Source organism: Paenibacillus sp. PL2-23, from assembly GCF_040834005.1.
GTDB lineage: Bacteria > Bacillota > Bacilli > Paenibacillales > Paenibacillaceae > Pristimantibacillus.
Genome location: NZ_CP162129.1, coordinates 2,676,878 through 2,904,332 on the forward strand (window position 1 = coordinate 2,676,878; position 227,455 = coordinate 2,904,332).

Annotated in this window: 229 protein-coding genes and 1 riboswitch (2 of these 230 cut by a window edge); of the genes, 189 read left to right on the forward strand and 40 right to left on the reverse strand. The window is 55.3% G+C overall.

The genetic code is table 11. The features are described from left to right. Positions 1-113: the 3' portion of a hypothetical protein gene (locus tag AB1S56_RS11435; protein WP_340867673.1), read on the forward strand. 124 nt of this gene lie to the left of the window's left edge; only the last 113 of its 237 coding nucleotides appear in the window; the start codon falls outside the window, past its left edge; it ends in the stop codon at positions 111-113. Here AB1S56_RS11435 and AB1S56_RS11440 read toward each other — a convergent pair. Continuing rightward, positions 103-963, reverse strand: a complete 861-nt coding sequence (locus AB1S56_RS11440; RefSeq protein ID WP_340867672.1) for a polysaccharide deacetylase family protein — start codon at positions 961-963, stop codon at positions 103-105. The genes AB1S56_RS11435 and AB1S56_RS11440 overlap by 11 nt on opposite strands. Before the next feature lie 164 nt (positions 964-1,127). Between AB1S56_RS11440 and AB1S56_RS11445 the strand changes: the two genes are divergently transcribed. The 58 genes from AB1S56_RS11445 (at position 1,128) to AB1S56_RS11730 (ending at position 47,044) form a co-directional block, all read left to right on the forward strand. Continuing rightward, entirely contained in the window at positions 1,128-1,445 is a 318-nt protein-coding gene (locus AB1S56_RS11445) for a hypothetical protein (RefSeq protein ID WP_340867671.1), read from the forward strand. A 214-nt stretch (positions 1,446-1,659) separates the two neighbouring features. Further along, positions 1,660-2,274: a genetic competence negative regulator gene (locus tag AB1S56_RS11450; protein ID WP_340867670.1), complete on the forward strand. Its 615-nt coding sequence runs from the start codon at positions 1,660-1,662 to the stop codon at positions 2,272-2,274. A gap of 138 nt (positions 2,275-2,412) precedes the next feature. Further along, entirely contained in the window at positions 2,413-3,648 is a 1,236-nt protein-coding gene (locus tag AB1S56_RS11455; RefSeq protein WP_340867669.1) for a Glu/Leu/Phe/Val dehydrogenase, read from the forward strand. A 14-nt stretch (positions 3,649-3,662) separates the two neighbouring features. After that, positions 3,663-4,358 carry a glutamic-type intramembrane protease PrsW gene (gene prsW, locus AB1S56_RS11460; protein WP_340867668.1) on the forward strand — a complete coding sequence of 232 codons (696 nt, stop codon included), beginning with the start codon at positions 3,663-3,665 and terminating at the stop codon, positions 4,356-4,358. A gap of 45 nt (positions 4,359-4,403) precedes the next feature. Beyond that, complete coding sequence (locus AB1S56_RS11465) at positions 4,404-4,562, forward strand: hypothetical protein (RefSeq protein ID WP_340867667.1); 159 nt, start codon at positions 4,404-4,406, stop codon at positions 4,560-4,562. 93 nt (positions 4,563-4,655) lie between these two features. After that, positions 4,656-6,014 carry a germination protein YpeB gene (ypeB, locus tag AB1S56_RS11470; protein WP_340867665.1) on the forward strand — a complete coding sequence of 453 codons (1,359 nt, stop codon included), beginning with the start codon at positions 4,656-4,658 and terminating at the stop codon, positions 6,012-6,014. Between the two features lie 78 nt (positions 6,015-6,092). Then, positions 6,093-6,749 (forward strand): flagellar brake domain-containing protein, encoded by a 657-nt coding sequence (locus AB1S56_RS11475; protein ID WP_340867663.1) that lies wholly within the window; start codon positions 6,093-6,095, stop codon positions 6,747-6,749. A 55-nt stretch (positions 6,750-6,804) separates the two neighbouring features. Beyond that, positions 6,805-7,008, forward strand: coding sequence for a hypothetical protein (locus AB1S56_RS11480; protein ID WP_340867661.1), 204 nt, complete (start codon positions 6,805-6,807; stop codon positions 7,006-7,008). A gap of 140 nt (positions 7,009-7,148) precedes the next feature. Then, positions 7,149-7,847: a (d)CMP kinase gene (gene cmk / locus AB1S56_RS11485; protein WP_340867660.1), complete on the forward strand. Its 699-nt coding sequence runs from the start codon at positions 7,149-7,151 to the stop codon at positions 7,845-7,847. 3 nt (positions 7,848-7,850) lie between these two features. Next, positions 7,851-8,426 carry a lysophospholipid acyltransferase family protein gene (locus tag AB1S56_RS11490; protein ID WP_340867659.1) on the forward strand — a complete coding sequence of 192 codons (576 nt, stop codon included), beginning with the start codon at positions 7,851-7,853 and terminating at the stop codon, positions 8,424-8,426. 79 nt (positions 8,427-8,505) lie between these two features. Then, the gene (rpsA, locus tag AB1S56_RS11495) at positions 8,506-9,750 is read left to right on the forward strand and encodes a 30S ribosomal protein S1 (RefSeq protein WP_340867658.1); all 1,245 of its coding nucleotides are present in this window, start codon (positions 8,506-8,508) and stop codon (positions 9,748-9,750) included. Between the two features lie 88 nt (positions 9,751-9,838). Beyond that, positions 9,839-10,498 (forward strand): hypothetical protein, encoded by a 660-nt coding sequence (locus tag AB1S56_RS11500; protein WP_340867657.1) that lies wholly within the window; start codon positions 9,839-9,841, stop codon positions 10,496-10,498. Further along, positions 10,498-11,412 carry a YIEGIA family protein gene (locus AB1S56_RS11505; protein ID WP_340868006.1) on the forward strand — a complete coding sequence of 305 codons (915 nt, stop codon included), beginning with the start codon at positions 10,498-10,500 and terminating at the stop codon, positions 11,410-11,412. Before AB1S56_RS11500 ends, AB1S56_RS11505 begins: the two co-directional genes overlap by 1 nt. After that, positions 11,405-11,596: a hypothetical protein gene (locus AB1S56_RS11510; RefSeq protein ID WP_340867656.1), complete on the forward strand. Its 192-nt coding sequence runs from the start codon at positions 11,405-11,407 to the stop codon at positions 11,594-11,596. Before AB1S56_RS11505 ends, AB1S56_RS11510 begins: the two co-directional genes overlap by 8 nt. A gap of 111 nt (positions 11,597-11,707) precedes the next feature. Next, positions 11,708-13,030: a ribosome biogenesis GTPase Der gene (gene der / locus AB1S56_RS11515; RefSeq protein ID WP_340867655.1), complete on the forward strand. Its 1,323-nt coding sequence runs from the start codon at positions 11,708-11,710 to the stop codon at positions 13,028-13,030. A 12-nt stretch (positions 13,031-13,042) separates the two neighbouring features. Beyond that, entirely contained in the window at positions 13,043-13,642 is a 600-nt protein-coding gene (gene plsY / locus AB1S56_RS11520) for a glycerol-3-phosphate 1-O-acyltransferase PlsY (protein WP_340867654.1), read from the forward strand. Between the two features lie 5 nt (positions 13,643-13,647). Further along, positions 13,648-14,679 carry an NAD(P)H-dependent glycerol-3-phosphate dehydrogenase gene (locus tag AB1S56_RS11525; protein WP_340867653.1) on the forward strand — a complete coding sequence of 344 codons (1,032 nt, stop codon included), beginning with the start codon at positions 13,648-13,650 and terminating at the stop codon, positions 14,677-14,679. A gap of 77 nt (positions 14,680-14,756) precedes the next feature. After that, positions 14,757-15,032: a stage VI sporulation protein F gene (locus AB1S56_RS11530; RefSeq protein ID WP_340867651.1), complete on the forward strand. Its 276-nt coding sequence runs from the start codon at positions 14,757-14,759 to the stop codon at positions 15,030-15,032. Between the two features lie 140 nt (positions 15,033-15,172). Further along, on the forward strand, positions 15,173-15,352 hold the full coding sequence (locus AB1S56_RS11535) for a DUF2768 family protein (RefSeq protein WP_340867650.1): 180 nt from the start codon (positions 15,173-15,175) through the stop codon (positions 15,350-15,352). Positions 15,353-15,421: 69 nt separating this feature from the next. Next, the gene (locus tag AB1S56_RS11540) at positions 15,422-15,724 is read left to right on the forward strand and encodes a 2Fe-2S iron-sulfur cluster-binding protein (RefSeq protein WP_340868005.1); all 303 of its coding nucleotides are present in this window, start codon (positions 15,422-15,424) and stop codon (positions 15,722-15,724) included. 11 nt (positions 15,725-15,735) lie between these two features. Next, entirely contained in the window at positions 15,736-16,353 is a 618-nt protein-coding gene (locus AB1S56_RS11545; protein WP_340867648.1) for a hypothetical protein, read from the forward strand. Beyond that, positions 16,338-16,682, forward strand: coding sequence for a 2Fe-2S iron-sulfur cluster-binding protein (locus AB1S56_RS11550; protein ID WP_340867646.1), 345 nt, complete (start codon positions 16,338-16,340; stop codon positions 16,680-16,682). The genes AB1S56_RS11545 and AB1S56_RS11550 overlap by 16 nt, the downstream gene beginning before the upstream one ends. Positions 16,683-16,706: 24 nt before the next feature. Further along, complete coding sequence (locus AB1S56_RS11555) at positions 16,707-17,459, forward strand: hypothetical protein (RefSeq protein WP_340867644.1); 753 nt, start codon at positions 16,707-16,709, stop codon at positions 17,457-17,459. Between the two features lie 272 nt (positions 17,460-17,731). Continuing rightward, entirely contained in the window at positions 17,732-19,210 is a 1,479-nt protein-coding gene (gene spoIVA, locus AB1S56_RS11560; protein WP_340867643.1) for a stage IV sporulation protein A, read from the forward strand. Positions 19,211-19,627: 417 nt separating this feature from the next. Continuing rightward, complete coding sequence (locus tag AB1S56_RS11565) at positions 19,628-19,903, forward strand: HU family DNA-binding protein (RefSeq protein WP_340867642.1); 276 nt, start codon at positions 19,628-19,630, stop codon at positions 19,901-19,903. Between the two features lie 152 nt (positions 19,904-20,055). Continuing rightward, a complete protein-coding gene (gene mtrB, locus AB1S56_RS11570; protein ID WP_340867641.1) occupies positions 20,056-20,277 on the forward strand; it encodes a trp RNA-binding attenuation protein MtrB in 222 nt (73 codons plus the stop codon). A gap of 194 nt (positions 20,278-20,471) precedes the next feature. Continuing rightward, positions 20,472-21,059: a hypothetical protein gene (locus tag AB1S56_RS11575; RefSeq protein ID WP_340867639.1), complete on the forward strand. Its 588-nt coding sequence runs from the start codon at positions 20,472-20,474 to the stop codon at positions 21,057-21,059. 102 nt (positions 21,060-21,161) lie between these two features. Then, the gene (locus tag AB1S56_RS11580; protein WP_340867638.1) at positions 21,162-22,034 is read left to right on the forward strand and encodes a heptaprenyl diphosphate synthase component 1; all 873 of its coding nucleotides are present in this window, start codon (positions 21,162-21,164) and stop codon (positions 22,032-22,034) included. Continuing rightward, positions 22,035-22,763, forward strand: a complete 729-nt coding sequence (locus AB1S56_RS11585; RefSeq protein ID WP_340868003.1) for a demethylmenaquinone methyltransferase — start codon at positions 22,035-22,037, stop codon at positions 22,761-22,763. Next, positions 22,760-23,638 (forward strand): UbiA-like polyprenyltransferase, encoded by an 879-nt coding sequence (locus AB1S56_RS11590; protein ID WP_340867637.1) that lies wholly within the window; start codon positions 22,760-22,762, stop codon positions 23,636-23,638. Before AB1S56_RS11585 ends, AB1S56_RS11590 begins: the two co-directional genes overlap by 4 nt. Further along, on the forward strand, positions 23,635-24,303 hold the full coding sequence (locus AB1S56_RS11595) for a UbiX family flavin prenyltransferase (protein ID WP_340868002.1): 669 nt from the start codon (positions 23,635-23,637) through the stop codon (positions 24,301-24,303). Before AB1S56_RS11590 ends, AB1S56_RS11595 begins: the two co-directional genes overlap by 4 nt. Beyond that, a complete protein-coding gene (locus tag AB1S56_RS11600; RefSeq protein WP_340867636.1) occupies positions 24,272-25,132 on the forward strand; it encodes a menaquinone biosynthesis protein in 861 nt (286 codons plus the stop codon). The genes AB1S56_RS11595 and AB1S56_RS11600 overlap by 32 nt, the downstream gene beginning before the upstream one ends. Further along, positions 25,129-26,103: a polyprenyl synthetase family protein gene (locus tag AB1S56_RS11605; protein ID WP_340867634.1), complete on the forward strand. Its 975-nt coding sequence runs from the start codon at positions 25,129-25,131 to the stop codon at positions 26,101-26,103. Before AB1S56_RS11600 ends, AB1S56_RS11605 begins: the two co-directional genes overlap by 4 nt. Before the next feature lie 30 nt (positions 26,104-26,133). Beyond that, positions 26,134-26,577 (forward strand): nucleoside-diphosphate kinase, encoded by a 444-nt coding sequence (gene ndk, locus AB1S56_RS11610; RefSeq protein WP_340868001.1) that lies wholly within the window; start codon positions 26,134-26,136, stop codon positions 26,575-26,577. A 38-nt stretch (positions 26,578-26,615) separates the two neighbouring features. Continuing rightward, positions 26,616-27,395, forward strand: coding sequence for a protein-glutamate O-methyltransferase CheR (locus AB1S56_RS11615; RefSeq protein WP_340867633.1), 780 nt, complete (start codon positions 26,616-26,618; stop codon positions 27,393-27,395). Between the two features lie 72 nt (positions 27,396-27,467). After that, on the forward strand, positions 27,468-27,641 hold the full coding sequence (locus tag AB1S56_RS11620; RefSeq protein ID WP_340867632.1) for a hypothetical protein: 174 nt from the start codon (positions 27,468-27,470) through the stop codon (positions 27,639-27,641). Between the two features lie 306 nt (positions 27,642-27,947). Further along, positions 27,948-29,051: a 3-dehydroquinate synthase gene (aroB, locus tag AB1S56_RS11625; protein ID WP_340867631.1), complete on the forward strand. Its 1,104-nt coding sequence runs from the start codon at positions 27,948-27,950 to the stop codon at positions 29,049-29,051. After that, positions 29,048-29,419, forward strand: coding sequence for a chorismate mutase (gene aroH / locus AB1S56_RS11630; protein WP_340867629.1), 372 nt, complete (start codon positions 29,048-29,050; stop codon positions 29,417-29,419). Before aroB ends, aroH begins: the two co-directional genes overlap by 4 nt. A gap of 318 nt (positions 29,420-29,737) precedes the next feature. Continuing rightward, entirely contained in the window at positions 29,738-31,318 is a 1,581-nt protein-coding gene (gene trpE / locus AB1S56_RS11635; RefSeq protein WP_340867628.1) for an anthranilate synthase component I, read from the forward strand. Beyond that, on the forward strand, positions 31,315-32,358 hold the full coding sequence (trpD, locus tag AB1S56_RS11640) for an anthranilate phosphoribosyltransferase (protein WP_340867626.1): 1,044 nt from the start codon (positions 31,315-31,317) through the stop codon (positions 32,356-32,358). The genes trpE and trpD overlap by 4 nt, the downstream gene beginning before the upstream one ends. Further along, positions 32,348-33,145 (forward strand): indole-3-glycerol phosphate synthase TrpC, encoded by a 798-nt coding sequence (trpC, locus tag AB1S56_RS11645; protein ID WP_340867625.1) that lies wholly within the window; start codon positions 32,348-32,350, stop codon positions 33,143-33,145. Before trpD ends, trpC begins: the two co-directional genes overlap by 11 nt. Beyond that, complete coding sequence (locus AB1S56_RS11650) at positions 33,142-33,825, forward strand: phosphoribosylanthranilate isomerase (protein ID WP_340867624.1); 684 nt, start codon at positions 33,142-33,144, stop codon at positions 33,823-33,825. The genes trpC and AB1S56_RS11650 overlap by 4 nt, the downstream gene beginning before the upstream one ends. Beyond that, positions 33,822-35,027 carry a tryptophan synthase subunit beta gene (gene trpB / locus AB1S56_RS11655; protein WP_340867622.1) on the forward strand — a complete coding sequence of 402 codons (1,206 nt, stop codon included), beginning with the start codon at positions 33,822-33,824 and terminating at the stop codon, positions 35,025-35,027. Before AB1S56_RS11650 ends, trpB begins: the two co-directional genes overlap by 4 nt. After that, entirely contained in the window at positions 35,014-35,820 is an 807-nt protein-coding gene (gene trpA, locus AB1S56_RS11660) for a tryptophan synthase subunit alpha (protein ID WP_340867621.1), read from the forward strand. Before trpB ends, trpA begins: the two co-directional genes overlap by 14 nt. A 161-nt stretch (positions 35,821-35,981) precedes the next feature. Then, the gene (gene hisC, locus AB1S56_RS11665; RefSeq protein ID WP_340867620.1) at positions 35,982-37,073 is read left to right on the forward strand and encodes a histidinol-phosphate transaminase; all 1,092 of its coding nucleotides are present in this window, start codon (positions 35,982-35,984) and stop codon (positions 37,071-37,073) included. A gap of 10 nt (positions 37,074-37,083) precedes the next feature. Then, positions 37,084-38,175 carry a prephenate dehydrogenase gene (locus AB1S56_RS11670; RefSeq protein WP_340867619.1) on the forward strand — a complete coding sequence of 364 codons (1,092 nt, stop codon included), beginning with the start codon at positions 37,084-37,086 and terminating at the stop codon, positions 38,173-38,175. A gap of 390 nt (positions 38,176-38,565) precedes the next feature. Next, on the forward strand, positions 38,566-39,165 hold the full coding sequence (locus AB1S56_RS11675; RefSeq protein WP_340867617.1) for a sigma-70 family RNA polymerase sigma factor: 600 nt from the start codon (positions 38,566-38,568) through the stop codon (positions 39,163-39,165). Beyond that, positions 39,162-39,770, forward strand: coding sequence for a hypothetical protein (locus AB1S56_RS11680; protein WP_340867616.1), 609 nt, complete (start codon positions 39,162-39,164; stop codon positions 39,768-39,770). The genes AB1S56_RS11675 and AB1S56_RS11680 overlap by 4 nt, the downstream gene beginning before the upstream one ends. Positions 39,771-39,809: 39 nt before the next feature. Beyond that, a complete protein-coding gene (locus tag AB1S56_RS11685) occupies positions 39,810-40,388 on the forward strand; it encodes a histidine phosphatase family protein (RefSeq protein WP_340867615.1) in 579 nt (192 codons plus the stop codon). 208 nt (positions 40,389-40,596) lie between these two features. After that, on the forward strand, positions 40,597-41,775 hold the full coding sequence (locus AB1S56_RS11690) for a hypothetical protein (RefSeq protein WP_340867613.1): 1,179 nt from the start codon (positions 40,597-40,599) through the stop codon (positions 41,773-41,775). Positions 41,776-41,834: 59 nt separating this feature from the next. Continuing rightward, entirely contained in the window at positions 41,835-42,341 is a 507-nt protein-coding gene (locus AB1S56_RS11695) for a gamma carbonic anhydrase family protein (RefSeq protein ID WP_340867611.1), read from the forward strand. Positions 42,342-42,364: 23 nt separating this feature from the next. Beyond that, entirely contained in the window at positions 42,365-42,547 is a 183-nt protein-coding gene (locus tag AB1S56_RS11700) for an IDEAL domain-containing protein (protein ID WP_340867609.1), read from the forward strand. Between the two features lie 110 nt (positions 42,548-42,657). After that, positions 42,658-43,080, forward strand: coding sequence for a DUF2487 family protein (locus AB1S56_RS11705; protein ID WP_340867608.1), 423 nt, complete (start codon positions 42,658-42,660; stop codon positions 43,078-43,080). 240 nt (positions 43,081-43,320) lie between these two features. After that, entirely contained in the window at positions 43,321-43,851 is a 531-nt protein-coding gene (locus AB1S56_RS11710; protein WP_340867606.1) for a ubiquinol-cytochrome c reductase iron-sulfur subunit, read from the forward strand. 16 nt (positions 43,852-43,867) lie between these two features. Beyond that, the gene (gene qcrB / locus AB1S56_RS11715; RefSeq protein ID WP_340867605.1) at positions 43,868-44,539 is read left to right on the forward strand and encodes a menaquinol-cytochrome c reductase cytochrome b subunit; all 672 of its coding nucleotides are present in this window, start codon (positions 43,868-43,870) and stop codon (positions 44,537-44,539) included. 18 nt (positions 44,540-44,557) lie between these two features. After that, positions 44,558-45,421 carry a c-type cytochrome gene (locus AB1S56_RS11720; protein WP_340867604.1) on the forward strand — a complete coding sequence of 288 codons (864 nt, stop codon included), beginning with the start codon at positions 44,558-44,560 and terminating at the stop codon, positions 45,419-45,421. Between the two features lie 71 nt (positions 45,422-45,492). Further along, positions 45,493-46,128 (forward strand): DUF1405 domain-containing protein, encoded by a 636-nt coding sequence (locus AB1S56_RS11725; RefSeq protein WP_340867603.1) that lies wholly within the window; start codon positions 45,493-45,495, stop codon positions 46,126-46,128. Positions 46,129-46,171: 43 nt separating this feature from the next. Continuing rightward, entirely contained in the window at positions 46,172-47,044 is an 873-nt protein-coding gene (locus AB1S56_RS11730) for a sporulation protein YpjB (protein WP_340867600.1), read from the forward strand. A gap of 11 nt (positions 47,045-47,055) precedes the next feature. On the opposite strand, the gene AB1S56_RS11735 is transcribed toward AB1S56_RS11730, so the two are convergent. Next, the gene (locus AB1S56_RS11735; RefSeq protein WP_340867999.1) at positions 47,056-47,925 is read right to left on the reverse strand and encodes a YitT family protein; all 870 of its coding nucleotides are present in this window, start codon (positions 47,923-47,925) and stop codon (positions 47,056-47,058) included. A gap of 128 nt (positions 47,926-48,053) precedes the next feature. Here AB1S56_RS11735 and AB1S56_RS11740 point away from each other — a divergent pair, with 128 nt between their 5' ends. The 21 genes from AB1S56_RS11740 to AB1S56_RS11840 all read left to right on the forward strand — a co-directional run bounded on the left by AB1S56_RS11740 (position 48,054) and on the right by AB1S56_RS11840 (position 68,367). Beyond that, on the forward strand, positions 48,054-48,389 hold the full coding sequence (locus tag AB1S56_RS11740) for a nucleotide pyrophosphohydrolase (protein ID WP_340867998.1): 336 nt from the start codon (positions 48,054-48,056) through the stop codon (positions 48,387-48,389). A 53-nt stretch (positions 48,390-48,442) separates the two neighbouring features. Continuing rightward, positions 48,443-48,976 carry a tetratricopeptide repeat protein gene (locus AB1S56_RS11745; protein ID WP_340867598.1) on the forward strand — a complete coding sequence of 178 codons (534 nt, stop codon included), beginning with the start codon at positions 48,443-48,445 and terminating at the stop codon, positions 48,974-48,976. Between the two features lie 18 nt (positions 48,977-48,994). Further along, positions 48,995-49,798 (forward strand): 4-hydroxy-tetrahydrodipicolinate reductase, encoded by an 804-nt coding sequence (dapB, locus tag AB1S56_RS11750; protein WP_340867596.1) that lies wholly within the window; start codon positions 48,995-48,997, stop codon positions 49,796-49,798. A gap of 39 nt (positions 49,799-49,837) precedes the next feature. Next, a complete protein-coding gene (gene mgsA / locus AB1S56_RS11755; protein ID WP_340867594.1) occupies positions 49,838-50,260 on the forward strand; it encodes a methylglyoxal synthase in 423 nt (140 codons plus the stop codon). Next, positions 50,260-50,955, forward strand: coding sequence for a bacillithiol biosynthesis deacetylase BshB1 (gene bshB1 / locus AB1S56_RS11760; protein ID WP_340867593.1), 696 nt, complete (start codon positions 50,260-50,262; stop codon positions 50,953-50,955). Before mgsA ends, bshB1 begins: the two co-directional genes overlap by 1 nt. Before the next feature lie 55 nt (positions 50,956-51,010). Then, on the forward strand, positions 51,011-52,183 hold the full coding sequence (gene bshA / locus AB1S56_RS11765; protein ID WP_340867592.1) for an N-acetyl-alpha-D-glucosaminyl L-malate synthase BshA: 1,173 nt from the start codon (positions 51,011-51,013) through the stop codon (positions 52,181-52,183). Positions 52,184-52,189: 6 nt separating this feature from the next. After that, complete coding sequence (locus AB1S56_RS11770) at positions 52,190-53,509, forward strand: CCA tRNA nucleotidyltransferase (protein WP_340867591.1); 1,320 nt, start codon at positions 52,190-52,192, stop codon at positions 53,507-53,509. Then, positions 53,499-54,482, forward strand: a complete 984-nt coding sequence (locus tag AB1S56_RS11775; protein WP_340867590.1) for a biotin--[acetyl-CoA-carboxylase] ligase — start codon at positions 53,499-53,501, stop codon at positions 54,480-54,482. Before AB1S56_RS11770 ends, AB1S56_RS11775 begins: the two co-directional genes overlap by 11 nt. Before the next feature lie 333 nt (positions 54,483-54,815). Continuing rightward, complete coding sequence (gene panB, locus AB1S56_RS11780; protein WP_340867589.1) at positions 54,816-55,721, forward strand: 3-methyl-2-oxobutanoate hydroxymethyltransferase; 906 nt, start codon at positions 54,816-54,818, stop codon at positions 55,719-55,721. Then, positions 55,718-56,602, forward strand: coding sequence for a pantoate--beta-alanine ligase (gene panC / locus AB1S56_RS11785; RefSeq protein ID WP_340867588.1), 885 nt, complete (start codon positions 55,718-55,720; stop codon positions 56,600-56,602). The genes panB and panC overlap by 4 nt, the downstream gene beginning before the upstream one ends. Continuing rightward, a complete protein-coding gene (panD, locus tag AB1S56_RS11790; RefSeq protein WP_340867587.1) occupies positions 56,595-56,978 on the forward strand; it encodes an aspartate 1-decarboxylase in 384 nt (127 codons plus the stop codon). Before panC ends, panD begins: the two co-directional genes overlap by 8 nt. 120 nt (positions 56,979-57,098) lie before the next feature. Beyond that, on the forward strand, positions 57,099-57,863 hold the full coding sequence (locus AB1S56_RS11795) for a tetratricopeptide repeat protein (protein WP_340867585.1): 765 nt from the start codon (positions 57,099-57,101) through the stop codon (positions 57,861-57,863). Between the two features lie 15 nt (positions 57,864-57,878). Further along, entirely contained in the window at positions 57,879-60,773 is a 2,895-nt protein-coding gene (gene dinG, locus AB1S56_RS11800) for an ATP-dependent DNA helicase DinG (protein ID WP_340867584.1), read from the forward strand. 6 nt (positions 60,774-60,779) lie between these two features. Then, positions 60,780-61,442, forward strand: a complete 663-nt coding sequence (locus AB1S56_RS11805) for a redox-sensing transcriptional repressor Rex (protein ID WP_340867583.1) — start codon at positions 60,780-60,782, stop codon at positions 61,440-61,442. Further along, a complete protein-coding gene (locus AB1S56_RS11810) occupies positions 61,423-62,730 on the forward strand; it encodes an amidohydrolase (protein ID WP_340867582.1) in 1,308 nt (435 codons plus the stop codon). The genes AB1S56_RS11805 and AB1S56_RS11810 overlap by 20 nt, the downstream gene beginning before the upstream one ends. Next, complete coding sequence (locus AB1S56_RS11815) at positions 62,730-63,281, forward strand: hypothetical protein (RefSeq protein ID WP_340867581.1); 552 nt, start codon at positions 62,730-62,732, stop codon at positions 63,279-63,281. Before AB1S56_RS11810 ends, AB1S56_RS11815 begins: the two co-directional genes overlap by 1 nt. 118 nt (positions 63,282-63,399) lie before the next feature. Next, complete coding sequence (locus AB1S56_RS11820) at positions 63,400-63,939, forward strand: hypothetical protein (protein ID WP_340867580.1); 540 nt, start codon at positions 63,400-63,402, stop codon at positions 63,937-63,939. Beyond that, the gene (locus AB1S56_RS11825; protein ID WP_340867579.1) at positions 63,932-65,425 is read left to right on the forward strand and encodes an AAA family ATPase; all 1,494 of its coding nucleotides are present in this window, start codon (positions 63,932-63,934) and stop codon (positions 65,423-65,425) included. Before AB1S56_RS11820 ends, AB1S56_RS11825 begins: the two co-directional genes overlap by 8 nt. Positions 65,426-65,533: 108 nt before the next feature. Further along, positions 65,534-66,406, forward strand: a complete 873-nt coding sequence (locus AB1S56_RS11830) for a 3-hydroxyacyl-CoA dehydrogenase NAD-binding domain-containing protein (RefSeq protein ID WP_340867578.1) — start codon at positions 65,534-65,536, stop codon at positions 66,404-66,406. Then, a complete protein-coding gene (locus AB1S56_RS11835) occupies positions 66,403-67,608 on the forward strand; it encodes an acetate kinase (protein ID WP_340867577.1) in 1,206 nt (401 codons plus the stop codon). The genes AB1S56_RS11830 and AB1S56_RS11835 overlap by 4 nt, the downstream gene beginning before the upstream one ends. Positions 67,609-67,668: 60 nt before the next feature. Next, positions 67,669-68,367, forward strand: coding sequence for a DnaD domain protein (locus AB1S56_RS11840; RefSeq protein WP_340867575.1), 699 nt, complete (start codon positions 67,669-67,671; stop codon positions 68,365-68,367). 76 nt (positions 68,368-68,443) lie between these two features. On the opposite strand, the gene mtnB is transcribed toward AB1S56_RS11840, so the two are convergent. The 8 genes from mtnB to AB1S56_RS11880 form a co-directional block, all read right to left on the reverse strand. After that, on the reverse strand, positions 68,444-69,097 hold the full coding sequence (gene mtnB, locus AB1S56_RS11845; protein ID WP_340867573.1) for a methylthioribulose 1-phosphate dehydratase: 654 nt from the start codon (positions 69,095-69,097) through the stop codon (positions 68,444-68,446). Then, complete coding sequence (locus tag AB1S56_RS11850) at positions 69,094-69,783, reverse strand: 2-hydroxy-3-keto-5-methylthiopentenyl-1-phosphate phosphatase (RefSeq protein WP_340867572.1); 690 nt, start codon at positions 69,781-69,783, stop codon at positions 69,094-69,096. The genes mtnB and AB1S56_RS11850 overlap by 4 nt, the downstream gene beginning before the upstream one ends. After that, on the reverse strand, positions 69,780-71,003 hold the full coding sequence (locus tag AB1S56_RS11855) for a 2,3-diketo-5-methylthiopentyl-1-phosphate enolase (RefSeq protein ID WP_340867570.1): 1,224 nt from the start codon (positions 71,001-71,003) through the stop codon (positions 69,780-69,782). Before AB1S56_RS11855 ends, AB1S56_RS11850 begins: the two co-directional genes overlap by 4 nt. Beyond that, positions 71,000-71,869, reverse strand: a complete 870-nt coding sequence (gene proC, locus AB1S56_RS11860) for a pyrroline-5-carboxylate reductase (RefSeq protein WP_340867568.1) — start codon at positions 71,867-71,869, stop codon at positions 71,000-71,002. Before proC ends, AB1S56_RS11855 begins: the two co-directional genes overlap by 4 nt. 27 nt (positions 71,870-71,896) lie before the next feature. Continuing rightward, entirely contained in the window at positions 71,897-73,147 is a 1,251-nt protein-coding gene (locus AB1S56_RS11865; protein WP_340867566.1) for a glutamate-5-semialdehyde dehydrogenase, read from the reverse strand. Positions 73,148-73,189: 42 nt separating this feature from the next. After that, positions 73,190-74,299, reverse strand: a complete 1,110-nt coding sequence (proB, locus tag AB1S56_RS11870) for a glutamate 5-kinase (RefSeq protein WP_340867565.1) — start codon at positions 74,297-74,299, stop codon at positions 73,190-73,192. 355 nt (positions 74,300-74,654) lie between these two features. Then, complete coding sequence (locus AB1S56_RS11875; protein ID WP_340867561.1) at positions 74,655-75,851, reverse strand: pyridoxal phosphate-dependent aminotransferase; 1,197 nt, start codon at positions 75,849-75,851, stop codon at positions 74,655-74,657. 120 nt (positions 75,852-75,971) lie between these two features. Further along, complete coding sequence (locus AB1S56_RS11880; protein ID WP_340867560.1) at positions 75,972-76,463, reverse strand: hypothetical protein; 492 nt, start codon at positions 76,461-76,463, stop codon at positions 75,972-75,974. Positions 76,464-76,597: 134 nt separating this feature from the next. Between AB1S56_RS11880 and AB1S56_RS11885 the strand changes: the two genes are divergently transcribed. Then, entirely contained in the window at positions 76,598-77,401 is an 804-nt protein-coding gene (locus AB1S56_RS11885) for a carbon-nitrogen family hydrolase (protein ID WP_340867559.1), read from the forward strand. On the opposite strand, the gene AB1S56_RS11890 is transcribed toward AB1S56_RS11885, so the two are convergent. Then, the gene (locus AB1S56_RS11890) at positions 77,398-78,312 is read right to left on the reverse strand and encodes a LysR family transcriptional regulator (RefSeq protein ID WP_340867558.1); all 915 of its coding nucleotides are present in this window, start codon (positions 78,310-78,312) and stop codon (positions 77,398-77,400) included. The two genes, AB1S56_RS11885 and AB1S56_RS11890, sit on opposite strands and share 4 nt — an antisense overlap. Before the next feature lie 183 nt (positions 78,313-78,495). On the opposite strand from AB1S56_RS11890, the gene leuC reads away from it, so the two are divergent. From leuC to gyrA, 18 genes are all read left to right on the forward strand, one after another. Further along, positions 78,496-79,911 carry a 3-isopropylmalate dehydratase large subunit gene (gene leuC / locus AB1S56_RS11895; protein WP_340867557.1) on the forward strand — a complete coding sequence of 472 codons (1,416 nt, stop codon included), beginning with the start codon at positions 78,496-78,498 and terminating at the stop codon, positions 79,909-79,911. Between the two features lie 27 nt (positions 79,912-79,938). Continuing rightward, a complete protein-coding gene (gene leuD, locus AB1S56_RS11900) occupies positions 79,939-80,538 on the forward strand; it encodes a 3-isopropylmalate dehydratase small subunit (protein ID WP_340867555.1) in 600 nt (199 codons plus the stop codon). A gap of 155 nt (positions 80,539-80,693) precedes the next feature. Further along, positions 80,694-82,127: an N-acetylmuramoyl-L-alanine amidase gene (locus tag AB1S56_RS11905; protein WP_340867554.1), complete on the forward strand. Its 1,434-nt coding sequence runs from the start codon at positions 80,694-80,696 to the stop codon at positions 82,125-82,127. 17 nt (positions 82,128-82,144) lie between these two features. Beyond that, complete coding sequence (locus AB1S56_RS11910; protein WP_340867552.1) at positions 82,145-82,735, forward strand: GerMN domain-containing protein; 591 nt, start codon at positions 82,145-82,147, stop codon at positions 82,733-82,735. A gap of 36 nt (positions 82,736-82,771) precedes the next feature. Beyond that, entirely contained in the window at positions 82,772-84,853 is a 2,082-nt protein-coding gene (locus AB1S56_RS11915; RefSeq protein ID WP_340867550.1) for an S-layer homology domain-containing protein, read from the forward strand. Between the two features lie 160 nt (positions 84,854-85,013). After that, entirely contained in the window at positions 85,014-85,709 is a 696-nt protein-coding gene (gene nth, locus AB1S56_RS11920; RefSeq protein WP_340867548.1) for an endonuclease III, read from the forward strand. Between the two features lie 7 nt (positions 85,710-85,716). After that, positions 85,717-85,995 carry an NAD/NADP transhydrogenase alpha subunit gene (locus AB1S56_RS11925; protein ID WP_340867547.1) on the forward strand — a complete coding sequence of 93 codons (279 nt, stop codon included), beginning with the start codon at positions 85,717-85,719 and terminating at the stop codon, positions 85,993-85,995. Positions 85,996-86,007: 12 nt separating this feature from the next. After that, positions 86,008-89,700 carry a dynamin family protein gene (locus AB1S56_RS11930; protein ID WP_340867545.1) on the forward strand — a complete coding sequence of 1,231 codons (3,693 nt, stop codon included), beginning with the start codon at positions 86,008-86,010 and terminating at the stop codon, positions 89,698-89,700. A gap of 308 nt (positions 89,701-90,008) precedes the next feature. Beyond that, the gene (locus AB1S56_RS11935) at positions 90,009-91,808 is read left to right on the forward strand and encodes an ABC transporter ATP-binding protein (protein WP_340867543.1); all 1,800 of its coding nucleotides are present in this window, start codon (positions 90,009-90,011) and stop codon (positions 91,806-91,808) included. After that, positions 91,805-93,625: an ABC transporter ATP-binding protein gene (locus AB1S56_RS11940; protein WP_340867541.1), complete on the forward strand. Its 1,821-nt coding sequence runs from the start codon at positions 91,805-91,807 to the stop codon at positions 93,623-93,625. The genes AB1S56_RS11935 and AB1S56_RS11940 overlap by 4 nt, the downstream gene beginning before the upstream one ends. Before the next feature lie 96 nt (positions 93,626-93,721). Next, positions 93,722-94,906 (forward strand): formate-dependent phosphoribosylglycinamide formyltransferase, encoded by a 1,185-nt coding sequence (purT, locus tag AB1S56_RS11945; RefSeq protein ID WP_340867539.1) that lies wholly within the window; start codon positions 93,722-93,724, stop codon positions 94,904-94,906. Between the two features lie 15 nt (positions 94,907-94,921). After that, on the forward strand, positions 94,922-95,206 hold the full coding sequence (locus AB1S56_RS11950; RefSeq protein WP_340867538.1) for a YqkE family protein: 285 nt from the start codon (positions 94,922-94,924) through the stop codon (positions 95,204-95,206). A gap of 162 nt (positions 95,207-95,368) precedes the next feature. Then, positions 95,369-96,559 carry a M14 family zinc carboxypeptidase gene (locus tag AB1S56_RS11955; RefSeq protein ID WP_340867537.1) on the forward strand — a complete coding sequence of 397 codons (1,191 nt, stop codon included), beginning with the start codon at positions 95,369-95,371 and terminating at the stop codon, positions 96,557-96,559. A 113-nt stretch (positions 96,560-96,672) separates the two neighbouring features. Continuing rightward, a complete protein-coding gene (locus AB1S56_RS11960) occupies positions 96,673-97,491 on the forward strand; it encodes a GDSL-type esterase/lipase family protein (protein WP_340867536.1) in 819 nt (272 codons plus the stop codon). A 27-nt stretch (positions 97,492-97,518) separates the two neighbouring features. After that, positions 97,519-98,457, forward strand: a complete 939-nt coding sequence (locus tag AB1S56_RS11965) for an ABC transporter ATP-binding protein (protein WP_340867535.1) — start codon at positions 97,519-97,521, stop codon at positions 98,455-98,457. Continuing rightward, complete coding sequence (locus AB1S56_RS11970) at positions 98,450-99,436, forward strand: ABC transporter permease (RefSeq protein WP_340867534.1); 987 nt, start codon at positions 98,450-98,452, stop codon at positions 99,434-99,436. Before AB1S56_RS11965 ends, AB1S56_RS11970 begins: the two co-directional genes overlap by 8 nt. Before the next feature lie 55 nt (positions 99,437-99,491). Further along, positions 99,492-101,462: a DNA topoisomerase IV subunit B gene (gene parE / locus AB1S56_RS11975; RefSeq protein ID WP_340867533.1), complete on the forward strand. Its 1,971-nt coding sequence runs from the start codon at positions 99,492-99,494 to the stop codon at positions 101,460-101,462. Positions 101,463-101,474: 12 nt separating this feature from the next. Then, entirely contained in the window at positions 101,475-103,937 is a 2,463-nt protein-coding gene (gene gyrA / locus AB1S56_RS11980) for a DNA gyrase subunit A (RefSeq protein ID WP_340867532.1), read from the forward strand. Here the strand turns inward: gyrA and AB1S56_RS11985 are convergent. After that, positions 103,918-104,085 (reverse strand): hypothetical protein, encoded by a 168-nt coding sequence (locus AB1S56_RS11985; RefSeq protein ID WP_340867531.1) that lies wholly within the window; start codon positions 104,083-104,085, stop codon positions 103,918-103,920. The genes gyrA and AB1S56_RS11985 overlap by 20 nt on opposite strands. A gap of 200 nt (positions 104,086-104,285) precedes the next feature. Here AB1S56_RS11985 and AB1S56_RS11990 point away from each other — a divergent pair, with 200 nt between their 5' ends. Beyond that, on the forward strand, positions 104,286-104,690 hold the full coding sequence (locus AB1S56_RS11990; protein WP_340867996.1) for a MarR family transcriptional regulator: 405 nt from the start codon (positions 104,286-104,288) through the stop codon (positions 104,688-104,690). 56 nt (positions 104,691-104,746) lie between these two features. On the opposite strand, the gene AB1S56_RS11995 is transcribed toward AB1S56_RS11990, so the two are convergent. From AB1S56_RS11995 to AB1S56_RS12005, 3 genes are all read right to left on the reverse strand, one after another. Continuing rightward, positions 104,747-105,949, reverse strand: a complete 1,203-nt coding sequence (locus AB1S56_RS11995; RefSeq protein ID WP_340867530.1) for a CapA family protein — start codon at positions 105,947-105,949, stop codon at positions 104,747-104,749. Between the two features lie 94 nt (positions 105,950-106,043). Next, positions 106,044-106,757, reverse strand: coding sequence for an RluA family pseudouridine synthase (locus AB1S56_RS12000; RefSeq protein ID WP_340867529.1), 714 nt, complete (start codon positions 106,755-106,757; stop codon positions 106,044-106,046). Then, entirely contained in the window at positions 106,757-107,623 is an 867-nt protein-coding gene (locus AB1S56_RS12005) for a class I SAM-dependent methyltransferase (protein WP_340867527.1), read from the reverse strand. The genes AB1S56_RS12000 and AB1S56_RS12005 overlap by 1 nt, the downstream gene beginning before the upstream one ends. Positions 107,624-107,802: 179 nt before the next feature. Between AB1S56_RS12005 and AB1S56_RS12010 the strand changes: the two genes are divergently transcribed. Then, positions 107,803-108,132 (forward strand): antibiotic biosynthesis monooxygenase, encoded by a 330-nt coding sequence (locus AB1S56_RS12010; RefSeq protein WP_340867526.1) that lies wholly within the window; start codon positions 107,803-107,805, stop codon positions 108,130-108,132. Positions 108,133-108,181: 49 nt separating this feature from the next. On the opposite strand, the gene AB1S56_RS12015 is transcribed toward AB1S56_RS12010, so the two are convergent. From AB1S56_RS12015 to AB1S56_RS12025, 3 genes are all read right to left on the reverse strand, one after another. After that, positions 108,182-108,577, reverse strand: a complete 396-nt coding sequence (locus tag AB1S56_RS12015) for a hypothetical protein (protein WP_340867525.1) — start codon at positions 108,575-108,577, stop codon at positions 108,182-108,184. 305 nt (positions 108,578-108,882) lie between these two features. Continuing rightward, positions 108,883-109,980, reverse strand: coding sequence for a nitric oxide synthase oxygenase (locus AB1S56_RS12020; protein WP_340867524.1), 1,098 nt, complete (start codon positions 109,978-109,980; stop codon positions 108,883-108,885). A 1-nt stretch (position 109,981) separates the two neighbouring features. After that, positions 109,982-111,256: a serine hydrolase domain-containing protein gene (locus AB1S56_RS12025; protein ID WP_340867523.1), complete on the reverse strand. Its 1,275-nt coding sequence runs from the start codon at positions 111,254-111,256 to the stop codon at positions 109,982-109,984. Between the two features lie 132 nt (positions 111,257-111,388). On the opposite strand from AB1S56_RS12025, the gene AB1S56_RS12030 reads away from it, so the two are divergent. The 5 genes from AB1S56_RS12030 to AB1S56_RS12050 all read left to right on the forward strand — a co-directional run bounded on the left by AB1S56_RS12030 (position 111,389) and on the right by AB1S56_RS12050 (position 116,596). After that, a complete protein-coding gene (locus AB1S56_RS12030; protein WP_340867522.1) occupies positions 111,389-112,447 on the forward strand; it encodes a phosphotransferase in 1,059 nt (352 codons plus the stop codon). Between the two features lie 114 nt (positions 112,448-112,561). Further along, entirely contained in the window at positions 112,562-114,112 is a 1,551-nt protein-coding gene (locus AB1S56_RS12035) for a spore germination protein (RefSeq protein ID WP_340867521.1), read from the forward strand. 31 nt (positions 114,113-114,143) lie between these two features. Beyond that, positions 114,144-115,253 carry an endospore germination permease gene (locus tag AB1S56_RS12040; RefSeq protein WP_340867520.1) on the forward strand — a complete coding sequence of 370 codons (1,110 nt, stop codon included), beginning with the start codon at positions 114,144-114,146 and terminating at the stop codon, positions 115,251-115,253. Next, entirely contained in the window at positions 115,246-116,445 is a 1,200-nt protein-coding gene (locus AB1S56_RS12045) for a Ger(x)C family spore germination protein (protein WP_340867519.1), read from the forward strand. Before AB1S56_RS12040 ends, AB1S56_RS12045 begins: the two co-directional genes overlap by 8 nt. A 7-nt stretch (positions 116,446-116,452) precedes the next feature. Beyond that, positions 116,453-116,596 carry a hypothetical protein gene (locus tag AB1S56_RS12050; protein ID WP_340867518.1) on the forward strand — a complete coding sequence of 48 codons (144 nt, stop codon included), beginning with the start codon at positions 116,453-116,455 and terminating at the stop codon, positions 116,594-116,596. A gap of 68 nt (positions 116,597-116,664) precedes the next feature. Here the strand turns inward: AB1S56_RS12050 and AB1S56_RS12055 are convergent, their stop codons facing one another. Continuing rightward, a complete protein-coding gene (locus tag AB1S56_RS12055; protein ID WP_340867516.1) occupies positions 116,665-118,593 on the reverse strand; it encodes a glycosyl hydrolase family 18 protein in 1,929 nt (642 codons plus the stop codon). Positions 118,594-118,738: 145 nt separating this feature from the next. Between AB1S56_RS12055 and AB1S56_RS12060 the strand changes: the two genes are divergently transcribed. Next, on the forward strand, positions 118,739-119,056 hold the full coding sequence (locus AB1S56_RS12060; protein ID WP_340867514.1) for a hypothetical protein: 318 nt from the start codon (positions 118,739-118,741) through the stop codon (positions 119,054-119,056). A 76-nt stretch (positions 119,057-119,132) separates the two neighbouring features. Here AB1S56_RS12060 and AB1S56_RS12065 read toward each other — a convergent pair whose 3' ends face one another. Further along, positions 119,133-119,420 (reverse strand): DUF2653 family protein, encoded by a 288-nt coding sequence (locus AB1S56_RS12065; protein ID WP_340867512.1) that lies wholly within the window; start codon positions 119,418-119,420, stop codon positions 119,133-119,135. Positions 119,421-119,425: 5 nt separating this feature from the next. Next, a complete protein-coding gene (locus AB1S56_RS12070) occupies positions 119,426-119,854 on the reverse strand; it encodes a hypothetical protein (RefSeq protein WP_340867511.1) in 429 nt (142 codons plus the stop codon). Positions 119,855-119,969: 115 nt separating this feature from the next. Between AB1S56_RS12070 and AB1S56_RS12075 the strand changes: the two genes are divergently transcribed. After that, positions 119,970-120,500, forward strand: coding sequence for a DUF309 domain-containing protein (locus AB1S56_RS12075; protein ID WP_340867509.1), 531 nt, complete (start codon positions 119,970-119,972; stop codon positions 120,498-120,500). A gap of 24 nt (positions 120,501-120,524) precedes the next feature. Here AB1S56_RS12075 and AB1S56_RS12080 read toward each other — a convergent pair whose 3' ends face one another. Then, positions 120,525-120,842, reverse strand: a complete 318-nt coding sequence (locus AB1S56_RS12080) for an iron-sulfur cluster biosynthesis family protein (RefSeq protein WP_340867507.1) — start codon at positions 120,840-120,842, stop codon at positions 120,525-120,527. Between the two features lie 128 nt (positions 120,843-120,970). Here AB1S56_RS12080 and AB1S56_RS12085 point away from each other — a divergent pair, with 128 nt between their 5' ends. The 20 genes from AB1S56_RS12085 (at position 120,971) to glnA (ending at position 144,422) form a co-directional block, all read left to right on the forward strand. Next, positions 120,971-122,491: a carboxypeptidase M32 gene (locus tag AB1S56_RS12085; RefSeq protein ID WP_340867506.1), complete on the forward strand. Its 1,521-nt coding sequence runs from the start codon at positions 120,971-120,973 to the stop codon at positions 122,489-122,491. Positions 122,492-122,642: 151 nt separating this feature from the next. Then, positions 122,643-123,653 carry an ABC transporter substrate-binding protein gene (locus AB1S56_RS12090; protein ID WP_340867505.1) on the forward strand — a complete coding sequence of 337 codons (1,011 nt, stop codon included), beginning with the start codon at positions 122,643-122,645 and terminating at the stop codon, positions 123,651-123,653. Between the two features lie 29 nt (positions 123,654-123,682). Next, entirely contained in the window at positions 123,683-124,480 is a 798-nt protein-coding gene (locus tag AB1S56_RS12095; RefSeq protein WP_340867504.1) for an ABC transporter ATP-binding protein, read from the forward strand. A gap of 73 nt (positions 124,481-124,553) precedes the next feature. Then, positions 124,554-125,351, forward strand: a complete 798-nt coding sequence (locus AB1S56_RS12100; RefSeq protein WP_340867994.1) for an ABC transporter permease — start codon at positions 124,554-124,556, stop codon at positions 125,349-125,351. A gap of 1 nt (position 125,352) precedes the next feature. Continuing rightward, positions 125,353-126,366, forward strand: a complete 1,014-nt coding sequence (locus AB1S56_RS12105; RefSeq protein ID WP_340867503.1) for an aromatic acid exporter family protein — start codon at positions 125,353-125,355, stop codon at positions 126,364-126,366. A gap of 197 nt (positions 126,367-126,563) precedes the next feature. Continuing rightward, positions 126,564-127,133 carry an outer spore coat protein CotE gene (locus AB1S56_RS12110; protein WP_340867502.1) on the forward strand — a complete coding sequence of 190 codons (570 nt, stop codon included), beginning with the start codon at positions 126,564-126,566 and terminating at the stop codon, positions 127,131-127,133. A 120-nt stretch (positions 127,134-127,253) separates the two neighbouring features. Beyond that, on the forward strand, positions 127,254-128,615 hold the full coding sequence (locus AB1S56_RS12115; protein ID WP_340867501.1) for a hypothetical protein: 1,362 nt from the start codon (positions 127,254-127,256) through the stop codon (positions 128,613-128,615). A gap of 87 nt (positions 128,616-128,702) precedes the next feature. Next, positions 128,703-131,405: a DNA mismatch repair protein MutS gene (gene mutS, locus AB1S56_RS12120; RefSeq protein ID WP_340867500.1), complete on the forward strand. Its 2,703-nt coding sequence runs from the start codon at positions 128,703-128,705 to the stop codon at positions 131,403-131,405. A 55-nt stretch (positions 131,406-131,460) separates the two neighbouring features. Next, positions 131,461-133,449, forward strand: coding sequence for a DNA mismatch repair endonuclease MutL (gene mutL, locus AB1S56_RS12125; protein ID WP_340867498.1), 1,989 nt, complete (start codon positions 131,461-131,463; stop codon positions 133,447-133,449). Then, positions 133,446-134,231 (forward strand): class I SAM-dependent methyltransferase, encoded by a 786-nt coding sequence (locus AB1S56_RS12130; protein WP_340867497.1) that lies wholly within the window; start codon positions 133,446-133,448, stop codon positions 134,229-134,231. Before mutL ends, AB1S56_RS12130 begins: the two co-directional genes overlap by 4 nt. Then, the gene (miaA, locus tag AB1S56_RS12135) at positions 134,218-135,240 is read left to right on the forward strand and encodes a tRNA (adenosine(37)-N6)-dimethylallyltransferase MiaA (RefSeq protein ID WP_340867496.1); all 1,023 of its coding nucleotides are present in this window, start codon (positions 134,218-134,220) and stop codon (positions 135,238-135,240) included. Before AB1S56_RS12130 ends, miaA begins: the two co-directional genes overlap by 14 nt. After that, positions 135,237-135,482, forward strand: coding sequence for an RNA chaperone Hfq (hfq, locus tag AB1S56_RS12140; RefSeq protein ID WP_340867495.1), 246 nt, complete (start codon positions 135,237-135,239; stop codon positions 135,480-135,482). Before miaA ends, hfq begins: the two co-directional genes overlap by 4 nt. Positions 135,483-135,630: 148 nt before the next feature. Continuing rightward, positions 135,631-138,099, forward strand: coding sequence for a PBP1A family penicillin-binding protein (locus AB1S56_RS12145; protein WP_340867493.1), 2,469 nt, complete (start codon positions 135,631-135,633; stop codon positions 138,097-138,099). Between the two features lie 30 nt (positions 138,100-138,129). Further along, positions 138,130-138,789: a peptidylprolyl isomerase gene (locus AB1S56_RS12150; RefSeq protein WP_340867492.1), complete on the forward strand. Its 660-nt coding sequence runs from the start codon at positions 138,130-138,132 to the stop codon at positions 138,787-138,789. 178 nt (positions 138,790-138,967) lie between these two features. After that, on the forward strand, positions 138,968-139,525 hold the full coding sequence (locus AB1S56_RS12155) for a DUF402 domain-containing protein (protein WP_340867993.1): 558 nt from the start codon (positions 138,968-138,970) through the stop codon (positions 139,523-139,525). Next, a complete protein-coding gene (locus AB1S56_RS12160; RefSeq protein ID WP_340867490.1) occupies positions 139,522-140,199 on the forward strand; it encodes a YdcF family protein in 678 nt (225 codons plus the stop codon). The genes AB1S56_RS12155 and AB1S56_RS12160 overlap by 4 nt, the downstream gene beginning before the upstream one ends. An 84-nt stretch (positions 140,200-140,283) precedes the next feature. Then, positions 140,284-141,258, forward strand: coding sequence for an AAA family ATPase (locus AB1S56_RS12165; protein WP_340867489.1), 975 nt, complete (start codon positions 140,284-140,286; stop codon positions 141,256-141,258). Positions 141,259-141,298: 40 nt separating this feature from the next. Beyond that, complete coding sequence (locus AB1S56_RS12170) at positions 141,299-142,594, forward strand: methionine gamma-lyase family protein (RefSeq protein WP_340867487.1); 1,296 nt, start codon at positions 141,299-141,301, stop codon at positions 142,592-142,594. 61 nt (positions 142,595-142,655) lie between these two features. Further along, positions 142,656-143,066 carry a MerR family transcriptional regulator gene (locus tag AB1S56_RS12175; RefSeq protein ID WP_340867485.1) on the forward strand — a complete coding sequence of 137 codons (411 nt, stop codon included), beginning with the start codon at positions 142,656-142,658 and terminating at the stop codon, positions 143,064-143,066. A 27-nt stretch (positions 143,067-143,093) separates the two neighbouring features. Beyond that, complete coding sequence (gene glnA / locus AB1S56_RS12180; RefSeq protein ID WP_340867484.1) at positions 143,094-144,422, forward strand: type I glutamate--ammonia ligase; 1,329 nt, start codon at positions 143,094-143,096, stop codon at positions 144,420-144,422. Between the two features lie 64 nt (positions 144,423-144,486). On the opposite strand, the gene lexA is transcribed toward glnA, so the two are convergent. Continuing rightward, the gene (gene lexA / locus AB1S56_RS12185; RefSeq protein ID WP_340867483.1) at positions 144,487-145,107 is read right to left on the reverse strand and encodes a transcriptional repressor LexA; all 621 of its coding nucleotides are present in this window, start codon (positions 145,105-145,107) and stop codon (positions 144,487-144,489) included. A gap of 373 nt (positions 145,108-145,480) precedes the next feature. On the opposite strand from lexA, the gene AB1S56_RS12190 reads away from it, so the two are divergent. The 4 genes from AB1S56_RS12190 (at position 145,481) to AB1S56_RS12205 (ending at position 147,336) form a co-directional block, all read left to right on the forward strand. Then, the gene (locus tag AB1S56_RS12190) at positions 145,481-145,639 is read left to right on the forward strand and encodes a LysM peptidoglycan-binding domain-containing protein (protein ID WP_340867482.1); all 159 of its coding nucleotides are present in this window, start codon (positions 145,481-145,483) and stop codon (positions 145,637-145,639) included. Positions 145,640-145,784: 145 nt separating this feature from the next. Further along, a complete protein-coding gene (locus AB1S56_RS12195; protein ID WP_340867480.1) occupies positions 145,785-145,979 on the forward strand; it encodes a DUF896 domain-containing protein in 195 nt (64 codons plus the stop codon). A 38-nt stretch (positions 145,980-146,017) separates the two neighbouring features. Then, positions 146,018-146,527 (forward strand): hypothetical protein, encoded by a 510-nt coding sequence (locus AB1S56_RS12200; protein ID WP_340867478.1) that lies wholly within the window; start codon positions 146,018-146,020, stop codon positions 146,525-146,527. 20 nt (positions 146,528-146,547) lie between these two features. After that, complete coding sequence (locus tag AB1S56_RS12205; protein ID WP_340867476.1) at positions 146,548-147,336, forward strand: HAD family hydrolase; 789 nt, start codon at positions 146,548-146,550, stop codon at positions 147,334-147,336. A gap of 167 nt (positions 147,337-147,503) precedes the next feature. On the opposite strand, the gene AB1S56_RS12210 is transcribed toward AB1S56_RS12205, so the two are convergent. Continuing rightward, positions 147,504-148,043 (reverse strand): acireductone dioxygenase, encoded by a 540-nt coding sequence (locus tag AB1S56_RS12210; RefSeq protein WP_340867474.1) that lies wholly within the window; start codon positions 148,041-148,043, stop codon positions 147,504-147,506. A gap of 143 nt (positions 148,044-148,186) precedes the next feature. On the opposite strand from AB1S56_RS12210, the gene metH reads away from it, so the two are divergent. From metH to AB1S56_RS12290, 16 genes are all read left to right on the forward strand, one after another. Then, positions 148,187-151,627 (forward strand): methionine synthase, encoded by a 3,441-nt coding sequence (gene metH / locus AB1S56_RS12215; protein WP_340867473.1) that lies wholly within the window; start codon positions 148,187-148,189, stop codon positions 151,625-151,627. 87 nt (positions 151,628-151,714) lie between these two features. Continuing rightward, the gene (gene rnz / locus AB1S56_RS12220; protein WP_340867472.1) at positions 151,715-152,671 is read left to right on the forward strand and encodes a ribonuclease Z; all 957 of its coding nucleotides are present in this window, start codon (positions 151,715-151,717) and stop codon (positions 152,669-152,671) included. A 105-nt stretch (positions 152,672-152,776) separates the two neighbouring features. After that, positions 152,777-155,065, forward strand: a complete 2,289-nt coding sequence (locus tag AB1S56_RS12225) for a DEAD/DEAH box helicase (RefSeq protein WP_340867471.1) — start codon at positions 152,777-152,779, stop codon at positions 155,063-155,065. Next, positions 155,062-156,396 carry a ribonuclease H-like domain-containing protein gene (locus AB1S56_RS12230; protein ID WP_340867470.1) on the forward strand — a complete coding sequence of 445 codons (1,335 nt, stop codon included), beginning with the start codon at positions 155,062-155,064 and terminating at the stop codon, positions 156,394-156,396. The genes AB1S56_RS12225 and AB1S56_RS12230 overlap by 4 nt, the downstream gene beginning before the upstream one ends. A gap of 2 nt (positions 156,397-156,398) precedes the next feature. After that, positions 156,399-157,202 (forward strand): TIGR01457 family HAD-type hydrolase, encoded by an 804-nt coding sequence (locus AB1S56_RS12235; protein ID WP_340867991.1) that lies wholly within the window; start codon positions 156,399-156,401, stop codon positions 157,200-157,202. Between the two features lie 48 nt (positions 157,203-157,250). Continuing rightward, entirely contained in the window at positions 157,251-158,105 is an 855-nt protein-coding gene (locus AB1S56_RS12240; RefSeq protein ID WP_340867469.1) for a DNA-formamidopyrimidine glycosylase family protein, read from the forward strand. A 15-nt stretch (positions 158,106-158,120) separates the two neighbouring features. Further along, positions 158,121-158,462, forward strand: coding sequence for a cyclic-phosphate processing receiver domain-containing protein (locus tag AB1S56_RS12245; protein WP_340867468.1), 342 nt, complete (start codon positions 158,121-158,123; stop codon positions 158,460-158,462). Between the two features lie 54 nt (positions 158,463-158,516). After that, positions 158,517-159,533, forward strand: a complete 1,017-nt coding sequence (locus AB1S56_RS12250; RefSeq protein WP_340867466.1) for an SAM-dependent methyltransferase — start codon at positions 158,517-158,519, stop codon at positions 159,531-159,533. A gap of 133 nt (positions 159,534-159,666) precedes the next feature. Then, positions 159,667-161,280: a protein kinase gene (locus AB1S56_RS12255; RefSeq protein WP_340867465.1), complete on the forward strand. Its 1,614-nt coding sequence runs from the start codon at positions 159,667-159,669 to the stop codon at positions 161,278-161,280. Between the two features lie 92 nt (positions 161,281-161,372). Continuing rightward, positions 161,373-162,071, forward strand: a complete 699-nt coding sequence (locus AB1S56_RS12260) for a response regulator transcription factor (RefSeq protein ID WP_340867464.1) — start codon at positions 161,373-161,375, stop codon at positions 162,069-162,071. Next, a complete protein-coding gene (locus tag AB1S56_RS12265; protein ID WP_340867463.1) occupies positions 162,068-163,426 on the forward strand; it encodes a HAMP domain-containing histidine kinase in 1,359 nt (452 codons plus the stop codon). The genes AB1S56_RS12260 and AB1S56_RS12265 overlap by 4 nt, the downstream gene beginning before the upstream one ends. Positions 163,427-163,585: 159 nt before the next feature. Further along, on the forward strand, positions 163,586-164,275 hold the full coding sequence (locus AB1S56_RS12270) for a GNAT family N-acetyltransferase (protein WP_340867462.1): 690 nt from the start codon (positions 163,586-163,588) through the stop codon (positions 164,273-164,275). Beyond that, positions 164,269-164,943, forward strand: a complete 675-nt coding sequence (locus AB1S56_RS12275) for a GNAT family N-acetyltransferase (RefSeq protein ID WP_340867461.1) — start codon at positions 164,269-164,271, stop codon at positions 164,941-164,943. The genes AB1S56_RS12270 and AB1S56_RS12275 overlap by 7 nt, the downstream gene beginning before the upstream one ends. 35 nt (positions 164,944-164,978) lie before the next feature. Beyond that, a complete protein-coding gene (locus AB1S56_RS12280; RefSeq protein ID WP_340867989.1) occupies positions 164,979-165,728 on the forward strand; it encodes an MBL fold metallo-hydrolase in 750 nt (249 codons plus the stop codon). 91 nt (positions 165,729-165,819) lie between these two features. Beyond that, a complete protein-coding gene (locus AB1S56_RS12285; protein WP_340867460.1) occupies positions 165,820-167,343 on the forward strand; it encodes a BCCT family transporter in 1,524 nt (507 codons plus the stop codon). Positions 167,344-167,748: 405 nt separating this feature from the next. After that, positions 167,749-169,749: a DNA mismatch repair protein MutS gene (locus AB1S56_RS12290; RefSeq protein WP_340867459.1), complete on the forward strand. Its 2,001-nt coding sequence runs from the start codon at positions 167,749-167,751 to the stop codon at positions 169,747-169,749. Here the strand turns inward: AB1S56_RS12290 and AB1S56_RS12295 are convergent. Continuing rightward, entirely contained in the window at positions 169,746-170,381 is a 636-nt protein-coding gene (locus AB1S56_RS12295) for a thiamine diphosphokinase (RefSeq protein ID WP_340867457.1), read from the reverse strand. The genes AB1S56_RS12290 and AB1S56_RS12295 overlap by 4 nt on opposite strands. A gap of 182 nt (positions 170,382-170,563) precedes the next feature. On the opposite strand from AB1S56_RS12295, the gene AB1S56_RS12300 reads away from it, so the two are divergent. Both AB1S56_RS12300 and AB1S56_RS12305 read left to right on the forward strand, forming a co-directional pair. Further along, positions 170,564-171,223 carry a trimeric intracellular cation channel family protein gene (locus AB1S56_RS12300; RefSeq protein WP_340867987.1) on the forward strand — a complete coding sequence of 220 codons (660 nt, stop codon included), beginning with the start codon at positions 170,564-170,566 and terminating at the stop codon, positions 171,221-171,223. 2 nt (positions 171,224-171,225) lie between these two features. Beyond that, complete coding sequence (locus AB1S56_RS12305) at positions 171,226-171,699, forward strand: low molecular weight protein-tyrosine-phosphatase (RefSeq protein ID WP_340867455.1); 474 nt, start codon at positions 171,226-171,228, stop codon at positions 171,697-171,699. 28 nt (positions 171,700-171,727) lie between these two features. Here the strand turns inward: AB1S56_RS12305 and AB1S56_RS12310 are convergent, their stop codons facing one another. Next, the gene (locus AB1S56_RS12310) at positions 171,728-172,465 is read right to left on the reverse strand and encodes an alpha/beta hydrolase-fold protein (RefSeq protein ID WP_340867453.1); all 738 of its coding nucleotides are present in this window, start codon (positions 172,463-172,465) and stop codon (positions 171,728-171,730) included. Positions 172,466-172,783: 318 nt separating this feature from the next. Here AB1S56_RS12310 and pdhA point away from each other — a divergent pair, with 318 nt between their 5' ends. From pdhA to AB1S56_RS12365, 11 genes are all read left to right on the forward strand, one after another. Continuing rightward, positions 172,784-173,851 carry a pyruvate dehydrogenase (acetyl-transferring) E1 component subunit alpha gene (gene pdhA, locus AB1S56_RS12315; RefSeq protein ID WP_340867452.1) on the forward strand — a complete coding sequence of 356 codons (1,068 nt, stop codon included), beginning with the start codon at positions 172,784-172,786 and terminating at the stop codon, positions 173,849-173,851. Between the two features lie 22 nt (positions 173,852-173,873). Beyond that, positions 173,874-174,851: an alpha-ketoacid dehydrogenase subunit beta gene (locus tag AB1S56_RS12320; RefSeq protein ID WP_340867451.1), complete on the forward strand. Its 978-nt coding sequence runs from the start codon at positions 173,874-173,876 to the stop codon at positions 174,849-174,851. Between the two features lie 47 nt (positions 174,852-174,898). Then, positions 174,899-176,209: a dihydrolipoamide acetyltransferase family protein gene (locus tag AB1S56_RS12325; RefSeq protein ID WP_340867450.1), complete on the forward strand. Its 1,311-nt coding sequence runs from the start codon at positions 174,899-174,901 to the stop codon at positions 176,207-176,209. Between the two features lie 3 nt (positions 176,210-176,212). Further along, complete coding sequence (lpdA, locus tag AB1S56_RS12330) at positions 176,213-177,628, forward strand: dihydrolipoyl dehydrogenase (protein ID WP_340867449.1); 1,416 nt, start codon at positions 176,213-176,215, stop codon at positions 177,626-177,628. 99 nt (positions 177,629-177,727) lie between these two features. Next, a complete protein-coding gene (locus AB1S56_RS12335) occupies positions 177,728-178,216 on the forward strand; it encodes an acyl-CoA thioesterase (protein ID WP_340867448.1) in 489 nt (162 codons plus the stop codon). A gap of 43 nt (positions 178,217-178,259) precedes the next feature. Further along, entirely contained in the window at positions 178,260-179,216 is a 957-nt protein-coding gene (locus AB1S56_RS12340; RefSeq protein WP_340867447.1) for a thymidylate synthase, read from the forward strand. A gap of 14 nt (positions 179,217-179,230) precedes the next feature. Next, entirely contained in the window at positions 179,231-179,719 is a 489-nt protein-coding gene (locus AB1S56_RS12345) for a dihydrofolate reductase (protein ID WP_340867446.1), read from the forward strand. Positions 179,720-179,946: 227 nt separating this feature from the next. Further along, positions 179,947-181,431 (forward strand): glutamate synthase subunit beta, encoded by a 1,485-nt coding sequence (locus tag AB1S56_RS12350; RefSeq protein WP_340867444.1) that lies wholly within the window; start codon positions 179,947-179,949, stop codon positions 181,429-181,431. Between the two features lie 163 nt (positions 181,432-181,594). Then, complete coding sequence (locus AB1S56_RS12355; protein WP_340867443.1) at positions 181,595-181,918, forward strand: hypothetical protein; 324 nt, start codon at positions 181,595-181,597, stop codon at positions 181,916-181,918. 51 nt (positions 181,919-181,969) lie between these two features. Beyond that, positions 181,970-183,004: a hypothetical protein gene (locus AB1S56_RS12360; RefSeq protein ID WP_340867441.1), complete on the forward strand. Its 1,035-nt coding sequence runs from the start codon at positions 181,970-181,972 to the stop codon at positions 183,002-183,004. A gap of 39 nt (positions 183,005-183,043) precedes the next feature. Beyond that, a complete protein-coding gene (locus tag AB1S56_RS12365; protein ID WP_340867440.1) occupies positions 183,044-185,329 on the forward strand; it encodes a DNA topoisomerase 3 in 2,286 nt (761 codons plus the stop codon). Positions 185,330-185,349: 20 nt separating this feature from the next. On the opposite strand, the gene AB1S56_RS12370 is transcribed toward AB1S56_RS12365, so the two are convergent. Next, positions 185,350-186,087, reverse strand: coding sequence for an HAD hydrolase-like protein (locus tag AB1S56_RS12370; protein WP_340867439.1), 738 nt, complete (start codon positions 186,085-186,087; stop codon positions 185,350-185,352). A gap of 171 nt (positions 186,088-186,258) precedes the next feature. On the opposite strand from AB1S56_RS12370, the gene AB1S56_RS12375 reads away from it, so the two are divergent. After that, entirely contained in the window at positions 186,259-186,396 is a 138-nt protein-coding gene (locus tag AB1S56_RS12375; protein ID WP_340867438.1) for a hypothetical protein, read from the forward strand. A gap of 54 nt (positions 186,397-186,450) precedes the next feature. Here the strand turns inward: AB1S56_RS12375 and AB1S56_RS12380 are convergent, their stop codons facing one another. Further along, a complete protein-coding gene (locus AB1S56_RS12380; RefSeq protein WP_340867437.1) occupies positions 186,451-186,675 on the reverse strand; it encodes a hypothetical protein in 225 nt (74 codons plus the stop codon). Positions 186,676-186,829: 154 nt separating this feature from the next. On the opposite strand from AB1S56_RS12380, the gene AB1S56_RS12385 reads away from it, so the two are divergent. From AB1S56_RS12385 to AB1S56_RS12420, 8 genes are all read left to right on the forward strand, one after another. Beyond that, positions 186,830-187,555 carry an ATP-binding cassette domain-containing protein gene (locus AB1S56_RS12385; protein WP_340867436.1) on the forward strand — a complete coding sequence of 242 codons (726 nt, stop codon included), beginning with the start codon at positions 186,830-186,832 and terminating at the stop codon, positions 187,553-187,555. A gap of 88 nt (positions 187,556-187,643) precedes the next feature. Next, positions 187,644-188,255 carry a DUF3298 and DUF4163 domain-containing protein gene (locus tag AB1S56_RS12390; protein WP_340867435.1) on the forward strand — a complete coding sequence of 204 codons (612 nt, stop codon included), beginning with the start codon at positions 187,644-187,646 and terminating at the stop codon, positions 188,253-188,255. 129 nt (positions 188,256-188,384) lie between these two features. Then, positions 188,385-190,028, forward strand: coding sequence for an amino acid permease (locus AB1S56_RS12395; protein WP_340867434.1), 1,644 nt, complete (start codon positions 188,385-188,387; stop codon positions 190,026-190,028). Between the two features lie 224 nt (positions 190,029-190,252). Further along, entirely contained in the window at positions 190,253-190,906 is a 654-nt protein-coding gene (locus AB1S56_RS12400) for an MOSC domain-containing protein (RefSeq protein ID WP_340867986.1), read from the forward strand. A 45-nt stretch (positions 190,907-190,951) separates the two neighbouring features. Then, a complete protein-coding gene (locus tag AB1S56_RS12405) occupies positions 190,952-191,863 on the forward strand; it encodes a polysaccharide deacetylase family protein (protein WP_340867433.1) in 912 nt (303 codons plus the stop codon). Positions 191,864-191,896: 33 nt separating this feature from the next. Then, positions 191,897-192,856: a MoxR family ATPase gene (locus tag AB1S56_RS12410; protein WP_340867431.1), complete on the forward strand. Its 960-nt coding sequence runs from the start codon at positions 191,897-191,899 to the stop codon at positions 192,854-192,856. A gap of 6 nt (positions 192,857-192,862) precedes the next feature. Then, on the forward strand, positions 192,863-193,978 hold the full coding sequence (locus AB1S56_RS12415; protein ID WP_340867430.1) for a DUF58 domain-containing protein: 1,116 nt from the start codon (positions 192,863-192,865) through the stop codon (positions 193,976-193,978). Beyond that, the gene (locus AB1S56_RS12420) at positions 193,975-195,300 is read left to right on the forward strand and encodes a DUF4129 domain-containing protein (protein WP_340867429.1); all 1,326 of its coding nucleotides are present in this window, start codon (positions 193,975-193,977) and stop codon (positions 195,298-195,300) included. Before AB1S56_RS12415 ends, AB1S56_RS12420 begins: the two co-directional genes overlap by 4 nt. Here AB1S56_RS12420 and AB1S56_RS12425 read toward each other — a convergent pair. Beyond that, entirely contained in the window at positions 195,297-196,286 is a 990-nt protein-coding gene (locus AB1S56_RS12425; protein WP_340867428.1) for a YpdA family putative bacillithiol disulfide reductase, read from the reverse strand. The genes AB1S56_RS12420 and AB1S56_RS12425 overlap by 4 nt on opposite strands. A gap of 164 nt (positions 196,287-196,450) precedes the next feature. Between AB1S56_RS12425 and AB1S56_RS12430 the strand changes: the two genes are divergently transcribed. Beyond that, positions 196,451-196,972, forward strand: coding sequence for an ADP-heptose synthase (locus AB1S56_RS12430; protein WP_340867427.1), 522 nt, complete (start codon positions 196,451-196,453; stop codon positions 196,970-196,972). A 31-nt stretch (positions 196,973-197,003) separates the two neighbouring features. Here AB1S56_RS12430 and xerS read toward each other — a convergent pair whose 3' ends face one another. After that, entirely contained in the window at positions 197,004-198,107 is a 1,104-nt protein-coding gene (gene xerS / locus AB1S56_RS12435; RefSeq protein WP_340867426.1) for a tyrosine recombinase XerS, read from the reverse strand. Positions 198,108-198,249: 142 nt separating this feature from the next. Here xerS and AB1S56_RS12440 point away from each other — a divergent pair, with 142 nt between their 5' ends. From AB1S56_RS12440 to AB1S56_RS12450, 3 genes are read left to right on the forward strand one after another with little or no spacing between them, the layout of a single operon-like run. Further along, positions 198,250-198,978 carry a DsbA family oxidoreductase gene (locus tag AB1S56_RS12440; RefSeq protein ID WP_340867425.1) on the forward strand — a complete coding sequence of 243 codons (729 nt, stop codon included), beginning with the start codon at positions 198,250-198,252 and terminating at the stop codon, positions 198,976-198,978. Between the two features lie 25 nt (positions 198,979-199,003). Continuing rightward, a complete protein-coding gene (locus tag AB1S56_RS12445; RefSeq protein ID WP_340867423.1) occupies positions 199,004-200,074 on the forward strand; it encodes a lactonase family protein in 1,071 nt (356 codons plus the stop codon). Positions 200,075-200,101: 27 nt separating this feature from the next. Continuing rightward, positions 200,102-200,320, forward strand: coding sequence for a cold-inducible protein YdjO-related protein (locus AB1S56_RS12450; protein ID WP_340867422.1), 219 nt, complete (start codon positions 200,102-200,104; stop codon positions 200,318-200,320). Between the two features lie 64 nt (positions 200,321-200,384). On the opposite strand, the gene AB1S56_RS12455 is transcribed toward AB1S56_RS12450, so the two are convergent. Both AB1S56_RS12455 and AB1S56_RS12460 read right to left on the reverse strand, forming a co-directional pair. Next, the gene (locus tag AB1S56_RS12455) at positions 200,385-200,699 is read right to left on the reverse strand and encodes a multidrug efflux SMR transporter (protein ID WP_340867421.1); all 315 of its coding nucleotides are present in this window, start codon (positions 200,697-200,699) and stop codon (positions 200,385-200,387) included. Next, positions 200,696-201,082, reverse strand: a complete 387-nt coding sequence (locus AB1S56_RS12460; RefSeq protein WP_340867419.1) for a multidrug efflux SMR transporter — start codon at positions 201,080-201,082, stop codon at positions 200,696-200,698. The genes AB1S56_RS12455 and AB1S56_RS12460 overlap by 4 nt, the downstream gene beginning before the upstream one ends. A gap of 73 nt (positions 201,083-201,155) precedes the next feature. Further along, a riboswitch (guanidine-I (ykkC/yxkD leader) is annotated at positions 201,156-201,254 on the reverse strand. Positions 201,255-201,362: 108 nt separating this feature from the next. Here AB1S56_RS12460 and AB1S56_RS12465 point away from each other — a divergent pair. Then, positions 201,363-201,830 carry a thiol-disulfide oxidoreductase DCC family protein gene (locus AB1S56_RS12465; RefSeq protein ID WP_340867418.1) on the forward strand — a complete coding sequence of 156 codons (468 nt, stop codon included), beginning with the start codon at positions 201,363-201,365 and terminating at the stop codon, positions 201,828-201,830. Between the two features lie 31 nt (positions 201,831-201,861). Next, positions 201,862-202,740, forward strand: a complete 879-nt coding sequence (locus tag AB1S56_RS12470) for a radical SAM/SPASM domain-containing protein (protein ID WP_340867416.1) — start codon at positions 201,862-201,864, stop codon at positions 202,738-202,740. On the opposite strand, the gene AB1S56_RS12475 is transcribed toward AB1S56_RS12470, so the two are convergent. The 3 genes from AB1S56_RS12475 to AB1S56_RS12485 form a co-directional block, all read right to left on the reverse strand. After that, complete coding sequence (locus AB1S56_RS12475) at positions 202,722-203,924, reverse strand: chloride channel protein (protein WP_340867415.1); 1,203 nt, start codon at positions 203,922-203,924, stop codon at positions 202,722-202,724. The genes AB1S56_RS12470 and AB1S56_RS12475 overlap by 19 nt on opposite strands. Continuing rightward, positions 203,924-204,724, reverse strand: a complete 801-nt coding sequence (locus AB1S56_RS12480; protein ID WP_340867414.1) for a (2Fe-2S)-binding protein — start codon at positions 204,722-204,724, stop codon at positions 203,924-203,926. Before AB1S56_RS12480 ends, AB1S56_RS12475 begins: the two co-directional genes overlap by 1 nt. A 106-nt stretch (positions 204,725-204,830) precedes the next feature. After that, positions 204,831-205,790, reverse strand: a complete 960-nt coding sequence (locus AB1S56_RS12485; protein ID WP_340867413.1) for a cation diffusion facilitator family transporter — start codon at positions 205,788-205,790, stop codon at positions 204,831-204,833. 156 nt (positions 205,791-205,946) lie between these two features. Between AB1S56_RS12485 and AB1S56_RS12490 the strand changes: the two genes are divergently transcribed. From AB1S56_RS12490 to AB1S56_RS12500, 3 genes are read left to right on the forward strand one after another with little or no spacing between them, the layout of a single operon-like run. Next, positions 205,947-206,372, forward strand: a complete 426-nt coding sequence (locus tag AB1S56_RS12490) for a GNAT family N-acetyltransferase (RefSeq protein WP_340867984.1) — start codon at positions 205,947-205,949, stop codon at positions 206,370-206,372. Positions 206,373-206,421: 49 nt separating this feature from the next. Continuing rightward, complete coding sequence (locus AB1S56_RS12495) at positions 206,422-207,852, forward strand: MBOAT family O-acyltransferase (RefSeq protein WP_340867411.1); 1,431 nt, start codon at positions 206,422-206,424, stop codon at positions 207,850-207,852. A gap of 9 nt (positions 207,853-207,861) precedes the next feature. Continuing rightward, positions 207,862-209,706 (forward strand): polysaccharide deacetylase family protein, encoded by a 1,845-nt coding sequence (locus AB1S56_RS12500; RefSeq protein WP_340867410.1) that lies wholly within the window; start codon positions 207,862-207,864, stop codon positions 209,704-209,706. A gap of 53 nt (positions 209,707-209,759) precedes the next feature. Here the strand turns inward: AB1S56_RS12500 and AB1S56_RS12505 are convergent, their stop codons facing one another. After that, a complete protein-coding gene (locus tag AB1S56_RS12505; RefSeq protein WP_340867407.1) occupies positions 209,760-209,906 on the reverse strand; it encodes a hypothetical protein in 147 nt (48 codons plus the stop codon). A 162-nt stretch (positions 209,907-210,068) separates the two neighbouring features. Here AB1S56_RS12505 and AB1S56_RS12510 point away from each other — a divergent pair, with 162 nt between their 5' ends. Next, on the forward strand, positions 210,069-211,055 hold the full coding sequence (locus AB1S56_RS12510; RefSeq protein WP_340867405.1) for a D-glycerate dehydrogenase: 987 nt from the start codon (positions 210,069-210,071) through the stop codon (positions 211,053-211,055). A 27-nt stretch (positions 211,056-211,082) separates the two neighbouring features. Here the strand turns inward: AB1S56_RS12510 and AB1S56_RS12515 are convergent, their stop codons facing one another. Both AB1S56_RS12515 and AB1S56_RS12520 read right to left on the reverse strand, forming a co-directional pair. Then, positions 211,083-213,134 carry a molybdopterin oxidoreductase family protein gene (locus AB1S56_RS12515; protein WP_340867404.1) on the reverse strand — a complete coding sequence of 684 codons (2,052 nt, stop codon included), beginning with the start codon at positions 213,132-213,134 and terminating at the stop codon, positions 211,083-211,085. Positions 213,135-213,199: 65 nt separating this feature from the next. Then, entirely contained in the window at positions 213,200-213,994 is a 795-nt protein-coding gene (locus AB1S56_RS12520) for an AraC family transcriptional regulator (RefSeq protein WP_340867402.1), read from the reverse strand. Between the two features lie 115 nt (positions 213,995-214,109). Between AB1S56_RS12520 and pyk the strand changes: the two genes are divergently transcribed. From pyk to AB1S56_RS12535, 3 genes are all read left to right on the forward strand, one after another. Continuing rightward, positions 214,110-215,519, forward strand: a complete 1,410-nt coding sequence (gene pyk / locus AB1S56_RS12525; RefSeq protein ID WP_340867401.1) for a pyruvate kinase — start codon at positions 214,110-214,112, stop codon at positions 215,517-215,519. 232 nt (positions 215,520-215,751) lie between these two features. After that, the gene (locus AB1S56_RS12530; RefSeq protein WP_340867400.1) at positions 215,752-216,729 is read left to right on the forward strand and encodes an EamA family transporter; all 978 of its coding nucleotides are present in this window, start codon (positions 215,752-215,754) and stop codon (positions 216,727-216,729) included. Between the two features lie 403 nt (positions 216,730-217,132). Further along, complete coding sequence (locus AB1S56_RS12535) at positions 217,133-217,399, forward strand: CD3324 family protein (RefSeq protein ID WP_340867399.1); 267 nt, start codon at positions 217,133-217,135, stop codon at positions 217,397-217,399. Between the two features lie 112 nt (positions 217,400-217,511). Here AB1S56_RS12535 and AB1S56_RS12540 read toward each other — a convergent pair whose 3' ends face one another. Next, on the reverse strand, positions 217,512-217,802 hold the full coding sequence (locus AB1S56_RS12540) for a hypothetical protein (protein WP_340867398.1): 291 nt from the start codon (positions 217,800-217,802) through the stop codon (positions 217,512-217,514). Between the two features lie 98 nt (positions 217,803-217,900). Beyond that, the gene (locus tag AB1S56_RS12545) at positions 217,901-218,812 is read right to left on the reverse strand and encodes an NAD(P)/FAD-dependent oxidoreductase (protein WP_340867397.1); all 912 of its coding nucleotides are present in this window, start codon (positions 218,810-218,812) and stop codon (positions 217,901-217,903) included. A gap of 136 nt (positions 218,813-218,948) precedes the next feature. Between AB1S56_RS12545 and AB1S56_RS12550 the strand changes: the two genes are divergently transcribed. The 6 genes from AB1S56_RS12550 to ectA form a co-directional block, all read left to right on the forward strand. Next, positions 218,949-223,490, forward strand: coding sequence for a DEAD/DEAH box helicase (locus AB1S56_RS12550; protein ID WP_340867396.1), 4,542 nt, complete (start codon positions 218,949-218,951; stop codon positions 223,488-223,490). Between the two features lie 354 nt (positions 223,491-223,844). Continuing rightward, positions 223,845-224,744, forward strand: coding sequence for an ectoine/hydroxyectoine ABC transporter substrate-binding protein EhuB (gene ehuB / locus AB1S56_RS12555; protein ID WP_340867395.1), 900 nt, complete (start codon positions 223,845-223,847; stop codon positions 224,742-224,744). Between the two features lies 1 nt (position 224,745). Then, a complete protein-coding gene (ehuC, locus tag AB1S56_RS12560) occupies positions 224,746-225,396 on the forward strand; it encodes an ectoine/hydroxyectoine ABC transporter permease subunit EhuC (RefSeq protein ID WP_340867394.1) in 651 nt (216 codons plus the stop codon). A gap of 9 nt (positions 225,397-225,405) precedes the next feature. After that, the gene (ehuD, locus tag AB1S56_RS12565) at positions 225,406-226,068 is read left to right on the forward strand and encodes an ectoine/hydroxyectoine ABC transporter permease subunit EhuD (protein ID WP_340867392.1); all 663 of its coding nucleotides are present in this window, start codon (positions 225,406-225,408) and stop codon (positions 226,066-226,068) included. Between the two features lie 46 nt (positions 226,069-226,114). Then, positions 226,115-226,912, forward strand: a complete 798-nt coding sequence (gene ehuA / locus AB1S56_RS12570; protein WP_340867982.1) for an ectoine/hydroxyectoine ABC transporter ATP-binding protein EhuA — start codon at positions 226,115-226,117, stop codon at positions 226,910-226,912. 26 nt (positions 226,913-226,938) lie between these two features. Further along, a protein-coding gene (ectA, locus tag AB1S56_RS12575) for a diaminobutyrate acetyltransferase (protein WP_340867390.1) crosses the window boundary here: on the forward strand, positions 226,939-227,455 show its 5' portion. Its footprint extends 5 nt past the window's final position; the window shows 517 of its 522 coding nt (coding positions 1-517); its start codon is at positions 226,939-226,941; the stop codon falls past the right edge of the window.

The window sequence follows — 227,455 nt, forward strand, 5'->3', positions numbered from 1 at the left end:
AGTTTCCTTCCAGTCTGCGGAATCTAAATAAATGGTATTATAATTTTTTGTTTGTACTGTTTCTGTGCCTGGTTGGCTTTCTCTTCTGGTACGGCAACACGTTCAGTCCGTAAGCTGGATCGTTGAAGGATCGATGAACGTGTAGCCCTCCGCCTTCAGACGCGTGAGCAGCTCGTCGAGGGCATCTGCGGTCCAGGGAACCTCATGCATCAGAATATTGGCTCCGGGATGAAGCTGCTCCATGACATTGCGGATCACAACCTCCGGCTTGTCGCGAGCGGAGCTGTCCCAGTCAAGCGAGCCATTGGACCACGTCATGTACAGCATGCCGTGGTTTTTGGCGATTTCCTTCACTTGGTCGTTGCCTGCGCCGTATGGCGGTCGAAAAAACAGGGGCCGCTCTCCGATGAGCGCTTCAACGTCGGACTGAACGGAGGCCAGCTGCTCCTCGATCGTGTCGGCACTTTCATTCTTCAAATTAATATGATCGTAAGAATGGTTGCCGATTGTGCCGCCTCGCTCATACATCAGCTTCAGCAGCTCCGGATTTTGTTTCACTCGATAGCCATTGACAAAAAAGATCGCTTTGGCCCCATGCTTATCCAAGGTGTCGAGAAGACTGGTTACCACGTCTTCATCCTTTGGTCCGTCGTCGAATGTAAGCAGCACCGCGTTAGCGGGTGCGCTGTCATCAATAGGGATGAACCGATAAGCCGCGTTCATTCGATACAAGGGTTCTGCCGCGGGCGTTGCCGTCGCGGCTGGCGTGGCGGTCGGAGATGGCGAGGGCGAGGCCTCCGGCGCGGGCGCCGGAACGTTGGCGGGTGCCGCCGATTCCTTCGGCTTGGCCTCCGGTTCCTCTGTTGGAGCAGATGTTGGGGCAGAGGCGGCCCCATTTCCTGCGCAGCCGGCTGCCAGGGCTGCCAGCAGACATAGAGTGATGTGCAAATATTTTGAGCGCATGTTGGAACCTCCTGGACGTCAATTCGTGTTGCCTATCATGAACATTTTAACACATGGACCGGCTCTAACGATGCGGTCTGTTTCCTTTATTTATATAGCATGCTCCAAGGGTCTGCCGGCAACACTACATCTTGAAATCTACAGCATGAAAGAGGTGTGCGAATATGAAATGGACTGGCTTAATGGTAGGGGGCATTGTCGGCGCGGCAGCTACCCTGTATTTTTCGCGCAAGCGCCCCGGAGCCGTGGCGTGGGCTGCAAGCGCAATGTCCGATATGGCCGGCAAGTCGATGGCTAAAATGCTGCATGCAAGCTCCGGCTGGAAGCAGGAGGCCGCGGAGCAGGCCCCAAAGCAATCAGACGATACCGCCGTAAGCTCCGCTGCCGCTTGGGAGCAAATTGAAGCGTTTGTGGAAAACGATCCTTCCGTGAAGCGGGAGGTTGACAAGATTAAGGCGGAATCGTCCACTCTTTCTCATTAGAATTCGGCCAAGCATGCCGCTCGTTCACGATCCGCAGCCTCCCTGCAAGACAGGGATGGCGGCGGATCGTTTCTTTTTTTTCCATCAAAGCTAGTGCATTCGGGCATCAGACATGATAAAGTAAGTACATAGCATGGTATGAGTCTATTTTATTCACATTGGCTCTACAGATTCATACGCTATTACGACAGATGCTGCAGAGGAGGATCCTGTCATGAAAATCGAGCGACTAAGTCAGGATAGAATACGGATTTTCCTGACGTTCGACGACTTGTTGGAGCGGGGGATCCAGAAGGATGATATGTGGCGCGAGCCGCCTAAGCTGCATGAGCTGTTCCTGGAGATGATGGAGCAGGCCTACACGGAGCTGGGCTTCGACGCAAGCGGTCCTTTGGCGGTGGAAGTGCTGGCTATGCCAGCGCAGGGCATGGTCATTATAGTCACTCGCGGCAAGAGCAATCACGCGGGAGACGAACGCTCAAGAGAAGAGGACGAATTGGAAGACGATATATACGATATGGAAGTGACGATGGAGCAGAGCGACATTGTCATGTACGCTTTCCGGGACTTCGAGGATGTCATTTCGGCGGCCAAGCAATTGATCTCCTCCTCGCTTACGGAAAGCGGCAGACTGTATTCCTATAGCGGCAGGTGGATTCTCACGATTGAGCCGTCCCAGGTGGACGCGTCCAAGCAGCAGGCCGTCATCGCCTTGCTTGCGGAATACGGGGAAGCGATTTCCGTTACTTACGCCATGCTGGAGGAATACGGCAAGGTCATTATGGCGGAGGACGCAGTGCGTCAGGTGTATAACCATTTCCATTACTAACGTTCTCCTGATCATGAAGAACATCGATAAGCTTCGGCTTTGCGATGTTCTTTTTTCTTAGCTTCCATTGGGAATAGCGACAGCCAGCAGGGCTCATAATGAGATGTAGACCAAGGCGGAAGGATAGGATAGGTGACGATGAGCGACGTATTGCATGCCACGCAGGTAGTCATTGAACAAGCGCTGAAGAGACTGGGATACGGCGATGACATGATCGAGCTGCTCAAGGAGCCGATCAGGCTGCTGACGGTCCGTATTCCCGTTCGGATGGACGACGGCTCAACTCGCGTATTTACAGGCTATAGAGCTCAGCATAACGACGCGGTAGGCCCCACGAAGGGCGGCGTCCGGTTTCACCCCGGTGTAACGGAGAAGGAGGTTAAAGCGTTATCCATTTGGATGAGCCTGAAATGCGGCATCGCCGATCTCCCCTACGGCGGGGGCAAAGGCGGCATTCTGTGCGATCCCCGCAAAATGTCCTTCCGCGAGCTTGAACGGCTGAGCAGAGGCTATGTGAGAGCGATCAGCCAGCTGGTGGGGCCCACCAAGGATATCCCGGCTCCCGATGTCATGACCAATTCCCAGATTATGGCTTGGATGATGGATGAATACAGCCGCATTCGGGAGTTTGATTCCCCTGGCTTCATTACCGGCAAGCCGCTGGTGCTGGGAGGCTCCAAGGGCAGAGAGACGGCAACGGCGCGAGGCGTCGTGATGATGATTCACGAGGGTCTGAGGCTGAAGGGCATTCCCGTGGAGCAAGCGCGAATCGTCATTCAAGGCTTCGGCAATGCCGGCAGCTATCTTGCCAAATTCATGCATGAAGCGGGCGCTCGCGTAATAGGTATTTCCGATGTGAACGGAGCGTTGTATAATGAAGAGGGGCTCGACATTCCACATCTGCTGGATCGTCGGGATTCCTTCGGCAATGTAACGAATCTATTCCCCTCCACGATTACGAATGAGCAGCTGCTGGAGCTGGATTGCGATGTGCTTGTGCCGGCAGCGATCGAGAATCAGATTACGGAGCTTAACGCGGGAAGCATCCGCGCCTCGATTGTCGTGGAGGCGGCTAACGGCCCAACCACGCTGGAGGGGACCCGCATATTGACGGATCGCGGCGTGCTGCTTATCCCGGACGTACTCGCAAGCGCGGGCGGCGTTATCGTCTCGTATTTCGAATGGGTGCAGAACAATCAAGGGTATTATTGGGACGAAGACGAAATTGATCGCAAGCTGCAGATGATGATGATTCGAGGCTTCGAGAACGTATATGACATACATCTCACCCGTAAGGTCGATATGCGCCTGGCCGCTTATATGGCTGGCGTAAGGAAGATGGCGGAGGCGGTTCGCTTCCGGGGGTGGGTGTAAGAAAGCGGGTAGCTATGCTTTTATTTTCTATCTTAGCAGCGGCGATTGCTCCAGGCATATCGCTGCTTACTTATTTATATTTGCGGGATCGTTATGCACCTGAGCCCATTCATATGGTCATTCGAATGTTCCTGCTCGGCGTGCTGGTTGTGGTGCCGATCATGGTTATTCAGCGGGGCTTCCAGATTTGGCTGGGCGATACGGTGTTCATATCCGCGTTCGTGCATTCTGCGTTTGTGGAAGAATTTTTGAAGTGGTTCGTTCTCTATCACGTCATCTACAATCATACGGAATTCGACGAGCCCTATGACGGGATACTGTATGCGGCCTCCATCTCGCTGGGCTTTGCCACGATGGAGAACGTCCTGTACGCCATGTATTCCACGACGTCGATCGGGTCGCTCATTATTCGCGCGCTCCTTCCGGTGTCGGGCCACGCCTTGTTCGGCGTCATGATGGGTTATTATATGGGCATCGCGAAATTTGCGAATTCCACCCGATCGAAGCTGTACTTGGCCATTTCCTTGATGCTGCCGTTCGCTCTGCACGGGCTGTACGATTGGATCATTCTGACCACCCGGCATGACTGGATATGGTTCATCGTCCCCTTCATGCTTCTGCTGTGGATATGGGGGCTGTACAAGATGAATCGCGCCAACGCGAGCTCTCCGTTCCGTTTCATGAGCCGGGAGGACGAGGTTAAACTGTAAACGATCCGTCCATACTGACCCTATACGAACATTCAGGAGGTTAGGATGGAAGCGGCACGCGTGAAGGTGACAATTCGCTGCAATGTATGCGGGGAGAAGTTTGTTCTGCGGGGCAAGCGGGAGAAGGGCATGGTCGATACGGGCTTTAAGCAATGCGTCTGCAATAATAGCAACGATCTGGATATCGAAGAGCATCCGGTATAGCCGTTCGGCCGCAAATGAATACCAAATATGCATAAAGCTCCTATCTACAATCCAAACTAACACCAGGTTTGGCATTAGAAAGGAGCTTTTTGCATGTACCGTAGACTTAGCTCGATCATGTTCCCGATATTGGTTGTCATGCTGATTGGCACCGGATATTGGGGCTATCAGGAGCATCAGGAAAAAAACTCGATTCTTATCAAGGCGGAAAATCAATATCAGCGCGCCTTCCATGATCTGACCTTCCATGTGGAAAAGCTGCATGAGCAGCTTGGCAACACGCTGGCAGTCAATTCCACCTCCAATGACTATCACCGCAAGGGACTTGTGAACGTATGGCGGCTGACGAGCCAGGCGCAGAACGAGATCAGCCAGCTGCCGCTGAGCTATTTGCCGTTCAACGAAGCGGAGGACTTCTTGTCCCGCATCTCCAACTTCGCTTACAAAACGGCGGTTCGCGATCTAACCAAGCATCCATTGTCTGACAGCGAATATCAGACGCTTCAGGCGCTGTATCAGAAGTCGGACGAAATCGCCAAGGACCTGCTCAGCATGCAGGAGGACGTTCTCCATAACAATCTGCGGTGGATGGATGTGGAAATTGCCATTGCGGCGGATCAGTCGGAGAGCGGCAATATCATTGTGGACGGCCTGCGCGGCGTCAACGAGAAGATAGGCGCCTATCCCGAGCTGGATTGGGGTCCATCCGTGAACAGCATCTATGAGAAGCGCACGATTAAGCTGCTTAGCGGCGAGCAAGTATCCTCGGAGCAAGTGAGGCAGAAGGCAGCCGAGTTTATGAAGATTGATCCGTCACAGGTGAACGTCACGGAAAACGGAAAGGGAACCGAATACTCCTCCTATTCCGCTGTCGTGTTCCCTGACGACCCCTCCCGCAAGGTGCAGATGGACTTCACACAGCGCGGCGGGGGCCAGCTGATCTGGTTCATGAAATTCCGGGATCTGGGACCGGCGAAGGTGTCGCTGGAGCAAGCGAAAGCAGCCGCAGACAAGCTGCTGGAGGAGCATGGCTTCACGAACATGCGAGCGGTAAGCTATGATATGTACGATGATTCGGGCACCTTTACTTATGTAAGCACGCAGAACGGCGTTTTGATCTACCCCGACAGGCTGACGGTTAAGGTGGCGCTCGACAATGGGGAGGCTGTCGGCCTTCAGGCCAGCGACTATGTGTACGAGCACCGCGAGCGTGAGCTGCCAAGCCCGATTCTTGGCAAGGACGAGGCCCGGCAAGCCATCAATCCCGCAATGGACATCTCTAAGGTGCAGCTGGCGTTGATTGACGGAGACTTGGGCGAAGAGGTGCTCTGCTATGAATTTACGGGTCAAATCAACGGTGCGCTGTACCGCATCTATATTAACGCGGAGTCCGGCATCGAGGAGTCCATTGAGCTGATGAACGAAGGCGACCGGAAGGCTTCCGCAGGTTAAGCGCAGCTCCGCTTAATCTCGATATAGCTCCCTACCATTCGACATGATATAATGTCACCTATATGGGAGGGGTCACTATTGCTGCCTAAGGTTAATCAGATGCTGCATTATCAGATCGCGTCGTCCGATGAAGAGGAAGCGGCGCTGGAATATCGTTCAAGGATTGCCGACGAGGAGGACGATTCCTACCTGATCGAATATCCGCTTAACGAGAAGACGGGACGACCGAAGCGCCTGTTCCTCGGCGATGAGCTGTCTGTTTATTTTGTATCGGGAGAAGGGGTCAAGCATTACTTCGACTCTCATGTGACTGGCTTCATGGAGGACGGCCTTATCCGTCTTGTCAAGATTATGAAGCCGGATCCGGAGCGCATGACCAAAGTGCAGCGCAGAAGCTTCCTTCGTATGCCCGCGACGCTGGATCTGGCCGTGAAGCTGTCGAATCTGGAGCGCTTCGTATGCCAGACGGACGATGTTGGGGGCGGGGGCATCTCATTTATCTGCGATCCCCAGTGGAACATCAAGCAAGGGTCCACGCTGGAATGCTGGCTGCTGCTGCCTTACAAGAATGGATCGCTTGAGCATGCTCCCTTCCAAGCCGAGGTGGTTCGCATTAATGAGCTTGAAACGGGACGCAAGCAGATCATGAGCAAGTTTGTGGCTATTAATGATACCGAGCGCGGGAAGATCATTCGCTACTGCTTCGAGAAGCAGCTTGAATACCGAAATCGATAACAGGAATAATGGGATGGGGATATAGGAATGCTAGCCTTAGGAAGGAGGCATTCCCATGCCTGATCAACAGCCTGCAGAAGGTTCAAAGGGCGATAAGGAGGAGGCGCTTCGGCTGGTTGGCGTGATCTGCGGATGGCTTGGCCGAGGGGCTGCTGTCCTGCTTATCCTGCTGCTGATTTGCCAGCTCGCCTTGCAAAATGAAACGTTCAGAAGCCTAGCGACAAGCGCGGATCGGTGGGAAGGAGCCCGCCTGAACTAGCGCTTCTCTTTTGCATCCCGAGGTAATGTGTGGTATAATTTTCACGTTCGCAGGCAATGCCTGCTTTTTCTTTGAAATGGGAGAGGATGTTCGTTTCATGGAGAAAGAGGCCGTCTTGATTCAAAGGGGGTTGACTCTTAGTGGCGTTGCAGGATGGTGACAGCGACCGAATCAACATCGCAATTGACGGGCCGGCTGGAGCCGGCAAGAGCACGGTCGCAAGAATGGTCGCCGGACAATTGGGGTATGTGTACATCGATACAGGCGCGATGTACAGGGCGGTGACGCTGAGCGCGCAGCGCCAAGGCATCACAGCCAAGCAAGATGAAGCTCTGGCTCAAATGCTGAATGAGCTCCGTATTGAACTGGAGCCCAGCTCGAACGGCCAATTGATCTATGTGAACGGCGAGAACGTCACGCAGGAGATCAGGTCGAGAGAGGTGACGCGCCAGGTGTCTTACTTCGCTGCAAGCGGAGTCGTGCGCCAGGTGTTAAGCGGCATGCAGAGAGAGCTAGCCGTCCGCAAAGGCGTTGTGATGGACGGACGGGATATCGGCACTCATGTGCTGCCGGACGCTGAGCTTAAGGTGTTCCTGACGGCATCTGTTCAGGAACGGGCCGCGAGACGGTTCAAGGAGCTGCCCGCCGATCAGGCCGTTCCGCTGGAGCAGCTGGAGCGGGAGATCGCTGAGAGGGACTCGTTGGACGAGCAGAGGGAAATATCGCCGCTTATTAAAGCGAAGGACGCCATAGAGCTGGACAGCAGTCATATGACGATCGATGAGGTTGTTGCCGCAATTGTGAAATTGGGCAGAACCAAATTAGCGGAGGCGAAGTAAACTATGTTATACGTCATATTCCGCTTTTTGCTCAGGGTCATGTATACCGTACTGTTCCGGCTGCAGGCTGTAGGCGTGGACAACATTCCGAAGGAAGGTCCCGTCATATTAGCGTCGAACCACATCAGCAATCTGGATCCGCCCACCATCGGCGTAAAGGTGCCTCGCAAGGTATACTTTATGGCGAAGGAGGAGCTGTTCAAGATTCCCGTGTTCGGAGCGCTGATCCGCTCTTTCGGGGCGTTCCCCGTGAAGCGCGGAGGCGTCAGCAAGGATGCTATCAAGTCTGGCATCGCTCTGCTGAAGGCAGGCAATGTAATGGGTATATTCCCTGAGGGCTCGCGCAAGACCCCGGGCTCGGCCAAGAAAGGAACGGCAATGATCGCTATGCGCAGCGGCGCTGTCATTGTGCCCGTCGCGATTGTTGGCGGCTATAAGCTGTTCCGGACAACGAAGGCCGTATATGGCAAGCCCATCTATCTTTCCGAAATTATTGATGAATCATCGCCAGATGCGCTGGATCAAGCGATGGAGGTCGTGATGGACCGCATTCGCGAGCTGTCCGCGCAGCATTCATAATTGTTTTAAATACCGCGGGCCAAGTGCCCACCAAGCGGGTTTAAATAAAGTTGGGGTATGAATTGAGGAGGTTATTTCAATGTCAGAAGAGATCAATGTGCAGGACTCCGTTGCGGAAGAAGTGAACCAGGACGCGATGGACAATTTTGTATCTTTGAAGAAAGGCGACTCCGTTAAAGGTACAATCGTCAAAATCGAAGATAACCAAGCTTATGTAAGCCTTGGATATAAATACGACGGTGTCATCCCGATTCGCGAGCTGTCCTCCGTTCAGCTGGAGAACGCAACTGACGCGGTTCAAATCGGTCAAGAGGTCGAGCTTAAAGTAGTAAGCATCGACGACAACAAGGAAAGCCTGGTCCTCTCGAAGCGTCTGGTTGACGGTGAGAAGGCTTGGGAAGAGCTGCAAGGCAAATTCGAATCCGGCGAGGTATTCGAGGTTGTTGTGGCTGACGTTGTAAAAGGCGGTCTTGTGGCCGACGTTGGCGTGCGCGGATTTATTCCGGCATCCATGGTTGAGCGCCATTTCGTTGAAGACTTCAGCGATTACAAGGGCCGTACGCTTCGCGTTAAAGTGAAGGAGCTTGATCTGGAGAACAAGAAGGTTATTCTGTCCCAGAAGGATGTGCTTGACGCTGAGTTCGAGCAGAACAAGCAGCAAGTGATGAACGACCTGCAGGCTGGCCAAGAGCTGGAAGGCACTGTTCAGCGTCTGACTCCATTCGGCGCGTTTGTCGATATCGGCGGCGTTGATGGTCTGGTTCACGTATCCGAGCTGTCCTGGCAGCATGTTGCGCATCCGAAGGATGTTGTAGCTGAAGGCCAATCCGTTCGTGTCAAAGTACTTAAAGTTGACCCTGCCGCTGGCAAAATCAGCCTGAGCATCAAAGCGGCTCAGCCTGGTCCTTGGGATACGGCTGCTGGTCAATTCAACGTCGGCGACATCGTAACGGGTACAGTTCGCCGTATCGTAACATTCGGCGCCTTCGTTGAAATCGCGCCTGGCGTTGAAGGCTTGGTGCACATCTCCCAGATCGCGCATCGCCATGTTGCGACGCCGTTCGAGGTGTTGAAGGAAGGCCAGGAAGTGAAGGCGAAGGTTCTGGACTTCAACCCTGCGGAGAAGCGCGTCTCCCTCAGCATCAAGGAGACAGAAGAAGCGCCTGAGCAGCCAGCTCAGGAAGCGAAGTCCGAGCGCGCTCCACGTGCGCCTCGCGCACCGAAGATCGAAGAGATCAACAATCCGAACGTCAGCCTGAACAGCTCCAGCATGAGCTATTCCTTGGGCGAGCGCTTCGGCGACAAGCTTAGCAAGCTGAAATAATGTGAAGGTTCACAAGGCTGTTCCTGCTCTCGGGCGGGAATAGCCTTTTTTTGTTGGCGCATAATAGGGGTACATGAGGTGATTGAACATGATATCGGGCTATGTATGCGCTATTGTTATTATCATTGTCTCCATTTTATGGGTCACGGGCTGGAGGGAGACGATCGCTCCCAATGTTTCTACTAGAGAGGTTCTCTTCTGTGCGGGCCTCCTGGCGCTTGCTGCAATGCCGCTCCCTCTATGGTTCTCGCCGCTGCCTTCAATGCCCGATGTGCAGCTCCATGCCTCGGCCAGCTTGCTGCTGCTTGGCGGGTTATTCGTCATCAGTCGAAAGGGCTTTGAAGGCTATCGCTCCTATATCGGCTCCTGCGCGATCATGGTCGGAATGGTATGGGGAAGCGTGAGGGGGCTGTATGCTCATGAGACGATGTTTTATGTGTTCCATCCCGACTGGGATGCTCCTTTGCTTGGCGGACTGTTGTGCGGAGCGTTTGCTTCCGAGCGCAAGCAGCAATTTGTTATCGTGACGTGGGGAGGCGCTCTAAGCGCTGTCGTGCAAAGGCTGCTGGAAGGAAGCGGCCTTGCTTCAATCGGAGCGTGGCCGTGGTGGGACGGAGTGGCTGCGGCCTTATCCGCTGCTGTGACGTTCACCATCGTATCTCGCGCCATCCGGCGGTGCCTGGTGAAGCTGGGGGCAGCGGGATGGCTGGGATGGCTTCGCCAACTGAAAGGAGACAAATCGTCATGATGGATTTTTATGAGCAGAATCATCATTTGATCAGTGTGTTGCTCGGCATCGCCTTCGGCATTATCGCCAGATTGTTAATGCTCAAGACGGATTACAGGCAATATCCGACGTATCCGCACGGCAGAATCATCCATATCTCCCTTGGCGTCATCGCTGCCGCTTTAGGCGCGGTAGCGGTGCCAGCCCTGTACAATAAGGATTATACGGCCATTACTTTTCTGACACTGGCGGCGTCTCAATTCCGGGATGTGCGCAAGATGGAGCGGGAGACACTGACCAAGATCGACAGCCTTGAGCTGGTCAGCCGAGGCGCTACATATATAGAAGGGATTGCCATGGTATTCGAAGGCCGTAATTATCTGGTGATCATGTCCGCGCTTTTGACCAGTCTGTTCGCCATTATGCTGAACTTCTGGTTCGGCATCGCGGCTGGGCTTGTCACGCTGCTGATTGTGCTCAAGCTGAAATCCGGCAAGTCGATCTCCCATATTGCCGCTGTTGAGCAGGGAGAGGTCAGGGTCGACGGTCCGGATCTGTTCGTGGACGATATCTATATTATGAATGTGGGTCTTAAGGCCAATCAGGATATTATCGCAAGCCGGGGCGTCGGCTACATTATTACTCCCTTCAATGCCAATGGCAAAGTAACCATTAGCAATCTCGGTCAGAGACAGGCCATTCTATATGACCTTGCCACTATATTAGGCGTATTCCGGGATGACGGGGAGCCTGCTCTTATCCCCATGGCGAAGCTGGATATGAAGGATGGAAGGCTGGCGGTATTCCTGCTCCCTCAAGAGAAGGACCCCGGCAAGGGCAAAGAAATTGTGCTGCGGGTGCCCATCCTGGAATCTGCGGTGAGAATGCCAACCGAGGCTCGGGTCAATCAGGGAGGAGGAGAGGGGCATGGCTAGAATTGTAGCGGTTGTATCCATTCATTCCGACGAGGTGCGAGGCGGGGCGCCCATATTTATTGCTCCGGATGAAGCCAAAATGGAGGATATCGCGTTTCTCTTGGAGAAAATATTGGATGCTAGCGCACACGATTTGAAGAACGGGACAATTGTTTTGGTGGATCATGCCAATGAGACCTATTAAATATGAAAAGTTAGCCAAGAGCGTTCTTTTTTGCTATGATGGGATACGTGAGAATTGCAGACATTCGATGAAATCTAAGCTTCACGAACTGTTAAGGAGTGAATAATGTTTATGGCAAGACCCGTTATTGCCATTGTCGGTCGTCCAAATGTGGGGAAATCTACGATTTTCAACCGTGTTATTGGCGACAGACTGGCTATCGTTGAGGATAAACCAGGCGTAACCCGCGACCGTCTCTACGGCACGGGGGAGTGGAACGGCAAGCCGTTCAGCATTATCGATACGGGTGGTATCGAAATTGACGGCGAAGATGAAATTATGAAATCGGTGCGGATGCAGGCGGAGCTTGCCGTGGAAGAGGCGGACGTCATCATCTTTATGGTGGACGCCAAAAGCGGCTTGACCCATGCCGACGACGAGGTTGCGCAGATGCTGTTCCGTTCACGCAAGCCTGTCGTGGTAGCGGTGAACAAGGTGGACAACGAAAATCGTATGGACGAGGTGTACGAGTTCTATGGGCTTGGCTTCGGTCAGCCGATTCCAATCTCGGGCTCTCATGGTCTTGGCATTGGCGATCTGCTGGACGCCGCCACGGATCTGCTGCCGGAGCTGGAGGATGACGGCTACGATGAGGACGTCATTCGAGTTGCACTCATTGGGCGTCCGAACGTTGGCAAGTCGTCGCTTGTGAACGCTCTGCTGGGCGAGGACCGCGTTATTGTCAGCAATGTAGCAGGCACAACGCGAGACGCAATCGACACGCCGTTCGAGCATGACGGCCAGCGCTACGTGCTGATTGACACAGCCGGCATGCGCAAGCGCGGCAAGGTGTACGAGTCAACGGAAAAGTACAGCGTCATGCGTGCGATGAAAGCGATTGAGCGGGCAGACGTCGTGCTTGTTCTCATTAACGGCGAAGAAGGCATTATCGAGCAGGACAAGCATATTGCCGGCTATGCCCATGAAGCGGGCAAGGCATCCATCTTTGTTGTGAACAAATGGGATACTGTCGAGAAGGACGATAAGACGATGGCTCATTTTACAGGGAAGATTAGGGATCACTTTCTGTTCATGACGTACGCGCCGGTTGTCTTCCTGTCCGCGCTTACGAAGCAGCGCCTACATAAGCTTCTGCCTGTCGTGAATCATGTATCCGAGCAGCACGCGATGCGCATTCAGACCCATCTGCTGAACGATGTTGTGTCGGATGCCGTAGCGATCAATCCGCCGCCTTCCGACAAGGGCAAGCGGCTTCGCATCAACTATGTGACGCAGGTGGCGACCAAGCCTCCGACGATCGTATGCTTTGTCAACGATCCGGACCTGATGCATTTCTCGTACGAACGTTATTTGGAAAATAAAATTCGCGCGGCATTCGATTTCGAAGGTACGCCACTTCGCATCTTCACGCGGCGCAAATCCGATGAAGACTAGGGGAGAAGAAGGTTGCTACTGGATATTGTCGCGGTTGCGCTCAGTTATTTGATCGGTTCGGTATCATTCAGCATCGTCATTGCGAAGTGGATCAAAGGCATTGACATCCGCCAGCATGGCAGCGGGAACGCGGGAGCTACCAATACGCTGCGCGTGCTTGGCAAAGGCCCCGGGATTCTAGTATTCGCATTGGATATTGCAAAAGGCGTGCTGGCTGTCTACCTCGGCTACACGCTGGGGGATAACGGGTGGATTCCCGTGCTGTGCGGCTTGGCAGCCATCATCGGCCACAATTGGCCGATCTGGTTCAGATTCAAGGGCGGCAAAGGCATCGCCACAACAATTGGGGTTATTGCGACCCTGGCGTTTTTCCCTGCCCTGTACGCGGGTCTAATCGCTATATTGGTTATTGTTATTACTCGTTACGTATCGCTGGGCTCGTTGATCTTCGCGGGACTGCTGCCCGTCTTTATCGTCTTGCTTCAACATTCCTGGCCGTTGTTCAGCGCGGCGCTTGCGATCGCGATTTTTGCTTTTGTTCGGCATCGGTCGAATATCGTTAAGCTGCTGCAAGGGACGGAGAACAAGTTAGGGGCTAAGAAGGAGGCATAAGCGGTATGCATGAAGGAGAGAACAGTCCGCGCAAGGCAGCCGTTCTGGTAGCTGGCAGCTGGGGAACGGCGCTTGCGCTGGTGCTTGCGAGCAACGGGTTTCACGTGACGCTGTGGACGCGCAATGCGGAGCAAGCCGATGAGATTAACAACAAACATCAGAACAGCCGTTATTTGCCGGGCAGCGAGCTGCCTCCGGGCATTACGGCATCGACGAGTATGGGAAGCGCTCTCGAAGGCGCGGAGCTGGCGTTGTTCGTTGCGCCGTCCGCCGTTATGCGGGAGGTGGCCCGCGCGGCGGCGCCGCATCTTGGAGCGAACACGCTTGTTGTCCATGCGACCAAGGGCTTCGAGGCGGATACGATGAAGCGTATGTCCGTCGTGCTTGCGGAGGAGCTGGGCCGCGACGCTTCGACGATCGTCGTGCTGACCGGGCCTAGCCACGCCGAAGAGGTGATCAAGAAGCAGCCAACAACGGTGGTTGTTGCCTCAGCTTCGCTGGAGGCGGCGGAGAAGGCGCAGGACGCGCTGATGAACGGCGACTTCCGCGTCTATACCAACGTGGATGTTGTGGGTGCCGAGGTGGCGGGCGCGATCAAAAATATTATTGCCCTCGGCGCGGGGCTTAGCGACGGTCTCGGATTTGGCGACAATGCCAAAGCGGCTCTCTTGACCCGAGGACTGGCCGAGATCGGGCGTCTAGGCGCGGCGATGGGCGCAAGCCCGATGACCTTCGCCGGTCTGGCCGGCGTAGGGGATCTGGTTGCGACTGGCACGAGCAAGCACAGCCGTAATTGGCGTGCAGGCTATATGCTGGGAGACGGAACGCCGCTCGAAGCCGTGCTTGAGCGAATCGGCATGGTGGTGGAGGGTGTCAGGACGACGCGCACCGCCTACCAGCTGTCGAAGCAATACAACGTCGAGATGCCTATTACTAATCAGCTGTACGAGGTGCTGTTCGAAGGGAAAGCGCCGAAGGCAGCCGTGGAGCATTTGATGGGACGCCTCAAAACGCATGAAACGGAGCCTTTGGGATAGGCGCCCTGCGCCTACACCAATTCCATACCCTCCTCATATGATGCTAGAAGCTCATAGACCAGAGGAGGGTGAGAAAATTGTCCAAAGGTTTACCCAAAGACGTGTTGAGCGCGATTAACAAAAAAACAGGCAAAAACATTTCCGAGAATGCCATCAAGAAATTGGCAAGCGGAGTCAATCCCAATACGCTGCAGAACGAAGCGGAGCTTCGCAAGCTGATCAAACAGGTGGCCGATATGGCGAAAATAAAGGTGCCGGACTCGACCGTAAGCGATATTGTTAAGGCTGTAAAGTCGAGCGGTATGTCTCCATCTAACCTGGAGAGCCTCGTCAAAATGATGATGAAGAAGTAACTATGCCAGACAAAAGCTTGCGAAGGCTCCCCGGGAGCGCGCCCGCGCGGCGATATTCGCGAAGCTTTTGTCCTTTTTTTTGACGGGTGCTATAATGGGGAAGAATTTATTCCGAACGAAGTTAGGAGAATGGAACGGCAATGGACGCAATGACGAAGATGTGGATTTCATTTCTCGGGATTGGGCTGATGGCGATTGCGGCATTCCTGATCACCTTTGCCCGTGTGAAAACCAAGGGCTTTATTAAATTTATATTATCCTTTATCGCGTTTATCTTATTATTATTCGGCTTTATTTATGGCTTCTTCTCTATTCTGTAGCGGGAGCGGGCAACGATGATAAACGTACATACTATTTACTATGGTGAAAATAAGAAGGAGCTGAACGGTATGCTTGAGCTTATTATGACGGGAAAAACGGTTACCAAAACAGTAGAGGCGGAAGCAGGGCTTACCCTATTGGACCATGCCATCAAATATGATATTGATTTCGGCTTCTCCTGTACGCGGGGAACCTGCGCCAGATGCCGCTGCCAAATCACGGAAGGGCTGGGCCTTCTTGAGGAGGTAACGGATGAGGAGTGGGATCGTCTGGAGCCGGAGGAATTCGAGCAAGGATTCCGATTAGGCTGCCAGGCGGTCGTGAAGGAGGGCGCTGGCCGCATTGTTGCGGTCAACAAAACGTACTTCTAAGGAGCAAGAGCATGTCGGAAACTACAAATATTCATCATGCGCTGGCTATTATTGCGGACGCTGCAGGGACAAGCGGCTGGGCGCTTGGAGGCAGCGCCGCTCTTCTGCTGAGAGGCATCCCGCTGGAGGCGCCGCCGCGTGACATCGATTTATATTGCGATCAGGCCCGGCTGGACAGCCTGCACCTCGCGCTGGCTCCTTACGCAACAGACAGCCCCGCGTACAGCGAGACGCCGATCTATCGGTCCACGCTTAGCCACTATGTCATTGGCGCCTGCAAGGTGGAGCTTGTGACTGATTTCCAGGTGGATGCGCACGGCTGCCGATATAGGGTGGATGTCGCGGGTTTTCTTGTTCCGTTCGGGGACGAGGCTGAGCTGGAACTGAGCGAGACACGTCATTCAGGCAGCCCGCGGGTACGGGTTGCGCCGCTCGCGCACGAGCTGCTGTTCAACGTGCTGCGCGGGAGAGCGGATCGCATCTCAACCATTGCCGAGGCGATGGGCCGAGAGGCGGAGCGGCAGGAGAGGCTGCTAGCCGAGCTGGAGGCGCGCAACGAAATAACAAGCGAGATCAGCGCGCAAATGCGCTGTCTCCTGGGAGGAGAGCGAGCATGGACGCAGAGGTAGTGTTCTATCCCGGCGGCAAGTCAGCCAGAGTCAGGCGCGGCACAACCGTATTGGACGCGGCCAGAAGAGCCGGCGTCACCATTGCCACAAGATGCGGCGGCAAAGCGGCCTGCTTTATGTGCAAGGTGACGGTCAGACCATCCAGCGAGCTGCTTCCGATGGGAGACGCGGAGCGGAGGAAGCTGGCGGGGCTGGAGCAGAAGCATATGAGGCTGGCGTGCCAGACGCGTGTATCCGGCAGGACAGAGGTTGAGCTTCCGCCGGATCCGCTGCGTTCGGCCGTGGCCAACGCTCTGGCGCGGCAGAAGGAAATGGATGAGCTATGGTAAGGAAACGAAACGGAGGTTCCCGCAATGAAATTTCGCACAACAAGACCGTTTGGAAGCGCATGGCGAGCTGCGGCGGCATGTCTGTTGCTTGCCGCGTTCATGACGCTTCTGACCGGCTGTCTATATCCGGAGGATAAGCTGCAGCAGAACATGCCGCCCAAGGAAGCCGTGCGCAATGTGCAGGCGGCAGTGGATCAATATTTTCAGGAGCTTGGCCTTCTGCCGATCGCGAACAGCGGTCAGGAGGTGCCGAGATATGAGAAGTTTAAGGTGGATTACAAGAAGCTGACGGGCAAGGGCTACTTGAGCTCGATCCCGACGTCCGCGTTCGAGAATGGCGGCAATTATTATTTTCTGATTATCGATGAGGAGACCGAGCCGCGCGTCAAGCTGATGGATATTGTAACCTCGCAGAAAATAAATGATATCCAGAACTGGGTCAAGGGGCACCTGGAATCCAGAGGCGAGCTTCCCAAGGCGGGAGAGATGTATCCCGGTTTCTATTCCATTGATTATGACAGCATGGGCCGCAAGGCGCCGGACATCCCAAGCGTGTTCAGCGGCACGCTGATTTCCGCAATCATGGACGACAACGGCGTTGTATACGCCGATTACGGCATCGATTTGATGCAGCTGATGAGCAGAGACAACAGCCTGCAGGCCGACGAACAAACGGATTTGCGAGAGTGGCTGGTGGACGCCTCGGACTTTGTGCCAGTCAAGTCGCCGGTGTATCGCCTTCAGGACGGAGAGCCCGTCGCCGTGCAGCCAGAATAGACCTCGTACAACAACTCCCTTCCCGATATGCGGGAAGGGATTTTTTGCGTGCGCGGGCATAGAAAGGAGACGCCTCTCATATATTTCAATCTTGGAAGGGAAGCAGGGTTCATCCGGTGAAAAAAAGATTTCGTAGAAGCAGTCGTCATATTTGGACAGTCCGGACATAAGCTATTACTAGTCCAAAAAGCATGTACGAGTTGCGTCGCTGGCCTGCCCTCTTGTCCGGTGGATGGCGGCGAACCGGAAATTCAATTGGGAGGGGATATTCAGTGGAGAAAGTAGACATTTTCAAGGACATAGCCGAACGTACCGGCGGGGATATTTACCTCGGGGTAGTAGGGGCTGTCCGGACGGGCAAATCAACGTTTATTAAGCGATTCATGGAGACGGTAGTGCTTCCCAACATTGCGAGCGAATCCGACCGTGCCAGAGCCGTGGACGAACTTCCTCAAAGCGCCGCAGGCAAAACAATTATGACAACCGAGCCCAAATTCGTGCCTAATCAAGCGGTCCAGCTCAAAGTGGCGGAAGGGCTTGAAGTAAATGTAAGGCTGGTCGACTGCGTCGGCTACGCGGTAGAAGGGGCAAAAGGCTACGAGGACGAAAATGGCCCGCGCATGATTACAACGCCATGGTTCGATGAGCCGATCCCGTTCCAGGAGGCTGCTGAGATCGGCACCAGGAAGGTTATCCAGGAGCATTCGACACTCGGGGTTGTCGTTACGACGGATGGCTCTATCGCAGAAATTCCAAGAAGCTCGTACGTCGTTGCGGAAGAGAGAGTTGTGGAGGAGCTGAAGGAGGTTGGTAAGCCGTTTGTGCTCATCATCAACTCCACTCGTCCAAAAAGCGAGGAGACACAGCAGCTTCGCAGCGAGCTGCAGGCGAAATACGACATTCCGGTTATCGCGCTCAGCGTCGCGACGATGGGCGAAGAGGAAGGCACGGCCGTGCTTCGCGAGGTGCTCTATGAGTTCCCTGTACACGAGGTGAACGTCAACCTTCCTAGCTGGGTAATGGTGCTGAACGACAATCATTGGCTGCGCAGCAACTACGAGAATTCCGTGCGAGACACGGTTAAGGATATTCGCCGATTAAGAGATGTCGAGAGAGTCGTTCAGCAGTTTATGGACTACGACTTTATCGCCAAAGCTGGACTTAGCGGCATGAATATGGGGCAAGGCGTAGCGGAGATCGATCTCTATGCGCCGGATGAGCTGTATGATCGCATCCTGATGGAGGTGGTCGGCGTTGAAATCCGGGGCAAGGACCATCTGCTCCAGCTGATGCAGGACTTCTCGCATGCCAAGCGCGAATACGACCGCTTCGCCGAAGCACTGGAGATGGTGAAGACAACGGGCTACGGCATAGCCGCGCCGTCATTGGCCGAAATGATGCTGGATGAGCCGGAGCTGATTCGTCAAGGCTCCCGATTTGGCGTAAGGCTGAAAGCAACAGCGCCTTCCATCCATATGATCAGGGTGGATGTGGAATCCGAATTCGCCCCGATCATCGGCACCGAGAAGCAAAGCGAAGAGCTGGTGCGTTACTTAATGCAGGATTTCGAAAACGATCCAATCAAAATTTGGGAATCCGATATTTTTGGCCGCTCGCTGCACTCCATCGTCAGAGAAGGCATTCAGGGCAAAATCGCGATGATGCCGGACAATGCGCGGTATAAGCTGCAGGAGACGCTGGGCCGCATCATCAACGAAGGCTCGGGCGGCTTGATCGCCATCATCCTGTAATAGCATAATAGAAGCCCGGGGCTGCCCGGCTCGGTCAACTTGACCGAGTCAGGCAGCTTCTTGCTATTGTCAAGGCGCTGACGGAAACATTAGAAAAAGTTTCTTTTCCGGCTGAAATCAAGGAAATAACTTGAAATTGCGTTTGCACTGTATTACTATAGTTTTGTTCAAGCATAAGGGATTAAGGAACGGCGCAGCCGTAAGCGCTAGCGTACAGCAATTGAAGGGTTGAGTTTTGTGCTTGCTCATACATCGGCTGATCTGGGAATGAAGCTCATCATTGCGCGTGCAGATGTATATATTTTTAGTTTTCGGTGAATAAGAGGGATAAGAGGAAAAACTGAACTAATGCTTACGAAGTAAGTTTTTCTCAAAGGCTAGCGCCTGATTGAGAAAAACTTTTAAGGAGGTGAAACCATGAACAAAACCGATCTGATCACGAAGGTAGCGGAACTGTCCGAGCTGTCCAAAAAGGATGCGACGAAAGCGGTTGACGCTGTATTCGAAGCGATCTCGGAAGCTCTTCAAAGCGGAGACAAGGTGCAGCTCGTTGGCTTTGGCAACTTTGAAGTGCGCGAACGTCAAGCACGCAAAGGCCGCAACCCGCAGACAGGCGAGGAAATCGATATCGCCGCAAGCAAGATGCCGGCATTCAAACCAGGCAAATCTCTTAAGGACCTTGTATCCAATTAACGTATAGCAAGAGTAACGCTCGAACGTCACGCGGTTTGGGCGTTTTTCTTTTTTTTCGCCTGAGGCTGACGCACTGCCATTGCGCAATAGGGATACTTCCTCTATAATTCTGATGATGGGTTGTTATGCATTGACGATGCGGGGGGATCACTATGGAGCCTACTATTGGCGAATACATTGTAATCAAGGCTAAGGATCAAGGCGTGCAGGTCATCGGATTGACGCGCGGCCATGATACGCGGTTCCATCATACGGAGAAGCTCGACAGGAACGAAGTGCTGATCTGCCAGTTTACCGACCATACCTCGGCTATTAAAATTCGGGGCAAAGCTACCGTAATGACCAAATACGGGACGGTCGAAACCGATCAATAGGTCTGAATGCAAAGCAGGCGATGCCTGCTTTTTTTGTGCCGAATGGAGATGCGCGCTGACAAGCCGAATAATCAATGTTCCGCTCTCGTACACTGTTGTATAAGGTTTGGGGGCAAGTCCGAAGCGGGGAGATGAATATCCTTGCCAGGTTGAACGCCCGCCAGCCATTCACTGCAGAAAGCGGGGGTGCGTTCATGCGCATTGGCAAAGTATACACGATCGCATTAGCGGCGACGCTATTGATTACGGCCTCGGCGGGCTGGCTGCCTGCCGCAATGAAGCAGAGCCGAGAGGCAGGCGGGCATATTGCCGTCTTCCATGGAGAGCCAATCATTCAACTGTCCAATGCCAATATCGTAGACGCGCTGGCTGCCGTGGAGCTGCAAGAAAGGCTCGGCCATGCGGAATGGAGGAACGCCGTATTGAGTCTGGAGCTGCTTGTGCCAAGCGGGAGCGGCAGGCCGGCAGCCTGGTTCAGCGACATCGAGAAGCTGATTACGTTGTCCTTCCTGCAGCTGAACAATGTCAACAGGCTGCTGGTCCGCATTATGGAATGGGATGAAGGCGGCAAGCGGCTGCTGGCGGCTGTCGATGTGCGCGCAAGCGATGGCTGGCTGCAGGATGAGAGATTCCAGCTTCCAATCTCGGATCCCGTTCATGACGAAGGCTGGCGTCAGCGTCTGAGGCTGAGCTTCACATCGGCCTGGATCGAGCGATTCGGATTGCCGGCGGGCTACTCCGCGCATGCAAAGCGCGAACAGGCTGCGGATATTGCGAAATGATGAACAACTGGGCAACCGAATGCTCTCATGTTAAAGTTGTGTTATAATAATTTAGATATTAACGTGCAAGTTCCCTGTCACAAACGTTCGGAGGCTTCTACCATGACAACTTACCGCATTTCAGATATGACGAGGCAGCAGGCGAAACACGATATGATCGACAAGCATATTGAGCTGCCGCCGCTTGCGGAACCGAGAGCGCGGATGCTGTTCGCGTTCCTGAACCAGCAGGGACCGACCGCCGCTGCTAACAGTGAGCTGTACACGCTGGTTGTAACGCTTGTCCAGCTGGGCATGGACACGCATGACCTGATCGATACCGAAACGACGCATAGATCGGAGCGGGAGATGCGTTCCAGACAGCTGAAGGTGCTGGCCGGCGATTTCTTCAGCGCACGCTTCTATCAGCTTCTAGCCAATGCGGGGCAGATTGACATGATCGCCAGCATCAGCAGCGCCGTATGCGAAGTTAACCGCTTGAAGGTTAATCTGTATACTCGTATGAGAGGCTTGCGCGTGACGGCTGAAGATTATTTCGGCTATGCGGTTCAGCTGAGAAGCGAGATGTTCCGCCAATTCGCGGGCATGCTGGAGGGAGCTTCATCCAGGCTTTGGCCAGAGCTGCTGCACGGAGTAAGCCGCTGCGAGGTCGCGCTGGACGAGCTGGAGAGATGCGGCTCCGACAGCAGATTCGATAAAAGCTGGGCGTACTGGCATATCCTGCAGGCGGGCACCGAAGAGGAACGGCAAGCGCTTCTGTCGGAGACGCCAAGCAGCTCCTTCATTCAGTCGCTTCTGCACAAATATGATATACGCTCTCAGCTTGTCGCCAAGCTCAAGCATGCCGCGGAAGGAATGAAGGCGGCGGCTGCGAAGCTGGAGTCGGACAAGCTGCAGAGAGAGTTGGCGAGCATTGCTGACGCCATGCTGGCAAGGCTTGCGGGCGGAGTGCCCGCGCTTAACGAGACGAGGTGACTGGAAGTGAACAACACAGAATCGAAAAGCCATGTGCATGCGTTATTCGAGACGATCGCTCCCCAATATGATTTCATGAATGATGTGATCAGCTTCAGAAGACATAAAGCATGGCGGAAATATACGATGAAGCGGATGGATATGAAGCCCGGGCAGAATGCGCTTGATATTTGCTGCGGAACCTGCGATTGGACGATCGATATGGCGCAGGCAAGCGGCTCGGGACAAATTGTTGGCTTGGACTTCAGCCAGAACATGCTGGACGTCGGCGCGGTGAAGGTTGAACGGCTGGGATTGAAGAACCAGATCAAGCTGGTGCAGGGCAACGCGATGAGCCTGCCGTTCGAGGACAACAGCTTCGACTTTGTAACGGTCGGCTTCGGCCTGCGGAACGTTCCCGATTACGTGCAGGTATTAAGTGAGATGCGCCGAGTCGTCAAGCCAGGCGGCCAGGTTGTCTGTCTGGAGCTGTCCAAGCCGACATGGCAGCCGTTCAAGAGCATTTATTATTTATATTTTGAGCGTATTATGCCTTGGTTCGGCAAGCTGCTTGCTGGAAAATTCAAGGAATATCAATGGCTTCCAGACTCGCTGAAGCTGTTCCCGGATTCACAAGGGCTGAAGGAGCTGTTCCGGCAAGCCGGAATGCCGGATGCCGAGGTGCGACTCTTCTTCGGCGGTATTGCTGCGCTTCATATCGGCACGAAGGGAAGAGATGGGCAGCGATGATCCGCAAATTACGTATTATACTGGAAATGATCAAGTTCGAGCATACCATATTCGCGCTTCCGTTCGCTTATATGGGGGCGGTGCTTGGGGCTGTCGTCATGGAGGGATCGCTTCCCTCCTGGAGCGAGATTGGCTGGATTACACTGGCCATGTTCGGAGCTAGAAGCGCGGCGATGAGCCTGAATCGGCTCATCGACAAGGCGATTGATCTTCGCAATCCAAGGACCAAGGACAGGGCGCTGCCTGCAGGCCTGCTGAAATCCGCAGAGGTGCTTGCCTTTATTGCGGCATCATTCGCTCTCCTGTTCTGGGCTGCCGCGAATCTGGCACCTATTGCGATGAAGCTGATGCCGATCGCTGTATTTTTTTTGTGCCTCTATTCCTATACCAAACGTTTTACCTGGCTATGCCATATCGTGCTGGGACTCACCATTGCCTTGTCTCCGCTTGGAGGCTGGGTCGCCATAACGGGTCAATTCAACGCGACGGCGTGGCTGCTGTACGGAACGGTGGCCTTGTGGATCGCCGGCTTCGATATTATTTACGCGACGCAGGATTATGAATATGACCGGAACGCCGGTCTCTATTCGATTCCATCGCGCTTCGGCATCAACGGCGCCATCTGGATTGCGAGATCGCTTCATATTGTCACGGCAGTCGGCTTCGTGGCATTGTTCTGGATGACAGAGCTCGGCTGGATGTATCTGCTGGGCGCGCTGCTGTCAGCAGGACTGCTGTTCTATCAGCATTGGATGGTGAGACCGACGGACCTGTCCAGGGTGCAGACCGCGTTCTTCGGCATGAACGGCACGCTTAGCGTTGTGTTGTTCCTCTTTACTATCGCGGATCTGGCGGTGCTTGGCCGGTGGTCATGAATGAAATCGACAAGCTGAAGAAAGCCAGCCCGCCTCGCAGACGTTGGATTGTTGGTCTGACGGGCGCCAGCGGAGCCATATATGGCATTCGCCTCATTAAGGAGCTGCTGCGCCAGCAGTACGAAGTGCATCTGATTGTCTCGGAGGCGGGCTGGCGTGTGCTGAAGGAGGAGCTGGGCTGGGAAACCGTCCGCAGGGCGGATGCCCTCGGCCAAGCCTTTCCGGGAAGCCTGGACGCTGGGGCGCTCGTCTATCACCCCAACGGGGACATCGGCGCCTCTATTGCAAGCGGCTCCTTCCGCGTGGAGGGCATGCTCATCATGCCGTGCTCCATGGGCACATTGTCCGCCATAGCTCATGGCGCTTCCAGCAATCTGATGGCGCGGGCTGCGGACGTCATGCTGAAGGAGGGGCGCAAGCTGCTCCTGGTTCCAAGGGAGACGCCGCTCCACGCCATTCATCTGGAGAACATGCTGAAGCTGGCCAGACTTGGCGTTCGTATGGTGCCGGCCATGCCGGCGTTCTACTTCAAGCCGCAATCGATGGATGAGATGATTGATTTCCTCGTAGGCAAAGTACTGGACAACGTAGATATAGAGCATGATTTGTACAGAAGATGGGGAGATGAGCACAATGGGCAACCTGCGCCCGATCACCATCGGTGAAATTGATTACGCGAACGCATGGCCTTTGTTCAAGTCGTTCTCCAGCCATGCCAAGCCGCTACCATATGAAATCGTATCAAGGGTTCCCGCTGAGCTGAATCGTCTCCTGCATGCAGGAGAGCTGGACGTGTCCGCGATTTCGTCCTTCTCGTACGGGCAATATTGCAGAGATTATGTTCTGCTGCCCGGCTTGTCGGTAGGGTCGATCGGCAGGGTGCATTCCATTCTGCTGTTCACGAAGGAGCCGCTGGAGAAGGTGAAGCCGCGGCGAATCGCCGTGACAACCGCTTCGGCGACATCGGTCAATTTGTTAAAAATTATTATGGCTATGCGCTTTGAGCTGGAGCCGGAATATGTGCCGGCGGAGCCCAAGCTGGAGGAGATGCTCCGCATTGCCGACGGCGCGCTGTTGATCGGCGATCCTGCGATTACGGCCTCCTGGAGCTGCAGCGGCTTGCATATGCTGGATTTGGGCGAGATCTGGAACAGCTGGACTGGGCTTGGCATGACTTATGCTGTAGTCGCTGCCAGAAGGGCCGCGGCGCAGCAGCAGAGCGATGCTCTCGCTGCAGTATTCCGGGCGATGCATGGGTCCAAAAACGAGCTGCTCCGCGATCCCAACAGACTTGTTACCCGGGCTTGCGGGCTCATTGGCGGAGAAGCGGCCTATTGGCGCACATACTTCCAGTCGCTGCGCTATGATTTTTGCGAGAAGCTGCAGGACGGACTCGCTTTATATTTCAAGTACGCGAAGGAGCTGAACCTGCTCCAGCACGAAGTGGACTTTTCATTTTATGAAGAACAATCCCCCCAAAAGGTGAAGGAATGAAACTATTAGACTTGTATGCAAAGATGAAAGGCGATCTGAATCAGATCGAGCAGGAGCTCGAGAGAAGCGTGACGGACGATCATGCGCTGCTAAGCGAGGCTTCCACCCATCTGCTCAAAGCAGGCGGCAAGCGGATACGCCCCGTGCTTGTGCTGCTGGCGGGCAAGTTCGGCGATTACAAGCTGGACCGCTTGAAGTCGGTAGCCGTTCCGTTGGAGCTGATCCATATGGCTTCCCTTGTTCATGACGACGTGATCGATGACGCGGAGACTAGACGGGGACAGCTGACGGTCAAATCCAAATGGGACAACCGCATCGCCATGTACACCGGCGATTACATACACGGCAAGGCGCTGACGATTGCTTCACAATTGTCGGATCCGCAAATCCATCGCATTTTGTCCAACGCGCTTGTACAAATGTGTATTGGAGAGATGGAGCAAATTCGCGATTTCTTCAACACGGAGCAGACGATTCGCAACTACTTGCTGCGCATTCGCCGTAAAACGGCGTTGCTTGTAGCGATCAGCTGCCAGCTTGGCGCGCTTGCGGCAGGCGCCGATCGAGTGACGGCTAATAAGCTGTACCGTTATGGCTACAATGTCGGCATGACGTTCCAAATTCGCGATGACTTGCTGGATTTATACGGAACGGAGAAGCAAATCGGCAAGCCGCCGGGCTCTGACATTCGCCAGGGCAACATGACGCTGCCCGTGCTTCTCGCACTCCAGGACGAGAAAGTCAGAGGGCCGCTTCTGGGGGAAATTTCCTATATTCGCGGCCATGAAGGCTTCCCGGATACGACGCGGGCCATATCGCTCATACGATCCAGCGAGGGCGGCGGCCTGGCTGAGGAGTTGGCCAATCAATACATACGCAAAGCTTTGCAAGCGCTAGAAGGATTACCGGAAATCGCGGCGAAAAAGAATTTGATTGATATTGCGCATTTTGTGGGCAAACGAACCTATTAAATACAAGTCGCGGCAGGAGAGGGGTATATGATGGAGAGAACATTTCTGATGATTAAGCCTGATGGCGTACAACGGGGCCTGATTGGCGAAATCGTATCGCGTTTTGAACGAAAAGGGCTGCAATTGACGGCAGCAAAATTTATGCACATTTCTAGGGAGCTGGCAGAAACCCATTATGGGGATCACAAAGGTAAGCCGTTCTACGAGCCGCTGCTTGCTTTTATTACCTCCGGTCCCGTATTCGCAATGGTGTGGAGCGGCGATCAGGTAGTAGCCCAGACGAGAGCTCTGATTGGCAAAACAGATTCCCTTGATGCGGCGCCGGGCACCATTCGCTCCGATTTTGCCGTTCATACGAACTTTAATCTCATCCACGGCTCGGATTCCCCGGAGAGCGCGGAACGGGAGATTGCCCTGTTTTTTGCACCAGAGGAGCTTGTTCAATACGAGCATACCATTCAGCGCTGGATATAAGGGAAAGCGATCATTCGCATCCATGACGGAGGGCTTCTATGACAGAGGATCTGGACTTCTCGCAATTTATTGCCCGTATTAAAGGGAAGACGAACATCGATTTATCCCAATACAAGGAAGCACAGATGAAGCGGCGGCTGACAACGCTCCGCATGAAAAACGGCTTCTCCACCTTCGAGCAGTATTATGCTGCGATTGAGCAGAACAAAACGCTGCTGAATGAATTTTTGGATCGCATGACGATTAACGTCTCTGAATTCTGGCGTAATCCCACTCGCTGGGAGGTGCTGAGAAGCCGATTCCTGCCTGAGATGCTAGCGGCAAATGCCAGGGTGAAGATATGGAGCGCGGCCTGCTCCACGGGCGAGGAGCCCTATACCCTTGCGATGATCCTGTCCGAGCTTAACGCCCAAGGGAAAGCGTCCCTGCTTGCAACCGATCTCGACAACGGGGTGCTGGAGAAAGCGCGGGAAGGCAGCTACCTGGAGCGTTCGCTGCGAGACGTGCCCGCGGAATGCCGGACCAAATATTTTCAGCCGTCCGAGGGGGCGTATCTGGTATCGGACACGTTGAAAAAAATGGTCCAGTTCAAGCAAGGCAATCTGCTGCATGATCCATTCGACAAGGGCTTCGACCTCATTGTATGCCGCAATGTTATGATTTATTTTACCGAGGAAGCCAAGCATGGCCTGTACCATAAGTTTGCCGGTGCGCTGAAGCCGGGAGGCATCTTGTTTGTCGGCAGCACGGAGCAGATTTTTTCGCCAAGCCAGTACGGCTTCGAGACGGCGGACACGTTCTTCTACCGCAAGGTATAGTTAGGATGTATACCGATTTCCATGTTCTCCTATACTAATCGTAGGCAACTTCTACGTGAAGGGAGATTGAAGATGGATAAACGCAAGGTTATAGCGGCATATCGCCGCGGCTTGATTACGATTCAAGAATGCGCGCAAATCATTGGCGTGGACAGCCGGCAGGCGGCTAAGCTGATCAGCGATGCCAAGCTGTCGTACGATATGCCCATAGCGCGTGAGCAGGCAACAGTCAGAAGCTTAACCTAACAAGCATGGCGAATAAGGCCGGAGCACAGGGTTCCAGAAGCGGAACCCGTCTCCGGCCTTCTCTTTGCCCGGGCTTGCTCCAGCCTGCTAAGGGGTGTTGCGGAGCGCGAGATTTCTTGTCAAAGCGGCATCCCTGTACTATAATGAGTCAAGATGTTTAAGGGGATTACATAACAGCAGGGTCGCGTTGGCGCATTCCTGCGCTGAAGGAGGAGCTGGCTTGAGGTTCACAACGTACAACCAATCGGACGCGCAATCGTTCGTCAATCGGGCCCATGGTCGGCTGCTGAAAGCAGGTGCGGCCGTATGAGAGAGCTGAAGGTAGATTTAGGCGAGCGCTCCTACCCTATTTATATAGGAGAAGGCTTGCTGGAGCAGGCGGGCACTTATTTCCGCAAGCACGGTATCGGACAGAAATCCCCCTTGCTTATCATTGCGGATTCCAATGTCGCATCACGCTATCTGGCGAAGCTGGAGCAGGTGCTGAAGGACGCCGGCTATGCCATTGCAAGCGCTGTAGTGCCGGCAGGGGAGAGCTCCAAGTCATTGTCCATGCTGGAGGAGCTCGTCGGGAAAGCGCTGGATGCGGGACTCGATCGCAAATCCGCAATCGTCGCGCTCGGCGGCGGCGTGGTGGGCGATCTGGCTGGCTTTGTAGCGGCTTCTTATATGCGGGGCATTCCGTTTATTCAGGTTCCGACCACTATCTTGGCCCATGACAGCAGCGTCGGCGGCAAGGTGGCAGTCAATCATCCCGAAGCCAAAAATATTATCGGCGCGTTCCATCAGCCGGAGTTTGTTTTATACGACTTGAATACGTTGCAGACGCTTCCGCCGCGGGATATCAGCTCCGGCTTGTCCGAGGTCGTCAAGCATGGGCTGATCTGGGATGAAACGTTTGTAGAATGGTGCGAAGCCCATGCGGAGAAGCTGCTCGCGCTTGATCCCGATGCCTTGGGCTATGCCCTGTACAAGGGCTGCAGCGTGAAAGCGGCCGTTGTCTCCGAGGATGAGAAGGAGATGGGACTTCGGGCTATTCTGAATTTGGGCCACACGATCGGCCATGCCATTGAGGCGGTGGCGGGCTATAATGAGATGCTTCACGGGGAGGCGATTTCGATCGGCATGATCGGCTCCGCCAAGCTGGGACTCCGTTATGGCGCGCCAGAGGAAGTGTATACAACGACCAAGCGGGTACTCGCCAAATGCGGCCTTCCGGTATCGCTGCCAAAGCATTATGACGTTGACGACATTATGGCGGCAATGATGCACGATAAGAAGTTCAAGGAAGGCAAGATGGTGTTTGTTGTGCCTACGGCAATCGGCAAGGTGGAGATTAAATCCGATGTGTCCGTTGAATGGGTAAGAGAAATTGTGGAACAACTGAAACTGGAGGCTGAAGGGATATGAGTGTACGGGGAATTCGAGGCGCAATAACAGTCGAGGCGAACGAAGGCAGGCTGATCGCCGACGCGACGCTGGCGATGACTGCCGATCTCATGAAGCAGAACGAGCTGGATCCCGCCGACATTTGCAGCGTGCTGATCACAGTGACGAACGACCTGGACGAGGCGTTCCCGGCACAAGCCATTCGCCAGCTGCCAGGCTGGGAGTTGGTGCCGCTTATGTGCGCGCTGGAGGTGCCCGTCAAGGGGAGTCTGGAGAAGTGTATTCGTCTGATGGTGCTTGTCAATACGGACAAAACACAGCAGGAAATTCGCCATGTCTACCTGGGCGGCGCTCGCGTGCTTCGTCCGGATTTGTCGAAAGCTAACTGAACGGTTGACGGAAGCGGACCGGGTGCATTATAGTTAAAATCAGAAGTGAGTTGAGCCAGAGTAGGTTTTTAGCTGAGATGAGATGAGATGAGTTTAGAGATGGCCCGCAGGGGACAAGGTTCTGTACGCGGTAAGCGCGCAATTTGACGAATGGCAGCAGGCTGTCCGTCGACTGTTGCTCTTTGCCGTATTAAAGTGAACATTGTCTTATGCTTGGCAGATCTATGCTATCATCAAATGAACAGCTCCTGCTGCGGCAGGAGCTTTTTTTCATGAAACTCCTGGCCGGTATGATAAAGAGATGGAGGTCGCATACGAATGTCCAACGAATTGAACCAAGTTATTCAACTGGCTGGAACGTACAACCTGATCCCGATCGTTCGGTACGTCATGGCGGATACGGAGACGCCAATCCGGCTGTTTCAGCATTTTGCATCGGAGGAGCATGCCTTCCTGCTGGAAAGCGTGGAGGGGGGCGCGAAGTGGGCCCGCTATTCGTTCATCGGCACGGATCCCTTTATGAAGCTGTATGGCAAGCATGGCGAGTTGATTCTGGAGCATAATGGTGTAAAAACCTCGCTGCGCGAGAAGCCAATTGAGCTGCTGAAGGCGAAGCTTCGCGCTTTCCGCAGTCCTTCCAGCAGCGTGCTGCCTCCATTCACGGGCGGAGCGATCGGATTTTTTGGCTATGATCTGCTGCAATATTACGAGAAGCTGCCCGCTCATCGCATAGATGACTTGAATATGAACGATATGCAATTTATGTTCTGCGACCAAGTCATCGTGTTCGACCATTTCAAGCAGCAGCTTCAGATAGTAGGCAATGTGCATATCGCCAGCGGCGCAACGGACAATGAAATTGCGGCTGCCTACGAGGAGACAGTCGCGAAGATCGAAGCGACGATCGCTCGCCTGCAGCAGCCCGTACCGAGCCTGGCGTCTCCAACTGCCGCGGTGCCTGTCGATCCTGATCTTGGGGATGTGCAATCCAACTTGACCAAGGAACAATTTATGGCGAACGTTGACAAGGCCAAACAATATATTCGCGCAGGGGATATCTTCCAGGTGGTGCTGTCCCAGCGCTTCAGCATTGAGACGGATATCGATCCGCTGCTTGTGTACCGGGTGCTGCGCACGATGAACCCGTCTCCCTATATGTATTATTTGAAGATGGGCGATGAGGTGATCGTCGGAACGTCACCCGAGGCGTTGGTCAAGGTCGCCAATGATCGTGTCGAGACGCGGCCGATCGCGGGAACAAGGCCAAGAGGCAAGACGCCGGAGGAGGATCATGCGCTGGAGCTGGATCTGCTGGCAGACGAGAAGGAGCGCGCCGAGCATCTGATGCTGGTGGATCTGGGACGCAACGATATCGGACGCGTATCGGAATTCGGTTCGGTTCGCTGCGATTCCTTCATGGAGATCGAACGATATTCCCATGTTATGCATATCGTGTCGAACGTATCGGGCAAGCTTCGCTCCGACAAGGACTTTTTCGACGCATTTATTTCCTGCTTGCCGGCAGGAACGGTATCCGGGGCGCCTAAGCTGCGCGCCATGGAAATTATTGCGGAGCTGGAGAACGAAGCCAGAGGCGCCTACGCGGGCGCTATCGGCTATCTCGGCTTCGGCGGCTCCATGGATACCTGCATTACGATACGAACCATTATATTCAAGCATGGCAAGGCTTACGTACAGAGCGGAGCGGGCATTGTCTGGGACTCCGTGCCGGAGAACGAATATATGGAGACGGTGAACAAAGCCAAGGGCATGCTGAAGGCGATTCGAGCTGCGGAAGCCAGCTTCGGCAAGCCGGCTAAGGGCGAGCTGATCGCGGCTGCTGTCAACACGGATTATGAAGTGAAGACTTCCGGCGGAGGAGGGGCTGAGCTGGAATGAGCGACATCATTACGATGCAAGCGGCGTTAAACAAGGTCATAACAGGACAGCATCTGACGCGGGCGGAAGCGGGCGGCGTCATGAGCCTGATCATGAAGGGCGAAGCAACTGGCGCGCAGATCGGCGCGATCGCTGCCGCCCTGCGCATGAAGGGCGAAACAAAGGATGAAATCACGGGCTTCGCGGAGCTGATGAGAGAGCATGCCAGCCACGTCAGAACCGAGCAGGAGGGCTTGCTTGACACATGCGGCACGGGCGGATCAGGCATACACAAATTCAATATTTCCACAGCGTCCTCCATCATTGCCTCTGCGGCCGGCATTCGAGTCGCGAAGCATGGCAATCGGGCGATGTCGGGCAAATCGGGCAGCGCGGACGTGCTTGAAGCGCTTGGTGTAACGATCACGCTTACGCCTGAGCAGGCAGCCTCCTGTCTGCAGGAGATTGGCATTTGCTTCATGTTCGCCCAGCTGTACCACCCTTCGATGAAGCACGCAGCGGGACCACGCAGAGAGCTCGGCATCCGTACGATCTTCAATATGCTGGGGCCGCTTACGAATCCCGCTGGCGCAGACCGCCAGCTGCTGGGCCTGTACGACCGCTCCCGCACGGAGACGATAGCCGAGGTATTGAAGGATCTTGGGCTGAAGCGTGCAATGGTCGTCAGCAGCCATGACGGGCTGGATGAGATCAGCATCTCCGCCGCTACCCAAATCTCGGAATTAAAGGACGGAGCCGTCGTCACCTATTCCATTCAGCCGGAGGAGCTGGGTCTGTCGCGTTATCCCATCTCCGAGGTGCAGGGCGGCGAGCCTGCGGTGAACGCGGCACTGATTGAAGAGGTCTTCCGCGGAGAGCGTCAGGGCGCATATCGCGATATCGTGCTGGCTAACGCGGGGGCATGCATATACTTGGGCGGTCTCGCGCCTACAATACAGGCTGGCGTTGCGCTTGCGGGAGACGTTGTAGACTCGGGACGCGCCAATCAGAAGCTCAAACAGCTTATTCAGAAGACAGGAGAGTTGGCTCATGTTTCTTGATAAAATCGTAGCGACGAAACGAGCGGAGGTTGAGGCGCTCGCATCCAGGTTTCATCTATCTCAATATGAGGCGATGATTGAGGAGCTGCCTGCGACCAAGGGCTTCGAGGCCGCCTTGTCAGCGGATCGCCGGCATCGCGGCATGGGCTTGATTGCCGAGGTGAAGAAGGCATCGCCGTCCAAGGGCCTCATTCGTCCTGACTTCGAGCCGGTGGAGCTTGCTTCCGCGTATGAGGCTGCAGGCGCTGACTGCATCTCCGTGCTGACGGATCGCGACTACTTTCAGGGCTCCAACGAATATTTGATGCGGGTTAGGGAGTCTGTGAAGGCGCCTCTGCTTCGTAAGGACTTTACCATCGATTACCGCCAAATCTACGAAGCTCGCATGATTGGCGCGGATGCGATTCTGCTTATTGCAGCCATTCTGACCAAAGCGCAAATGTCGGAATTCCATGATCTGGCCAAATCCATTGGGTTGGATGTGCTTGTCGAGGTGCATGACGCGGCAGAGCTGGAGACGGTGCTCTCCATGGATAAGGCGACGCTCATAGGCATTAACAATCGCGATCTTCGTTCCTTCGCAACGGATCTGAAGACGACGGAGAAGCTGATCGGCATGATGCCGAAGCAGGTAACCGTCATTAGTGAAAGCGGCATAGCCGGCCGTGAGGATATGGCATACCTGCAATCCATCGGGGCTCACGGCGTGCTGATCGGAGAGCATTTCATGCGCCAGGAGCATGTGGGACATGCCATCCAAGACTTGATGGGCCCGGTGAAGCAATGAGTACCCGAATCAAAATTTGCGGTCTCCGAGACACGGCTACAATAGCTAGCCTGGACGGACTGCCTATTCATGAGATTGGCTTCATATTGGCTCCAAGCAGAAGAAGAGTGGAGCTGTCAGTGCTGCCGGAGCTGCTTGATGCGGTTCGCCGCATTCGCGGTAGCAAAGGGGAGCCCCCGAGAACGGTTGGCGTGTTCGTGAATGAGAGCCTGGAGCAAATAGATAGCATTCTTAGCCAAGCGCCATTGGATGTGGTGCAGCTGCATGGAGAGGAGTCTCCGGACTATTGCCGGCAGCTCAAGGAGAAGCACCCTGCGGTCAAGCGGTGGCGGGTGTTCTCTATTCGCGGCGGGGATGGCTCAGCGGCGGATACGCTGCTCCAGCAAGCGCGCGAGCGTCTCGTTCCTTATGGCGATTCAGCAGACGCTTTCCTCATTGACGCGCCCGGCGGGGGCACGGGGCACACCTTTCACTGGCCGGCTATTGTCGCTTATAAGACGGCGGCGGCCGAGCTGGGCCTTCCGCTGTATGTGGCCGGCGGGTTGAACCCCGATAACGTGGGAGAGCTGCTTCAGGGCTACGCCCCGGACGGCATAGACGTCTCCAGCGGTGTGGAGACGGAGGGACGCAAGGATATCGACAAAATCAGATTATTTGTTAGAAGGGTGATGGAAGCATGATTCAAGTACCGGACGCAAGCGGTAGATTTGGCAAATTCGGCGGTCGATATGTGCCGGAGACACTGATGAACGCGCTGCTAGAGCTGGAAGAGGCTTATGTACATTATTCGAAGGATCCCGATTTCCAGGCAGAGGTGAAGGAGCTTCTGCACAAATATTCCGGCAGGCCTACCTCGTTGTATTATGCGAAACGTCTGAGCGAGCAGCTTGGCGGAGCCAAAATTTACCTCAAGCGCGAGGACCTGAACCATACTGGCGCTCACAAAATCAATAACACAATCGGACAGGGCGTCCTTGCAAAACGTATGGGCAAAACAAAAATTATCGCAGAAACGGGAGCGGGCCAGCACGGCGTCGCGTCTGCGACGATTGCGGCATTGCTTGGTCTGGAATGCAAGGTGTTTATGGGCGAGGAGGACATGAAGCGCCAGCAGCTCAATGTGTTCCGTATGAACCTGCTGGGCTCCGAGGTCGTTCCTGTTACATCCGGCACGCGTACCTTGAAGGACGCCTGCAATGAAACGCTTCGTTATTGGGTGAGCCATGTCAACGATACGTATTACATTCTGGGCTCCGTAACAGGCCCGCATCCCTATCCCATGATGGTAAGGGATTTCCAGCGTATTATCGGAGACGAAGCACGGGACCAGATTCTGAAGGAGGAAGGCCGACTTCCGGATTATGTGGTCGCGGCTGTAGGCGGCGGCAGCAATGCGATGGGCATCTTCTATCCCTTCGTGCAGGATGACGGCGTGAAGCTGCTCGGCGTCGAGGCGGCGGGCAGAGGCGTCGATACGGATGAGCATGCCGCAACGATGACCAAAGGACGTCACGGCGTATTCCAGGGCTCCCTTAGCTACGTGCTGCAGGATCAGCATGGACAGGTGCTTCCGGCGCACTCCATTTCCGCAGGACTGGATTATCCCGGCATCGGGCCTGAGCATTCCTATCTGAAGGATTCCGGCCGCGCGGATTATGTGCCGATTACAGATGCCGAGGCGCTGGAGGCGCTGCAGCTGCTGTCTCGCACAGAGGGAATCATACCGGCGCTGGAGTCTGCGCACGCCATTGCACAGACGGTCAAGCTGGCCCCAACCTTGTCAAAGGATGAGATTGTTGTGGTAAGCCTCTCCGGTCGCGGAGACAAGGATGTAGAAGCCATTATGGGCTACCTGGGAGGTCAGAGCCATGAATCTCATTGATCAAGCATTTGCCAGACTGAAGAAGGAAGGGCGGACTGCACTCATTCCATTCGTAACGGTCGGCGATCCCGACTTCGAAACGTCGCTTGCTATTATTAAAGGTCTGGAGCAAGCCGGAGCCGACATGATTGAGCTGGGTGTGCCATATTCCGATCCGCTTGCGGACGGACCCGTCATTCAGAGAGCGTCTGACCGGGCGCTGCGGAGCAGCATAACGCTGACGGACTGCATTCATATGGCAGAGCGCGCGCGTGCAGAAGGCGTGCAAATTCCGCTTATTCTTTTCACTTATTTTAATCCCGTGCTGCAGTTTGGTCTGGAGTCGTTTTTCGAGCTGGTAGCTAGCAAAGGCATCAGCGGACTGATCATTCCCGATCTGCCCATCGAAGAGGATGAGGAGGTTCGCGCGATGGCGGAGGCGGCTGACATTCATCTTATTCCGCTTGTTGCTCCAACGTCCAGGGACCGGGTTACAAGAATTTCCCAAAGGGCTCGCGGCTTTGTCTACTGCGTTTCCTCGCTTGGCGTAACCGGCGTCCGCGCGGACTTCCATTCGGATATCGACCAATTTCTGGCCACCGTTCGGGAAGCGACTGATTTGCCAATCGGGATCGGGTTCGGCATCTCCAGCCGCGAGCAGGTGGCGCGTTTCGAGGGGGTATGCGACGCGGTTATCGTAGGCAGCGCCATCGTCCGCAAGATTGAAGAGGCCGTGCCGATGCTGGAGCAGGCCGCAACGCGGGAGCAGGGTCTGGCGTCGATTAGAGAGTTCGTCTCTTCGTTAAAGGGGTAACTGCTGCCAGCGGCTCAGGACAATTGATAAGCAATGGAGACCTTTCCAATTGGAAGGGTCTTTTTTGCCTCTTGGTGAACAACCTCTTTCAAAGCGGTACCAGATATGAGACAATGGAGTGCAGTACTGTTACACTTCAATACATAGAAGAGGTGAAGGGCATGCAGCCTAAAGCAAACATCGTGCATTTACCCGTCTACCAGCCAGGCAAACCGGTGGAAGACGTGAAGCGTGAGCTCGGACTCTCGGAAGTCATCAAGATGGCATCCAATGAAAATCCTTATGGCTTCTCGGAAAGCGCCAAATCGGCGATTATCGAGGAGCTGTCCAATACGCATATTTATCCTGACGGCGCCAGCGTGCAGCTCACGGCAAAGCTGGCGGACAAGCTGGGTGTGGCAACAAATGCAATCATATTCGGCTCCGGCTCAAGCGACATTATTCTAATGGCTGCCAGAGCGTTCCTCGCGCCAGGGGACGAGACGATCATGGCGGATGAGACATTCTCGCAATACAAGCATAATGCCGAGATTGAGAACGCTCGTATTATCGAAGTGCCTCTGAAGCAAGGCAAACATGATTTGCCGGCCATGCTGGCGAAGGTCACAAGCGCCACCAAAATTGTGTGGATCTGCAATCCTAACAATCCGACAGGCACTATTGTTTCCAATGAGGAGCTGCTGGCGTTTATGGACGCTGTGCCTGACCATGTGCTGGTTATTCTCGATGAGGCATACGGCGAATATGTGAAGGACCCCGCTTACAGCGACGGTGTGCGCCTCCTTGGCTCGTACCGCAACTTGCTGGTGCTGCGCACCTTCTCCAAAATTTATGGTCTTGCTTCCTTTCGTATCGGCTACGGTGTTGGCCATCCCGACGTTGTTCGGTTCATTAATCAGGTTCGCGAGCCGTTTAATACGACGAGAGCAGCGCAAGCGGCGGCGCGCGCCTCGTTATCCGACGACGCGTTTGTGGCAAGCTGCAGCCAGGCGAACTACGAGGGCATACAATATTTGACTGCTCAATTCCAGCGGCTGGGATTAGCCTATTTCGAATCCCATGGCAATTTTGTAATGGTAGACGTGCGGCGGCCGTCCGGCGAAGTCTTCACAGGGCTATTGCGCAGAGGCGTAATTATTCGTGCCAACTGGACCCATTATCCGACCTATATCCGTGTGTCGGTGGGCACTCCTGAGCAGAATGAAGCCTTTGTAGCAGCGCTGGAGCAAGTTCTGCAGGAAGTGACGGTGTAAATACGAAACAATGACGAATGTAGCGATATTTGGGGTCGGACTCATTGGAGGCTCTATTGCGTTATGCCTGAAGGGCAAGCCAGGCATACAAGTAGTGGGCTTCTCCAATCGGGAAAGCTCCGTTCAGAAGTATATCCAGCGCGGCGTTGTCGATACTGGCACAACGTCGATTCAAGAAGCGGCGGAGAGCGCTGACTTCATCTTCCTGTGCGTTCCTGTAGGCAATCTTCAGGAATATTTGGAGAAGCTCAGCGCGTGCAAGCTGAAGAAAGGCTGTATTATTACCGACGTAGGCAGCACCAAGTCGTCTGTCGCCCATTATGCACGTTCTATTGACCTGGGGGAGGCCGTATTTATTGGCGGCCATCCTATGGCGGGCTCGGAGCGCACGGGCGTGGAGGCGGCATCCTATCATTTGCTGGAGAACGCCTTTTACGTGCTAACCCCGGATGAGTCGACTCCTCCGGAGGCCATCGACCGTTTGACGGAGCTGCTCTCTCATACAAGAGCGAATATCGTGAAGGTGGATTCGGATTCGCATGATGATATTGTTGGTGCGATCAGCCATCTCCCGCATATCATCGCCGTGGCGCTTGTGAATCAAATTCGGGGCTATAATGAGAGAGATGGGCTGTATGAATCGCTTGCAGCAGGCGGGTTCCGCGACATTACACGGATCGCCTCCGGCGACCCTCCGCTTTGGAGGGATATTCTGCTGGATAATCGCCAGGTGCTGCTGAGGCTGCTTCGTGATTGGAGAAGCGGCATGGACGCATTCGCCAATATGCTGGAGCTTCAGGATGCGGCTGGCATTGAGGAAGCGTTCCGCAGCGCAGGCGAGTTCCGCAGCCGCATGCCGGAGCGAAGGAAAGGCATGATTCATTCCGTATTCGATTGTTATGTAGACGTACCGGATCATCCCGGCATCATTGGGCGTATCGCCAGCTTATTAGGCAACAACCGAATTAATCTCAGCAATATTCAGATCATTGAGAGCAGAGAGGATCTGCCTGGCGTGCTCCGGCTGTCGTTCCGCAGCCAGGAATATTTGGATCAAGCCATTGCTCTGCTGGAGGAAAGCGGCTATTCTGTTCATCCGTAACAGAATAGCCCCGATAACGTTTTCATTTTCCCGCAAAGAAAATGAAAACGCTTATTGACAGATTGGAAGCGTATACATATAATAAAGGTACAGTATGGTTTCTCTCCACTCCTATCCAATATCTGTAGTGCTCAACATGAGCGCTGGCCACTCTTCGGAGTGGTTTTTTTTATGCTTTTTTGAACGTATCTCCTTTCTTTTTCCAAATGAGAAAAATGAAGGTTTTCAAGCTTATGTCGAATGAAGCAGGAATTTGCCCGCGGAACTCGAATTACATACTATTCGTCCGTCTGACAAATTTGGATGCGGGCGCAACTTTTGGTGCCCGGGCCGGTACAATATAATGTAGAGGTTCGGGAGGATGCCGCAGGTGGGGGAGGTTCGCCTGTCATGACTGATTCCCAGTTAATACGAGAGATTAAGGATGGCAATGTCGAGCTGTATTCCGAGCTTATGCGGCGTTATCAACGCAAGATATTGGCATTTATATTTCATATGCTGAAGAGCGCACGGCTGGAGTTGATGGCTGAGGATTTGTGCTCCGAGACGTTCTATAAGGCTTACCGGAGTCTCCATTCCTTCAGGGAGATGGATGCCTCTTTCTCTACGTGGCTGTATACGATTGCGCGCAACACGGTGCTCAGCGAGCTGAGGAAGGGCAAGGCGGCCAATGTGTCGCTTGACGATGAGGGGCTTGGCTTTGAGCCAATCGCGTCCTCGGAGGTCGGGCCGGAGCAGCAGCTGCTGCGGAACGAGCGAATGGCGATGGTGCGTGAAGCGATTAACAATTTGCCGGAGAAGCAGCGTTCGGCACTCATTCTTAGGGAATATGACCAGCTGGACTATCAGGAAATCGCTAACATTCTTGGCCAGACGGTCAGCTCCGTCAAGTCGCTTCTGTTCCGGGCAAGAGCAAGCGTCAAATCGCAGCTGGAGCCGTATTTCGGACACATGCCGGCGACGGAATCCTTCGAGAGGATGAATACATGATGAAGTGCGAGGAAGCGAGAGCGAAGTTCGACGCCTATTGGGAGATGGGGGAAGAGGACGCGGACAGAATCGAGCTTGAGGCGCATCTGCTTGATTGTGAGGTGTGCTCCGAGCAATTCGGCTTATGGCCGGAGGAGGACGGACTGCTTCGACAGTTCTCCGAGGAGTCTTCCATGATCGGGGCAACTGAGCATGTTAACCGGACGGTAATGGAGCGGATTTATATGGAGGAAGCCTGGTACATGCCGGTGCCAAGCAAAAGCTACCACTTCTCCAAAAATTTCCGGCGCAATGCCGCTATCCTGATAGCAGCTTGCATGGCTATGTTCGCCTCTGCGTTTTTTGTGTTTGTATTCGATTACAAAAATGTTGGAGTCGGGGAGGAAATACAGGAGTGGACCGGCTTGATGGAAGCCGCCAACGCATCAGGCGACAGCGGCTTGACGACAGCCGGCTTCTATGCGGAGGTGCCGACGGCAAGCATCAGCGACCCGTTTGTATTGAAGGTGGTGCCGACATTCCCGCAATATTATGTGGCATTATCGCTGCTGGGCTTGGTGACGGCGCTGTTAATCTTGAACTGGCTGTCTCGAACACGAAGCTAGGGGCACAGCGATTGGCAATAGAGGATCGGAGGAAGCAGCTTGATTATTGGCCTTGTCAGACACGGACAGACAGATTGGAACGCCCAGGGCATTATTCAAGGGCAAACGGATATTCCGCTTAATGAAGCAGGCGTCCAGCAAGCGCAGTCATTAGCTAACAGGCTTGCGGAGGAGGCTCCCATCTGGAACGCAGTCATATCCAGCGATTTGCAGCGTGCCAGGCGGACAGCGTCTATTATCGCTGAGAAGCTGGATATTCCCGTGCTTGCGCCGGACCCTCGATTCCGCGAGCGTGACTTCGGAGAAGTCGAAGGCACGACGGAGGCTGAGCGTCTGGCGCGCTGGGGCTCCAATTGGCGGGAATGCGGACCGGGGATCGAGAATACGGAGGCGTTAAGAGCAAGAGGGCGGGAGGCTGTTCTGGAGCTCCTGCACAGGGAGAAGGAGCGCAATATATTAATTGTGTCCCATGGCGGCTTTATCGCTCAGCTGCTGCAGGAGCTTTGCAGCGGCTTGGAGGATATGAAGCTGGGGAACCTGTCCTATTCCATTCTCCAGCGAGACGGTGAGGGGTGGCAATCGCTCCTCCATAATTGCACCAGACATCTGGACAGCTAACCGCTCCAAATATTTCAATATGACCAAATGAAAGCTTTCCTGTGCCGGGGAAGCTTTTTTTGCTGCTCCAAGGATTGGAAAGGAAATGTGGGCGCATAGCGGCATCACGGGTATGAAATACGAGAATTGTCCCATAATGGTAGTAAAACCTACGTGCGGACGCAGCTTGCAGGCCAGAATAGCGTTGAACGCACAGAAAGGAGAATGCATGAACCTTTCGGATATGCTGAGCTACGCGGATATCGGGCAATTGGGCAAAATCGCCGGCGTGTACCGCTGTGACTGCAACGGCAACTCCAAAAATGAGCTGATTCAATCGATCCTGGCCCAGATGAGCCGGCACGATGTCTTTGACGAGCAGATCAGCAGCATGCAAGTGGAGGATTTGCGTTTTCTGAATTCACTGCTCTTCGAATCAAGAGCCTCTTACAGCCTGGAAGATTTGATCGCGCGGGTGCAGCAGAGTCGATTCGGCGAGGAGCAGCAGGCGAAAGAGCAGACGCAGGAGCAGGCGGGAATTCGAAAAAAAAGTAGAAAAAAGGCGGCCGCGCCGCCCCCTCCGCCGAGCCCAAGAGATATCATTGCCAGCTTCAAGCACCAGGGCTGGCTGTTCAACGGCATCAGCGGACCAGGACGATACCTGTTCCAGGTGCCGCATGATTTGAAGCTGAGATTCAGAGAGGCATTGAAGCGACGCTTCTCGGACGGACTGCAGTATACGGACGAGCCTCCCCTGTACCGCGATGAGCAGGGACTGCTGCTGGACGACGTCAAGACGCTGCTGCATTTTGTCTACCATAATGAAATACAGCTTGTGTCCGACGGCTCCATGTACAAAAGATTTCTGCAGCAGCTGCTCGACCTGATGGGTGTACAGGAGGAGCCTCCCGCCAAGGGCGCTTGGCGCTTCGGCTATGGCAGGCATTTCAACCATTATCCCGATCGGTTCTCGCTCCTATACGATTTCTGCTGCAGCTCGAAGCTGATTGCCGAGTCGGAGGGCATCCTCTCTGTGACAGAGGCGGGGAAGGAGCGCCTGCACAAGGCGCCGTCCCAGGCCGAGCTGGAGCAGCTCTATCGGTATTGGCTCAAAATATATCGGGGACCCGTCGCCAATCTGCTCTCGCTTGTGCACTGGGTTCACACGCTTAGCGGCGAGTGGGTAACGGTGCAATCTGTACGCGCGGCGCTGACGCCGTTTATCAAGACGTATTATTACGACGAGCCGAATGCCATATTTGAAACACGTCTGTTGAAGATGATGACGCATCTTGGCCTGTTGCGAATTGGGGAGCATCCCCTCTATGGCACGGTTATGAGAATGACCAAGACTGGCAGCCTTCTGGTCGAAGGCGGCGCCAGCAACCTGGAGGCGCAGCGGCATTGACTTTCCATGGGGCAGTTGGTAGAATCTCACCAACTCAATACGATGGGAGAGGATGAGAGATGCTGCTGCCCTACAAGGGAATCATGCCCGCTGTGCATGAAAGCTGCTACATCGCGGAGGGCGCCAAGCTGATTGGCGATGTCTCGATCGGAGAACGAAGCACTGTATGGTTCAATTCCGTATTAAGAGGCGATCTGGCGCCAATCCGAATTGGCCATAGCTGCAATATACAGGACGGCGTCGTGGGACATGTCAACGAACGGCAGCCGCTTATTCTGGAGGATGAGGTGTCCGTCGGCCACAGCGCGATTATACATGGCTGCACGATAGGCAGAGGCACATTAATCGGAATGGGGGCCATCGTACTAAACGGCGCCGAGATTGGTGAATATGCTTTAATAGGAGCCGGTTCAATAGTTACAGAGAATAAAAAGCTACCACCCTATACGCTTTCTCTCGGAACGCCAGCCAAAGTCGTGAGAGAATTGACAGAGGACGATCTGCAGCGCATGAGGAAGACGATGGAGAGCTACGTGACGAAAGGAATGGAATATAGGATCTCGTAAGCGCCGGCGTGGAGGTGTATCCTATGGACAAAATGAAGGTTGCGTACGAAGCCATGCTTGGACTTGCCGCCGAGCTCGTGCTCGACGAAGCGGTCTTGAAATTTCAGACGGAGAAGCTGGGCAAGGCGATAGACGAAGCGCTAGCGCGTGGAGACGAGGATACGTTCTACCAGCTCGTCAAGCAGCTGAATCAGTTAAAAGCATAATGGACAGGAGGCTTCCGGGTGCCGGAGCGGGCTCAATCGCTCTGGCATTTGGAGGCTTTCTTTTGTAATATAGAAGAGTTGCACGAACACTGCGCGATAGGAGAGGGATAATGAAGTTTAGCGACATATCAAGAGAGCAATGGGACGAGCTGAAGCCGTACCTGGACACCTGTCTGCTGCCTGTAACGGGGCTGGACGGCAGCGAATCGCCGTATGAGGCAACCGAGAAGCTGGAGAGGCTGCGCGATATGCTGGATCTCATAGAGATTCCGTTCAAGGGACGGGTCGTCACCTATCCCGCCTGCCATTACGTGACGCCGGCAACGAGAGCCTGCGACGCGCTGGCTGATTATTGCGCCAATCTGCGAGCCTCTGGCTTCGCTGTTATTGTGTTTGTGTCGGCGGATGCCTCGCTTCAGCTTCAGGACGGAGGCGCCGATCTTATTATTCAGCCCGCCGAGAACGGCGAATGGCCCTCGAAGGAAGCGGTTTCGACATGGATCAGAGAGCTATGGAGCCGCACGGCCGTCTAGCTGGGCGCATGGTAGGAATAAAAGGCTCGAAATTTGGGGAAAACAAATGCCAGAGCAGGTCAATTGTGACAAAATGATAACAAATTGTTGAACGTCATTTCCATTATGACGCAAATATCGGGCCATATTCTTGACGCTCCCAAACACCTAGGCTATTATAAGTTATGTCCTAGTTCGTCATGTGTTTTTGCCGTGCGGCAAGACGCGAGATATGGTTGGCAAAGGGGGTTAGAACAGAAGATGAGTAATCATGAACAACACGAGACGGCGCATCGTCCGGTTCAGCGCAAAGAAATGTCCCGGCGTCAATTTTTGTCATATACGCTTGGCGGCACAACGGCTTTCATGATGGGTGGCGCGGTATTGCCAATGGTTCGCTTCGCGGTGGATCCACTTCTCATCAAGAAAGAAGGCGGCAACTTTGTCAAGGTTGTCGAGGAGAGCAAGATCACAGCGGAACCGCAGGAATTCAAATTCAAAATCCATCAGGTTGATGGATGGTACGAAAGCGAGCCTGAGCTTGTAGCTTGGATCTCCAAGGCCGAGGATGGCAAGATTTTTGCATTATCGCCGGTTTGTAAGCACTTGGGCTGCACGATTTTCTGGAATACGAAGGGACGCAGCGAATACGATTGCCCTTGTCACGACGCTCGATATTCCAAGGACGGGAAAAATATTACGGTTGCTAATACCCCGCTTGATGAATACGAGGTAGACGTGAAGGACGGCTTCGTGTATTTGGGACCGATCATTGCGAACACAAGAGTCTAAGGAGGGCGTAAGCCAGATGTTTAAAACTGTTTACAACTGGATCGACGAACGTCTTGACATTACGCCGCTTTGGAGAGATGTGGCGGATCACGAGGTGCCAGAGCACGTTAACCCGGCTCATCACTTCTCCGCATTCGTCTATTGCTTCGGTGGCTTGACGTTTTTTATTACGGTCATCCAAATTCTGTCGGGCATGTTCCTGACGATGTATTATGTGCCGGATATTATCAACGCTTACGCGAGCGTCGATTTCCTGCAGCATCAAGTAGCGTTCGGCCAGATCGTGCGCGGCATGCATCACTTCGGCGCCAGCTTGGTCATCGTTATGATGTTCCTACATACTCTGCGCGTATTTTTCACGGGCTCCTACAAGGCGCCTCGCGAGATGAACTGGGTTGTCGGAATGCTCATTTTCTTCATTATGTTAGGCCTCGGCTTCACAGGCTACCTGCTTCCTTGGGACAATAAAGCGTATTACGCGACGAAGGTCGGCGTAGAAATCGCGGCATCCGTTCCTTACATTGGAAGCTATATCGCTGACTTCCTGTACGGCGGCGATATCGTAGGCGCACAGACGCTGACTCGCTTCTTCGCGATTCACGTGTTCTTCCTGCCAGGCGCGTTAATCGCCATGCTGGCGGCGCATTTCCTGATGATCCGCAGACAAGGCATTTCGGGACCACTTTAATCGAAGGGAGGCATATATATGGCTCATGGTCATAATTCGAACGAGAAGGTCGTCTTCGTCGGCGACACCCGCGTGAAGAAGGGCAAGGGCTTCCAGACGCCCCCGGACTACACGTCGTTCCCGGGCAAATCGGAAGCCTTCATCCCGAACTTCCTGCTCAAGGAATGGATGGTCGGCTGTGTTGTGTTAGTCGGCTTCCTGGTATGGGTTATTGCGGAACCGCCGCCGCTGGGCTATCCGGCGGATCCTACTAACGCGGCATTTATTCCGATGCCTGACTGGTACTTCTTGTTCCTGTATCAATTCCTGAAATATCCATACGTTTCACAGGATTATATTCTGCTTGGAACACTGGGCATACCGGGCGTCATGTTCGGTGCACTTATGCTGGCGCCATTCCTGGACACTGGCAAGGAGCGCCGCTTCTACCGTCGTCCAATCGCTTCATCGCTTATGTTTGTTACACTCGCGGCTTGTGTGTACTTGACAGTCGTTTCTTGGGATCACTACCAGCACATGCTGGAGAAGAACGGACAAATCCCAGAGCATCATGAGCGCTCAGATCGTGTAAGAGAGGCCATTGAGAATGGCGAGGAGCGTCCTAACTTCCTGAAGAAGGAAGAAGCGGCCGCTATTATTGAGCCGGATGATCCCATCATGGGCATTGTGGAAGCACAATGTATCGGCTGTCACGCAGCTGACTTGAACGGCGGTATGGGTCCAGCATTGCTGGGCGTAGGCAACCGTCTGACCAAGGAAGAAATTGCTGATACCATTATGAATGGCCGGAACAATGGGGCGATGCCTGCTTACAAGGATTCATTGTCCTCGGAGGAGATTGACCAGCTTGCTGTGTGGCTCTCCAAGCAAACACAGGAATAACTCATGTATAGCTTAAGAAACCTGATCGTACTTATACGGTCAGGTTTTTTTTCAAAGGAGGGGGTGGGAGAGTGGGCCTGCAGCTGTTTTTTAGCCGAAGCTTTCTGTTGAACCGCCAATTTTTGTGGCTGCTGTTTATCGTCAACCTGTTGGGTACAATATATGGATATATTTGGTATGACAATCAGCTGTACTGGACGGCTGAGCATAAGCCGGCTTGGATGCTTCCCTTTGTGCCGGATTCGCCAACCGCAAGCTTGTTTTTTACAGCGGCATTGCTGTATTTGCTGTATCCCATTGCCAAGCCGTCTAGATTGGCTGCCGCTGGACGATTGCTGATTGAAGCGTTAGCGGTTGTATGCTCGGTGAAATACGGGATATGGGCGGTCGCAATGATCGTATGGGGCGCTGCTCGCGGGGATGTCCTGGATTGGCAGCATTATATGCTGATCGGCTCGCATCTCGCAATGGCGATTGAGGCGCTTCTTTATGTGCGATTTATGAAAGCAGGCCCTGGAGCTCTCGTTGCTGCCTTGGGCTGGCTGCTGCTTAACGACACGATGGACTATACAGCGGGCATCTATCCATGGCTGCCTCGCGAGCTGGATCAAGAGCTTGGCAGCATCCGTATTTTCACTTATTGGCTGTCAGTCGCGAGCTTTATCGCACCGCTGCTTGTGATTAAGAGGTTTAGAAAACAAGAATAACTATGGACATCCCCTCATAAGGTTAGATTATGGGGGGATGTCCATGAAAGCGCGTTTTGTAATACCGCTAATCGTATTCCTGTTCATGGCGGCAGGGTCGGCGGGGGTAGTGTGGGGAAGCGCGACCCCAGCCATCATGTATCAGGAGCTATTAGCGGACAGTCCATATCGTCAGCTGTACAAGCTGGACCAATCCGCTGCGGCTTTATATACGGCGTCACACGCCAACAATCGCCAAGCGGCTTACGCGGAGCTGCAGAAGCTGAAGCTTCTGCTTGAGGATGAGATGCTGCAGAGCTACGGCACGCCGCAAGGCTGGTCCGCCGCTCGACAGGATGCGTTGGCGTTGGAACGCAAGCTGATGAGTGAGCATCCTCACTCTATGTGGCTGGAGCATGCCGTCAGACTACGCCTGGGGGCGGACGCGCTTATAGGCGGGGATGGCGCGTTATGGCTGCAATATGAAGGCCTGCTGAAGGAGGACGTGCTTGCCGTGCGCCAGGCATGGAAGCGATCCAACGATAACGGCGCTGCTGCCGCGCGTGCGTTGCTTGCCGGCATGTCGGCTCACGCGAGCCGGATTGAAGCTGCGGCTTTGTTCGCAGGAGATACGACCCGGATGAATGAGCTCATGCATCGCATCGAATATTCCGAGCGTTTGCTGCAAGCCTCAGAGGGGGGGGCAGGGAGTGCCTATTCCCAGCGGATTGAACAATCCTTGGATGGCATCCAAGCGGCTGTTGACGGCATATTCGTTCATTATGAGGATGCGTTAGCCATTCCGAACGCGAGCGTATCAGCCCTTGGCCACCCATTGCAATGGTCGCTGCTGCTTGGCACGATTATATCCGCCGTGCTGACCTGGACCGGCTGGCGTAAGTACAAGCACAGTCCATTCGGGGTCAAGAAGCTCTAGAGGGGATGCCTTCACTCCTCCTTAAAGCCTTCGCCAAGCACGTCATGCACTTCATTGATAACGATAAACGCCTTGGGGTCGATATTGCGTACGATGCCTTTGAGACGGCGGGTTTCCGCTCGTCCCACGACGCAATATACGACCTCTTTGTGCTGCCCGGAGAATGCGCCCTTGGCAGGCATCAGCGTGACGCCTCGCTCCAGCTCCTTCGTAATGCTCAAGGCAATTTCCTGGCCGTGATCGGTAATGACCGAAAACGCTTTGGCGGAGTAGGCGCCATCTTGAATAAAATCGATAATCTTCGATGCGACAAAAACGACAACAAGCGTATACAGCACCTTCTCAAGCGAAATATACAGGAGCGATACGCCGATAATGATAGCATCAAAGCCCAGGATGACCTGGCCCATGCTGTAGCCGCGCCACCGGGACACAATACGGGCAATGATATCAATTCCGCCGGTCGTGCCGCCATATCGGAAGACGATACCGAGACCAGCGCCAAGCGTGACGCCTGCGTACAACGCTACCAGCATAACGTCGCCCGGCATCGTAATTCGCTCCAGGAGTCCACGGCGGATCAAACTCTCCATCAGCGCCAGGAATACCGACAGCGAGACGGTCCCCAGTATGGTATAAAACATCTGAAATCGGCCAAGCGCACGCCAGCCCAGGAGAAATATCGGGATGTTCAGAAGAAGTGTGGTGACGGACAGGGGCCAGCCCGCTGCGTAATTAAGCAGAACGCCAATCCCTGTCACGCCGCCCTCCATCAGCTGATAAGGGATAACAAAGCATTGCAGCCCGAAGGCGTAAATGGCGGTGCCGATCAGGATAGGGATAATAAGTCTGAGCTGGATGAGCATGCGTTTCACAATGATACTTCCTCTCGTGTTATGTAGGTGCCATATCTATTATGGCTTATTTGGCGCTATCAAAAAACATTGATTTTCATAATCCCAATACGGTAACATATGAAAGTGTAGCGAATAATGGAAGGAAGCGTATGATGCAAGAGAAATCCCTGGCACAAATACAGCGCGAGGTCGATGAATACATCGCCCAGTTCAAAGAAGGCTACTTCAGTCCGCTTGCGCTAATGGCGCGGATGTCCGAGGAAGTGGGAGAGCTGGCGCGCGAGGTGAATCATTATTACGGCGAGAAGCCGAAAAAAGCGGATGAAGCTGAAAATACGGTGGAGATGGAGCTTGGCGACATCTTATTCATATTGTCGTGCTTCGCCAATTCGCTCGGCATCGATTTGACGGAAGCGCATAACAAGGTCATGCATAAGTTCAATACGCGTGACGCCAATCGCTGGACACGGAAAAACGGCGAACTGTAAGCAAGCCCCCTACATATGCTGTACCATTACCCCTGTACAAGGAGGATGGACAGATGGATGGGGATACCTGCATCAGGAAGGCGTATGAATATATTTTTCACAGCGATTTCGAAGAGGCTATTTATTGGTTCGAGCAGGCGATCGCCGCAGAGCCCGGCAATGCCGCCTATCATCATAAATGTGCGATATCCTGCGCCAGAAGCGGCAAATGGACCAAAGCCAAAATTTATGCCGATATGGCGGAGAAGCTGGACCCCGGCAACGAGGAATACCGTTTTCATTCACAAAGCATTCAAGCCAGACTTCTTCTGGCTGAGGTGAATGGGCTGCTCGCGGATACGACGCCCAATATGAAGGAAGCGGCTGAACGGCTGCGGCTGGCGGTATCGCTGGATCCATTGAGCTTTGATTCTTATTATACGCTTGCTGTCGTCTGCCAATCCGATGGACTTCTGGATGAGGCGATGGAGCATGCGAGAGAAGCGCTGCGGCTGGATCCCAATCATTCGGCAGCTCGCAGATTGTTTGCGGACATAAGCCGCAAACGGAGAATGCAGCGGATTCGTTCGACGATGAGAAGAAAATAACGACAAGGGGAACTGCAGATGGCGGATACAATTAGAGTGGCGGTTATCGGCGCGGCCGGTAGAATGGGCAAGGAAGTAGTCAAAATGGTGCTCGAGGATGAGTCCTTGCAGCTTGTCGCTGCAGTAAGTCCATCCTCGGGGCCGGTGGACGCGGGCGTGTTTGCAGGCAAGCCCCATACAGGCGTAACGGTAAGCGCAACGCTGGAGGAAGCGCTCAGCAGCGCCAAAGCGGATGTGCTGGTTGACTTTACTGTGCCTCAAGCGGCATATGTCAACACGCGTACGAGCATCGAATATGGCGTTCGTCCCATTATTGGAACAACGGGGTTTACGCCGGAGCAGATCGTGGAGCTGGACGAGCTGTGCAAGAGCAAAGGCATTGGCGGCCTGATCGCGCCAAACTTCTCGATTGGCGCCATATTGATGATGAAATTTGCGGCTGAGGCATCCAAATATATGCCGCATGTCGAAATTATTGAATATCACGGCGATCAGAAGCTGGATGCGCCATCCGGCACGTCAATCAAAACCGCAGAGCTGATCTCCCAGGTTCGCCGGGAGCTGAAGCAGGGCAATCCTATGGAGGAAGAGGTCATTGAAGGAGCGCGCGGCGGTTATTACAACGGGTTCCGGATACATAGCGTCAGGCTGCCAGGCGTATTCGCTCAGCAGGAGGTCGTGTTCGGCGGATACGGACAGACGCTCAAAATTCGCCACGATTCCTATGATCGCGCCGGCTATATGCCGGGCGTCAATGTCGCGGTGAAGAAGGTTATGACGTATACCGGCATGATTTACGGGTTTGAGCATATTATGGATTAGCCCAAGCGGCATCATTTGACAGCGGGAGAGGGGAACGGCATGCTGAACATTGCATTTATCGCGCATGATCGCAAGAAGGATGAAATGGTGAATTTCGTAATCGCTTATGAACATGTATTCGTCCCGCACAAGCTTTATTCAACGGGCACAACCGGCACGCGGATTATGGAGCAGACTGACCTGGAGATCCATCGCTTTATGTCTGGCCCACTGGGCGGCGACCAGCAGATCGGCGCGCTGGTGGCGGAGAATCTGATGGATTTAATTATATTCCTGCGCGATCCCCTAATGGCTCAGCCACACGAGCCGGATATCATCGCGCTGCTTCGTCTGTGCGATGTGCAGGGCATTCCTGTCGCCACTAACATCGCTACGGCTGAGGTGCTGGTCAAAGCCGTGGAGCGAGGCGACTTTGCGTGGCGGGAGCTTGTGCACAAGTACAAGCCTGGGATGGACGAGTAATGGAGAAGCTTGATATATTGGTGTTCGGCGCGCATGCGGACGACGCCGAGATCGGCATGGGCGGCACGATCGCCAAACATACGTCGGCGGGATATCGGGTAGGCATCTGCGATTTAACGGAAGCGGAGATGTCCTCTAACGGCACCGTGGAGCTGAGGCGGCAGGAAGCCGCCCAAGCCTCCGCGGTGCTTGGTCTATATGCAAGAACAAATCTTGGCCTGCCGGACAGGGGCTTACAGCCAAGCCGCGAGCAGATCGAAGCGGTTGTCGCCGAAATTCGGCGCTGGCAGCCCAGATACGTGTTCGCTCCATATTGGGTGGATCGGCATCCGGACCATATCGCTTGCAGCAAGCTGATCGAAGAAGCGGTCTTCAACGCGAAGCTTCGTCAATATATGCCGGATACGCCCCCCGCGCAGGTGGAGCAGCTATTCTATTATTATATTAACGACATGGAGCAGGTCTCGCTCCTTGTGGATGTCACTTCAGCTTACGAGGCCAAGCGCGCAGCGCTGAGGGCTTACCGTTCGCAGTTCGACCGTTCGGCGACCGGAGATTCCGTGGAGACGCCGCTGACGAACGGCTACCTGGAGCGGGTGGAGGCAAGGGATTATTTGCTCGGGCAAAGCAGGGGCTGGTCTTACGCCGAAGGCTTCGCCATTAAGAAGCCTCATCAAGTCACCTTCTTCGAATGATTCTGACGATATACAAGCGTAGAGAAATACCGAACGAGTGGGAGGTGCGGCCTTCATGGCTCGCAAATTGAAGATCGGCATTACGTGTTACCCGACGCTGGGCGGCTCGGGAGTTGTAGCGACGGAGCTTGGCAAGCTGCTGGCGGAAAAGGGGCACGAAATTCATTTTATAACGCATAGTATTCCTTTCCGATTAGGAAAGTTTCATAAGAATATATTTTTTCACGAGGTTGAGGTTAATGAATATTACGTTTTCCGCTTCCCGCCGTATGATCTCTCACTAGCGAGCAAGATGGCGCAAGTGGCCAAAATGCAGCAGCTGGACATTCTTCACGTGCATTACGCGATTCCGCACGCCGTCTGCGCCTATCTGGCCAAGCAAATGATCGGAGACGGGCTGAAGACGGTCACAACGCTGCATGGCACTGATATTACAGTACTGGCCCAAGACGAGTCGCTTAAGGATCTGATTCGTCTTGCGATCCATCAGAGCGACGCGGTAACCGCGGTTTCCAACGATCTGATTGCGGAAACTAGGAGTCTGCTGGATATTATGTCGCCTATCGATCTCACCTATAATTTCGTTGACAAACGAGTTTATTATCCAAGAGATGTTACTTCGCTGCGGGCGGATTTTGCATTGCCGGAAGAGAAGATATTGATGCATATATCCAACTTCCGTCCCGTGAAGCGGGTTGGCGATGTCATCGATGTGTTCGCCAAGGTATGCAAGGACGTGCCATCCAAGCTGCTGCTCGTTGGCGAAGGGCCGGAGCTCTCCAAGATGCAGTGCCGAATTCGAAATATGGGGCTTGAGGACAGGGTGCACTTCCTGGGCAAGCAGGAGGACGTCGCGCATGTGATCTCGCTCGCCGATGTTATGCTGTTGCCTTCCGAGAAGGAAAGCTTTGGCCTGGTCGCTCTGGAGGCGATGGCCTGCGGCGTGCCGACAATCGGGTCCAATGCCGGGGGCATACCCGAGCTGGTCACTCATGGTGAGACCGGCTTCCTGTCTCCAATCGGGGATGTGGAGGAGATGGCTGCCCATGCTATCCGGCTGCTGAAGGACGAAGCGCTTATGGCCGGGGTGAAGGAAGCGTGTCTACACCGGGCAAGACATGAATTTTGTAATGATGTTATCACGGCGCAATATGAGTCGATTTATTACAGAGTGCTGGGCATAGACGCCATAGACGAGGAAATGAAGGTTTCTGTATGTGAGGGGTGAGGCCAGATGCGGCTTCGTTTGAGGGACGAAATGATTGCGGCGCTGCCCATAATGGAGACGCTGGAGGAAGCGGGACATGAAGCGGTGTTCGTGGGCGGAGCTGTTCGCGACGCCGTGCTTGGCTTGCCTATTCAGGATGTCGATATTGCCACGTCGGCGACGCCGGAGGAAACGCTGGCGCTGTTCCCCAAATGTATCCCAACCGGTCTTCAGCATGGCACAGTGACGGTCGTGCAGCATGGCATGACGTATGAGGTGACGACCTATCGCGCAGAAGCGGCATATGTGGGGCACCGCAAGCCATCGGAAGTGGTGTTCATCAAGGGGCTGGACGAGGACCTGCTGCGGCGCGACTTTACAATGAACGCCATGGCCATCCAGCTAAGCGGCGAGCTATACGATCCCTGTGGCGGCGAAGGCGATCTGCGAGCGTCCAGACTGCGCTGCGTAGGCGATCCCAGCTTGCGCTTCCAGGAGGACGCCCTGCGGATGATCAGAGCGGTCCGATTCCTTGGCGCGTATCGTCTCGCCCCTGTCCCGTCCCTCTGGCGCTCCTTGAAGAGACACGCCGCTCTGCTGCGCCATGTTGCGATGGAGCGAGTGCAGGCCGAGCTGGACAAGATGCTAGGCAGCGACGTGCCGGAGCGGGCGCTCATTTGGCTTGCTGCCAGCGGCCTGCTGTCCCATTGGAAGGAGCCGCTTCCGGGGAGCGCTCTGAGCAAGATGAACCAAGCAATGGAAGAATGGAAGGGAAGCGCTGGCGATGAGCTTCAACTGACGGATATGGCCCAGCTTCCTGTCAAGGACGAGCGGTGGGCTGCTGTATTCCTGTCGCTGGCTTTCACTGGCGAGGAGGCTGGCAGCGTGATGAGCCAGCTTCGGTTCTCGAACAAACGAAGCATGTTCATAAGCGCGGTCATTGACTGCCATGAGCGTATGATAGATAGGGGCCAGCCGACGCGGAATGACGTCGCGCCGCTCAAGAGGGCGTGGACGGAAGTCGTCCTGACTGCAGGCGAGTCTGCCGCCAGGAGCTGGCTGCGCATTGCACGGACGCTGCCCCATAACCAGGGAAGGCTCACCCAGCCCTCTGCAGCGCTGCTGGCCTCATGGCTGGAGGATATGCCTGCCAAGACGCTGAAGGAGCTGGCGGTCGGGGGCGCTGAGGTGCTGCAGCGATTAAATCGACCTGCAGGCCCTTGGCTCAGCAAGACGCTAAGCCGGCTACTGCTGGCCGCAGCGTCAGGTGAAACGGCCAATGAGAAGGACAAGCTGCTCGCATGGGCCGAAAATTGGAATGAAGAGGATCGAAGCGATGAGCATTGATGCGCTGTTACAGCTGTTCGAAAGACATAAGGACCAATACGTATCCGGCGGCATGATGAGCCAGGAGCTCGGCGTCAGCCGGACCGCTGTATGGAAGCAGATCAAGAAGCTGGAGGGGGCCGGTTATGAGTTTGAGGCGTCCACCAAGCTTGGTTATAGGCTGGTATTCGCTCCGGAAGCGATAGATGAAGCTGCTTGGAGCAGCGCCATTCGCGCCAAGAGGTTCGGCAGCACTCTCGTTGTCCGCGAGCAGGTGAAATCCACACAGGATGTGGCCCGAGAGCTGGCGGAGAACGGCGCGCAGGAAGGAGCTCTGGTGCTGGCGGAGGAGCAGCTTGGCGGTCGCGGACGTATGGGCAGGGGCTGGGTATCCCCACAGGGCAAAGGCTTGTGGATGAGCATGGTGCTTCGACCTGAGGTGCCTATCCATTGCGCGCCGCAGCTGACACTGCTGACGGCGGTTGCGTTATGCAGAAGTCTGCGAAGAGAGACGGAGCTTGAGATCGGCATCAAATGGCCTAATGATCTGCTTGTTAACGGCAAAAAAATAAGCGGCATCTTGCTGGAATCCGCCGCCGAGGACGAGCGTCTGAAATATATAATAGCGGGCGTTGGCGTGAGCGTTAATCTATCCGCGTCGGATTATCCCGAGGAGCTGCTGGAGAAGGCGACCTCGCTGCGCATTGAGGGAGGACGAGCCTTCAGCCGGCAAGCGTTGCTGGCCGCGTTCCTGCTGGAGTGGGAGACGCTGTACGACCTGTTCCTGCAGGAGGGCTTTGGTCCCATCGCGACACTATGGGAGTCGCTGTCGGTCACGCTTGGCCGCAGAGCTAGGCTGATTACGCCTCAGGGCGAGCTGCACGGCATTCCGGTCGGTCTGGAGGAGAGCGGGGCGATTCGTGTGCTGCAGGATAACGGCTCGTATGCTTCCATCTTCTCTGCGGAGATGGGGGAGCCGCGTGCCTCCACATAACGCCCCTGGTGAAGCGCCGCGGGGGACATCTCTTGCGGCAAATCGCCTCTGGTCCCGCGCCATTTACGAATGCTGGCTTTTTTGCTACACTACAACTATCAGGCGGTATTCCCGTGGAAGCTGCACTGATGGCCCAAGCCGTTCTGTAAGATAACGTTTGGCGTTGCACACTCTGCTCTGAGCCGTAGGTGGACCGAGACAGAAGGAGCGACACCCTGTGTCCTTTTTCTTCGGGAACCTTTTTAGCAGCGGCTAAAAGGTTTTTTTGTGTTTACACTAGGACTGTTGGAGCTGGAGAGCGTGACGCACAATACTCCGAAGGAGATGAAGCGGATGAGGAAACGACTGACGATCAACAGCCTGGGGAAGATGAAGCAGGATCGCAACGCGATTTCCGTGCTGACGGCGTACGATTACCCGTCGGCTAAGCTTGCCGAAGAAGCAGGTATTGATGTTATTCTGGTGGGGGATTCGCTCGGCAATGTCGTGCTTGGCTACGAGACGACCATCCCCGTCACGATTGAGGATATCGTATATCACACGCGAGCGGTTGCCCGCGCGGCGACTAGCACGTTTATTGTAGCGGATATGCCATTTATGACCTATGGCGCAAGCAGGGAGGCGACGCTGCACAACGCCGCCAAAATCATGCAGCAAGGCGGTGCCCAGGCGGTGAAGCTGGAGGGCGGCGCTGAAATTGCGGACGATGTGAAAGCGCTGGTGCAGGCGGGTATTCCCGTTATGGGCCACATCGGCTTAACCCCGCAGTCCGTTCACCAGCTGGGCGGCTATAAGGTGCAGGGCAAGCTGGAGCCAGAGGTTCAGAGGCTGCTGGAGGACGCGCTGGCGCTCCAGGAAGCCGGCGCCTTCGCCATTGTTCTGGAGCTGGTGACGGAGCCTGTGGCTGAGGCAGTCAGCCAGAAGCTGTCCATTCCAACGATTGGGATCGGAGCCGGCAGGGGCTGCGACGGACAAGTGCTTGTCTATCATGATTTGCTCCAATACGCTTCACCATACTTTGAGAAAAAATTCGTGAAAGCATACGCCGATATCGGAACCACCATTCGAGGCGCTATTGAATCTTATGTCAACGATGTGAAAACGGGACAGTTCCCGGCCGAGGAGCATGCCTTCCAGCCACAAACGGTGAATTCGGCAGTCGGCACAAGCCGGCTGTACGGCTCCGGGGGACCGGGCAGCGATGACCCGGCTGCCAAGAATGGAGCGTCCGTACAATGAAGATTTGCCGTACAATCGCAGGCCTGAAGCAGCAGCTTGGAGAGCTGAGGCAAGAGGGCAAAACCATCGGCTTTGTTCCCACAATGGGCTTCCTGCACGAGGGCCACGCCAGCTTGATGCGCCAGGCCAAAGAGCAAAATGAAGCTGCGGTGCTTAGCATCTTCGTCAATCCGACCCAATTTGGTCCGAACGAGGATTTTGACCGGTATCCCCGGGACGAGGAGCGCGACTTGGAGCTTGCAGAGCAGAACGGGATGGATCTTGTGTTCCTCCCATCCGTGGAGGAGATGTATCCCAGAAAGCCTCTGACCAGCGTTCTCGTTAGCGGCGTTACGACAAGGCTCTGCGGCGCCTCCCGCCCAGGGCACTTCGACGGCGTAGGGCTTATTGTCAGCAAGCTGTTTCATATCGTCCAGCCCGATCGCGCTTACTTCGGCATGAAGGACGCGCAGCAGGTGGCCGTCATCACTCAGCTTGTCGAGGATTTGAACTTCAATGTAGACGTTGTGCCATGTCCAACGGTTCGGGAGCCGGACGGGCTTGCGCTCAGCTCGCGGAATGTATACTTATCCGCCCAGCAGCGTTCGCAGGCGGTCGTCTTATCGCAGTCGCTTCAATTAGCGAAGGAATGGATCCCCCAGCCTGGCATGACGGCCGGGGAGCTAGTGGAACGGGTGAAGAACCATATCCGCGGCGCAAGCGGCGCAGCAATTGATTATGTCGAGCTGTTAAGGTTCCCTTCGCTGGAGGAGCTCTCGGCTGATGCTGCTATCAATGAGCTGCCATACACCGTGATTCTTGCTCTGGCCGTCAAGTTCGGCAACACCCGATTGATCGACAACAGCCTGTATGAACCCATCGGAGGTGTAGACCATGTTTAGAACAATGATGAAGTCGAAGCTGCACAGGGCTACGGTGACGGAAGCCAATTTGAATTATGTAGGCAGCATTACAATAGACGAGGATCTGATGGATGCCGCCGATCTTCTGGAGAACGAGAAGGTACAGATCGTCAACAACAACAACGGCGCGAGGTTCGAAACCTACGTGATTACGGGAGCCCGAGGCTCCGGCGTCATCTGCTTGAACGGAGCCGCCGCTAGGCTTGTTCAGCCAGGCGATCAGGTCATTATTATTTCTTATGCCATGCTGTCGAATGAGGAAGCCAAGCAGCATAAACCGATCATTACGATTCTGGACAGCAGCAACAAGCCAGTTAAGCTGCTTGCCGAGGAGCTGCACGCTACGATTATGTAACACCAGCGCTAAAGAAACATCCCTGTCTTATGTAACGAATGGGATGCCGTATGAAAAGCCGTCTGCAAACAAAAAATGACCGTATCACTCCTTAATCAAAAGCGAAGGCGGGGATGCGGCATGTTTCAGCATATGTTCACTTCGATGAACGAGATGCTTGACGGGATTACGGAGCAATTCCCACAAGCAAGCGATCAGGAGCGACAATTGTATCTGCAGCAAATCGGCGAGCTGAAAAAAATGAGCGACATGTTTATCGAGCAGTGGCTGGAGTTCGAGGAGAAGGTTGCGGACTTCCAGGATCGATTTGGCGATTTGGGATGCCCTTCTGCGGCTGCGGCGAAGCCGAGCGAAGCCAGCAGCCTGTCTGCCGCATCATCTCAGCAGCAGGCGGAGCCAATGGCCGTGGACGCTGCTCCTCCAAAGATAATTCATGAAAAATCTTCTTGCAGCATGGCGGATTTAACGATTCCGGAGGAAGCTGCGGCGCTTATTAATCAGGGTCAAGGCTATTATAAATTATTTATGTTCTCCCGCGCCGCGGAATTGTTCCAGACGGTCATCGCTATTGCGCCTGAATGCAATTTGGCCAGATTGTTTCTAGGCATGAGCCAGATGCACATGCAAAATTGGCAGGAAGCCAAACGCCACTTTCAGCTGCTGATTCAATTGTCGGACTTCCCGAAATGGCTCGCTTTGGGCTATAATGCCCTTGGGTGCATTCACGCTGTGCACATGAATATGGCGCAGGCGGAGAAGCTGTTCCGCAAAGCCTACGAGGTATACCCCAGCTTCACGGATTCCTTGAACAACCTGAAGTGTTGTCAGGAAACGCCGGGGCAATTATCGTTATATTTTGGAAGCACGGAGCTGTGCTGCTTGTGAGAGGAACGGAAATCAATGAAATTTGCCGTGTTGGATTTGGAGACGACGGGACATGGGGCAGAGGACGATATTCTGCAGGTTGGCGCCGTCATCGTCAATGAACAATTGGATATAGTGGAGACATACAGCTCCTTCGTGAAGCCAACGGTTCCAATCCCTGCATTCATTACGGGCCTGACTGGCATTACAGAGGAGACGGTGAAGGATGCTCCAGAGCTGAGCGACGTTCTCCTGGAGCTCATCCCGCTGCTCGACGACGCGGTGTTGGTCGCTCATAATGTAGGCTTTGACGCCGGCTTTCTGAATCAGGCGCTGGATCGCTGCGGCTATATGGCGTTTACGGGCCGCAGATTGGATACGGTAGAGCTGCTTCGTATCATGTATCCTTCCATTACCACTTATCAGCTCGGCGCGGTCGCCGAGCAATTCGGCATCGGCGAGCATCGGCACCATCAGGCCGACAGCGATGCGATGGCTACCGCACTTATATTTATTCAAATGACACAGAAGCTCCGCTCTATGCCGCTGCTGACCGCGCAGCGGCTCTCTGCGTTAATTGATGAAGGCAAGGATCTGCACTGGTACTTGAAGCAGAATGAAGCCTGGATCGAGCAAAGCACGGTATTTGAATCCGCCGAATATGATTATTACCGACAGTTCGCCCTGAAGGCGAAGGAGTGGAGCGACGAAAAACCACCAAGGCAGGATGGGGTCCGCAACCCTTTGGAGGGTGTTTCGTTCGAGCAATATTTGAGCGGCATCAAGGAAAAATTTCAAGGGAAATTCCAGCAATACGAGGAACGGGAATCACAGAGCGCCATGTTCAAGGAAGTGTATGAAGCACTGGCCAATGACAAGCATCTGCTTATTGAGGCGGGCACGGGTACAGGCAAGTCGCTAGGCTATTTGATTCCATCTCTGTATTACAGCGTCCAGACGGACAGCAAAATCGTGGTCAGCACCCATACCATCAATTTGCAGGAGCAGCTCAGGCAACGGGATTTGCCATTGCTGAGCGAGGTGCTTCCATTTCCCTTCAAGGCGTCTATCTTCAAGGGCCGGGGCAACTATCTATGCATGCGCAAGTTCGAGGGCAAGCTGAGCGCTCAGGATCTGGCGGCTCCAATCGAAGACCCTATTACTGCCGCGCAGATGGTGGTATGGCTGAGCGAGACAGAGACAGGGGATCAAGAGGAGCTGAACTTTGGTAATCGAGGGCCTGAATTTTGGGCAACGGTGGCGAGCGATGCCGATTCCTGTCTCAACCGGGCATGTCCTTGGTTCAAACGCTGTTATTATCATCGCGCCAAGCATGAATCCAATATAGCGGACGTCTGCATCACCAATCACTCCATGCTGTTCACGGATGTACAGGCCGATCACCGGCTTCTGCCCACTTACAGCCATCTTGTCATTGACGAGGCCCATCATGTGGAGGAGGTTGCGGGGAAGCATCTGGGATTAAATGTTCATTATTTCACATTAGTTCAGAATCTGCAGAGATTGTTCCGGGATAATCGCTCCGGTCTGTTGCCGAGCCTTCGATTGAAGCTGCAGCAGGAAGGCGACGACCATGCGCAGGCATGGGTGGAGACGATCGACACGGTCATTCCTATATTCCAGGAGATTAAGGAGCATTGGGACAAGCTGTTTGAGCTGCTGTACAGCTTCGCCGCAAACGCGTCGGACAGCATGAGCGAGGGCGGCTCTCTTGTTAAGCGCCTTCAATCCGGCGGACTGCCAAGCGAGTGGGAGGAGCTTCTAACTGTAGAGAATAACATCCACGTCGAGCTGTCCAGAGTGATCAAGACGATGGATAAGCTGATGAGCGATGCCAAGGACCGTGTGGAGGATAACGCCATTCAGGCCCAGCTGACGGATTTGAACGGAGCTATTCGGGATGTAACCCGGGTGAAGGATGAGCTGCGAACGATCATGAAGCTGGAGGACAGCCAGTTCGTCTATTGGATTGAGGCAAGCTCTGCCTATCGCCATCGGTCTACCGCGCTGTTCGGCGCCCCAGTTGATGTCAGCAGCCAGCTGCAGAAGTATTTTTTTGACGCAAAGGACAGCGTGATCCTTACCTCAGCCACCTTAACTGTGCAAAAAAGCTTCCAATATGCCGAAGAGCAGCTAGGCTTGACAGGCTACGAGCAGCAGGGCCGATTGCGAAATGTGCTGCTGCCGTCTCCATTCCGATACCGGGAGCAGGCGCTGGTCGTCATTCCCCGTGATTTCCCGGTGCTGAAGGGTGCCTCTGTCGATGAAGCGTATCTGGGACGTTTGGTTGCGTCGCTCGCCGAAGCAGCCGCCATGACCAAGGGACGCATGCTTGTGCTGTTCACGTCCTACAAGATGCTTAAGCAGGTGTATGATCCGCTTAAGGCTCAGCTGGACGCCGAGGGCATCGCTGTGCTGGGTCAGGGTATTGACAGCAGCAACCGAACGAAGCTGACAAGAAGATTCCTCCAGCAGCCCGAGACTGTGCTGCTCGGCACAAGCAGCTTCTGGGAGGGCGTCGATATCCCTGGTGAAGGCTTGATATGTCTGGCGATCGTGCGATTGCCGTTCCAGCCGCCGAATCATCCCTTAGTGGAAGCGAAGTCTGAGCTGCTGCAGCGTCAGAAGCAGAACCCATTCATGAAGCTGTCTATACCGCAAGCTGTTATACGGTTCAAGCAAGGCTTCGGCAGATTGGTCCGAACCGCCAGGGACAAGGGCATTGTCATTCTGTATGACACCCGTGTCATTGACACGTATTACGGCAAGCATTTTCTATATTCGCTGCCAGGACCGAAGATAGAGACGATGCACACGGATCAGATGGTGCCCCGAATGAAGCAATGGCTTTCGGATGAGGAAGGGACCCCGGAAGCCGATGCCGGCTCGATTCTTATGAAGAAGGAGTAGGTACCTATGAAGCAAGCCAAAATATCAGAAGCGGTCGTCAGGCGCCTGCCCATCTACCTGCAGGTGCTGAATGAGCTGCACAGCCGTGAAATACAGACGGTGTCCTCCCAGGAGCTGGGCGTCAAGCTGGACCTGAACCCGGCACAGATTCGGAAGGATCTGGCGTACTTCGGCGAGTTCGGCCGTAAAGGAATCGGGTACGACGTTATTTATTTGATCGAAAAAATCAGGCAGATTCTGAAGGTGAATCAGACGATCAAGGTTGCATTGGTAGGCGCCGGCAACTTAGGTCTAGCCCTCTGCAACTACAATAAATATGCCAAGGACAATATGAAAATTGCGGCGGTGTTCGATGTTCATCCCGACAAGGTTGGCACGCATATTAACCAGTTGATCGTTCAACCGATGAAGGAGCTGGCAAGTGTCGTGGAGAGCGAAAACATTCGCATCGGCATTATAACAGTACCGGCCCACGAGGCGCAAAATGTGGCCAACCAGTTTATCGCCGCAGGCGTGGAGGGCATCTTGAATTTCGCCCCCGCCATTCTCCGCGTGCCGGACGATGTCCGCATTCATAATGCAGATTTCACAAGAGAATTATTAAGCTTGGCCTATTATTTGAATCATGAAGATGGGGAAGGTGACACGGATGAGTCAGCTATGGATTGAGAACGGCCTGTTCGTCACAATGAATGATGACAGCCGCACGGTGCAGGGGCACATGGTCATTACAGACGACCGCATTACATATATCGGAGCCGAAGCGCCGAGAGTGGAGCAGCTTGCTCCCGATGCTCGGAAGCTGGACGGCAGCAGGCTTGCGTTCCTGCCGGGACTGGTGAATACGCATGGGCACGCGGCGATGTCTTTGCTGCGAGGCTATTCCGACGATCAGAACCTGCAGGTGTGGCTGGAGCAAAAGATGTGGCCGATGGAAGGCAGATACGTGGATGCGGATACAAGAGCAGGAAGCGCGCTGGCCATTGTGGAGATGCTGAGATCGGGAACTACCGCCTTCGTCGACATGTATGATCGTATGGATCAAGTCGCTGAAATGACGGAGCAGGGCGGTATCCGCGGCATTCTGACGCGGGGTGTCATCGGACTCTGCTCCGAGGAGGAGCAGAGTGCGAAGCTGCAGGACGCGCTGGACTTCGCCAAGGCTTGGCATGGCAAGGCGGACGGCCGGATTACGACGCTTCTGTCGCCTCACGCCCCATACACATGCCCGCCTGCTTATATTGAGAAATTTGTGCAAGCGGCGCACGATATGAATCTGCCTCTGCATACGCACATGTCGGAGACGCTGGCGGAGGTCGAACAAAATGTACGGGATTACGGTGTTCGTCCTGTCGAGCATCTGGATCGGTTAGGCTTCTTCTCCCGTCCCGCGCTGGTCGCACACGCCGTTCATCTGAACGATGACGAAATTGCTTTGCTGGCGGAGCGCGGCGTTTCGGTCTCGCACAACCCTGTCAGCAATTTGAAGCTGGCGAGCGGCATTGCGCGAGTGCCGGAGCTGCTGCGCGCAGGCGTCAAGGTCTCGCTGGGCACGGACAGCGCGGCAAGCAACAACAATTTGGACCTGTTCGAAGAAATACGCTTTGCTGCTCTGCTGCATAAGGGTGTATCCGGCGATCCTACTGTGGTGCCTGCCTGGGAGGCGCTGAAGCTGGGCACGACATATGGCGCACACGCAGTGTGGCAAGGGGAGACGTTCGGTATGCTGAAGGAAGGCTTCAAGGCGGACTTTATTGCGATCGATCTGGATCAGCCGCATATGTATCCCCTCACGGATATTGTCTCCCATCTCGTCTATGCGGCGAACGGGCGCGATGTCCGGCATGTATGGGTTGACGGCAGACAGGTTGTGAAGAACGGCGTGTGCACGCTGCTGGATGAGGAAAAAATTCGTTATGAGGCTGCCGCCAGCTACGAGCGGCTGCTTAATGGCTAATGCGGGCCATTGAAAAAAAACGCCCTCCGTTCATGACGCCGAAGCGCTGGATTCTGCTCATAAGCGCAAGCGCAGTGACTTTCCTGGTATGGTTCGGCTTGTATCTCCACGACATCCAGAGCCCGCTATGGGGCCTGGAGCGCAGCATGCGGCAGGCCGCCCTTCAGACGGGCGAGCTGTCAGAGGTCGACAAGCTGCATAAGCATGTATGGGAAGCTTCATCATGGATTGCGGAGGGCAGGGACGGCGCTGGGGCTGTACGGTATGTCTATCTGACCGGAGAAGGCGAACCGTTGTATACGATTGACGCTGACGATGTGCTCTCTGAGGAGGAGCTTCTCGCTCAGTTTCGTGAGGCGAATCGTAGCGCGGCTGGACTTGAGGTTGTTCGTGTACAGCCTGGCTTGTTCCGCGATTCCCCGGCATGGGAAGTGTATTACTCCTCACAGGATGGCGATCGACGTCGCTATTATTATCAATTTTATACGTTTGACCGTGAAGGTGACTTGATTGAATCCTTCACATTGCCTACGGGGACGGGACCACAATGATGGTCCCGTTTCCTGTTTTTACACCGCCCTAATGGTATACGAATGTGATATACTTTCGTATAGCAAATGATGTATGGATCTGATTGTGCCAACAATACGGTATGGGAGGGATTGCTTCATGAGAAAGCTTCGTATGCTGCCTATCGCCGTCACCGTGATTATATCCGCAGCTTCCCTGTTCGGGGGCTGGACCTTGTATAAGGAGGTTGCTGTAGCCTCGCCGTTAACCAAAACGCTGGAGGAGCTGCCAGGCGTTGTGGACGCGGGCAAGCCGAAGATCGGCCAGAGCAAGCTTGCCATAACGCTCCAGTTGTCCAAGGAGGCCGATCTGCAGGAGGTATACGCCTCCGCAAGCGAGCAGGCCGGCCAGTCCGCTAATGGGAAAGCGTTGGATATAAGCATTGTGACGGAGGAGGATCCGTTGCTTGAGGAAATATGGCAGTCGGCCCTGTTCGACATCGCGGAAGCGATGGAGACCAAAACGTATTCCGCTATCCCTGCTACGATGGAGAACGCGGTATCCGCTAGGGCGGGCGTGAGTGCAGAAACAGCGATGGATAATGCCCATGTCTATGTGACCCTCCGCAGCGAGAAGGGAGCCAAATTTATCGTCTTGCCGCGTACGCCAAATCAATTGGGGGTGTGGACGAATGCGTAAATACAGTCTGGAGCTGTTGATCGGATTTTTCCCTGTTCTGCTTCTGTTTCTGATCTATATGGGCGTTAACGTCTTGCCTTTTGTATTCCTTGCCGTTATTGCGGCAGCGGTGCTGTATACCGCTCAAGGCAGAGGAAAGCTGACGGCGCTGACGGGCGGGAAAAGCCGGAATGAAGTGAAGGCTGCACCCTTCAGCTTCGATCAGATTGGTGGACAGGAGCGGGCGAAGGAGGAGCTGGTCGAGGCGCTCGACTTCCTTGTGAAGCGCGATAAAATCGAGAAGCTCGGCATTCGTCCGCTGAAGGGCATACTGCTGGCCGGACCTCCCGGAACGGGCAAGACGCTGCTGGCGAAGGCTGCAGCGCATTATACGGATTCCATCTACTTGGCGGCCTCGGGCAGTGAGTTTGTGGAAATGTATGTGGGGGTAGGCGCCGGAAGGGTACGTGATTTGTTCAAGGAGGCGCGTACCAAAGCCAAGAAGGCCGGCAAAAGCAGCGCGGTTATTTTTATTGATGAAATTGAAGTGATCGGCGGGAAACGCGACGGCGGCCAGCACCGGGAATATGATCAGACGCTGAATCAGCTGCTGACAGAGATGGATGGCATACACGCCAACGAGTCGCCCCGCATTCTGCTCATTGCGGCGACCAACCGCAAGGAAATGCTTGACGGCGCGCTGCTTCGTCCCGGGCGCTTTGACCGCCATATCGGGGTAGAGCTGCCGGACAAGAAGGGCCGCCAGCATATTCTGAGCATTCATGCCGCCAATAAGCCTTTGGAGGATTCCGTCAGTCTGGAGCGACTGGCAGAGCAGACCTACAGCTTCTCTGGCGCCCAGCTGGAGTCGGTCATGAATGAAGCGGCGATCTACGCGATGCGGGAGGCTTGCGAGCTCATTGCGGAACGACACTTTCTAATGGCGATCGATAAGGTTATGCTTGGCGAGAAGACGGACCGCGAGACTTCGGAGGAGGAACGCCGCCGTGTTGCGCTTCATGAGCTGGGGCATGCCATTATGGCAGAGCTCGTTCGGCCGGGCAGCGTCTCCCAGGTGGCGCTGTCGCCTCGGGGCGGCGCGCTGGGCTATGTCAGACATCAGCCGCAGCAGGATCAATATTTGTACACCAAGCCGTTCCTGAACGGACAGATTCGGATCACGCTGGCTGGCGCGGCGGCGGAGGAGATGTTCTACGGCGATCGCAGCACGGGCTCACGAGGCGATTTCGATCAAGCGGTCAATATAGTGAAGACGCTTGTGGAATCCGGCTTAACCTCGCTTGGCATTATTCATGCCTCCATGATGACCCCGGAAAGCTGGGCGGCGATTACGAAGGAAGTGCTGGATGAACAGATGCTGGCTGCCAAGGCGCTGCTGGAGGAGCGGCGAGACATCTTCGCAGCAGCGCTGGAAACGCTGCTGAAGGAAGAAAGCTTGGACGGCGAGACGTTCCGCAGGCTGATGAGGAGCGGAGAGGCCGCATAAAACGGTTTCAATCTTAACAATTTGAAGGCGAACCTTGGGGTCGCCTTCTTTTTTTATTGAAAATCGTTATAATAAGAAGGAATCTACCTTGAGGGAGCTAGAAATGCAATGATCAAGAAAGTTGGAGTCATAGGCGGAGGCACGATGGGCCAAGGGATTGCGGAGATGTTAGCCGCCAAAGGCCTTGACGTCGTCATGCTTGAACGAACGCCTGAACGGCTTGCATATGCGATACAAATGATTGGAGTCACTCTGGACAAGCAGATCGAGAAGTGGGCGCTGACCGGCGCGGAGAAAAAGCTTATTTTGTCCAGAATTCATACAGCCTCTCTCTATACTGAGCTGGGCGACTGCGAGCTCATTATTGAGACTATTACCGAGGATATGGAGGCGAAGAAGGCTGTGTTCCGTCAGCTGGACGCCATCTGCGGAGCGTCGACGATTCTGGCCTCCAACACGTCAACGCTGAGCTTGACGGAGCTGGCTAGCGTCACCAGCGTGCCGAACCGGGTCATCGGTCTGCACTTTATATACCCTGTCTCCAAGATCGATCTGGTTGAAATTGTGCGGGGACTCAAAACGTCCGACGATACCTTTAACCGGATGAAGGAGTTCGTGGAGGAGGTTCTTGCGAAGAAGGGCGTCATGGTATTCGAATCCCCGGGCTTCGTCACGACTCGCCTGATCTGCCTCTTCATCAATGAAGCCTTGCATGTGCTGGAGGAGGGCGTCGCCACCGCGGAGGACATCGACCGCGCCATGAGAATTGGCTATTCGTTCCAGCATGGACCGTTCGAGATGGCGGACCGCTTCGGACTGGATGCCGTGCTGGCCGCCCTGGATCGCATGTTCCGGGAATATGGCGAGCTCAAATATCGGCCATCCATTGTGCTGAAGAAGATGGTGCGGGCCGGCCATCTGGGGGCGAAAACGGGCATTGGCTTTTTTGAATATGACAGAGATGGGGATCGGATTTCATGAAGGTGCTAGTCATTAACGCGGGGAGCTCCTCGCTCAAATATCAGCTGTACGACATGACGAACGAAAGCGTGCTCGCTAGCGGGCGCGTGGAGAGAATCGGCATGGATTCCTCCATCGTTACGCATGAGCCGGCGGACAAGCCGGAGGTGCGCGACGTCAGCGAAATATTGGATCATGTTACGGCGGTCAAGCGAGTGATCGATATGCTGACGCATGCGGAGCACGGCGTGCTGTCCGCCATGACGGAGATTGACGCAGTCGGACATCGCGTGGTGCACGGCGGCGAGGTGTTCAAGGGCTCGGTGCTTGTGACGCAGGAGGTCAAGCTGGAGATCAAGAGGCTGTTCGATCTTGCTCCGCTTCACAACCCGGCTCATATGATGGGCATTTCGGCGGTGGAAGCGAATATGCCGGGCGTGCCGCAGGTGGTGGTGTTTGATACCGCGTTCCATCAGACGATGCCGCCTGTTTCTTACCTGTACCCCATCCCTAAGGTGCTGTATCGCCGGCACAAGATCAGACGCTATGGCTTCCATGGCACGTCGCATTCCTATGTCAGCGATCATGCCGCTCAATGGCTGGGTGTGCCGCTGGAGTCGCTTAAGATGATCACCTGCCACATAGGGAACGGGGCCAGCTGCGCGGCCATTATGGACGGCAAGACCCTCGACACGAGCATGGGCATGACGCCGCTGGAGGGACTGATGATGGGCACGCGAAGCGGCGATATTGACCCCGCGATTGTTCCCTTCGTGATGAACAAGGAGGAGCTGTCGCTGAACGAGGTCAACTCCATGCTGAATAAGCATAGCGGCATGCTGGCGATCTCCGGCATCAGCAGCGATATGCGCGAGGTGACGGAGGCGATGGAGAACGGAGACGAAAACGCGAGGCTGGCGTTTGACATGTACACCTATCGTCTGAGAAAATATATAGGCTCCTACACAGCTGCGATGAACGGGCTGGACGTTCTGGTGTTCACGGCTGGCGTCGGTGAGAATGCGCCGGATGTGCGTCAGGCGGTTTGCGAGGGGCTCACCTTTTTCGGCGTTGAGCTTGATCTGGAGCTGAATGCGGTGCGAAGCAAGGCGGCAAGAGTCATCTCGAAGTCCGCGTCCAAAGTGAAGGTGCTGGTCGTGCCGACCAATGAGGAGCTGCTCATTGCTCGGGACACGTATACCATTGTAAGAGAAGCGAAATAATTGGACTGCCCGCCATGCCGGGCAGCTCTTTTTTGTTATACGCCTGGGGAGGGGAAAGATATGAGCGATGATATGTGGAAGGCTTATTCGCATGGCATGGCCGCAGCGACCGCGGAAGGAGGCGTACATATTCCCGCTTTGCTGCTGCAGAGCTATGGGAGTCTAGGCTTATCCGATTCCGAGGCGATGCTGCTGCTGCAAATCATGCTGTATGCGCATGCCGAGCGCAACGACTTTCCTACGCCTGAGCAGCTGGCAGGGCGAATGGGCGTGCAGGTTCGCACGATCGGCACGATGCTGGGCCGGCTCATGAAGGAAGGCTTCCTGACCATTGACGATTATATCGACGAGGTGACTGGACTGCAGGCCGAGCGATACAATTGGAGCGGCTGGCATATGAAGGCTGCCGAATGGCGGGCCGCAGAGAAGCGGCAGACGAAGAGGGCCGAGCGCCAGCCCGCCGCGGATGCGAAGAGAAGCATGTCGCCCGGCATGCCGGCGTCTGATCTGTTCTCGACGTTCGAGCAGGAATTTGGCCGGCTACTGTCGCCGTTTGAATGCGACATTCTCAGCAAGTGGCTCGAAGAGGACAAATATACGGAGGACATTATCTTGTTCGCCCTCAAGGAAGCTGTATTTGCCGGTAAGCTGAGCCTCAAATATATCGACCGCATCCTGTTCGAGTGGGGGAGAAACCGTGTGACAAGCGTGGAAGAAGCGAAAGCGCATGCGGGGAAATTTTACGGTGGCAAAACGTAAGTTGTATAACATAAAAGGGATGTCTCCAGGCGATTGGCCCGGGGACATCCCTTTTGGCATAAGAAGGAGCTTCAGCTTATACGCCGCCGCGCTTCAGCAGCTCCAGACGATAAACATATTCAAATATAAATTCAAACGCCTCAAGATGGCGCTTCGCCTCGAACGCGTTGGCGCCCCAGGCGTAGATGCCGTGCTTCCGCAGCAGAATGCCTGGAATTTCATTCACAATTCGCTCCGTCACCTCAGGCACAATATGAGGGATATGGGCGAAATTGGACACGATCGGGATGTCGATGTGCTTCTCTTCCTCCCATAGATTGAACCCTTTGATCAGCTCTACGCCGTCAACCGGCACGGACTTGCGATCCCAATAATATTCGGAGATCACATTGTTGAAAACCGTGTGCACGTGGAAGATCGCTCCGGCGCCTGTCAGACGATAAATTTCACAATGAATCAGCGTTTCCGCCGACGGCTTAAGAGAGGTGGGCTCACAAGGCTTGCCGTCCTGGTCGACAAACAAATAATCCTCCGGGGTATGCACGGTTTTGTCCTTGCCGCTCGCTGTGATGGCGAATTGAAACTGCTCCGGCGCAAAGTCGCCGACCCGCACGGACAGGTTGCCGCTTGTTCCGGGGAACCAGCCGCGGCTCGCGAACAGCTCCTTCACATCGCGGAGCTCGCTGAGTGCCCGCTGCTTCTCTTCCGTTCGTATCTGTTGAAAGCTCATGTCGTTTCCTTCCTTTCGTCCTTGGCCATTGCCGCAATGATGTCATGGAACGTCTCGTATTCCGTATGCGCAAGACCCAGCTCCCTGCATTTGACCGTCAAGTGAGAACGCGAATATACAGTGTCGGCAAGCTTGGCGCCCTCGAAGTCCGTTACGCTGTCGCCGATTATAATGCGCTCATATTGTTCCCTGGGGAAACGGCGCATGATCGTCGTTTTGCACATGCCGCATTGATTATCGCAATGTTCATCGCAGGGGTGAGGCCATACAATTTCGATGTTTTCCCCCGTAAAGTCGCTGCTGTTGCAATAAATATGGTCGCGAGGGATATCGAAGGGCTCAAGCGTCGGGTATACAAAAAAATCGATGCCGCCGCTCGTTACATAAAAGGCGATGTCCTGCTCCTTGCAATAGGCCAGAAATTCGGCAAAGCCGTCGCGAATGACCACGTTGCCGACGCCATACGAAATGACCTCGTCCCTCAGCGAGGAGGGGAGAAGCCGGAACAGCTGCCCGACTCCGTCCTGAATGGTTATCTCCGTGGCAATGGTGCGCTCGGCGATCCTTTCCCAGCCTTCTGGATTAAAATGTTTGATAATTGCGATGATGTTGTCGTTGATGGTGATCGTTCCGTCGAAATCGCAGAACACGATACGTTTTCTGGCTGTTGTTGATTGATCCATCATGCTTCTCTTACTCCCCATGCTCCAATTGCAGCTTTTAATGCTTCATGCCCCGGTGCTTCAGCCGCCTCCTGCAGAGACTTGCCCGCCAGAGCGGCCTCAATGGCCTGACGGAAGGCTTGTCCGCCTGCGGCCGTACCCATGGGATGGCCATGAATGCCGCCGCCCGCGTTGACAACGACGTCGGTTCCAAAGTCCTTAAGAATAAGCGGCACAAGACCCGGATGGATGCCGGCGGACGGCACCGGGAAGCTGGTTCTCAAGCCGTGAAGCGGCTGAAGCAGCGCTGCCTGAACAGCCAGATTCTCTTCCTTCGGCATAACGACGGAGCCGTATGGCGACGGGAACAGGACGAGGTCTGCGCCCGCAAGCCTCATCAGCTTCCCAAGCAGCAGGGAAGCGCTGATGCCGTAATGGGGCGAAGGGTACATCGCGCCCGCCATTGCGGGATGCGCGGCAATCGGCACATGAATATCCGGGTCGCTGCTCAGCTCATGCAGGACGTCGAAGCCATAGGCCAGCACATTGAACAGCAGCGCATTGGCTCCCGCGGCTATTGCCTTGCGGGCGTTCTGGGCCAGCTGCGAGGTTGGTCCCGTCAGGTTGACGGCATACAGCAGCTTCTGGCCGGTCTCCTCCTGCGCCTTGCGGGCAGCTTCCATACAGGTCTCCACGCGCTTCTCCAGCGGCGTAAGGGGATTCTCGAACAATATTTCGTCGTCCTTGATCAGATCGACGCCGCCAAGCGCCTGCTTGTAGAATTGCTCCTGCAAATTCGCAAGATCATGTCCTACGACGGATTTGAAAATGCTCATGAGCAGCGGGCGCTCTTGTACGCCCAGCAGCTCCCTGACGCCCGGCAAGCCGAATTTGGGACCCGGGAACGCGGAGGCAAACGATTCGGACACGTCCAGATCGATAAGCTTTATACGTCCGTCCATGGACAGCTTGCCAAACGCAGTGACAAGCAGGGCAGGGATATCGCGGCTGAAATTGATGTCTGGATACGCGATGCGGATATCGGCGTAACGCTCGCCCGGTCCGCCCTCGTGCACCTCAACAGACAGCACCTTGCCCAGATGCTTCTCCATCTCGGCCTTCTGGGCTTCAGGCAGCTCTGTCCAGCTGCCGACGGTTAAGCCTACAGCAATGGACAGCGCCTTTTTGTCAAAATCCGCTTTGTCGTCGTACGTCCGATAAGTTGCAATACAATACTGGCTCATGCCTCCAAGCTCCTTCCAATTGCGGCGCCTATCTCCGCCGCACGTTCTGTGCTGCGCTTCATGCCCTGCACAATAGCATCCGGCAAGCCCAGCTCTGTCATTTTTTCAATAGCCGCCTGTGTGGTTCCATTCGGAGACGTAACCTTGCGGCGCAGCTCCTGTGGACTTTCGCCGGTTTCCTTCACCATTTGGGCCGCGCCGAGAACGGTCTGAACGACCAGCTCCTTCGCGGTTGCTTCATCGAACCCTAGCTCGGATGCGCCCCTCATCATCGCTTCCATGATGAAATAGATATAAGCGGGACCGCTGCCGGACACGCCGGTAACGGAATCCTGGAGCGACTCCTCTACAACGGCGTTCATGCCAATGGACTGGAACATGGCTTCCGTAATGACGCGCTGCTGCTCGGTGACGTTCGAGGAATAGCTAATACCGGTAACGCCCAGCCCGATGGAGCTGGAGGTATTGGGCATCGTGCGCACAATAGGCATATCTGAGCCCAGCAGCTTCTCAAGCGAAGCGATGGACAAGCCGGCGATCACCGACACGATCAGCTGCTTAGGCGAGAGCAGAGGCGCGATTGCGGCGATCGCTTCCGCCGCGTCCTTCGGCTTCATAGCCAGAAATACAATATCGGCCTCCTGCAAATACGACTCGTTGGAGGAGCCCTGTTGCACCGTCAGCACGCCGTATCGTCCGTGCAGCTCATTCAGCCGCTCGGCATTGCTGCGGTTCAGCATCGAAATTTTGCCCGGGGCGACAAGCTCTTCGCTTATGAGGCCGCGGGCAATAGCCTCGGCCATGGAGCCGGCGCCATAAAAGCTTATATGCATGGAGCCGATTCCGGTATCCGTTAAGGTAGTCATCTTCATATATCCTCCTTCTCCGTACGGTCAGCCTCTCGTCTGGCCATTCCCGTAAATGCGGTATTTCGTTGATGTCAGAGCGGGCAAGCCCATTGGACCACGGGCGTGGAGCTTCTGCGTGCTGATGCCGATCTCCGCTCCGAAGCCAAATTCGAACCCGTCCGTGAAGCGAGTGGAGACATTGTGATAGACGGCGGCCGCGTCGACCTCCTGAAGGAAACGCTGGGCGTTCGCGCCGGTTTCCGTTACGATACATTCCGAATGCTTGGTGCCGAAGCGGCGAATATGCGCAAGCGCCTCGTCCAGTCCGCCAACGATACGCACATTCAGAATATAATCGTTATATTCGGTCGCAAAGTTCTCGTCTGTCGCCTCCTGAATGCCGTCCATCCATGCCTGAGCCTCCGAACAGCCCCTCAGCTCTACACGGGCGTCCTTCATAGGAGCCAGCAGCGTCGCCAGCCCAGATGGACCGAGGCTGCGATGCACAAGCATTGTCTCGATGGAGTTGCATACGGACGGCCGCTGCACCTTGGCGTTAAAAGCGATTGAGGCCGCCATATCCAGCCTCGCTGTATCGTCAACATAAACATGGCAGATGCCTGCGCCCGTCTCAATGACGGGTACCGTGGCGTTCTCCACGACGTTGCGGATCAGCGCCGCGCCGCCGCGTGGAATGACGACATCCAGCAGGCCGTTCAGCTTCAGCATCTCGTTGACGGACGCTCGGTCGCTGTCCTCAATCAGCTGCAGCGCGTCCACAGGCAAAGCGGTTGCCGCCAGCGCGTACTTCAATATATCAATAAGCTTGCGGTTGGAGGAGAGGGCCGCGGAGCCCCCGCGCAGGACTACGCAGTTGCCGGTTTTCAGGCATAGGCCTGCCGCGTCCACGGTTACGTTGGGACGGGCCTCGTAGATCATGCCGATGACGCCAAGCGGCACACGGATTTTCTCTACCTTCATGCCGTTTGGACGCTCGAATTGTTCCAGCAGCTCTCCGACGGGATCCGGCAGCTCAATAATTTGTCTCAAGCCCTCGGCGATGCCCTCGATACGGGCGCTGTCCAGAGCAAGCCTGTCGAGCAGGGAAGAGCTGGTGCCGTTGTCGCGGCCGCGCTGCAGATCGTCAGCGTTTGCTTCTATTAATTCCTCTTGCCGCGCCAGCAGGGCGTCCGCCATTGCTAACAGCGCCGCATTTTTGTCCTCCGTCGTCAGACGGTTCATAACGGCTGCCGCTTCCTGCGCCAAAGCCGCCTTCTGTCTTACTTCACTTATCATGCCAGTTCGCCTCCCGATTCATTAGATATGTAGCTCTTGCCATTAAGATTTCAGCGTTACCCATTCATCGCGGTGGATGACCTCGATACGAGGCACCTCCAGCCGCCTTGCGACCTCCTCCGAGCCTAGCCCGGCCGCGGCCAGGAGCTGCCAGGACGCGTAGTTGACAACGCCTCTGCCAAGCACTTCATGCTGGCGGTTCACGACCTCTACGATATCGCCAGGATGGAAGTCGCCTTCGCTAGCCGTCACGCCGGCGGGGAGGAGACTCTTGCCGCCGATCAGCAGAGCGGCGACCGCGCCGTCGTCAACGGTAATGCGTCCTATTGGCATGGAATGAAAGCCAAGCCATTGCTTCTTCATGGAGAGGCTGTGCAGCTTCGTATCGAAATACGTGCCCCGGCCGCAGCCCTCCACGGCGAGCTTCAGGTCGCCAACCTGCTGTACCTTGCCTATGAAGGTCTGAACGCCGCCTCGCATCGCGATGCGCGCCGCCTCGATCTTGGAGCGCATGCCGCCCGTTCCGACGGAGGAGCCTGCGCCGCCGGCGAGCTTCAGAATATCCTCCGAAATCTGCTCGACCCGCTCAATCTTCACCGCCTGCGGATTTTTGCGGGGATCTTCCGTATACAAGCCGTCCATATCTGTAATGATAACTAGCTTGGCGGCTTTGGTCATGGCGGCCACAAGCGCGGACAGGTTATCGTTGTCGCCGAATTTCAATACCAGCTCGTCAGTCGCGACGGTATCATTCTCATTGATAATGGGGATGATGCGGCGCTTCAAAAGCTCCTCAATGGTCATAAGGGCGTTCTGAATGCGACGCCGATTGGAGAAGTCGGCACGCGTCAGCAATATTTGCGCAGCGACCAAGCCGTATTCGCCCAGCGCCTCCTGATAAGCCTGCATAAGCAGCGCCTGGCCGACGGCTGCAGCCGCCTGCTTCTCGTGCACGAGCTTCGGCCGAGAGCCGTACCCGATGCGACGGAAGCCGGCAGCGACCGCCCCCGACGTGACCAGCATGACGTGATCTCCCCGCTCATGCCGGGAAGCCAGCTCAGAAGCGAAGAATGTGATGCTGGCCCGGTTCAGGCCGCCTTCTTCGGAGGTGAGTGAGCTGCTCCCGATTTTTACAACAATTCGTTCCGACATGTTCGATCCCTTCCCATGCTATCTAAAGTTATAAAAAGAAAAAAGACCTCCGTCCTCATAAAGGACGAAAGTCTTATCTTCCGCGGTACCACCTTCGTTGACGGCGGCGCATTACAGGCGCAGCCATCCAGCTCTGTGCCTCGTAACAGGAGGCGCTGTCCGGCTTGTCGCCGGCCGTTCGGAGGTAGGTTCGGCAGGGGCCGACGGTAAATTCTCGCAGCCGGTGGAATTTACTCTCTGGGCAAGGCCTGATCCGCTTACTGGTCCCGTCATCACGTTTCTTGTTTCAGTTAAAATAAGGATAACATGATCGCGGAGCGCTGTAAAGAAAGGCGCTTCACCAATTATGCCTTCTCTAGGAGCCGAACAAGCCCAATTTGCCAATTCTTTCGACGGCCTCTGTCAGCCTGGCCTCGTCAGACAGCAAGCCCAGACGGACGTAGCCCTCGCCGTGCACGCCGAAGCCGACGCCTGGAGCTACAACCACGTCCGCCTCCAGCAGCAGCTTGTCCGCGAATTGCTCCGACGTATAGCCCTCCGGCACGGGCAGCCAGCAGAAGAAGGAGCCGCCGGGGCGCTCTGCCTTCCAGCCGATCCGGTCCAGCGCCGTGAACAAAGCGTCTCGCCTGCGCTCATAGCGCGCGGCCAGCTCCTCCACGCATTGCTGAGGTCCTGTGAGCGCCAGCGCCGCAGCTTCCTGAATGCCGCCAAACAGGCTGCAATAATAGTGATCCTGAATCAAATTAATCATGCCGATGACGTCCGCATTGCCCAAGGCAAAGCCGACCCGCCAGCCGGCCATGTTGTACGTCTTGGACAAGGTATAAAATTCGACGCCAACTTCCTTTGCTCCCGGCGTCTCCAGGAAGCTGACCTGCTTCCTGCCGTCGTAACCAATCGCGCCGTAAGCGAAGTCGCTCGCGAGCACGATATTGTGCTTAACGGCGTATGCGACGGCCTCCTCGTAAAACTCTGGGCCCGCGACCGCGCCTGTCGGGTTGTTGGGGTAATTCATGAACATCAGCTTCGCCTTGTCCGCAACAGCGGGATCAATCGCCGAGAAGTCGGGCAGGTAGCCGTTCTTCTCCAGCAGAGGCATAAACGCCATCTCGCCGCCGGCAAGCGCGACGCCCGACCAGTAGTCCGGGTAGCCCGGGTCTGGCACGAGGCATATATCGCCGGGATTCAGCAGGCACTGGCTGATCTCCACCAGGCCAGTCTTCCCGCCGAACAGGATAGCTACCTCTGTTGCGGGATCCAGCTCGACGCCATAATCCTCGCGGTACCGCTGCGCGACTGCCTGCTTCAGAAAGAGGTATCCGCTGAACGGCGGGTACTTGTGATACAGGGGATTATCCGCCGCCTCCTTCAGCTTGTCGACGATATGAGGCGGCGTTGGCTGATCGGGATTGCCTTGTCCCAAATTGATGACATCCTTGCCTTTGGCGATCTGAGCATTCGCCTTCGCTACCAGCTTCGCAAAAAATTGCGTAGGCAGCCCTTCCATACGAGCGGCGGGCTTAATCCGCTTCGCTTGCTCCATTGCTTCCATTCCATCACGCTCCGTCTTGCTTCGTCTCTGCAATGCTCCATTGGTCAAACGCTGCCGAATAGACATTAGCAATAATGTAGCATGAATGGAAGGATAATAGAAGCCAATCCTGCAGGGGCGTCAGGATTCCAATGGCGGCAGCCCGACTTTTTTGATAAACGGTTTAATGTCGGCTTGGAACAGGAACAAATAGGGCTTGCGCTGATCGTCGAATGTAAGCAGCATAGGCGGCTGGTCCTTGCAATAGAACAGGAAGAGATCGCTGGCGGTAAGCGAGATGTTGCCAGTTGTGATGGACGCCGGCTTGGCGAGCGGAATGCGGTAGACGTAAGTGCATGCTTGTCCTGCTGTTAGCTGAGGAGCAAGTCCCGTAATGGATGCGGTCCATTTGCTCGCCATCTTCTGAAATTTTTTGTCGTTGGGTATAGTCTTGACGACCTTGCCCGCCGCCACATCGAATACCTGTACGGGCCTCAGCGCTTCCTCCTGGCTGCTTGCATCGGCATGCTTCCCTCCATCGGTGCTGCCCTCCGCATGAGCTGGCGCGCCGGCTAACGCTCCCAGCAGCAGAACGAGCGGAAGCAGCAAATGAACGAATCTGGCTTTCATCATATGGAAAACTCCTTTGCTTGTAGTCTCGAATAACGAGCTTCCTCGTTACGTTGCCCAATGATGCCCATCTTGACACGGAACCATCAGAAGGTATCATTAGGGAAAAACGACAACGCTGGGAGGCATCACCGAATATGACGAAAAAACTGCGACTGGCGCTGCTGCAAATGCCAATTGAAGCCGGAAATCCCCAAGAAAACAAAAAAAAGCTCGCCAGCATGCTGGCCGAAGCGATGGCAGGCGGCGAGAAGCCGGATGTGATCCTGTTTCCTGAGCTGTGGAATACAGGGTATGCGTTAACGGAAATCGAGAACCTGGCCGACCGGAAGGCTGAAGAGAGCCTGGCTTTTCTATCCCAGTTCGCCAAGGAGCACGGGGTGTATGTCATCGGAGGCTCCATCGCCGAAGGCAGGGAGGACGGCGTCTATAACACCATGCTTGCGTTTGACCGCGAGGGCACGCTGGCGGGCCAATATTCGAAGATTCACTTGTTCCGCTTGATGGACGAGGAGAAATACTTGCAGGCCGGGCAGGAACCGGGCCGACTGTCCATTGAAGGGGAGCAGGCTGGCATGATGATCTGTTATGATATCCGGTTCCCGGAGCTGGCCAGAACGCTGGCGCTGGAAGGGATCAAGCTTCTGTTCGTGCCGGCGGAATGGCCGAATCCCCGGCTGCATCATTGGCGGACGCTGCTGACGGCTCGGGCCATCGAGAACCAGATGTATGTCGTCGCCTGCAACCGGATGGGCGCAAGCGGCGAAACCTCCTTCTTCGGCCATTCCATGGTCATCGATCCCTGGGGGGAGATTGTGGCGGAAGCGGGCGAGGAGGAGACGATCCTCCGCGCTGAGATCGATCTGGCGCTGGTGGACGAGGTGCGGTCCCGGATACCTGTGTTCGAGGATCGCCGACCAGCTCTCTATCGTCTCGACTAGTCCTTCTCCAGCACGTTCTGGTGATAAGCGCTGATCGTTTCCTTCAGCGTAGCGATGAAGGCCTGCGCCGCCTTGGACAAGTAGCGTCCCTTGCGGCTTGCGACAACCAGCGTGCGCGTCGGCTTCGAGCTAAGCCTCACATAGACGGGGGCGAATTCGGCGCCGGGCGGCCGGGTCAGCATCCGCGGCACAAAAGCGATGCCCATGCCGCCCGCGACCAGCGATTGAACGGTTTCGATATTGGAGCTCTCGAATACAATCTGCGGCGTGAAGCCGGCATTCTCGCAGAGCTCCAGCGTAATCTGGCGGAACCCGTGCCCTCGCTTCAGCTTAATGAAGGGCTCCGCCTTCAGCTCCTCGATCTCTACAGCGTCCTGACGGCCCGCCAAAGGATGCTGAGGCGGGACGGCAAGGCAGATTTGCTCCTCCATATAGGGCTCATAGGTCAGCGTGCTGTCAATAAGCGGCAGCGTCAGCAGGCTGAGATCCGTGCCGCCGCTGGCCGTCAGCTGCTCCAGCTTCAACGTTGACTCCTCCACGAGCACAACCTCGATCTGGGGATACAACGAGCCGAATGCCGGCAGGACGAGCGGCAGAATATGAGAGCCCGTAATGGGCAGTGTGCCGACGACGAGACGGCCCCTCCGCATTTGGGCCATATCGTCCATCTCCTGCTTCAGCTGTTCTACGGCGTCCAGAATAACCTGGGACTTGTCTACGAACACCTGGCCCGCCTGCGTCAGCTCTACGGAGTTGGTGGTGCGGCGGAAGAGCAGCACGCCAAGCTCCTGCTCCAGCTTCGACAGCTGCTGGCTGAGCGACGGCTGGGCAATATGAAGCTTGTCCGCAGCGCGGGAGAAGTTTTTTTCGGCGGCGATTTGAATGACGTATTGCAGCTGGCGCAATTCCATGGGGAATCGCTCCTTTCCAGAAACAAAGTATGTACAAATGGATAAGCCCAAGCTATAGTTAATAACTATAGTCCTTATAGATATTATATCTTAGATCAATCAAGAAAGACATGGTATGATGAGAGCAATGAATAGATCAAGCCATGACATGCAAGATTCCATGAACTTACGAGGTGAAACATAATGACGAAGAAAACAATGTTTGAGAAAATTTGGGACAATCACGTCATTCATCAAGAGGAAGGCAAGCCAAGCGTTATCTATATCGACCTGCAGCTCGTCCACGAGGTTACGTCCCCGCAGGCGTTCGAGGGCCTTCGCTTGTCGGGCCGCAAGGTTCGCCGTCCGGATCTGACGTTCGCAACGATGGACCACAACGTTCCGACGAAGGATCGCTTCAATATTACGGATCCTATCTCCAAGCAGCAGATCGACACGCTGACGCAGAACTGCAAGGACTTCGGCGTTAAGCTGTTCGATCTGGACAACATCGACCAAGGCGTTGTGCACGTTATGGGACCAGAGCTGGGCTTGACTCATCCTGGCAAAACCATTGTCTGCGGCGACAGCCATACTTCCACCCACGGCGCGTTCGGCGCGCTGGCCTTCGGTATCGGCACAAGCGAGGTTGAGCACGTGCTGGCCACGCAATGCCTGCAGCAATCCAAAGCCAAAACGATGGAGGTTCGCTTCATCGGCAGCCGCAAGCCTGGCGTAACAGCCAAGGATATGATCCTCGGCGTCATCGCGAAGTACGGCACGGATTTCGCTACGGGTTATGTTATTGAATATACAGGCGACTCTATCAAGAGCCTGACAATGGAAGAGCGCATGACGGTGTGCAACATGTCGATCGAAGCGGGCGCGCGCGCCGGCCTCATCGCACCTGACGAGACTACCTTCAACTACCTGCGCGGCCGCGAATACGCGCCGGCGAACTTCGAGGAAGCGGTAGCGGCATGGTCGCAGCTGACGACTGACGAAGGCGCAGCATATGACACGGTAGTAGAGTTCGACGTTGACGCCCTGATTCCGCAGGTTACTTGGGGCACAAGCCCTGGCATGGGCACGGATATTACGTCCAGTGTGCCGAACCCTGCCGATATGCCGACAGAGAATGAACGCAAAGCGGCCGAGAAGGCGCTTGAATATATGGATTTGAAGCCGGGCACGCCAATGACGGAGATCGAGATCGACTACGTATTCATCGGCTCCTGCACGAACGGACGGATTGAAGACCTGCGCGCCGCTGCCGAAATTGCAAGAGGCTACAAGGTGAGCGAGAAGGTGACTGCGATTGTGGTGCCGGGCTCCGGACGCGTGAAGCTGCAGGCTGAGAAGGAAGGTCTTGACAAAATATTTGTTGAGGCAGGCTTTGAGTGGCGCGATGCAGGCTGCTCCATGTGTCTCGCGATGAACCCTGACGTGCTGAAGCCGGGCCAGCGCTGCGCATCGACATCGAACCGGAACTTCGAGGGCCGTCAAGGCCGCGGCGGCAGAACGCACCTGGTTTCGCCGGCGATGGCGGTAGCGGCTGCTGTTAACGGACGCTTCACGGATGTTCGCGACTGGGAAATTAAGACGGAAGTGCTGAACTAATAGCAGCAGGAGAGGGGAATAACGACTATGGAACCATTTAAACAACTGACAGGAATCGTAGCACCGGTGGACCGGGTTAACGTAGATACGGATGCCATTATTCCAAAACAATTTCTGAAGCGCATCGAGCGCAGCGGCTTTGGTCAATTTCTGTTCTTCGAGTGGCGTTTCCACGAGAACGGCGAAGTAAATGCCGAGTTCGAGCCGAACAAGGCTCGCTACGCCGGCGCTTCGGTGCTGATCTCCAGAGCGAACTTCGGCTGCGGCTCGTCCCGCGAGCATGCGCCTTGGGCGATTCTGGACTATGGCTACAAGGTCATTATCGCGCCGTCTTATGCAGACATCTTCTACAACAACTGCTTCAAGAACGGCATTCTGCCTATCAAGCTGAGCGAGGAGCAGGTAGAAGACCTGTTCCAGCGTACGGCAAAGCATGAGGGCTACAAGCTGACCGTTGATCTGGAGAACAAGTTGATTTCGGATGAGCATGGCCTTCAGATCGCGTTCGATCTTGATGAGCATCGCCGCCAATTCCTGCTTCAAGGTTTGGACGACATTGGTCTGACGCTGCAGCACGAGGACAAAATCTCCGCTTACGAGGCCAAGCACGCGGCTCGTCTGGGCTAAGTATTCGACACACAAGGAGGGCATCCGACCGAATAGGACGGCTGTCCTCTTTTTTTGTCCCTCCGCAACTTTTTGCGCCGATAAGCGTCTATAAGGTTGTCCTATTTGTCGAATGGGCACATTCGATGCGGGAAATTCAGTCATCGAGGTGGGAAATGAAGAAGTTTGTATCCATTATGGTAGTGATGTCGTTGTTGTTCACCATGTTCGCCGCAGTCGGACATGCAGCCGAGCCACCGCCTTCGCCGAAGCTGTTCCTGAACCAGAAGCAGCTCATTTCGGACGTGCCGCCGAAGATTGAAAACGGTTCAACCTATGTGCCGTTAGCGATTTTATCCGAGGGGCTTGGCTACGAGGTGGAATGGGAGCAGGCCAAGAAGAAAGTAACCGTCAAAAATGAAGGCACAATCATTGAGCTGGTTATCGGTGAAGCGCAAATCAAGGTTAATGACGTCATAATGGAGACAACAGTAGCGCCGAAGCTGGTGAATTGGAGAACGATGGTGCCTGTGCGTCTTGTTGGAGAGCTGCTGGGCGTATCGTTCGAATGGAAGGACGTCGAGCGTGAGGTTCACATGTTCACCGCCAACGACACCGGGACCGAAACGGAGCAGCCGGAGCAGCCATCCGAATCGGAGACGGACGGCTCGGAGCAAGCTGAGGGGCTGGGGTACATAACGGGAATCACAATGAATGACGAATCCGTGCTGACCGTAACGCATCAAGGGGTGAAGCCTCCGGGCAAGCCGATTATGCTGGACAATCCCAAGCGGCTGGTGTTCGACTTCCAGAACACCGTGTTTAATCCCGCCGCCAAAGGCGAGACCCTTGTGGCCGTAGACAACAGCACGCTGCTGACAGGCTACAAGTATGCTCAGTTTAATGCCAATCCCTTTGTAGCAAGACTTGTTATTCTTGTCGGCGAGGATACCGGATATGTATTGACGGAGACCGAAGGCGCGTTCCAGTTCGCCTTGATGCCGGCAAGCGAGGTGCCTGCTGAGCCAGAGCCCGAGAAGCCCGTGCAGCCTGCAACGCCTGAGGATGAGGTGTATGACATCGTCATCGACGCCGGTCACGGCGCCAAGGATCCAGGCGCTTTCAGCAAAACGATGAATCGCTGGGAGAAGGAATTCAACTTAACCGCCGCGCTTCTGCTGAAGGCGGAGCTGGAGAAGAACAAGCGTGTTCGCGTCCATCTGACGCGCGCGGATGACACCTTCCTGGAGCTGACGGAGCGCATTCAATTCGCCGAAAACGCGAAAGCCGATCTTTTTATATCTATACACGCCAATGCCTTTGACAAAACAACCGTCAACGGCTCCGAGACGTATTATTACCGGGACAACAGCAAAGCGTTCGCCGATCATCTGCACAAATATATGCTGGAAGGCATGGGATTAAATAATCGCGGCGTGAAAAAAGCGGCTTACAAGGTCGTCAAGGAAACGACCATGCCGGCTGTTCTTCTTGAAGCGGGATATTTGTCCAACGCTTCCGACGCCAAAGTGCTGTTCAACGCCGCGTCTCAGCAGAAGCTGGCGGCCAAGCTGGCGGAAGGCATTCTAACCTATCTCAAATTGAAGTAGAAAGCAGGGGACGACCAATGAGCCTGACCAAATCAAGCCTCTTACTTGCTACGATGTTAATTGCCGCGTCTATGGCGGGCTGCGGCGTTCAGCAATCCGGGTCAAATGATAAGCTGGGATCGGGCGCGGCCGCGACACCGTCGCCATCCCCGTCCCCGGATGGAGCTGGGCAAGCCTCCAGCGAGCCAGCGCCAACGCAAACCTCCGAGGAGTCTGCGGATACGATTGATATTCGCGTATACGGCACGGATGCTGCGCTGGAGCAGCTGAAGGAACGACCGGCTTCGATCCCGAACGGCTCCGAGGAGGAGCAGGCGACGGCGGCGCTAGCGGAGCTCATGAAGGAAACGGATGACGGCGTTATATCGCTATGGAAGGACATTGAGCTATTGTCGGTGAACCTGGCGGATGGCATTGTGAGCATGGATATCGCCATTCCGGACAGCAGCAGAGTCGGCGCGCCAGCGGAGCTATTAATGGTGGAATCCATGGCAAGCACGCTGTATCAGCTTCCATTTGTTCAGGGCTTCGATATTCTGGTAGAAGGACAAGCCGTGGAGAGCATGATGGGACACGTCGAGCTGGAGCACCCTTTCATGAAAGAATAATAGAATAAATCGTGATAAATGGAGGAGATGTCGAGAATGCCCGTTCAATCAGGTTGGAAAAAAATAATGGCCGGCTCCATCGCGTTGTCGCTTACGACAGGCGCTGGAACGGCCCTTCTGTCTTCCCCCGCGGCGATCTATGCCGAGCAGCTGCAGTCTACCTCTCCCTTTACGGATGTGATGCCTGGCCATTGGGCGGAGAAGCATATTGCAAAGCTTTATTTGCAGCAAATTATTAACGGCTATTCAAACTCGGCGAACGGGACGGTTACCTTCAAGCCGGAGAGCAGCGTCTCCCAGCAGGAAGCCGTGCTGATGGCTCTCCGCTTTGCGGGAATGGATGGACAGGCGGACAACGACGCTATAATCGTATTTGATTCCTCCTTCAAGGTGGGGGATTGGGCAAAGGCTTACATCGAGCTGGCTTTCACGGAAGGCCTGCTGGAGCGTGAGGAGGAATACGCGCTTGCTGCTGCTGATTCAAGCGTGGAGTGGGGCAATAAGCCCGCCACCAGAGAGTGGGTAACCAAGCTGATCGTAAGAGCGATTGGGCAGCAGGCGGCTGCTATCCAGCTGCAAAATTCCGAATCCCCCTTCGAGGACGGGAAGGACATAGATGCCAGGTATAAGGGCTATGTCAACGCGGCGTACCAGCTGAAGCTGGTCAAGGGTATTACCGAGACGACATTCGGGCCCGACAAGCCTGTCACACGCGCCAGTCTCGCCACATTGCTGAGCAGGGCGCAGAGCAGCTTCCCGGTCGCCTATGAGGGCCAGACGACGGGCGTTGTGTCCAAGCTGACGGAGTCGTCCATTACGCTTTATCGAGACGGCAAGGAGACGACCTACACGATCGGAGCGGATACCGCGTACTTCCATTTCAATTCCGAGAAGCCTATCACCAAGGAAGGGCTGCTGGAATACGGCGACGCCACTCTTATTTCAGTAGACGGCAAAGTGCTTTATATCGAGGTTCAGGGCGATGTTCAGCACACCAAGACGATTGAGGGTACATACGCAAGGTATAACAATGAGGAAAAAACAATTTATATGTGGGTTAACAACAATCCTGTTCCCATCCCGTATGCGGAGGGGCTTCTGATCGAGGATGAAGAGGGGAAATCGCTGTCCATTCTGGATCTGAAAGCGGACGCCAAGCTATCGGTTGTGCAGGACAACTTCCGTGAGCAGCCAATCGCGATTCGGATTGTCGCCAGCACAACAGCTGCGGCTACGCAAATAGCGGGCAGCTTCCAATCCGCAACGGCTGGCATCGTGACGATTCGTACGGCGGACGGCAGTCTTGTCTCCAAGGATGTGGCGCCTGGCGCGGTCATTGAGGTGAAGGGGCTTGACCAGCCTGGCTTTGAGGATTTGCTCAAAAATGAAGACGCGGTAGAGCTTTCGTTGAATGCGGATGACCAAGTGACGAAGGTCAAGGTAACCAACCGTGAGGTACATGTGCTGGTAGGCGCACGTATTACCCAATACGACGCCAAATATAAATATATGACGGTTGTGGATTCTAATAGTAAGCCGCTTTCCCTCTTGCTGACGGATAAAACCGAATACGAGCTTTCCGGCACGGACATCGATTTGACGACGGCTGCTACTTTGATCAGCCAAAACTTCTATTCGACGGTTCGTTATACGGGCAATCAGATCGTTTCGGTTAATTTCAGCAACACGCTGACAGGCAGCGTGACGGGTATTGACACCAAGCTGAAGACGATCACAGTTATGGCTAATAGCACCTCTGTGACGCTTCCTTATACGGTGACCACTATTGAATTTGCCGGACGTCCGCTCGCCAATCATCTGGACATTGATCCCGGGGATACGGTTACGCTCAACCTGAACCCGGCGAAGCTTGAGGCTATGGCTATTCGTATGCACGTTGTCACTCCGTATACGGTGTTGTCCGTTGACACGGCTGCCAAGAAGGTGAAGGTGAAGTCGTCTACCAACTTGACGCAGGAGATCTCATTGACCGGCGCTGACATCCTTCTGGCTGACGGCACCGCCGGCACCCTCTCTTCCTTAAAGGCTGGCGCATCCATCGAGGTGTCATTTGTAGGCTCTTCGGCTGTCAAGGTGCAGCTTCAGAAAGCTTCCTAGACTCGTCAGCACTCATTCTAGCGTAAAAGCAGGAACGTTTTGTGAAAAACTGCCCGTTCGGGCAGTTTTTTTCATGAAAAGCGATGAATTATTGTTGCGCCGCGTGACAAATTTCGCTACACTTTGAACGATAGTGCTAAACTGGAGGCTTGGGCTTGGGATGAATGCGAAGGAGAAAATGCGTCATATATTGGATACGATAGCCCAGATGTACCCGGATGCGCATTGCGAGCTTCACCATGACAATCCGTTCGAGCTGACCATTGCGGTTTTGCTATCGGCTCAATGCACCGACGAGACGGTCAATAAGGTAACGGCGGAGCTTTTCCGGAAGTATAAGTCGCCTCAGGATTATTTGGCCGTGCCGCTGGAGGAGCTGGAGCAGGATATACGCCGCATCGGTCTGTTCCGCAGCAAGGCATCGAACATTCAGAAGCTGTGCCGTATTCTGCTGGAGAAGTATGAGGGCGAGGTTCCAGCGTCTCATGAGGGGCTGACGGAGCTTCCCGGCGTGGGCCGCAAGACGGCCAATGTGGTCATGTCCAATGCGTTCGGGGTACCGGCAATCGCCGTGGACACGCATGTTGAACGCGTCTCCAAACGGCTTGGCGTGGCGAAGCCGGAGGATAACGTTCTGACGGTGGAGCAGAAGCTGATGAAGCTGGTTCCAAGAGCAGAGTGGACGATTACGCATCACCGCCTCATTTTTTTTGGAAGATATCACTGCAAGGCTCAGAACCCGCAGTGCCCCGTATGTCCATTGCTGGACCTGTGCAAGGAAGGCAAGGCACGTATGAAGCCGGGAGTTAAGACCCAAAATAAAACAAGAACGAAGAAAATAGCGAATGAAGGATGATGAAACCATGAAATGTATTTCCGTTTATACGAACAATTTTGAGTTGTTTTCGGATATTTATGAGCAAGTGCTAGAATCGCCGCCCAAGGAGAATGAAGACATCGTAATCGAAGGCATTACGGTGAGCGGCTCCGGCGATGTGCCGGACCAATACATTGAGCGTATGCGCGTGAAGCCTGAAGTGGTTGTCATGAAAGAGAAGGAACGCAATATTATGATCCTTCAGCATGGCAACGTATTCGAAATTTGTCTGCCTTCTGATGAAGACGAGATAGAAGCCGTCTAGGAGAAACGAACAATGACCGTAATGATGGATCATGGCATCGCGGAGTCGCTGAAGCAGGCGTCTGACGCGATGGCCAAAGCTGGAGATTATACACGCGCGGCGCAAGCCGCCGAGCTGGGCGGTAAGCTGACCGAGGGTCTGCTTACCGTCGCTTTATGCGGACATTTCTCCGCAGGCAAGTCGACGCTTGTCAATCAATTGTGCGGAGCGAAGCTGCTTCCTTCCAGCCCGATTCCGACCAGCGCCAACGTTGTGTCCATTCGGGGCGGACAACGGGCCTATGCGGAAGTAGAGAAGATGACGGAGAACGGCGTGAAGGTGCAGGCCGAGGTGCCGATCGACGGCCTTGCACAATATTGCACGGACGGCGAGCATTATACATCCGTTTCGATTGTGTACCCCAGCGAGCTGCTCGGCACCGACATTGTGCTGCTGGACACCCCTGGCATCGATTCCACGGATGACGCTCATCGCATGGCGACGGAATCGGCCCTTCATCTGGCCGATGTCGTATTCTATGTCATGGACTACAATCATGTCCAATCCGAGATTAACTTTGCTTTTGCGAAGGAGCTGAAGGATTGGGGCAAGCCCTTATATTTTATCGTCAATCAAATTGATAAGCATCGCGACCGCGAGCTCCGGTTCGATGAATACCGCAGAAGCGTCGAGGAGGCGTTCCAGGCTTGGCATTTGGAGCCGGCTGGCATCCTTTATTTGTCGCTGCGCCAGCCGAGCCATCCGCATCATGAATGGGAGGGGCTGCTCGGCCTCTTCCGCAAGCTGGCGGGTATGCGGCGGGAGCTGTGCGCGTACAGTGTAGACGCTTCGCTGCGCCATCTGGTGGAGCAGCATGCGAAGCGGGAGGAAGAGCTGCGCGAGCCAGATCGCGAGAGACTGCTGGAGGAAGCGGGCGGCGAGGAGGCGGCAGCTACCCTGAACGCGTCCATTCAAGCGTTGACGAAGCAAATGGAACGATTGGACGCTGAGCGCGAGCTGTATCGTACGGAGCTGCGCAAGGAGCTTCAATCCGTGCTGGACAACGCCAACATCACGCCAGCCGGACTGCGCGACCTCGCTCATGCGTTTCTGGAGAGCCGAAAGCCCGGCTTCAAGACCGGCTTATTATTCTCCGGCGCCAAGACGGCTGCCGAGCAGGCCAGAAGATTGGATGCATTCCGCCAGGAATTCGCCAGTCTGGTCGGCGCTGGAATTGACTGGCATGTCAAGCAGCTGCTGCGTAAAGCAGCGGAGGGCATCAGCTTTGATACAGAGCAGCTGGAGCGCCTGCTAGCGGATCGGCTAAGCTGGACGCCTACCGACGAATGGCTGATCAGCCGTGTGAAGCAAGGCGCAGTGTTCGGCAATGAATATACGATGACGTACAGCAAGGAGCTGGCTGCGGACGCCAAAAGCCAATTCAGACAGCAAGGGCTGGAAGTCATCGATGAATTAACCGCCTATGCGGCTGCCGCAAGCTCGGCACAATCCGCTCAGCTTGGAGCAAGGCTCGCAGACCTTCGGGCTCAAGCGGGCTCCCTAGTGGAGCTGGAGAAGCTGAATGCCGTCCTGCTGCAGCAGGCGGAAGCGCTTCGAGCGTTGCTGCCTCATAGGGCTGCTAAGCCGGAGCTTCCCGCACCCGACGCGAGGGCGGGCCAGCACCAGCCTCGCAGCGAAGCCATATCTTCGGCATCAAGCCTAATCGAGGCCGCTGACGCAGCGGACACCGTCCGTCCAGTAAGGGACCGCACCTCAGGCTTCCCGCAAGAGGGGGCTGAAGAGCGCAGCGCACTTGCAGGCGGCACTGGCGGCGCTGCCTTGTCCTTGCAAAGACACGCGGCATCGAGGCTTATGGGGGCCGCAGAGCTTGTCGCATCGCACGCCTCGCTGCGCGCGGCAGCGCAAGGTATGCGCGAGAAGGCCGCCCGTCTGCAGGGCAGCCAATTTACCGTCGCGTTGTTCGGCGCCTTCAGCGCTGGCAAATCGTCGCTGGCCAACGCGCTGATCGGAGACGCGGTGCTGCCGGTTTCGCCTAATCCCACAACAGCGGCCATTAACAGGCTGCTGCCTCCTGCTGGCGAATATGCCCATGCGGAAGCGCGCGTTGTCATGAAAAGCAGGGAGGCCGTGCTGTCTGATTTGCGGTATTCGCTGGCGCTGCTAGGCGAAAACGCGACAGAAGCGCAGCTGCCGGACGCTGCAGCCATCATGCGCGCGATTGATAAGCTGACGCCGCAATCCATTGGAGCAGGCGGCCGGCCGCATTACAGCTTCCTGCGGGCTGCTCGCGCGGGCTGGGAGCGCCATGAGGCGCTGCTTGGCAAGGAGCTGAAGGCCGACCGCGAGGAATACGCCCGTTATGTTGCGGATGAGTCACGCTCCTGCTATGTCAGCGAAATCGATTTCCATTACGACTGCGCTTTGACGGCGGAGGGCATTGTGCTTGTCGATACGCCTGGAGCGGATTCCGTTAACGCCAGACATACCGGCGTCGCGTTCAATTATATTAAAAACGCGGATGCCGTGCTGTTCGTGACGTATTATAATCACGCGTTTTCCCAGGCGGATCGTCAGTTCCTTGACCAGCTTGGGAGAGTGAAGGATCAGTTCGAGCTGGACAAAATGTTTTTTATCGTCAACGCGGCGGACCTGGCGGCGGACGAGGAGGAGCTCCAGGGGGTGCTCGCCCACGTCGAAAGCAATTTGAAACAGCATGCCATCCATTCGCCGCGATTGTATCCCGTATCCAGCATTCAAGCGCTGGACGGGAAGCTGGACGGCAGCCTGGAGCTGCTGGCTGCCTCCCGCATGGAGGCGTTCGAATCGTCGTTTCTTTCCTTTATTCAGCACGATCTCGGCAGGCTTGCCGTGGAATCCGCCGATCAGGATCTGAAGCGGGTTATTGGCACAGTTGCGAACTGGCTGAAGGGCGCAGAGGGCGACGCCACGGCGCGCCAATCGGAGCTAGCCAGCCTGAAGCAGAGCGCTCAACAGGCGGCGTCGGAGATCGAGGCTTTGTCCCGGGCCGCGCTGCCCGAAGGGATCAAGCAGGAAATTCGCGAGCTTCTCTATTACGTTGTGCAGCGGGTACAGCTGCGGTTCGGCGATTTCTACCATCTGGCGTTTAATCCTTCCACCCTGCAGGATGACGGGCGCGATTTGAAGCGCGTCATCTGGACCGCCTGGCTGGAGCTGCAGCGGCTGCTTCAGCGTGAGCTGTCGCAGGAGCTGCTTGCAACCACACTGAGGGTCGAGAAGGCGTCGCATACAACGCTTAAGAAGCAATACGATGCTTTAGCGGGGGATGCCGCTCTCCATGTGGACGGCTATGCTGCCATGCCTTACGAGGCGAGCGGTTATCAGGCGCCTGAAGCCTTGAAGGATTGGGAGATGCAGGACGTCGACGCCAAGTGGCTGTGGGGAAGGTTCAAGTCTCCGCGACAATTTTTTGAAGGCAACGGCAAGGCTTTGCTGCGCAAGGAGCTGGAGCTGAAGCTGGGACCATCGCTGTCGGCTTGGTCCGCGGAGGTGGCGGAGGCATGGCTGGACCATTATGCGAAGGAATGGGCGGCTGCTGCGGAAAGCGCGGGCGACAGCCTGCAGCGCGACCTGATGTCTTATGCGGATGGACGGAGCGAGTCGCTGGCGGACAGCGCAAATGTGAATGAGCTGAAACGTCTTTATGAAGCGCTGACTCATATTTAATTGTTTATAATGGCTAACGGTTCCATCGCAGGAATCGATTGATGCTTTTGCCGGGGTTGTTTCACCTGGCAAAAGCTTTTTTTATTTTTGTGTGCAAATATGCAAAAACGGAGCAATACCTACATATTCATGATGATTTTGGACGATTTTGAAGGATGAACCGTTTCCAGTTCCACTATCGAGGGAATAGGGGGCACAACTTAAAAATTCACAAAAATATCGACTTTGCTCACTCAAACCGATGCTGATAAGATTCATTCATACTTACATGCAAGACTTAATTTCAAGCGATGGGGAGATGGGTTTCGTTGGACGTACTAAGGCAATTGAAAGCCTTCTATTTGCCGGAGAGGAAGTTTCTGATCGCGTCGATTCTGTTCCTGATGATTGCGACGGCATTGGGGCTGGTCTATCCGTATTTGCTGAAATACCTGATCGACGACGTGATTAGACCGAAGCGCTTCGAGCTCGTGCCGCAGCTGGCTTTCATTGTTGTCGGCGTGATTTCACTGAAGGCGTGTAATCAGTTCCTGCACGGATTTTTTGGAGGAAGGCTAGGCAACAAGGTGGCTTACCGTATGCGGAACGCATTGTACGACAAGCTGCAGACGCTGTCCTATCAATACTATGACAAGGCTAAAACAGGCGACCTGATGTCCCGTCTGACAGCAGACCTTGAGGCGATTCGCAACTTTATCGGCTTTGGATTTGCCCAGATCCTGAATATGGTGCTGATGGTGGCGTTCGGCGGCGCGATGATGCTGTATATCAACTGGCAGCTCACGCTCCTTACACTCATCACGATTCCCCTGCTCGCGTTCCTGGCGCTTCGCTTCGAGAAGCTGATTCATCCGGCATTCCGCGAAATGCGGCAAGCCATGAGCAATCTGACGACGGCTGTGCAGGAAAATATTACGGGCGTTCGCACGGTGAAATCATTTGCTCGCGAGAAGCATGAGGTAACGAAGTTTTCCGTTCGCAACGAGGCTTACCAGAGTAATCAGGTAGGCGCGTCCGGCTTGTGGGCGAAGTACTTCCCGGCTATGGAATTAACAGCCAATCTGAGCGCGGTTATCTTGCTGGTCGCGGGCGGGTCCATGGTTATGAGGGACACGCTGCAGCTGGGCGAATTTGTAGCCTTCTTCAGCTTAATCTGGTACATTATCGGCCCGATGTGGGGCCTTGGCTTCCATATTAACAACTACACGCAGTTCAAGGCATCCGGCGAGCGCGTGCTCGGCCTGCTCCATGAGCATGTGCATGTCAAAAACGCGAAGGATGCCGTTGTCCTCCGTCCAGAGCTTACTAGAGGACATGTCAGATTCGAAGGGGTTACCTTCAACTATCCCGACAAATCGGCCGCATTGACTGATATTCATCTCGATGCCCCCGCAGGTTCTGTCATCGGCTTGCTCGGCGCGACGGGCTCCGGGAAGTCGACCATTATACAGCTGCTCATGCGGGCTTACAATGTGAAGCACGGAACGATCTATCTCGACGGCATGGATATTCGCCAGCTTGATGTGGAATCGCTCCGCAGCCAGATTGCCCCTGTATTCCAGGAGACGTTCCTGTTCTCCGCCGCCATCCGCGATAATATCGCTTATGGCGTCCGTGATGTGACACAGGAGGAGATTGAACGCGCGGCAAAGCTGGCGAAGGCGCATGACTTTATTATGGAGCTGCCGCTTGGCTACGACACCATCGTCGGCGAGAGGGGAATGGGGCTGTCAGGCGGCCAGAAGCAGCGGATTGCCATTGCGAGGGCGCTGATCAAAAACCCGCGCGTGCTTATTCTCGACGACGCGACAAGCGCGGTGGATATGGAGACCGAGCATGAAATCCAGGCGGGCTTCAAGGAGCTGATGGCGGGCCGCACAACGTTTATTATCGCGCATCGCATCTCTTCGCTGCGCCACGCGGACGAAATTATCGTGCTGGACAAAGGCAGGATCGTGCAACGCGGCAAGCATGCCGAGCTGATCGCCAAGGAGGGTCCATACCGCGACACGTACAACATTCAATATGCGGATTTTGTGGCCCAAGAGGAAGGAAAAGCCGCCTCCGTAATCGATATTCAAGACCGTAGAAGGAGCATCGTACAATGAGCGCAAAAACCGCCAAAGCGCGCAGCCGAGACGAACGATTCGTCTACCAGGACGACGACGCGATAGAAAAGCCGTTTAACTGGGCGCAGCTGCGAAGGCTTTATACCTATATGCATCCTTACCGCAGGCAGCTGATGCCGGTTATCATGATGATGATTATCGGCACCTTGACCCGTCTGACGATTCCGTTCCTTATGATATACGTCATCGACCATATTCTGAATGCCGATACGGGGTCAGGCAGCTTCCGCGCGTTAGCGCTGACGGGTGCCGGCATGCTCGGCCTGTATATCGTGCAATGGGCGTCCAACACATATCGGATCAAATATACGAATATCATCGGCCAGAAGGTTATTTATGATCTGAGGGAGCATCTGTTCCGCCATATTCAGAAGCTGTCGTTCCGGTTCTACGACAAGCGTCCCGCGGGCTCCGTGCTTGTACGTGTAACGAACGACGTGAACGCGCTGCAGGATTTGTTCACGAACGGTGTCGTCAATCTGCTGATGGACTGCATTCAGCTGATCGGTATCGTCATTATTTTGCTGGCGCTGAATGTAAAGCTGGGGCTTGCCGTTATGATTACGGTTCCGCTTATGTTTATCGTCTCATCCTCCCTTCGCAAGCGGATTCGCTTTGCCTGGCAGGATGTGCGGATGAAGCAATCCCGCATCAACGCGCATTTGAACGAAAGCATACAAGGCATGAAGGTCACGCAGGCTTACGTGCAAGAGAAGGACAACATGAGCTTCTTCAACCATATGAATTCGGACAATATTCGATCGTGGAACAAAGCTTCCGCACTGAACCAAGCGTTTGGACCGATCATTGAGGTGACGGCGGCGGTAGGCACATGCATTCTGTTCTGGTATGGCGCATCGCTCATTCAGAGCGGCGCGATAACCGTCGGCTTGCTTGTGGCTTACGCCAACTATATCGGCAACTTCTGGGAGCCGATCAACCGTCTTGGGCAGATGTATTCGCAGCTGCTTATCGCGATGGCATCATCGGAGCGGATATTCGAGTTCATCGATGAGGAGCCGACGGTAGGGGAGGCGAAGCAGGCCAAACCGTTGCCGTCGATTAAAGGAGACGTAACCTTCGACAACATCGTATTCGAATACGAGAAGGACCGTCCGGCGCTCAAGGGCGTCAGCATTGATGTGAAGGCAGGGCAATCGATCGCCTTGGTGGGTCATACCGGCTCCGGCAAGAGTACGATTATTAATCTGCTGTGCCGCTTCTATGATCCCGTGAAGGGCCGTGTCCTGATCGACGGAGTAGACATCCGCGATGTTACGATTGAAAGCCTGCGGTCGCAGGTCGGCATCGTGCTGCAGGATACGTTCATATTCGCAGGCTCCATCCGTGACAATATTCGTTACGGCAGGCTGGATGCGACAAATGATGAGATCGTGAAGGCGGCACAGGCTGTTCATGCGCATGATTTCATCATGTCATTGCCAGACGGCTACGATACGCAGGTTGAGGAGCGCGGCAACGTGCTGTCCATGGGGCAGCGTCAGCTGCTGTCGTTCGCCCGCGCGCTGCTGGCGGATCCCCGTATTCTCATTCTCGATGAGGCGACGGCAAGCATTGATACGGAAACCGAGCTGAAAATTCAAGAGGCGCTCAAAACGCTGCTGACCGGCCGCACATCGTTTATGATCGCGCATCGCCTATCCACCATCCGCCACGCGGACGATATTATTGTGCTGGATCACGGACAAATCGTGGAGCAGGGCAATCACGAGGAACTGATTGCCAGGAAGGGCGTATACAACGGATTAATCGAGGCGCAATACCGTTTCTTGTAGACCAGATGAAATCATATTGATTTTTGTACGGAGAACCTCCACAATGGAAGAAACGATGCCGCAACAGCGGCAGCTTCCAGGAGGTTCTCTATTATTATGTATGGATCACCATTAACATCCGGCGCGCGCAAGGTGCTGCTGCTGGGATCAGGCGAATTGGGCAAGGAAGTGGTGCTGGAGGCGCAGCGTCTCGGCGTCGAGACAGTGGCCGTCGACCGCTATGCGAACGCCCCGGCCATGCAGGTCGCGCATCGCAGCTATGTTGTCGATATGCTGGACGGCGACGGTATTCGCCGTATAATCGAAGAGGAGCGTCCGGATTTCATCGTGCCTGAGATTGAGGCGATTGCGACTGAAACGCTGATTGAGCTGGAGAGCGAAGGACACCGCGTCATTCCGACCGCCCGCGCGGCCAGGCTGACAATGGACCGGGAGGGCATCCGCCGCCTGGCTGCGGAGACGCTGGGTCTCCCTACGGCGCCGTATCGGTTCGCGGATTCGCTCGACGAGCTTCGCGCCGCGGCTGCGGAGCTGGGCTTTCCCTGCGTTATTAAGCCCATTATGAGCTCCTCGGGCAAAGGCCAGAGCGTATGCCGGTCGGAAGCTGAGCTTGAAGGCTGCTGGAATTACGCCATGGAGGGCGGCCGCGCCAAAAAAAGCCGCATTATCGTTGAAGGCTTCATCACCTTCGAATCCGAAATTACGCTGCTGACGGTTCGTTCCGTATCCGGTACCAGCTATTGCGCGCCGATCGGTCATGTGCAGAAAGACGGCGACTATATCGAATCGTGGCAGCCGCATGGGATGTCAGAGGAGCAAATCCGTGAAGCGGAGGCTATTGCGCTCCGAATTACGGACGAGCTTGGCGGCTACGGCATTTATGGCGTGGAGTTGTTCCTCACGAGAGACGGCGTTCTATTCAGCGAGGTATCGCCGCGTCCGCATGACACAGGCATGGTCACAATGGCGACCCAGGATTTGTCGGAGTTCGCGTTGCATATTCGCGCCATTCTGGGCTTCCCGATTCCGACCATTCGGCTGCTATCCCCGGGCGCTTCCCATACGCTGAAGGCAGACCGCGATGCGGCAGCCTTTGTCATCGGCGGGCTGGAGGAAGCGTTGTCGCTGCCCAATACGCAGGTGCGCCTCTTCGGGAAGCCTGAGACAAAGGTCGGCAGACGGATGGCGGTTGCGCTCAGCACCGCAGCGGACACGGATGCGGCGCGGGAGCTGGCTCGCCGCGCGGCCGAAGCGCTGCATATTCAATATGACAATAAGTAAGCGAGGGAAGTAAGCATGGGCAAGAAGTCGAACGGCCGTCCCAGTCAATCGCACAGAGGGCCGAATCAATTCCAGCAGGAGGAAGCCAGTCAGGGCCATTCGCTTAAGGAGCTGCTTGGCGCGGATACGATCCAAAAGCTGAAGTCGCAGGCGGAGGAGATGAAGCTGGCGGAGCAGAAGCGCAAGGAGGAGCTGCGCAAGCAAGAGGAGGAAGCCAAGAAGCGGGAGCAGAAAAGGCTTGAGAATGACTTTTCTTATTTGCTGGACAACAGCGACCCCAGCTGGAGCAAATTTAAATAACGTGAAGCAGGAGCTCTTCGCCACAGCGGAGGGCTCCTGTTGTCTTGTCGCCGCGTTCTATTCATCGCCCAGCCTTAACGCCCATACAATAGTGAAGTGCGAATGCTACGGGCCTCTTGCGATTGCGCAAGAGAGCGAAGGTATAAAGGAGGCGGCAATCCGATGCAGATTATGGTGAGAAGCGGCGATTCCTTCTGGCGATACAGTGTGCTGTTCGATATTCCATATCCGTTGATCGTTGATTCCAACAGAGATATCAATCCAAACGCGCTGGAGATCAGCCAGCTCGTGCAGATTCCGGGCTACGAATGGACCAGCTATGTCGTGAAGCAAGGTGATTCCTTATGGAGCATCGCTTCCAGGAACGGCATTTCGACAGAGCTGCTGCTGCAGACCAATCCCGGCATACAGGCCAATCAGCTGCAGGTCGGTGGGACGCTGCGTATGCCGAGACGGGTGACGTCGCTCGTCATCGACCCGGAACGGGAGTATACGTATGCCGCCCTGCGGGCGGATCTGCAATCGCTGCAGGCGGTCTATCCATTCCTGCTGCGCACATCGATCGGGCGCAGCGTCATGGGCAAGGAAATGCCGGAAATCCGCTTGGGGAACGGAAGCCGCAGGGTGCATTTCAACGCATCGATTCATGCCAACGAATGGATAACGACGCCTGTTCTGATGCGGTTTATGAATGAATATTGCCTGGCGCTGACGAACAGCACAGACATCCGCGGGGTCCAAATGTATGAGCTGTACATGGGGACGACGCTCTCCATCGTGCCGATGATGAATCCGGATGGCGTCAACCTGGTTATCGACGGTCCGCCAGACGAGGAGCCGTACGGCCGGGACAGCCTTCGAATCAATGGAGACAGCCGGGATTTCAGCGGCTGGAAGGCAAATATTCGCGGCGTCGACCTGAACAAGCAATTCCCGGCGCTGTGGGAGAGGGATGCCGTCATGGGACCCCAGGAGCCCGCTCCGCGCGATTATTCCGGAACGGCACCGCTAACGGAGCCGGAGGCGCAGCATTTGGCGGCATTGACTAAGGCCAGGGATTTCCGCATGGTATTGGCGTTTCACACGCAAGGCGAGGTGTTCTTCTGGGGCTTTGAGGGCTTGGAGCCGCCGGAATCAGCCGCAATCGCGGAAGCCTTCGCCGAGGCAAGCGGTTATCGCGCGGTGCAGGACGCCGGCAGTACGGCAGGCTACAAGGATTGGTTTATTCAGGATTGGCGCCGGCCTGGCTTCACCATCGAGCTGGGCAGCGGAACCAATCCGTTGCCGCTGTCGCAATTCGGCTCGATGTACGAAGCTGCGCTGGGTATTATGCTGGTCGCATTATACGTGTAAATACAGGAAGGAAGGACGCGGCTGCCGCGTCCTTTTTTTGCATGTATGGGATAAGCCAGTGCGGAATTGCAAACCATGGTAACATCTGACACGTTGCCGGAGGGGGGGATTAAGTGATAAACACTCATACGCAGTGGAGAATAATAGCCGCTTTCTCCTTAGTTGCGACGGCCTTATGCGCGGCGGGCTTTGCCTGGGCGATTGGAGGGACGCTGGCACCGGAGCCAGCGCCAGAGGAGGCCGCTCAGAGCGAAGAACGGGAGGAGCAAGCTGTTACGCCACTGGAGCAAGCGCCAGTCATTCGTATGCTTGCGCTCGGCGATTCCTTGACGAGAGGAATAGGCGATGAATCGGGACAAGGCTATGTGGGACGTGTTGCCGATGAATTGAAGCGCCGCTCCGGCAAGCCGGTGGAGCTGCTGGGCAACCTCGCTGTCAGCGGCATGACGGCGAGCGAGCTGGCGGACAGGCTGGAGGGGCAGAAGAGCGTACAGGACGCCGTCAAGCAAGCCAATCTGATCGTATTCAGCATTGGCGGCAATGACTTGTTCCAGGCAGCTTGGACACGAATGCATGGACTCGCTGCGGAGGAGCTTGGCATCGAGGAGCTGACGCAGGACTGGGCAGCCGCGCTGGAGCCGTTCCGGCGTGTCACCGGGAAGCTGCATGAGCTGAACCCGCAGGCGACGGTTCTTTATTTGGGGCTGTACAATCCGTTCTACGGTATCGAGGAGCTGCGGGACGCCAGTCTGGAGATGCAGGGCTGGAACATGGAGGCTTACTCCCAGCTGCATGCCTACCCGTCTATGCTGATGGTGCCTACCTTCGATTTGTTCGAAAGCGGAGCTGTCGATTACCTGTCCTCAGACCGCTTCCACCCAAGCGGCGCCGGCTATGAGAAGATCGCTTCCCGCATGCTGGACGCCCTGTAGCGGGAGGCTGAACAAGGAGCCATGAATATGGATGAGATCGTGTTATCTGTTAAACAGCTGCACAAAAAAATAAACGGTAAAACAATCGTTGACAACGTCAGCTTCGAGCTTCGCTCCGGCGACATTGTAGGCTTTCTCGGACCGAACGGAGCCGGAAAAACAACGACGATCCGCATGCTGGTCAATTTGATCAAGCCCACCTCCGGACATGTATACATTTGCGGCAGAAATATCAGGAAAGAGCCGGAGGAAGCGCTGCGGCATGTGGGCGCCATTGTTGAAAATCCAGAGCTGTACAGCTATATGACCGGCTATCAGAATCTGGAGCAGCTTGCCCGCATGCAGGATGGCGTAGACGCAAAGCGCATTCGGGAGGTGACGGCTGTCGTCAAGCTGGAGAACCGTATTCATGACAAGGTTGGCACCTATTCGTTAGGCATGCGACAAAGATTGGGTATTGCTGCGGCGCTGCTGGGCAAGCCCAGGCTGCTCATTCTGGACGAGCCGACAAACGGACTGGATCCCATTGGCATCAAGGAGCTTCGTGCCTTTATCCGAAGCTTGGCTGAGGAGGGACTGAGCGTGCTTGTTTCCAGCCATCTGCTAAGCGAGGTGCAGCTGCTGTGCGATCGGTTCGTCATCATACATCAAGGGAGGGTAGCGGCTTCCGGCATGGTTGAAGAATGGAGAAGAGGTGCAAGCGGCATCGTGAGATGGCAGTTCCAGCATGCGGAGGAGGGTGCTCGGGAGCTGCTTAAGGATGACCGCATTGGGCTGGCGGAGGAAGTGAACGAAGCGGGACCGGAAGCCTCGGCCATGGTGACGGTGAGGATGAATGAAGCGCTGGTGCCGGATACGGTGGCCAGGCTGGCGGATTGCGGTGTGCGGATCCTGAGCGTGTGCAAGGCTGAGCCGACGCTGGAGGATATGTTTTTGACGATGACGGGGAGTGAAGCCATTGAATAAATTAATAGCGCTGACCCACAACGAAACGATGAAGCTTTGGCTGAAAAAAAGATTTTATGTCATCGTTCTTATCCTGCTCATTCTCATTCCGATCTTTACCTATGCGCAGCACAAGATGGTCAAGAACAACGCGGAGCATTTCGCGGATTGGCGTAATCAGACGCTGCAGCAGATCGCAGATATCGAGAATACGCTGGCCAGCGACCGAATACCGGAGGAATGGAAAAAAGGACGGCGAATCGCCGTTCAGCAGCTCCGCTATTATGTGGAGCGCGATGTGAATCCCAACGAGCCAAGCGGCGTTCAGTTCGCGCGAGAGTTTCTGGGCAACGCGATTACATTGTTTATCCCCATGCTTGTGCTGGCTCTGGGCTCCGATATGGTATCGGGAGAGCGTTCAGCCGGCACGATCAAAATGCTGCTCACCCGCCCTGTGCGGAGGTGGAAGGTGCTGCTCAGCAAGGTGCTCGCGCTGACGCTGTATGTATCGTTAACCATTGCGGCAACCGTCATATTGTGTTACCTTATATCCGGCTTTGTTTTTGGATACGGCGGCTTTGATGCGCCTGTTCTGACGGGATTCAAGGTGCAGGGCGGAGCGGTGGACACCTCCAATGTCCGGGCGATTCCGCAATGGAGCTTCCTGCTGATGCAGGCTGGACTGAGCTGGTTCGCGGCTATGACAGTCGCCCTGCTGGGGCTGATGGCCAGCGTGCTCATCCGCAGCACCGCGGCCAGTATGGTTGCGATGATGGCGGCGATAATCGCGGGATCTATTCTGACGAGCATGTCGTCCACCTGGACGAGCGTCAAATATTTATTTTCCGTCAACCTGAGGCTGACGGGCTATTTGGAGGGCTCGCCCCCTCCCATAGAAGGCATGACGCTCCCATTTTCGCTTGCAGTTCTGTCTATCTGGAGCGCCGCTTCGCTCCTCGTTTCGTTTCGCGTCTTTACGAAAGGGGACATATTGCATTAAAATAGCTTGAAGATAAGAGTAGGGTCAAGGCATAAACACCGATTGGGGGAAGCGCATGGCAGAGCAATTGGATCTATTCGGGGGCACAACGGCCAAAGAACGGAGCTATGAGGCCGATGACATACAAGTGCTGGAAGGCTTGACGGCCGTCCGCAAACGGCCGGGCATGTACATAGGCAGCACCAGCACATCCGGCTTGCATCATCTCGTATGGGAGATCGTGGATAATGCGGTGGACGAGCATTTGGCCAAGTTTTGCACCGCGATCGAGGTGACGCTGCATAAGAACGGAGCAATTACCATTCACGACAACGGGCGCGGAATTCCGACCGGCATGCATAAGACCGGCATTCCGACGCCACAGGTCGTCTTTACGATCCTTCATGCAGGCGGCAAATTCGGCGGAGGCGGCTATAAGAAGTCCGGCGGCTTGCACGGCGTAGGCGCTTCGGTAACGAACGCGCTGTCGGAGTGGCTGGAGGTCGAAATATTCCGCGACGGCAAAATTCATAAAATGAGATTCGAATTTTGGATCGACAGCAACGGGAAGGAGCATGTCGGGGAACCTGTGACGGGTCTCGACATTATCGGCAATACGAACCGCTCCGGCACGAAGGTGACGTTCAAGCCGGACGGCCGCGTGTTCCAAAGCGGCACCTCCTTCAATTACGATACGCTCGCCGAGCGGCTGCAGGAAATCGCATTTCTGAATTCCGGGCTGAAGGTGACGATTAAGGACGATCGCAGCGGCAAAGCCGATACGTTTCATTATGAAGGCGGCGCCAGCCAATTCGTGCAATATTTGAACGAAGACAAGACCGTGCTGCATGACGTTATTCATTTCACTGGCGACAGGGATGATATCGAGGTGGAGGTGGCGCTGCAATACAACGACGGATACACCGAGACGATCGCCTCCTTCGTCAACTCCATCCCGACGCGGGGCGGAGGCACTCATGAGACGGGCTTCAAGACGGCTTATACGCGCGTGATGAACGATTATGCCCGTAAAGCGGCGCTGCTGAAGGAGAAGGACAAGAATCTGGAGGGCAACGACCTGCGCGAGGGCATGATGGCGGTTATCAACATCAAGATGTCCGAGGTGGAGTTCGTCGGCCAGACGAAGGATCAGCTGGGCAGCGCCTCGGCGCGAAGCGCGGTTGACGCCGTTGTTACAGACAGAATGCAGGTATTCCTGGAGGAAAATCCGCAAGTGGCGCAGTCGCTCCTGAAGAAGGCGGTGCAAGCCTCCAAGGCGAGAGAGGCGGCCCGCAAGGCTCGCGAGGAAATTCGCAGCGGGAAGAAAAAAAGCGAAAGCTCCAACCTGGGCGGCAAGCTGACGCCCGCGCAGTCCAAGGATTACACTCGCAATGAGCTGTTCATCGTGGAGGGCGATTCCGCCGGCGGCTCCGCCAAGCAGGGACGGGATTCCAAGCATCAGGCCATTCTGCCGCTGAAGGGCAAGCCAATGAATCCGGAGAAGGCCAAGCTGGTCGATATTCTCAAAAACGATGAATACAAAGCGATTATTTCCGCAATCGGAGCGGGAGTAGGTCCCGAGTTCGAAGCAGAGGAAAGCAATTACAGCAAAATTATTATTATGACGGATGCGGATACGGACGGCGCTCATATTCAGGTGCTGCTCCTGACCTTCTTCTACCGCTACATGAAGCCGCTGATCGACAGCGGCCGCATCTATATTGCGCAGCCGCCGCTCTATAAGATTACGCGCAAATCCGGCAAGCTGGAGACGATTCGTTACGCTTGGACGGACGAGCAGCTCCAGAATTATTTGAAGGAATTCGGCAAGAGCTACGAAATTCAGCGCTACAAGGGGCTTGGCGAGATGAACCCGGATCAGCTGTGGGAGACGACGATGGATCCGGAGACGCGTACGCTGCTGCAGGTTCAGATCGAGGACGCAGCCAAGGCGGAGCGCAGGGTGTCCACGCTTATGGGCGATAAGGTCGATCCGCGCAAACGCTGGATTATCGAAAATGTAGACTTTACGGAATACGAGGAATAGGGGGGAGCAAGCATGAGTATCCTGGAACAATTCCTGCCGGCGTTTCTGGAGGAGGTCGTAGGGGACCGATTCGGGCGCTATTCGAAGTACATCATACAGGATCGCGCCATCCCCGATGTCCGAGACGGCCTGAAGCCGGTGCAGCGGCGCATTCTATACGCAATGTACGATGCCGGCAACACGCCGGACAAGCCATACCGCAAGTCGGCCAAAACGGTCGGAGACGTTATGGGCAACTATCATCCGCACGGTGATTCATCTATATACGAGGGTATGGTCCGGATGGCACAGCCATGGAAGATGGGTTACCCGCTGATTGACGGCCATGGCAACTGGGGCTCTCAAGACGACGATCCCGCGGCTGCGATGCGTTATACGGAAGCCCGCCTGTCCAAGATCGCGATGGAGCTGCTGCGCGATATCGACAAGCGGACCGTTCAATTCAAGGATAACTTCGACAATACGACCAAGGAGCCGGTCGTGCTGCCGTCCCGTTATCCCAATCTGCTGGTGAACGGCGTCAGCGGCATCTCCTCCGGCTTTGCGACCGAGATTCCGCCCCATAACCTGAAGGAGGTTATCGACGCCTGTATCGCCTATATGAATAAGCCGGAGCTTACGCTGGAGGAGCTGATGAGCATCGTCAAGGGACCAGACTTCCCGACCGGCGGACTCATTATGGGCGAAGAGGGCATACGCGAGGCTTATCACTCCGGCAAGGGCCGGATCTACATCCGTTCCAAGACGGCGATTGAGGATATGCGCGGCGGCAAACAGCAGATTGTCATAACCGAAATTCCATATCAAGTGGTCAAATCCAGACTGGTAACCGCCATGGAGAACATCCGGCTGGAGAAGAAGGTGGAGGGTATTGCGGAGGTGCGCGACGAAAGCGGCCGGAACGGGCTGCGGATCGTCGTGGAGCTGAAGAAGGATGCCGACGCCAATGGCATTCTGGCTTATTTGCTCAAGAAAACCGATCTGCAGGTCGCATACAGCTTCAATATGGTCGCCATTGTCAACAAGGCGCCGCAGCAGCTGGGCTTAAAGCCGATGCTGGCGGCGTATGTGGAGCATCAGAAGGAAGTAGTGACGCATCGCACCAAATTCGAATTGGAGAAGGCCGAAGACCGCGCGCATGTCGTGGAAGGACTTGTTAAAGCGCTTAACATCCTGGATGAGGTTATCGCCACGATCAAGGCGTCCAAAAATCGCGGCGACGCGCAGGACAACCTGATTGCTAAGTTCGGATTTACGGAGCGGCAGGCGGACGCGATTCTGACCTTGCAGCTGTACCGGCTGACCAATTTGGAGATTACGTCGCTGGAGAAGGAGCTGAAGGAGGCGCAGAAGCGGATTGCGTACTTGCGCTCCATTCTGGAGAGCGAGAAGAAGCTGCTTGGCGTCATCAAGGACGAGCTGACAGAAATTCGCGACAAATACGGCATTGACCGCCGTTCAGATATTCAAGGCGAGGTCGAGGAGCTGAAGGTCAATCTTGAGGTGCTTGTGACGCCCGAGGACGTGCTAGTCACGCTTAGCCAGGACGGCTATATGAAGCGGACCAGCATGCTGAGCTTTACCCGCTCCGGCGGCGAGCTGGACAGCGCGGGAGTGAAGGATGGGGATGTCATCCGCGAGCTTCTGCAGGTGAACACCATCGACAACTTGCTCTTATTCACCCGCAAGGGCCAATATTACCTTCTTCCCGTGCATCAAATTCCGGAGTTTAAATGGAAGGACACTGGTACGGCGATCGTCAATATTGTGCCGCTGCCGAAGGATGATGCCATTGTCAGCGTTATTCCGATCAAGGATATTCAGCAGCCGGAGCTTTCATTGGTATTCGTGACAAGACGAGGCCAAGTGAAGCGTACAGAGCTGAAGGAATACGCGACAACCCGATCCACCGCCGTCGCCGCCTGCAAAGTGGCGGAAGGCGATGAAGTGCTTCATGTATCCATCAGCGAAGGCAACAAGCAGCTAATGCTTGTCTCCAAAAACGGTCTAAGCATCAGGTTCCAGGAATCCGAGGTCAACGCCATGGGCCGGGTAGCTGCAGGCGTTCGCGGCATGCAGCTCAAGGACGACGACGAGCTGATCGCGGCGCTGTGGGTATCAGACGACGAAGGCGAGGTGCTCGTCGTGTCCGAAATGGGTTATGCGAAGCGTACCCTGCTGCTTGATTATCCCATCCAGGGACGCGGCGGTCGTGGTGTGCAAACCTTCGAGTTTAAGGAAGGGAAGCGCGTTCGCTCCAACGGCGAGAGACTAGCCGCGGCGTATTACTGCAGGCAGCCGCTGGACATTGTGGCGCTTACATCTAATGGCGGCAAGCTGTCGGCGGATTCAGAGAAGGCCCCGATCGAGGAACGGAAGTCTGTAGGGAAAACGTTGTTTGCAGTGGACAAAAACGACGCCATCTGGACAACGTTTGTCCGGTCCGTGCCGGAGCTTAATCAAAAGGCTGATTAGGCGGATTAAGCCGATCCATCAACACTAATAATGCCTCAAGCATGACCCACAATGGCACGAGATCATCAGGTCGATCCAGCCACTGTGGGTCTTTGATGATGCCATAAGAGCGTATTCGATTGATCACTTCCGCTTTTCTCTCATCCATTGGGGTCACGCTCCTTTATGTTGACAACAATTTGCAGCACGCGCGGGCTGTCGCCTTATCTTATGTCAGAAGCTGTCAGATGGTTCGGAATTATAGCGATTAGTGGCGCAAACTATTAATTGCATTAATCTTTTATTCGACATTTGCCATTGGTATAATAGAAGGAGATGGTGAATACGGGTAGAAAGCGGGTGGAAAGTGTGGTATCCGATGACTTTACCAGGCTGTGGACAAAGCTTTCAAGGGAATGGAGAATCAACCTGGAGCAATCGCTGGCTCCGCTGACGGAGGGCCAGCTGAACGTACTGGAGCTGCTTCTGGACTCACAGCCGATGAAGCCTTCCGATCTCATTCAATTTTTGTCGACGACGCCGGCTGCGATTACAACCTTGCTCGACCGGATGGAACGGAACGAGCTTATCGTCCGAACGCGTGATGACAATGATCGCCGCATTGTGTGGATTTCCGTATCAGACAAAGGCAAGACGGAGGCGGAGCGTGGACGTCATATCCGAAGCAGCATGATCGAGCAGTCGCTTGACCGCATTTCTATACATAATCAGCAGCTGCTTGTCTATCTGCTGGGCAAGGTTGCCAATGCATAATAGGAAAGGCCGCATTCTCCCCGTTGAGAATGCGGCCTGCTTGCTTGGAGGGGCTGTTATGGCTGGCTGGCGCTCATGGATTCCAATCTTGCCATCAGCATGTCGTAATCGATGCTAAGCTGCTCATATATAGCTGTGGTCAGCAGCTCGTCGTTTCGCTCTGCGAGCGTCCGCTCGATAGGAAGCACGCGATATCGGTAGGAGCGGTCGGGCTTGTAGCGATGCACCCAGGTAGGGATCGCTTCCACGTCCATCAGTTCCGTGGTGCCCTCAGTTATGTTTTTGCGAAAACCAACCTTGAAGATAACCCCGTAGTCCTTGGTATCGCCGCGTTGATTGGATATAAAGTTGCCCATGGAATAAATAATAAGTGCTCTTCTGGCGTTCCCCGAAGCGTCAACTGCTTCAACTACCTCATAAGGCTGCACGACATGCGGATGGGAGCCTGCAATAATGTCCGCGCCACCGGCCGCCAGCGCGCGGGCCAGCCGCTTCTGCTCCTCGCTGGGCGCGGTCTGGTATTCATGGCCGAAGTGAAGCGCAACCGTAATGATATCGGCGCCTGCCTGGCGAAGGCGTTGAATATCCCCAATCATCTTCGCTTCATCGATCAGATTGACCAAGTAAGGCTTGCCCGACGGAATCGGTATGCCATTAGTGCCATACGTGTAAGCCAGCACTCCCATGGTAATGCCGTTCCGCTCCGATAGAATCGGCGTATCGGCTTGCTCCTGCGAAGCGGCCGTTCCAACCGCCTGCAGTCCAAGCTGCTCCAAGTGCTCCAGCGTGCGAAGAAGTCCTCTTTCGCCCTTGTCGAGGGAATGATTGTTGGCTGTCGACAGCAGATTAAACCCCGCATGTTTAAGCGCTTCCGCCAATTCGATCGGCGCATTGAAGGCTGGATAACCGCTGTAACCGAAATCCGCTCCTGCGATAGGCGTTTCCAGATTGGCCATAACCCAATCGCCCGTGCCCAGAATCGGCTTCACCGCTTCAAAAAAAGGGTTAAAATCGTAACGATTCAGCTCTGCGTCGAATGCGCCAGGAAGCTGGGGAGTGTGGCTCATCACATCTCCAACACCCAACCACACCGCCTCCGCAAATTCGGGTTGAAGGGGCGTTGGCTCAGGCGTCGAGGTTGGAGAAGGCGTTGCAGTCATTGCAGCGATCGGTGAGGGGCTGTACTCTTCGGCAAGCTCCCGCTCTAATAGCGGCTGAAATCCTATATAGAGGATGACGGCGGAGACTAAACCAAGCACCAGAGCGATGGCGCTCCACCACATTGTACGACGGATGTCATTCTCCTCCTCTCATATCGAATAGGAGAGAGGCGCCGCCTGCTCTCCCGTTCTATCATTTCAAGTAATACCGGGCTGCGTCTTGAATCTGGCCGGGCTGCCACCAGCTCCAGGCATCTGCGACCTCAGGCAAGGACTGGAAGAGCATCTCTTCCTTCGTCACGGGATGAGGGACGGATATTGAAGCGGACCACAGGGCGATGCTGGAGAAGCCCGTCGAGCCTTTGGCAGAGCCATATTTCTGATCGCCAACAAGCGGACAGCCGATATAGGCCATCTGCGCCCGGATCTGATGGGGCCTGCCTGTATGAAGCCGAACCGCTACTAGACTGCGGTTGTTGGAGCTGGCTGCCACGAAGTAGTCCAGCGATGCGTCCTTCGCGTCCTGCGCAGGCGCCTCCAGCACGGTCACCTGGTTGCGTTTCTGATCCTTGCGAATATAGTGGCGCAGCCGAGCCTCCCGCTCCGGAGGCGTTCCCTGAACGACACATATATACGATTTGCCGAAAGAACGGCTGCGCACAGCTTCGGATAACCGTGATGCCGCTTTGGAGGTTTTGGCGAATAACATCGCGCCGCCAACGGGCCGGTCGAGTCGATGCACCAGGCCGAGGAACACATTGCCCGGCTTGTTATGGCGCTCCTTCAAGTCGGCCTTCAGCAGGGTCAGCATATCGGGATCGCCTGTCTCATCCTCCTGTGATGGAATGCCGGGAGGCTTCACCACGGCGAGCAGATGATTGTCTTCGAAAAGAACGGGAATCCGCATTACTTCGATTCCCAGCGGCCCAGTATGCCGCAAGGCAGATTCAAGCCGGTTCTCGTAATGGGCAATCCGATCTCGCCGCAGCTGATGGAGCCGCCGAACTTGCCTGACATGGTCATATGCAGCATATTGTGGAGCACTGTCGGCGACAGGCCGGTCGTATAGGAGTTAATGAGCAGAAACAGCGGCTTGTCCGACAATATGGTTGTACAAAATTGAAGGAAGGGGTACAGGTTCTCCTCCAGCTTCCATGTCTCGCCGTTCGGTCCGCGTCCATAGGAGGGAGGGTCCATAATAATCGCGTCATATTGACGTCCACGGCGCTGCTCACGCTGCACGAACTTAAAGACGTCATCGGTTATATAACGGATCGGAGCGGCTTCCAGCCCTGACAGCTGGGCGTTCTCCTTCGCCCATTGGACCATGCCCTTGGCGGCGTCGACATGGCAAACCTCGGCTCCCGCAGCGGCTGCGGCGACTGTTGCGCCGCCTGAATACGCGAACAGGTTAAGGACGCGGATAGGCCGTCCTGCCCCTTTGATCTTGTCCATCATCCAGCTCCAATTGACCGCTTGCTCAGGGAAGAGGCCGGTATGCTTGAAGTTGGTAGGCTTGATATGGAAGGAAAGGCTTCCGTACGAGATTGTCCAGCGCTCCGGCAGCGCTTTCGTCATCTCCCACTTGCCGCCGCCCGACGAGCTGCGGTAATAACGTCCGTCGGTTTTGTTCCATGGACCGGACTCATCGGCGATCGGCCATATAATCTGGGGGTCCGGTCGGCGCAGGATGTAAGAGCCCCAGCGCTCAAGCTTGTCTCCCTCACCCGTATCTATTACTTCGTAATCTACCCATTGATCTGCTATGTACATTATGCTTGCATTCCTTCCTAGTTCTTCTTGACTTTGAACTGGTCATGTAATAATATCATCGCTTATTATAACGAAGCGAAGAGCAGTAAGCAATGAAGCATATGGAGAGAACTATTGTTGACATTGATAATCGTTATCGATATGATGGAGGAATATCATATTTATAGGGAGCGATCACAATGTTTATCCAATTGCGCACGATCGTAGTGGAGCCCGGCAACGCGGAGCAAGTCATGGAGCGCTTCGGCACCAGCGGCCACATTGACACAATGCCTGGACTAATTGATCGGACAGTTATGCTTGCCGCCAAGACCAAGGATTCGGAAGAAGTGATTGCCATGATTCGTTGGGAATCCGAGGAAGCGTGGAAAAACTGGGAGAAGGATCCCGTCCATATCGCCGGCCATCGCGAGCATCGGGGCGAAGCCCCGCCAAGCTATGTGATCAGCTCAACAGTCAAAATGTACAACGTGAAGAAGGTCCTTACGCCTACTCCCGTCAACTCCTGAAGGAAAAGAGCTTCAGCGGAGGCAAATGCCAATGCTGAAGCTCTTTCTGTTACCAGCAATAATACTTTTTCCACAAATCATAAGAATCAAGCTTAAGGTCATCCCACTTGAAGCTGTCCTTCCACCACTTGTTATCCTTCACCCAATCCCAGAAGTCGTCCTTATCGTATTTGCTGGTTCCCTTGTCCTTATCCTTGTCTTTGTTCTTGTCCTTGTCTTTGTCCTTATCTTTGTCTTTGTCCTTGCTGTAATCCTTGTTGTAATCGTAATGATACGAGCTGTATTTGTCGCCTGAGGATCCTCCGAACAGAGATAAGAGGGAGGAAAAAAAGCTCTTGTTCTGATCATTGCCATAGCTGGAATAACCGGACGCGAATGCCGACGCCGGGAAAGCGAGCAGCGCAAGCAGGGCGGTGAGTCCAATGACCCGTTTTAACATCTTCATCTCAAACACTCCCAGAAACTTTATTGAGAATCAGGTGTTCTCTATCAAGAATTTTACCGTATAGGACTCTCGTTGTAAATAAATTTTTCCAGTTTTAATTACAGTGAGGTTCAAAAAGTCCAGTTTTCAGCATCAAGAAGATCGGATGAAGCTAGGAACTGAGGAGCGGAGCGTAGTGGAAGCTACGTGAGCACCGGAAGTTTCGGCTGAATTCGATATTCGATGTCGAGTACGCTTCTTGATATGCTTCGTGATCAAAAGTGGAATTTTTGAACAGCCTTTTCCAAAAAAGAAAAAAGACCCTGTTAGGGTCTTAGGTCCTCACGATATAGGAATTGCGGCGAGCGTACCTCATCGACAAATCGTTTGTGAAACAACGGCGATTGAGAGGGGGACAGCGGCGGCACCAGCCATGACCATCTGCCTGTCGCCTCTCGACCGCAAGCCTGTTCGTTCTGCTCAAAGGTCATGAACTGCTGGGAGGCGGTATGATGGTCGACTATAGATACGCCATGCTTCCTGTAGGAATGAAGAACGGCAATATTCAGCTCGACTAACGCTCTGTCCTTCCATAAGGAAGAGTTCCGCGTTGTCTCGATACCGATGGCACGGGCCACCTCAGGCAATTGTCTGTATCTGGCCTCGTCAGCCAAATTGCGTGAGCCAATCTCGGTTCCCATATACCAGCCGTTAAATGGAGCTGCAGGATAATGGATGCCGCCGATCTCCAGTGTCATGTCCGATACAAAGGGGACGGCATACCACCGCAAGCCCAGCTCAGCAAATGCCGAATATTCCGGGTGCTCAAGCGGCACCTCCAGCGCGAGATGGTCGGGAATCGGGAACCATTGCGGCTTGTCGCCGCTGCCGCTTATGACGAGCGGAAGGATATCGTATGGCGTATAGCTTCCCGTCCAGTCCAATTGCTGGCACAGCCTTGTAAAGAGAAGGGAGGCCGGGTCGCCAAGCACGGCTCCGTCCGCTCCCTCATAGCCCGCATACCGGATGAGCTGATGATTCCATATACGGGGACCTTCATTGTTCTCCGTCGCTGGCGCGAATACCGTGATCATCGGCCTCACTCTTCCTCGGTTCGTGCCTTGCTCGAGATGCTGGAATAGGTACGATGCCATCTCCTCGGTGCTGCGCACATGCCTCGCATCCGTTACAGTCAGCGTGTCCCAGAACAGTCTGCCGATGCAGCGGTTGCTGTTGCGCCATGCAAGCTTGGCGCCATAGACCAACTCAAGTCCGGTATGCGTATAGGTGCCTGTATCGGCTATTTCATCCCGAATTTCGGCTATGCGGCCGGGCACAGCCTCATCAAAGCCTGTCTCCGCATAACAGAGGGTGATAAAGTCGGACGCTTGTTGAAGGATATGATGATTATTCCTATTCCCCATGTTATTCTCCCGATGTCCCTGATGACGTCCGCTTCTTCAGCCCTAGAAACGTCATGCGCCCTTCCTGATCCGGCTTGAACGTGTACGTGCGATCATGCCAAGCGTGGCGGAAGCTTGTCTCGGATAGAGGGTACATAGGATTCCGTTCGCGGCGGTTCCACTCCATATAATAGCCATTGTCGTCACGCTCGACAATCGCCTGGCAGCCAAAGCCCTCATACAAGCCGCTGAGCTCCTCGAAGACTTCCTTCGACAGCGCAAAGGAGGGAGGCGCTTCCGGCACACGGGCCTCTTCTCCGAAGACGATACCTGCCAGCTGCTCAGCGAGCCAGGTCACCGGGACAAAATCAAAATTGGACAATACGATAACCGTCAGCTCGTCATCGGGATAACGATGAAGCTCGCTGCGATAGCCGCGGTACGCGCCGCCATGGTAGATTCTTCGGCGGTTATGCTTGCGATCCAGGAACCAGCCCAGTCCATAGCCCGCCTCTTCGTCTCGCAGAATGGGGTCCAGAACGGATTGCGATAACGGCTTCTCCGTATACAGCGCTCCATCCCATAGCAGGAGATCGCGAGCCGTTGCGTACATGCCTCCAGCGGCATGCACAGCGCTCATATCAATATATTCAGAGGGTGCCAGCTCCACGCCGTTCGACTGATAGGCCGACGCCAGTCGGGGAATGATCCGTCTGCCGGTGATGATGCCGGAGTCTCGAAGGCTTAGCGGCTCCAATAGCCGGCTGTGGAGGAAGTCCTCGAAGCTGAGCCCCGACACATGCTCCACAATGAGCCCCAGCAGATAATACCCCGTATTATTGTAAGCAAAGGATTCGCCAGGCGGGAAGCTGCTTGGCTGCTCCTGAAGCAGCGCGAGGCTCCTCTCCCGCGACAGCGGCCACTTGTTCCAGTTGGCGTTGTAGGCCGGAAGGCTTGTGAAATTCGGCAGGCCGGACCGATGCTGGAGCAAATGACGAATGGTAACCGGCTCCTTGCGCTGGAAGCCCTGAATGTAATCGGCTGCCAAATCGTCCAGACGCAGCTTGCCCTCTTGAGCCAGAAGCATAACGGACATCGCCGTAAAGGATTTTGTAATTGACCAGATGCCAAAGCGGGTATCCTTGTCAATAGGAACCTCATGCTCCGCGCTAGCGAATCCAAAGGACTCTTCATACAGAATTTGGCCGCCAAGCGCGACTAATATATTACCGCTAAGCGGATATTGCTGCCGATAATCCAGCAGAAACCCGCCGATTCGATCTACTAACGTGGACATCCCATCTACCTCCTCAGAACTACATAGTATCATATGCGGGCTGGTGGACGCACTTCTGACGGTTTACCAGCGAGCATCTATACATTAAGCTTTATAGGAAGTCATATTGAACTGGAGCAGGTGATAAGCGAGATGGAGCATGCGTATAATCATGGAGCGCTGGAAGCGGAGACGATGCCAGCGATAGAGCGTCTGATGGCCCGTCATTGGCCGCAGTCAGCGGGCTATATAGAGCCGAAGTCCGGGGGCTGGAACAATTCTACCTATATCCTTCAAAGCGCGTCGGGACGATCGGTATTGCGCTTATATAATACGCATAGGGACTTGGATAAAATAACGTTCGAGCATTCCGTGCTGAAGTGTCTAGCGGGCAACGGGCTTTCCTTCTTTGTGCCGGAGCCGATTGAGTCGCGGGAGGGAGGAACAGTTGCCCGGGTGGAGGATGGCAGCGGGAGATTTGCGTGTCTTTTTCGTTTTATAGAAGGCGCCCCCGCGGAAGGGGACACGGCCGACTATGCCCGCTCTTTCGGGCAGGCCGCCGGTTCGTTAACCCTGGCGCTAGCGGAAGCGGACCCCGGCCTGCCGGCTGTCTATCCGCCTTACTATCGGCTGATGGAGGCGTACCCGGCCTGCAGTCCAGAGGCTGTGCGGGAATTTTGCCGCAGGCCGCCTGAGCCGTTCCAGCAGCTGGAGAAGGAGCTGGCCGTGCTGGAGGAGGCTTATACGCTTGCGACGATTTCACTGGAGGGATTGGAGAGGCTGCCTCATCAGCTGGTGCATGGTGATTTGAACGGCTCCAATCTGCTTCTGCAGTCTACCTCTCTTGATCAAGTAGAGGCGTTATTGGACTTTGAGTTCTGTACAAGAGATATCCGCGCCATGGAAGCGGCGGTCATCTTGTCCGGCATGCTCGGCGGGGGGAGGGAGCGCGAGGCGGTCCGTTTGTTCTGCGAAGGCTATGCCGAGGCGGTTCAGCTACTGCCAGAGGAGATCGACGCACTGCCGCTTCTGCTGAGACTTCGTATGGTGGACGTGTTCCTGCATTTCTTAAGCCGTTATTGGAACGGTACTGATCAAAGCCCGATTCTCATCCATCACATCAAGGAGCAGGCGGCCAGCTTAATGGAGCTGGAGAGCAAGGCTTGGCTTTCGGAAGAACTCCAGCTGCTGCGGAACCGGTACTTGGCTTAACAGCTGAGCACCGGTTTTTTTGTGCAACAATGGCGAGATTTGTCGAACGAAAGGTTATAAGGGGGAAAAATAGGAAATAACTGAAGGTACCTATTTCGGAAAGCGGTGCTTCCTATGGTCAGAAGACAATCCAATTTGGTGACGCAGCAAAATGTGCGGACGGGCAGCGACGACAACGAAAAGGATCGCCGTCCTCTATCCCGCCATCTGCAGCAAAACATCGATTACGTCCATTATCGTCTCCATTCGCCAGGCGATCTCATTACGAAGGAAATTGAGCTTGGTTCGACAGGGTTATCTTTGGTGCTCATGAGCCTGGACGGCATGATCGATAAAACGCTGGTGCAGCAATATGTCATGAAGCCCATCATCGCTTACGCCTCGAAGCTGGACACTGAAGCTGTTGAGCCGGAGCGCCTTGTCAAGCAGCTGAAGGACGAGGTGCTGCCATCAGAGGAGATTCTGTCCGTCTATCGCATGAATGACGTTCTGTACGCCATCTTGTCGGGCAATACTTGCCTGTTCTTGAACGGCACCGACCATGCGCTGATCATTGGGACAAAGGGCAGCCCCAAACGTTCGATTGAGGAGCCACAGACGGAATCGACGATCCGGGGGCCGAAGGATGGCTTCACGGAGGATATTCGAACAAACAGCGCGCTGATTCGCAAGCGGATCAAGGACCCCAATCTGCGGATGGACTCCTATCTTATCGGACGCGTCTCGAAGCGGGAGGTGATGGTCGCTTACATGCAGGACATCGTAAACCCGAAGCTGGTGGAGGAGGTGAAAAAGCGGCTGAATTCGATCGAAATTGATGATGTCGAGGGCTCGGGCTATATTGAGCAATGGATCGCGGACAGCTTTCTGTCGCCGTTTCCACAAATTCTGAATACGGAGCGTCCGGACCGATTCGCCTCCTCCCTCTTGCAAGGGAAGGTTGGACTGATCGTAGACGGCACGCCCTTCCAGCTCATTATGCCCATCAGCATTTCCGATGCCTTCAAGTCGCCGGAGGACTATTATCAGCATTGGCTGGTGTCTTCCTTGATTCGGGCATTGAGGTATATATCCATCTTCATTGCCACATTCCTGCCCGGCTTTTATATCTCACTGGCGGAATATCATCACGGCATGATACCATCCAACATTGCGTTTTCGATTGCTTCGGCGCGGGAGGGAGTGCCGTTCCCCGTCTTCATTGAAGCCATGCTGATGGAGGCGACACTCGAAATCTTAAGGGAGGCCGGCGTGCGGCTCCCGAAGCCAATCGGACAGACGATCGGCATCGTCGGCGGTCTGGTCATCGGTGAAGCGGCTGTATCTGCAGGCCTAGTCAGTCCTGTTATGGTTATTGTCGTAGCGGTGACGGCTATCGCATCCTTCACGCTGCCCTCGTATTCCTTCGGCATCGTGACGCGCATTTTACGGTTTTTTATTATGATGCTGGCCGCTGTGCTTGGTTTGTTCGGCGTCATTCTGGGATTTCTGATCATTTGCATCCACCTAGTCAATTTGAAGAGCTTTGGCTTGCCTTATATGGCGCCAATCTCGCCTTTGCTGCCTTCCGATTGGAAGGACCTTGTGCTGAGAGCTCCGGTAACCTTTATCCGCAAGCGTCCGGAAATGCTTCAAACCGAAAACAAAAAACGAATGGACGACTAAGTCGCCCTAGGCAGGAGGCTGGCAATCCGTTATGAGTAATCGTAATTGGGAGTATGGAGATGAATATATCGGGGGGAAGGAGATGGTATTCACAACCAGCTCCGTTATGATTGGCGTTGGCATCCTGACGCTGCCTCGAACGATTGCCCTGTCCACGAGCGCCTCGGATGGCTGGGTTTCCATCCTGCTGGCAGGAGCCATCGCCATGCTGATCGCGTGGGTGCTAGCCAGGCTAAGCACCCGATTCCGCAACCGCACGTTTCTTGAATATACATCGGATGTTGCCACCAAGCCTGTCTCATGGTTCGTTGGCGGCATGTTCGCTATTTATTTTTTGCTCTTCAGCGCCTATATTACGCGATCCGTCTCGGAGATGACCAAACAATACCTGTTCGACAGGACCCCTCTGGAGGTTATCTCATTATGCTTTATGCTGATCGTTGTGTATGCCGTTGCCGGCTCTCGCACCGGGCTTGTGCGATTAACGGTCCTGTTTCTGCCATTTGTGATTGTGGTCACCCTGGTGTTCCTGCTGCTCAGCATTAATTTGTTCGAGGTCAGCAAGCTAATGCCGTTGTTTCATTCGGATTGGCAGTCCATTTTACAGGGCTCCCAGAAATCCATATTTTCGTTCTTGGGCTTTGAGGTGCTGCTTTTCTACAATTCGCTGATGCGGAAGCCAGACAAAACGCCGAAACTTGCCATTATTAGTGTGGGTCTGCCCGTCACCCTCTATATCTTGATCTATGTGTTCACCATAGGCGTATTCTCCAACGAGGTGACACGCAACATTATGTATCCGACGCTGGAGCTGGCCCGCGAGGTTACGGTGCCTGGTGAATTTTTTGAGCGGCTGGAGTCGTTATTCCTCACATTCTGGATTGTCTCGATCTTCACAACATCCGCCATTTCGATGGATGTAACGGTGCAGTCGCTGTGCTTCTTCACAAAGCTGAACAAACGGAAGCTCCTATACATCCTTGCTCCTATCATCTATCTGATTTCCATGGCGCCGCAAAATATAGTGCAGCTGTCCAACCTGAGCATGCTGATCAGCTATATGGGCTTGCTGACGGCTATCGTCATCCCTCTGCTGTTGTTCGCTATTGTCAAGCTGCGGGAGGCGACTGGACATGGCTAGACGATTCATGCTGGTTACCGCATTGTTATATGCTATGCTTCCGTTGGCGGGCTGCTGGGATCAGATGGAGCTGGAGCAGAGGGGATTTGTGATTGGGGTGGCGATTGATGAAGGCGTGACGAAGCCGGAGGAGCTAAGAGGGGGCAAGCAGAGCTTCCGCGTTACGTTCCAGGAGGTCATACCGGCGGGACTGAAGGATACGGGGCAATCGGGCGAATCGCTGGCTGGCAAATCGTATTTCAATATTACACTTGAAGGGCAAACCATGCTGTCCATCATCGCGCAGATGTCCTTAATGACCAGCCGATCACCGTTTTTTGAGCATTTGAAGCTGGTTATCGTATCCGAGAAGGTGGCGAGAACGGAATATGGCTTCGCGAATGTTCTGGATTATTTCCTCCGAAACAATGATGCCCGCCGCAATGTATCCATTATGGTATCCAAGGGGGAAGCGAAGTCGGTGCTGGATACGATGCCGCAGGGGGAAAAAACGCCCGTGCAATTTGTCCAGTCGATCTCAAAAAATCAGGATAGCTATCGGATGGTGCCGGAGACTCGGTTAGGTGATGTTCATGAATATTTGCTCAAACAGGAAAGCTTTGTTGTGCAGAAGGTGACGACAAGAGACAATTATATATCGTTGATCGGCGCAGCGATTATGGATGGAGATGATAACAAGCTGGTTGGTATGCTGGATGAAAAAGAAACGGAGGGCTACAACTATCTCTATAAGGGCATTAAGGGCGGTGTGCTGGAGGTGCCGGTCAATGACAATCTTGTTGTATTCAAGGTAGAAAGAGTTGAACGGAAAGTCACTGCGGATGTATCCAATCCCGAGCGGCTGAAATTCGCCATCGAGCTGGATGTGGAGGGAAGTATGCTGGAGGCGTATGAGCGGCTCGACTATCTGAGTGACATGACGATTGCTGACCTGCAGGACCGCGTAACGGAATCCATTCATGAAGTGGTTGATGATACAATCAATAAAACGCAGAAGGAAGTCAAAAAGGATGTGCTGGGATTGGGCGTATACCTGAAGGAGCGTCATCCCAAGGTATGGGATCAGGTGCGCGATGACTGGGATACGGGAGCCAATTATTTTGCCGCCAGCGCAATCGAGGTGAAGACGGTCGTCAGCTTAAGACGAATTGGCTCCGTCAACAATACAGAGGCACGTGATGGAGAGGGGTAAGCTTGTTATGCCATCTATAGGTCAAGTCCCTTCGGGGCTTAGCTTTGTATGCGCCGTTCTGGTGCTGCTTGTGCCGCTTGCCTGTCATTTGATGGTGGATCAATTAACCAAGCACGGCAATCCACCGTGGAAGAAACGCCGCGAACGTTGAGTCTTGATGGTTCTTCAAGACGCCAGCAGCCCCTGCCCGCATGAACGGGACTGGGGCTGCTTCTGCCTTTAGCCGGCTTTGGCGCGGAGGAGCTTTGTCCACAGCTCGGCGTCTTCATAGCCGAGGCGCCAGAAGGCGACGCCGGCCAGATCGTATTTGGCCGCAATCGCGACCCGCTTCAGCACGGTATCATGCGTTTCCGCCCAGAAGACATGCGTATAGCCGTCCTTGGTATACGTATATTTGTTCTGGCCGGATTCCGGGTCGAATTGAGCGGTTGCGTTGTGCTTCACTATAAGCTCGGGCAGGTCCTTCATGAGAATAGCCCGATTGTCGATCAGCTTGCCTGCAGCATCGATACGCCACTCCCGCACATAGAACGGGATGCCCAGCATTAGCTTGCTGCGAGGAATGCCGTAATTCAAATATTGGAGCACCCCTTTTTCAGTCCAGCCGAGCCCAGCGACGGAGCCAGGCTCCTTGCTGCCTCGCCAATGCTCGTCATAAGCCATAATGATGACGGTATCGACAATTGCGCCAATAGCGGCATGATCGTAAGCCGTCCGATGATTCCAGGCGGCGTCGCCGCGAGGCAGATCAATGGATACCTTCAGTCCCTTGGCATGAGCCGCCGTGGTCAGCTCCTTCACGAAGCCGGTATACGCCGCCCGGTCAGCGGCGGCCACCTCTTCGAAGTCGAGGTTAATGCCGTAGACGCCAAGCGCTGCTGACTTGCCGACGAGACGGGCAACAAATGCCGCACGGGCTTCGGCGCTGCTCAAAAACGCGGTCGTCAGCGTTCGATCGAAGCCATTATGGACGAGCGGGGTTACAAGGATGCCTTGCTCCTTCAACGCCTTGACAATAGCCGCATCCGAGGTGTCCTTCATTTCGCCGTCCGCGCTTGTCAGCTCGAACCAGGTGGGGGAGTCTATAGACAAGCCCTGCGTATTGGCGACGTGGCTTATAATCGTCTGGCTGCCGCCGCTGCCGTTCCAGCCGAGAAGCGTCAACGATTTGGCGTTGCTCCACAGCCTGCGGCCGTCTAATGTCCGGATCGAGCTGTTCGCATAAGCTTTGGCATAGGTTAATGCGGATGATAGCGTATGGAAGGCTTTAATTTTTTTGTCGCCCTGGAATACCTCGAGATAGGGATAGCTGGACCAAAGCGATCTGCCGTCCTGCAGCACCTCGGCATTCGCCAGCGTCTTGGCGTATGCGACAGCGGGCTCCAAACCGATATAGGAGCGGATCAGCTTGCCATTCTGGCGTACCTCGTAGGCAGGAATATTGGAATAGACGACCTTTCCCTTGGAGGCATTCACAATCTGGCTATTGGGCAGCTGGGAGGACGCTGCAACAGCCTCCTTCAAGAAGGAATAAGCCGCTGTATCCGGAATCGGCTCGCCGTCACGCAGAAGCTGGTAGACGGGGGCCGCCGCCTGCTGGGCCGCCGTCTGAGCGGCCGTCAGGTTGTCCCATACCCAAGCATTCGTGGACAGCTCGATAATATGAGCGTTCGACCACTTTCTAGCTTCCTTCTTGGCGTCGTCAAGCGTACGGTATTCCCATTCCGGCAAGGTGATGTCGCCTTGATAGAGTCGGTATCTCGTATACGTCTCGTAGCTCCAGCCTGTCCCCTGCAAATCCCTGACATAAGCATTATTCATAGCTCGTGCGATGGCGACCGCCTGATCATAGCTGCGAAACTCCCACTTGGCAAGCGAGCTGCCATTCGCATATACCTTGTACCGGGGGAAGTTGTCCCACAGCCATCTCCGGTCGGCAATCGTCTCGACATGGCTGTAAGCGAACCCTCCGGCGTACTTAATGGCATCGGCTTCCGTCGTAAATTCCTTCAGCGGCTTGTCGTTCTGATACACCCGGAATTTGGTCATGCCGGCCCCCTGAGCGGCCGATGCGGATTGCCCAGCCGGCGCAGCGAACGCAGCAAGCAGCGTAACCACCATAGCCAGGAGCATAAATTTGTTTCTCATGGTTGTACCTATTCCCTCCCTCATCTAGTCATCTATTAGACGCAAATAACTAGAGGGAGTTGCGAGATAGAGGTTTTCCAAAAGATGAAAATGGATCTATCTTTATTATTTTTACAGATATATACTATTGAAGGAGGTGTAAGGAATGTTAATGGAGGAAGAAGTCATACCCCTTTTAAGATGGGGATTTATTTCAGTGATGGGTGCTGTCTTGATCCTGGTTATCCGCTTAATAGCCAAATATAAAAAGTCAGGCTACAAGTGGATTTTGGCACATTTGGTGTTGTTCTCATGGGGAGCGTTGAGCTGGATAAAGGTTTTGGAAACACGAGCAACCTCCAGTTCAATCCATAACTCCTTAACCATTGCGGGGATAGGTGTAATCTGGGCAATCAGCATGATGTGCATGAGTAGAGGATTGCTGCTATTGAGCCGCCCCCCGAGCCCCTCAAAAGATGAGTAGAATAGAAATGGCTAAAACAGCAAAACATCCCGCTTCCGCTAGGGAAGGGGATGTTAGGAGTCCTATAATAGAGCTATTAATCGGGGAATTCGGCCCAGAACTGCTCAGCCTCTTCATCGATGCCGAGAGAGATGTCGGAACGGAAGACGCGGCGGTTATAATGGGTGAACGCGTATTGCTCGATGGCCTCCAACAAATTCGTTTCAATCAAATATTGGCTGCGGCCCGCGATCCACATCTCCGCAGTAATGCCGTATTCCTCATCGTAGCTCATCTGCACTTCGACCTCGTTCGGGCGAATGCCCCGACGGTCCGCCGCGTTGAAGCAGATTGCGTTAATGATTTCGTCCGTATAGATTCTCACAATGACTATGGTCTCCGGCTATCTGGCGTATTGTTCTGATTCTTCTTGCTCTTCAGGTATACGTATCCGACTCGGATCAGCATAATAAGAGCAAAAATCGCCAGCAGATTAATGAGCAGGCCGAAGATTTCGCCCATAGCGCCCATTTCCGCAAACATGCCGCTGAACAGCAGGCCAGCCAGACCGCCGATCATAAGGCCTTTCATCAGGCCGCTGCCGCCGTAGAGCGGCTTATTCGCTGCGCCTGTTGTCGCGCCTGTTCCCGTACCCGTCTTGGTGCCGGGATTGCTCTGGGACACATTATCGGTTTTTTTGGAATCCGTAACGCTCTGCTTTGGCGATTTGAACCCTCCGCGCTTGGCGTCCGCTGTTTGTCCAAAGCTTAAGCCTAGGAACAGCGCTAATGCGAGCATAACAAGAAATCCTTTTTTCATTGTTCTCTTTCTCCTTCTTCTTATGGTGTGGGTCTATTGCTAACGTCATGTAATACGGCTAAGATGGACAAAGGTTTCATCGTACTCAAAAATATTTTGTGGCGGAGGTGAAGGCTTGCCTTATCCTGATGCTTATATTGCCTATTTAGTGGAATTTCATGCAACACGCGATTATTTCGAATGCCACGAGCTGCTGGAGGAGTATTGGAAGAACCACGCGGATGATGGGCTAGGCGACCTGTGGGTCGGACTGATCCAGACGGCTGTCGGCCAATATCATGAGCGAAGGGGCAATCGGCGGGGCGCGGCCAAGATGTATCGTCAAGCTGCAGCCAAGCTCAGCGACCTTCCGCTGGAAGCATTCGGAATCGACTCATTCTCGCTGCTGCGACAGCTGGAGGAGCGGCTTGCTGTCTGCCAATCGGAGCCTGGCGAGCGTCCCTATGAGGACATGGAGATAACGCTGACAGACGAGAAGCTTAGGGCGTTGTGCGAGGCCGCGTGCAAGGAGCGCGGCTTAGTCTGGGGAGCATCCAGCTCCCAGATTGCGGAGGAGATTGTTCATCGCCATCTGACGCGCGACAGGAGTGAGGTTGTGCGCGCAAGAGAAGCGGCTTGGCGAGCAAGAAGAGAAAGGAACGGATAGTGAAGCCCATCCGTCCCTTGGCGATTATGGATGCAAGCGCATCAGCGTCGTATAGGTCTGATTGTCGCTCTTCAGGCTGAAGGCGCCCGAGCTCTCCCGGTAATCGATCTTCAGACGAGGCTCATAGAACACCTCATGCCTCGGCTCATAAAGAAACGGAAAGGGATCGCCTTCGGCCATCTTGTCGTCCACGCCGGCCTCGGCCACAAGCTGCAGCGCAGGCACGCCGCTCATGACGCAGCCGCAGCCCTCGGTATCATGCAGCAGCTTGAGCTGTCTGGACCCGTCCGCAAGCAGCGGAGCCAGCTTACGCACAGCGGCTTCGCTAAAGGTAATATGCATTTTCGTTCACTCCTCCGGTTGTTGCGAATGTCATGCTGGCAGGTTTAGTATGATTATAGGGAGAGCGGGCCGCAAGATCAAGGCTTGCCCCCGATAATACCTCTATACAGAAAGGCGGTTTCACAACGATGACGAACACAGCTTCAACCACAAATCAGCTGCAAGCCTTCCGCTCGGCCATACATAAGATCAAAAGCTATGAGGAGGCGCTTGGGCTGCTCTACTGGGATCTGCGCACAGGCGCGCCTCGCAAGGGCATGGACACCCGCTCCGAATCCATCGGCATGCTGTCGGGCGAGATGTTCAAGCTGTCCACTTCACCGGAGCTTGGCGAATGGCTGAACGTGCTGGAGGAGCCAGCCGCATTCCATCAGCTGTCCGAGATTGACCAGCGGCTTGTAACAGAAACCCGCAAATCCTACGACCGCAGCGTCAACATACCGCCCAAGCTATATCAGGAATATGTGGTTGCGGCGGCGCAATCGGAGACGAAGTGGGAGGAGGCGAAGGGGCAGAACGACTTCGAGAGCTTCCGGCCTTATCTGGAGCAAGTCATTTCCTACACGAATCAATTTATTGATTTATGGGGAGCCAAGGCTACACGGTATGATACGCTGCTGGACCAATACGAGCCAGGCATGACGGTCAGCCAGCTTGATGCCGTGTTCGGAGGGCTTCGCGACCAGCTTGTGCCGCTGTCAGCCGCGATTGCGGCTTCCCCGCATCAGCCGGAAACCTCGTTCCTGGATCAGCGCTTTGACATAGCCGCACAGCAATCATTCAGCCTCTATATGCTGGAGCAGATGGGCTACGATTTCGAAGCGGGCCGTCTGGACCAAAGCGCGCATCCATTCGCGACAGGACTGAATCGAGGCGATGTCCGCATTACGACACGTTATCTGGAGAATGACGTGACCAGCGCTCTGTTCGGTACGATTCATGAAGGCGGCCACGCCCTGTATGAGCAAAATATAATGCCAGAGCTGACGAACACGACGTTATGCACCGGCACATCCATGGGCATTCACGAATCCCAGTCCCGCTTCTGGGAAAATGTGATCGGACGCAGCCGTCCGTTCTGGGAGCGTTATTACGGCGAGCTGCAGCAGCGCTTCCCCGGCCAGCTGAATGTGACGGTTGACGAATTCTACCGAGGCAACAATATCGTCAAGCCGTCGCTTATTCGCATTGAAGCCGACGAGCTTACGTACAATCTCCATATTATTATTCGCTATGAGATTGAGAAGCTTATATTCAACGGCGGCGTCAAGGCTGCCGACCTGCCCGCTCTGTGGAATGACAAATATAAGGAATATCTCGGCATCACCCCTCCGACTGATGCGGAGGGCGTCCTGCAGGACGTCCATTGGTCAGGCGGGGCGTTCGGCTACTTCCCTTCCTACTCTCTTGGCAATATGTACGCCGCCCAATTCGCGGACACCATGGAGAAGGAGCTGTCCGGCATGTGGTCGCTTGTCGGCAAGGGCGAGCTGCATCCCATCAAGGAATGGCTGTCGGAGCGAATCTATCAGTACGGCAAGCTGCGCACGCCCGCCGAGCTGGTCATGAATGTGACGGGCAAGCCGCTTGATCCCCGTTATTTGGTCCAATATTTAACCCGAAAGTATACGGATATCTACAAGCTGTAAGCTGGACCCGGCCATCCGCCGGACCGAAGCCGCCGCAAGGCGCGCCGGTCCGGCTTTTTGCATTTCGTGCACGCTGCACAATCACCGCCCGTTCAGCGATCGCATAGGCTGATATACAACAAGAATTGAGAATAGTCGGGAGGAAAAGAGGATGAGCAAACGGACAATCGGCATGCTGCTGCTGGCGGTCATGCTGACAGCCGTAACCGCGTTGGCGGGCTGCGGCAAGAGCGATGCGGACAAGAAGCTGGTCCGCATCGGCGAGGTAACAAGATCGCTCTTCTACGCGCCGCAATACGTGGCGATCGAAAAGGGTTTTTTTGAAGAGGAAGGGCTGGACATTGAGCTGACAACTACGCCTGGCGGGGACAAGACGATGACGGCGCTGCTGTCCAACGCTATTGACGTCGCGCTTGTCGGCTCGGAGACGTCGATCTATGTGTACCAGCAGGGCGCGGAGGATCCCGTAATCAACTTCGCTCAGCTGACGCAGACAGACGGCACATTTCTTGTAGCGAGAGAGAAGCTGCAGAGCTTTGACTGGGAGTCGCTTAAGGGCTCTGTCTTTCTGGGACAGCGCAAAGGCGGAATGCCGCAGATGGCGGGAGAGTTCGCTATGAAGAAGCACGGCATTGATCCCCATGGCGACATGGAGCTGATTCAGAATGTCGACTTTGCGAACATTGCGCCGGCGTTCTCCTCCGGAACAGGCGATTATGTGCAGCTGTTCGAGCCGACAGCCTCGATATTCGAGAAGGAAGGCAAGGGTTATGTCGTTGCTTCCTTCGGAACGGAGAGCGGCCATCTGCCCTATACCGTGTTTATGAGCAAAAGCAGCTTTATCGAAGGCAATCCCGATACGATCCAGGCGTTTACGAATGCGGTTTATCGGGCGCAGCAATGGGTAGAGGCGAACGACGCGGAGGCGATCGCAGACGTCGTGCTGCCGTACTTTGAAAATGTGGAACGTGATATTCTGGTGAGCTCCATCGACCGTTACAAGCAGCAGGGCTCGTTCGCAAGCGATCCCATTGTAGATGAAGGAGAATGGAATAATCTGCTTGACGTCATTTCGTCTGCGGGAGAGCTGGAAGAGCGAACAGCGCATAGCGTGCTCGTGAATACAGAGTTTGCCGAACAAGCGATTGCCGGTGGGGAGTAGTCCGGCAGTCTGCAGGAGGAGGACATGAAATGAAGGACTCGACGGCGCTTGCGCTTAGACGGCTCTCTCATGTCTACGTGAGCGACAAAGGCGCATCGCTGGCGGTGGAGGGCATCGAGCTGGCGGTGGCGCCAGGCGAATTCGTCAGCCTGGTCGGTCCCAGCGGCTGCGGCAAAACGACGCTGCTCAGCCTGCTGGCGGGATTATTCCCTCCAACCTCGGGTGAAGTGTGGCTTGGAGGGGAGAAGGTGAGCGGGCCGTCGCCGAAGGTTGGCTATATGCTGCAGCAGGATTATTTGTTCCCATGGCGGACCATTCGCGATAACGCGGCGGTCGGACTGGAGATTCAGGGAACCAAATCGGCAGATACGATGAAGAAGGTAGAGGGCTGGCTGGAGGAGCTGGGCTTAGGGGGCGCAGGCTCACGTTATCCCCATGAGCTGTCGGGCGGGATGCGCCAGCGGGTCGCCCTGGCCCGTACGCTGGTGACGGAGCCGGAGGTGCTTCTGCTTGACGAGCCGTTCTCCGCACTGGATCTTCATATTAAGATGCAGCTGGAGGCTATTGTGGTGGAGACGCTCCGCAAGCTGGGCAAGACGGCTGTGCTGGTGACGCATGACTTGTCGGAAGCCGCGGCGATGAGCGACAGGGTTGTTGTATTGGGACGCAACCCCGGCCATATTCGCAAGATTATCGCCATCCCGGAGCCGATTCGGGCCGCAGATCCCATCGCTGCCCGCAAGCTGCCGGGCTTCCAGGAGCTGTTCGAGGCGCTCTGGTCGGAGCTGGACGCCGTCGACGGGAAGGGAGGGGAGTCGCATGCGTAACGACACCGGCGCGAGGGCAAGCGATAACGGAAGAGCGGAGGTGTCGGGCATACAGGAGGACCGCAGCGCTCTGATGGAGGAGCTGTACGCCAAGCATAAGCGGAGCGCGCGGCACACGTCGATTGCGGCGCTGATGACCCAGATCGGCATCTTGGTCATCTTCCTTGGGCTGTGGGAAGCCGCTGGCCGCAGCAAATGGATCGATCCGCTGCTGTTCAGCTTTCCGTCCAAGCTGGCGGATCAGCTGTGGCGAACGATGGTAGACGGCTCGCTGTGGCCGCATGTCGGCGCAACCGTCATGGAGACGATTGCCGGGTTTGCGCTTGGCACGCTGGTTGGCACCGTGCTGGCTGCTTTGTTGTGGTGGTTCCCATTCCTGTCGCGGGTGCTCGACCCTTATCTGGTCGTTATGAACAGCATGCCGAAGGTGGCGCTTGGCCCCATCTTTATTGTTGGGCTTGGCCCGGGCTTCGCGTCTATCGTGGCGATTACGCTAATGGTCACCGTGATCATCACCACCATTAATATTTACAATCGGTTCCGCGAAATCGACAGCGGCTATATCAAGGTGGTCCGGTTGTTCGGGGCGTCGAGGCTTCAGCTGTTCCGGCTGGTCATTCTGCCGGGCTCCTTCCCCGTTATTATCGCAACCTTGAAGGTGAATGTGGGTCTGGCGTGGGTCGGCGTCATCGTGGGAGAATTTCTGGTGGCGAAGATTGGCCTCGGCTATCAAATTATATATGGCTTCCAGGTGTTCAACTTTACGCTTGTCCTGTCCAGTCTCGTAGTGATCGGCGTGGTGGCGACAATGATGTACCAGCTGGTCGCGTGGCTGGAGAAGCGGTTGACGGAGGGCTGGCGGGAGCGGTAGGATGGGGAAGGTGTTCCATCCTAATGAGAAGCCGAGGTTGTTGCATATGGGCATTCGAGTCATTAAAACCGCGATCGCCGCGATTGCGGCGATCTATACCGCCATCTATCTGGAGCTGTCCCCTGCGCTGTCCGCAGGCATTCTGGCGATTCTGGGCGTCGAGGTGACGCGAATGAAAGGTCTCAGGAGCGCCGTCGTTCGGTTTGTCGCGTCGGTGCTGGGGCTTTTTTTTGCATCTCTTATCTTTACGCTGCTGGGCTTCCATCATTGGGTCGTGGCGATTTTTATCATGATCACCTTCCCCATTCTGGCCCGCTTTCAGCTCAAGGACGGCATACTGACAAGCTCGGTAATCGTATTCCAGCTCTTCTCGTTCGGAGAGGTTACCGCCGCCATTATCGGCAACGAAATGCTGCTGCTGCTCGTTGGCCTGGGTTGGGCCACTGCGATCAACTTCCTCTACATGCCTAAGGACGAGAAGGGGCTGGAGGCGATCCGAGCCCGTCTGGAGGAGGATTTCAGCACCATCTTCCGGGAGATGGCGCGCACGCTGCGGAACCCGGAGCATCTATGGAACGGCGGCGAGCTGCTGAGTGCGCACGGCATAATCGAGCAGGGTGCGCAGCGCTCCGTCCGTAATCGGGAGAATCGTATATGGAGCCACGAAACCTATTGGCCAACGTACTTCGAGATGCGCGGACAGCAGCTGTATTCCATTCAGCAGATGCTTGAGGAGCTGTCGCTCGTGTATGAGAAATGGCCGCAGGGCGAGCTGATCGCGGAGCTGCTGGACCAACTGGCGGACGATGTGAAGTCGGAGGTGTATCAGGGGCGGACGGAGCAGATGGTGTTCGAGCTGATGCGATCGTTCCGCGGGATGGAGCTGCCTCATACCCGGGAGGAGTTTGAGGTTCGCGCGGCGCTGTTCACCCTGCTGCACGAGGTAGACCGTTATTTGAGCATCGCCAGGCGGCTGAAGAAGAAGGGTGACGCCATGGAGACCCAGCCCGCTTAGGTCTCGTTCATATTTGCTCCCGCGCTCACATATAGATGAACCATAACGACAGAGGGTTCAGCCGTGCCATCGGATTTCAGCTATAGGGCGCAGGAGGGCATGTAAAATAAATTTGCTTTGATGAACTCGTTTAATCAACAAACGCCTATGACCTGCATACACTTTAATTGAATGATTGTGTGGAGGAGGTTAAAGCAATGACTATTGCAGATAAACAGCTACAGTGCAGAGAAATTATTACGAAAGCTGTCTGCGGCAAAGGTCGTAAGTTTTCCACTGTAACCCATACCGTAACACCGCCTCACCATCCGACCAGCATTCTGGGCGCATGGATTATCAACCATCAGTATGAAGCGGTTCGTTCGGGCGACGGTATTGAGGTTATTGGTACTTACGATATCAACATCTGGTATTCGTATAACAAAAACTCGCAAACGGAAGTGGCCAAGGAATCTGTTCAATTCGTCGAAAATGTCCCGCTTTCGTATGTAGACCCGAAGCATAGGGCTTCCACGGAAGAGGTGTCCGCGGAGGTGCTGCAGGAGCCGAACTGCATCGAGGCGAACATTTCGTCGAACGGCGCCAGCGTTATCGTCCGCGTCGAGCGCGAGTTCGCGGTGGAGATGATCGCCGAGACCAAGGTTTGCGTAGCCGTTGTACCGGGCGGCTGCAATGATCTCGACGACAAGGATCTGGACTTCGGCGGAGCCGACGACGACGAGGATTACGAGGATCTCGACGCCGATCTGCTGGACGACGAGCTGTAAGGCGATTCATCCTCCGCTCTGCAGGGCGGATAAGGCATTATATGCCGCGTATGCGGCGGATTCGAGGGCGAAAGCCCTCTTTTTTTTGCCAATCACCCCAAAAAAATTGGAGGAGCGAGCATGGCGGTCACTTGGGTGTGGAAGGGACGGAGCGGGGGGCTGTTGCCCGTGACAGGCGCCGCTCTGCCGACGGGCCGGAGCGGGAACGTCAGCGTCAGGACGGCGGAGCTGGTCCGGCCCGGCGATGCGGTCATTGCCGCATCGCGAATGGAGTCGATACCGGTGCAAGCGTTCGACGGGGCATGGCTGCTCAACGAGGGCGCGGCGCGCTGCATGTCCATGACGCTGGAGGAGCGCCGCCGGCTGTGGAAGCGCGCGGGCATCAGCGTGGACAAGGGGAATGAGGCGTACGCGAGGGTGTACGCCATATCTGTTGTGAATTTGGCGCCTTGGCGGATCGAGCGGCTCGGACGCATGCAGGCGCCCGCGCTTGGGCTGGACGGCTGGCCGGAGGCGGCGGCCGTCAGGCGCGCCGCGCGCGCCGCGGTGAGGGCGCTGTACGCGCTTGGCCTCGACATCGGAGAGGCCGAGGTGGCGCTCACCGACGCGGGGCGAGCGGTGGTGCTGGATGCGCGGCCGGAGTCGGGAGCGGCCGCAGTGGAGACGTTCGCCGCGTGGTACGCCGCGGCGCAGGGCGGGGAAGGCGCCGGGACGATGCTGATCGGCGCCGACCCCGAGTTTGCGCTGCTGACGCCGGCGGGCAAGCTGGTGCCGGCGTCGCGCTTCTTCGGCGAGGGCGCGGCCGCTGAGGCCGGCGCCGACGCCATGGTGGTGGGGCGGCGGGTGCTCTATCCCGTCGCCGAGCTGCGGCCCGCGCCGGCGGAGACGCCCGCCGCGCTGGCCGGGAACGTGCGGCGCCTGCTGGCGCGCGCCGCCAAGCAGGTGCGCGACCCCAGCCTGCGCTGGGTCGCGGGAGCGATGCCCTTGCCGGGGCTGGCGCTCGGCGGGCATATCCATATAAGCGGAGCGCCGCTGACGGGGCGCTTGCTCCGCCTGCTGGACAGCTGCGCGGCCTATCCGCTTGCGCTGGTGGAGGACCCCGCCGGCCGGGGGCGGCGTCCCCGCTATGGCACGCTAGGGGACTATCGTCCCCAGCCGCACGGCGGGTTCGAATACCGCACGCTGCCGAGCTGGCTCGTCTCGCCGCTTGCCGCCAAGGCCGCCTTTGCTCTCGCGCTGCTGTGCGCCCGCGAGGCGCTTCGCATGCCCCGCTTGCCGGCGCAGGAGGAGCGCTTCGCCGAGGCGTATTACGCCGGTGACCGCGCGGAGCTTGCCGCCAGCCTGGAGCCCGTCTTCGCCGCCATATCGGCGACGGAGAGCTATGCCGGGCTCGCAGGCTTTATCGAGCCGCTGTTCGACGCCGCCCGCAAGGGCCGAACCTGGAATGAAAGCGCCGATATTCGTGCCAAATGGCGGATTTGACCTCATCTGGGCGGTAGCCTACTGCCACAGGGCTTGTTATAATGATGAGATGATGTTTGCTCACCACTCATGCCAGGAGGAACGTTCATGGCCGGTTATACTCCGATGATTCAACAATATTTGTCCGTTAAGGAAGAAGCGAAGGACGCTTTTCTTTTTTTTCGGCTTGGCGATTTCTATGAAATGTTTTTCGATGACGCCATCAACGCGGCGAGAGAGCTGGAAATTACGTTAACGGGACGGGAAGGCGGGGGCGACGCCAAAATTCCGATGTGCGGCGTGCCCTACCATTCTGCGGAAGGCTATATCAGCAGACTGATCGAGAAGGGCTACAAGGTGGCAATCTGCGAGCAGGTGGAGGATCCCGCTGCCGCGAAGGGTGTCGTGCGGAGAGAAATTGTCCGCATTATTACGCCGGGCACCGTCATGGAGTCCAAGTCGCTGGAGGGCAAGTCGAACAACTTTATTGCGGCGGCTGCTTCGGCGGGAGCGGGGATTGGCGTCGCGGCTTGCGACCTGTCGACCGGAGAGCTGTACGCGACGTCGTTCCCGGACTCCCTGGAGGGGCTTGTGGACGAGCTCAATGTCTATCTGCCCTCCGAGGTTGTCGGCGATCGGGAGCTGCTCGACAAGCTGGCTTCGTCAGCGGGCTGGAGCCGCCCGGTGCCCCTGACAGCCCGCGAGCCGATCGAGCGCGGCAGACTGGCGGAGCAATTCGCGGAGGAGCAGCTTGCGGCATTATCCGCTCCTGCGTTGAAAGCGGTGAGCCAGCTGACCGGCTACCTCGAGGAGACCCAGAAGAGGTCGCTGGGGCATGTGCGAGTCATTACGGCTTACGAGCCCAATCAATTTATGATACTGGACCACTACACCAGAAGAAATCTGGAACTGACGGAGACCGTGCGAGACCGCAGCAAGAAGGGCTCCCTGCTCTGGCTGCTCGACCGCACAGGCACGTCGATGGGCGCGAGACTGCTGCGCAGGTGGATCGACAAGCCGCTGCTCAGCCGCAGCGCTATCGAGCGGAGGCTGGACGCCGTTGAGACGCTGTACCGCGACCTTATACTGCGCGAGGACTTCCGCGCTGAGCTGTCGCCGATCTACGATCTGGAGCGGCTGGTCGGCCGCGTCGCCTATGGCAATGCCAACGGCCGCGACCTGAACGCGCTGAGATCATCGCTGCGCCGCATCCCGGCGCTGACGGAGCTGTGCCGCGCTTCAGGCTCCAGGGTGCTGATAGAGCTGGTGAAGGACTGCGACGATTGCGCGGATCTCGCCGATATGATCGAGACGGTGCTTGTGGACGAGCCGCCAGTCTCCATTCGCGAGGGCGGCTTGATCCGGGCCGGCTACGACGACTATCTGGATCAGCTGCGGGAAGCCAGCACGAACGGCAAGCGCTGGCTGGCGGAGCTGGAGCGGTCGGAGCGCGAGCTGACGGGCATCAGGTCGCTGAAGATCGGCTTCAACAAAGTGTTCGGGTATTATCTGGAGGTGTCCAAGGCGAACCTGTCCATGCTGCCGGAGGGGCGTTATGAGCGCAAGCAGACGCTGGCGAATGCGGAGAGGTTCGTAACGCCGGAGCTGAAGGAGAAGGAGCGGCTTATTCTGGAGGCCGAGGACAAGATGGTCGATCTGGAATATGAGCGCTTCCTGGAGCTGCGGGATCAGCTGGCGCTGCATCTGCATCGTCTGCAGCGGGCAGCGGCAATGATCGCGGAGCTGGATGTCTATCAGTCGCTTGCGACGGTCAGCGCGGAGCGCAGATACGTCCGTCCTGCTATAACGGAGGGATTCGACCTGCGCGTGGAGGAAGCCCGGCATCCAGTGGTAGAGGCTATGATGGACGGCGCGCCGTTTATCGCCAACGCTACAAGGCTGGGCGCCGAGGAGCAGCGCATCCTGCTCATAACAGGTCCCAATATGGCGGGTAAAAGCACTTATATGAGGCAGGCGGCGCTCATCTCGGTGATGGCGCAGATCGGCTGCTTTGTGCCCGCGAAATCCGCGACGGTGCCCATTATCGATCGAATCTTCACGCGGATTGGCGCTGCCGACGACCTGATCGGCGGGCAAAGCACGTTTATGGTGGAGATGAAGGATATTCAGATTATGACGGAGAAGGCGACAGCGAACAGCCTTGTTATTATCGATGAGCTGGGCCGCGGCACTTCCACGGGAGAGGGCATGGCGATTGCGCAGGCTGTGATCGAATACGTGCACGACCATATACGCTGCAAGGCGCTTGTGTCGACGCATTTCCACGAGCTGGCTCATCTGGAGGATTCGCTCCCATCGCTTGCGAACGCGCGTATGGCGGTAGAGGAAAGCGGCGACGACGTCACCTTCCTGCGCAAGCTGGTGCCGGGCGCGGCCAGCACCAGCTACGGTATCTATTGCGCGCAGCTCGCCGGCTTGCCGCAATCCATTATTGGACGGGCCTATGCGCTGCTGGACGCAGAGGAGCCTGCCGGCAGCCGGCCTTCCATTAGACTAGAGGCCGCTGCCGAGGCTTCGACAGCTGGTCCGTCGAGCCAGGCCGCTGCCGGGGGCCGCTACGCAGACGGGGACGCGCCGGCTATGAAGGCGGCAGAGCTTGCATCGCCGTACAGCGTTGTCCAGCTCTCCATGTTCGAGGAAGCGGCGGCGGGCAGCGAGCCGCAGAAGGCGAAGAAGGCTTCGCCTAAAGCGGAGCAGCTGGCGGAGGAGCTGCGCAAGCTCGATTTGTTCAATATGACGCCGATGATGGCTATGCAGTGGCTGAACGACCAGAAATCGAAGCTTCATTAAGCGGTCCTTCCAGTCTTGCCGCTTCGCTGAAAAGATAAATTCAAGGAGGTCTATCATGTCGAAGATCAAAGTGCTGGACGAGCAGCTGGCGAATCAGATCGCCGCCGGAGAAGTGGTGGAGCGGCCGGCGTCAGTGGTCAAGGAGCTGGTGGAGAACGCCGTCGACGCCGGCAGCACCGCGATCGACGTCACCATCGAGGAGGGCGGACTGTCTCTCATCCGCGTCACGGATAACGGCGGCGGCATCGAGGCGGGAGATATGGCAACGGCCTTCCAGCGGCATGCCACGAGCAAAATAGCGACAAGCAGCGATCTATTCCGCATCGCCAGCCTCGGCTTCCGCGGCGAGGCGCTGCCCAGTATCGCGGCTGTGTCCCGGCTCACCTGCATATCTGCAGACTCCAATGGCGGGTTGGCGAGGAGGCTTGTTATTGAGGGCGGAACGATTGTTGCCGACGAGCCGGCGAACGCGCCGCAAGGGACGGATATGATCGTCAAGGACCTGTTCTTCAACACGCCGGCGCGTCTCAAATATATGAAGTCCATCCAGACGGAGCTTGGCCATATATCAGACTATATCAATCGTCTGGCTCTGGCTCATCCCGGCATCGCCTTTACGCTCAAGCATAACGGCAGCGCGCTGCTCCGAACGATGGGCACAGGCGATCGGCTGCAGGTTATAGCAGCCGTGTACGGCACAAGCGCGGCCAAGGCGATGCTGGCCGTATCTGGCTCGGATTCCGATTACGAGCTTAGCGGCTACACAGCTAAGCCTGAGCTGACGCGCGCGAACCGGAATGGCATTACCGTTGTCGTCAATGGCCGATATATTCGCAGCCATGCCGTTAATCAGGCGCTCCTGCAGGCGTATCACACGCTCCTGCCGATCAACAGATTCCCCCTTACCGTGCTGGAGCTGGGCATGCATCCGGGGCTGCTGGACGTCAATGTCCATCCATCCAAGATGGAGGTGCGCTTCAGCAAGGAGGCGGAGCTGCGAGCGCTGATCGAGCGCGCGGTGAAGGACACGCTTACTGCGCAGCGCTACATCCCTGGCGCCAGCGTCGGCAGCCGGAGCGAGCGGTCCGGCCCGCTGTTCGTGCAGGAGTCGATTGCGTTCCATATTGCGGACCGCAGCCTGCAAGCGCCCTCCGTCTCCAAGGAGGAGGCGGAGGCGGAGGCCGCTCCGCGCAGCAAGCCATCCCCGCCGCAGGCCTACAGGGATTACGTGCCCAGGAATGCAGCCGAGAAGCTGTATGCGCCGCCTTCAAGTCCCTACCGCGAGCTGTCTGGCTCGGGATCTGGCGGCATGGCCGTCCGCGAGACGGCGCAGGAAGCCCCTGCGCAGCAGGCGAATACGCTTGAACGCATTGCGGAGCCGGCGGCTCAAGCCCCTATTGAGAGCGCTTATGACTCCAAGCCGGTCGAAGGCAATGAGACAAGCGCCGGGGCAAGCGAATTCCCCGAGCTGCACTGGATTGGACAGCATCATGGCACGTATATTGTCGCGCAAGCGGTTGACGGCCTTTATTTGATCGACCAGCATGCGGCTCATGAGCGTATTCATTATGAATATTTCCTTCATAAATTTGGGAATCCTGTTGCTGCAAGCCAAGGGCTGCTTGTGCCGCTGACGCTGGAATTTACGCCCGGGGACGCGGCGCAGCTGAAGGAGCTGCTGCCGCTGATGGCTGAGGTCGGCGTGGAGATGGAGCCATTCGGCTCGCAGACGTTCCTGGTCAGAGCGTACCCGGAATGGATGCCGAAGGGGGAGGAGCAGGACCTGATCGAGGAGATGGCGGAGCTGCTCATCGCAGAGCGCAAGTCGATTCCTATCGCCAAGCTGCGGGAAAAGGCGGCTATCATGTGCGCCTGCAAGGCTTCCATCAAGGCCAATGACCGGATGACGCGCGAGGAGGGCGATGCGCTGCTGGGCAGGCTGGCGGCCTGCTCGCAGCCGTATACTTGTCCGCACGGCCGTCCCATCCTGGTGCATTTGTCCACCTATCAGCTCGAAAAAATGTTCAAACGGGTGATGTCATGATTATTACGACGGCCCCGGGCCACTCCGACAGCCGCTGGAAGCAGGCGAAGCAACTGGCTGCCGAGCTGAGCGCGCCTGTTGTGCCCAGACGCGGCTTATCCGTTCGCAAGCTAATGGATATGAGCGAGGATGGCAGAGTCATCATCGTAACGGATACGGAGACCAGGTATTATGATCATCCCGATGAGCCTCCGTTATATTTTCACCCCAGTATGGCGTTCATTCGGGTGAAGAGGCTGCGCAAGGGCGAAGGCGATCCGCTGCTTGCCGTGTCGCGCTGCGAGCCCGGCGACCGCGTGATCGACTGTACGGCAGGCATGGCTGCCGACTCTCTTGTTTTCTCTTATGGTGTGGGAGAAACGGGCCAGGTTGTCGCGCTGGAAAGCGAGCCCGTTCTCTGCGCGCTGGTGAGAGAGGGGCTGTCCCGGTATCAGTCAGGGCTGGCCGATGTCGACGCCGCAATGCGAAGCATTCAGCTGCTGAACGAAAATCATGCCGATTATTTGGCGGCGCAGCCCGACAACAGCGCGGACATTGTTTATTTCGATCCCATGTTCCGCCAGCCTATCATGGAATCCGCCGCAATCGGAGCGTTCCGCTCACTCGCCAATATGGATGCCTTGACGGACAGCGTCATTGCGGAGGCGAAGCGTGTGGCCAGGAAGACGGTGGTCATGAAGGAGAATGGACGAAGCGAGGAGTTTCAGCGGCTTGGCTTCGCCAAATCCCAATGGAACACATCGAAAATTGCATATGGAGTGATACACATTGACAGAGCATGAAGGCGAAAAAGCCGAGCTGGAGGGGAAGAAGCCGCCTCTGCTGGTGCTGGTCGGTCCGACGGCGGTCGGCAAAACCGCGCTCAGCTTAAGCGTCGCCAAGGCGTGGAACGCCGAAATCATATCCGGTGATTCGATGCAGGTCTATCGGGGTATGGATATTGGAACCGCCAAAATCAAACAGGATGAACGAGATGGCGTGCCTCATCATCTGATTGATATTCGGGACCCCGAGGAGTCGTATTCCGCTGCCGACTTCCAGGCGGAAGCGGCAAAGACTATTATGGATATTGCCGGCAGGGGCAAGCTCCCCTTTGTTGTCGGCGGAACAGGCTTATACATAGAGTCGTTATGTTATAATTATCAATTCGCGGATCGCGGCTCCGATGAAGCATTCCGTGCAGAGATGGAGGCTTATGCCTCAGCGAACGGACCGGAGGCGCTGCATGCCAGGCTTGCGGCTGTCGATCCCAAGGCGGGTGAGCGTCTGCATCCCAATGACATTCGCCGTGTTATCCGGGCGCTGGAGGTGTATCACACTACCGGCCAGACGTTCTCCGAGCAGCAGGAGGGGCAGCGGAAGAAGTCGCCTTATGAGCTTGTGCTGATTGGCCTGACGATGGACCGAGCGACGCTGTACAGCCGAATTGAGGCGCGAATCGACGAGATGCTGCAGGAGGGGCTCGTGGATGAGGTCCGCCGGTTGCTTGCTCGCGAACTGCCTCCAAGCGCCGTACCGATGCAGGCTCTCGGCTACAAGGAAATTGCCCGATACCTCCGAGGCGAATGCAGCTACGAGGCGGCGGTGGAGCTGCTGAAAAGGGATACGCGACATTTTGCCAAACGGCAATTATCTTGGTTTCGCCATATGAAGGACATCCATTGGATCGACGCGGGGGAAAATTTTCGCAACAAATTGGAGGCGATTCATGGTATACTAGCAGGAAAGTTTCAAGATCATCTTGAATATACTTCTAATCAATCTTTTTTAGACGGGGGTAGCGGCCAATGAACAAAACAATCAATATTCAAGATACGTTCCTGAATCAATTGCGCAAGGATAACATTCCGGTAACCGTGTTTTTGATGAATGGCTTTCAAATCCGAGGCGTCATCAAAGCATTTGATAACTTTACGATTATTATTGACAGCGAGGGCCGCCAGCAGATGGTGTACAAGCATGCCATCTCGACCTTCGTGCCGCAGCGCAATGTATCGCTGATGCAGCAGGAGCAGAACCAGTCGGAAGGCTAGTTTCAGGGCTAACGTGAAACTTTCTTATAACAGGCTTCGTTTAACTAGATAGCGGCAGGTAAGGGCAACCCGCTCATGAGCCGGGTTGCCCTTGTCGTTTGGGAGCTGGACTAGAATAATGAGGATGGATGAGCAGGAGGGAGTCAGCATGGCTGAACAACGAGCTAGAAAAACGGCAGCAAAACCGCGCAAGAAAAAGAAGCGCGTATCGGGCAAGGCTTTGTTTTACGGGTTGTTTTTCACTATTGTTATCGGAATCGTATGCGGTATTATCGGCTATTTGCTCATTATATTGAATGGGGAACGGCTCCTGGAGGAGCACGGCGGCAAGCTGGAGTTCGGCGAGGCGTCCATTATTTATGACGCGAACGGCGAAGAAATATCCCGCCTATACCTTGCGACCGACCATCGAGAGGTTGCCGAATTCTCTGAAATTCCGGAAATTATGAGACAAGCGATCGTCGCGACGGAGGATGAGCGGTTCTACGACCATTCCGGTCTCGATTTCTGGGCGATCGGACGAGCGGTCGTCAAGGACGTGATGGCGCGCAGCGCTGTCGAGGGCGGAAGCACGATTACGCAGCAGCTGGCCAAAAACGTGTTCCTGACCGCGGACAAAACGTTTTTCCGCAAGGCGACGGAAGCATCCATCGCGGTTGCTCTGGAGCAGCAGATGACGAAGGATGAAATATTGACGATGTATTTGAACCGTATTTATTTCGGCAAAGGTATATCGGGCGTCAAATCAGCGGCGCAATTTTATTTTGGCGTTGAGCTACAGGATTTGGAGCTGTGGCAGGCGGCGACGCTCGCGGCGATGCCGAAGGCGCCGAACCGCTATAACCCTATTAATGATCCCGATGCGTCAATGAACCGTAGAGCGGTCGTGCTGAGCCTGATGCATAAGAACGGATATATTACCGAACAGGAAATGCTGGAAGCGAAAGCGGTCGTGTATGAGCCGCCGGCGAATCAGGAGGAGATGAAATCGGGCTCCTACCACGCCTTTGTTGACTTTGTGCTAGAGGAAGCCATGAGCATCACGAACATGAAGGAAGATGAGCTTCGCGTCAGCGGCCTGCATATCTATACAACGCTCAATCCCCAAGCGCAGAGAGCGATGGATGAGCAGTTCGCGAATGACGACAACTTCGAGAAGAGTGTGGACGATCAGATCGTGCAGAGCTCCATGATCATCATTGATCATCGGAACGGGGAAATCAAAGCGCTCGCGGGCGGCCGAGATTATGAGATGCGAGGCTGGAATCGCGTCGACAAGCTGCGTCAGCCTGGCTCCGCCATCAAGCCTATTGTCGCTTATGGACCGGCGCTGGAGACAGGAGAATATTTCCCTTGGTCCACGCTGAAGAATGACAAGGAGTGCTTCTCCAATTATTGTCCGTCCGATGCCTGGGGCGCGGTGCCGGTGACGATGACGCAAGCGATGAAGGAGTCGCGCAACCTCGCGGCGGTATGGATGCTCAATGAGGTCGGCATCAAAAACGCGGCGGCGTTCGCCGAGAAGCTCGGCATCCAGCTGGAGGCGGACGATCGGAATTTGGCGATGGCGCTTGGCGGCTTGACTAAAGGCGCGTCTCCGCTGCAGATGGCAGCCGCCTACAGCGTAATGGCGAATGACGGCAAATCGGTTGACCCCCATACCATTACGCGGATTACGGGCAAAAGCTACAGCTATGAATACAAAGCTCCGGCATCCAAGCAGCTGATGTCGCCGGAGACCGCTTTTTATTTGACAGAGATGATGCAGACGGTGGTCGCCAAGGGAGGCACGGGCGCGCGCGCCGCGATTGATCGTCCAGTTGCGGGCAAAACAGGTACCACCCAGCACGGCATTCCGGGCTACAAGGGCGACGGGATTAAGGACGCCTGGTTTGTGGGCTACACCGCGGAGTGGACAGCAGCCGTCTGGATGGGATACGATAAGACGGACAAGAACCATATTTTGCAAAAGGGCGGAGGTCAGTCCGCTGCTGCATTGTTCGCGAAGGTTATGGGTCCGGCGCTTCAAGGCGTCAAGAAAGAAAGCTTCGGTCGTCCCGAAGGGGCGAAGGAGGATAAGCCGCCGGCGACAATAGCCAATTTCAATGCTGTATTTGTGGAAGAAGAGGTTAAGGTTCAGCTGAGCTGGGACCCGCTGGAAGATGCTAATATGACCTACAAGGTGTATCGCAAGGAAAGCGGAGCCAGCGACTTTATTCATTTTGCCGATACACTTGAGCCTGGCATTGACGATATGTCCGTATTCCCTGGCGTCACTTACGATTATTATGTCGTTGCGTATGATGCCAAGACGGAGCAGACCAGTGAGCCGACTAACACGATTACAGTGACCATTCCCGAGGTTGAGCTGCCGGATATTCCGATGGAGCCTGCTCCAACGGATTCCGGAGACAAGGGGGAGGAGCCCACTGACGACAATGAAGGCGAGCAGGGGGAAGGCGATGACGAGGTCGAGGAGACCGAAGCGCCTGCTGAGCCGACGCCAGTCGCGCCAAGCGGCGAGCCGGCAACGGAGACGCCTCAGGCGACGCCAACTCCTCTCTCGGAGGGGGCGGCCGGCAATGGACTTGGAGGCCTAGCGAACGGCGGCCAATAATAGACGGGGTTCTGGAATGGGTGGTTGTACATGTCAATACGCAAGAAGGCGTCGCGCTTTCAAGCCCTTTGTTACGTTCTAATGGGGCTTGCCCTGCTGCTTGCCGGCTGCGGAGGCAACGACAAGGAGAAGACGGTCTCCGATGCAGCAGCGGGTGGAGAAGCTGGCAAAGTGATGAGCTGGAGCAGAATGCCGGAATTATCGATTGATCTGGACAAACATTATGAAGCGATTGTGACGACAAGCAAAGGGGACTTCACGATCAGTCTTGATGCCGAGAACACGCCTGTGACGGTGAACAATTTTGTGTTTCTTGCCCAGGAGGGCTTTTATGACGGTCTAACGTTTCATTCCATTATCGAATCGTTTATGATTCAGACGGGCGACCCCAAAGGAAACGGCACGGGGAACGCGGGCTATCGGATACCGGATGAGCTGGATGCTTTGGCGCGTTACGAGGAAGGTACAGTAGCCATGTTCAATACCGGCTCGCCTAATTCCGGGAGCAGTCAATTTTTTATATGCACCGGACCTGAAGCGTCCAATCTGAACCGCCAGCCCAATTATACAATCTTCGGCAAGGTGACTGCCGGCATGGAGGTTGTCCGCGCGATCGCGCAGACTCCTGTGAGCGGCGGCAAGCCGGAGGAGCGGGTTCTCATTGAGCGAATTACGATCAAGCTAAGCTGACATCGAATGGCCGTCTCCTGCGAAGGGGACGGCCATTGTCCTGTTCTGCAGCGGTCTCAGGAGCGGTATGGGACAAGGAGAGCTTCATTATTTTTGCAGCCGGGTGGAGATGGACGTTAAGATATGGTAATCTTTTTCTATAGGGGTTACCTAAATGAACGGAAAGGTACGTACCGAGATGAAGAGAAAATTTTCTGATCGAGCCAATTGGCGCCGTATACTGCGGAGAAGCTATTCCTGCCTGGCGTTGGACGGCGACGAGTTTCGCGGTCTGGTTACCTTCTATCGAATTCATGAGCTTCGGGAGCCGCTGTGGAAAGAATATGACGGACGCAGGCTTTGTCTGGCTGACCGAGGCTACTTATGGATGCAGCATTTTCCCAAGGGCGAGCATTTTGTTGTGACAACGATGTTTGATGACAAGGGCCGAGTGGTGCAATGGTACATTGATGTATGCAAGACGCAGGGGTTGACCGAGCAGCAGGTGCCGTGGTTCGATGATCTATATTTGGATGTGGTCGTGCTGCCGAGCGGCGAAGTGTATTTGATGGATGAAGATGAGCTGGAGGATGCCCTGCGCCAGGGTGATGTCAGCGGCAAGGATGCGGCGCTCGCGCGCAAAACGGCTGGTCGGCTGCTCTCCAGCATTCGGAACGGCCGATTCCGCTATTTCACGCTAAGCTTGAAGCATCGCAAGAGCTTGGCCGAACGAACCGGGGAGCTAAGCGAATCATGAAGACGCAGGTACAGAAGAGGAGCAGACCGCGGAAGCGAAAGTCCGTATTTCGTCCGTGGCTGCTCTTGTTTCGTTTCACAATGCTGTCATTGGCAGCAGGAATTGCGTGGTCCGTATATGTATGGTCAATCATTGACGGGTACAGCGCCAAGGCGTCGTACCCTCCAGCGGATGCCGGCATTGTGCTCGGTGCCGCGCTATGGAACGACAGGCCGAGCCCCGCGCTGAAGGAAAGACTGGATTACGCCCTTGAGCTGCTGAATAACGGAACAGTGGGCGCTTTGGTCTTGTCCGGCGGGCATGGCGGGAGGTCATCGACGCTGACTGAGGCGGAGGGCATGCGTAATTATTTGGTCCAGCAGGGCGTCTCCGAGGACAAGCTGCTGCTAGAGATGGAGGCTGCTAATACGTTCCAGAATCTCGTGTTCAGCCGCGACCTCGCCGAGGAGCATGGTCTGAAGTCGTTTCTTGTCATTACACACGAATATCATGCCGCGCGCGCCGGCGAGATTGCCGAATTTGCCCAGCTGGACACCGTTGGCGTGGCGGGGACTCCGTCAAAGGTGCTGAACAAATTTTATAACCATAGCCGAGAGGTGCTCGCTTATACGAAGTGGAAGCTGGAATGGCTTCTCCTGAAGTCTGGCATACGTTCTCCTGAATCGCTGCTGTGAATCTGCTAATATGCTGTCGCGAGATAGAATAAACTTGTATTGCGATAAGCTAGCAGCTTCTGTAAAGGAAAGGTGATGCGTCAGATGAACGGACACGTCTTCTCGGGACCAGGCAACGGATCGGCCAGACCTTCCCGTCAGATCAATGTGGTGCTTCGCAGCCACGAAGCGTTCGGAGGCGGGGCTTCAGCGCAGGCGGTCGAGGCGGAGCCGCCGCCGGCCGTTAAGCCGCTGCCCGCAGTCGACCATTATGCCGAGATTCAGAGGGAGCTTGAGCCGATGATCGGCATGGATAATGTGAAGGCTCTTGTATATGAGATTTACGCTTTGCTCTACATTAGCCGCATGAGAACGGAAGCCGGCTTATACGGAGGCTCCCAAGTCTATCATATGATTTTCAAAGGAAATCCCGGCACCGGGAAAACAACAATCGCCCGCATCGTAGCCAAGCTGCTGCAGAAGATGGGCGTGCTGACGAAAGGCCATTTGATTGAAGTGGAGCGGGCCGATCTTGTGGGCGAATATATCGGCCATACCGCTCAGAAAACCCGCGATCTCGTGCGCAAAGCGCTGGGCGGCGTCCTGTTCGTCGATGAAGCCTACAGTCTGGCGAGAGGCGGGGAGAAGGATTTCGGGAAGGAAGCGATTGATACGCTGGTGAAGGCGATGGAGGATCATCGCAGCCAATTCGTGCTTATTCTTGCCGGGTACCCCATGGAGATCGAGCAGTTTCTGATGACGAATCCCGGTCTGCCGTCGCGCTTCCCGATTCAAATTGAATTTCCCGATTATTCCGTGGATCAGCTGCTCCAAATCGGAGAGCTGATGGTGAAGGAACGGGATTATGTGCTGATGCCTCAAACGGTATTTAAGCTCAGGCAGCTCCTTATGCAGGAGAAGCTGAACGACGCCTTTTCATTCAGCAACGCGAGATTTGTGCGCAATACGATTGAAAAGGCGATTCGCCATCAGGCCGTCAGGCTGATTGGACAATATTCAAGCTCCATACCGGGCAGGGGCGAGCTGATGTCGATCAGGCCGGAGGATCTTAAGGTGTAATAGAAGCATAGTCGTTACGAAAGGGAGCCAGCAGTCAGTCATGAGCAAAGTAACGTATGAAAATGAAGAGCTGTGGGAAAACTTACTCCGGTTGTCGGAGCAAATGGAAGAGAAGGCGCAGGGCGCGTTCCGCAGAATCGATGGGATTGCGGAGCGCAATCAATGGAAGGTAATTGAGGCGTTCAAGCGCCATCAGGTCAGTGATTTTCATTTTGCCGGATCAACGGGCTATGGCTACAATGACCGAGGACGCGAAATATTGGATCTGGTCTATGCGGATGTGTTCGGGGCGGAGGCGGCGCTTGTGCGGCCGCACTTCGCTTCCGGCACGCATACGATCAGCTGCGCGCTGTTCGGCGTGCTGCGTCCGGGGGACGAGCTGCTGTATGTGACGGGCAGGCCGTATGATACGCTTCATAAGGTTATTGGCAAGCCAGGAGACGGCAAAGGCTCGCTTCGGGATTGGGGAGTGGCCTATAATGAGGTGGCTCTGCTCCAGGATGGAGGCATTGATTGGCCCTCTGTCGAGGCCAGTATTCATGAAGGCACGAGGGTGATCGGCGTACAGCGTTCGCGCGGATATGATTGGCGCGCATCCTTCACGGTGGCCGAAATCGGCGAAATCGTACAACGCGTGAAGGCGATCAAGCCAGACGTGCTGGTGTTCGTCGATAATTGTTATGGCGAGTTTACGGAGCTGCTGGAGCCAACAGAGGTTGGTGTTGATCTGATGGCGGGTTCCCTGATCAAAAATCCGGGAGGCGGCTTGGCGGAGACCGGCGGCTATATCGCAGGCTCCAGAGCAGCCGTTGAGGCTGCTTCCTACCGGCTGACCGCTCCCGGGATTGGAGCTGAGGTAGGAGCCATGCTCGGTACGCTTCGGTCCATGTATCAAGGGCTGTTCCTTGCTCCTCACCTTGTGGGACAAGCGGTCAAAGGCAGTGTATTTGCCGCGGCGCTGTTCGAGCAGCTGGGCTTCGAGAGCAAGCCGAGATGGCAGGAGCCCCGCACGGATCTGATCCAGGCGGTTCGATTCGGACAAGCTGACCATCTGATCGCCTTTGTGCAGGGCATTCAGGCTGCGGCGGCCGTGGACGCCCATGTGGTGCCGGAGCCGTGGGACATGCCGGGCTATGAGAATCCTGTCATTATGGCTGCTGGCACGTTCATTCAGGGCGGCAGCCTGGAGCTGTCCGCGGATGCGCCGATACGTGAGCCGTACATCGCTTATATGCAGGGCGGCTTAACTTACGCGCACGCCAAATACGGTGTACTGACCGCGCTCAGAAGGCTAGTGGAGAGCGGATTAATTGTGATCAAACCTCACATGTCTTGACATGTTTATAGCCGAACGATACAATGAAGCTATAAAAGCGAGAGTGGAAGGTTGATGCGACATGGCTGATGAAATTCGCAGAAATATGGCCTTATTCCCGATCGGCATCGTAATGAAGCTGACGGATCTGACGGCCAGGCAAATCCGTTATTACGAGCAGCATGAGCTGATTGTGCCGGCTCGTACAGCGGGCAACCAGCGGCTGTTCTCCTTTAACGATGTGGAGCGCTTGCTGGAGATCAAGTCTTTAATCGAGAAGGGCGTCAATATCGCCGGTATTAAGCAAGTCATGAATCCGGTGTCCAAGGAGTCCGACGACGCAACAATCGTCAGCGAGCAATCCGAAGTGAAGCGCCGCGAGTTGTCCGATCAGCAGCTGCACCGCTTGCTTAAGCAGCAGCTACTGGAGAAGAGACCGGGACAGGCTTCCCTCATTCAGGGACAGTTAACCCGTTTCTTAAATAGACGGTAACGACAATCGACCAAAGGAGATGATTGAGTGAGCTACACCAAAGAAGATATTAAGCGTATAGCAGAAGAGCAGAACGTACGTTTTATCCGTTTGCAGTTTACCGATTTGCTGGGTACGATCAAAAACGTCGAAATACCGGTCAGCCAATTGGACAAGGCACTTGATAACAAAATGATGTTTGATGGTTCTTCCATCGAAGGTTATGTTCGTATCGAAGAATCTGACATGTACTTATATCCGGATTTAGATACTTGGGTTGTATTCCCGTGGGTGGCGGAGGATCGAATCGCTCGTCTGATCTGCGACATCTATATGCCGGATGGCACGCCGTTCGCAGGCGATCCACGCGGTATTCTGAAGCGTGTGCTGAAGGACGCGGAGGAAATGGGCTTCACGGCGATGAACGTTGGACCGGAGCCGGAGTTCTTCCTGTTCAAAACCGATGAGCGCGGCGAGCCAACCACAGAATTGAACGACCAAGGCGGCTATTTCGATCTTGCGCCAATGGACATGGGCGAGAACTGCCGTCGAGAAATCGTTCTGACGCTTGAAGAGATGGGCTTCGAGATCGAAGCGTCCCATCATGAGGTGGCTCCGGGCCAGCACGAAATCGACTTCAAATATGCAGACGCGATCAAAGCGGCTGACCAGATCCAAACCTTCAAGCTGGTCGTCAAGACGATTGCCCGCGTGCATGGCCTGCATGCGACCTTCATGCCAAAGCCGCTGTTCGGCGTTAACGGCTCCGGCATGCACTGCCACCAATCGCTGTTCAAGGGCAGCACTAACGTCTTCTACGATGAGAGCGACAAGCTGGGCCTGAGCGACACGGCGCGCTATTATATGGCGGGCATGCTGAAGCACGCGCGTGCTATGGCGGCTATTACGAATCCAACCGTCAACTCGTACAAGCGTCTGGTGCCTGGTTATGAAGCGCCATGTTATGTCGCTTGGTCTGCAAGCAACCGCTCGCCGATGATTCGTATCCCGGCATCCCGCGGCTTGTCCACACGCATCGAGGTTCGTAATCCGGATCCTGCGGCGAATCCATACCTGGCTCTCGCTGTTATGCTGAAGGCCGGTCTAGACGGCATCCAGAATCAAGAGCCGCTTCCGGCTCCAACGGATCGCAACATTTATATTATGTCTGAGGAAGAGCGGCTTGACGCAGGCATTCCTAGCCTGCCGGTTGATCTGAAGGAAGCGCTGGATGAGATGCTGAGAAGCGATATTATTTGCGAAGCGCTGGGCGATCATGCTCTGGCTCACTTCTACGAGCTGAAGGAAATCGAGTGGGATATGTACCGCACGCAAGTGCATCAGTGGGAGAGAGATCAGTATCTTACCCATTATTAATACAGGTCAGTAAGTAAAAGGGCTGCCCCGTACCGATGAATCGGTACGGGGCAGCCCTTCTTCATTAATGAATGTCTCGGAATAGTCCAATCACTTTGCCGAGGATGGTAACGTTATTCAAGCGCAGAGGCTCCATAGACGAGTTCTCAGGCTGCAGACGGATATGATCCTTCTCCTTGTAGAAGGTTTTGACCGTCGCTTCGTCGTCCTCCGTCATTGCAACCACGATATCGCCGTTATTCGCCGTCTGCTGCTGGCGGACGATGACATAATCGCCGTTATGGATACCGGCTTCAATCATACTCTCCCCGACAACATTGAGAATAAAAACGTTGTTGTCGCCCACAAAGTGGGACGGCAGCGGGAAGTAGTCCTCAATGTTCTCTGTGGCTGTGATAGGAATGCCCGCTGTAACCTTGCCGACAATGGGCACCTGGGCGATTGGGAATGGAATGACGTTGTCGCTGTCATCCTGATTCAAAATTTCGATCGCGCGCGGCTTGGTTGGATCGCGGCGAATATAGCCTTTCTTCTCCAGCCTGTCCAGATGGCCGTGAACCGTGGAGCTGGACAGCAGTCCTACGGCTTCCGCAATTTCACGTACGGATGGCGGATAACCTTTATCCCGAACCTCTTGCTTAATAAATTCAAGGATCGAATGTTGCCTTTTGGACAGCTTCGACACGCAAATCAACTCCATTCGTATTATTGTGTCAAATTATAACACAGAACCGAGGTTCGTACAAACATAAGTTCTCAAGCTCAAACGTTCGTATTTTGTATTGACTGGAACGTTTGTTCGTGTTAATCTAATAGCAGAACAAATGTTTGGGGTGCTGATAATGATCATGATAAATCAAGGTACATACCGTTCCATTTATAACTCTAAGTGCTCGGCAGATGACGCTATTGCGTCGGGTTCTACTATTCAATGGCTTAGGACTCATGGTCTGAAGCTGCTTGTATGCCTGCTACTTGCCCTTCTTATATTCACGAGCTTCTTATTAATACATACAAACGCATCAGGCGGGGACGATACGAGTGGGGATGAATGGCGAGTGACCGTTGGGAGCGGCGACACGCTGTGGTCGATCGCAAGCCGCCATGCCGAGGCCGGCGATGATATCGGTTATCTGGTTTACCGTATCAAGCAGCGGAATGGCTTGGAGAACGTCACCATCCATCCTGGACAGCAGCTTATTATTCCAGGCTCATAATATGGCATATGAATCAGAGCATGATGGCCCAGCAACGGCGATGATGCTCTTTTTTTGTTGGAATGAGGTGTTCTTGACAAGATAATAGTGGAAGTGTCAAAGTAAGGAGAGTATGTTCGCAGCTAGAGAGGGGTGTAGGAGAGAGATGGATTTTGATTCACTGATTGCTCGGATTAATGAATTGTCCCGCAAAAACAAAGCCTCAGGGCTTACAGAGGAAGAAACAAAGGAAAGGGACGAGCTAAGGCAGCAATACTTGAACAATTTCAAACGGAATTTCAAGCAGCAGTTGGACTCCATCAAATATGTGGAGGACGAAGAGGATAACGTCAAGCATTAACAGGAGTACGAATTGGAACAGAAACGGGAGGAATCCGATTGTCACGTTCATGGGAGCGCAAGGTGCGCAAAAATATGAGCAAAATCAATCTTGCAAGAAAGAAGCAGGGGACAGGTCAGATCATATTAAACGGAGACAAGCATGAGCGATATGTTGGCCGTAATTTTGCCCTGCCAGCCTTGCTGGTGATGTTCGCTTTGTTCTATGTTGTCATGATGCTGAATACGCCAACCTTTAAGGCCGATACGATGTTTTGGGTGACGATTGGGTGTTATGTCATGCTGGCCGCCTTATTTTTCCTGCGCCGTCCTTATTTGAGCATCGGCAGAGATTATGTGCAGTCGCGCCGTTTCGGCGGAGACAAGCGGCTTGGGGTTAAGGATATCAAGAGCATTCGCGCTCAGAACGGCTATGTAACCGTCATTCCGCAGAGAGGTGCGGGCTGGACCTTCTCTCGCCTTCTGAACCGTTTTCAAACGGATGAGATGACCGAGAAGCTGAAGGCATTCTCGGCCGCGCATCATATACCTTTTGAACAAAATGATTAGCTGAGGGAGAAGAGGAGCAAATGGCAAAGCAAGCGGTATTATTCGATTTGGACGATACGCTGCTGTGGGATGACCGCAGCGTAAAGGAAGCTTTTGAGGCGACATGCCAGGCTGGCGCGGACGCCGCCGGAGTAGACCCGGAGGAGCTGGAGACTGCAGTTCGCAAGGAAGCGAGAGCCCTGTATGAATCCTATGAGACATTCCCGTTCACGAAGATGATCGGCATCAATCCATTTGAAGGGCTATGGGCAAATTTTGCAGGGGGCGAGCAGGAGGAATTCCGCAAGCTGCAGAGCCTTGCGCCAGCATACCGCAAGGCGGCTTGGACGCTCGGGCTGAAGGCGCTTGGCGTAGAAAACGAGGAGCTGGGCGCGAAGCTAGCTGAGCAATTCCCCGCTGAACGCCGCAAACGTCCCATCGTTTACGACGAAACCTTTGCGGTGCTGGACCAGCTGAAGGGCAAATACAAGCTGCTCCTGCTGACGAACGGTTCTCCGGATCTGCAGAAGGAGAAGCTGGATGGCGTGCCTGCGCTAATCCCGTATTTTGACCATATTATTATTTCCGGCGAATTTGGTGAAGGCAAGCCTGCCGCTTCGATCTTCAAGCATGCGCTGGAGAGGCTGGGCATCGAGCCGGAGCACGGCATTATGGTAGGGGACAAGCTGACAACGGACATTCTTGGCGCCAACACGATCGGTATGACGTCGGTGTGGGTGAACCGTCATGGCATGACCCGGACGGATGAGATTGTTCCAACCTACGAAATCGGGAATTTGGAAGAGCTGCTTACTATTCTTGAGCACTAACCAATAGAAGAAGCCCCTGCGCCGTGGATTTGCTCCACAGCGAGGGGCTTTTTGCTTCAAAATATAAGAAAGTATAAGCTTTCTCTATACTGTGCTTATATTTTAACGCGAAACGTAGGCTGCTCTGCCAAAGAACGGCGCAGCCGTTTACGCTTGACTTTTTCTGTTTATTGGGCAAATGCAGGATCCGCGAACGGATGCGCGATCCAGCCCTCCGTCTCGATAAACAGGCGTACCGCAACAATTTGACGGTTGTCCATCAGCGTGAAGAAATGCGGCTTGTGCTCAGGGACGGAGATGACATCGCCGGCCTCAAGCTCGACGTCGAAATAGCCAACATCATCCGTTCCTTTAATAATAAAGATTCCGCGTCCAGCCGTAATGGCACGAACCTCGTCTTCTGTGTGCGTATGCACGTTTTCGAATTTTTTGAGCAGCTCCTCCAGATTGGGAGTCGCGTCGGACAAGGCGACGATGTCCCAGGTTTTGTAGCCGCGGCGTTCTGCCAAATCACGAATTTCCGTGTCGAAGGTGGCGAGAATTTCTGCTTTCTCCTCATCGGAGAGAACAAATTTATTTTGCAGGCTTTCAGAAAGCTTGCTTGGGTCCCAATGCTCGTACAGAACCTCTTGGCTTTCCAGAAAAGCGCGTACGTTTTCTTCTCCTTTAATCCGTTCCTCTGTATTGCGAATTCGAATTTCAGCCATACCTAATCCCTCATTTCCCATAGAAAATTAATAATAGGATCATTATAATTCAAAAGAGAATGATTGTCGATTGGATGTTCCTTTTCAGTCTTGTTCGATTCTGTTAGACTATAATGTAATGATTTCGGGAAGGGTGTAGCACTATGTCGACTACTACGTTAGAACAGCTGCTGAAGGAGCGTATTCTCATTCTGGACGGCGCAATGGGTACAATGATTCAGCAGGCGAATTTGACGGAGGATGATTTCGGGGGGGCGGAGCTGGACGGCTGTAATGAAATGCTGGTCCTGACTCGCCCTGACGTCATCTCCTCTATTCACGAGCAATACCTGGAAGCGGGAGCGGATATCCTGGAGACCAATACGTTCGGCGCGGCAAGCGTGGTGCTGGCGGAATACGATATCCCGGAGAAGGCGAGAGAAATCAATCTTGCCGCGGCAAGATTGGCCCGGGAAGCCTGCGACAAATACAGCACGCCGGACAGACCGCGATTTGTAGCGGGCGCGATAGGGCCTACGACCAAAACGTTGTCCGTTACAGGCGGGGTTACATTCGATGAGCTGGTGGAGAGCTATTACGAGCAAGCGCTTGCTCTGATGGAGGGACAGGTCGACGCGATGCTGCTGGAGACCTCCCAGGACACGCTGAACGTCAAGGCTGGAAGCATCGGCATCCGCAAGGCGTTCGAGACGCTTGGCAGAGAGGTGCCGATTATGATCTCGGGCACCATTGAGCCAATGGGGACCACACTGGCGGGGCAGACGATTGAATCGTTCTACATATCCCTTGAGCATCTGAAGCCGATTTCGGTTGGACTGAACTGCGCCACGGGCCCTGAATTTATGCGTGACCATATTCGTACGCTGAGCGAAATCGCAAGCTCGGCTGTCAGCTGCTACCCGAACGCCGGTCTGCCGGACGAAAACGGTCAATATCATGAATCGCCGGAATCCCTGGCGCTGAAGATGTCCGCCTTTGCGGAGCAAGGCTGGCTGAACATAGCGGGCGGCTGCTGCGGCACGACGCCTGATCATATTCGCGCGATGGCGGAGACGATGGCCAGGTACGCGCCACGCACGAGGCTGGGCTCCCATCCGGATGCCGTATCGGGCATCGACACGGTGTTCATCGAAGCGGACAATCGCCCCATCATGATTGGCGAGAGAACGAACATCTCCGGCTCGCGCAAGTTCAAGAGGCTTATTAAGGAAGAGAAATTCGATGAAGCCTCCGAAATTGCACGCGCGCAGGTGAAGGGCGGAGCCCATGTCATCGACATCAACCTGCAGGATACGGATATTGACGAGGCTTATGCCGTTCATCAGTTCCTGCCTCAGGTTGTGAAGAAGATTAAAGCGCCGCTTATGCTGGACTCCACCTACGATCATATTATTGAGCTGGGTCTCAAGTATTCCCAGGGCAAAGCTATCATTAACTCCATTAACCTGGAGGACGGCGAATCCAAATTCGAGAAGATTGTGCCTCTGATTCACCGTTATGGGGCCGCCGTTGTTATGATTCTGATTGACGAACGGGGACAGGCGGTATCCCGCGAGGCGAAGCTGGAGGTGGCGGATCGTTCATACAAGCTTCTCACGGAAAAATACGGCTTAAATCCGTCGGACATTATTTTTGATCCCAATATGTTCCCGGTAGGCTCCGGCGATCCGCAATATATTGGTTCGGCTGTCGAGACGCTTGAGGGCATACGCATGATCAAGGAGAAATATCCCGAGACCAAAACGATTCTTGGCCTAAGCAATATTTCGTTTGGCCTGCCGGATGCCGGCCGCGAGGTGCTGAACTCCGTTTATTTGTACCATGCCACCAAAGCCGGTCTGGATTATGCGATTGTGAACACGGAGAAGCTGGAGAGGTATGCGTCCATCCCTGAGGAGGAGCGCAGGCTTGCGGAAGAGCTGATCTATCATACCAATGACGAGACGCTGGCGGCGTTTGTGGCGGCATTCCGTAACAAGAAGGTGGAGAAGAAGGAGAAGATTTCTAACCTGACCTTGGAGGAGCGCCTGGCTTCTTATATCGTAGAGGGCACCAAGGAAGGGCTTATCCCTGATCTGGACGAAGCGCTTAACAAATACGCGCCGCTGGAAATAATTAATGGACCGCTCATGAGGGGCATGGAGGAGGTCGGCCGGTTGTTCAACAACAACGAGCTGATTGTTGCCGAAGTGCTGCAGAGCGCTGAAGTGATGAAGGCCTCCGTCAGCCACTTGGAGCAGTTTATGGAGAAATCGGAGTCGTCGGTGAAGGGCAAGATCATTCTGGCGACGGTGAAGGGCGATGTGCATGACATCGGCAAAAACCTGGTGGAGATTATTCTCTCTAACAACGGGTACAAAATCATTAACCTGGGCATCAAGGTGCCGCCGGAGCAGCTGATTGAAGCTTACCGCAAGGAAAAAGCGGATGCCATCGGACTGTCCGGCCTGCTCGTCAAATCGGCGCAGCAGATGGTGATTACCGCGCAGGATATGCGAAACGCGGGCATTGACGCTCCCATTCTAGTCGGAGGCGCGGCGTTGACCAGGAAGTTCACCAAAACAAGAATTGGCCCGGAATATGACGGTCTGGTGCTCTACGCCAAGGATGCCATGGATGGACTGGATATCGCGAACAAGCTGATGGACCCGAACCATCGGAGAACGCTTGAGGAGGAGCTTGCGGCTTACAAAGCCGCTGCCGCAACCGAGCTGGAGGAAACGAAGGTCATGCCTCAGCTGACGCGCGCTGTTCGATCGAAGATCAGCCCGGATGCGCCGGTGTTCGCCCCGCCGGATCTGGAGCGCCATATCCTGCGCAATGTGCCGATTCCGCACATCGTGCCGTATGTCAATATGCAGATGCTGCTGGGCCATCATTTGGGACTGAAGGGAACGGTCGACAAGCTGCTAGCCGATGGCAATGAGAAGGCGGTTCAGTTAAAGGAAACGGTGGACGCCATTCTGAAGGAAGGCAGCGAGCAAGGCTATTTGAAGGCTCATGGCATGTACCGCTTCTTCCCGGCGCAGTCCTCCGGCAACGACGTCATCATCTATGACCCGCAGGACCCTGCCAAGGAAATTAAACGATTCTCATTCCCTCGCCAGCAGGTAGAGCCTTATCTCTGTCTGGCGGACTACCTGAAATCCGTGGAGAGCGGCGTGATGGACTACGTCGGCTTCCTAGTAGTGACTGCGGGAGAGGGCATTCGCGAGCTGGCCGGCGAATGGAAGGACAAGGGCGATTATCTTCGCTCCCATGCGCTCCAATCCGTTGCGCTGGAGGTAGCGGAGGGTCTGGCGGAGCGCGTCCATCATATGATGCGCGACATTTGCGGCTATCCCGACCCAGCGGATATGACGATGAAGCAGCGTCTCGGCGCGCGTTATCAGGGCATCCGCGTATCGTTTGGTTATCCGGCCTGTCCGAATCTGGAGGATCAGGAGCCGCTGTTCGAGCTGATGCAGCCTGCCGATATCGGGGTCGAGCTGACGGAAGGCTGCATGATGGAGCCTGAGGCTTCGGTGTCCGCTATGGTATTCGCCCATCCGGAGGCACAATATTTTAATGTAGAGAAGGTATAAGGCAACCGTAACCGAGCCTTCCGACAATCGATTCCGGGAATCGAGCGCGGAGGGCTCCTTCTTATCCTGGAAGCGAGGCGTTAAATAATGAAGTTGTGGTTTTTGGGAACCGGTGCCGGGAGACCGAATAAGCATCGGAACGTCACGTCGATCGCGCTTCAGCTGCCTGAGCCCGATTCAGCTTGGTGGCTGTTTGATTGCGGAGAAGCGACCCAGCATCAGCTTATGGAGATTCCGCTTAAGCTGAGCAAGCTGGACAAGGTGTTTATTACGCACATGCACGGCGATCACGTGTATGGATTGCCCGGTCTGCTCAGCACGCGCTCCTTCGATGGAGGCGTTACCCCGCTGACGGTATACGGCCCTGTCGGGCTTGCGGCTTACTTGGACACGGTATTCAAGCTAACGGGCACCAGTCTGGACTACGAGCTTACGATTCAGGAGCTTCAAGAGACTCACGGTACGATTTGCGTCGATGAGACGATAACCGTAGAAGCGGGTCCGCTTCGGCACCGCGTGCCCTGCTTTGGCTACCGGGTCGTGGAAGCCGATGCACCGGGCCCGCTGCTGGCGGAGAAGGCCAAAGCGCTGGGCGTCTCGCAGGGACCGATGTTCGGGAAGCTGAAGGGCGGCGAGGCGGTAACATTGGCAAACGGCAAGGTTGTTCAGCCAAGCGAGGTTACGGATGGCGTATGGGAGGGACGGATTGTTACGCTGTTAGGCGATACCAGCCCCTGCGCAATGGCGCTCACGCTGGGCGCTCAAGCGGATGTCCTCGTACATGAAGCAACGTTTGCCGCAGGGCTGGAGGAGAAAGCGCATGAATTCGGCCATTGCACGACAATCGAAGCGGCTTACGCTGCACGAGACGCAGGGGCGAGACGGCTGGTCATGACCCACTTCAGCGGCAGATATGCCAATGAGGAGCTTGAGCGCTTGGAGACTGAGGCAGCCGCCGTGTTCCCCAATGTGACTGCCGCGAAGGACCTCAGCTCATTGGAGATTCCAAGAAGGCATAAGTCAAACGGCGAAACGTTGGTGTAACACGCCAAGGGCATTGCCGAGCGAACATATATTCTGTACAATATAGTTCGAATCCATATGGAATATCGGTTGGCAGCGGGAGAGCGGCAGAAGGGGGAGATGGCGATGAACAAGTGGACAGGACGAGCGTCCAGTCTGGAGGAGTGGCTGGAGCATCTTAGATCGAATCGTGAATTAATGGAGAACGTGACGCACTGGCGTACGCTGCCTTCCCGTGATGCCGTGTACGCTCCGCTGCCGGAGGATTTGGAGCCTGCGTGGCGGGAAGCGCTGCGTATGAGAGGCATCGACAAGCTATATTCGCATCAGGCGTCCGCATATGAGGCGGTCAGGCGGGGACACCATGTTGTAACAGTCACGCCAACGGCGTCCGGGAAGACGTTATGCTACAACCTGCCGGTCGTGCAGAGCATTCTGCAGAACGAGGAGGGACGCGCGCTTTATCTGTTCCCGACCAAGGCGCTTGCCCAGGATCAGGTTGCGGAGCTGCAGGTATTGGCTGATCTGATGGACAGCGGCATCAAGACCCATACCTATGACGGAGACACGCCGCCGACAGTCAGAACGGCGATTCGCAATTCGGGTCATATCGTGGTGACCAATCCCGATATGCTGCATTCCGCTATTTTGCCTCATCATACCAAATGGGTGAAGCTGTTCGAAAACATCAAGTTTATTGTCATCGACGAGGTTCACGCTTACAGGGGCATATTCGGCAGCCATGTGGCGAACGTGATTCGCAGGCTGAAGCGGATATGCCGATTCTATGGCTCAAGCCCGCAGTTCATATGCGCCTCGGCGACGATCGACAATCCAAAGGAGCATGCGGAGCGGCTGATCGGCGAGGCGGCGGTGCTGGTGGACAACAATGGCGCGCCGATGGGCGAAAAGCATTTTGTCATGTACAACCCGCCCGTTGTGAACAAGCAACTGGGCATTCGCCGCAGCAGCGTATTGGAGACGCAGAAGCTGGCCGCGATGCTGCTCAAGCAGGGTGTGCAGACGATCGTATTCGCCCGTAGCCGGGTACGCGTGGAGCTGCTGCTTACCTACCTGCAGGAGCTGATTCGCGATAAGCTGGACGCCAAGACGATCCGAGGCTATCGCGGCGGCTATCTGCCTAAGCTGAGGCGCGAGATTGAGAAGGGGCTGCGAACAGGAGAAATTCGCGGCGTCGTCAGCACAAACGCGCTGGAGCTTGGCATCGATATCGGGCAGCTGCAGGCCTGTGTCATGAACGGCTACCCCGGCACGATCGCAAGCACCTGGCAGCAATCCGGCCGCGCGGGGAGACGGCAGGAAAGCTCGGTCACCTTCCTGGTGGCGAGCAGCAATCCCCTGGATCAATATATGATACAAAATCCGGACTTCTTCTTCGCGCATCCACCGGAGCGGGCGCTTATCCATCCCGACAACCTGCTGGTGCTGATTGATCATGTGAAATGCGCGGCGTATGAGCTTCCCTTCCGGGAAGGCGAGACGTTCGGAGAGGAACGGCTTGAGGATATGATGGAGTTTCTGGTGGAGGAGAAGGTGCTGCATCACGCGGGAGGCCGCTGGTATTGGATGGAGCAGTCCTTCCCCGCGCATGGCATTTCCTTGCGTTCTGCGGCACAGGAGAACTTCATTATTATTGATAGGACAACAAGCGAGCATCGGGTGCTGGGAGAGGTTGACCGGTTCAGCGCGCCAACCTTGATTCACGAAGAGGCGATATATATTCACGAAGGCGTGCAGTTCCAGGTCGAGAAGCTGGACTATCCCGAGAAGAAGGCGTATGTCAGAGAGGTGGACGTCGATTATTATACCGATGCCAACCTGGCCGTGGAGCTTAAGGTGCTGCATGTTGACAAGGAGCAGGAGACAGGCGAGCTGCTGCGCCAATACGGTGAGCTGACCGTAAATGCCAAAGCGACGATTTTCAAAAAAATTCGGCTGCGCACGCATGAAAATATCGGCTCTGGGCCTATCCACCTTCCCGAGGAGGAGCTTCATACAAGCGGATATTGGTTCTCCTTCAGCGAGGAGGCGGCAGCCCGCAAGAGCAAAAACGAGATGCAGCACGCGCTGCTGGGCATCGCGAACGTTCTGGTGCATATCGCGCCGCTATATCTGATGTGCGATCCCTTCGACATCCGGGTCGTGCCGCAGGTGAAGGCGGTCCATTCGCAGCGCCCGACAATCTATTTCTACGACCGGTATCCCGGGGGTATCGGCCTTAGCGAACGCTTGTACGAGGTGCATGATGAGCTGATCCGCCATGCGCAATCCATGATTACAGCCTGCGTCTGCCTCAGCGGCTGTCCGGCCTGCGTCGGGCCGATCGAGGAGGTTGGCCTGCTCGGCAAGGAGCAGGCGCTTCAGCTGCTTCGCGAGGCGGGTGGATCGGCATGAGCGGTCTGCGTGAGCGTATGAATCGGTTGAAGGGAGCATCGGGGGAAGCTGTCCAATCGTCTGCCGATGACTCGCTGAGGCAAGGGCAGGCTGATGGGGCGGCGGAAGCTTCGGCGCAGCAGACTATTAGGGATGGCGAGGCGCTGCATCCCGGATTCGCGGCCTATGACGTACAGCTATGCCAGACAGAGTGGGGCTCTTATTTGGTTCGGAGAACCGTGTATCCGCTGGCCTATCGTCATGGCACACATCAGCTGGGTGAGCTCCTTGAAGCCGCTGCCGGGCTGGAGGCGTTCCATGAAGGGGCAGGCGCGCCTTCGGCGGAGAGCATTCTGTACCTCGATCTGGAGACGACGGGTCTTGGAGTCGGCGCTGGCAATGTACCGTTTATGATCGGAATCGCCTATAAGAAGAACGAAGCTTTTGTCATAGAGCAATCCCTAATTCGCCATCCCGCGGAGGAGTTTGCGATGCTGATGGATTTGCAGCACAAGCTTCGCAATTTCTCTTATTTGGCTACATATAATGGGAAGACGTTCGACTGGCCGCTGGTCGTTAATCGAATGATTATGAATGCCATCGGCTCTTCGCCTTGGCAGCCGCGGCATCTCGATTTTTTGCATCCTTCGCGATCGATATGGAGGAACACGCTTACATCCTGCAAGCTGAGCCATATTGAAGAGGAACGACTGGGGATTGAGCGCGAGAATGATGTGCCGGGCTCGCTTGCGCCACAGCTCTATTTTCAATTTCTGAGTGACGGTGACCCCGCGCCGCTGGAGGGTGTCTTCCGGCATAACGAGCTGGATCTGATGTCGCTCGCCTGCCTGTCTATTCGTTTCGGATTTCTACTGCAGGAGCAAATATTTCAGCGCATTCCTTATCCCGTTGAAGCGGAGGAGCTGGTCAGAACAGGCTTGTGGCTCAGCAGGATGGGACGCGCCGGGCTGCCGGAGGAGCTCTTCGCCCTTGTCGTCTCATCGGAAACGGCCCATTCTTCATCTTTGCTTAAGCTGGCGGCTGCCGATAAGAAAGCTGGAAATTGGGAACGTGCTGTGTTATTGTGGCAGAAAGCCATCGCACATGCGGGAGAACGGGAGCATGAGGATGCGGGGGAAGCCTGTGTAGAGCTGGCGATGTATTATGAGCACCGCGACAAGCGGCTGGAGACGGCTCTCGCATTCGCGAACGGGGCGCTGGAGCGGTGGCGCCTTGGCAGGGGCTATGGCAGACCGGGGGCGAAGCTTGCAGCCGAGCTTGCAGCCTTGCAGAACCGGGTGTCAAGACTGGTAAGGAAGCTTGAGCTGGAGAGAGCGAGAAAGAAGGCTTAATGATGAAATCTATTGCAACGGCCAAAGGCCTGTTAATTGATTTGGACGGCACCTTGTATCATGGCCATGTTCGAATTGAAGGAGCGGACCGTTTCATCGGTTATTTGCGCTCGAATGGCATTCCGTATTTATATGTGACCAATAATTCATCGGCAACACCGGAGGAGGTTGCGTCCAGGCTGGTCGGAATGGGTATTCCGGCTGAAGCGGAGGATGTATGCACTTCCGCTCAGGCGGCCGCGGGGCATATTGCAGAGACATCGCCGGGAGCATCCGTGTTCGTCATCGGGGAATCGGGTCTGTGCACCGCTCTGCTGGACGCTGGACTGCATCTGACAGAGAAGGAGCCGGATTACGTCGTGCAGGGCATCGATCGCCAGCTGACCTATGAACGTGCGGCGCGCGCAGTGACGTTCATACGAGGAGGGGCAGGCTCTATTCTGACGAATCCTGATCTTCTGCTGCCAACGGCCGGCGGCTTCATGCCGGGAGCGGGCTCTATTGGCGCTATGCTGCAGGCTGCGTCAGGCGTTAAGCCAACGCTGATAGGCAAGCCCTCAGACATTCTGATGAACTATGCGCTAGGCAGGCTTGGCACACTCGCGGATGAAACCTGGGTGATCGGCGACAATGTGGCTACGGACATCGCGGCTGGCATTGCGGCTGGCTGCGGCACGATGCTGCTGCTGACGGGCCTGACAAATGCGGACAATATGGAGCATTATATAGAAGCAGCCGGCTGCAAGCCAGACTCCATCTGCCAGAGCCTGGATCAACTGATCGCGGAGCTCGGCAGACGCAGCTAAGGGATTGGATAAGGAACAGAAGCACACGCAGGGAGGATTAAAGCTTATATGCAGGAACTTCCGGAGGTAGACATCTATCGGGCGATGCTCGCCGAGCGTTATGCGGGAGCCCAGATTACAGCTATGCATATCCATAACGAGCTGATCGAAGCCGATGCGGCTCAATCGCTGGTACAAGACGTCGTCGGCCAAACGATTTGGTTCGTGGAACGAAGAGCCCAGCATCTGGTATTCCATCTCGACAACGGGAAACGCCTTATGATTCAGGTCAGTGAGGGTGTGACGGTATACAGCGGCTTTATAACGGATGGGGAAGAGCGCGGAGCTCCGTCTCTTACCCTGGAATTCCAGGAACGGCGATTGTCGCTGTATGGCTTGCTGCCAGAGGACTTCTCTATTCTGTCTGTCAAGGCGCTTGAAACCTATATGAAAGCGTTCGGTATGGATCCGCTAGACAAGCGATTGACCGCCGGCCGTCTTATGGAGCGCTTCGCCAAAAAAAGAAGCTCCATCAAAACCGCCTTATTGGATGAGAGGCTGCTGACAGGCATCGGCAATGTGTACGCCGATGAAATTCTATTCGAAGCCCGGCTCCGGCCGGAGGCCAAGGTGTCGTCATTAGTTGAGCAAGAATGGGCGAGCCTGTATGAGGCGATTGTGTATGTGCTTCGGGAAGCGATATCGCATGGAGGGGTTGGCAAAGCTCCGATGTTCGAAGGCGATATTATAACAGGCGGCTATTCGGAGCGCCTTCAGGTATATGGCCGTGCAGGGGAAGCCTGCTACCGATGCGGGGGAACGGTCCGAAGGGTTGCCGTCGGCAGCCGCAAGGCGTACGTATGCGAAGGCTGTCAAGGCGACACCACTCCGAAGGAGCCGGAAGCGTCATCAGTGCCGCAATAACGAGGAGGCGGTCTCATGATTCACGTCTATTTGGACGATTATCGAAGCTGCCCGGCGGGCTTTGTATTAGCTCGTACGGCCGAGGAGTGCAAGTTGTTAATCCGTCATGAGAGGATTGACATCCTTTCGCTGGACTACGACTTAGGCTGGGGGCAGCCAACGGGCTTCGATGTTGTCCGCTATCTGACGGATGCCGGGCGATACCCGAAGCGCATCTATCTGCACACCTCCAGCGCGGCCGGCAAGGGGCACATGTACCAGCATTTGTCCCAGCATGTGCCGGCGCAATGCCAGCTGTTCGGGGGACCCATGCCGCAGGCTCTGCTGGAGCAAATTGCAAGCAACGCGGGGGGCTGAGGCTGCAGTATGCTGCTCTGTATTTACTAAACGATGAAAGAGGCTAGTACAACTGTGAGTCAATGGATCGGTACGTCGAATCAAACCTATGCCCCCTACGCGATAGAGGAGCTTCGCAGATTGCTGCCGGGCGCAAGCTTCACACAGCTCGCGGCTGGCGAAGTTTTTATGATGGAATGCCCCATGGAGCGTGAGGAGGTGCTTGCGCTGATCCGCGAGCGAGAGCCTATCTTCCTCAGGCATATCCAGCCGGTGGACAGATCCATGCGCGTAAGCGGCAGCGCTGCTGATCTGGAAGGCTTATCTGAGATGATACGGAACGCGAGACTGATGTTTATGGACAAGCGGACGGCGGTCCATATTCGGAGAAACGTGAAATCCGCCTTTCATTATTCCGCGTCGGATACGAAGGCGCTGCTAGACGCCGTGCTGGAGGAATGGGATGCCGAGCCGGTTGTGCAGCAGCCGGAGGTCGTTATCTCCATCTATGCGGCGGACGATCAGCTTTATGTCGGCTTTGCGCCCCCTGCGGACATGCTGTCGGATTGGCCCGGCGGCGCGGTCCGCTTCCAGCGGGAGGAGGGCCAGGTGTCTCGCGCCAAGTTCAAGCTGCTTGAAGCGGAGCGGACATTTGGACTGCAATACAGCGACTATCGCTCGGCCGTTGATATCGGCGCCGCACCAGGCGGCTGGACGTCGCTCCTGCTGGAGAGAGGTCTTCGGGTTACCGCCATTGATCCCGCTGATATGCACCCTTCGCTCCTGTCGCATCCCTTGCTTACTCATCTGAAGCAGAACGCTTCCGACGCGAAGCTGCCTCTTCAAGGCTTCGACCTGCTTGTATGCGATATGAGCTGGAGCCCGATGCTCATGAGCCGTCTAGTGCTGGATCTGAAGGAAAGTCTGAAGGAGGGCGCGGACGCTATAGTCACTGTGAAGCTGATGCATCGCAAGCCGCTTCAGACGATTCGCGAGGTGATGGAGCGGCTGTCCACCGCATTCCATGTAAGGAAGGCGAAGCAGCTCTTCCATAATCGCGAAGAAATTACGCTTCATTTGCGCAAAAAATGATTCTATTGTTGGGAATTCAGCCAATATGCTACAATGAACAAAGCTTATAATCATGGAAGGGAAAGCATCCCGAAACCGTCTGCCTGCGGCAGTCGATTTCGGGGTGCTTTTCTTTCGTTAACGGAGGCGCGCCATGAGAGGAGTCAGCCCATCGCAAGGCATTTGGGAGAAGGGCACGGTTATTGGAGGGCGGTACCGCGTAGTTCGAGCGGTTGGTCAAGGCGGCATGGGCATTGTGTACGCCGTGGAGGATTTGAAGCTCGGCTCCACGCTGAGAGCGATGAAGGTAACAAGGGGGCAGCTTGGGGAAAGCGTATATTCAGAGGAGGCCGTTACGTTAATGGGATTAAATCATCCCAACCTTCCGCTGATTACGGATTATTATTCGCCGCAGCAAATGGATGGCCATGAAATATTGATTATGGATCTTGTAGAAGGGGAATCGCTGGCAGATATGATGAAAAGCGCGTGCTCCGGGTTTGCGTTCCCCGAGCTGCTGCATATCGGGCTGCAGCTCTGCTCAGCTCTGCATTATTTGCACCAACAGCCCTCTGCGATCATTCATCGGGACTTGAAGCCATCCAATGTGATGATTGACCGGGAGGGCCGCGTGAAGCTGATCGATTTCGGCATATCGCGGCGCTACAAGGAGGGTCAGGCGTTCGATACTGTACAGCTTGGCACGGTTGGCTTTGCCGCTCCCGAGCAGCAGCGGGGGACGCAAAGCGACGTTCGAACTGATATCTATGGCCTAGGGGCACTGCTCTATCATATGGCGACAGGCGGCTCAGTCATGGCGGTGAGGGGCGCGGAGGCCAGCGTGGGCAGACATAGCCGGATGGTGGGGCTGCCCGATGATTACCCTCCGGCATTCGGCTCCGTGCTGGAGCGCATGCTCCAGCCGGTGCCCCAGCATCGCTACCAGACGATGCAGGCTGTCGATCAAGCGCTGCGAGCTTTCACGTCCTATGGCAGCGCCAGTCTGGACAGGACAAAGGACTGGCGCAGCCGCGCAAACGCTCGCAAGCCTCACCTTGTAAGTGTTCTATCTATCGCGCCTGGAGCAGGCGCGACACTCCTCTCCATTTCACTTGCCTTCATGCTGAGCAGGAGAGGCGCCGAGGTGACCGCCGCTGAATATTTTGGCGTGGCGCCGGAATGGACGGAGCTGCTGCCCGCGAAGGTTAGGCATGAAGCAGAGGAGCTGGATCGAGCCGTGGCTTATAGGGAGAAGCCGTCCAAGCGCAGCGGCCGCAGCCGTGCCAAATGGCTGGCCCGGCAGACGAACTATGGGGGCGATGCCGAGCAAGCGGCGAGAGAGTTCGAGCAGCAGCTGAGACAGCATAGCCAGGCTGTAACCGTTATTGATTTTTCGAGCAGCTGGCAGGATCGGCACGCCATGTATTGGCTTCGGCAGTCGAAGCATGTCATTGCGGTGGGGGATCCCTTTATTGCCAAGTGGCAGGTGGGAGCCCTTCAGCGCTTGATCAAGCTGGGGGAGGAGCTGAAAGCAAGCGACGGCCGTCTGCACTGGATCGCGAACAAGGACGTACGGTTCAAGGGCAGACAGGAATGGCTGTCCTTGTTCCCGGAGCCGCCTCTGGCGTCGGTGCCCCTGCTTCCGCAGGATGCCCTGCTGGGCATGCTTTGGAGCGGAAAGTGGATTCACGATCATACGGTTCTGGATTACAGGCTGAATAAACCCTTATCCAAAATTTGTGAGGCGGTTAGCAGCTCTGTTGAGTAACGCCCTACTTCCTGGTCTCCTTGCATTTCGACTTTTCCTTCATTATGATTGAAAGTGTTATCGGAATGACAACAAAGGAGGTGCTCCGGAGCATGAATGAACGCATTTTGGTCGTTGAGGATGAGGCGGGAATCGCTCGCATCTTGCAGCTGGAGCTAGAGCATGAAGGGTATACAGTAGGGGTAGCCGAGGACGGCCGCAAGGGTTATGAGATGGCCTCTTCCGGCCAATGGCAGCTTGTGCTGCTGGACGTTATGCTTCCCGAGATGAGCGGAATCGAGGTGCTGCGGCTGATTCGGCAGGCGGGCAACCCGGTTCCCATTATATTGCTGACCGCGCGGGATACGGTTCCTGACAAGGTCAGCGGCTTCGAGCATGGCGCCAACGATTATATTACAAAGCCCTTTGCGGTGGAAGAGCTGCTTGCGAGAGTGCGCAACATTCTGCGAATCTTCCAGCAATATCCTAAGGAGGCGGAAGGGTCGGATCTGATCAAGCTCGGAGATCTGTCCATCGAGCTGCGGTCGCGCAAGGTGTACCGCAAGGATCTGCTGATCGAGCTGACGCCGCGCGAGTTCGAGCTGCTCGTCTACCTGGTGGAGAACCGCAATGAGGAGAAATCGCGCGAAGACATTCTGTCCGAGGTGTGGGGCTACGACTTCATCGGCGAAACAAATCTTGTAGACGTCTATATTCGTTATCTTCGCCAGAAGCTGGACAAGGGCTACCGGCACAAGCTGATCCACACGGTGCGAGGCGTCGGTTATATGATAAAGGAGCCTGACGCATGACACTGCGTAAACGCTTTACGCTGTTCACGATTTTTTGGCTTATACTGATCCTAATCTTTTTTAATATTTTTGTGTACTTCTATGTAATCAAGATCACGACGGAGAGCGAGGAAGAGGTCATTACGACGAAGATGAACCTGCTTCTGGAGAACCCCCGCATTCAAAGCGGCCGGGGTCTCAGCTCTCCCGATCTGCTTGAGGAATATCGCAACGTCAACGAAATGATACGCATAATTTCTCCCAACAATCGCGTTCTGAATATCGGCATTGGCTCGCATCCCGTATTAATGGAGCTTCCAGCTGTGTTCGAGGGGTACCATCATTCCGGCATGCTGACCAAAGGCGGGGAGCGTGTCCTGTTTATGCGGGTGCCGATCTTTGAAGGGGATGATGTCATCGCCATGCTGGAGGTGACCCGCATTCTGGACGAGCTCGACAATTATCTTCAAGTATTGGTCGCTGCGCTAAGCGTCACAAGCGCCGGCGCGATTCTGTTCGCCATTTTCGGCACGTACTGGTTCACCTCCAGGCTGACCGCGCCGATTCAGCAAATGGTCAACACGATGAGGGAGATCGATCGCAGCGGGAAGCTGCGCCAGATCGACATGGGCAACCGCGAGGAGTCGGCCGAGCTGCAGCAGCTGATTCGAGCGTTTAATCAAATGATTGAGAGGCTCGACAGGACCTTCGCGAGGCAGAAGCAGTTCGTAGCTGACGCCTCCCATGAATTGAAGACGCCGCTAACGGTTATTAGCAGCTATGCTGGCATGCTCAAGCGCTGGGGAAGAGATGATGAAAAGATAAGGGATGAAGCGGTTGACGCGATTGCCAAGGAAGCGACCAGGCTCCAAAACCTGACAAAGTCGATGCTGATGCTGGCTGAAGCGGAGCAAGAGGATTGGCTGAAGCTGGAGATGTTCGATGTGGTGCAGGTTGTGGACGAGCTGGCAACCATGCTGCAGACGACGTTCCAGAGACCCATTCGCGTCAAGGCCTTGTCCAGAGTCGTTCGAATGATGGGCGACAAGGACAAGGTTCGCCAGCTGCTGGTCATTCTGCTTGACAACGCAATCAAATATTCCAAGGAGCCCATCGATATCTCCATCACCTTGATGAAAAATATAGTCAAGATCGAGGTAAAGGACAAGGGCATGGGCATCCCGGAGAAGGAAATTCCGCATCTGTTCGAGCGCTTCTACCGGGTCGATGGCGCAAGAAGCCGTTCCACCGGCGGCGTAGGGCTCGGCTTATCCATCGCGAAGCGAATCGTAGATCTTCATGAGGGGAAAATTGACGTCTTCAGCCTGCCGGAGCTTGGTACAACCATTACGCTGCAATTCAAGCAGCGCAAATAACATCATTTTCATTTGATGCAGGAAGAGGGAAGCTGTACATGATGACGACACAGCTGTTGTCCATCGGGGATGAATTGCTGGAGGAAGTGCGCAAGCACGGCTCTGTGATGACCTGGCGTGATCGCAGAGCGGATCTCTATCCGGACTGGAGCTGACGGGATGAGGAAAGAGCTGTATCTTCTACATAACGGCAAGCCGCTCAAAGCGTTGATAAGACCTTATGCCGCTGCTGACTTTCAAGGCTTGATCGATGTGCAAAAGGCCTGCTTTCCTCCTCCCTTTCCGGAGGAGCTGCTGTGGAACGAAGCGCAGCTGTCCCAGCATGTTGCCCGGTTTCCAGAAGGCGCACTTTGCATAGAAGCGGACGGCCGCATTATCGGCTCCATGACTGGCTTGATTGTGGATTATAGCCAATACGGCGGTGAGCATACCTGGGAGGCCATTACAGACAATGGGTACATCCGCAATCATGAGCCTGGCGGCGATACGCTGTACGTTGTCGATATTGGCGTCATACCGGCATATCGCAAATCAGGCGCAGGCAAATGGCTGATGTTGACGATGTACGAAACGGTGGTCCATCTGGGGCTTGACCGACTGCTAGGCGGCGGAAGAATGCCGGGCTACGCGGCCAAATCGGATCAGGCTTCTCCGGAGCAATACGTGGAGAATGTTCTGTCAGGCGAATGGAATGACCCTGTTATTACGTTTTTGCTTCGCTGCGGAAGAATGCCCCTCAGCGTCGCACGCAACTATTTGGAGGATGAGGATTCAAAGGGCAATGCGGTTATTATGGAATGGCGCAACCCGTTCCGCCATCCTCGTCAGGAGGGATTGAACTCATGTTAACTTATCATCGCGTCACATCCATTGAGGACCGCTATTTCAAGCCGCTGCATGAGCTGCTGGGCACTATATTTCCGCCGGAGGAGGTGCTTGCTTACGAGCTTTGGCGCGAGCCGCTGGAGGACCCATCGATTCATGTCTACGGGGCGCTGCTAGGCGATGAGGTGGTTGGTGCAACGGAATATCGGTATGATCCCAAGCTTCGCGTCGCTATGACGGACTTCACCATTATTGGCAAGCCAGCGCTTGGTGTAGGCCGGTTCCTGATGCGCAATCGGCAGAAGGATCTGGAGCGTCTGGCAGAAGAGTCAGGCACTGAGCCTATTGGGATGTTCGCGGAAATATATGATCCCTATCGGGCCGCCTCTCACGAATTCGGAGGCGTTACGCCGATGAATCCGTTTGTTCGCCGAGAGGTGCTGTCGCATATCGGCTACAAGAGGCTGGACCTCCAATATGTGCATCCTTCCTGGGATCATGAAGGGGCTGCCGTCACGGAGCTGGATTTAGGCTTTCTGCCTCAGGATGAAGACATGGCAGAGATCGACGCTTCGCTGGTCGCCCAATTTCTGACGGGCTATTACGCCGCATTGCCCAACAAGCCGGCTGAATGGAGCCAAATGGTAGACAAGCTGAGCCGTATGGACAAGGTTGCGCTCCTGCCGCTATGACCACAAGCCTTATATTTCGCGGTACCGGAGACGCGATGGGCGTGCCACGGGTGTATTGCTCCTGTGAGGTTTGCCTGGAAGCGCGAAACGGCGAGGGCAGGAATAAGCGCCTGCGTTCCTCGCTGCAGGTCGACATGGCGGATGGAGGCGTTACATGGATAGATTGTGGTCCGGACTGGGGCCGGCAGATGGAAGCCGCCAATCTGCGCTCCATTGACCGTATGCTCATTACGCACGCTCATTTCGATCATATCGGAGGGCTTCCTGAATGGTATGACGCATGCCGTTGGAGTGATGTCCGAGGCATCGCCTACTCGCCGACAGAGGTTATCGCAGAGATTAACGCCCGTTTCCCATGGCTCTCGTCGCGCATCGAGCTCCGTTCCTTGGATGAGCCGATTGTTATCGGACAGTGGAGGGTAAGGTCATGGCGAGTGAATCACGGAAAAAACGGGTATGCCTACGCTTTCCGGTTCCAGCATGAGCGAAGCGGCTATACGTGGGTCTATTGCTCCGATGCCATCGATCTGACGGAGGAGCAGCAGGAACCGCTTCGAGGCGTAGATCTGCTCATTCTGGGGACAAGCTTCTTCCATGAGCCTTATCCCAGAGAAACTCGCTCCTTGTATGATGTGCGGGAGGCCATGGAGCTGTTCCGGCTTTGGCAGCCGAAGGAAGTTATTCTAACGCATTTATCCCATGACATTCATATCGACCATCGGGACGCTCTTCCCGCCAATGTGCGATATGCAGAAACCGGTATGCGGGTGGAGCTGCAGCTATAAGAAGGGACGGGGCCGCATTATTTTTTTGCGGCTCCGTCCTATATTTATCTGCAGGCGTGGGGAAGCTATGGCAAGAAAAGGAGGACTTGCCATGGTTTTTTGGATTGCGATAGTGATCATCGGCTGTTTTGTTGCGTGGGGGGCGCTCATGCCGGAGCAGTTGGCTGCATCGGCCGGCGCTCTGTTCGATCTGATGATTCAGAAGATGGGCTGGTTCTATCTGCTGACGATGTTCGGCATTCTGGTTTTTGCATTTGTGCTGGCCTTCGGCAAATACGGCTCCATCAAGCTCGGTGACGATGACGACGAGCCGGAATACAGCTTGCTGCCCTGGTTCGCCATGCTGTTCAGCACCGGGATGGGGATCGGCTTAGTGTTTTGGGGAGCGGCGGAGCCGCTGTCGCATTATTTGGCCCCTCCTGAAAGCGTAATGGGCGGCACAACGGAAGCAGCGCGAATCGCTATGCGTTATTCATTTTTTCATTGGGGCTTGCACCCTTGGGCGATCTATACGATTGTCGGTCTGATATTGGCTTACCATCAGTTCCGCAAGGGGCGGAAAGGCCTCATCAGCGCCACGTTCTATCCGCTGCTGAAGGAGAGGGTCAACGGTCCCATCGGCAAGGGAATTGATGTGCTGGCTATTATTGCGACCGCATTCGGCGTTGCTACATCGCTGGGGCTGGGAGCGCTGCAAATTAATGGGGGGCTGTCCGCGATGTTCGGTCTGCCGGTGACGTCCTCTTCCCAGGTGTGGATTATTGCGATCGTGACGGTTTTGTTTATGGGCTCCACGCTTACGGGCCTGGACAGGGGAATTAAGCTGCTCAGCACCATGAACCTTATGATCGCTTTCCTGCTGCTGCTATTTGTATTCACGGTGGGTCCAACATCGTTTATTATGGATGCCCTCACGAATACGATGGGCTCTTATGTGCAGAATTTGATCGGGATGAGCTTAAGGCTGACGCCGTTCTCCCAGAACAGCTGGATCGGCAACTGGACACTCTTTTATTGGGCGTGGTGGATCGCATGGGCGCCATTTGTAGGGACGTTTATTGCAAGAGTGTCTAGAGGCCGCACGATTAAGGAATTTGTACTCGGCGTACTGATCGTACCCAGCCTGCTCGGCTTTCTCTGGTTCTCTGTATTCGGGGGTACAGGGCTGTTCATGGAGCTTATGCAGGATGTGCCGCTTGCGGCTGCCGCAGCAGAGGATGTGACCTCTGTATTGTTCATGCTGCTGGGCCAGCTGCCACTCGGCCAGCTTGCGTCAGGCATCGCGACATTATTAGTAGTTGTGTTTTTTGTCACCTCCGCAGATTCCGCAACATTCGTGCTGGGAATGATGTCGCAGCGGGGCGATCAGAATCCGAAAGCGTTGATCAAGCTGACCTGGGGCATCCTCCAGTCTACCGTAGCGATTGTTCTGCTGCTCAGCGGCGGTCTGAGCGGCTTGCAGACGGCTTCTATAGTAACCTCGCTTCCATTCGCGCTAATCATTATCGGGATGTGCGCGGCGCTGCTCCGCAGCCTGAGAGAAGAGGACAGGCATCGCAAGAAGCTGGAGCGCAAAAGAAGAAAAAAGCTGGACGAGCTGATCGAAGATATGTAGTTGCGGCGCATTGACGAACGACGGCAGCATCGTATATATTAAAAAGGTACAACGTATGTAAGGAGATTGAATTTATGTATGCAGGTGTTCTTAACTCGTAATTGGATATGATCGGCTGAGCTTAGGCCTGCTGGAGCCATTGTTAAATGATGGTTTCAACGGAGGTTTGTTTCGTCAGCCCATCCCAAGAGTTGAGAACATGAGGATTTCCGCCTGCATGCATTTGGATGAGGCCTAATCACCGTGCTCCCGCAGCACGGTTTTTTTATGCTTGTTTTTGCCCCTCCGACGACAGCTGTCGGATGGCAGAATCGGTATAGGCTTATCTATGATGAAGCAGGAACGGAGCGCGCCCGCGTTTTCGTTCCTGCTTTTTTTTTTGTACAAAAAAGGAGGCTGCACACAATGAATCAACAAACATTATCTAAATTGGAATTTGATCGCATCGTACGGATGACCGCCGAGCTGACGGTTTCCCCTGAAGGGCGAAAGCTGGCGGAGGCTATGAAACCCAGCTTCAGCTACGGACAAATAACGGCGTGGCTGCAGGAGGCGCAAGAAGCTGCAGAGCTGCTTGCAAGCGGGGCAAGTATTCCATTATCGCCAATGGATGGTATCGATATATTTATCGCGTTGCTGGGGAAAGGCAGAGTATACAGTGAGGATGAGCTTGACGCCGTTGCAGTCTGGCTGACATCTGTGGCTCAGATGAAAAAGTATATGCGCAGCAAGACGGGCATTGCACCTACTATTGCCGCTTACGCGGAGTCCTTGGATGATTGTAAAGCGCTGCGAGAGGAGCTTGCCAGATGTATCCGCTATGGGACATTAACCGATGAGGCCAGTCCGCATCTTGCGTATATCCGAAGGCAGATGTATGCTGCAGAAAATAAAATCAGCCGCAAAATGGAGCAAGCGCTGAACAAATATCGAAGCTTCCTGCAGGACTCTATCGTCAGCAGGCGGCGAGGCCGGTTCGTTATCGCGGTCAAGCGGGAATTCAGGAAGCAGGTGCCGGGAGCCGTGCTTGATGAATCGGCCAGCGGACAAACGTTGTTTGTTGAGCCTCATGAGGCCGCTGAGCTGCATCAGGAGCTTGCTGAATGGAGAGGGGCTGAAGAGAGGGAGCGGAGTATTGTGCTTGCGAGGCTGTCCCAATTGGCTGAAAGCTACCACGCTCCAATGGTGACGAACGTTCAGGCGATGGCCAGTTTTGATTTCATTATGGCGCGGGGCAAGCTTGCAAGCAGCATGGGAGCGCGGAAGATAAAGCTTCTTCGAGAGCCCGTAATCGCGCTGTCGGGTGCTCGCCATCCCTTGCTTGGAGGGGCAAGCGTACCCCTTCATCTGGAGCTTGGCCTTGCATGGAGGCAGCTTATTATTACGGGGCCGAACACCGGTGGAAAGACTGTAGCCTTGAAAACGATCGGCTTGCTGGCTCTGATGACACAGGCTGGACTGCTGATACCTGCGGATGAGAGCAGCGCTATAGGCATCTTCAGGCACATCATCGCCGATGTAGGGGACGGGCAAAGCTTGGAGCAGTCGCTGAGCACCTTCTCTTCCCACATCTCCGTGCTTAAGGAGATGTTCGATTACGCCGATTCTGCCAGTCTGCTGCTTATTGATGAGATGGCTGCGGGGACTGATCCGTCGGAGGGTATTGCGTTGTCGATCGCCATGCTCGAGAAGCTGCTGGACAGAGGTTCCTTGGTGACGGCTACGACACATTTTAATGAAATCAAGGCATTTGCGGCGAAAACCCCAGGCTGCCAGAACGGCCGGATGGCCTTCGATCCGGACACGCTGCTGCCCTTGTACCGGCTGGAGATCGGAGAAGCCGGCGATAGCCATGCGTTTGCGATTGCAAGACGGTTAGGCCTTCCGGAAGGGGTGATGGAACGGGCGGAAGCGCTATTGATTAAGAGGGGGGCGGCAGTGGAAGAGCTGACCCCGCAGCAGCCTCAGGTGAAGCTGGAGCATGAGGAAGGGCAGCGGCCACCAAAGCTGGAGGCGCATGAAGTGCGGGATATGGAAGAGGAAGAGAAGCTCGATTCGAATGACATGCGGGATACGCAAGAGAAGCAGGAGAATCCTGCACGAAAGCGATCCCTTGAGAAGGGGGATTCCGTCTGGATCTATCCCCTCAAGCGTGCGGGTGTTGTCTACCGTCCTGCGGACGAGAGAGGCCAAGTCATTGTGCTGGTGAAAGGCGAGAAGCTGAGCTTCAACCAGAAGCGGCTGAAGCTGTATATCGAGAAGTCGAAGCTGTACCCCGGTGAATCGTACGATCTTGATATTGTGTTTGAATCCAAAGGGAATCGGAAGCTGCGACATCAGATGAGCCGCAAGCATGTGGAGGGAGTGGAGATCGTCATCCAGCCGGATGAGCCGCAAGGGGGCTAGTCACGGCTTTGGATGACGAGCAGCTTCCCTTCCCGGAGCTCGATGAGCCCCTCTTCCGCACACAACAGATTGCTGATCCCAAGGGATTGGCCAATGGTAAGCGTGGCGTCCTGCAGCGGATACTGGAAGCCTGTAAGCGTGATGCCTGCCGCCTGCTCCGACAGCGGCAGCAGCGAGGTCTGAGGAAATCCCTCCGCTGGAATAACGGTTGTTGACGATATGACTCGAATACGGTTGCAGGGGTCCTGAATGCTAGCCTGTATGCCAGCAGCATCAGCCAGCGCAAGCAGATGCACATTGGCCAAGCTGTGGTCGAAGCGGGTGCCTATGCCTCCCAGCAGCAGCAGCTCCGTTGGCTTCATATCCAGCGCATATCGGAAGGCCATCTCGCTGTCGGTATAATCCTTGTCCACGGGATCACATTGGATCATCGTTCCACTGCGTTCCCGGATGAGCCTAAGCTCCTCATCATTTACGGAATCAAAATCGCCAATTGCGACTTCCGGCGTCAAGCCGCTCTGAAGCAGAAACAGCGCGCCGCTGTCCGCTCCAATCAGCGTATCGCCGGTACGCAGCAGCGCAAGTGCCCAATCACCCAAGGCGCCGCCGGCGAATATGACTATACGTTTCATATGCAGCTCCTCATTCCCGGTTTGTCTATATTTGACTAACAGTATATCGAATAGGCGTTCATCTCACAATAAGCTCGAAATTTGTCGTTGCACAGGCGCAAGGACCGGATATAAAATGAGTAAGGATGCGCGGCATCATATGCGCACATGTGGACGGGAAGCGGGGAGTAACGGCTGTGAGTATGGATATTTTCAACGTATTCAGCATTATCGGCACCATTGCCTTTGCGGTCAGCGGCGCGATAGTGGCCATGGAGGAAGAATATGATATATTGGGCGTATACGTGCTGGGGCTAGTCACGGCGTTCGGGGGAGGGGTTGTCCGCAACCTGCTGATCGGTATGCCGGTAACGACCTTATGGAGCCAAGGGTACCTGCTGAAGATCGCCCTGCTTGCTATGACCATCGCTTTTCTCCTGCCCATTCGATGGATTCTGCGATGGAGAAGAAGCGAGGCGTTCTTCGACGCCATCGGTCTTGCGGCATTCGCCATACAAGGTGCGTTGTACGCGACAGAGATGGGCCATCCCCTTAGCGCTGTGCTTGTAGCTGCCATGCTTACCGGAATTGGCGGCGGCATCATCCGCGATGTGCTGGCAGGACGCAAGCCGCTTGTGCTGAAGGATGAAATCTATGCCGTATGGGCCATGCTGGCGGGACTTGCGATCGGACTCGGCTGGTTCAAGAACACCATCGAGCTTCTTATTCTGTTCGTCCTGGTCATTACCTTCCGGATGCTGTCGGTGTACTTCAAATGGAAGCTGCCGAGACGCTCGCTGCGCGGCGCTTTCGCCGTGTCGGAGCAGGTTCGCAGACCTAAAATGAATAAAGAGGATGTATGAATATGGTACGCGTATTGTTTGTATGCTTGGGCAACATTTGCAGATCGCCGATGGCGGAGGCCGTTATGAGGCACTTGGCGGCGGCGGAGCAGCTTCCCTATGCAATCGAGGTGGATTCCGCGGGAACGGGCGATTGGCATCTGGGCCATCAGCCGCATGAGGGCACGCGCAAGGTGCTGGATGAGCATGGCGTGTCCTATGAAGGCATGGCGGCCAGGCTGGTGAAGAGCGCCGATTACGAGGATTTCCAATATATCGTGTGTATGGACCGGAATAACCTGCGGGATGTGCGCGGTATATTCGGAGGCGCTGCCGGATCGAAGGTGTTCACCTTCATGGAGCTTCTGCCCCAGCGAGGGGTTCTCGATGTGCCGGATCCCTATTACGATGGAAACTTCGATTATGTGTATGAGCTTGTGGAAGCGGGCTGCAAGGCGCTGCTGGAGAGAATCAAAGCCGACATGGCAAGGGCTTAAACCCTGTCATGCCGGCTTTTTTTCATGGCTACTCTACTTCAATGAAATAACGAAGCGCCTGCGGGATCTCCTGCTGCCAGAAGCCCCATTGATGCTTGCCGTCCTTCTCCTCATAAAAAACCTCGGCATCCTTGTGCTCCAGCAGGGCTCGGGTATTGCGGTTAAGCGCAACAAAGTCAAAAACGCCGCGATCGGTTTCGTAGGCGTCCTCCTGCAATCCGACAATCATATAAATCGACAGCCAGCTTAGATCGTAGCAATTCCCTACGATGGCCTGAGAGCTGGCGTAGAACGCGCCCGACAACGACATAACCCGAGTGAACAGCTCAGGATACGAAATGGCCAAATGAAGAGATACGGTGCCTCCAAGGGAATCGCCAGCCAGCAGCCGATGCTGCGGCTCTCTTCTGACGGGATATTTGGCCTCAATGTAAGGGAGCAGCTCTTCAGCGAAGAAGCGTACATACCCCTCGTGGCGAGAGCCGTCAGGCGCATACTCCTCGGTCCGAACCTTCTTGTCCACATCAACGCCAACAATGATGAACGGCTCCAGCCCCTCATCCAGGATCAGCTTAGTCGCTGTGGTGGCCACACGGCCAAAGTTGAAGAAATCCTCGCCATCCTGACAGTACACAACGGGATAGCTAAGCACCTCGTTATAGCCTGGCGGCAGGAAGATGCGAAGGCTCCTGTTCCCTTCAGGCAGGAAGCGGCTGTCCACCGTATCCTTCAGGATGGTTCGTTTCAAATATCGCTCGTCGGTCATGTTCATCGTGCTCCTTATCGTTATTGAATGGAATGCGGTTGATGTGGGTAAACAATAGTAAGGCAAGCGTATGCCTATTTGAGGCGCTACGCCAATGATTGACGTGAATGGGGCGCTATTATTGCTGTTGTATTATGCTGTTATAGTGGGATTTAAGTGCTGTAGCATATACAATTCCTTAATAGAATGAGCAGGATTAGCGAAAAAACAACGGTTTTTTTGTTTTTTGCTTTGACCATTTTCGCTAAACAGGTTTATAATAATTCTATAACAGAGGTACCCGATTTTCAAATATTTCGATTGAGGTGAGCGTTCAAAATGAGCAAATTGCCATACGAAGTTCAAACGGAACCGGTCACGCCGCTATCAGTATTGTCACTCGATGGGGACGTAATTAATCCGGATTTGATGCCGGACTTGACTGACGAGCAGCTGAAAGAAATTATGTACCGCATGGTTTTCACACGCACATGGGATGAGCGTGCCGTTAACCTTGGCCGTCAAGGACGACTGGGCTTCTACGCGCCTGTCTCCGGCCAGGAAGCATCCATGGTTGGAAGCGAATACGCGCTGAACAAAGACGACTTCATCTGCCCGGGCTATCGCGACATGCCGCAGCTTGTATGGCACGGCCTGCCGCTGTACCAGGCGTTCCTATATTCCCGCGGCCATCAGCATGGCGGACAAATTCCGGAAGATGTGCATGTGCTTATGCCGCAAATCATTATCGGCGCACAAATTCTGCACGCTACCGGCGTTGCTATGGCATTCAAGAAGAAGGGCGAGAAGCGCGTTGCGATTACTTATACAGGCGACGGCGGCTCCTCCGAAGGCGATTTCTACGAAGGTCTGAACTTTGCGGGCGTCTTCAAGCTGCCTGTTATTTATGTTGTACAGAACAACGGCTACGCCATTACAACGCCATTCGCCAAGCAGACGGCAGCATTGTCTGTTGCGCACAAAGCGGTAGCAGCCGGCATTCGCGGCGTGCAGGTTGACGGCATGGACGTGCTTGCTGTCATTAAAGCTGTGCAGGAAGCGGCAGAGGTTGGCCGCAGCGGCGAAGGCGCAACATTGATCGAGATGCTGACGTATCGTTTCCGTCCGCATTCCATGGCAGACGACACAACCAAATATCGGACGAAGGACGAAGAGGCGGAATGGGCGCCTAAGGATCCGCTGATCCGTTACGGCAAATTCCTTGAGAAGAAGGGCCTTTGGACGGAAGAAGATACGGCTCGCGTGAAAGAAGAAGCCAAAGCGGCTGTTAATGAGCATATCAAAAAAGCGGAAGCGGTTGAGAAGATGACGGTTGCAGGCCTGATCGACACCATGTTTGAAACAACGCCGCAATACCTCGAAGAACAAAAAGCCGATTTTCAATAGAAAAGGGGAGGAGTAAACGATCATGGCTCAAATGAATATGCTTGAAGCGATCCGCGACGCGATGCGCGTCGAACTGAAACGGGATTCCAACGTGCTCATCTTCGGTGAGGACGCTGGCAAAGTCGGCGGTGTATTCCGCGTGACGGAAGGTTTGCAGGAAGAATTCGGGGAAGACCGCGTGTTCGACACGCCGCTTGCGGAATCCGCAATCGCAGGTATGGCAGTCGGTATGGGCATTCAAGGCTTCCGTCCCATCGCCGAAATTCAATTCGTAGGCTTTATATATGAGGCGCTTGACCAAATGTTCGTCCAGGCTGCGCGTATGCGCTACCGTTCCGGCGGCCGCTACAACTCGCCAATCGTATTCCGTACGCCATTCGGCGGCGGCGTAAAAGCGGCAGAGCTTCACACGGATTCTCTGGAAGGCCTGGCTGTGCAGACTCCGGGCATCAAAGTGGTCATTCCGTCCAATCCTTATGACGCCAAAGGCCTTATGATCTCTGCAATCCGCGACAACGATCCTGTATTCTTCATGGAGCATCTCAATCTGTACCGCGCGTTCAAGGCGGATGTTCCGGAAGGCGAATACACAATCGAGATCGGCAAAGCAAATGTTGTTCGCGAGGGCAGCGACGTTACCATTATCGCATACGGCATGATGGTTCACACAGCGGTGAAGGCAGCCGACGAGCTCGAGAAGCAAGGCGTGAAAGCGGAAGTGATCGACCTTCGCTCCCTTGTGCCGCTCGATATTGATACAATCGTTGCTTCCATTCAGAAGACAAACCGCGCCATTGTGGTGCAGGAAGCGCAGAAAACATCCGGCGTTGCCGCCGAGGTTATCGCGCAAATCAATGAAAAAGCGATCCTGCACTTGGAAGCGCCAGTGCTTCGTGTTGCAGGTCCGGATACGGTGTATCCATTCGCGCAAGTGGAAGACGCTTGGCTGCCAACTCCGGCGCGTATCGTAGCCGCCGCTCAGAAGGTTATCCAATTCTAGAATAGGGCACAAACAATCGAACGGATTTTTAAAGGAGGTTACCATCGGTGGCTAGATTCGAATACCGATTCCCGGAGCTGGGCGAAGGCTTGCACGAGGGCGAAATTGTAAAAGTACTCATTCAGCCGGGCCAGGCCGTGACGGATGACGATGTTATTATGGAAGTTCAGAACGACAAGGCAATTGTAGAAGTGCCATGTCCAGTGAACGGTAAAGTGCTTGAGGTATTAGTGAAGGACGGTCAGGTCTGCCATGTCGGCGAGCTTGTTGCTGTCATCGAAGCGGAGGGCGATCTGCCTGAGCAAGCGACACCTGCGGCAGAGGAAGCGCCGAAGCAAGAGGAGGCCGCTCCAGCTCAGGCCAGCGCGCCAGCGCAAGCAGAGGGAACACAAGCCGCTGCTCCAGCTTCACAGGCGACGAACGCGCAAGTGCTTGCAACGCCAAGCGTGCGCAAATTCGCCCGCGAGAAGGGCGTTGATCTGACGCAAATAACGGGCACGGGCAAAAATGGCCGTATCACACGCGACGACGTGAACGGCTTCGACGGATCCGCTCCTGCGCAACAAGAGACAGCAGCTCCGGCGGCAGAGGAGGCGGCGCAGGCTGCTCCAGCTAAATCGGAGTCCAAAGCTCCAGCGGCTACCGGCGGCGCTTATCGTCCAGAAGAGCGCGTGCCGTTCAAAGGCATCCGCAAAGCGATTGCTACCGCTATGGTCAAAGCTGTCTATACCGCTCCACATGTAACCATTATGGACGAGGTCGATGTTACCGAGCTGGTTGCGCTGCGCGCAAAATACAAGCCTTACGCAGAGAAGAAGGGCTCCAAGCTTACGTATCTGCCGTTTATCGTGAAGGCTCTGGTTGCGGCTTGCCGCCAGTTCCCGATCATGAACTCGACGCTCGACGAAGCCAATCAAGAAATCGTCTATCGCAAGTACTACAATATCGGCATCGCAACCGATACGGACAATGGCTTGATCGTTCCCGTTATCGAGGACGCGGACCGCAAAAACATCTTTATGATTGCTGATTCCATTCGCGATCTGGCCGTGCGCGGCCGTGACGGCAAGCTGGCAGCGAACGAGCTGAAGGGCAGCACGATCTCCATCTCGAATATCGGTTCTGCCGGCGGCATGTTCTTCACGCCGGTCATTAACTTCCCCGAAGCGGCGATTCTCGGTACGGGCCGCATCTCGGAGAAGCCGGTTGTTCGTAACGGCGAGATTGTTGCCGCACCTGTAATGGCACTGTCGCTGAGCTTCGACCACCGTCTGATTGACGGCGCGACAGCTCAAAACTTTATGAACTATATCAAACAGCTTCTGGCACAGCCTGAACTGTTCATAATGGAGGTTTAACACATGGTAGTCGGAGATGCTTCCCTAGATATTGATACACTAATTATCGGTGCGGGTCCTGGCGGATATGTGGCTGCGATTCGTGCGGCACAGCTGGGCCAAAACGTTCTGATCGTAGACAAAGAGCATGTTGGCGGCGTCTGCTTGAACGTAGGCTGTATTCCTTCCAAGGCTCTAATCTCTGCAGCCCATCAATACGAGTCTGTTAGCCACGCTGCCGATTTCGGCATCGAGGTTGGCGAAGCGAAGGTCAACTTCGACAAGGTGCAGGAGTTCAAGAACGGCATCGTCAAGAAGCTGACTGGCGGCGTTGCTTCGCTTCTGAAAGCGAACAAGGTGCAATATTTCCATGGCGAAGTGATGTTCATCAACGAGAACGAAGCGCGTGTCTTCAACGACCAGGAAGCGCCTCGTTACCGCTTCAAGAACTGCATTATCGCTACAGGCTCCCGTCCAATCGAGCTGAAAGCATTCCCTTATGGCGGCCGTATCGTATCATCGACAGGCGCGCTGTCGCTGCCTGAAGTGCCGAAGAGCCTTGTTGTAATCGGCGGCGGCTACATCGGTATTGAGCTTGGCCAAATGTACTCCAAGTTCGGCACGAAGGTAACCGTAATCGAAGGCTCCGATTCGATTCTGCCAGGCTTCGACAAAGACATGTCCTCCATCGTCGCGAAGAAGCTGAAGGGCAAAAATGTAGATATCGTAACCGGCGCGCAAGCGAAGAGCGCTGAGCAAACGGATAAAGACGTAACCGTGACATACACGGTTGGCGACAAAGAAGAAAAGGTAACGGCAGATTACCTGCTCGTTACGGTAGGCCGTCGTCCGAACACTGACGGCGAGCTTGGCTTGGATCTGATCGGCGTGAAGATGTCTGACCGCGGTCTTGTAGAGGTAGACGGTCAATGCCGTACCAGCATTCCGCATATCTTCGCGATCGGCGATATTATCGCGGGTCCGGCGCTTGCTCACAAAGCGATGTACGAGGGCCGCGTTGCTGCCGAAGTCATCTCCGGCCTGCCAAGCGTGATCGACTACAAATGTGTGCCGGCTGTCTGCTTCTCCGATCCGGAATGCGCAAGCGTTGGTCTCAGCGAGAAGGAAGCGAAGGAGCAAGGCCACAACGTCAAGGTTGGCAAATTCCCGTTTGCCATCAATGGCCGTGCAATGTCGCTTAACGCGAACGAAGGCTTCGTGAAGCTGGTTGCCGATGCGGACTCCGGTCTGGTGCTGGGCGCTCACATCGTAGGCCTGGAAGCCTCCAACATGATCGCTGAGCTTGCTCTGGCGATTGAGATGGGCGCTACGCTTGAGGATATTGCGCTTACGATTCATGCTCACCCGACACTGGGCGAGATCGTTCTGGATGCTGCTGAGGTTGCTCTCGGACATCCGATCCACACTTTTGTTAAATAATAGCTAACATTTGCTTGCAAAGAGGTCACTCGGCTGTATGAGCCGCGCGGCCTCTTTGTTCATATTTCAATCATTCACTATTGAAAGGCGGAGTTGTAAATGAGCGATGCCCATGCCAAAAAAGCAAGTGAATCCCGAACATTAATGACGCAGCTTATATTTCCGCTGGACACCAACCATTACGACACCATGTTCGGCGGCAAGCTGATGGAATATATGGACAAGGTAGCCGCAATTGCCGCCATGCGCCATGCCCGCAAGCGGGTGGTGACGGCATCCACGGACAGTCTTGATTTCCTGGCGCCCATCCGAATAGGGGATGTCATAGAGGTGGAGGCCTTCGTCTCGTGGACGAATCGCAGCTCCATGGAAATATACGTCTCGGTGACGACGGAGAACCTGTATTCGGGACAACGCGATGTGACCGTGACCGCCTTCTTCACCTTTGTGGCGCTGGATGAGCATGGCAAGCCTTCTCCAGTGCCTGCGGTTCAGCCGGAGACGGAGCTTGAGCGGCACTTGTTCCACCATGCACCAGAGAGGCATGCGCTGCGAAAAAAACGGAAGCAGGATAGACTGGGCAGTTAGACGGGTGATATAATTGTAGTTATTGTGTTGGAGGAGGTGGAACATGAGCACCAGCGAACAGGCTTATCTAGGGATGCTTCGTCACGTTCTAGAGAATGGGGTCAGGAAGGATGACCGGACGGGCACAGGCACAATTTCTACGTTCGGCTATCAAATGCGATTTCCGCTGAATGAAGGCTTCCCGTTGCTAACGACCAAGCGTGTTTCGTTCAACCTCGTTGCAAGCGAACTGCTGTGGTTTATGAGAGGCGATACCAATATCAGGTATTTGCTTCAGCATAAAAACAATATTTGGAATGAATGGGCGTTCAAGCGCTATATCGAAAGCGCCGATTACAAGGGTCCCGACATGTCCAACTTCGGGCTGCGAAGCCAGTCGGATCCAACGTTTGAGGCCGAATACAGGCGTCAGATGGAGCAATTCAAGGAGCGCATATTAACGGATGATGACTTTGCTGCGCGATATGGCGAGCTGGGCGACGTCTACGGCAAGCAATGGCGGGCATGGAAGACAACGCAAGGCGACACAATTGACCAGCTGAAGGACGTTATTACGACGATCAAAGCCAATCCGGACTCCAGAAGACTGATCGTATCGGCTTGGAATCCGGAGGATGTGCCGACCATGGCGCTGCCGCCTTGCCATACGCTGTTTCAATTTTATGTGTCGGAGGGCAAGCTGAGCTGTCAGCTGTATCAGCGCAGCGCGGATATTTTCCTCGGAGTGCCCTTCAATATGGCCAGCTACGCTTTGCTGACTCATCTGATTGCGCATGAATGCGGATTGGCCGTAGGCGACTTCGTACACACCTTCGGAGACGCGCATATTTATTCGAACCATATGGAGCAGATCGAAATTCAGCTGTCGCGGACGCCCCGCGCTCTGCCGACGCTCCAGGTGAATCCGGACAAGCAGTCCGTATTCGACTTCGATCTGGCCGATTTGGCCATCGAACATTACGATCCGCATCCCACAATCAAGGCGCCAGTCGCCGTGTAGGAAGGAGAGGGCTTATGCCGGTAACATTAATCTGGGCTATGGATCGGAATCGCGCCATTGGCGTGGATAACCGTCTGCCGTGGCATCTGCCGTCCGACATGGCGTTCTTCAAAGCATCAACAACTGGCAAGACAGTGCTGATGGGACGCAAAACGTATGAATCGTTAGGAAGGCCGCTTCCCAAACGCCATAACATCGTATTGACAAGGAACAAGGACTTGGCGCTGGAGGGCTGTGAAGTGTTCCATGACCTGGCTGATGCCATTGAACGCTGCAAGGATGAAGAGCTGATGGTCATTGGCGGCTCCGAAATTTATGCGCTTGCTCTGCCATACGCGGACAAGCTGCTTGTGACGGAGGTAGACGCCGAGATCGTAGGCGCTGACGCTTATTTCCCGGAGTGGGATTCCTCCCAGTGGGAATTAACGGCAAGCGAGAGCAGAGAGAAGGATGAACGGAACGCGTATGACCATCGTTTCTGTACGTATCTTCGCAAGGGGTAGCCACCCTGAGGCAGGATTGACGAATTAACGAACTATTCGTCATAAAGTGCAAATGATTGTGCGGAAAATCCATTAACCTGTTCAACTAAGGAATGCTAGCATGTTATAATAAGTTATTAGGTCATAGGTAGCTAATAAGTATTTCATTATATAAAACTTGGATTCCCGCTATCATTAGCTTGCATTCATACGTTAGCGCTGGGATACAGGATGGAGGAAAAGCGATCATGTCTACACCAACTGGTTTTATGGAATACCATCGCGAATTGCCGGCCGATCGCGACCCGCTGGAGCGCATTAAGGATTGGAATGAGTTCCACAAGCATTTTTCCGATGAGCAGCTGCGCACGCAAGGCGCCCGCTGTATGGACTGTGGAACGCCTTATTGCCATACGGGAATGGAGCTGGCCGGTTCGGTATCCGGCTGTCCGGTGAACAACCTGATTCCGGAATGGAATAATTTGATTTATAGAGGTCTGTGGCGCGAGGCGCTGGACCGTCTGCATAAGACAAACAACTTCCCTGAGTTCACAGGCCGTGTATGCCCGGCTCCATGCGAGGGCTCCTGTACAGTGGGCTTGATTGGCGACGCTGTTACCATTAAGACCATTGAGCAAGCGATTATCGACCGCGGCTTCGAAGAGGGCTGGGTTGTGCCGCAGCCTCCGAAGATGCGTACAGGCAAACGCGTTGCGGTTGTCGGTTCAGGTCCTGCCGGAATGGCAGCAGCCGCGCAATTGAACAAAGCCGGCCATACGGTGACAGTATACGAACGTGCGGATCGTATTGGCGGCTTGCTGACTTACGGCATTCCAACGATGAAGCTGGAGAAGTATGTGGTGCAGCGCCGCGTTGACCTTATGACGGAGGAAGGCGTCCAGTTCGTGACGAACACAGAGATCGGCAAGGATATTTCGGCAGACGAGCTGCTGGAAAACTTCGACGCTGTTGTCTTGTGCGGCGGCGCGACGAAGGCGCGCGATGTTGATATCGAAGGACGTGACCTTGACGGCGTTCATATGGCGATGGATTACCTGAACGGTACGATCAAGAGCTACCTGGATTCCGGTCTGGAGGACGGCAACTATATCTCCGCCAAGGACAAGGATGTTATTGTTATCGGCGGCGGCGATACAGGTACGGACTGCGTAGCGACGGCGTTACGTCACGGGTGCAAATCCGTTACCCAATTCGGCACGCACGCCAAAGCGCCGCTGGAGCGTGATCCAATCAGCAACCCGTGGCCGCAATTCCCGAACGTATACACGCTGGACTACGCGCAAGAGGAAGCCAAAGCGCTATATGGCGAGGATCCTCGCGCATTCTCCGTCCTGACGAAAAAGTTTGTAGGCGAGAACGGCAAGCTGAAGGAGCTTCATACGGTTCAAATCGAGCGTACGGTTGACGAGCAGGGACGCAAAATTTACAAGGAGCTGGAGGGCACTGAAAAGGTATGGCCTGCAGATCTTGTATTCATCGCTGTCGGCTTTGAAGGTCCGGAGAACACGCTGATCCAGCAAATGGGTCTTGAGCAGGACCGCCGCACCAATGTTAAAGCCACTTACGGCAAATACAAAACAAACGTGGACAAAGTATTTGCTGCCGGCGATATGCGTCGCGGACAAAGCTTGGTCGTATGGGCGATCAACGAAGGCCGTGAAGCAGCTCGCGAGGTGGACAAATATTTGATGGGCTCCTCGATGCTTCCTTAATTAAACAAATATTGCGTATAGCCGCAAGCAGCGGCTGTGGCGACAATCCGAGAAAGCGCCTTGTTGGGCGCTTTTCTTTTTCTTGATGTATAGGAAAGGATATGGTTGTGACAGCGTATCTTCTTGCTTGTCGCGTAATTTATGCCACGAGGAGAGTGAGATCATGATTAAATATGGATCTGATCGTATTACGGAATTAACCTTCACCAGCTATAAGGCCGCTGTTGAGCTTCGGGAGGATGGACAATGGGTGGATATTACGCTGCTGCCAACGCTGCATGAGTCGACTCCACTGCCGGAGGATATCATTCAATTCTCTATTCTTGTCATTTGCACGACAACTGGCGCCATCGCTCAGATCGTGCCGCAGGATGAGGATTGCGACTGCGAATATCAGTTCACCTTCTCGGAAAAGGAGCAGATTACCGCTTATATCATGAGCGAGGAAATGCAGTCCCGTATTCAAAATCTATCATCCCTACGCTAAGGAAAGTTGTGGTAAAATCGGTGTAGATGCCGCGCCCAAGGGGAGATTCATATGTCCGTCGATCAGGCTTATGTGCTCACACCAAGTGATGTTCGCAACATACGCAGCTATGTTAGCCATAAATACGCAGCGATGCCAACCGAGCAGCGAGCGGAGATCGTTGCCGATGCGGTAACCCGCATCATCCATAAGCAGCTTCCGGAATTCGGGCCTCTGCTCAAGCGGGAGCTGACCCGGACCTTAATTCGCACCACTGTGTTGGAGCAGCAGCGTCCCGTCAGTCCGGACGATATTTATGCATTATGTATGGAGCTGGACCAGCAGGACTCCCGTATTGCTGAACCCCTGAAGCGCTGGCTTAGGGAGAAGGAGTCTCAGCTGTTCCACAGCGGTACGGCTGCGATAAAGCCGCTTGCGTCAGTGGAGGCGGGTGTTCAGCCCCTTCCAGGCCAGCTTCATCCCGCCATTCGAGATCGCAGACGGAAGCGCCTTCTGTTGTACAGTCTGTTGTCAGCAGCGACGGTAGCAGCCGCGCTCTTATTCGGCTGGACGCCGCCGGAGCCGCCAGCTGACCTGGCAGCGGAGAGAACGGAGGCTCCCGCGATACCGGCCGTCGCTCCTCAGCCGTCAATCAATGAATTGCCGGCTGAGCTGAAGTATGCGGAGGTCAATCGCGAACGCTTGCTTGCCTTTCTGGGCAGCAAGTCGTCGATGCTGGCCAAGCCGCAATATTTTGACCCCATTATGGATACAGCTGAAGCCTTCGACATACACCCCGCTCTGTTGTTCGCGATTACCGGCCAGGAGCAGGCCTTTGTTCCGATTACGCATGACCAAGCGGATGAGATCGCCAACAATCCGTTTAACGTGTTCCATAGCTGGCAGGCGTTCAATACGACAATCGAACAATCGTCACAAATCGCAGCAAGAACGATCGTCAGGCTTAGCAAGGACAAGCCGGCGCATATAGACGCGATCACCTGGATTAACCGCGAATACGCGGAGGACCCCAACTGGTCCAAGGGCGTAAAATCTATATTTCGAGCCATCTTGGCGGAGGTTCAGGAGGTTCAGGCGCCTGTCTGACTCTATCAGAAGTAACGACCGCAAAGGAGCGACCCATCGTTGAAAACCTTAATTATAGCGGAGAAACCCGACATGGGGCGTAATATCGCGGCAGCCATAGATCCCAAAGCCAAAAACAACCGCACTTATATAGAAGGCGAACAATATATCATTACATGGGCAATTGGGCATTTGATCGGCTTGGCCGAGCCAGATGCTTATGATGACCGCTACAAAAAGTGGAATATCGCAGATTTGCCCATTATTCCGAGCACGTTCAAGCTTGTCCCGAACCGGAAAACGATGGATCAGCTCAAGGTGATCAAGGATCTGGCGAAGCGCTGCGATTCCCTTGTGAATTGCTGCGACGCCGGGCGTGAGGGCCAATACATCTTTTCGCTTATCCAGCGGCATCTTAGGCTCAAGCAGCCTGTGAAGCGCCTGTGGATTTCGGATTTGACGCCGGAGACGATTCGAAGAGGCTTCGCTGAGCTGAGAGATGGGTCCGAATACGATAACCTAACCAAAGCCGCAACCGCCCGAAGCGAAGCGGATTGGCTGATCGGGATGAACGGCTCGCGCGCCTTCACGACGAGACACAACGTGCTGCTATCCGTGGGCAGAGTGCAGACGCCGGTTCTCGCGCTAATCTATGACAGACAGAAAACAATCGAAAGCTTCGACTCGTTGAAATTTTATGAGGTGGAGGCGCAATTCCAACAGGAAGACCTTACATACAGAGGCTTATGGCAGGGAGAGCGGATGACGGATCCCGAGCGCGCTAAAGCTATTGCAGCCAAGGTGAAGGGGAAGCCGGGAAGAATTGCGTCCTACGAGGTGAAGGAGCTGAAGGAATATCCGTACAAGCTGTACGATCTGACGCTGCTTCAGCGGGAGGCTAACGGTAAATACGGTTTTTCGGCCAAAAAAACGCTGGATATCGCTCAAGCGCTCTACGAGAAGCATAAGGTCATCTCCTATCCGCGTACCAATTCCAACTATGTAACGGAGCAGAACATTCCGGAGATGCATAAGGCCTTGGCCTCGCTCCAAGGAACGTCCTATGACGAATGGGTGAGAGGCGCGAACAAGGGCCTTGTCCATAAGGGGAACAAATATATTTGCAACCCGTCCAAGGTGGAGGATCACCATGCGATTCTGCCGACGCATCGAAAAGCTTCAGGGTTATCGCCTGAGGAGAGCAAGCTGTATGATCTCATTGTGCGGCGCTTTCTCTCCCAATTTTATGCTGCAGCGGAATATAAGTCGCATACTGTACTGACGGAGGTGGAGGGCGAGACGTTCAAAACGAACGTGAAGGAGCTGCTCAGCCTCGGATGGAAAATCATTTATGCCGATCAGAAGAAGGAGAAGGGCAAGGCCGCCAAAAAGGATGAGGATTCGGAGGAGGAAGAGGAGGTCGCGGAGCCCTTCTCTGTTGACGCCAAGGCTGGCGTTGTATGCCGGGAAGCGCAGTCGAAGGAGAAAGAGACGCAGCCGCCTAAGCCTTATACGGAGGGCACGCTGCTGAAGGCGATGGAAAGCGCCGGCAAGCAGATCGAAGACGAGGAAGTCCGCGACGCGATGAAGGATTCCGGCCTCGGCACGCCCGCTACACGCGCAGCAACGATTGAGAGGCTGAAGAATGTAGGCTACGTTACGATGCAGGGCAAAAAAATTATGATTACCCAAAAAGGCCGAACAGCAATTGAGCTGATACGGGCTGCGGGCGTGGAGCTGCTGACCTCGCCGGAGATGACGGGCATGTGGGAGCGTCGGCTGAACGACATAGCCAGAGGGAACGCATCCGATGCTCAGTTTATGGACAATGTCAAAAAATTCGCCACGATGATTGTTGAGAAGGTTCGGCTGCAGACAAGAGTGGATGTCAAAGCGTTTGAAGGGGACGACGCCGGGGCAAGAGGGAAATCCCGCAGAGGAACGGCCAAGACAGGCAAGGCGGCGGGGGAGAGGTCCGCATCGCCAAGAGGCAGCGTACGCGCCAGAACAACGGCGACGGCAACGACAACGGCTGCAGGAGCGTCAAGCGGAAGCGAAGCGCCATCGGAGCCTCGCGTCGTGGCCGCCTGTCCCAGACCGGGCTGCGGCGGCCGATTGTTTATGGGACGCAAGGGTTATGGCTGCTCGAATTATCGCAGCGGCTGCAAATTTGTCATCTGGAAGGAGTCATTCGGCCGCAGCTTGACGGATGCCCAGATCAAAGCGTTAGTCGAAAAGGGGAAAACGGCGAAGCTGAAGCTTGTTCTCGCAGACGGCTCGCCAAGCGAGGGCCGAATCGTGCTTCGCTCCGCCGAGACAGGCGATATCGGTGTGGAGCAAGCATAGCCAGGGGCTTTGCAGCGCTCCTAATCCCGATTCACATAACGATGTATCGTGTCCGGCACATCCTTCAGCTCATCCAGCGTAAAAAACGCACCGCGCGGCTTCACGTCGATCTGCACCATATTATATTGCCACTCCTCGAGCATACGCATATGAATGGCGTGTATTCCAGCGGTGAGGGCTGGGACGACATCTGTTCGGATGGAGTTGCCGATCATCCAGGTGTGCTCGCGGTCGAAGGTGCCGGTCGCCAGGATTTGCTCCAATGCGTCGTTATTTTTTAACTGGCGGATATAAATACGGGAGCTGAAATAACGTTCCAGACCCATTCGTTCAATCTTGCGCCGCTGGATCAGCAGCTCACCGCCTGTGTACAGATGGAGCTCATGGCCGGCAGTCGCAAGCTCGTCAAGCGTATGCTCCATATGGGGATACGGCTCCGTCTCATGCTCGTATACGCTTAGGCCAAGCTTCCACAGGAAGTCCTCTTCCACCGGAGATCGCTTGCGGCCTGTCAGATCGCTGAAATACAGGTATGTGTCGACAAAGGATTGCGGAAAGTGCTCGCTCTTGAACCCCGTCTGGCCGATCAAGGCGATATCAATCTCCGTCTGCTTGTCGCGAATGGCGCCAGCCGTTACGACGGACGATCTGCCGAACCAGGTCGTCATGGAGTCGACGAATTGATCCACGACAAAAAAGAAATATTTGTTGCAATAAATTAACGTATCGTCAAGGTCAAACAAGATATGCTGTTTCATCTTATGGGGTCTCCTTTGCGGGAACGATCATGTTCACTATCGTATGAACAATCTACCCCAAATCCATGTCATTAGTCAATGAAGGGGAACGAACCGGCAACGCCAGCCATCTTCCCCCAGCAAGCATAGGACGCCTTCGCCTTCCGCATAATGTAAGTGGAGGTGAGCGACGTGCCGTTCAACAAAAGCGAAAAAATTCATAATCAGCAGAACGAGGCGAGGCAGCAGTCCAAGGCCATTACGCCAAAAGCGGAAAAAATGGCGGACAGAGCAGCCAGTCTTAACGGGATTAACAAGGAAAACATGTAGCATGTGCAATGAAAGAGGAGAGATCGTATGGGACGATCTCTCCTCTTCCGTATGTCATGCATATTTCAGCTGCGTCTCCGCCAGACGATTCTTAATGAACAGGATTCGCTTGCGTACGTAGAAGTCACGACTGTCGCTTCTCAGGTCGCGAGGCCCAATCACCTCCTCTGTGTCGTTATTAATGATGACGAGCCTGCCGTCGCTATAAAACTTAAAGGTTAAATCGCGGTGTGGCCTTGCCTTCTCAACGTAACGGAAATTCTCACAGTTGGTTTTCATGGTGATCAAGCCTCCTTTGTCATTATACATCCACAAACTAGAACGTTTGTTCTTGTTCTCATTATACCAAACATTTGTTCGGGTGGAAAGTGTTTTTTATTTGCCGTAAACTAGATTTATAGAAGCGTTTGCAGGATGAGAAGGAGTGCGATGAATGCTGAGAATAAAGGGTTTGTCCAAGCGGATCCCCGGCGGTCCGAAGGTTCTGAACGATATTAGCTTTGAAGCTTATGAAGGCGATTTTATCGCGGTGAAGGGAAGCAGCGGAAGCGGGAAGTCGATGCTGCTGAAATGTCTGGCCCTGCAGGAAAGCTGGACCTCCGGCACCTACCAGTTCAACGGCAAGGATGTGCTGAAGGAAGGCTGGCTGGCGAAGCAGAAGGTGAAGCAGCAGGTCGCTTACATAGAAGAGAAGCCGTATCTCATTCCGGAGAGGAGCGGCCTCAAAAATGTCATTATCGGGTCGGTCAATCAAACGCCAGCGTGGCGCAGATGGACGGGCATGGTGCGCAATGACGACTATATGGGCGCCATGGACTTGATCGAGAAGCGCGGCTTGCTGGACAAGGCGCATATCAAGGCGAAGCATTTAAGCGGCGGCGAACGGCAGAGAATGGCTATTGCCAGAGCGCTTGTGCATGGGGCCAAGGTCATTGTGGCCGATGAGCCGGTATCCGGACTTGATCCGCATGCTGCGGATGGGGTGCTCAGCGAGCTCAAGGCGCTCTGCAAGAACGAAGGCATTATCGTTATCGCTGTGCTGCATCAGGGGGATTGGGCCGAGCGGTACGCGGATCGTATTCTGGGACTGAACCAAGGCCAGCTCGTTGTCGACGTGTACGGCAGAAGACTGACGGAGCGGGAGAAATCTCAGCTCTAGGATGAGAGCGGGGGATGTTGGGGTATGGGATGAGCGGTAGTGAGCATATAGTGGAGTATCTCACTACAATAGGATGGTGAAAACCGATATGGCAGTTTCATCCCCATTGATTGTCCAGACCGCAAAAGCGACCTTTCCTAAGGCGGATTTGTCCATCCCGCACGTAAGCGGAGGGACAAGCGAAGCGGCGATGGCGGCAATCAACAAAGCTCTGCTGCATACAGCCCAGCAGCTTGTGAACAGCCAAGGCAGCCTGGAAGCTCCGGGCTCGGAGATGATAGGATACTTTGAGCTGAAAACAAACGAAAAGGGCATCCTCAGCTTGTCCATGTACAATTACGCATACACCGGCGGAGCGCATGGCATGACGCTGCAGAAGTCGTTGACCTTCAACGCGTCCACAGGCCAAAGCTATACGCTTGCGGAGCTGTTCAAGCCTGGGAGCGATTATGTGTCGCGGATTAACAAATTTGTAGCAGCGGGCATACAGGCTCGCGGGATCGACACCTTGGAGCCGTTCAAGACGATCGCGCCCGACCAGCCCTTCTATATCGCTGACAGGACGCTTGTCATTTATTTTGGTCTATACGAGCTGGCGGCTTATGTATACGGGTTTTTATATTTCCCCATATCGGTGTACGACCTGGGGGATATCATCAATGAAGACGGGCCGCTGGGGCCGATGCTGGCAAACGATTAATAAGGCGTAGCATGCACAAAACAAGGACTTTCAGGGCTCCCGGAGGGGTGCCCCGGAGGTCCTTTTTTGCCGTTTATCCAGCATGGTTGCCCTCAGCCAGTCATACAGTAGGGATATGGAGGTGAGTGTATGGCTACGGTGTTATTGGGCATGGCACTGGGTGGAACGGTGTGCATGCTTATGCTGGCGCTGGCGATCAAGGCGCAGCGGAGCGTGCGGCTGAATAGCTATCAAAGCCTGGCCAGCTACGGACGGCAGATGCAGCTGTTGCAGGACAAGCACGATCTTGCGCGCTTTGGCCTATCCCAGCTGCTGGGACGAGGCGGGGGAGGCATATGGCCGATGGGTCTTTCCTTCGGCACGATGGCTCTGCTTGGAAGCAGCGTCATTGTGCTCGGCCCCGCGCTTCAGCAGGGAGGCTTATCCGTAATCGGATACGGACTTCCGCTTCTAGGCTTGTTCTATGTGTGCGTAAGCGGAAGCTTGGCGGAGCTGTCCTCGGCCTATCCGGTAGCCGGAAGCTTCTATTACGCAGCCAAGGAGATGGGGGGGAGGCGCTGGGGACTGCGGGCCGGCTGGTTCCATGCGGGAGGCCATCTCGCCATGCTGGCGCTGTTGATTGGAGGCTGCGCGTACGCGGCCGACAGCTCGGCAGCTGCTCTGTGGGGCTATCAAACCTCGGGTCTAACCTTTGGCCTGTTTGCGCTGGCGATTGCCGCTACGCAAGCGGCTGTCCACCAATATGGCGCGGCCTGGCTCAAGAGTATACATGCCGCGGGGCTATGGCTTCAGCTGGCAGGCGCGCTCCTGCTACTAGCCGGTCTTGCTTGGCTGTTCTGGCCCGGGGGCTATTCGCCCGCGCTGCTGTATCAGCTGCAAACGATAGACTTCAGCGGGAAGGTGGGCATGGAGTCTTATTTGGTCGGCTTATTATGGCTGACGAAGCTGTTCATAGGCATGGATGGCGCTTCTCAAGCGGCAGAAGAAGCGATGGAGCCGCGCGTGAAGGTGCCGTGGGCCATATTCCTGGCCACCTCCTATGCCTTTGTAATCGGCTTTGCGCTGCTAACGTTAGTCGCGATTATGGCGGGACCCTCTGGTGTGATTGGAGCGGCTGGGTCAGCCTTGGGCTGGAGCAGCGGGTCCACGGGCATGCTGAGTAACATCGAAGTGATGATGGCTGGCTTGTGGGGCTCGCCTGTCGTTCTGTTCATCATTCTTGTATCGCTCTGGGGCAGCGGGCTGCAGTCCTTGTCCGTGTGCGCCAGAACGTTGTTAGGGTTGGCGCGGGAGAATGCGGCTCCATTTGCTTCAAAGCTTGGTTTGATCTCTGGGAATGGCAAGTCGCCATGGGCTGCAGGCTGGATCGGCGCCGCGACTGCGGCTGCCTTGCTGGCGGGTGCGCATATGGCTTCGCCTGGATCAGCCTTGCTGCCGCTTCTCGCATTCGCCATTGTGGCGTTGCATACCGCGTATGCGATTCCGATCGGGCTGCGGTTCACAAGCTGGGGTCCGTTCCGGAGAGCCCGCCTGCAGCGAGCAGGGGAGGAGAGCCTCGTTCAGTCGCGCTGGAGCAGCGCGCCATGGCAGCTAGGCGGCTGGAGCCCGCTTGTGAACGGCGCAGCGTTCCTGTGGCTGGTTGTTACGTCAGCGGCTGCCGTCCTGCTGCTGGAGCATGCGGCAGCGATCGGACTCGCTGTATTGATGCTGCTGGCAACGGTTTTTGAGCTGGTCTCCAGACGGCAATCACGCCCAGCCCCTCGGGGGAAATAAGAATGAGGGAAATAATCAAAGGGAATATTCAGGATCATTTCCCGGGGAAGCGCAATAACGGACAGAAAAACGATCGTTTCGACAGGAACTGTCGAAATAGTCTGTCAATTATAGCTTGTGGACCGAGGTTAGGGGCAAAACTATGTTTTGCCAACTTCTCCCTGCAACGCTTATAATGGGAGAAATATGATTCTGCAGGGAGAAAGGATGAGAAATCGTTGAGTATGATAGCTGCAAAAGCGAGGCTCGCCTCGATCCAGCTTGGCGAGCCCAAGCCTCTTCAGCACGGCTCCAAGGAAGTGCTGAGCGGCATCTACAAGAGCGCGACAGACGCTCCGGCGCTAGTGGGACGGCTTGGGATTCAGGGTGACGGACAAGGGGACACCATCAACCACGGAGGCCCGGACAAAGCCGTCTGTGCTTACTTTGAGCGACGTTATGCCTTCTGGCAGGAAGAGTTCGGGCAGCCGTTCCCGAATGGCTCATTTGGCGAAAATTTCACCATCGGCGATTGGGTGGAGGAGGATCTCTGCATCGGTGATGTACTCACAGTGGGAGGAGCTGTGCTGCAGGTCAGCCAGCCAAGGCAGCCCTGCTTCAAGCTTGGGCTCCGCAATGCATTGCCGACGCTGCCGGTCAGAACGCAGGAGACGGGCTACAGCGGCTTTTATTTCCGAGTGCTGGAGGAAGGGCAGGTCTGTGCAGGCGACAGCTTCGCCATTGTAGAACGCCATCCCTTGGGGTTCACCATTGCGGAAGCCAACCAAGTGATGTATGTTGCGAAGCAGGATGCGGCGGCCATCCAGAAGCTTCTAGCTGTGCAGGAGCTTGCGGAGAGCTGGCGAAAGCAGCTTCAGGGGCGGCTGGACAAACTTTAAGTCCATTAATGATTTATGACATTAACTAATGTGGAGGGATTATCAATGAGCTTGGCGAAGGCGCTTGGCTATTCGGAGCAGGACAAGCTTCTGCTGGTGAACGCCGATGATATGGGATTATGCCACTCCGTAAATAAAGCGGCGGCGACACTCCTGACGGAGGGGGCTGTCAGCTCGGCAACCATGATGATGCCCTGCGGCTGGTCCAGTGAAGCTGCGGCGTGGAGCGCGGCCAATCCCGCGTATGACGTTGGTATCCATCTTACGTTGACAAGTGAATGGGACGCTTACAAATGGGGGCCAGTCGCTGCAGACAGCGATGTATCGTCCCTGGTCACTGCAGCGGGTTATTTCCATTCCACCTCGCAGGCGTTCGAGGAGCATGCGGAATCGGACCAGGTGAAGCGGGAGCTGATTGCACAGATCGAACGCGCGCTGAACCTGGGCATGAGCCCGACGCATGCAGACAATCATATGGGCAGCTTGTACGGGCTGCGAACCGGCAAACATTTTATGCCTGAGGTGCTGGAGGTGTGCGCGGCCTATGGTCTTCCGTTCCGGCTGCCCCGTTATTTGAACGTGGAGAAGGGGGTCGCTCCGAAGGAGCTGGAGGAGCAGGCTCGCGCAACCGCTGAGCTGGCGGACACAATGGGCGTCGTCATTCTGGATTATTTGGTGGGCCTGCCATTCCAGCTGCAGGAGGGCGAAACCTACGAGACGTTCAAGGAGGAAATGAAAGCGCTCCTGCGCAGCCTGAAGCCGGGGGTGACGGAGCTCATTATTCATCCCTCGCTGGTGACGGACGAGCTGAAGGGCTTCCACTTCCAGCCGGAGAAGCGCGGTATGGAATTTGATATTTTTCGAGATCGGGATGTGCGGAATGAGCTGGAGAGAGAAGGGATCAAGCTGATTCGCTGGCGCGAGCTTCAAGCGCTGCAGCGCAGCCGGAAGGCTTAATGCCATAACCTCAACACGCAAAGGAGAAACGTTATGTCCTATCAAGCGGTCCAGTCGCTGGCAGACCGGATCAAACATAATATCGGCGAAGTGATCGTAGGCAAGGAAGAGATCGTCGAGCTATTATTTATCGGACTCATGACCTCCGGCCATGTGCTGCTGGAGGATGTGCCCGGCACAGGCAAGACGGTGCTGGCCAAGTCGTTCGCGAGGTCATTATCGCTTTCCTTCAAGAGAGTGCAGTTCACGCCGGATCTGCTGCCCTCTGATCTAAGCGGTATTCATTATTACAACCAGAAGCAAGGCGATTTCCAGTTCCGCCCTGGTCCGTTATTCACGAATCTGCTGCTGGCGGATGAGCTCAACCGCGCTACGCCGCGCACACAATCCAGCCTGCTGGAGTGTATGGAGGAGAAGCAGGTGACGATCGACGGCGAAACAAAGCCGCTTGAGCTGCCGTTTATGGTTATCGCCACGCAGAACCCCGTGGAGCATCAGGGCACATTCCCTCTGCCGGAGGCGCAGCTGGACCGGTTCCTGTTCAAGCTGAGGATGGGCTACCCGACCACGGAGGAAGGGCTCCGCCTGCTCCAGCGGTTCAAGGAACGGAACCCTCTTGCCGAGCTTCAGCCCATCGCGGACCCGACGGAGTTGGCGAAAGCGCAAAGCATATGCCCTTCGGTGCGTATATCGGACGATTTGCTGCGCTATTTGCTGGAGGTCGTCGAAGCCACGCGGCGAAGGGAGGATGTGGCCATTGGCGTCAGCCCTCGCGGCAGCCAGGCGCTCCTGCGCACAGCTCAAGTGCATGCTATACTGCGCGGCAGGGATTATGTGACGCCGGATGACGTCAAAGCGATGGCCAAGCCTGTGCTTGCTCATCGGCTGTCCTTGCGGGGCCTGACCCGGGCGCAGGGCCAAGGGGAGAAAATCATCGATGAGGTGATCCGCGGGACCAATGTGCCGACGGAAGCCGATCTCACGATCGGGTAGCGCGAGATGTTTATTCTATGGCTCGTGCTTATAACGGCTGGGGTGCTCTATGGGCAAGGCTTGGTGTTCAACAAGCTGGTGTTCAGAGGCTTATCCTATCAACGTGAATTTCGGCAGCGCTCCTGCTTCAGAGGCGATGAGGTGGAGCTGGTGGAGACACTGGACAACAGGAAGCGGCTTCCTGTGCCATGGCTGCGAGTGGAATCGCAATTATCGGCCTTCCTCGGATTTCGCGCGAGCGAAAACTTTGATGTCAGCAGAGGAGAGCTGTCCCAAAATCATCGAAGCTTCTTCAGTCTGCCCGGTCATACCCGTATTACGCGAACACATCGACTGACCCCGATCAAACGGGGCTGCTACCGTCTCAGCACAGTGACGCTGACAGGCGGTGATGTGCTTGGCATGTCCCAACGCCACTTGCAGCTCCCGCTGAACAGCGAGCTGGTTGTCTATCCCCGTCCCGCTGCGGTTCCCTTCCATGAGCTGCCTTCCCGAAGCCTGCAGGGAGACTATTCCATCAGGCGCTTCATTGTTCCGGACCCCTTCGTCATTGCCGGCGCGCGAGACTACCAGGCTGGAGATTCCATGAAGCAGGTCAACTGGAAAGCTAGCGCAAGAACCGGAGAGCTGATGGTTCATCAATACGATTATACGGCGGACCGTTGCTTGATGGTCATTATCAACGTGGAAGATGCCGAGGGAATGTGGCGCAGCGTAACCAATGAAGCTCTGATCGAGCAAGGCATTGAATGGGCGGCAGGAGCGGCGGAAGCCGCTGCCGCTCAAGGCATGGAGGTCGGGCTTGCCGCGAACATGCCGCTAATGGCGGAGTTCGGTAGCTTACGCTTCGAGCCCGGACGGGGACAAGAGCATCTGTATATGCTCTACGAAGCGATGGCCAGGCTGCAGCTGGTGCGAACGGAGCCGCTCCGCGATCTGCTGGAGCAGGAAGCGCGAATGGGTTATGCCAACCGCGATGTGCTGGTCATCTCCTCCTATTGGAACGATGAGCTTGAAGCCGCTGCACAATCGCTGCGCCGTCTAGGTAATTCGGTTACGCTCTGGGAGCTGCAAGACGCGCAGCGGGCACGGACTCGAAGCGGAGAGGGGGAGAGCGCGTGAAGGCTGCTGCCAAAGCGTTCGGCACGCTCGCCAAGGGTTATGTGGAGCTTGTTTTTTATGGCCCGATTCTCTTAGCGTCAGGGATTCTATTAGTTGAGCATGTCATCTTGACGAGCTGGCTGCTTACGCTTCCTCTGCTCTACGCGCTGCCAAGCCTGCTGCTGCGCGATGAAGCCAGGCTGCGCCTTCTGACCAGACTGGTATGGCTGGCGGCAATCGGGCTAGCTCATATCCAGCTTGTCGCTTTCTGTGTGAATGAGAAGCTGGCATGGCCTGCGCTTGCGGTATGCGGTTTATTAGGCGCGATGTTCAGCGGTCGCGGCTTTGCGGAGCGAAGGGCTGGCTGGACGGAATCGTTCAGCGCCGTTCATATGATAGTCGGCCTGGCCGCTTATATCGCCGTGCAGCCGTTTAAGCTGATGGTGGAGAGGATCGGGGCTGCGTCGGAGCTCTTGAACGCGGGGGCCGTCCTTGCGGTCGCTATATTCATGATCATGCTTAATCATAGGCATTTGGCCAAGGAAACGGTGGATGCTCGCAAAACCTCCGCCAGGGCCGCCTCCCACAGCTTAAATCGCAAGCTGGTGTCCGCGCTTGCAGCTTGTATTGCTTTCTTGCTGCTGTTCCGCAGCTTGAGAGATTGGCTGGAGCAGAGGGTGCAATCCCTGCTCCGGTACCTGTTCGGCAGAGAAGGCGAGGAGAAGCCTCCGACTCCTGAGCCGACCGCAGCGCCGGCGGAACGGCCCGGCCTTCCGCTGGGGGAGTCTGCCGAGCCTTCTGCTTTCATGAGGGTACTGGAGACGATTATGATGTACGCTGCCACGATTGTGACAGCAGCGGCCGCAGCAGTGCTGCTGTATTGGATGCTGAAGAAGCTGCTTCGAGCGGCAGGAAGACTGCTGCCCAGACTGATGGCGAGATCGGGAGGGACGGCGCAGGCCGAGGATGGGTATGTCGATGTGGTGGAAGCGTTAAGCTCGAAGAAGCTTGGTCGATCACGAGGCAAACGCAAGCGCCAAAGCGCCGGGAGGCTGGACGGGAAGGGCTTGGCTTCCAATGCCGAACGCGTTCGTTACCTGTACCGAGCCTGGCTGCAGCAGCAGATTGAAGGAGGCTATAGGGCCAAGCCGCATCTAAGTCCTCGGGAGACGGCTAGGGACACGCAGGCGGGCAAGCCCGATGAGGGTGTGCTTGGTCTTGTGGGACTGTATGAGCTTGCCAGATATGGCGAGCGTGAGCCCGGGGACGATGATGTGGAGAAGGTGCAAAACAAAATGGCCGAGAAGCGAAGCAAGGTGAAGGCGGGAGGCAGGCAACGCTAAATGCGTCCTGCTTCCCTCATATGCGACACGATCTTCCGTCCATGAAAACGACCGGATTCAATAAAGATTTCGTTGGCCTCATGCTTGGACGCAACAACGCCAGCAAGGTAGATGCCGGGTACGTTCGTCTCCATCGTATCCTCGCAGAATGTCGGATAACCCTCCTCCTCCATGGTGACGCCAGCAGCGGACAGAAAGCCGCGATCAGGATGGAAGCCGGTCAGCGCAAGCACAAAGTCGTTGGCCAGCGTCTCCTCGGCGGAACCGTTGCTCACAACAATATGGCGGGGCTGAATGTCGATGACGCGGGTGGAGAATCGCATTGCGATGGAGCCTTTGGCCACCTTGCTCTCGAAGCTTGGCCTGACCCAAGGCTTAATGCTGGTGGAATATTGCGCTCCCCGATAGATGACGGTCACCTTGGCTCCGACGCGCTCCAGCTCCAGCGCAGCGTCGATAGCGGAGTTGCTGCCGCCGATGATCGCCACCTCCATGCCTATGTAGGGATGAGCCTCGCGGAAGAAATGGCTTACCTTGTCCAGCTCCTCGCCAGGAATGGAGAGCAGGTTGGGATGGTCAAAGTAACCGGTGGCGATAATGACATGCTGACAGCGATACAGCATGGGTTCGCCGAACCGATCCCGAGCCTCCAGCTCAAAGCCTCCCTGAAGCTTATGGATGGCTGTTACCTCTACATAGGGCTGAATGCGAACATGATGCCGCTGCGCAGCTGTCCGGTAATAATGCAGCGCCTCCAGGCGCGAAGGCTTCTCGTGTGCAGTTGTAAAGGGAATATCTCCAATCTCCAACATTTCGGGCGAACTGAAAAAATGCATATAGGTGGGATATTGCGAAATCGCGTGCACGATATTCCGTTTCTCTATAATCAGCGGAGCTTCGCCGGCTCGCTGCAGCTCGATTGCCGCGGCTAACCCGCAAGGTCCGCCTCCAATAATGATGGTATGCTCCGTGGCATGCTGTGTCATAAACGGGGCCCTCCTAGAAGCTAATAGAATGAATACAAAATGACGATATTGACATTGTACAGGAGGCGGCGGCAGCCGCGCAAACATAGGCAGAGATGATCTTGTACGACGCGCGGATTGTTGTATAATAGGGTGAAAGCCAGTTAGAATCGGGGGGAGAGACCATGCGTCGACGGTTTGTAATTGAAGCAGTGATGGTGGCATCGTATGGGCATCTTCTAGTGCCAGGTCGTCCTGTCGATTACGTGGTGCCATATTCGTCCATTGCGGAGCTCTATGATATGAGAGACAGCTCGGATCCCGTCATGGACAATCCGGAGGACGACGGGCACGTTAAGAAAAAAATAACGGAATTAATCCAGTTTTTCGAGGATTCCCTAAACCGCAAAAAAATCGAAAAGGCGCTTCAGGTGCCTTGGCGGGAGAGCTCGGCTCTGCTGCTAGACGAAAACATACAGTTTACAGTCATCCACGCCATTGATTCGGCAGAATACGGCGAACGGTTTGATCCCATCGAGACGGAGCTGCTCTTGACGGCAATGAAGCTGGATATTCCGCTCCTATCGGATCAATTCGAATTTATGGATAAGCTGATCGAATCAGAAGTGCCGGTGCAGGTGTACGATATTGAGGATTTCGAATTTGCGCTGGAGTCGGAGTTTACTTCGGCAGATATGGAAGTGTGATGGAGAGCAAGAAGGCAAGCAGAGAACGGCATTAATCCCGTTCCTCCTGCTTGCCTTCTTTGCTCCGCCGATCGATGGCCTCGGCCATCGTCTTGTCGGTGAGATGAGCGTAGATTTGTGTCGTTTCGGGCGACGCGTGGCCTAATTGCTCCTGTGTTTTGTAGATATCGTTCTGCAAATAATAATCCGTTGCGAAGGAATGCCTCAGCTTATGAACGGACAGATAAGGCTTGCCGAATCGCTTCGCATATTTGATCACCATCGCTTGAATCGCTCGTTTGGTCATGCGCGAGCCTTCGTTTTTGCCGTTGGCTATGGCCAGGAACAACGCTTTCTCCCGCTTGGGAGCCTTGTACCGCACTTCGCGAAGCGCCAAATAGCTGTTCAAGTCATCAATGGCGTCCTGGCGGAAATAGACGGGCGTCTTAAAGGTGTCGTCATTCTTGCCCTTGCGGAATACATAACACAGCTTCTTCTTCATATCGATATCATCCACGTTCAAATTGACGAGCTCCGAGACCCGAAGTCCGGAATGCAGAATAAAGCTGATGATGCAGACGTCTCTAATTTTGTTCAGCTCATACGCGTACATCGCCTGCTTGTTGCTGGCAAGCTCCACGCCATAATGCACCTTGATATAGGTCAGGAATTCCGTTATTTCCTCGTCCTGCAGCAGCTTGCCCTCCAGCTTGGCCGCCGTATCCTTAGGCTTGTGGGTACGTTTGATAGCAACCTTGGCCATCACGTTCCGCTTCAACAGGGGATAAAAGTCGTCATCCTCCGCAATCTGGCTCAAATAATGAAAAAGCGAGCGGAGGGAGGACAGCTTCCTTGAAATCGTGGTGCGATTGTTTCGTTCCGGCTTGTAGGTGGACAGGAACATGCGATAATTATCGATGCTCTCCATCTTCAGCACCTCAAGGTCTGTCAGCTGCACGTCCTTCAGCCTGGCGGCGGCTGTGAGACCCTCGCTCATCATCCATTTCAGAAATGTCTCGTAATCCCTGAGATATTCCACAAGCGAGGAAGGGGATAAATCGGGAAGCTTGTAATGAATAAACTGCTCGATATACCAAGGCATATGGGGCAGCTTGGCGTCCAGCTCCTCGCGGTCCTTCAGCTTGATGATGTTCATAGGCTCCGCTCCTTCCTTCTAGTGACTATTATTTTATCAAGCGGCGGCAGAATGAACAACAGCCGACGGTCTGGAATCGTGCTTTGGCTCAAGTCATGGTATAATAAGGACCGTTAACTTAAAGAGTAAGGAGGGGAAACTAATGAAGGTTGAGATTTGGTCAGATTTTGTATGCCCGTTTTGCTACATAGGCAAGCGCCGCCTGGAGGCAGCACTTGCCCGTTTCGAACATAAAGAGCAGGTCGTCATCGAATACAAAAGCTACGAGCTGGACCCTCATGCCGACTCTGCGGCAAATATGCGGACACATGAGATGCTGGCCCAAAAATATGGCATGAGCTTAGAGCAGGCGGTGGCCGCGGGCGCCAATGTCGCAGGGCAGGCAGCTTCAGCCGGCCTGCAATTCCGGTTCGACGATCAGTACGTGCAGAATACGTACGACGCGCATCGTCTATCCCAATATGCGGCAGCGCAGGGACTTGGAAGCCAGATGGCTGAACGGCTGTTCCGCGCTTATTTTACCGATAACAACCGGATTGGGGACAAGCAGCGGCTCATCGAGTTGGCGACAGAGGTCGGTCTGGACGCCCATCAGGTGGAGGAGCTGCTTCACTCCGAGCAATTCGGAGACATCGTGCGAGAGCAGGAGCAGGAAGGCAGCCAGCTTGACATCCGAGGCGTGCCGTTTTTTGTCATCGACCGCAAATACGGAATTTCCGGCGCTCAAGCGGAGTCCGTATTCCTGGAGACGCTGCAGAAGGCGTGGGCGGACAAGCAGCCTGAGCTGATTCAGGTGGAAGGCGACGACGGCGCGGCATGCGCTGACGGCCAATGCGATATTCCGGGAACAGATACAAACAAATCGTATTGAACCAATTGGGGGAGGTAAGTTCATCATGTCGAAAGAGCTATTGATTTTTACAGGCGCCTATGCGGAGGAAGCGGATAAGGGCATCGGCGTCTATCGGATGAACGAAGAAACCGGTCAATTAACAGAGCTCAGACACTTTGCGGGCTTGAAGAATCCGACCTTTATTCACGTGGATATGGATAATAGCCGTCTGTATGCCATCTCTGAAGGCGTCAATGAGGAGGGCAAAAAGATTGGGGAAGCTGCTGCGTTCCAGATCGGTGACGATCGGACTTCGCTTACCCTCATCAACAGAAAGCCAACCGTGCAAGCGACAACCTGCCACATTCAGAAGGATGCGCATAACCGCTTCTTGACGGTGACAAGCTATCATGGCGGCATGACAGGCCTGCTTGGCCTGGACGCGGATGGCGGAATCGGCGAGCTTCTGGATGTTGTCCAGCATGAAGGCAGCAGCGTACATCCCAACCAGGATCGGCCGCATCCGCATTCCAGCTTCTACAGTCCGGATGGCCAATATTTGTTCGTGCAGGATCTTGGCCTGGACCTCATCGTGACCTACCGGCTGGATGCTGAGGGGGGCAAGCTGATTCCGCATCATGAGACCAAGCTGCAGCCCGGCTCGGGACCCAGACATCTGGCCATCCGTCCCGGAGGCGCATTCGCTTATGTCATTAATGAGCTGAACTCTACCGTTACCGCATTCGGATATGATGCGGACGCGGGCAAGCTGACTGAGCTGCAGACGATCAGCACGCTGCCAATGGATTACCAGGGCGACAATGGCTGCGCCGAAATTGCCGTCTCCTCCGATGGACGGTTCTTGTACGGCTCCAATCGCGGACATGACAGCATTGTCGTATATAGCATCGATGAGGAATCGGGCAAGCTGAACGTCATTCAGCACATGTCCGTGGGCGGGGGCCATCCAAGACACTTTGCGCTGACGCCTTCCGGCGATTATTTGATTGCGGCCAATCGGGACACCAACAATCTGGTGACATTCCGCGTTGACCGGTTAGCGGGCACCTTAACTCCGACGGGGCATGAGCTGGAAGCCTCCAAGCCCGTTTGCGTCATTCCCGTATACGCCTAGCTTACAGACGAAAGGACTAATCTATACGTGACCTCAAGCCCAGACACGAAAGATAAAAATTTAAAGCCAACTAAGATATGGAAATGCAAAAATACGGAATGCAAGGCATGGGTGAGAGACGAGTTCGCCGCAACAGAGCAGCAATGCCCTATTTGCAAGGGGCCCATGCACCGCAGCATGAGACATCTGCCGCCGGTTCAGAATAAAGCCAAAGCCCAGCCTCGCAAGCCCAAATCGCTCTTCTAGCAAGGGCAAGCGAAAAGCTGCTGTCCGCCAACATGGCGTGCAGCAGCTTTTTTGTCCAATAAACCTATTCAACCAGCTTTAAGCCAACGACAGCAACAAGCACCAGCGTAATGAAAAAGAGCCGCAGAACGCTTCTGGATTCCCGGAAAAACAGAATGCCGACCAACGCGCTGCCAACGGTGCCAATTCCCGTCCAAACGGCGTAAGCCGTCCCCATAGGCAGCTGCTCCATGCTTAGGGACAAGAGAAGGAAGCTCGTCAGGAATCCTCCGCCAAGCATGAGAAAGTTAAGGACAGACGCCTTGTTGTTGAAGCGGGCCATTCCGGCGACGCCAACGACCTCGAATAGTCCCGCCAATATGACAAACATCCAGCTCATTCTCGTTCACCGCCCCGCTGTTTCTTCGATTCTCTGGTTTCCTCTTGGCTGGAGGTGACAAGCTTAAGGCCAATAATACCAACCAGCAGCAAGCCAATGAATGACATTTTGGCCCAGCTGAACAGCTCGTCATATAGAAGCATCTCGGCGAAGACCGTGCCCGCCGTTCCTAACCCCACGAACACGGCGTAAACCGTGCTGGTCGGCAGCTTCTGGGACGTGTACAGCAAGATGGCGAAGCTTAATAGGATCGCGGCTATTGTAAGAGACCAGGAGACGAGGCTGTCCGCATGCTTTAGCCCTGCGACCCAGCCCACCTCGAAGATGCCGGACAGAAATACGAGTCCCCAATATAGATTGGCATGCGTGGCTTGCTTCTTCACCGTGATCACTCCTTCCTTAAGCGAAATACAGGCACAACATACAAAAAAAGCCCTGGGAAGCATCTTGACGATGATCTCCCGGGCTTTTGTCCCTCCGTGTGTCTGCGGCTAACCCGCAGGTCTTCCCTCGGACCTGGCCGGCATCCGCCGCGGAACCCTAGAAGACTGTTCTGTTCAAGTCCGTTTGATTATAGTACACCCGCCGTACAAGGTCAAGTGCAAGAATGTGCCCGTTATGATAGTATAGAAGGTGATCGATTTGAAAAAAGGAGAGGCTCGGATGACTGCTGCCAACAAGCCAGAATGGAAACACGACAGCGGCGAGCCTGCAGGCCCGGTGCTGCTGATTGACGGCGTCTGTCATCTGTGCCACGGCGTGACGCGTTATGTAGTCAAGCATGACCACAGGCGCCGCTTCTCATTCGCGGCGCTGCAATCCGACGCGGGCAAGCGGCTGCTCCGCGCGGGAGGGCTGGACGAAACGAAGTGGGATTCCTTCGTCTATGTGGATAATGGCCGCTACTATAGGGAATCGTCCGCGGCTCTGCGCGTTTGCAAGGGGCTTGGCGGCTGGCGCATGCTCCTGTATGGGCTTATCGTGATTCCGAAGCCGATCCGAGACGCCGTGTACCGCTGGATTGCGGCTAACCGTTACAAGTGGTTCGGACGCTCGGAGGCCTGTCTCATACCGGGACCGGATGTCATGAGCCGATTCCTGGAGAATGGGCTCGTCGACTCGACAGAATAGCAATCATAACGAACAGGTGGAGCGTTGACTGATGAAGAGGTTCAAAAAGTTTTATATTGAAACAACCAGCATATGCAATTTATCCTGTACGTTCTGCCCGCCGACTCAGCGAGCCAAAGGCTTCGTGTCGGTGGAGGACTTCTCGCATACATTGGATCAGATTAAGCCCTATACCGATTATATTTATTTCCATGTCAAGGGAGAGCCGCTGCTGCATCCCAAGCTGGACCAGCTGCTTGATATCGCGTATGAGAAGGGCTTTAAGGTGAATATTACGACCAATGGCACACTTATCGCCAAAAACAAGGAAAAGCTGCTGGGCAAGCCGGCGCTTCGGCAGATCAATTTCTCCCTGCACAGCTTTGACGGTCATCCCGGCTCCAAGGACAAAGCGGGCTACCTGGCCGACATTCTCGACTTCGTGAAGGAAGCGACCGCCGCAAGCGGACTTCTGGTATCTTATCGATTGTGGAATCTGGAGATAGATAACGACGCCAATCAGAAGAGGGAGCGAAACCGCGAGCTGCTCGCCATGATCGAGGAGGCTTACGGACTGGATTATCATATAGAGGAGAAGTTCAAGCCGGGTACTGGGGTGAAACTTGCCGAGCGAATCTATCTGAATCAGGATCCCGAGTTCAAGTGGCCCGACCTGAAGGAGCCGGAGGACGATGGACGAGGGTTCTGCCACGCTCTGCGCAATCAAGCGGGCGTGCTGATTGACGGAACGGTCATTCCTTGCTGCCTGGATGGAGAAGGTGTGCTTGATCTTGGCAATATTCGGGAACAGCCGTTCGAGGCCATTATTGAAGGGGAGAGAGCAACCCGCATCTACGACGGCTTCTCGCGAAGAGAAGCCGTCGAGGAGCTGTGCCGCAAGTGCGGCTATCGTCAGCGCTTCGGCACGTAGTAACGGACATGGGAGGCATAGATCCCGTTCCTGCCGGATATAAGCGAGCTCAGCAGGCATACCGCCAGCAGATAGACTGCGCCCTCCAGCCCGAACAGCTCCAGCCCAAGCACGGTGCAAGCGAGAGGCGTCTTGGAGGCGGCGCCGAATACAGCAGCCAGCCCAAGCGCTGCCAGGAATGGCGCCGGCAGTCCCAGCGCTGCGGATAACGCGCTGCCAAGCGTCGAGCCAATGACGAACAGCGGCGTAACCTCGCCGCCGAGGTAGCCCGCTCCCAGCGTGACGGAGGTGAACAGGGTTTTCAGCAGGAAGGTCTCGTAAGCAACGGCTTCCTGGAACGCCTGATCGATTAAGGGCAGGCTTAAGCCCAGATAGTCACGGCTGCCTGTAAGGGCCACTAGGCCAATAATAATGACGCCGCCAATGAAGCTGCGCAGAGGAAGGCTGACCACCTTCTCGGCGAACAGCTTCTTCAGCGCGCCTGTCAGCCTCGTGAACAGCATGGCTGCTAGTCCGAATGCGATGGCCGCCGCGCCGAGCTTCCATAGAAGCGCTCCCTCCAGAGGGGGGACGAGGCCCATCTCATAATGCGGGTGGTCTGCTCCCCAGGCCATGGTGACGAAGTGACCGGCATATCCCGCTGCCAGACAGGGCAGAACGGCGAGCAGTCGCATAGACCGGTGAGCCGCCGCTTCCATGGCGAAGACGGTTCCCGCGAGGGGAGTGCCGAATACCGAGCCGAAGCCGGCGCTGATGCCGCACAGCACCAGCATGCGCCGGTGCTCCGGCGTGAACGGGTACAGCCTGGCGATTGCGGAGGACAAGCTGCCCCCCATCTGTACGGCAGTGCCCTCACGTCCGGCCGAGCCGCCGAACAAATGGGTAACAAGCGTGCCGAGCAGGACGAGCGGCGCCATTCGCAGCGGGATCTGGCCGTCGCCGCTGTGCGCTTGCTCCAGCACAAGATTATTGCCGCGCATCGATTGCTGGCCGTACCTGGCATAGACCATGGCGACAAGCGCGCCGCCTATTGGGAGAAGCCAGAGCAGCCACGGCGATTCCGTCTGCCGGTCCGTCACATAGGCCAGGCTGAACAGGAAAAAAGCCGACGCCGTTCCCGCAGCGGCGCCAATAGGCAGCGCCATCGCCGATTGGATCAGCAGCAGCTTTGCGTGCTGGCGCATCAGGTCTGCGCCGCCAATATTTGCTTGCGCCGCTCATCCCGCTCTTGCGGCAGCATTTGAGGACAGTTATAACATTTCTGGCCGCCTTCCCGCCGATCGTACATACAGCAGGATGACCGAAGAATATATTTGCCGTCTGGAAGAGAACGAGGATTGTCGATGTACTTGGGCGTATGTACATAAGGATTGCGGCGGCGCTGGAAGGCTTCCGCCGGCAGCGCTTCAATGATTCGGAAATCGGATGCCAGCTGCTCAGTTAATGCAGATATGTTGGGATCGGTACGAATATAGGCCATGACGGAATGAATCTGCGCGCCGAATTGATTCCAGATAAGCTCCGGCTTGACGCCGCCAGCCTCGGCTATTGCCTCAATGCCTGGAATGGCGGTTTCTTGCAGGAAGACCCTCCACAGCTCCTGCAGCGCCGTGTGTCTCAGCTCTGGCTCAACAGGTACAGGCTGGGCATTCAGCTCGTTAATCCTGTAGCCGATATGGACATGATCATGATGCCACTCCAGCTGGAAGGTCAGCTTGTCGAGGGGGATGCGAAGAAATTGATGATGAGTCGCTGCGAACAGCATATTCATAAGTCCCAAATTAAAAAATGTCATGCCGGTGAAGGAGGCAGGAAGCTCCATGCTTGTCGACTTCCACAGCCTGCCGACCTCCTTCAACGCTTCCACGGCCTTGGAGCGCTCCAGCAGTTCGCTTGCAGGAAGCTCATATAACGGCGCTTCCGCGCCTTCCGGCGAAATATGATAATACGTTTTGATCAGTGTGAAATCCAGCTCCTGTGTCATACGAAGCCTCCCTCTATATTGACAATGATTATCATTTAGTCATTAGTGTCATTATAGAGGGGAGGGAAGATTATTGTCAATTAAAGGCGGGGGATGCCGAGGATTCTCAGACCTTGGGCCATGTGACCAGGCCGTTATCGTCCATAATCCCAAGCGTCACGTCCGCCACATCGTGATCATGAAGCAGCTTTTCGGTGACTCTCAGCTTGATTCCGGTGGCCTCCGCCAGCGTAAAGCCCTTCTTGAGCTCTACATACGCCTCTACATGGTATCTGCGGCCTTCCTGCACAATACGCATTTGATTAATATCCACGACGTCTGCGTTGGAGAGAATAAGCTGGCCAATCCGATCCTCGACATCCTTCGGCGCGGCAACCCCAATCAAGCCTACCATGTTGTCATAACCAACCTTGAAGGCGACGCCTATCATCATAAAGGAGATAATGACCGTCGCGATGCCGTCCATCAGCTTGAAGCTGGTCGTCTGAGCCAGAACGACGGCAATCAGAGCAAATACTTGTCCAAGCGTCGCCACAATATCCTCGTAGAATACAAGCCTTGTTGGCGGGGTAGCTCTGCCCGCATTGCGAATAGCAGAGGTCCAGATGCCAAAGCCGGTTGCGCCGGAGCGAGTCTCCTTCACAATTTCCTTCATCGCTTTGATCAGAATGGCCCCATCGATGATGATAGCGATCGTCAACACGGCGAAATTCAGCCAGAAGCTGGATGCTTCCTCGGGGTGCTTAAGCAGCTTGATGCCCTTGAGGAAGGTTTCGTACGCCATAACGGTGACGACAATTACCGCTATCATGCAGAACAGGTTGACGACACGTCCGAAGCCTGTCGGGAACCGCTTGGTCGGCTGGCGTTCAGCGAGGACGCTGCCCACAAATACAAAGCCTTGATTAACGGCATCCGCGACGGAATGCATAGCGGAGGCGAACATGGTGCCGCTGCCGCTGACGCCAGCGGCGATTGCTTTAATGATCGCCAGGCCCGTATTGCCCAGAGCCGCCGTAGCGGAAGATGTATTGCCTTTTTTGACTAGCGCCCAGAATTGACTCATTGTATCCATCTCCTCCATTGTCCCTTTCCTTAACTGTCATTATATGCCTACGAGTGCCCAACTTCAATGTACACGAAATTCGTCGAACTTTTGGCATTTCGCACTTGAGCCATTATAATGAGGAGGAATAGCAGAAGGGAGTGGCGCTAGGCCATGCTGACAAGAACAAGAGTACAGACGCAAGAAGAGCTGAAGGAGGCTTTCCGCATTCGTACGGAGGTATTCGTGCAGGAGCAAGGCGTATCGCCTGAGATTGAGATAGATGAGCATGAAGAAGCGGCTTCGCATGTCATTGTCTCCTATGACGGAAGGCCAGTCGGCGCAGGCCGGGTGAGACAAGTGGAGGATGTCGCCAAGCTGGAGCGGATCTGTGTGCTGGCGCCGTACCGCAAGCATCAAGCAGGCGCTGCCATTATGGCTGAGCTGGAGTCTATCGCCAGGGAGCGGGGGCTCGGCAAGGCGAAGCTTCACGCGCAGACTCAAGCGGCGGGCTTCTACAGCAAGCTTGGTTATGCCGCCGATGGAGAAGAATTTATGGAGGACGGCATTCCCCATATTCGGATGATCAAGAAGCTGGATTAGAGAGGGGCGGCAGCGCCTGCTAGAGCAGCTATGAAAGAAGGTTGTGCCGTTGATATTTTCTACATATACATTTATCTTTATATTTTTGCCGATTGTTTTTTTGGGATATCGCGTGCTTGCCCTGTTCAAGCGGCCGATCTATTCCAAGCTATGGCTGGTTCTGGCTTCCTTGTACTTCTATGCGCAGGGCAGCGGAACGTTTTTTGTGCTGTTCATCGCCGATGTGCTGATCAACTATGCGCTTGGCTCCTTAATCGTGATTGCGGACAAGAGCGGCCGAAGATGGACGAAGCGGCTTCTGCTGACAGCGGGGCTGCTGCTCAATATCGCGTTCCTCGGCTACTACAAATATGCGAACTTCGCGATTGAGAATATCAATCTCCTAAGCGGACAAGCGTTTCCTCTGCTGGAGATCGTGCTGCCGCTGGGCATATCCTTCTACACGTTCCAGCTGATCGCATACCTCGTGGACTGCTACCGCGGTCAGACGAAGGAGACGCCGCTTATCGATTTTATGCTGTTTATTACATTTTTCCCGCAGCTGATTGTAGGGCCGATCGTGCATCACGGGGATGTTATTCCGCAGTTCCAGGATCCATCGGCCCGGTTGTTCAATAGGGCCAACCTGATGCTGGGCATGTTCCTGTTCTCCATCGGCTGTGCCAAAAAAATATTGCTCGCCGATCCCCTGACGGACTATTCGGCGGCGTTCTACGCCAATGTCGGAGCGGGAGATACGCTTACGGCTTGGGCAGCTTCCGTGGGCTATACGATTTCCTACTATTTCGACCTGTCGGGCTATGCGGATATGGCGCTTGGGCTGGCGCTGCTGTTCAATATCCGGCTTCCGCATAACTTCAACTCGCCTTACAAGGCGAGGAACTTCAGGGAATATTGGCAGCGGTGGCACATGACCTTATCGAAGTTCCTGTCGGATTATATATTCCGGAGCTTCTACAAGAAGGGCAGCGGCAGCTTCAACTTCTATTTCTCCGTAATGATGACGTTTTTTGTATCCGGCTTCTGGCACGGCGCAGGCTGGCAGTTCATCGTCTGGGGCATTCTGAACGGCGTATTTGTATGTATGTCGCATTACATGTATCGCAATAAGCTGAAGCTGCCCTTCCTGCTGGCCTGGACCCTTACCTTCGGGGGCGTCATCGCGACGCGCATTCTGTTCGTATCCGATTCCATGAGCGAGGCGTGGCAGGTGCTGGGCATGCTGGTGAGCGGCGCAGACTTTGCTGGACTCGGGCTACAAGCGACGGTTGACAAGCTGCTTGCCTTCGCGGCCTATAACGCCTATACCATCGCGCTGCTGCTCATCGGCATGGCCATTGCCTTCTTCGGGCGCAGCTCGGCACAGATGACACAGGAGTTCCAGCCGCGCATTCGCCATGCGATTGCCGCCGCGTTCCTGCTGGGCGTGTCGCTTACGCAGATGACGTCGGTGTCCAAGTTTTTATATTTCCAATTTTGAGGTGACGTTATGAGCTTGCGCAAATGGCTGATCGCGTTTATAGCTGCGCTCGGACTGGCCGGTGCGGCTGTGGCGGGACTGAACATGGTCGTCGATCCCTTCGGGGTGTTCGGCGACAGAGTGCTGAAGTGGCATTCCTACAATATGGTCAATAATCCGCGTGTGGCCAAAATCGGATATTTGGACCAATATCATGAACGGTATAATGCTTATATTATCGGAGGCTCCAAATCCAGCTCCATCTCGCCGGAGCTGCTGAACGACTATTACGGGGACGGGGCAAGCTTCTACAGCATGCTGATGTATGGCGGCGATTTCCATGATTATGAGAAGACGCTCTATTATTTGATCGACGAATACGAGGCGCGCCATATTGTGCTTCATATGAGTCTGCAGGAAATCAGCCACTTTAACGAAAAGCCAACCGATTTCAAGCAATCGCTGCATGCTAAGGTGTCGGGCGAGTCCCGGCTTGGCTTCTACCTGGACTACTTGAAGCTGAATCCTGTCTACAGCTATCGGAAGTTGGAGGGCTTCGCCAAACGGGCGATCGATTCCTTCGAATATGCGCAGTTTATTCCGGAGACGGGCGTGTACAATAAAGTAAAGCGCGACGCCGAAAGCGTCGATAACCTGGAATCGTATATGGCGGCGAATCGGGAGGCGTTCGCGCCGTTCGGCAGGCTGGAAGCGACAGCCATGGACCAAAATGTAGAGGCTCTGGCGCGTATGAAGGCTTATGCCGAAGCGAACGGAGCGACCTTCCGGCTCATTACAGGGGCGACCTCGGAGCAGGAGCTTCGCAGCTACAACCTGGACGACCTGAAAACCTATTGGAGAAAGCTGGCCAGCGTCACGGACTTCTGGGATTTCTCGGGATATACGAACGTGAGCGGCGATCCTCGCTATTTCTATGACACGATGCATTATCGCAATACGGTGGGGCGTATGATGCTTGGGTATATATTTGAGGATAAGGATGTGTATGTGCCAAGCGGCTTCGGCCATATGACGACAACGGCTAATGTGTCGGACCACGTTGAACGCATCTTCACAAGGCCTCCTGAGATGGATGCTGCCGCCAAGGAAGGCATGGCTATGCCAATCCTTGTCTATCATCATATCGACGATGATCCTTACGAGCCTAACTCGCTGATCACGCCGCCGGCTAAATTCAGGGAGGATATGGAGGCGGTGAAGGCTGCGGGGTTCAACACCGTGCTAATTCACGATCTCATTGATTACGTGGACGGCAAGAAGGAGCTGCCGGACAATCCGCTCGCCATTACTTTCGACGACGGCTACTACAGCAACTATGAATATGCTTATCCCGTCTTGAAGGAGCTGGGCATGAACGCCACCATTTCCATTATCGGCTGGTCGGTAGGACGTGAGGAGCATCGGCTGCCGAACAAGCCATTCTATCCCCATTTCACATGGGAGCAGGCCAAGGAGATGGAGCGCTCCGGCGTCATCAGCATTCAGAATCATACGTACGACATGCATGAGTCCGATTCCTCAAGCGGGTCGCTTCGCGTGGGGGTGCTGCCCATGGAAGGCGAGTCGACCAGCGCTTACGCGGAGGCGTTCCGAAGAGATATCGGAGGGATGGAGGCGCTCATTGAGCACCGACTGGAGAATGAAGTGCGGGTGTTCACCTATCCGTTCGGCTATTATACACATCTGTCCGAGCAGCTGCTGAAGGATATGGGATATCGCGCGACGCTGTCAACGGCTTCAGGCATTAGCGTTATCAAGCAAGGCGATCCTCGATCGTTGTTTGCGCTGAAACGAATTAATGGCGGGCCTGAGGTGCCGAGCGAGCAGCTTGTGCGTCTGCTGCAAGGGAAATAGGGGAATGGCCGGCAAGCTCGCCTAGAGCTCTGCCGGCCATTTGCTCTGTGTGGCTAGCCGGTGGAAGGACTGTTCGGCAGATGCCCCTTTTGGTTTTTATTTTGTTCGCTTGTCGCCGCCGCTTCATTCTCGGCTAAGCGGGATTTCGTGGCGAACGCTTCGTTCTTGGCGGCTTCGGATTTCGGTTTGTGACGGCCCATAATCGGCCTCCTTTCGGTAATAGAATTTACCGTTTCTTCATCCCTTATGGATGGGAATGACATCCAGCAGAAGCGCGGAGCTGACTCTGCTGAGCTTTACTATAGGGCTGAAATGGTGTATAACGGCGATAGCAAGCTATGGAATAGGAGAGGGTGGAGCATATGACGGGAAAACCGCGCGTATTTGTTGATCGGCGCATACCAGATGAGGTGCAGCAGGTGTTGGAGGAAAGCTGTGAGCTGGATGTATGGCAGGGCGAGGATACGATTCCACGCGACGAGCTGGCAGCCAGGCTGGCGCATGCGGAAGGGTATATGACGATGGGCCGTCGAATCGATGACGAGCTGCTGGCGAGCGCGCCGAGGCTGAAGGTAGTCAGCACCGTGAGCGTGGGGTACAACCACTTCGATATCGAGGCGATGAAGCGCAGGGGCGTAGTGGGCACGCATACGCCTGAGGTGCTCGATGAGACGGTTGCCGATCTGGCCTTCTTGCTTATGCTGGGTGCTGCGAGACGCGTCGCAGAGCTGGATGCCTATGTGCGGAGAGGGGAGTGGAAGCGCGGGGACGGGACGCAATTGTTCGGCGTCGACGTCCACCACGCTACGCTTGGCATTATCGGGATGGGACGGATCGGCGAGGCCGTTGCGAGACGAGCGGCACTTGGCTTCGGCATGAAGGTGCAATATTATAATCGAAGCCGCAGGATGGAAGCGGAGGAGAAGTATGGCGCCGTGCATACCGATCTGGATGAGCTGCTGGCAACCTCGGACTTCGTCCTGCTGCTGACTCCGCTGACGCCCGCAACCAAAGGCTTGATGGGCGCGCGGGAATTCAGCCTGATGAAACGAAGCGCAATCTTCGTCAATGCGTCTCGCGGCGCGACGGTCGACGAGCCTGCGCTGGTGGCGGCGCTCCGCAACGGAACCATTCGGGCTGCTGGCCTGGACGTGTTCGACAAGGAGCCGCTGCCTGCCGGACATCCTCTGACTACACTGCCTAATACGCTGCTGCTGCCGCATATTGGCTCCGCCACGACGAAAACTCGCGACGATATGGCGATGCTCGCCGCCCGCAATCTGATGGCTGTGCTGCGCGGCGAAGCGCCGCCGCATATGGTCCCAGAGTTCAAGGCCGTGACGCCTTAACTTTAGTTGCGTAAGTCTATCCGTAGCTCAGGCATCCAACTTGACGACCTCGACGCGATTGGAGAAGAAGGTCGCTCCGCCGCCCATATCGGATAGTCGCTGAGGCGTCAGCGCGTTGACAGGGCTTCGTCCGCTGGCCTCATCGTCCCACCAAAGCCCTTGTGTGACCAGCACGCCGGGCAGCACGTCGGTACCGGACTTCAGCGTGAGCCGGGCTTCGCCGCGATCATTCCGCACCAGAACGAGCTCCCCATCCGTTAGACCGAGCCGCGCTGCATCCTGCTCGTGCATGTGCAGCGTCGGCGTCTTCTCCAGCTTCTGAAGCTTGGGCTGATTGGCGAAGGTCGAGTTGATATAGCTGTGATTGGGTCCCGTCGTCAGCAGGAAGGGATACGTCTCGGGCTCCAAGAGCGGCGTATGAGTCGGAACGGGCGAGAAGCCAGCGCGAAGCATGGATTTGGAATACAGCTCGATCTTGCCACTTGGCGTGGGCAGCTTCCCTGGGAGGGGATGCCTGCGGCCGTCGCCGGCTTTCATCCAATGCTTCTGGGACAAGGCCTCGAAGGTGATACCCTCCAGCATGGGATTCAGCCTGCTGTCGAGAGCCTCGGTGATCATCTCCTCCTCCGTCATGTCGAACAGCTCGGGCTCGAAGCCCATCCGAAGCGCAAGCTCCTTGAACAGCGTAAAGTTCGATTTGCTTTCTCCGGCCGGCGGCAGAATCGGCTTGCCAAGCTGCACATACAAATGCCAGTAGGAGTTGTACAGGTCCAAATTCTCGAAATGAGACGTCGCGGGCAGCACTAAATCGGCATATTTGCATGTATCCGTCAGGAACAGGTCATGCGTGACCGTATACAGATCCTCGCGAAGCAAGCCTTCGCGCACCTTCGTCTGATCCGGCGCCACAACCGCGGGATTGCTGTTGTATACAAACAGCATGCGCACCGGCTTGTCAAGCTCCGTCAGGGCATAGCCAAGCTGATTCATATTAATGGTGCGAACCTTGCGGTCCGGCAGCAGGTCGGGCCGCTCCAGCTTGGCGTGATTGATGCGGGAGTACCAGCTGTTGCCCTTCATTGCGCCGCCCCCTTGGGTGGACCATTGCCCAGTCAAGGCTGGCAGACAGGAGATCGCGCGAATCGCCATGCCTCCATTATCATGGTGCTGCAGACCATTGCCGATGCGGATAAATGATGGAGTTGTCCTGCCATACAGCAGGGCGAGCTCCTCCAGCTTGTGTGGCGGCACGCCGGTCAACGCGGAAACAACCGATGGCGAATAACGTTTCGCTTCCTCGGCAAGCTCCTCATAGCCAACAGTATGCTCCTTCACGAAAGCCTCGTTCACCAGCCCTTCGCGGATAAGAATATGCATGATTCCAAGCGCAAGCGCGGCATCGGAGCCAGGCTGAATCAATATACATTCGTCAGCCCATGCGGAAGTCCGGTTTCTGTGTACATCTATATGAATAATGCGGGCGCCATGTCTGCGCGCCTCTGTCGCCAGCATCGTCTGATGCATATTCGTGGACACCAGGTTGCAGCCCCAGATGAGGAACAGCTTCGTATGCACGGTCTCCTCAGGGTCGATGCCAATGGAGCCGCCCATCGTATAGCTGTAGCCGGCGGAGCCCGCCGCGTTGCAGATGGTCCGCGCAAGCCGGCTTGCGCCGAGACGATGGAAGAAGCGGCGGTCCATGCCCTCCGCGTTCAGAATGCCCATATTGCCATAGAAGCTGTAAGGCAGGATCGCCTCTGCTCCGTCATGATGAATGATATCGTTCATCTTATCTATGATTTCCCCATAGGCTGCCTCCCAAGTAATGGGCTCGAACGCCAGCGATCCCTTGGGGCCTACTCGGCGCATTGGCGTAAGCAGGCGGTCCGGATGATGTACGCGGTCCGGCAGCTGCCGCACTTTGTTGCAGATTGCGCCCTTTGTGACGGGATGGTCGGGGTCTCCGGTAACCGCCGTAACCCGACCGTCCTTCAGCGTGACATGCAAGCCGCATGTATCGGGACAATCAAACGGACAGACGGAGCGAACAACGCCGTCTGCGGGTAGCTGTTGCATCATTTTATTGCCTCCCTAGCAAGCTTCATCTTACTCTGGCCAATCGTGCGGTCTAGCCAGCTTACCCATTATACCGTGAGCGGTCTGTCTTTCAAATAGTGGGAAGGAGACAGTCCCGTTGTACGCTTGAATACGCGCTGGAAATAGGAGGCGTCGGAATAGCCCAAATAATCGGCGATTTCCGTGACGGACAGCAGCGATTCCTTCAGCAGATAGACGGCGGTCCGCATTCGGACATGATGGGCGAATTCGCTGATCGTCTGTCCTGTTACGCGACGGAACAGGCTTGCGGCATGATTCGGGCTTCGCCCGATGCAATCGCCGAGCTGCTCCTTCGTAATTCTGGTGCGGTAATGCTCCTGGATGTACGTTTTCATCCGTTCCGCATGCAGCAGCGACACGTTGGCCGGTTCGCCGCGCTCCAGCTCCCGTCCCCAGACGACAAGCGAGTCAAGCGCAACCGCCGCCGCCCTGAGCGCTGTGAACGGGAGCGCCTCCTGCCATTCCTTCCACAAGCCGCGCAGACGCTCCAGCACCAGCTCGTAGCAGCCGGCTTTGGATTTCGAATAGCCGCGGGATCCGCTCAGCATGGGAAGCGTGACGCCTGCGGCTTCCAGCGGCAGGAGACGCAGCTCCAGAACGTACTGCTCGTGGAATACGGTAGGCACGCTCTTGCCGTAGAACGCTGCGCCCTTCGGAATGAACAGGAAATCTCCCCTCTCCGCCAATACCTTCTCACCGTTGATCCAATACAGGCACTTCCCATAGGATATAACCGCCAGCCGGCAGACGTCCGCTTCCATGTCGTTCTCCTCATACCAGCTCATGCCTTGCACCAGCTTCATCCCCACAACCGACAGCATCCGACACCTCCGAGCATACTATAGTACATTCATCATACTATAGTTCATGTACAGCCGTCAGCATTTGCCTATACAATGAAGCAGAATAGAAGACCAGGTGGAGGGATAATCGTACATGAGCTTGACCAAAATTGTGTGCACTATGGGACCGTCCAGCAATTCAATATCGATACTAAAAGAAATGATGAACGCCGGCATGAACGTGGCGAGACTGAATATGGCGCATGGCGAGCTAAGCGATCATAGCGGCCGGATCGCCTTAATCCGCGAAGCTGCGGGCGAGGCGGCCAAGGTTGTCTCCGTCATGATGGATATTAAAGGACCGGAAATTCGGATTGGCACGCTTGAGGAGAGCAGCTATGAGCTCAAGGCGGGCGACATGCTGACCCTTACCACCCGTCCCATTACGGGCACCGGCAGCTGCGTGGCGGTGAATTATGAGGATATGCCGAAGGTGCTGACCAGCGGGAGCAAGGTGCTGATCGACGACGGCTTAATCGAGCTGAGCGTTGAGCAAATAGAGGGTACGGAAATGCATTGCCGCGTGCTGAACGGCGGACCGCTTAAGCCGCGCAAAGGCGTCAATCTACCTGGCATCCGCACAACGCTTCCCGGCGTAACGGAGCGGGATGTGAAGCATATTGCGTTCGGTGTAGAGGAAGGCGTGGACATTATCGCGGTATCGTTCGTGCGCAAGGCGGAGGATATCCTGCAGGTGCGCCAAATCCTGGAGGATGCGGGAGCCGGTCATGTCCAGATTATTTCGAAAATTGAAAATGAAGAGGGCGTCGAGAATCTGGACTCCATCATCGAAGTGTCGGATGGCATTATGGTCGCGCGCGGCGATCTTGGCGTAGAAATTCCGGCCGAGGACGTGCCGATGATTCAGAAGGAAATGATCCAGAAATGCAATCTGGCCGGCAAGCCGGTTATCGTCGCCACGCAAATGCTGGATTCCATGCAGGTCAATCCGCGGCCTACGCGGGCAGAGGTGAGCGACGTAGCGAATGCCGTGCTGCAGGGCGCGGACTGCGTCATGCTGTCCGGTGAGACGGCTGCAGGCAAATATCCGCTGGAGTCCGTGCGTATGATGGCCATGATTGCGGAGCGCGCTGAATCGACAATCGATCATGGGGAGCAGTTCCAAAGCAAGCTGACTGTGCCAACGGCGTCAGTGACGGAAGTGATCAGCCAAGCGGTCGTCAGCTCGTCGCTGCAGCTGGACGCCAAAGCGATCCTGACGCCGACGGAGAGCGGCTTCACTGCGCGCATGGTGTCCAAATACCGCCCGTGCGCGCCTATAATCGCCATTACGGCACATGATTATGTGCTGAAGCGGTTAACAATGGTGCGAGGCGTCATTCCCGTGAAGGGCGAGTCGACGGACGAGATGATCGGCTCGGCGATTCGGAACGCAGGCCGGACAGGGCTGCTGGCTTCCGGCGACTTTGTCGTGATCTCCGCCGGCGTGCCGAGCGGCCGCGCAGGCGCTACCAACCTGATTCAGATTCAACAAATGGAATAGCAGCCCTATTGACAGATTCCTCTCCGGATGACACAATAAGTGAGGCTCACACATACGCATCATACATCGTATAACCTCGCATAACAGCTTCGGGCACAGGGCGAGGGTCTCTACGGGAAGCCTTACTTCCACGCTACGAATGGTCTCTCTTATCCCATCGATAAGAGGTCCATCCGTAGCTTTTTTTGCGTTGGGGCAGTGGGTATATGAAGTCAAAGGAGTGCAACAATAGATGAAACATATCTTATCGGTATTTCTAGGCGCGGCAAGCTACGGAGTGCTGTCCACCTTCGTTGTGCTGGCGTACGGGGAAGGCTATAAGCTGGGTGAGGTTGTCGGCAGCCAGCTGCTGGTGGGTTTCCTTCTCTCCTGGTTATTCGCGGCTTATATGGAGCGGCGGGCGAAGAGAAGAGAGAGCGCCTCGCATACCACTGCGGCGAACGCTGCGCCATCCCCGGTCCATCTGGGCTGGGGTCAGCGGCTGCTTCTGATGGCGGCGGGCGTGCCTACAGCGGTGACCGGCTTGCTCTATTACGAATCGCTGCGCTACATTCCGGCGTCCCTGGCGATATTGCTGCTGTTCCAATTCACCTGGATCGGCGTGCTGATACAGGCAATTCGTCAGCGCAGACGTCCGGAACGCGTGATGTATCCCACCTTGGCGATCCTGCTTGGCGGTACGCTGCTGGCGGCCGGCATTATAGAGCATGGAGGCGGCCAGTTTAACCTGTGGGGAATCCTGCTTGGCTTCCTGGCTGCCGTCAGCTATTCGCTGTTTATTCTGTTCAGCGGCAAGGCGGTGCCGCAAGCGGCTCCCGCGACACGCAGCAAATGGATGATGCTGGGGGGCATGCTGCTGGTGTTCGCGCTGTTCAAGCCTGCGTTCCTATGGAACGGCGATTTGTTCAGTCCTTTAATGCTCTTCGGCACGTTGCTTGGTCTGTTCGGAGCGTTTATCCCGCCGCTGCTGTTCGCGTATGGCGTTCCCCACATCGGGGAGGGTATGGCCGGCATTCTGGGAGCGGCAGAGCTGCCTGTTGCGGTTATGCTCTCATCGATCGTCCTGCAGGAGCAGGTTACGCCCCTGCAATGGGGAGGCGTCGTGCTGGTGCTCCTTGGCGTTGCCTATCCGGAGCTGATCAAGCTTCTGCGACGGGGCATGTCCCCGCGAACGGCCGCGACAACGACCTATACAAGCACCACACCCTGATGAAGCGGCGTTGGTAAAGTTTGTTTTATACCTGTTTTATTCCTTTCCGGCTTCCATCGATTGGCACTATACTGTAGATGTCGGGCCGACACAATAGGTGAAGGAAAGGAGCTGATTGCATTGATTCACAACCTAGAGGTGGTTTCCGAGTAATCGGGAACGCCGTAACAGAAGAGGCCTTCGGGCCTCTTCTTATGTTTTCGGGTGAATAAAACATTCATCTAAACTAAAGATTGTTAACAAAAAAAGTTTTCATTATAATGGAACATGACGCTTCATTAGAAGCAGGGGACCACCCCGCAAAAAACTCAGGAAAGGGAGGCGGCAAGCATGCAAAATGTTGTACTGAAAGACCAAATGACGCAAGCCACACGATTGAACATATTCGAGGAGGACCTATACCGTGAACTACAAAAATGGAAGAGACGTGCTTCCCCCTAGTCTCCTGATGGAGCTGCAAAAATATATCCAGGGCGATTTGATCTATATTCCCAAGCCCTCCAACCAGCGTGCAAGCTGGGGCGAGGTGAGCGGCACGCGGAAGCTGCTGGCGGAGCGGAACAAGGAAATTTTCCAGCACTACAGCAACGGCGCGACCGTCGCGGAGCTGGAGCGCAAATATCATCTGTCGAGTGAAAGCATCCGCAAGATTATTGTGAAAACACGATAATGGCGGGAGCAAGCGAGCGGACCCCATACAAAGAACCTCCGGCATATCGCGGACAGCGCGATAGGACGGAGGCTCTTTTTTTTGGCAATGGGAACGGGTGTGCAGACACGCCTTAGTTGGCGGATGTTGTGGGCAGCGGCACGCTGGTCCTTGGATATTTGTAATCGTCGCGGTAGCATCGGGTATCGTGGTCGTAAGACGACTGGGATAGACGATGGGACACCTCAAAGATCGGCAGCTCTGGATGGACATGCAAGGTCGAGCCGTAGAAGGAGCAGTTCTCGAAGTGGAATTGGAGCGTCGTGATGATGATAACGCAATTGGTGAAGGTGCAGTTCTTGAAGCTGAAGCCGTCGAACGCTATGGTTTCATTGTCAAAGCTTTCATTCATAATTAATTTCATGTGTTAACTCTCCTCTGTTAGATATGGGCGACATGCCTATAACTCTATCAGACGGGAATTAAAATGTTTGTCAGAACTTCGCCGCTGAGCCTATATACTTATCGACAACGGCTCCAATCCTCCTCCGCAAGCTCACGCAGCAGGATGGTGCCCGCTTCGTAGCCTTCTCCGGCTGCGCCAATCAAGCCTGTAAAGGCGTTTTTGGCATCTCCGATGATGTACATGCCGTCGACAGACGTCTTTCCGTGCGGACCTGTATCGAATTTTCCCGTTTGATCGCGCTTGACCAGGAGGCGCTCCGGAAGATCAGACGCTTCAGCGCCGCCCGTGTCCGGTATAAAGCCGGTAGTGCGGGGGATCGCAGCGCCGCCCCTCAGAATAACGGCATGCAGCATGCCGTTGCGGGATGCCAGCTCCTGAATCGGCTCCTCGAACAGAGGGATGCCTCGATCCGACAGCTCGCTTCGCTCGCGGGCTCCAAGACCTGAAGGACCATTCGTGAAGAGGGCAAGGTCCTTGCTCCAGTTATACAGCTTTTTCGTAAAAGGATACACCTGCTCCCCTCGGCCGAATACGGCCATTGGCGTATTCCTATGCTCATACCCGTCGCAGAACGGACATGGAAATACGGAGATGCCGTAAGCTTCGCGCAGTCCGGGAAGATCCGGCAGGTGATCGGCATAGCCCGTTGCGATGATTAGCTTGCGGCTTATATAGGAGCTGCCGTCAGACAAGGTGATCAGGAATTCGCCATCAGCTTGCGAGACATCTGCTGCGGTACCGCTGACCAGGTGAACGGAAGCATAAGCGCGAAGCTCCTCGCGCGCGAGCCGCCGCAGCTCGCCGGGCGCTGTGCCGTCTCTGGTCATATAGCCGTGAGACGCCTTCACAACGGCATTCCGCGGTCGATCGTTGTCGATTAAGATGACCGTTCGAAGCGCTCGGCCCAGCAGCAATGCTGCGCTCAAGCCCGCGGGCCCGCCGCCAATGATCGCCACATCCCAATCCATCGTCGTTGTGCTCCTCTCTGTCCATCGGCAGCCTATCTTTAGTTCCGATAAGCGATGTCGACTGCTATAATAGTGTTGACTTGGAAAAGTCATGCAATAGCATGCTTATATATTATGACAGTTGGAGCTGGTCCTTATGCCGATAGAGGCTTTCCCTGCTTTCCATCCGGTTATCGCCTCATGGTTTCACCGTACGTTCGGAGAGCCCACCGATGTGCAGAAGCTGGCTTGGGTGTCGATTGCCGCTGGCCAGCATACGCTTATTGCCGCACCCACGGGATCAGGCAAGACGCTGGCGGCGCTGCTGCCCTGCATCCATGGCATCGTCACACAGGAGCGAAGCGGCGCAAAGGGCGTGCGCCTGCTCTACATTACGCCGCTCAAGGCGCTCAATAACGATATCCAGCATCACGTGCTGGCCTTCGCGGAGCAGCTGGAGGAGGAGGCGCAGCGGATCAACAGCGCCTGGCCCGGCCTCACAAGCGGGGTAAGGACAGGCGATACGCCTTCGTCGAAGCGCGCTGCGATGGCCAAGCGGCCGCCGGAGCTGCTTATTACGACACCTGAATCGTTGTTCATTCTGCTGACGTCAGAGCAGGGCCGGAGGATGCTTCGAACAACCGAATCTGTCATTATCGACGAGATACACGATCTGGCGGGGGACAAGCGAGGCTCGCACCTCAGCTTGTCGCTGGAGCGGCTGGAGTCGTTGACGGAACGCCCGATTCAGCGCATCGGCGTATCCGCCACTCAAAACCCCATCAGCCGCGTCGCTCAGTTTGTTGGCGGCTGGACTGCTCCCCAGCGAGCTTCATCATGGCCTGAAGCTGACGACGATTCTAGCTTCCGCCATCCGCTTGGCTATGTCCGCCGCCCTGTTCATATCGTCCAAAGCCTCATGCAGAAGCGAATGAGCATGCTGGTGACGATGCCGGACGCTAGCGCGCCGGCCCATACGCGGGATGCGGTATGGCTGCCCATTCTGAAGCGCATCTTCGCGCTGATGGAGGGCTGCCGTTCGGTGCTCCTCTTCACGAATAGCCGCAGGCTGTGCGAGCGGCTTGTGCTGCGGCTGAACGATTATGCCGGCTATGAGCTGTCAAGAGCCCATCACGGCAGCATGTCCAAGGAGAAGCGGCTGGAGGTAGAAGCGATGCTTAAGAACGGCGAGCTCACCTGCCTGGTCGCGACCTCATCGCTGGAGCTTGGCATCGACGTAGGCCATATCGATCTTGTCATTCAGATCGATTCGCCGCTGGAAGCAGCCTCCGGCATTCAGCGTGTGGGCAGGGCAGGCCATGAGGTGGGAGGCCTCTCGCGGGGCGTCATGCTTATCAGACAGCGAGGCGCGCTGCCTGAAGCGGCCGTGCTTGGCGGCATGATCGCTTCGCGCGAGATCGAGCCGATCACCATACCAGAGGCGCCGCTGGACGTGATAACGCAGCAGATCATCGCGATTGTCGCCTCCAGGGAGCTTCATGTGAACGAGCTGTATGCCATTCTGGCAGGAAGCGACAGCTACCGGGCGGTATCCCTTCGCCAGATCGAAAGCGTTCTAGCCGTGCTATCGGGTCTGTATCCCTTCGCCCGGCCGATTCTGGATTGGCATCGGGAGTCCGGGCTGCTGACGAAGCGTGGCAATACTTCTATAGCCGCAATGACGGGAGCCGGCACGATTCCGCAATCGTCGCAATACCCCGTGCATCATCTGGAGAGCAGAGCCCACCTGGGCGAGCTGGATGAAGAATTTGTGCATGAGAGCCGCGTCGGCGATGTCTTCCTGCTCGGCACCAGCTCCTGGATGATTAGGCGGATCGATAAGGATCGAATCTATGTATCCGAAGCCGCCAACAGCTTCAGCGAAATTCCATTCTGGCGCAACGAGGGACCTGGACGGTCGCTGGGGCTAGGCATCAAGGTCGGACAATTGCTGGAGCGGCTGAGCGAGCAGCTGGGATTGGACCCTGCGCCTGACCGGGCTAGAAGCAAGCAGTGGAGCGAATGGAGCGGCGGGGGCGGAGCGGGAGGGGTCCATCCGGATCGCAAGGAAGCAGCAATGGCCTGGCTGGCCAGCGATTGCGGCCTGGACCGGTACGCGGCGGAGGAGCTGATCGGCTATGCGACTTCGCAGCATGCGTTCAGCGAGCTTCCCACGGCAGGACGTATCGTGATTGAGCAATATCGAGATATGATGAATCAGACCCATGTTATTATCCTTAACCCATTCGGCAGAAAAGTGAATCGCACCTGGCTGCTCGCCATTCAGCGCCAATTCGAGAAGACGCTGCCTTATTCGCTGTACGGCAACGCCAAGGATAACGGCATTGAATTCGTTCTGCCGGAATGGGACGCCTCCTGGCTGCGCATGATCGCCGAGGTCACGCCGGCTAATCTGGAGACGCTGCTGACAGAGGCGGTGACGGGCTCGCCCCTCCTAGCTATCGCGTTCCGCCGCATTGCCGAGACGTCGCTGCTGCTCGCGCGCAGCTTCACACGGGTGCCTATGTGGCAGATGCGTCTGCGCAGCGAGGAGCTGCTTCGCGAGGCGCTGCCTTACGCGGAATCCTTCCCCTATCTTACGGAAGCGATGAAGGCTTGTATGGAGGAATATTTGGATCTGCGGGGTTTGATGGGGCTATTGGAGGATATACGCCGCGGAGCCATCCAAATCGTGGTGCGGGAGACGGAATTCCCGTCGCCAATGGCGACGCAATTTCTGGCGGATTACGTCAATATGCGCCTATATGAAGGAGACGGTCTGGACGCCGCTACCAAAGCGGGTCTCATGCACATGAGCAAGGGGCTGGCGAAGGAGCTGTTCGGGAGCCCGTCCAGCAGCGGCGGCATCGCGGAGGAAGCGCTGCTGCAGATGGAGGAGAGGCTCAGCGAGCGACAGCCGGAGCCGCGGCATCCCCAGGGGGCCTATGCATATCTGAAGCAAGTGGGGGATGCCGGCGTAGACGAGCTTGTCCAGGCTGGCGGGGCTCAGGCGATGGAGAGCCTGGAGAAGCTCCATGCAGAAGGGCGTATCCTCTCCTTTGACTTCCGCAGGGGGGAGGATGACGAGCCGCTGCCGCGTTGGATTTGCGCCGATGAAGCTCACATCTATGAGTCATTCCCCGGCCATGCCGAATCGGACGCATTTGTCATCAGCCGCTACGCGGAGGGGCGAATGTCCGTGACGGAGCCCGAGCTATGCGAGCGTTATCCTGCCCTGACGCTGGAAGCGGCTCGCTCGATCGTCGACGAGCTGGTAAGGCTGGGCCTCCTTCAGCAGGCCCCCTTCGCGGCGGACGAGGATGAGCGGCTCTGGTGCAGCGCCAAAGTAGCGGCCCAGATCGTCAGGCTGTCGATCGGAGAAGGACGCAAGCTGGCGTCAGCGATGGCGCCGCAGCGCTGGTGCTCCTACCTGGCGCTCCGGCAGCACGCGCTTGTCGGCTCGCAGCTGCAGGGAAGGGAAGGGCTGCTTGCGGTGATGGGCAGAATGCAAGGCTTGTTCCTGCCTGCGGCGCATTGGGAGAGCTTCCTGTTCCCGTCGCGAATTGCGCAATATCGCAAGGAGGATTTGGACGCGTTGTGCGCAACGGGCGAGGTGATATGGCTGGGGAGCCGCGGGGATGGCGCGAAGGAAGGAAAAATCGCATTTTTCCTGGCGGCTGATATCGAGCTGATTCGTCCTTATGCGGATCATGCGGCGAAGCAAGAGAGCAAGCATCGGGAGCTGCTGGAGCTGCTTGCGGCTAGCGGAGCCAGCTTCCTTACCAAGCTTAGCCGTGATTATGGCAAGACGCCCAGCGAGACGCTGCTGGAGCTGCTGGAGCTGGTATGGGAGGGACATGCCTCCAACGATCAATTTGCTCCGCTGCGGCTGAGCCTGCTGAAGAAGGGCAAGGACAACGGGAAAGCCGGTTCGGGGTTCGGCCGATGGTATGCGACTGCCTCGCTGCTGAACAACACGTCAGCCCATGAAGCCTCGCAGCCGGCCCATGCTCCCGCGGAAGCCGCGCGCGCGACTTCAGCGGCTCATTGGATTGGACAGCTGATCGACTGTTATGGCATCGTGACCAAGGAGCTTGTATCGGCGTATACGCCGTTCCGGTGGGACGAGGTGCTGCCCGTGCTGAACAGGCTGGAGGAATGGGGGAATATGACGAGAGGCATATTCGTGGAGGGCGCCGCGGCCATCCAGTTCACGACGCCGGAGCTCGCAGGAAGCCTTCGCTCCGCAGCGCAGGAGCTGCAAGGAGAGGGCGTAACCGTGCTCTCGGCGATGGATCCCGCTAATCCGTACGGACTGTTCATGGAATGGCCCGCCAAAACTCATGCTTCCCAGTCATTCGGCAGAAAGAAGGGCAGCTATGTCGCGCTCAGCGGCTCTGAATGGACTTATTGGGTGGAGAGCAATGGCAAACGGATATTCAGCATGAAGGAGAACGGAGGCGGGGCGGCCACGCATACGGAGGAGCTGTCTGAGAAGGCATACGAGCTGCGCAGGCTGGCGCTGAAGACGACACTCCGTGTCATTCTCCGGCAGCAGGGTTTGACCAAAATGGTGATCGACGAGTGGGACGGCGTCCCTGTAACGGAGTCCCAGGGAGAGGTCTTGCTGCAGGAGCTTGGAGCTGAGCGGGATCGGCATTCCTACGTTCTCTGGCTGAGCCAATTGGAAAAGGCGTAGCCTCTATTGGGCGGAGCAAGTCGGCGATTAGGCCGGCTGTTGCTCCGCCTTTTTGTTATTTTTTTTTCGACAAAATTCTTTATAAGCATCGTTTATGAAATGTGATACGCAATTTCGCGGATTTTAATTATAAGATTATCTTATATAACATACTCTATTCGTCATGTAAACCATGCAATTGGCTATCATGAGGCAGGATATGGCAGGAAAAAGGAGAAGAGGGCAGGTCAGCTCCCCTCTGCCGCAGAGAGCCCCATATACGCTAAAATATCGCTTGTTACTGGAAATGACCTCCAGCGCCATTCATGTTAGCCTTTTAAGTGTTCCAAAAAACAAGAAAGGTTGGGATAACAAGTGCGAGGAAAATGGTTGACCTTGCTGCTGCTGCTGCCCGCTTTGCTAATCGGCGCATGCGGCGTGGACGGCGGAAGCTCGTCCAGCGGCAAAGGTGGAGACAAAGCGGAGGGGCAGACTACCTTGGAGAAGGCGGTCGAGCAAGGCTATGTAACAATTGGGTTCGCAGGGGAAAATCCATACGCGTACAAAAACGAGAATGGTGAGCTGACTGGCGAAGCGGTTGAAATTGCGCGCGTCATACTGAAGCGTCTCGGCATAGAGGAAATGCGCGGGGAATTAACAGAATTTTCTGCCTTAATAGCGGGCTTAAACTCCAATCGGTTCGATATGATCACCGCGGGCATGTTTATTAATCCAGAGCGCTGCGAGGCGGTGCTGTTCGCGGATCCGGAATACAGCATTGGCGAAGGGCTGGCCGTTCAGGCGGGCAATCCACTAGGGTTGAACAGCTACCAAGCTATCGCTGAGAACAAGGACGCGAAGATAGCGGTTATGGCTGGCGCAGTGGAGATCGGATATCTGACAGCCTCAGGCGTGGCAGAAAGCCAGATGGTCATTGTGCCCGATCAGGACGCAGCCATCAGCGCGCTGCAATCCGGCAGGGCGGACGCCATGACGATGACAGGACCGGCGCTGCAATCCAGATTGACGGAAGCCGCCGACAGCAGCATCGAACGCGTAATGGATTTCGAGCAGCCTGTCGTTGACGGGAAGAGCGTCCGCGGCTACGGCGCGACAGCATTCCGCATGGAGGACACGTCCTTCCGTGACGCCTTCAACGCGGAGCTTGCCAAGATGAAGGAAAGCGGCGAGCTGTTGGAAATTCTCCAGAGCTTCGGCTTTACAGAGCAGGAGCTTCCAGGCGACATGACGGCAGCGAAGCTGTGCCAAGCGTAACGTGCTGGATACCATTCTGAGCTGGCTGCCGTTCCTTGGGCAAGGCGCGCTGGTGACCATTAAGATTACGCTGCTCTCGGGCTGCGTCGCGATGGTGTTCGCGATGCTGTCAGGATTAGGACGACTGTCCTCGATTCCTCCAATTCGCTGGCTGTCGATCGGGTACATAGAGCTGTTCCGCGCGGCTTCGCTGCTAGTGCTGCTATTCTGGGTATACTTTGCGCTGCCAATGGCGGGACTTGAGCTGTCCAAAACCTGGTCGGCGGTGCTGGCTATCGGATTAAATATTGGAGCGTATGGCGGAGAGATCGTGAGGAGCTCCATCCAGGCGGTTCCGCGGGGCCAATATGAAGCATCCATTGCGCTTAATTTGTCCCCTTACCGGCGGCTGACGCAAATCGTGCTGCCGCAGGCGATTGTGCGGATGCTGCCGCCAATGGGCAATTTGTGGATCGAAATGCTGAAGTCAACATCCCTTGTCTTCTTCATTACGATGTCAGATTTGACCTATGAGGCGATGATTCTGCGCAACAATTATTATTCGGATACGCCGGTCATCTTCGGCCTGCTGCTCCTAATTTATTATTTGCTCTCCACCTGCATTTCGCTGCCCATCTCATGGCTGGAGCGCAAGATGACAGTGTGGAGGTGACGCAGCGATATGTGGAATTGGGAGTACGCAGGTGAAGTAGCAGGCATTCTGCTGAAGGCGGTGCCGAACGTCCTGCTTGCCACCTTATGCGGCTTTGTGCTGGCAGCCGTGCTTGGCTTGGCATTCGCAGCGCTGCTTCGTTCGCGCTTCAAGCTGATTAGCCGTACGACAGCGGCAATCGTTCATTTTATTCGCAGCACGCCGCTGCTCGTCCAATTGTTTTTTCTCTATTACAGCTTGCCCATGCTGACACCGTTGTCGATGTCAGCGTTTGTAACAGGGGTTATCGGGCTCGGGCTGCATTACGCAACTTACATGTCCGAGGTGTATCGCTCTGGCATTGACGGTGTGCCGAAGGGGCAATGGGAGGCGGCAACTGCGCTGAACCTGTCGAAGAGCCGCACATGGGGTACGGTAATCCTGCCCCAGGCCATCCCGCCCGTCGTGCCCATAATGGGCAATTATCTCATCGTTATATTCAAGGAAACGCCGACCTTGTCGGCGATCACGTTCATCGAGCTGCTGCTACGCGCCAAAAATGAAGTATCGATATCCTTCCGGGTATTCGAGCCTTATACGATTGTTGGCGTTATCTTCATCGCGGGCAGCTTGACCATGTCCCTTGCGATTACACAGCTGGAGAAGCGGTGGGCTCGCAACCGGGCATCGTAAAGGAGGCTTTACCAGTATGATCGTTGCACAAGAAAGGGCAGAGGGGATGACGGAGGCTGCTTCCATCGTCCCCGCGTCTCCCGCGCTTGTCGAATATCGTGGAGTAACCAAACGATTCGGGGAGCTGGAGGTCATTAAGGGCATTGATCTGACCTTGCACGCCGGGGAGAAGCTGGCCCTCATCGGGCCAAGCGGCTCCGGCAAAACAACGCTTGGTCGGATGCTGATGACGCTGGAGCAGCCCACAAGCGGCATGATTGCCATCGACGGGGAGCCGCTCTGGCATCGTAAGAGTAAAAAAGGGGAGCTGCTGCCCGCCAATGAAAAGCATCTTCGGCGGATGAGGGAGAAGGTCGGTATGGTATTCCAGCATTTCAACCTGTTTCCTCATCTGACGGTCCGGCGCAATGTGACGCTGGCGCTTACGTCCGTGCTGAAGATTGGGACTGAGGAAGCCAATGCCAGGGCTGAAGCTATGCTGGATAAGGTCGGCTTGTCAACGAAGCTTGATAATTATCCATCACAGCTGTCAGGCGGCCAGAAGCAGCGCGTCGCTATAGCGCGTGCTCTAGTGATGAGGCCCAAGGTTGTTGTGTTCGACGAGGTAACGTCGGCGCTGGACCCCGAGCTTGTGGGCGAGGTGCTGGAAGTGATTAAAGAAGTGGCGCTGGAGGGCGAGACGGCGATGATGCTGATTACGCATGAGATGGATTTCGCCAGAGAAGTCGCCGATCGTGTCGTCTTCGGAGCGGAGGGCCTGATCGTGGAGCAGGGTCCGCCCGCCGAGCTGTTCGATTCGCCGAAGAGCGAACGGCTGCAGGCGTTCTTGAGCCGCTTCCTGTAAGCCAAGACGTTTGGAGGAATGATCCATTGATTGACCATAAAACGATAACACTCGACTATCAAAAGCCGGAAGCTGCCGATGGCCATGCGGTATGGAAGCTCGTCAAGCGCTCCGGCGGCCTGGATGTCAATACATCGTACGCCTATATTCTTCTGTGCGATCAATTCCGAGACACATGCTGCGTAGGTAAGCAGGAGGAGCGGACGCTCGGGTTTGTCTCCGCCTTCCGCAAGCCATCTGAGCCGAATACGCTGTTCGTCTGGCAGATTGCGGTAGATCCCATTCTTCGGGGCAACGGCATTGCCAGCAAGCTGCTGGCTGAGGTGCTGCGACGGGACGACAACGCGGACATTCAATATGTTGAAGCAACGATTGGTCCAGACAACATCGCTTCGCGGCAGCTGTTCCTTCGTTTGGCCAAAACCTTTGGCGCGGAATGCGCCATCTCGGAGTTGTACGGTGAAGAGCTGTTCCCGGAGGCGCATGACGCAGAGCTTCTATTCCGCATCGGACCGCTGCGGCGGGGAGCAGGACGACTGGAAA

Excerpts from the sequence above, each read along its gene's own strand:
- AB1S56_RS11440 (WP_340867672.1), bottom strand. The coding sequence starts at position 963 with ATGCGCTCAAAATATTTGCACATCACTCTATGTCTGCTGGCAGCCCTG.
- AB1S56_RS11445 (WP_340867671.1), top strand. The coding sequence starts at position 1,128 with ATGAAATGGACTGGCTTAATGGTAGGGGGCATTGTCGGCGCGGCAGCT.
- AB1S56_RS11450 (WP_340867670.1), top strand. The coding sequence starts at position 1,660 with ATGAAAATCGAGCGACTAAGTCAGGATAGAATACGGATTTTCCTGACG.
- AB1S56_RS11455 (WP_340867669.1), top strand. The coding sequence starts at position 2,413 with ATGAGCGACGTATTGCATGCCACGCAGGTAGTCATTGAACAAGCGCTG.
- prsW (WP_340867668.1), top strand. The coding sequence starts at position 3,663 with ATGCTTTTATTTTCTATCTTAGCAGCGGCGATTGCTCCAGGCATATCG.
- AB1S56_RS11465 (WP_340867667.1), top strand. The coding sequence starts at position 4,404 with ATGGAAGCGGCACGCGTGAAGGTGACAATTCGCTGCAATGTATGCGGG.
- ypeB (WP_340867665.1), top strand. The coding sequence starts at position 4,656 with ATGTACCGTAGACTTAGCTCGATCATGTTCCCGATATTGGTTGTCATG.
- AB1S56_RS11480 (WP_340867661.1), top strand. The coding sequence starts at position 6,805 with ATGCCTGATCAACAGCCTGCAGAAGGTTCAAAGGGCGATAAGGAGGAG.
- AB1S56_RS11490 (WP_340867659.1), top strand. The coding sequence starts at position 7,851 with ATGTTATACGTCATATTCCGCTTTTTGCTCAGGGTCATGTATACCGTA.
- rpsA (WP_340867658.1), top strand. The coding sequence starts at position 8,506 with ATGTCAGAAGAGATCAATGTGCAGGACTCCGTTGCGGAAGAAGTGAAC.
- AB1S56_RS11500 (WP_340867657.1), top strand. The coding sequence starts at position 9,839 with ATGATATCGGGCTATGTATGCGCTATTGTTATTATCATTGTCTCCATT.
- AB1S56_RS11505 (WP_340868006.1), top strand. The coding sequence starts at position 10,498 with ATGGATTTTTATGAGCAGAATCATCATTTGATCAGTGTGTTGCTCGGC.
- AB1S56_RS11510 (WP_340867656.1), top strand. The coding sequence starts at position 11,405 with ATGGCTAGAATTGTAGCGGTTGTATCCATTCATTCCGACGAGGTGCGA.
- der (WP_340867655.1), top strand. The coding sequence starts at position 11,708 with ATGGCAAGACCCGTTATTGCCATTGTCGGTCGTCCAAATGTGGGGAAA.
- AB1S56_RS11525 (WP_340867653.1), top strand. The coding sequence starts at position 13,648 with ATGCATGAAGGAGAGAACAGTCCGCGCAAGGCAGCCGTTCTGGTAGCT.
- AB1S56_RS11535 (WP_340867650.1), top strand. The coding sequence starts at position 15,173 with ATGGACGCAATGACGAAGATGTGGATTTCATTTCTCGGGATTGGGCTG.
- AB1S56_RS11540 (WP_340868005.1), top strand. The coding sequence starts at position 15,422 with ATGCTTGAGCTTATTATGACGGGAAAAACGGTTACCAAAACAGTAGAG.
- AB1S56_RS11545 (WP_340867648.1), top strand. The coding sequence starts at position 15,736 with ATGTCGGAAACTACAAATATTCATCATGCGCTGGCTATTATTGCGGAC.
- AB1S56_RS11550 (WP_340867646.1), top strand. The coding sequence starts at position 16,338 with ATGGACGCAGAGGTAGTGTTCTATCCCGGCGGCAAGTCAGCCAGAGTC.
- AB1S56_RS11555 (WP_340867644.1), top strand. The coding sequence starts at position 16,707 with ATGAAATTTCGCACAACAAGACCGTTTGGAAGCGCATGGCGAGCTGCG.
- AB1S56_RS11565 (WP_340867642.1), top strand. The coding sequence starts at position 19,628 with ATGAACAAAACCGATCTGATCACGAAGGTAGCGGAACTGTCCGAGCTG.
- mtrB (WP_340867641.1), top strand. The coding sequence starts at position 20,056 with ATGGAGCCTACTATTGGCGAATACATTGTAATCAAGGCTAAGGATCAA.
- AB1S56_RS11575 (WP_340867639.1), top strand. The coding sequence starts at position 20,472 with ATGCGCATTGGCAAAGTATACACGATCGCATTAGCGGCGACGCTATTG.
- AB1S56_RS11580 (WP_340867638.1), top strand. The coding sequence starts at position 21,162 with ATGACAACTTACCGCATTTCAGATATGACGAGGCAGCAGGCGAAACAC.
- AB1S56_RS11590 (WP_340867637.1), top strand. The coding sequence starts at position 22,760 with ATGATCCGCAAATTACGTATTATACTGGAAATGATCAAGTTCGAGCAT.
- AB1S56_RS11595 (WP_340868002.1), top strand. The coding sequence starts at position 23,635 with ATGAATGAAATCGACAAGCTGAAGAAAGCCAGCCCGCCTCGCAGACGT.
- AB1S56_RS11600 (WP_340867636.1), top strand. The coding sequence starts at position 24,272 with ATGGGCAACCTGCGCCCGATCACCATCGGTGAAATTGATTACGCGAAC.
- AB1S56_RS11605 (WP_340867634.1), top strand. The coding sequence starts at position 25,129 with ATGAAACTATTAGACTTGTATGCAAAGATGAAAGGCGATCTGAATCAG.
- ndk (WP_340868001.1), top strand. The coding sequence starts at position 26,134 with ATGGAGAGAACATTTCTGATGATTAAGCCTGATGGCGTACAACGGGGC.
- AB1S56_RS11615 (WP_340867633.1), top strand. The coding sequence starts at position 26,616 with ATGACAGAGGATCTGGACTTCTCGCAATTTATTGCCCGTATTAAAGGG.
- AB1S56_RS11620 (WP_340867632.1), top strand. The coding sequence starts at position 27,468 with ATGGATAAACGCAAGGTTATAGCGGCATATCGCCGCGGCTTGATTACG.
- aroB (WP_340867631.1), top strand. The coding sequence starts at position 27,948 with ATGAGAGAGCTGAAGGTAGATTTAGGCGAGCGCTCCTACCCTATTTAT.
- aroH (WP_340867629.1), top strand. The coding sequence starts at position 29,048 with ATGAGTGTACGGGGAATTCGAGGCGCAATAACAGTCGAGGCGAACGAA.
- trpE (WP_340867628.1), top strand. The coding sequence starts at position 29,738 with ATGTCCAACGAATTGAACCAAGTTATTCAACTGGCTGGAACGTACAAC.
- trpD (WP_340867626.1), top strand. The coding sequence starts at position 31,315 with ATGAGCGACATCATTACGATGCAAGCGGCGTTAAACAAGGTCATAACA.
- trpC (WP_340867625.1), top strand. The coding sequence starts at position 32,348 with ATGTTTCTTGATAAAATCGTAGCGACGAAACGAGCGGAGGTTGAGGCG.
- AB1S56_RS11650 (WP_340867624.1), top strand. The coding sequence starts at position 33,142 with ATGAGTACCCGAATCAAAATTTGCGGTCTCCGAGACACGGCTACAATA.
- trpB (WP_340867622.1), top strand. The coding sequence starts at position 33,822 with ATGATTCAAGTACCGGACGCAAGCGGTAGATTTGGCAAATTCGGCGGT.
- trpA (WP_340867621.1), top strand. The coding sequence starts at position 35,014 with ATGAATCTCATTGATCAAGCATTTGCCAGACTGAAGAAGGAAGGGCGG.
- hisC (WP_340867620.1), top strand. The coding sequence starts at position 35,982 with ATGCAGCCTAAAGCAAACATCGTGCATTTACCCGTCTACCAGCCAGGC.
- AB1S56_RS11670 (WP_340867619.1), top strand. The coding sequence starts at position 37,084 with ATGACGAATGTAGCGATATTTGGGGTCGGACTCATTGGAGGCTCTATT.
- AB1S56_RS11675 (WP_340867617.1), top strand. The coding sequence starts at position 38,566 with ATGACTGATTCCCAGTTAATACGAGAGATTAAGGATGGCAATGTCGAG.
- AB1S56_RS11680 (WP_340867616.1), top strand. The coding sequence starts at position 39,162 with ATGATGAAGTGCGAGGAAGCGAGAGCGAAGTTCGACGCCTATTGGGAG.
- AB1S56_RS11690 (WP_340867613.1), top strand. The coding sequence starts at position 40,597 with ATGAACCTTTCGGATATGCTGAGCTACGCGGATATCGGGCAATTGGGC.
- AB1S56_RS11695 (WP_340867611.1), top strand. The coding sequence starts at position 41,835 with ATGCTGCTGCCCTACAAGGGAATCATGCCCGCTGTGCATGAAAGCTGC.
- AB1S56_RS11700 (WP_340867609.1), top strand. The coding sequence starts at position 42,365 with ATGGACAAAATGAAGGTTGCGTACGAAGCCATGCTTGGACTTGCCGCC.
- AB1S56_RS11705 (WP_340867608.1), top strand. The coding sequence starts at position 42,658 with ATGAAGTTTAGCGACATATCAAGAGAGCAATGGGACGAGCTGAAGCCG.
- AB1S56_RS11710 (WP_340867606.1), top strand. The coding sequence starts at position 43,321 with ATGAGTAATCATGAACAACACGAGACGGCGCATCGTCCGGTTCAGCGC.
- qcrB (WP_340867605.1), top strand. The coding sequence starts at position 43,868 with ATGTTTAAAACTGTTTACAACTGGATCGACGAACGTCTTGACATTACG.
- AB1S56_RS11720 (WP_340867604.1), top strand. The coding sequence starts at position 44,558 with ATGGCTCATGGTCATAATTCGAACGAGAAGGTCGTCTTCGTCGGCGAC.
- AB1S56_RS11730 (WP_340867600.1), top strand. The coding sequence starts at position 46,172 with ATGAAAGCGCGTTTTGTAATACCGCTAATCGTATTCCTGTTCATGGCG.
- AB1S56_RS11740 (WP_340867998.1), top strand. The coding sequence starts at position 48,054 with ATGCAAGAGAAATCCCTGGCACAAATACAGCGCGAGGTCGATGAATAC.
- AB1S56_RS11745 (WP_340867598.1), top strand. The coding sequence starts at position 48,443 with ATGGATGGGGATACCTGCATCAGGAAGGCGTATGAATATATTTTTCAC.
- dapB (WP_340867596.1), top strand. The coding sequence starts at position 48,995 with ATGGCGGATACAATTAGAGTGGCGGTTATCGGCGCGGCCGGTAGAATG.
- mgsA (WP_340867594.1), top strand. The coding sequence starts at position 49,838 with ATGCTGAACATTGCATTTATCGCGCATGATCGCAAGAAGGATGAAATG.
- bshB1 (WP_340867593.1), top strand. The coding sequence starts at position 50,260 with ATGGAGAAGCTTGATATATTGGTGTTCGGCGCGCATGCGGACGACGCC.
- bshA (WP_340867592.1), top strand. The coding sequence starts at position 51,011 with ATGGCTCGCAAATTGAAGATCGGCATTACGTGTTACCCGACGCTGGGC.
- AB1S56_RS11770 (WP_340867591.1), top strand. The coding sequence starts at position 52,190 with ATGCGGCTTCGTTTGAGGGACGAAATGATTGCGGCGCTGCCCATAATG.
- AB1S56_RS11775 (WP_340867590.1), top strand. The coding sequence starts at position 53,499 with ATGAGCATTGATGCGCTGTTACAGCTGTTCGAAAGACATAAGGACCAA.
- panB (WP_340867589.1), top strand. The coding sequence starts at position 54,816 with ATGAGGAAACGACTGACGATCAACAGCCTGGGGAAGATGAAGCAGGAT.
- panC (WP_340867588.1), top strand. The coding sequence starts at position 55,718 with ATGAAGATTTGCCGTACAATCGCAGGCCTGAAGCAGCAGCTTGGAGAG.
- panD (WP_340867587.1), top strand. The coding sequence starts at position 56,595 with ATGTTTAGAACAATGATGAAGTCGAAGCTGCACAGGGCTACGGTGACG.
- AB1S56_RS11795 (WP_340867585.1), top strand. The coding sequence starts at position 57,099 with ATGTTTCAGCATATGTTCACTTCGATGAACGAGATGCTTGACGGGATT.
- dinG (WP_340867584.1), top strand. The coding sequence starts at position 57,879 with ATGAAATTTGCCGTGTTGGATTTGGAGACGACGGGACATGGGGCAGAG.
- AB1S56_RS11805 (WP_340867583.1), top strand. The coding sequence starts at position 60,780 with ATGAAGCAAGCCAAAATATCAGAAGCGGTCGTCAGGCGCCTGCCCATC.
- AB1S56_RS11810 (WP_340867582.1), top strand. The coding sequence starts at position 61,423 with ATGAGTCAGCTATGGATTGAGAACGGCCTGTTCGTCACAATGAATGAT.
- AB1S56_RS11815 (WP_340867581.1), top strand. The coding sequence starts at position 62,730 with ATGCGGGCCATTGAAAAAAAACGCCCTCCGTTCATGACGCCGAAGCGC.
- AB1S56_RS11820 (WP_340867580.1), top strand. The coding sequence starts at position 63,400 with ATGAGAAAGCTTCGTATGCTGCCTATCGCCGTCACCGTGATTATATCC.
- AB1S56_RS11825 (WP_340867579.1), top strand. The coding sequence starts at position 63,932 with ATGCGTAAATACAGTCTGGAGCTGTTGATCGGATTTTTCCCTGTTCTG.
- AB1S56_RS11830 (WP_340867578.1), top strand. The coding sequence starts at position 65,534 with ATGATCAAGAAAGTTGGAGTCATAGGCGGAGGCACGATGGGCCAAGGG.
- AB1S56_RS11835 (WP_340867577.1), top strand. The coding sequence starts at position 66,403 with ATGAAGGTGCTAGTCATTAACGCGGGGAGCTCCTCGCTCAAATATCAG.
- AB1S56_RS11840 (WP_340867575.1), top strand. The coding sequence starts at position 67,669 with ATGAGCGATGATATGTGGAAGGCTTATTCGCATGGCATGGCCGCAGCG.
- mtnB (WP_340867573.1), bottom strand. The coding sequence starts at position 69,097 with ATGAGCTTTCAACAGATACGAACGGAAGAGAAGCAGCGGGCACTCAGC.
- AB1S56_RS11850 (WP_340867572.1), bottom strand. The coding sequence starts at position 69,783 with ATGATGGATCAATCAACAACAGCCAGAAAACGTATCGTGTTCTGCGAT.
- AB1S56_RS11855 (WP_340867570.1), bottom strand. The coding sequence starts at position 71,003 with ATGAGCCAGTATTGTATTGCAACTTATCGGACGTACGACGACAAAGCG.
- proC (WP_340867568.1), bottom strand. The coding sequence starts at position 71,869 with ATGACTACCTTAACGGATACCGGAATCGGCTCCATGCATATAAGCTTT.
- AB1S56_RS11865 (WP_340867566.1), bottom strand. The coding sequence starts at position 73,147 with ATGATAAGTGAAGTAAGACAGAAGGCGGCTTTGGCGCAGGAAGCGGCA.
- proB (WP_340867565.1), bottom strand. The coding sequence starts at position 74,299 with ATGTCGGAACGAATTGTTGTAAAAATCGGGAGCAGCTCACTCACCTCC.
- AB1S56_RS11875 (WP_340867561.1), bottom strand. The coding sequence starts at position 75,851 with ATGGAAGCAATGGAGCAAGCGAAGCGGATTAAGCCCGCCGCTCGTATG.
- AB1S56_RS11880 (WP_340867560.1), bottom strand. The coding sequence starts at position 76,463 with ATGATGAAAGCCAGATTCGTTCATTTGCTGCTTCCGCTCGTTCTGCTG.
- AB1S56_RS11885 (WP_340867559.1), top strand. The coding sequence starts at position 76,598 with ATGACGAAAAAACTGCGACTGGCGCTGCTGCAAATGCCAATTGAAGCC.
- AB1S56_RS11890 (WP_340867558.1), bottom strand. The coding sequence starts at position 78,312 with ATGGAATTGCGCCAGCTGCAATACGTCATTCAAATCGCCGCCGAAAAA.
- leuC (WP_340867557.1), top strand. The coding sequence starts at position 78,496 with ATGACGAAGAAAACAATGTTTGAGAAAATTTGGGACAATCACGTCATT.
- leuD (WP_340867555.1), top strand. The coding sequence starts at position 79,939 with ATGGAACCATTTAAACAACTGACAGGAATCGTAGCACCGGTGGACCGG.
- AB1S56_RS11905 (WP_340867554.1), top strand. The coding sequence starts at position 80,694 with ATGAAGAAGTTTGTATCCATTATGGTAGTGATGTCGTTGTTGTTCACC.
- AB1S56_RS11910 (WP_340867552.1), top strand. The coding sequence starts at position 82,145 with ATGAGCCTGACCAAATCAAGCCTCTTACTTGCTACGATGTTAATTGCC.
- AB1S56_RS11915 (WP_340867550.1), top strand. The coding sequence starts at position 82,772 with ATGCCCGTTCAATCAGGTTGGAAAAAAATAATGGCCGGCTCCATCGCG.
- nth (WP_340867548.1), top strand. The coding sequence starts at position 85,014 with ATGAATGCGAAGGAGAAAATGCGTCATATATTGGATACGATAGCCCAG.
- AB1S56_RS11925 (WP_340867547.1), top strand. The coding sequence starts at position 85,717 with ATGAAATGTATTTCCGTTTATACGAACAATTTTGAGTTGTTTTCGGAT.
- AB1S56_RS11930 (WP_340867545.1), top strand. The coding sequence starts at position 86,008 with ATGACCGTAATGATGGATCATGGCATCGCGGAGTCGCTGAAGCAGGCG.
- AB1S56_RS11940 (WP_340867541.1), top strand. The coding sequence starts at position 91,805 with ATGAGCGCAAAAACCGCCAAAGCGCGCAGCCGAGACGAACGATTCGTC.
- purT (WP_340867539.1), top strand. The coding sequence starts at position 93,722 with ATGTATGGATCACCATTAACATCCGGCGCGCGCAAGGTGCTGCTGCTG.
- AB1S56_RS11950 (WP_340867538.1), top strand. The coding sequence starts at position 94,922 with ATGGGCAAGAAGTCGAACGGCCGTCCCAGTCAATCGCACAGAGGGCCG.
- AB1S56_RS11955 (WP_340867537.1), top strand. The coding sequence starts at position 95,369 with ATGCAGATTATGGTGAGAAGCGGCGATTCCTTCTGGCGATACAGTGTG.
- AB1S56_RS11965 (WP_340867535.1), top strand. The coding sequence starts at position 97,519 with ATGGATGAGATCGTGTTATCTGTTAAACAGCTGCACAAAAAAATAAAC.
- parE (WP_340867533.1), top strand. The coding sequence starts at position 99,492 with ATGGCAGAGCAATTGGATCTATTCGGGGGCACAACGGCCAAAGAACGG.
- gyrA (WP_340867532.1), top strand. The coding sequence starts at position 101,475 with ATGAGTATCCTGGAACAATTCCTGCCGGCGTTTCTGGAGGAGGTCGTA.
- AB1S56_RS11985 (WP_340867531.1), bottom strand. The coding sequence starts at position 104,085 with ATGGATGAGAGAAAAGCGGAAGTGATCAATCGAATACGCTCTTATGGC.
- AB1S56_RS12000 (WP_340867529.1), bottom strand. The coding sequence starts at position 106,757 with ATGCGGATTCCCGTTCTTTTCGAAGACAATCATCTGCTCGCCGTGGTG.
- AB1S56_RS12005 (WP_340867527.1), bottom strand. The coding sequence starts at position 107,623 with ATGTACATAGCAGATCAATGGGTAGATTACGAAGTAATAGATACGGGT.
- AB1S56_RS12010 (WP_340867526.1), top strand. The coding sequence starts at position 107,803 with ATGTTTATCCAATTGCGCACGATCGTAGTGGAGCCCGGCAACGCGGAG.
- AB1S56_RS12015 (WP_340867525.1), bottom strand. The coding sequence starts at position 108,577 with ATGAAGATGTTAAAACGGGTCATTGGACTCACCGCCCTGCTTGCGCTG.
- AB1S56_RS12020 (WP_340867524.1), bottom strand. The coding sequence starts at position 109,980 with ATGGGGAATAGGAATAATCATCATATCCTTCAACAAGCGTCCGACTTT.
- AB1S56_RS12025 (WP_340867523.1), bottom strand. The coding sequence starts at position 111,256 with ATGTCCACGTTAGTAGATCGAATCGGCGGGTTTCTGCTGGATTATCGG.
- AB1S56_RS12030 (WP_340867522.1), top strand. The coding sequence starts at position 111,389 with ATGGAGCATGCGTATAATCATGGAGCGCTGGAAGCGGAGACGATGCCA.
- AB1S56_RS12035 (WP_340867521.1), top strand. The coding sequence starts at position 112,562 with ATGGTCAGAAGACAATCCAATTTGGTGACGCAGCAAAATGTGCGGACG.
- AB1S56_RS12040 (WP_340867520.1), top strand. The coding sequence starts at position 114,144 with ATGAGTAATCGTAATTGGGAGTATGGAGATGAATATATCGGGGGGAAG.
- AB1S56_RS12045 (WP_340867519.1), top strand. The coding sequence starts at position 115,246 with ATGGCTAGACGATTCATGCTGGTTACCGCATTGTTATATGCTATGCTT.
- AB1S56_RS12050 (WP_340867518.1), top strand. The coding sequence starts at position 116,453 with ATGCCATCTATAGGTCAAGTCCCTTCGGGGCTTAGCTTTGTATGCGCC.
- AB1S56_RS12055 (WP_340867516.1), bottom strand. The coding sequence starts at position 118,593 with ATGAGAAACAAATTTATGCTCCTGGCTATGGTGGTTACGCTGCTTGCT.
- AB1S56_RS12060 (WP_340867514.1), top strand. The coding sequence starts at position 118,739 with ATGTTAATGGAGGAAGAAGTCATACCCCTTTTAAGATGGGGATTTATT.
- AB1S56_RS12070 (WP_340867511.1), bottom strand. The coding sequence starts at position 119,854 with ATGAAAAAAGGATTTCTTGTTATGCTCGCATTAGCGCTGTTCCTAGGC.
- AB1S56_RS12080 (WP_340867507.1), bottom strand. The coding sequence starts at position 120,842 with ATGCATATTACCTTTAGCGAAGCCGCTGTGCGTAAGCTGGCTCCGCTG.
- AB1S56_RS12085 (WP_340867506.1), top strand. The coding sequence starts at position 120,971 with ATGACGAACACAGCTTCAACCACAAATCAGCTGCAAGCCTTCCGCTCG.
- AB1S56_RS12090 (WP_340867505.1), top strand. The coding sequence starts at position 122,643 with ATGAGCAAACGGACAATCGGCATGCTGCTGCTGGCGGTCATGCTGACA.
- AB1S56_RS12095 (WP_340867504.1), top strand. The coding sequence starts at position 123,683 with ATGAAGGACTCGACGGCGCTTGCGCTTAGACGGCTCTCTCATGTCTAC.
- AB1S56_RS12100 (WP_340867994.1), top strand. The coding sequence starts at position 124,554 with ATGGAGGAGCTGTACGCCAAGCATAAGCGGAGCGCGCGGCACACGTCG.
- AB1S56_RS12105 (WP_340867503.1), top strand. The coding sequence starts at position 125,353 with ATGGGGAAGGTGTTCCATCCTAATGAGAAGCCGAGGTTGTTGCATATG.
- AB1S56_RS12110 (WP_340867502.1), top strand. The coding sequence starts at position 126,564 with ATGACTATTGCAGATAAACAGCTACAGTGCAGAGAAATTATTACGAAA.
- AB1S56_RS12115 (WP_340867501.1), top strand. The coding sequence starts at position 127,254 with ATGGCGGTCACTTGGGTGTGGAAGGGACGGAGCGGGGGGCTGTTGCCC.
- mutS (WP_340867500.1), top strand. The coding sequence starts at position 128,703 with ATGGCCGGTTATACTCCGATGATTCAACAATATTTGTCCGTTAAGGAA.
- mutL (WP_340867498.1), top strand. The coding sequence starts at position 131,461 with ATGTCGAAGATCAAAGTGCTGGACGAGCAGCTGGCGAATCAGATCGCC.
- AB1S56_RS12130 (WP_340867497.1), top strand. The coding sequence starts at position 133,446 with ATGATTATTACGACGGCCCCGGGCCACTCCGACAGCCGCTGGAAGCAG.
- hfq (WP_340867495.1), top strand. The coding sequence starts at position 135,237 with ATGAACAAAACAATCAATATTCAAGATACGTTCCTGAATCAATTGCGC.
- AB1S56_RS12145 (WP_340867493.1), top strand. The coding sequence starts at position 135,631 with ATGGCTGAACAACGAGCTAGAAAAACGGCAGCAAAACCGCGCAAGAAA.
- AB1S56_RS12150 (WP_340867492.1), top strand. The coding sequence starts at position 138,130 with ATGTCAATACGCAAGAAGGCGTCGCGCTTTCAAGCCCTTTGTTACGTT.
- AB1S56_RS12155 (WP_340867993.1), top strand. The coding sequence starts at position 138,968 with ATGAAGAGAAAATTTTCTGATCGAGCCAATTGGCGCCGTATACTGCGG.
- AB1S56_RS12160 (WP_340867490.1), top strand. The coding sequence starts at position 139,522 with ATGAAGACGCAGGTACAGAAGAGGAGCAGACCGCGGAAGCGAAAGTCC.
- AB1S56_RS12165 (WP_340867489.1), top strand. The coding sequence starts at position 140,284 with ATGAACGGACACGTCTTCTCGGGACCAGGCAACGGATCGGCCAGACCT.
- AB1S56_RS12170 (WP_340867487.1), top strand. The coding sequence starts at position 141,299 with ATGAGCAAAGTAACGTATGAAAATGAAGAGCTGTGGGAAAACTTACTC.
- AB1S56_RS12175 (WP_340867485.1), top strand. The coding sequence starts at position 142,656 with ATGGCTGATGAAATTCGCAGAAATATGGCCTTATTCCCGATCGGCATC.
- AB1S56_RS12195 (WP_340867480.1), top strand. The coding sequence starts at position 145,785 with ATGGATTTTGATTCACTGATTGCTCGGATTAATGAATTGTCCCGCAAA.
- AB1S56_RS12205 (WP_340867476.1), top strand. The coding sequence starts at position 146,548 with ATGGCAAAGCAAGCGGTATTATTCGATTTGGACGATACGCTGCTGTGG.
- AB1S56_RS12210 (WP_340867474.1), bottom strand. The coding sequence starts at position 148,043 with ATGGCTGAAATTCGAATTCGCAATACAGAGGAACGGATTAAAGGAGAA.
- metH (WP_340867473.1), top strand. The coding sequence starts at position 148,187 with ATGTCGACTACTACGTTAGAACAGCTGCTGAAGGAGCGTATTCTCATT.
- rnz (WP_340867472.1), top strand. The coding sequence starts at position 151,715 with ATGAAGTTGTGGTTTTTGGGAACCGGTGCCGGGAGACCGAATAAGCAT.
- AB1S56_RS12225 (WP_340867471.1), top strand. The coding sequence starts at position 152,777 with ATGAACAAGTGGACAGGACGAGCGTCCAGTCTGGAGGAGTGGCTGGAG.
- AB1S56_RS12230 (WP_340867470.1), top strand. The coding sequence starts at position 155,062 with ATGAGCGGTCTGCGTGAGCGTATGAATCGGTTGAAGGGAGCATCGGGG.
- AB1S56_RS12235 (WP_340867991.1), top strand. The coding sequence starts at position 156,399 with ATGAAATCTATTGCAACGGCCAAAGGCCTGTTAATTGATTTGGACGGC.
- AB1S56_RS12240 (WP_340867469.1), top strand. The coding sequence starts at position 157,251 with ATGCAGGAACTTCCGGAGGTAGACATCTATCGGGCGATGCTCGCCGAG.
- AB1S56_RS12245 (WP_340867468.1), top strand. The coding sequence starts at position 158,121 with ATGATTCACGTCTATTTGGACGATTATCGAAGCTGCCCGGCGGGCTTT.
- AB1S56_RS12255 (WP_340867465.1), top strand. The coding sequence starts at position 159,667 with ATGAGAGGAGTCAGCCCATCGCAAGGCATTTGGGAGAAGGGCACGGTT.
- AB1S56_RS12260 (WP_340867464.1), top strand. The coding sequence starts at position 161,373 with ATGAATGAACGCATTTTGGTCGTTGAGGATGAGGCGGGAATCGCTCGC.
- AB1S56_RS12265 (WP_340867463.1), top strand. The coding sequence starts at position 162,068 with ATGACACTGCGTAAACGCTTTACGCTGTTCACGATTTTTTGGCTTATA.
- AB1S56_RS12270 (WP_340867462.1), top strand. The coding sequence starts at position 163,586 with ATGAGGAAAGAGCTGTATCTTCTACATAACGGCAAGCCGCTCAAAGCG.
- AB1S56_RS12275 (WP_340867461.1), top strand. The coding sequence starts at position 164,269 with ATGTTAACTTATCATCGCGTCACATCCATTGAGGACCGCTATTTCAAG.
- AB1S56_RS12280 (WP_340867989.1), top strand. The coding sequence starts at position 164,979 with ATGGGCGTGCCACGGGTGTATTGCTCCTGTGAGGTTTGCCTGGAAGCG.
- AB1S56_RS12285 (WP_340867460.1), top strand. The coding sequence starts at position 165,820 with ATGGTTTTTTGGATTGCGATAGTGATCATCGGCTGTTTTGTTGCGTGG.
- AB1S56_RS12290 (WP_340867459.1), top strand. The coding sequence starts at position 167,749 with ATGAATCAACAAACATTATCTAAATTGGAATTTGATCGCATCGTACGG.
- AB1S56_RS12295 (WP_340867457.1), bottom strand. The coding sequence starts at position 170,381 with ATGAAACGTATAGTCATATTCGCCGGCGGCGCCTTGGGTGATTGGGCA.
- AB1S56_RS12300 (WP_340867987.1), top strand. The coding sequence starts at position 170,564 with ATGGATATTTTCAACGTATTCAGCATTATCGGCACCATTGCCTTTGCG.
- AB1S56_RS12305 (WP_340867455.1), top strand. The coding sequence starts at position 171,226 with ATGGTACGCGTATTGTTTGTATGCTTGGGCAACATTTGCAGATCGCCG.
- AB1S56_RS12310 (WP_340867453.1), bottom strand. The coding sequence starts at position 172,465 with ATGACCGACGAGCGATATTTGAAACGAACCATCCTGAAGGATACGGTG.
- pdhA (WP_340867452.1), top strand. The coding sequence starts at position 172,784 with ATGAGCAAATTGCCATACGAAGTTCAAACGGAACCGGTCACGCCGCTA.
- AB1S56_RS12320 (WP_340867451.1), top strand. The coding sequence starts at position 173,874 with ATGGCTCAAATGAATATGCTTGAAGCGATCCGCGACGCGATGCGCGTC.
- lpdA (WP_340867449.1), top strand. The coding sequence starts at position 176,213 with ATGGTAGTCGGAGATGCTTCCCTAGATATTGATACACTAATTATCGGT.
- AB1S56_RS12335 (WP_340867448.1), top strand. The coding sequence starts at position 177,728 with ATGAGCGATGCCCATGCCAAAAAAGCAAGTGAATCCCGAACATTAATG.
- AB1S56_RS12340 (WP_340867447.1), top strand. The coding sequence starts at position 178,260 with ATGAGCACCAGCGAACAGGCTTATCTAGGGATGCTTCGTCACGTTCTA.
- AB1S56_RS12345 (WP_340867446.1), top strand. The coding sequence starts at position 179,231 with ATGCCGGTAACATTAATCTGGGCTATGGATCGGAATCGCGCCATTGGC.
- AB1S56_RS12350 (WP_340867444.1), top strand. The coding sequence starts at position 179,947 with ATGTCTACACCAACTGGTTTTATGGAATACCATCGCGAATTGCCGGCC.
- AB1S56_RS12355 (WP_340867443.1), top strand. The coding sequence starts at position 181,595 with ATGATTAAATATGGATCTGATCGTATTACGGAATTAACCTTCACCAGC.
- AB1S56_RS12360 (WP_340867441.1), top strand. The coding sequence starts at position 181,970 with ATGTCCGTCGATCAGGCTTATGTGCTCACACCAAGTGATGTTCGCAAC.
- AB1S56_RS12370 (WP_340867439.1), bottom strand. The coding sequence starts at position 186,087 with ATGAAACAGCATATCTTGTTTGACCTTGACGATACGTTAATTTATTGC.
- AB1S56_RS12380 (WP_340867437.1), bottom strand. The coding sequence starts at position 186,675 with ATGAAAACCAACTGTGAGAATTTCCGTTACGTTGAGAAGGCAAGGCCA.
- AB1S56_RS12385 (WP_340867436.1), top strand. The coding sequence starts at position 186,830 with ATGCTGAGAATAAAGGGTTTGTCCAAGCGGATCCCCGGCGGTCCGAAG.
- AB1S56_RS12390 (WP_340867435.1), top strand. The coding sequence starts at position 187,644 with ATGGCAGTTTCATCCCCATTGATTGTCCAGACCGCAAAAGCGACCTTT.
- AB1S56_RS12395 (WP_340867434.1), top strand. The coding sequence starts at position 188,385 with ATGGCTACGGTGTTATTGGGCATGGCACTGGGTGGAACGGTGTGCATG.
- AB1S56_RS12400 (WP_340867986.1), top strand. The coding sequence starts at position 190,253 with ATGATAGCTGCAAAAGCGAGGCTCGCCTCGATCCAGCTTGGCGAGCCC.
- AB1S56_RS12405 (WP_340867433.1), top strand. The coding sequence starts at position 190,952 with ATGAGCTTGGCGAAGGCGCTTGGCTATTCGGAGCAGGACAAGCTTCTG.
- AB1S56_RS12410 (WP_340867431.1), top strand. The coding sequence starts at position 191,897 with ATGTCCTATCAAGCGGTCCAGTCGCTGGCAGACCGGATCAAACATAAT.
- AB1S56_RS12415 (WP_340867430.1), top strand. The coding sequence starts at position 192,863 with ATGTTTATTCTATGGCTCGTGCTTATAACGGCTGGGGTGCTCTATGGG.
- AB1S56_RS12425 (WP_340867428.1), bottom strand. The coding sequence starts at position 196,286 with ATGACACAGCATGCCACGGAGCATACCATCATTATTGGAGGCGGACCT.
- AB1S56_RS12430 (WP_340867427.1), top strand. The coding sequence starts at position 196,451 with ATGCGTCGACGGTTTGTAATTGAAGCAGTGATGGTGGCATCGTATGGG.
- xerS (WP_340867426.1), bottom strand. The coding sequence starts at position 198,107 with ATGAACATCATCAAGCTGAAGGACCGCGAGGAGCTGGACGCCAAGCTG.
- AB1S56_RS12440 (WP_340867425.1), top strand. The coding sequence starts at position 198,250 with ATGAAGGTTGAGATTTGGTCAGATTTTGTATGCCCGTTTTGCTACATA.
- AB1S56_RS12445 (WP_340867423.1), top strand. The coding sequence starts at position 199,004 with ATGTCGAAAGAGCTATTGATTTTTACAGGCGCCTATGCGGAGGAAGCG.
- AB1S56_RS12455 (WP_340867421.1), bottom strand. The coding sequence starts at position 200,699 with ATGAGCTGGATGTTTGTCATATTGGCGGGACTATTCGAGGTCGTTGGC.
- AB1S56_RS12465 (WP_340867418.1), top strand. The coding sequence starts at position 201,363 with ATGACTGCTGCCAACAAGCCAGAATGGAAACACGACAGCGGCGAGCCT.
- AB1S56_RS12470 (WP_340867416.1), top strand. The coding sequence starts at position 201,862 with ATGAAGAGGTTCAAAAAGTTTTATATTGAAACAACCAGCATATGCAAT.
- AB1S56_RS12475 (WP_340867415.1), bottom strand. The coding sequence starts at position 203,924 with ATGCGCCAGCACGCAAAGCTGCTGCTGATCCAATCGGCGATGGCGCTG.
- AB1S56_RS12480 (WP_340867414.1), bottom strand. The coding sequence starts at position 204,724 with ATGACACAGGAGCTGGATTTCACACTGATCAAAACGTATTATCATATT.
- AB1S56_RS12485 (WP_340867413.1), bottom strand. The coding sequence starts at position 205,790 with ATGAGTCAATTCTGGGCGCTAGTCAAAAAAGGCAATACATCTTCCGCT.
- AB1S56_RS12500 (WP_340867410.1), top strand. The coding sequence starts at position 207,862 with ATGAGCTTGCGCAAATGGCTGATCGCGTTTATAGCTGCGCTCGGACTG.
- AB1S56_RS12505 (WP_340867407.1), bottom strand. The coding sequence starts at position 209,906 with ATGGGCCGTCACAAACCGAAATCCGAAGCCGCCAAGAACGAAGCGTTC.
- AB1S56_RS12510 (WP_340867405.1), top strand. The coding sequence starts at position 210,069 with ATGACGGGAAAACCGCGCGTATTTGTTGATCGGCGCATACCAGATGAG.
- AB1S56_RS12515 (WP_340867404.1), bottom strand. The coding sequence starts at position 213,134 with ATGATGCAACAGCTACCCGCAGACGGCGTTGTTCGCTCCGTCTGTCCG.
- AB1S56_RS12520 (WP_340867402.1), bottom strand. The coding sequence starts at position 213,994 with ATGCTGTCGGTTGTGGGGATGAAGCTGGTGCAAGGCATGAGCTGGTAT.
- pyk (WP_340867401.1), top strand. The coding sequence starts at position 214,110 with ATGAGCTTGACCAAAATTGTGTGCACTATGGGACCGTCCAGCAATTCA.
- AB1S56_RS12530 (WP_340867400.1), top strand. The coding sequence starts at position 215,752 with ATGAAACATATCTTATCGGTATTTCTAGGCGCGGCAAGCTACGGAGTG.
- AB1S56_RS12540 (WP_340867398.1), bottom strand. The coding sequence starts at position 217,802 with ATGAAATTAATTATGAATGAAAGCTTTGACAATGAAACCATAGCGTTC.
- AB1S56_RS12545 (WP_340867397.1), bottom strand. The coding sequence starts at position 218,812 with ATGGATTGGGATGTGGCGATCATTGGCGGCGGGCCCGCGGGCTTGAGC.
- AB1S56_RS12550 (WP_340867396.1), top strand. The coding sequence starts at position 218,949 with ATGCCGATAGAGGCTTTCCCTGCTTTCCATCCGGTTATCGCCTCATGG.
- ehuD (WP_340867392.1), top strand. The coding sequence starts at position 225,406 with ATGTGGAATTGGGAGTACGCAGGTGAAGTAGCAGGCATTCTGCTGAAG.
- ehuA (WP_340867982.1), top strand. The coding sequence starts at position 226,115 with ATGACGGAGGCTGCTTCCATCGTCCCCGCGTCTCCCGCGCTTGTCGAA.